The following is a 194,829-nucleotide window of genomic DNA, read 5'->3' on the forward strand; positions in this document are numbered from 1 at the left end:
CCCACCGGCTGAACACCCGCCCACGACAGACCCTGGGATGGAAGACTCCAGCCCAAGCCCTCGACGAGGCGCTGCGTGCAACAACTGGTTGAAACCGCCGCCGCGACGTGGCTTGGTGGGTGCACAAAGTCGGATCGGGGGCGTGGCATGCTCGGGTCAGTACTGCGCCCGCACCGCGCGAAGAGGTGAGACGTGGATCCACGGTTCGACCTGCCGCTGTACACACGTGCCGAGGTGGCGCTCCAACTGGGATTGCCCGCGACGACGCTCGGGGACTGGTTGCGGTCGGGTGCGCTGGAGGCGGGCAGCGGTGGACGCGGGGAGCCGACGATCACTTTCGCTGGGCTGGTCGAGACACACATGCTGCGACAACTCAGGTACGCCGGGTTGTCGCTCCAGGCGATCGGTGAAGCGGCAGTCGCGCTGCGCTCCCGCGCCGGGCGGCACTATCCGTTGGCGTGGTCCGGGCTGGCGCACGACGGCCGGGATCTGCTGATCGAGATCGCCGCCGAAGGCCGCGAACAAGGCTGGGAACGCATCCGCGATAGTCAAGGCGGCCTGCCCGGCGTACTGTGCCGTGGGTCGGCCGCGATCGGCTGGTCCGAGGACGGGTACGCCGGAACGCTGCGGCTGGTCATCTACCACGACGTGGATGTCGTCGTGGATCCGGAACGAGCCGGCGGACAGCCCCTCGTCGAGGGCTCCGAGGTCCGCGTCGAGGACGTCATCGATCGGGTCCGCACCGGGGCGACGTACCGCGAGATCGCCGCCAAGTTCAGCCTCGAGGACTTCGAGGTGGAGGCCTTGGTCCGCCCGCACATCCGGCCACCGGCCTTCCGCAAGGCCAGCCACACCCGGCCCCAGGCCGACTCCTTGCTGTGAGGGGACATCTCGACAGGACGTATGGGGCTCCACGTGCTGCCACTGCCGCGAGGACACGCCCGCCGGGCGGCCGATGCGGGCGACACCTCCTGTCGAGCGGTACGCCTACCGCTCGTCCTTGATCCGCTTGGCCTTGCCGAGGGAGCGTTCGAGGGCGTGGGGAGGGAGGACCTCGACGGTGGCGGTAACGCCTACTCGCTCTTTGATGCGGCGGGCGAGGTGAGCGCCGGCGGTCGTGGTGTCGGTGAGGCCGGGTGCTGCTTCGACCTGGACGGTGAGTTCGTCGAGGCGGCCCGGGCGGGTGAGGACGCAGAGGTAGTGCGGGGTCAGGCCTTCGACCAGGAGGATCTGTTCCTCGATCTGCGTGGGGAACACGTTGACGCCGCGGACGATCATCATGTCGTCGGTGCGGCCGGTGATCTTCTCCATCCGCCGCATCCCGGGCCGCGCCGTGCCTGGGAGCAGCCGAGTCAGGTCCCGGGTGCGATAGCGCAGTACCGGAAAGGCTTCCTTGGTCAGCGTGGTGAAGACGAGTTCGCCGATCTCGCCGTCCGGCAGTACCTCGCCGGTGACCGGGTCGATGATCTCCGGGTAGAAGTGGTCCTCCCAGATGTGCAGGCCGTCCTTGGTCTCCACACATTCCTGCGCGACACCCGGCCCCATCACCTCGGACAGGCCGTAGATGTCGACGGCGTGCATCCCGGTCCGCTGCTCGACCTCGGTGCGCATCTGCTCGGTCCACGGTTCGGCGCCGAAGATGCCGATCCGCAGCGAGGTGTCCCGCGGATCCATCCCGCGCGCTTCCATCTCGTCCACGATGGCGAGGAAGTACGACGGCGTGACCATGATGATCTGGGCGCCGAAGTCGCGGATCAGGTCGACCTGCCGCTCGGTCATCCCGCCGGACACCGGTACGACGGTGCACCCCAACCGCTCGGCACCGTAGTGCGCCCCGAGGCCACCGGTGAACAGACCGTAGCCGTAGGCAACATGGCACACATCGCCCGCACGCCCACCGGCCGCGCGGATCGACCGCGCCATCAGGTCGGCCCACGTATCCACATCGCGTTGGGTGTACCCGACCACCGTCGGCCGTCCCGTCGTACCCGAGGAGGCATGCACCCGCACCACTTCGGACCGCGGTACGGCGAACATCCCGAACGGATAGTTGTCGCGCAGGTCCGCCTTGGCCGTGAACGGCAACCGGCTCAGATCCTCCAGCGACTTCAGATCGCCCGGCGCGAAACCGACCGCATCCAAGGCCGCGCGATAGTGCGGGACCTGCGAGTACGTCGTCCTGACGGTTGCCTGCAGCAACGACAGCTGACGGGACCTGAGTTCGTCGACGGACAGCCGTTCACCGTCGTCACGCAGGTTCTCGGGACAGGGATCGCCGAGCATCACACCACCTACCGATCAGGGACGGGCGAGCAGGGTCGCGATGCCCTGACCGACTCCGATGCACATGGTTGCCAGCGCGTACCCGGCGTCGCGGTGGCGAAGCTCCAGGGCGGCGGTCAGAGCGAGGCGGGCACCGGACATCCCCAGCGGGTGGCCGAGGGCGATGGCGCCGCCGTTCGGATTGACGTGCTCGGCGTCGTCGGGGAGGCCGAGCTCGCGCAGTACTGCCAACGACTGGGACGCGAACGCCTCGTTCAGTTCGATCGCGCCGATGTCGGACAGCGCGACGCCGGTGCGGGCGAGCAGTTTGCGGGTGGCGGGCGCCGGACCGATGCCCATGATCCGCGGCGGCACCCCGGCGGCCGCCGTACCGACGATCCTGGCGAGAGGAGTGACACCGAGCCGCGACACCGCCTCGCCGCTCATCACCAGTAGCGCGGCCGCGCCGTCGTTCACGCCCGACGCGTTGCCGGCGGTAACCGTTCCGGGGCTGCGGAACGGCGTCTTCAGCCCGGCCAGGGCTTCCAGTGAGGTCTCCCGCGGGTGCTCGTCGGCGTCGACGACAGTCACCGCACCGCGCTTGCCGGGGACGGAGACCGCGACGATCTCCTCGGCCAGCCGCCCGTTCGCCTGGGCCTTCGCGGCCCGCTGCTGGCTGCGCAGCGCGAACAGATCCTGGTCCTCGCGCGACACGTTGAACTCCGCGGCCACGTTCTCCGCGGTCTCCGGCATCGAGTCGATCCCGTACTGCGACTGCAGCACCGGGTTCACCAACCGCCAGCCGATCGTGGTGTCGAAGATCTCCGCCTGCCGGGAGAACGCGGTCGTCGCTTTCGGCATCACGAACGGCGCCCGCGACATCGACTCGACCCCACCGGCGATCACGATCTCGTTGTCACCGGCAACGATCGAGCGGGCCGCCGAGGCGACCGCGTCCAGACCGGAGCCGCAGAGCCGGTTGATCGTCGTCCCCGGAACCTCGACCGGGAGTCCGGACAGCAGCACCGCCATCCGCGCCACATTGCGGTTGTCCTCGCCGGCCTGGTTCGCGCAGCCGAGGATCACGTCGTCGACCAGCGAAGGATCGAGCGCGCTGTGCCGGGCCAGCAACGCGGACACCGCATGCGCGGCCAGATCGTCCGGCCGGACAGTCGCGAGCGCACCGCCGTACCGTCCGATTGGCGTGCGCACGCCGTCGACCAGGAACGCCTCACGGGTCATGACTCCTCCTCCGAGGCCAGGATGGTGCCGGACAACTGACGGCTGCGGCCGCGGAACTCGGCGATCACGTCGTCGCCGCGCCGAACCGTCACGTCGTAGATCGCGTTCCGGCCGAACGCCGTCCGCTCGTGTGCCTCGGCGACGAGCAGGTCCCCGCGCCGGGCCGGGGCGACGAAGACGATGTCGCAGGCCTGCGCGACGGTCACCTGGTTGCGCGAGTTGCAGGCGAACGCGAACGCGGAGTCGGCCAGGCTGAACACGAATCCACCATGCGCGATCCCGTGCCCGTTGACCATGTCCTCGCGCACCGGCATCTCGAGCCGGGCCGTGCCCTCGCCGACGTCGACCAGCCGCATGCCGAGGCCGGCGCTGGCGGTGTCCTCCGCCCACATCGCCGCGGCCACGCGGGCCGCCAGCTCGTCACCCATGGATTCGCCCCATCGAGAACTAAGGTTGTGACAACCTATCTCTGATTGTGCCGTTGACTGTAACATCGCAGTCATGACCACCACCGGTACCGATCGGCTCGCCACCCACCGCGAACGCTTGGACGCCGCCATCGCGGCCATCCGCGGCCGCGGCTACCACTCCGCCTTCCCGGAGTCTCCCAGTCCCCGCGTGTACGGCGAGACGGCGGCCGCCGACGGCAAGGCAGCCTTCGAGGCCCATCTGAGTACGACGTACGCCCTGGAAACCCCGGGGTCGCGCGGCACGGTCATCACAGAGCAGTCGCCGTTCGGCATCACGATGGACGTCGCCTACCCGCGGACGGTCGAGGACGGGCTGGACGAGCTGGTGGCAGCGGCTCAACAGGGCATCTCCGACTGGCGCAAGGCCGGGATCGACGCCCGGACCGGGGTCACGCTGGAGATCCTCGCCCGGCTGCACCAGCGGGTGTTCGAGCTGGCCAACGCGGTCCAGCACACCAGCGGGCAGGCATTCGTGATGGCGTTCCAGGCCGGCGGCGCGCACGCGCTGGACCGGGCGCTGGAGGCGGTCGCGTACGCCTACGAGGAGATGCACCGGTATCCGGCCGAGGCCACCTGGGAGAAGCCGGCCAAGGGCGACCCGATCCGGATGGAGAAGACGTTCACCGTCACCGGCCGTGGGGTCGCGCTGGTGATCGGCTGCAACACGTTCCCGACCTGGAACTCGTGGCCCGGCCTGTTCGCGTCGCTGGTCACCGGCAACGCCGTCGTGGTCAAGCCGCACCCGCTCGCGGTCCTGCCGCTGGCGATCACCGTCGAGGTCTGCCGCGAGGTGCTCGCCGAGGCCGGCTTCGACCCGAACCTGGTCACCCTGGCCGTGGAGCACGCCGGTGACGGCCTGGCCAAGCCACTGGCCCAGCGTCCCGAGGTCAAGCTGATCGACTTCACCGGCAGCACCGAGTTCGGTGAGTGGCTGGAGCAGAACGCGACCCAGGCGACCGTCTTCACCGAGAAGGCCGGCGTCAACGCGGTCATCATCGACTCGACCGACGCTTTCAAGGCGCTCTGCGGGAACCTCGCCTTCACCCTGTCGCTGTACTCGGGCCAGATGTGCACCACGACCCAGAACATCTTCGTCCCGGCCGGCGGGATCGAGACCGACGAGGGGCACAAGTCCTTCGACGAGGTCGGCGCGGGCATCGCCGGCGCGATGGGCAAGCTGCTCGGCGACGACGCCCGGGCGGTCGAGATCCTCGGCGGCATCGTGAACCAGGCCGTGCTCAGCCGGCTCGAGCTGGCCCCGGAGTACGGCGAGGTCGTGCTGGAGTCCCGTGCGATCCAGCACCCGTCCTTCCCGGACGCAGTCGTGCGTACGCCGCTGCTGGTCGCGATCGACGCCAAGGACGACGAGGTGTACGGCCGCGAGTGCTTCGGGCCGGTGTCGTTCCTGGTCCGGACTGCGGACACCGCGGAGTCCATCGACCTGTTCCGCTCGACCGTCACCGAAGGCGGCGCGATGACGGCCGGGATCTACTCGACCGACCCGAAGGTGCTCGACCAGGCCCGCGACGCCGCGCTCGACGCCGGGGTCGCCCTGTCGGAGAACCTGACCGGCCCGGTGTTCGTCAATCAATCGGCTGCTTTCAGCGATTTCCACGGCACCGGCGCGAATCCAGCCGCCAATGCGACATACACCGACGGCGCTTACGTTGCGAGTCGCTTCCGCGTCATTCAATCTAGGCGTCATGTCTGACGCTTCGGATTCCGAGAACCTGCGCGAAGTACTCGCCTACTACGACACCTGGCTGGCGTTCAACCAACGCTTCCAGCGGGTGCCCGGGGTCCAGGCCGCGGTGTACGCCGGGAACGGCGTCGCCTTCTCGGTGGCGTACGGGATGGCGGACGTCGAGGACGACGTACCGCTGACCGAACAGCACCTGTTCCGGATCGCGTCGCATTCGAAGACGTTCACCGCGACGGCCGTTTTCCAACTGGTCGAGCAGGGGCGGTTGCGGCTGGACGACAAGGCGTCTCAGCACGTCACCGAGATTCTCGGTACGCCGCTCGGTGAGCGGACCGTCCGTGAACTGCTGGCGCACGCCGGTGGGATCACCCGGGACAGCGACGCCGCCGACTGGTGGCAGCTCCAGACCAAGTTCCCGGACCGGGACGAGCTGCTGGAGGTACTGCGGCAGGAGTCGTCGGCCGTGATGCCGGAGAACGAGCGCTTCAAGTACACGAACATCGGCTACGGACTGCTCGGTCTGGTGGTGGAGGCCGCGTCCGGGACGTCGTACAACTCCTATGTCCAGACTGCGATCGTGGACAAGCTCGGCCTGTCCGGACTCGGACCGGAGCTGGATCCGGCCCGCCTCACGGAGTACGCCGCCGGCTACAGCGCACTGTCATACGCACCGGACCGGGTCCCGATCGAGCACGTCGACACGCGCGCGCTGGCCCCGGCGACCGGCTTCTTCGGCAACGCCCGGGATCTGGTCACCTACTTCTCCGCGCACCTGCCGGGCGACGACCGGCTGCTGACGGACAAGTCGAAGCGCGAGATGCAGCACCCGCTGTGGCAGACGTCGGAGGACGACTGGCCGAGGTACGGGCTGGGCATGCATCTTGCGAAGACCGGCAACCGGCAGCTGATCGGGCACGGTGGTGGCTACCCGGGGCACATCACCAGGTCCATGTTCGACAAGTCGGCCGGGATCGCGGTCTCCGTCCTGACGAACTCGATCGACGGTCCCGCAGGGCAGTTGGCCGAAGGATTCTTCCGGCTGCTCGATCTGGCCGAGTCGAAGGACCGTCCGGGTGACACGGCCGATCTGGCCCGCTTCACCGGTCGCTACGCCAACCTGTGGGGTGTCAGCGACATCGTCCAGCTCGGCGGTCGCCTCTACGCTCTCGACCCGGCTCAAGGCAATCCCGCCGACAAGCCGACTGTGCTCGAAGCCGACGGTGACACGCTGCTGGTGACCGAGGACGGCGGCTCCGGCGCCTACGGTCAGCGGTACCGGTTCACCTTCGACGCGGATGGCCGGCCGGAGACGGTTCGTCACGCCATGGGTCTGCTGAGCCACCCGATCGACCGTTTCACCCTGCCGCCCCGCGTGACCGCGCGGTAAGTACCGTGCGGGTATGACGATCCACGGCGATCACCCGTTCTTGCCGCCCGAGTCCGAGCGCAGTCCGGTCCGCAGGCTGCGCGGGCGGCTGCCGTCGCCGGTCAGCCTGTGGACCAGCTCGTACGACGGGAAGCGCGCGGGGCTCACGGTGTCGTCCATGCTGGTGGCCGATGGCGAGCCCGGCTACGTGATCGGGTTGATCGACCCTGACTCGGACCTGTGGGAAATGTTGCGTCAGGCAAGGACCGCGGTCGTCGCCCTGCTCGGCGCCTCGCATCAGCAACTGGCCGATGCATTCGGCTATGTCGCGCCGGCTCCGGGCGGCCCGTTCCGGCTGATCGACTGGACGGACACCGAGTGGGGCCCGGCTCCGGCCGGTGTCACCACCTGGGCCGGCTGCACCCTGACCACGCCCGACCCGCCCGAGGTCGGCTGGGCCCTCCAAGTCCAGCTGGAGATCGCCCACGTCGAGCTTGCCCCCGACGAGGTCCCACCCCTGGTCCATCGCAGGGGCCGCTACAGCACGGCTTAAGCTGGCGGCATGCGTGCCACGATGATTCATGCCCCGTTCGACATCCGGCTGAGCGACGTACCGGATCCGAAGATCGACGGGCCGACGGATGCGCTGGTGAAGATCGTTGCCTCATGCATCTGTGGCTCGGACCTGTGGCCGTACCGGGGCGAGAACCCGGTGGCGGAGCCGCGGCGGATCGGGCACGAGTTCGTCGGGATCGTCGAGGAGGTCGGCGCCGAGGTGCGCACGGTCAAGCCCGGCGACTTCGTGATCACGCCGTTCGTGGTGAGCGACGGCACCTGCCCGAACTGCCAGGCCGGGTACCAGACGGCCTGCCAGAACCGGGTCGGCTACGGCACCGACCTGGCCGACGGCGGCCAGGGCGAGTACGTCAAGCTCCCGTTCGCCGACGGCACGCTGGTGGCAACACCCGAGGTGCCGGACGACGCACAGATCCCGTCGCTGCTCGCGCTGTCCGACGTGATGGGCACCGGCTGGCATGCCGCCCGGGCCGCGCGGGTGAAGGCCGGCGACACCGTGGTGGTCGTCGGTGACGGTGCGGTCGGTCTGTGCGGCGTACTTGCGGCCTCGCGGATGGGGGCCGAGCGAGTCGTCGCGTTGTCACGGCACGAACCACGTCAAAAGCTTGCCGTCGAATTCGGTGCCACGGACATCATTTCCGAACGCGATGACGCGGCGCGGGACGCCGTACTCGAACTGACCGGTGGAGTCGGCGCGGACGCGGTGCTCGAGTGTGTCGGGACCGGGCAGTCGATGACGACGGCGTTCGATGTCGCCAGGGCCGGGGCCATGGTCGGGTTCGTCGGGGTGCCGCACGGGGTGGAGCCGCCGATCGGCGTGATGTTCCGGCGGAACGTCGGTCTGGCCGGTGGGGCCGCTCCGGTTCGCGCGTACCTGCCGCGGTTGATGGCCGACGTACTTGCGGGCGAGATCGACCCGGGCAAGGTCTTCGACCTCGAGTTGCCGCTGGCGGAAGTGGCCGAGGGCTACAAAGCCATGCACGAGCGGCGGGCGATCAAGGTTCTGCTGCGTCCGTAGGAAAGTTTCGCGCAACGCGACTGATCAAGGTGCCGATCGGGCACCCGATGTGCGCGCTCTCACACTCGTGCGGCGCGCGGGGTCACGGCTGCGCAACGCGCCTGCGCGGAGCGTTGACACTCGGCGGGCCGCGTGCCCAGAGTTGGGCCGTCAAGGGGGCATCGTTGTCACAGGCGGCTCCACCCAAGTGATCGGAGAGTGAACATGCGTGGTCTGAGTAAGACCCTCGCGGTGCTGAGTGCGGCGGGTCTTCTCGCGGTCAGCGCCTGCGGGAACAGCGATGACGGCGGCGGCGGCGGGGATTCGGCGGCGAGCAAGGACGTCACCGTCTTCACCTGGTGGGCCGATGGCGGCGAGAAGGCCGGTCTGGACGGCATGGTCTCGGTGTTCAACACCGACTGCAAGGACTTCAAGTTCGTCAACTCCGCGGTCGCGGGTGGCGCCGGGTCGAACGCCAAGCAGGTGCTGGCCAACGACCTGCAGGCGGGTAAGCCGCCGTCGACGTTCCAGGCGCACGCCGGCGCGGAGCTGAAGGACTACATCAACGCCGGCCAGGTCGACGACGTCAGCCAGTTGTACAAGGACTACGGGCTGGACAAGGCCTTCCCGCAGAACCTGATCGACAACCTGACCGTCGACGGCAAGATCTACTCGATCCCGGCCAACATCCACCGCGCCAATGTGGTCTGGGCCAACCCGACGGTGCTGAAGAAGGCCAGCATCGACGGCACCAAGGCTCCGGACAGCGTGGACGCCTGGATCGCGGACATGGACAAGCTGAAGGCGGCCGGTGTGAAGGCGCCGCTGGCGATCTCCAAGGGCTTCGCGCAGGAGATGCTGGTCGAGGCCGTGCTGCTGGCCGACCTCGGGGCCGACAAGTTCAGCGGCCTGTGGGACGGCAAGACCGACTGGGCCGGTGCGGACGTGACCGCGGCACTGGAGAAGTACAAGAAGCTGCTGACCTACACGAACGCCGACCGTGAGGCGATCGACTGGCCGGACGCGCTGCAGTACGTGAACAAGGGCCAGGCCGGCTACACGCTGATGGGTGACTGGGTCGCCGCGCAGCAGCTGGCCGACAAGGTTCCGGACTCGGCGTACACCTACTGGCCGGCTCCGGGGACCGCGGGAAACTTCCAGTTCCTGGCGGACTCGTTCACGCTGCCGACCAACGGGGCTGACCCCGACGGTGCGAAGTGCTGGCTGAAGACCGTCGGCTCGGCCGAGGGCCAGAAGGCGTTCAACACCAAGAAGGGCTCGATCCCGGCCCGTTCGGACGCGCAGCCGGCCGACTACCCGAAGTACCAGCAGACCGCGATGGCCGACTGGAAGAGCAACAAGATCGTGCCGTCCTGCGCCCACGGTGCCGCCTGCACACTGGGTCAGAACAACGACATCCTCTCCGCGCTCAGCCAGTTCAGTGGCAGCCCCGACGTCGCCAAGTTGCAGACGGCGCTCGCCAATGCGATGAAGACGAGCTGATGCGCGACGAGTTGCGGATCCGGCCTGGCTGGGAGGACTGAGCATGCACGGAAGAATCCGCACCTGGGGACCTGGTGCCCTGGTGCTGCTGCCGACCGTGCTGTTGCTCGGGTACTTCGTCTACGGGCTGATCGCGTGGTCCTTCAACACCTCGCTCACCGACCGGCACACGGCCCGCAAGGGCCCGGCCAACTACGTCGGCTTCGAGAACTACGTGAATCTGTTCCACGAGGACCGGTTCCTCAACTCGCTGAAGAACCTCGGCGTGCTCACGGTGGCGTTCATCGTGGGCACGCTGATCTTCGGCCTGCTCTGGGCCCTGCTGCTGGAGAAGGGGGTCACCGGCGAGGGTGTGTTCCGGTCGATCTTCCTGTTCCCGATGGCGATCTCGATGATCGCCTCGGGCGTGGTCTGGGGCTGGTTGCTGAATCCGTCCCAGGGTGACGACGCCCGCGGCCTGAACCGGCTCTTCGCGATTCTCCATCTGAACTTCCTGGAGAATCCGTGGTGGACCGCGGGGAGCAGATGGACGACGATGGCGGCCATCGCCCTGCCCGCGGTCTGGCAGATGTCCGGCTACATCATGGCGCTGTTCCTGGCCGGCTTCCGGGGCATTCCCCCGGAGCTGCGCGAGGCCGCCCGGGTCGACGGTGCGAGCGAGTTCAAGCTGTATCGGTACGTGCTGTTCCCGCAGCTGTCGCCGATCGCGCTGTCGGCGCTGATCATCCTCGGCCACATCTCGCTGAAGCTGTTCGACCTGATCTACGCGATCACCGGGCCGAACCAGTTCCGCACCGAGGTGCCGTCGATCTACATGTGGAACACCTTGTTGCGCAGTGATCAGGCCAAGGCGGCCGCGATCGCGATCGTCCTGCTCGCGTGCGTCGCCGTACTCGTCATCCCGTACCTCTCATGGACCGCCCGGCAGGAGGCCAAACAATGAGCGCCGCAGAAGCCGCCACCGGCCAGGCCGCCGCGGCGCTCACCCGCAAGCCGCGGCGCGGTGCGATCGCCGACGGTTCGACGCGACGCAGCCGGACCTTCCGGTACCTGTTCCTGCTGCTCTTCCTGTTGTTCGTGCTGACCCCGGTGTACGTCGTCGTGGTCACCAGCTTCAAGACCGCCAGCGACACCACGGCCGCCGCGCAGTGGTCGTTGCCGGAGACCTGGACGCTGGAGCCGTGGAGCAAGGCGTGGGACGTACTACGGCCGTACATGATCCGCTCGCTGTCGCTGGCGATCCCGGCCGCGATCATCTCCTCGATGATCGGTTCCGCGAACGGGTTCGTGCTGGCCCGCTGGCGGTTCCCCGGCGCGAACATCGTGTTCGCGTTCATCCTGTTCGGGATGTTCATCCCGTACCAGGCGGTGATGCTGCCGCTGCGGACGACGTTCACCGAACTGGACGTGACCCGGGGTGTGCCGACGCTGATCATCGCGCACTGCATCTACGGCATCCCGATCTGCACGCTGATCTTCCGGAACTACTACGCCACGATCGTGCCGACCGAGATCATCGAGTCGGCCCGGGTGGACGGCGCCGGACTGGTCCAGACGTACGCGCGGATCATCCTGCCGATCTCGATCTCCGGGTTCGTGGTGACGCTGATCTGGCAGTTCACCTCGGTCTGGAACGACTTCCTGTTCGCCCTGTTCCTGACCCAGCAGAACAACGGCCCGGTGACGCTGGGCCTGGCGGCGCTGTCAGGCGGCCAGAAGGTCGACTACGCGGCCAGCATGGCCGGTGCGCTGATCACCTCGTTCCCGACCCTGCTGGTGTACATCCTGCTGGGCCGCTGGTTCATCGGCGGCCTGATGGCGGGTGCCCTGAAGGGCTGACCGGCAGTACGACGTACGACGCGGCCCGTGCTACTCCAAGCACGGGCCGCAGTCGTCCGGTGACGGCGTGTCGAGCTCGTTGTCCACAGGACGCGCGCAGGGGCCTGCGGCGGACTGGGACTGGACGGTAATGTCGCGGACGTGACCAAGTCACCGCGAGGCCGGGACGGACGGCGCAGCCACCTGCGGCTGGTCGATTCGGCGCCGGGCCCGACCCACGGACCCACGGCTGGTGTCGACGTCGACACCACGCCGAGCGTCGCCGTGCTGGAAACCCTGCTGGAAACGCTCTCCCTGGACCTCGCCGCCGCACCGCCGGCGCTGCACCCGGTGATCGCCGAGGCCTCCGTCGCGCGGTCCGCGGCGATGCTCGCCGATCAGCTCTGGCCGGCCGGGAGGCCGGACGAGATCGGCGAGGTCGAGCGGTTCTTCTGGGCCGATGCCGCGCGGGTGCTCGGTGAGCGCCGCGACCTCGAATCCTTTGTCCTGCTGACGAGTCTGGCTCGCACGGTCGGTCCGGCCGGCCGGTTGCCGCTGCAACGGGCACACCTGTCCCGGCTCCGCACCGAGGCCGAGGTTCCGGACTGGGTGACCCGGATCGCCGGATTCCGGCTGACCAGCGCGATCGTGTCCGAGGACATCAGCGGTGACGGACTGAGCGTCGTACTGGACTACGACGACGACCACCATCCGCACACCGTGGTGGTGTTCATCGACAACAACCTCGGCGCGATCGTGAAGGACGTGTTCGTCGGACCGCCGGTGGACCGGGTGCTGGAGGCGTACCAGCGCGGTGGCCGGGTGACGATCCGGTCGGTCCGCCCGCCGACCGCGGCCGGGATCATCCTGCAGGCGCTGGGCGAGACCAACGACTACGACGATCCGCCGGTCAGCGAGGACTTCGAGTTCTTCTCGGCCCTGCTGGTGAACCGGCTGACCCAGTTGCCGGAGCGCCCGATCCGGCCGCCGGTTCGCCCTCTGCTCTCGCCGAGGCAGCGGGATCAGTTGGTCGACGATTTCCTTGCGTCGCCGTACGGCGCGGGCCTGTCTGGCGACGCGGGCGACATCGTGCGGCTGTGGATCGACCACGCGGTGGACCACACCGTCGGCGGTCCACTGCGGGTGAGCGCCGTACTGGTCGAGTTGTTCCTGGCGCACTGGCTGCCCCGCAAGGTGCTTGCCGACAGCACCTACTTCGAGGCGGTGCCGGTGGTGGTCAAGGCCTGGCTGGGGTTCGCGGGGGACCGGACCCAGTTGGCGCTGGACGCCATCGACGAGGCGGTTGACGCGGTGGATGTGTGGACGCCTGCGCTGGAGGCCGCGGCGATGGTCGACCCGGTCGGCTCGAAACCGGGCGAGCGGGTCTTCCTCGACGACACCACCAACGACCTGGAGGACGCGTACCGCGCCCTGTCCGGTCTCGGCTCACCGCCACAGCCGGATCTGCATGGCCTGGACAAGTCCCAGGCCGCAACCCTGTCCGTTCTCGCCCCGCACGCCTGGCTGATGGCCGGCGAAACCCTGGGCAACGCCTACGCTCCCGACGCCTTCGACATTGCCGAACGCCTCGTCCGCGAGGCCCCCGACCTGCTCGCCAAGGCCCGCCTCTCCACCTGGCCACGCGCCATCGTCTGGCTCCTGGCCCACCGCCACCGCCTCGTCGGCCCTGGCGAACCCCTCACCCCCTACGCCCTCGCCGCCGACCTCTCCTCGTCCCCCGCCACCCTCCGCAAGACCGCCAAACTCCTCACCGACACCCTGGTCCTGCCCCGCTGATCCGGATGGTGGGCCGCCCGCGGGCGTTCTTGGGTCGCGGCGGACAATGGCGGCATGCATGTGCGTGCGCCGGAGCTCAAGGGTCGTGGATGGTTGAACACCGGAGGGCGGGAGCTGTCGCTCGCGGACTTCCGGGGGCGGTTCCTGCTGCTGGACTTCTGGACGTTCTGCTGCATCAACTGCCTGCATGTGCTGGACGAGTTGCGGCCGCTGGAGGAGAAGTACGGCGACGCGCTGGTGATCGTGGGGGTGCATTCGCCGAAGTTCGCGCACGAGGGCGAGGAAGCGGCCGTCCGGTCCGCGGTCGAGCGGTACGAGGTCGGCCACCCGGTGCTCGACGACCCGCAGCTGGTGACCTGGCAGAACTACACCGCCCGCGCCTGGCCGACGCTGGTCCTGGTCGACCCGAACGGGTACATCGTCGCGCAGTACTCCGGTGAAGGACACGAGCATGCCCTCGACGCCCAGCTGGCCGAGCTGATCGAGGAGCACGAGCGCGCCGGCACACTGACCCGGGGCAAGTCGCCGTACGTCGCTCCGGCGCCGGAGCCCACCGACCTCCGCTTCCCGGCCAAGGTCGTTGCCTTGGACAATGGTTTCCTGGTGGCGGACGCCGGAAACCACAGCATCGTCGAGCTCGCCGAGGACGCGACCACCGTCGTACGCCGGATCGGCACCGGCGAGCGTGGGTTCGTGGACGGCGGCGACTCGCAGGCGCGCTTCTCCGAGCCGAACGGGCTGACCCTGCTGCCCGACGACGTGGCCGCGCGACTCGGGTACGACGTGGTTGTCGCGGACACCGTCAACCACGCACTCCGTGGGATCGCGTTGCAGTCCGGCGAGGTGACCACACTCGTCGGCACCGGCAAGCAATGGATGGACGGTGACGGGACCGACGTACTGAGCTCGCCCTGGGACGTCGCCTGGTGGCAGGACAAGGTGTGGATCGCGATGGCCGGAGTCCACCAGTTGTGGACGTACGACCCGTTCACCAAGGTCGCAGAGGTTGCCGCCGGCACCACCAACGAAGGTCTGAAGGACGGCGCCCCGGCCGAGGCATGGTTCGCGCAGACGAGCGGCCTCGCAGCGGACGGGGACCGGCTCTGGCTGGCCGACTCCGAGATCTCGGCGCTGCGCTGGATCGACACCGAGGTCCACACAGCTGTCGGCACCGGCCTGTTCGACTTCGGCCTGCGCGACGGCAAGGCGAGCGAGGCCCTGCTCCAGCACCCGCTCGGCGTGACCGTCGTCCCGGACGGCTCGATCGCGATCGCCGACACCTACAACGGCGCCGTACGACGCTATGACCCGCGCGCCGACGTGGTCGACACGATGGCCACCGGACTGGCCGAGCCCAGTGATGCTGTTGTCGTGGGCAACGAACTGCTGGTGGTCGAGTCGGCGGCGCATCGGCTGACCCGGATCCCGCTGGGTGCGTCGGCGAAGGCGGACGAGTTCAGCACCAGGACCCAGCGGCCGCCGATGGATGTGATGGGTGGGGACGTGACGCTGGAGGTCGTCTTCACACCACCGCCGGGGCAGAAGCTGGACGATCGATACGGACCGTCGACCCGGCTGCTGGTGTCCTCGACGCCGGAGAACCTGCTGCGCGAAGGCGCCGGCGACTCCACCGATTTGAGTCGCCGGCTCGTCATCGACGAGCGGGTCGGGGACGGCGTACTGCACGTGGCCGTCCAGGCGGCTTCGTGTGACGACTCGGCCGAGGTCGAGTTCCCGGCCTGCCACATGCATCGCCAGGACTGGGGTGTCCCGATCCGCGTCACGCCGGACGGCGCGGTCCGGCTCGAACTGGTGCTCTCAGGCGCTACCGCCTGAGAACTACTCCTGGATGTCGCGGTGGTGTTCCTCGACGACGCGGTACTCCTCCTCGACCGCGGGGTCGATCGCGTCGGTCTCGACGCGACGGCGCCGGTTCGTGATGTAGAAGGAGAGCATGATTCCGGCCAGGCCGGCGAGCATCAGGATGTAGCCGACAACAGTCAGGTCGACAGCGTCCCACGAGTCCCGGACCGCGAACGCCAGGATGGCGCCGACCACCATCAAAAAGATCCCCACACCGATGCTCATGCGCGTCCTCGCTTCGCTCCGGGCGCCCATGAGACACGAGGTGCGCAGTCCCGAATGATGTGCTCGCTTCGCTCGCCCATGTCGAGCCTCCTAGTGAAGTCGCTCTACACCCACGACGCTACTCCGCGTTGGCGGCGTTATCCATCAACACCCGATGTCGCTTGCGCCACCCCATCTGTACCCGGAGGGTAAACACGGACCGTCAGCGCGCGTGGAGCTCGATGTCGCCGGAGGTGGTGGTCGCCTCGAGAGTGTGGGACCCGCCGGTGTCGTTGCCGAGCTCGTTGCCGACCTCGCCGCTGCGGGTCTCGGTGCTGACCTTGTAGCCACCGGACGGCGCGGAGATCTCGATGTCGCTGCTGGTGCCCTTGGCCCGTACGTCGTTCGCCTCGGCCAGGTCGAGCTCGATGTCGCCGGAGGTGGTCTCGACGTTCACCGGGCCGCCCTTCAGGCCGCGCGCCTCGATGTCACCGGAGTTCGCCGTCACGTCCAGCTTGCCGGTCAGGTCCGACACCTCGACATCGCCGGAGGTCAGGTCGAGCCTCACGTCACCGCTGATGTCGCTGAGTTCGACCTTGCCGGACGTGGACTTCGTGTCGACGCCGCTCACTCCGGCGATGGACACGTCGCCGCTGCCGTTGTGGCCGATCACCTTGGTACCGCGCGGGACGGTCACCTCGAAGTCGGCGCTGCACTGCCAGCCGCAGTCGCCGTCGAGCTTCAGGGTGCCGTTGTCGACGGAGTACGCGTCGCCGTGCTTCCACAGCCAGTACTTGCGCTTCTCCTGCACCGTGGTCTTGTCGTCGCCGGACACCCTGATCGTGACGTCGGCGTTCTTGGCGGCCAGCTCGACCGTGGTGATCCGATCGTCGATCGTGTGGGTGTCGTCGGAGTCCCGGTCGCCGAAGGTCCAGAACGCCAGTCCCGCCGCGACCACCAGAAGCACAGCCCCCAGTTGCTTGCTCTCCGCCATCGTCCGCCTCTTCTTCTGCTGCCCCGCCACCTTGTCGGCTCGACAGTAGGCCGACCGGCGGTGCCGCAGGATCCGGCAGATCCCCCGGCGCGTCCCTGAGGGCTTCCTGAGGTCACCCCCGGCGTACGGCGGGGGACAGGGGACGGCCCTGGCTCGGACAGGGGAAGCCAAGCCAGGGCCGCTGTGTTGCCACGGGCAGCAACGCTCCTACAAACAGCCGTTCCTCACCAGGGCAGATCGTGGGGCAACCCGGGGCAGATCATCTGCCCGGGCCTCCGGCTCGACCCGCGCAAGTGGTCGAGCCGGAGGGGTTCGGGTCAGAAGGCGGATTCGGGCAGGTCCATGATGTCGAGGTCGGTGAGCTCGGCCTTGATCCGCTCGGCCCGGACCGTCGGCATGGTGGAGCGGACGAACCACTGGGCCGCGGCCACCTTGCCGGTGTAGAAGTCGAGGTCGGCGGCGGAGAGCTCGCCACCCAGCTTGTCCAGCGCGACCTCGGCCTGCCGCAGCATGAGCCAGGAGCAGACCACGTCGCCGAGCACGTACAGGAGTCGTGAGGTGTTCAGGCCGACCTTGTAGATGTTGCGCGGGTCGCCGTTCTCCGCCTGCGGGTTGCTGGCCATCAGCGCCTGGCCCATCACACCCAGGATCTTCTGGGCGTCCTCCAGGCCCTTCGCCAGCAGGCCGCGCTCCTCCTTCAGCCGGCCGTTGCCGGCCTCGGAGGCGACGAAGCCCTGGATCTGCTCGGCCAGGTGGCCGAGCGCCTTGCCCTGGTCCTTGATGATCTTGCGGAAGAACAGGTCCTGGCCCTGGATCGCCGTGGTGCCCTCGTACAGGGTGTCGATCTTGGCGTCCCGGACGTACTGCTCGATCGGGTAGTCCTGCAGGAAGCCCGAGCCGCCGAACGTCTGCAGCGACTCGGTGCCCAGCAGGGTCCACGACTTCTCCGAGCCATAGCCCTTCACCAGCGGCAGCAGCAGGTCGTTCACGCCCTCGGCGACCACGTCGTGCTCACCGGCGTACCGGGCCTGCTCCGCGCGGTCCTGGTACGTCGCCGTGAACAACACGAGCGCGCGCAGCGCCTCGGCGTACGCCTTCTGCGTCATCAGAGACCGGCGAACGTCGGGGTGGTGGGTGATCGTGACCCGCGGCGCGTCCTTGGCCGGCTGGGTCAGGTCGGCGCCCTGCACGCGCTCCTTGGCATACTCCAGCGCGTTCAGGTAGCCGGTGGACAGGGTGGCGATCGCCTTGGTGCCGACCATCATCCGCGCGTACTCGATCACCTGGAACATCTGCGCGATGCCGTCGTGCACCTCGCCGAGCAGCCAGCCCTTGGCCGGTACGCCGTCGCCGAAGGTGATCTCGCAGGTGGTGGACACCTTGATGCCCATCTTCTTCTCGACGTTCGTGACGAAGGCGCCGTTGCGCTCTCCGGTCAGCTCGCCGGTCTCCAGGTCGAAGTCGTACTTCGGGACCACGAACAGGCTCAGGCCCTTCGTGCCCGGACCGCCGACGCCGTCGATGCCCTGCGGCCGCGCGAGCACCAGGTGGATGATGTTCTCGGTCAGGTCGTGCTCGCCCGAGGTGATGAACCGCTTGACGCCCTCGATCTGCCAGCTGCCGTCGTCCTGCAGCGTGGCCTTGGTGCGCCCGGCACCCACGTCGGAACCGGCGTCCGGCTCGGTCAGCACCATGGTGGCGCCCCAGCCGCGCTCGATGATGTGGTGCGCGATCTTCTGGTCGCGCTCGGTGCCGTTGCGCCAGAGCACGTGCGCGAAGTTCGGGCCGGCGGCGTACATGTGCACCGGCGGGTTGGCGCCGAGCACCAGCTCGGCGGCGGCCCAGCGCAGCGACGGTGGGGTCGGCTGTCCGCCCAGCTCGGCCGGCAACTCGAGCTTGAACCACTCGGCGTCCATGTAGGCGTGGTAGCTCTTCTTGAACGCCTCGGGCATCCGGACCTCGTGGGCCTCGGGGTCGAACACCGGCGGGTTGCGGTCGGCCTCGGTGAAGGACTCGGCGAGCTCGTGCTTGGCCAGCCGGTCGATCTCCGCCAGCACCTCACGCGCGGTGTCGACGTCCATGTCGGCGTACGGGCCCTGCCCGAGCACCGCGTCACGGCCCAGGACCTCGAGCAGGTTGAACTCGATGTCCCGCAGATTCGACTTGTAGTGGTTCACAGGGTTCCCCTACCTCTTCGCAGCGCCATACTCACGAGTAACTTAAGTATATACCGGCCGGTAATGAAGGCAAAGTGAGATTAGGTGTGAGGTGTGACCACGACACTGATCTACGAGACCCACTCGACCACCCTGGACAACGAGCGCGGCATCTCGACCGGATGGCTGCCGGGGCAGCTGTCGCAGGCCGGGATCCGGGAGGCGATCGCGATCGGCCCGCGCCGGCGCGACGTCGATGTCGTCTTCAGCTCCGACCTGCGGCGGGCCGTCCACACGGTCGAGCTGGCCGGCCTGAGTGTGCCGCACTTCCAGGACTGGCGGCTCCGCGAGTGCAACTACGGCGAGCTGAACGGAGCGCGGTCGGGGGCACTCGAGCCGCGGGTCGGGCGCGTCGACACGCCGTTCCCCGGCGGGCAGAGCTATGCCGACGTCCTCGAGCTGACCCGCTCGTTCCTGGCCGACATCAAGCGCTGGTACGACGGCCAGAAGGTGCTCGTGGTCGCCCACTCGGCGAACCGGTGGTCCTTCGAGCACCTTCTGGGTAGTCGTGCGCCGCTCGAGGAGCTGATCGCCGCCCCGTTCGACTGGAAGCCGGGCTGGGAGTACGAGTTCTAACTCATGGGGTGTACACCGCTGCGCTGCCGTAGAGCTTCTGGGTGAACGCCGAGATGTAGGTGTGGGTGTCCGCCGACGTCAGGTTGTAGGTGAGGAAGACGCCGTACCCCTCGTCGACCGTGCGCTGGGCGAGGCCGGCGGCGGTCGACGAGCTTGTCGCGGTGTACGAGACGGCGGCCGGAGAGAGGCGGGCCTTCGACGTCGGGCCGCTCGGGACGCCCCAGGTGCCGTAGTACGGGTTCCAGGCGTAGTTGAAGGTGTTGGCGATGCTCTGGCCGTTGTACGTCAGCCGGTCCGCGGCCGGGCCGATGTCGTAGAGCGTGATCAGCTTGTTCGGCAGCTTCTGGCGGAGGGCCTGGACCAGGTAGACGAAGGAGAAGTCGTTCGGCTGGCCGGTGCCGTTGTTGCCGTACTCGGCGTACTCGTCGTCGAAGTCGATACCGTCCAGGCCGTACTGGTTGACCGCGTCGGCGAGTTCCTGGGCGAACGCGTCGGCGGCCTGCTGGGACGGGAAGTTCGCGAAGCCGGCGCCCTGGTGGTTGCCGAGGATCGACAGCAGGACCTTGATGCCCTTCTGCTGCAGCGGCCGGACCTGAGTGGCCACGTTGTCGAGCACGTTCTGCACGTTCTCGTTGAAGGACAGATAGGCCTTCGTGCCGTCGTAGTTGATGTTGGCCGCGAAGATCACCGCGACGTCGAACACCTGTGCGCCACCGCTGGCCAGCGTGTACTTCGCGACGTTCGTCATGGGTTCGTTGTTGACCTCGACGTACACCACCGAGATCGGGCCGGGCTTCCGGGCGCGGCACTTCTTCGGCTGCGCCTGGGCCGGCAGTGCGACCCCGGTGGTCGCCGCCGCGGTGCCCGCGGCCAGGGCTGACAACAGGGTCCTTCTCCGCATGAGCTGTGGACTCATCGATCGACTCCTCGTCAAAGGTGGGCGGTGCGCTATATCGGTTAAGTTCAATTCGCCGCCTGGCGGAAGGCGCAGGCGGCGAGTGGAGATAAACCGGTATAGCGTCACCGATCATCGATCGGCGCTCACCCGGTGTCAAGGCCTCCGGGACGGCCGCGGTACGTCGATGGTGACACCAGCGGCGCGGGGAAGGTTGCATCCGGGTCGCGGTGCTGGTGACTGATAGACCAAGATGGATCCAGGGGGCGGGAGAAACCTACGGGGGTCAGGCAGGAGAGGACCCGAGGTGAGCACTCCAGCAGCAACCGGCCAGGTCGGTACGGCGCGGACGCGGCGATCACTGGTCGCCGGGACGGTCGGGAACTTCGTCGAGTGGTACGAGTTCGGCGCCTACGGGTTCTTCGCCACCGTGATCGCGGCGAACTTCTTCAGCAGTACGTCGACCAGCGACGCGGAGAGCCTGATCAAGACGTACGCGTCGTTCGCGCTGGCGTTCTTCTTCCGGCCGATCGGGGCCGCTGTCTTCGGCCGGGTCGGCGACCGGATCGGCCGGCGGCCGACGCTGATCCTGGTGCTGCTGCTGATGGCCGGGTCGACCACGCTGATCGGCGTACTGCCGACGTACGAGACTGTTGGGGCGGCTGCGCCGTGGCTGCTGACGCTGGTGCGGGCGCTGCAGGGGTTGTCGGCCGGTGGCGAGTTCGGTGGCGCGGTGTCGATCATGACGGAGTTCGCGCCGAAGACGAAGCGTGGACTGTACGGCAGTTGGCAGTCGTTCACGGTCGCGCTCGGACTGCTCGCGGGGGCGGGGCTCGCGGCGATCCTGGCGACGACGTTGAGCGAGGAGGCGCTGAACGACTGGGGTTGGCGGGTGCCCTTCCTGGTCGCGCTGCCGCTCGGTCTGGTCGCGCTGTGGCTGCGGCTCAAGTTGGAGGAGACGCCGAACTTCGCGCGGGTCCAGGAGCGCGACCCCGAGCCGGCCGCGCCGGGCGAGGTGGCGAAGGCGATCGCCCTGGGCATCGGCCGGCTGATGGGCTGGTCGGCGGCCGGCTACACGTTCCTCGTCGTGATGCCGTCGTACTTGCAGGCCACCCTGAACGCGACGTTCCAGCAGGCGCTCGTCGCGACGGTGCTGGCGAACCTCGGATTCGCGGTGTCGATCCTTCCGGCCGGGTGGTTGAGCGACCGGATCGGGCGGCGGCCAGTGATGGCGACCGGTGCGGCGCTGGTCGTCGTGCTCGCGTTGCCGTTGATGAATCTCTTGCAGGACAAGGATTCCGGGAACGCGGCCAAGGGGATCGCGGTGTTCGTGGCCGGGCTGGTTGTCGGGCTGATGGCCGGGCCGGGGCCGGCGATGCTCGCGGAGATGTTCCCGACCCGGGCTCGGTACACCGGCCTCGGGCTGGCGTACTCGCTGTCGAATGCGGTGTTCTCCGGGTCGGCCGGACTCATCATCACCGAGTTGATCAAGCGGACCGACAACATCGACATTCCGGCCTGGTATGTGATGGTGACGTGTGCGGTGAGCGTTGGCGCGCTGCTCACCTTGCGAGGAGACGACCACCGACGGGAGTTGCGGGACTGACATGCGAGTCATCGGCCTGATGTCCGGGACGTCGTACGACGCCATCGACGCTGCTGCGGCGGACCTGCGGCTGGACGGGGACGAGTTGGTGCTGACCCCGCTCGGGATGCTCAGCCAGCCGTACTCCGACGACCTGCGCGCCGCCGTGGCCGGGTCGTTGCCACCGGCAAGTACGTCGATGGAGCAGGTGTGCCGGCTGGACACGCGGATCGGGCAGGCGTTCGAGGATGTCGCTCGGCAGGCGGTTGAGCAGCTGTGTGGTGGGTACGCCGATCTGATCGTTTCGCATGGGCAGACGGTGTTCCACTGGGTCGACGGCGGCACGGTGCGCGGGACGTTGCAGTTGGGGCAGCCCGCCTGGATCGCTGAGGCGACCGGCATTCCGGTTGTGTCGGATCTGCGAGCCCGTGACGTTGCGGCTGGCGGGCAGGGTGCGCCGCTGGTCAGCATCATCGACGTGCTGTGGTTGCGCGGGCGGTCCGGCGTACCGATTGCTCTGAATCTTGGCGGGATCGCGAACATCACCGTCGTACATGGTGAACCTGTTGCCTTTGACACCGGCCCGGCGAACGCGTTGATCGACGCGGTGGTGGCCGAGCTGACCGGTGGGCGGCTCGGGTTCGATGCGGATGGGGCGATGGCTGGGCGTGGGCAGGTGCATCCGGAGCTGTTCGGGCGGTTGATGGCCGAGCCGTACTACGAGCGGGCGGCGCCGAAGAGCACCGGGAAGGAGTTGTTCAATCTTTCCTATCTCGCTCGGGCATTGGACGGACTGCCGGATGTGCCGGCGGACGACCTGGTCGCGACGGTGACCGCGTTGACGGCCCGGACCGTGGCGGACGCCGTACGACGGTATGGCGGGACCGAGGTGATCGCGTCCGGGGGTGGGATCCGCAACCCGGTGCTGATGCATCTGCTGGCCGGGGAGCTGGGGGCGGTGCCGTTGCGCAGTACGGACGAGCTGGGATTGCCGTCGGCGGCGAAGGAGGCGTACGCGTTCGCCGTACTCGGGTTCCTGACGGCTCACGGGCTGGGTGGGACGGTGCCTAGCTGCACGGGGGCGCGGCACTCGAGTGTGCTCGGGTCGATCACCCCCGGACTGCGGGGACTGCCTGGGGCTGAGCCCGACGTGCGGCCTCCCGTGCGCCTCTTGATCCAGTGACCCCACACTAGGACTGTGACGAGGTTGTTCGTGGTGACAGGTGCACCCGGGGCCGGGAAGACCACGGTCGTGCCGGAGCTGGTCCGGCTGAGCCCGGGAAACATGGTCGTGATGGACATGGACGAGTTACTGGACGATCACGGCCGGTTGCTCGGGATCAACATCGCCAGCCCGACCGCGGCGCCGATCTGGCCGGCGTACAACGCCCTGTGGCTGCGCATCACCGAGCTGATCCGGCGGTCCGGGATCCCGGTCCTGCTGCTGTCGCCGCTGTTGCCGGCGGAGCTGCCGGAGGGCCGATGGCTGCATCTGGACTGCTCGGATGCGGTACGCCGGAAGCGGCTGGCCGGGCGCGGTTGGCCCGAGGCGCAGATCGAGGAGGCGCTCGCGGACGCGGCCGAGATCCGCAAGCACGTACCGCGCTCGGTGCGCGGCGACGTGTCGCCGGAGCGGTCCGCGAGAAGCATCCTCGACTGGATCCGCGGCGAGCGCTTCGGCAAAACCCTGAGCCTCTGGGGCCGGCTCCGCAGTTGACGCCCATCGACGGTGGTCGCGGAGTGGGGTGCCGGGCTGGGGGTCGCGGAGTTGACCCTTCGGGTTGGGTGCCGGGCTGGGGGTCGCGGAGTTGACCTTCGAGTTGGTTCAGGGGTGAGGGTCGCGGCATGACTTCGAGGTTGACGATCAGTGAGTTCGCCCGGCTGGTGGGACTGGCGCCGAGCGCCCTGCGGTTCTACGACGACTGCGGCCTGCTCCCGCCCGCGTCCGTGGACGGCTCCAACGGCTACCGCTACTACGCCCCGTCCCAGCAACCCCGCGCCCGCCTCCTGCGCGATCTCCGCGAGATCGACCTCCCGTTGGCCGAGGTCCGCCTGGCCCTGGACGCCGACCCCGCGGAGTTGGCGAGCCTCGTCCGCGCACACCTACGCACCGTCGAGGCCAAAACAGCCGCCGCCCGAGCCGCCGCCGAGCACCTCCTCACCCACCTGACAGCCGACCACACCCGGGTAGTCCTAGGCGGCCCTGAATTCGCCAGCGCCATCCGCCAAGTCGCGCCAGCCGCGGCAAACCCCACGAGCACGTGGGCCGCGTCACCCGCGCCCGGCCCGGCGTCGACCGCCTCAGCCGAGACGGCATCACCCGCGCCCGGCTCGGCGCCGTCCGCCCAGCCTCCGCGCTCGAGCGCCGCCTCGGCTACCACGACGTCCGCCACCTCGGGCATCGCGAGCTCAGATGCCGGCTCCTCTGGTGCAGCCTCCCGGGTTGCCTCCTCCAGTGGTGCCTCGACCTCCACTTCCTCTGACGCGGCCTCGGCCTCCACCGCCGCTGATCCCGCGATGTTGGCTGCGCTTGATTGTGTGTTGGTTGAGGTGGGGGCGGATGAAGTGGTGTTTGTGGCGACGGATCGGTATCGGTTGGCGGTTCGGACTGTGCGGCCGGTGGAGTTTGGTGGGGCGGCGGGGCGGGTGCTGGTTCGGGCGGATGAGCTGGCCGGGCTGAGCCGGTGGGCGGCTGCGGGTGAGGTGGTCGAGCTCGAGATCCGCGGCGAGGGTGCGGTGATCGTGCGCGACGGGGAATCGCGCGAGATCGCGTTGGTGGACGCGGAGTACCCGGCGTACCAAGGGATCCTCGACGGCCTGGCTCCACCGGTGTGCCGGGTGGTCGTGGATCGGGCCGCGCTGCGGGCGGCCCTGGAGGGACGCGAGGTTGTTGCCTTTGACATCGGCTCGGGGGAGTTGCGGATCGATGGTGGCGAGCCGCTCGAGGTGATCGGATCCGGCGCGGCGCGGCTCGGGTTCACCGCGTCGTTGCTGGCGGCGGCGCTCGACGTGAGTGTCGGTCCCGACGTATTGCTCGAGATCTGCTCCCAGGACCGGCCGGTCGTCGTACGTTCGGCCGACCAGGGCACGTTCACCACGCTCGTCATGCCCGTCCGGCTGGACGGGTGAACCGGAGCTACTACGGCTGGCTGGCAGGCTCCACACTCTCGGCGTTCGGCGACAGCGCGCTCTTCTTCGCCCTCGGCTGGGCGGCGACCGGGATCGCGCCGCACGTCGCCGGCCTCGTACTGACCGCCTTCTCCCTGCCGCGCGCCGTACTCCTCCTGCTTGGCGGGGTCCTCGGCGACCGCTGGGGCCCACGCCGCATGCTGCTCGTCTGCTCAGCCGTCGTCGGCACCTGCTGCTTCGTCCTGGCCGCCGTCGCATCAAACGTCACCGCTGCGCTGTTGCTGGTGACCGCAGCGGTGGTCGGAACGGTCGACGCGTTCGCACTACCCGCGGCGGGCGCTCTGCCTCGGCTGTTCGTCACAGAGGAGGAGCTGCCGAGGGCGATGGCTTTGCGTACGTCGGTCACGCAGATCGTCACGCTCGGGGCCGGACCGATCAGCGGGGTGATCGTTGCCGTTGTCGGTCTGGTGGGTGCGTTGGTGGTGGATGGGGTGACGTTCGCCGTCCAGTTCCTGGTGCTGCTCGCGATCAGACCGCCGTACGACGTGAGTCCTCAGAGCGCACCGCGGTCGGTACTGCGGGAAGCGGGGGACGGGATCCGGGTGGCTTGGCGGGATCCGGTGCTGCGGAGCGTGCTGCTGGTGGTCGCGCTGGTCGCGGCGTTCGTGCTGCCGGTGCGGTCGTTGTGCGTGCCGTTGCTGGCCCGCGCAAATGGTTGGTCCGCGTCGGAGACCGGTGTGGTCGTCGGTGTGGGCGTGGCCGGCGGGTTGATCGTGACCCTGCTCGTTGCGCGGTTCGGAACCTTCTCGCGCCCAGGACTGGTCGGCGGACTGGGGTGCTTGCTCGCGGCGGCCGGGATCGCGGGTCTGGGCGCGGCGGCGTCCGTTCCGGTCGCGGTCGGTGTCACGTTGGTCCAAGGTGTTGGCATCGGGATCTTCACGTCGCACATCGCGCCGGTGTTCGTCCGCAGTACGCCGCGTTCGCACCTCACGCGACTGCAATCGCTGCTGTCGTTGGCGCAAACGATCCCGCTGCTCGGCTCCACCAATCTGCTGGCTGCACTCGACATCCAGGGCGCGCTGGTCCTGTCCGCGGTCGCGACCGCGGTCGCCGGGGGCGCACTCCTCCGTCTCGAACCGATCGCCGCGGCAGAGCGTCGTACCGCAACATGACGATCATCTGGGTGAACGGGACGTTCGGCGCGGGGAAGACGACGACGGCCGGGAAGCTGGTCGAGCTCACCGAGGGAACCCGGCTGTTCGACCCCGAGTACGTCGGCTACATGTTGTCGGCGAACCTGAAGGACCAGCAGTTCACCGACTTCCAGCAACTGCCGCCGTGGCGCACCCTCGTCCCCGTCGTCATGGACGAGGTCGCCCGCTTCACCGGTCAGCACCTGGTCGCCGTACAGACAGTCCTGGTCGAGGACTACTGGCGCGAGATCTCCACCGCCCTCCACGCCCTCGGCCATCCCGTCATCCACGTCCTCCTCGACGCCGACGCCGAAACCCTCCACACCCGCATCGACGCCGACCCCGAAGGCCAAGACATCCGCCCCTGGCGCCACGACCACGTCGACGAATACCAGTCCGCCCGCACCTGGCTCCTCCCCACCGCCGACCTGGTCATCGACACCACCAAACACCCAGCCAACTCCGCAGCCACCCAAATCAAGGAGGCCGTAGCCTTGTAAGACACTATGTCTTACATTGGATGCATGGCAGACACCATCACGATTCGTACGGATGCAGAGACCGAGCATGCGCTGGACGTGCTGACGCACGACGGCAGTTCGCGATCGGCGGCGATCAGGCTGGCTCTGCTCGAGGCCGCCCAGCGCAGAGAGCGTGCCGCTGCGATGCGTCGCGCCGTACTGCGGATGCCCCTCGGCGAGCCCGACGGTGTGGATGTCGCGGCCGAGATCTCGCGTGACCGGGAGGGCGAGCGGTGATGATCTACCTCGACTCGGCCGCCATCGTGAAGCTCGTGCACGCCGAGTCCGAGTCACAGGCCTTGCGCGACTGGCTCGACGAACGAGCCGATGTCGCGTGGGTGAGTTCGGTGCTGGCCGAGATCGAGTCGGCCCGCGCGCTGGCCCGGCACGCGCCGGAAGCCGTGACCCGGCTCCAGTTGGTACTCGACCTGATGGACCTGGTGGAGCTGGATGCCGGTACGCGCATCCTCGCGCAGACCGTGAAGCCGGCAACCGTCCGCAGCCTGGACGCGATCCACCTGGCCACCGCCCTCCGCATCGACCCACAGATCACCTCGTTCGTCACCTACGACAAACGCCTGGCCGACGCCGCCCGCTCCGCGGGCCTGACGGTCGACCTACCGGCCTGAGCTCAGTTCCTGGGTTCCAGTGGGTACGGCGATCGGCCGGTGAAATGGCGCGGGTTCCCGTACTCGAGGTTGTCCTGGCCGCCGAAGTTCGTGTGCACGAACTGCTGAGATGACGCGGCGCGGCTGAAGTAGCCGGCTCCGTACGGCGCGAAGCCCGGTCCGGCGTCCCAGTACGGGACTCGATGGCCGCCCTGTTCGGCGTAGCGGATCGACGGCTCCGTGCCCGCAGTGATGCGAGCGGCATCGTCTGCACACGCGGGGAGCTTCCGGGTTCCGCGTCCTGGCTCGGTCCACAGCACGTCGGCAACCGACGGACCGTGTTGTGGGTCGAAGAAGCACGGCACTCGGCGCTCAGGCACCGGCTGCCCGGCGATTGTCGCCGTGTAGCGCAGTACGGCGTACTGCGCGTCGGCCAGCGTCTGCGTGATCGCGCCGGCCGCGGCTGGGTTGCGGAGATCCCGACTCGCCTCGAGTGCGGACGAGTATGCAACCCCTGCCTCTGCGTAGTCCGCCGAGTCACCCGCCGGCAACTGCCGATACTGCTCTCCGAATCGGGCAACATCGTCCGTCACCATCGCGCGCAACGACTCCAGCAGTTCGGCCGACTGCTGCAGTCGCAGGTGCTGACGCCACGCGATCCACCCTGCGATCCCGATCCCCACTACCCCCAGGCTGATGTACAGCCACAACATCCTCCAACGGTACGCGCTTCTGCGGTTGGTATCAGGCCATTGACAGCATGTTGTCGACATGACAGCATGTTGTCTATGAAGACAGCTTATGTGGGCGTGTATGAGACGTGGGCGGACTGGGAGATCGGGTATCTGCTGGTTGAGTTGCGGACCGGGCGGTTCACGGGGGTGCCGTGGACGGTGGTGACTGTGGGGGAGACGGTCGAGCCGGTGGTGACGATGGGTGGGATGCGGATCGTGCCGGACGTGGCGTTGGCTGACGTTGAGCCTGATGAAGGCGATCTGCTGGTGCTGGCGGGGTCGGGGCAGTGGGATGACGGGCGCGGGGACGAGTTCGCGAAGTTGGCGCAGCGGTTCCTCGACGCGGGCATTCCGGTGGCGGCGATCTGTGGCGCGACGGCTGGGCTGGCTCGGGCGGGGTTGCTGGACGAACGCAAGCACACCAGTGCGGTGAAGGAGTACCTGCAGGCCACCGGCTACCAGGGCAGCGACAACTACGTCGACGAGCGAGCGGTCATCGGTGGGGATCTGATCACGGCGGGACCGGACTCGCCGGTGCAGTTCGCGCGGGCGACGCTGCAGCGGCTCGGCCTCGCGGACGATCGCAAGCTGGATGCGTACGAAGGCGTGTTCCACCGCGCCGACCCATCGGCGTACCCGATCCTGGTGGGATGACGGTTCCACCTCGCAAGGATTGGCCGCAGCCTGGGCCTGCGACGGAAGGTGGTGTGCTGTTGACCGACGTCATCCTCGCCACCTTCCGGCTGAACGCCCGGCTGATGGAGGCCGCCCAGGACCTGGCTGCGCACGGCGGGCTGACCGCCGCGTGGTGGCAGGTCCTCGGCGGCGTCCTGGACGAGCCGCGGTCGGTCGCCGAGGTCGGCCGCATCATGGGCGTGAGCCGGCAGGGCGTCCAGCGCATCGCCGACCTGCTGGTCGAACGCGGCCTGGCCGAGTACCAGCCGAATCCGGCGCATCGTCGCGCGAAACTGCTCGCCTGTACCGAGGCCGGCTACTGGGCGATCCGGCAGATCGCCGTCGCCCAGCACCCGTTCGCCGCCAAGCTCAGCAAGGACGTTGCCCTCGACGATCTGCGTACGACGCTCGACACCATGCGGACCCTGATCACCAGGCTGGAAGAAGCCTGACCGTCAGACTGCGCCCGTAGGTGTGCCGCGTCGTGAACGTCAGCCGCGTCCCTGTCACCGTTCGCGTGACCTCTACGCCGGGGTCCGCTGACTCGGGCCGGAGGTACTGCGCCCACAGGTTCACCGTGATCGTGTCGCGCTGCGTGGTCGGGTCGGACACGGCGACCGTGCTCGACCGATCGGCACGCCGTTGCAGCAACACGGACGCAGGCCCGTCGATCGTCAGCCCTGGCAGGTTGTGGTGACCGGAGGTGAACGTGTTCACGCCGGTCAGCCGCAGCCCGAGATGCTGGATCGCCTGCAGCCGTGAGGTGTTCACCAGTACGGCGATCCGCCCGTGCTGGTAGCCGCGCAACGCGGATTCCGTTGCGTTAGGCACCAATGCGTACGCGAGCGATCGCGTCGTGTGCGCCGGCTGCGAGACGGTCAGGCCGAAGACCTGCTTGGTCACGGCCGTGTCCGGATTCGACGTCCGTACCACCCGCCGGCTCCGCGTGACCGCCTCGAGCCCGACCGACACCTGGCTCGGCTGCAGGAAGTAGTACCCGAGCGCCACCCCACCATCCGTGTACCGCAACCACCGCGGATCCGTCGTACCCGTCCCAGTCCAGTCCCGCCCGTCCCGACGTACGCCGGTGATCGCAACCGGCGCGCCCGGCGCCGCGATGCGAGTGTCGAGAGTCGTCGTCACGGCCCGGGACTTGTCGCCCACCCCGGCTGCCAGAACGACGATCTCGTCGTCGAGCATGAACCACGACTTGGTCGCCGACGCGTTCTGATAGACCACGAAGTCGTCCGGCAGGATGTCGCGCGACGCGTACGCGAAGTCGTCCGACTGCACCCACCCAGTCGCGCCGTACGCACCGAGCGTCGCCCCACCGGAGTACACATTGGTCCCGACCGGGAAGTACACATACGTGTTCTGCGACTCCGACGACGAGGTGAAGTTCAGTGGGTGCGACGGGTTGTCGTAGTACGGCGTCCCGTACAGCTCCGGGATCGTCTTGCGGGTCTCGACCGGCGCGGTCACACCGCCGAGCGCGTACGGCGAGACGGTGGTGTAGTAGTCGATCCCGAACGCCTGCGTCTGGTCCTGACCGGCCAGGTAGAGGTAGTGCGCGCCGTCGCCCTGGAACCACGGCATCAGGTTCTCGCCGCTCATGTACTCGTACTTGCTGACCCGCTCCGAGTTCCGCGCCAGCGCGAACGCGAAGCCGGGCCGGCGGTGCACGGTCCGGTCCATCGCGTTGAACGCCGTACTGCTCGCGGCCGGGTTGAGATCGGCCGGCACGATCGCCGGGTCGGCCTGGATGTCGGCGTACCGGGCGACGCTGACCGGCGAGACGAAGCTGGTCGGGTTGATCGTCGGCCGCGACGTGAACTTCGCGAACGACTTCAGCCGACCGGCGTCGTCACCCGTGGCGTAGTCGGCGAGGTCGACGATCGCCTCCACCACGACGGCCACGTCGGCGTACCCGGTGGTGGTCCGCGAGACCGCGCGGCCCTTGACGATCTCCATCATCCAGCCCTCGAAGATCAGCGGCGCGAACCCGTCCTCGACCCAGCCCTGCACCACGCCGACCAGATCGTCGCCCTGCGCGTACTCCGTCCCGTCGAGCACCTTGATCGTCTGCACGACCCGGCTGAGCAAGCCCTTCCCGTAGGAGCCGGTGTAGGCGACGGACGCGTGCTGGATGAACGAGCCGTCGGCGTAGTACCCGTCGGTGACGCCGTGCTGGAGGTTGTACGGATCGACAGTGGCGAACACGGTGAACTGGTCCTGCAGCGCCTTCCGGATCCGCGCGTCGTCGCCGGTGAGCGCGCCCTGCAGCACCCGGTTCGCGGTGATGTCGACGAGGTTGGCGCCGGTGTGGAAGCGTGAGTCGAGGTCGACGTCGCCGTCCTTGCCGTTGCGCAGGTACGCGTCCATCGAGGCGACGTACGTCGAGACGAGCCCGGCCGGAGCGTCGATCAGGGCCAGCGTCTTCGACACGAACGTCGAGATGCCGATCTCCCAGGTGAACCAGTTGCCGTAGTACCCCTTCGACTGGTCGCCGTAGTAGTTGTCATGCAGCCAGCCGAGCTTCTCGGCGACCCTGGCGCGGACCTGCTCGTTGCCCTGCAGGTCCGACGCCGGGCCGGGACGCCGGAAGGCGAGCGCGATCTCGTAGAGATGCTGGTACGACGCGCTGAGATTCGGGTCGCTCGTGCCGAGAGAGAGACCGGCGAACAGTTCGCCCGCGCCGGCGGTGTCCAGCGCGGCCAGCCAGGTCCGGGCGGTGTTGTCGAGGCTGGTGAGCTTGGCTGCGACCTCGGTGCGCGCGTTGGACTCCGGCGTACCGGCGTAGATGCCGATCGCGTTGGTGAGCAACTGGCCGGGGTCGGCATCCATTGCAGTCATGGTCTCGGCCGCGCGCGCGGCAGGTGCGGGGTTGACCGCGGTCAGCAGCGCGGTGGCGGGTACTAACGACAGCAGGCGGCGACGGGTGATGTCCACTGGTACTCCCGGGCGGATGGGAAAAACCTCACGCCCGGAGTCAACCAGCCGGAACTATCCTTCAGCAACCGTTTGCCGCTGACTAATCAGGAACGCGGCTCAGGACCCTCCGGCGCCGACCAGCTGGCCGTCCATCGAGATGATGCGGATGGTGCCGCCGCTCGCCTTGGTCGGGATGACCAGCGCGACCTGGTGCAGGTAGTCCTGGTGCAGGGTCTGCGTGTACTTGACCATGCTGCTGAACGCGGTCGCCTCACCGCTGGTCCAGTACGCGTTCGACCCCGGCTCGACGCGCTGCAGGTACTGCTCGGTCAGTGCCAGGAAGACGAGCGCCTCGCCGGACGACGTGATGAAGGTCAACGGCTCGCCGGACGGGGTGAAGGTGTCCGAGACGCTCGCGATGTACGACTCCTTGGTGTCCGCGATCTTGGCCTTCGCCCGCTGCTCGAGGAGCTTCGCCGACCCCGGTGAGGGGACGAAGTACTTCGCCTGCGCGGACTTCGCGCCGCCGGACAGGTACGCCGCGAGGTTGGTGGCAGCAGAGGTCGGCAGGCTGTACAGCTTGTCGAGGTCGGCCTTCTGCGGCGTCCGCAGTCCCTCCATCGGCGGCAGCTTCATCGCGGCCGACGGGTAGACCGAGTTGGTCAGCAGCCACGGCGTACCCGCGCTCTGCCGCTGCCAGACGCCGAGCTGGCGGCTGTCCGGCGCACCGGAAACGCCGGAGCTGACCACGAACCGCATCGGGTACGACCCGAACTCCGGAGCGCCGATCTGCGGATCGGTGTAGGTGAACGGCTTGGTCGAGTCCTTGCCGGCCGCGTCGAGTTTGCGGCTGATGACGAACCCGGCCCGGGTCTGCGCCAGCGTCGGATCCGCCTCGATCGTCTCGGACAGCTTCGCGTCGCGGTTCGCGTTGGCGCGGTTGTTGAGCTGGTTGTACTTCGCGACGACGGCCTGCGCGTCGGCGAGGGTGACGGCGGGGCGGATGTCGGAGGCGACGATGCTGTTCTTGGCCGGGAGCAGACCGCAACTCGTTGTCGTGAGCAACAAAGCGCCGCTGGCGAGGAGTGCGGCCGTCTTCCGGACCGCTTCGTCGCTCTTCTCGAATTCCGGCGACTCCACCAGAGACACGGTCTCCGGCTCGACGACCGGGTCGTCGTACGTCTGGACGTGGTCGTCGTACGCCGGGGCGCCTGCGCCGACCGGAGTGAGGAGGGCGGGGGACTTGGCGCGGGCGACGGCGGCGGGGGACATCAGCATCGGGGCGGCCGGGATGGGTTGCTTGGCCGGCTTCGGCTGGGGTGTCGGGTAGGTGACCGCCGGGAGGCAGACGGGGATCTCCTCGGTGATCGGCTCGTCGGCGGGCGCACGGTACGCCCGGGGATCGGTCGGGACGGGCGCGAACGGGCTGACCCGCTCCGGCGCGAAAGGCGAGACCGGCTCGGCGACGGCCGGAGCCGAGGCGGCCGGAGTTGCGGCGGCCGGCGCAGAGGAGACCGGCACGGACCGAGCTGGAGCTGGGACGGAGGCGATCCGCGCGGGTGTGAACGCTGGGACCACAGTGGCCGGGCGGCGGCGGAAGGCGAGGGTCAGGCCGAGGGCGAAGAGGACGATGCCGGTGCCGAGGACCAGTAGGCAGATGCCGAAGCCACGGTGCACCTCGACGCCGAAGCGAACGTCGGTGTCGACCGCCGGGCTGCCGTCCGCGTTCATCACCACAACGTCGAACTTGCCGTCCTCGATCGGCCACGCGATCGACCGCGGGCCGTTGCCACCCGACTTCGCGACCCACCAGTCGAGCTCACCGGGCGGTGTCAGCCGCGGGATGCCGCCGCGCATCTGCTGGGTGCTGAACGTCGACGGAACGTCGTACCGGATCACGCGGGTGTGTGCCGCGCCGGCCAGGTAGTTGGAGACGTCCAGGTCCTGCCCGACGCCGACGAACACCGGCTTGTCGCCGGTCGCGGTCACGTGCAGGGTCGGGCCGTGCCGGTCCAGCAGATCGGGCGCGGTGATGACGGCCAGGCCCTTGCTGGTCAACGGCTGACTGCCGGTGGAGATCGTGTTGTCCGGGCCGACCAGCCAGAAGGCGGCCGCGGCTCCGGCGAGGGTGACGACCAGGCCTATCAGGGTCAGCAACAGGCCCAAGGCGGTGCGGGCGAAACGCATGAAGAGGCTCCCGTTGGTACGACGAACCCAGCCCGCGGCGGGGGGACCGGGCAACGAGCACCCACGCGGGCCCTCTCCGGGTCCCGCTGTTCACCCGTTGCCATTGACTAACTGATCCAACAAGGATCTGTTACTGTTTCGTCATTAACGAATGACGGTTCACAAACTCGGAATGGTGGGGGATGGCTCGGCCGCGGCTGGTCAGCGACGACGTGATCCTGGACGCCACTCGCCAGGTCCTGGCCGAGCTGGGACCGGTGAAATTGACGCTCGCAGCGGTTGGTTCCCGCGTTGGTCTGGCGGCTCCGACTCTGGTGCAGAGATTCGGCTCCAAGCGCGGTCTCCTGCTCGCCTCGGCCGCCCGATCGCCGGTGATGGTGCTCCGTGCGGTGGAGGAATCCCAGGCGCGCAACACCTCCCCGCTGGCGACCCTGCGGGACTTCGCGCTGACGGCCGTTGCCCACATCAAGCACCGCGAGGAGCTCGGCAACGGGCTCGGGTTCGTCCAGCTCGACGTCGCCGATCCGGAGTTCCGGGAGCACGCGCTGGCGCACTCCGCCGCGATCGTCGACAGCTGCGCCCGGTTGTACCGCGCGGCCCAGGAGGCCGGCGAGCTGCGCCCGGATGCCGACGTACTGGCTCTTGCTCGCCACACCCTTGTCTGTTTCAACGGCGCGCTGCAGGTCTGGGCAGTGACCGGCTGGGGCTCGCTGACCGAGTTCCTCTCCGAGCAACTGGACCTGATGCTCGCGCCCTACCTCACCGAGCCCGTTGGCTGTGCCTGACTAGGGCTCGGCGTCTTCGCTACTCACCGGCAGTCTCAGACGCAACAAGGCGCCGCTTTGGCACGGCAGGGCTTCGGCCGTCCCGCCATGAGCCTCGGCGACCTGTCGGACGATGGCCAGGCCTAGTCCGGATCCGGGGTGCGCGCGGGCAGCGGGTGAGCGGTAGAAGCGGTCGAAGACGAATTCGAGCTCGCTGTCGGGGATCCCGGGGCCGGCGTCTGCGACGTCGAGGGCGCCCGCCTTGACGCTGATCAGGATCCGGCCGCCGGACGGGCTCCATTTCACGGCGTTGTCGACGAGGTTCGCAACGGCGCGTTCAAGGGCGTCGGGATCTCCGTGGACGAGGGTGGGCGCGCAGGTCAGGTCGAATTCGATCTCTGCTGCCCGACGTGTCGCGCGGGCCGCGACGCGCTCTGCGACGAGGTCGAGGCGGACGTCTTCGGTGTGGAAGGCGGGTTGGCCGTAGCGGGCCAGGTCGATCAGGTCATTGATCAGGGTTCTGAGTTCGCCGGCCTGGCCGAGCGCTTCGGCGGCGAGGTGTGGGGCCTGTGCGTCGGCCAGGTTTTCTGCCAGCAGTTCGAGGTTCACGGTCAGGCTTGTGAGTGGCGTGCGCAGTTCGTGCGAGGCGTCGGCCACCAGACGGCGCTGAGCGCCGACGGACTCGTCCAAGGCGGCGGTCATCCCGGCGAACGCGGAGCCGAGCCGGCCGATCTCATCCTGGCTGTCGGCGGGGATCGGGATGGCAAGGTCGCCGGTCCTGCGGATCAGTTCGACGGTCTCGGTGAGTTGGCGTACCGGGCGTAGGACCCGGCGTGCGGCCAGGCGTGAGGCAAGAGCCGCCAGGAGTCCGGCGGCCACCGTCGATCCGGCGAGCAGCCAGGCGAGTTGGCGCAGGGTGGGTGCTGGATCGGATTGCGGGATCGCTGTGCGCACGAGCGCGCCGGGTGTTCCTGGGAATCCGGCGGTGTAGACGCGGTACTCGATGCCGTTGTAGACCGCGTTACGGAAGTAGGCAGCGGCAGTTCCGTTCGCGACGGCGACGTCGCGGCCGGTGATATCGACGAACTGCGTCGACGGCCCGACCTGGACCGGGTTCGGCACGATCTGCAACTGGGTGCTCCCTATCCCCAGCGGAGCGGTTGGGAAGGCCGACTCGTTGGACGTCCCCTTGAACTTCTCCTTGATGGCTTTCGCCACGTCCGGTGCCTGGCCGGCCGCCTCCACCAGGGAGCTGTCGATCCGGCCGCGGAGGCTGGCTTCCACCGCCGGATACAGGACCACCGACACGAGTACGAGGGCGCCCGCGACGATGGCCCCGCCGGCGATGGCCAGTCGGGTGCGCAGGTTCATGGCTCCTCGCGCAGGACATATCCCAGGCCACGTACCGTCTGGATCAGTCTGCTGCCGCCGTCCGCCTCGAGCTTTCTTCGCAGGTAGCTGATGTAGACCCACAGCGCGTTCGACTCCGGGCCGAAGTCGTAGCCCCAGACGGACTCGAAGATCTGGGTACGGCTCAGCACCCGCCGGGGATTGCGCAGGAACAGCTCCAGCAGGGACAGCTCCGTCTTGGTCAGCTCCAGGCGTCGGCCGGCGCGTTCGGCCCGGCGGCCGCTCAGGTCAAGGACGACGTCGGCGAACTGCAGCACTTCGGCCCTTGCACCGCTGCGTCGCAGCAGAGCTCGAAGTCTGGCCCGCAGTTCCTCCAGAGCGAAGGGTTTGGCCAGGTAGTCGTCGGCCCCCGCGTCGAGCCCGGCGACCCGGTCGGTGACCAGGTCCCGGGCCGTGAGCATCAGGATCGGTGTGTCATGCCCGCCCGAACGCAGCGTCCGGCATACCTCAAGCCCGTTCGGTTCGGGCATGAGTACGTCGAGCACCACCGCGTCCGGGCGGAACACGCCATGCTCGGAGAGGGCGGACGCCCCGTCAGTGGCGGATGCCACGTCGTAGCCGTCCCGCCGTAACGCATGCTCCAACGACCGTCGCACAGCCGGGTCGTCGTCCACGACAAGTATCCGCATGGTCGTCCATCCTCGCCGTCGATCATGAAGTTGTGATGATGTGAGGATGCGGCGGCGGTCAGCCGTTGGCCAGTGACTGCTTCAGATCCCCCAACGCGGTCGTGAGCCGGGCGGCGCTGACCCCGAGTGAGCCCGCGATCTGACGGAAGGCCTTGGACGTCGGATCGATTCCACCGGGAGCCGACACCAGAGCGACCAGGGCGGCTTTGGCCTTGGCTCGATCGACGCCGAGCGCCCCCGCCAGACGTGCCGCCGCGGCGTTGGACGCGAACGGCGAGTTCCGCGGGTTCTCGACCTTGTCGCCCTTCTTTTCGTCGCCGGGACGGGGGCGCCCGGGCTTGAGAAGCAGCGGTTCAACGGCGGCCTTGACCCGCGAGACCGGCAGTCCCAGGTTGGCCGCGACCGCCGCGACGAATGCCTGCGGCGTCACTTTGCTCGTGCCGGCCAGTGACCTCTTGGCCGCGGTCAGCGCGGCGGTGAGCCGATCGGTCGTCACCCCGAGCTTGGCCGCGATCGCGGCGAAGTCGGCATCCGCGGCCGCCTTGGACTTGTCCTCCACCTTTGCCGCGGCACCGGATGTCGCGGCGCCGGGCTTGGGATCCGGACCGGACGTCGCCGCCGACGCCGTACCGGTCGTGGCCAGCGCGGCGAGCGTTACCGTGGCCACGACCAGCCGTGGGCGTTTCATCATCGTGAGTCCTTTCGTCCAGTGATCGCGCCGGACGAGAACCGGCGCCCTGGCAAGAACTCAAACAGCACGGCCTCAGCTGTGGTTTCAGCGAGCTTTAGAGCTTCCTTAGAAGGGCCACGTACCGACGCTGCACGGCGGCTGGCAACAGTTGCCGAGGTCTACAGACTGGCCGGTGAGATTCCGGCGAAACTGGAGGAAGGGGTTCAGGTCGGCCTGAGAGCGGGTGACGGGAATCGAACCCGCGCTGTCAGCTAGGAACCTCGGCTGCCCAACGTTTCGCCGACTCGAGTTCAGAGAGTGGAAACGCTCGTGCCTGTCCGGGCCACAAGACACTCAAGAGCTTGATCGCCGGGCCGGCCCAGCGCGCATTGGTCACAACTGCCATTCGCTCGAAAGCGGCGGGGTGCCGCAAGCCGAGTTTCAGGTCCTCCCAGACGGCCCCGCCCTCGTAGTCATCGAACTCTGGACCCAGGACGTAGACGACACGGACCTTTCCGTGCTCGGCGATGGCCTTGTTGATGACCGGCACGAGGACGTTCTCGTAGTCCTCCTTCTCCACATCGTCGACGGCCTCGAACCCGAGGACGCCAACCGGCATGTCATCCAGAACACGGATCATGTCCATCACTTTCTGAGGCTCCACCGGCCTTGTCAACGCGGCCGCACGTCGACGTCTACGTCAAACGCACGCCTGAAGCGTTCGTTTCACCGGCGTCAGGGCGCATAGTTGCGCAGGTCAACATTCCGGAGCGTCGCTCGGGCAATGTCAGAACTTGTTGCGGACGGTTGCGGGAGGGTCCTGGCGACGGACTCGTGGCGGCATCGGGCACGTAACGGGCACGGCGGCCGAGTCAGCCCGCAGAAATGATGAGACCCCGGGTCAGAATCCTGCCGCTGGCCTGGGGTCTTGTGGTGGAGCGGGTGACGGGAATCGAACCCGCACTGTCAGCTTGGGAAGCTGATGTTCTGCCATTGAACTACACCCGCGCTGCCTGGCGGTGGGACCAGCAGGCGGTGAAGAGCATAGCCGATCGGGCGGGCCGCGGGCACGCCGGGTCCGGCGCGGCGGACCGGTTGGTCGCTGCCGGATCAGCCGAACGGGACGAAGACGATGCCCGGTGCATCGAAAAGACGTGTGCGGGCGGTTTGCGCGAGGGGTTCTTGGGGAGTTTTCCACAAAGGGCACGCTCAGGACTGGGCAGGTTGGTCATCTTCTGGCAGATTAGAACGTGTTGCCGGGGGCAACATTTGACGCAACGTGAGGACACGGTCCTCGGGACCGGACAAGATGGTTGCGGGGCAACTGGATGAAGGGGTGAATGGTGGCAACAGACACGAGTGACGCGCTGGAGAACCTGGAGAAGGAGCTCGTCACATTGGCGCGGCGGCTGCGCAGCCTGCAGCGGACGCTGTCCGACGAGGCGCACCCGGACCTGGAGCCGGCGCAGTACGCGTTGCTGAACCACGTCGAGGAGTTGGCGCCGGTGCGGATGGCCGACCTGGTAGCGGCGCTCGAGGTGGACAAGGGCCCGGTCAGCCGGGCCTGCGCACGACTGGAGGAGGAGGGTCTGCTGAAGCGGGCCGCCGACAAGTCGGACGCGCGGGCGACCCTGCTGACCCTGACCGCGGCCGGTAAGCGCAAGCTGACGGCGGCCCGGAAGAAGCGGCACAAGGTGATCGAGGATCTGCTGAAGGACTGGTCGCCGGCGCAGGTGAAGACCTTCGCCACCCAGGTGTCGAAGTTCAACAAGCTGGCCGACTGATCGTTGCCTGAGGCCCGGGTTTCGGTGCGCCGCAACGGTGCCGGAACCATCGCCGGGACGGTCTGGTGGTGAGGTCACGCCGGGGAGCTGAGGGCTCCGGACGATCCGCCACCAGCCACCCGAACAGGCCGGCCCCGGCATTCCCGGGGATATCCGTGCGACGTGCGCCTTCTCCCCTCGTGTACCAGGGGAGAAGGCACCATTCGAGGGGTTATCCCCTCGAATGGTGCGCGGTCGAAGGCCGGCGTCGGCTGGGCGGATCAGTGGGGCGCTGCTAACGTGCGACCGTGCTGCTCTCCGACCGTGACATATTGGCCGAGCTCGACGCGAAACGGGTCCAGCTGGATCCGTTCGATGCTGCGATGGTGCAGCCGTCGAGTGTCGACGTGCGGCTGGACCGGTTCTTCCGGGTGTTCGAGAACCACAAGTACCCGCACATCGACCCCGCCGAGGAACAGCCCGACCTGACCCGGCTGGTCGAACCCGACGGTGAGGAGCCGTTCATTCTGCATCCCGGTGAGTTCGTGCTGGGATCGACGTACGAGCAGGTGACGCTGCCCGACGACGTGGCGGCGCGGCTGGAGGGCAAGTCCTCGCTGGGCCGGCTCGGGCTGCTCACCCACTCCACCGCCGGCTTCATCGACCCGGGCTTCTCCGGGCACGTGACGCTGGAGCTGTCGAACGTGGCGACGTTGCCGATCAAGCTCTGGCCCGGGATGAAGATCGGCCAGCTGTGCTTCTTCCGGCTGTCGTCCCCGGCCGAGCACCCGTACGGCTCGGCGAAGTACGGCTCTCGCTACCAGGGCCAGCGCGGCCCGACACCGTCGCGGTCGTACCAGAACTTCCACCGCACGGACGTCTAGCAAAGGAATAGCCCCGGGGTTTCCGGGGCTATTCGTTCCAGCTATGTCAGGCCGTCGGCTTCAGGTAGACGAGGACCGACTGGAGGTCGCCGGAGCCGTAACCACCGCCGGTCGGCAGCTGTCCGTAGACGCCACCGTACGGCGACACCGCGACCGGCGACGCCGGCTTGCCGTCGTAGAGGCTCATGTCACTCCCGCCGGCGGACCTACTGTCCGACGGAGTGGCGCCGGACGACGGAGAGTCATTGCCCGACGGAGAGTCATTGCCCGAGGGAGTGTCGCCGGCCGACGGGCTGTCGTTCGAACTCGCGCTCGGGCTGCCCGACGTCGACGCGCTCGGCAGGTCCTGACCCGTCTTCGCGTCCAGCAGTACCGGCTGCTTCTCGGTCTGCACGTACACGACGCCGTGGAACGCCGCGGTCACGCGAGGCACGACGCGCCCTGCGGACTCGCTGGTGAAGCCCCACTCCTTCTTGCCGGTGTTGTCGTCGAAACCTAGGATCTCCTGCGGACCGGTCGCCGCGGCCTCTGTGCAGACGATCGAGCTCACCTGGTCCCAGGTGCACGCGTAGCCACCAGAGTCCCGAGCGGACAACCCGGGCGCCGACTTCACCACGGTGCCGGTCGACAGATCGACCGAGAACAGTGCGGCGGTCTCGCTGATGGTGGCCCCGGCGTACACCGTGCCGTAGAAGAACGCGTGCTTGGCGCCGCCGGTGAGCGGCGTCAGGAAGCCCTGCTTCAGCGGGATCTGCTTCGTGACCTTGCCGGTCGCACCGTCGATGAGCAGGACCCCGGCATCGCCGGCGTCCGTCTTGCTCTCGGGATTCGCGCCCGCGACCACACCGTTGTGTACGGCGCCCGGGAGGACCGCCGGCACGACGGTGGACTTCTTCGTCTGGGGGTCCGCGTACACCGTCGCGTTCTGCGTCTTCACGATCAGATTGCCCCGGGCGGTGACACCAATGGCGACCTGGCCGGTCTGCGGATCGTACTGCAGGTTTGTCAGACTCGGCATGCCGGCCGCGGCGACGCCGGTCCCGTTCACCGTGCTCACCGGCGTGGACACCTCGGCGAGCTTCTGCCCGGACGCCACGTCGATCCACTGGACCAGCACCAGACCCTGCGGTTTCTGCGTGCCGTTGCCCTTGTCGGCCTCCGCGTAGGCGATCACCGCGGCGTCCTTGCCGTTGACCTTGACCGCGATCGGGTCGGTCGCGTCGCTGACCACGGTGGTGTCCGCCGCGGTCGACTCGATCTCCCAGATCTTGCTCGGGTCGACAACGTCGTGGCCGGTGAGACCCCGGTAGTTGGCGACCAGGGCCACCTGGCCGACCATGCCGAGCTTGGGATCGTCGTACAGCTCCCGCCCCTTGAAATCGGGCACCGGGTAGGCCGCGGCGGTGGTGAAGGCCTTGGGAGGATCGAACGACGGGACCGCCGGTGTGGCCGGAGTCGAGGCCTGTTGGCCGTTGTTGTCGCTGCCGGAGCTTGATTCAGAAGCTTTGTCGTCACCGCCGCTGCAGCCTGCCAGCAGCACGACCGCAGCGGTTGCGGTGATCAACGGACGCAACATCGTTGTTTCTCTCCCCAGTTGTGAACCAAGAGTGACGGCGTGAACGCTAGCAGCGTCCGCGGGTCCGAACCGTCACCAAACCCAGACGTTGCAGCAAGTTGCAAAGGGCGGCCGCCGGGCCGTTGATCGGCGCGCCGGTCATCGGACGACCGACAGGCCGGTACCGCGGTGGCCGGACTGCGGCTCGGCCAGGCGGCGCTGCGAGTCGAGGCGGCGCTGCGGGTCCAGGCGGTCGGCGATCCGGCGCAGGACGCCGGCCAGTTCGTAGCGGGGTCCGCTGGTGCGGGGCCGGGCGGCCTTGCGTCCGTGCCGCTCGGCGCGGATCTCGGCGGCGCGCAACTGCTCGTTGACGCGGTGGCGGGCTACCTCTTGGTGTTCGGTGATCATCGTCCTGCTCCCCTCTGGATGGTTTTCGGCAATGCTTCGCCCAGGTCCCGCCGGGCCGTTGCCGGCGGGACCTCCTGGGTGATGGGTGTGTCAGACCTTGGTGACGGTGATGTCGCCGGAGACGGTGCGGGCCCGCAGCATCAGCGCGCGGTCGCCCTCGGCCGGCTTGTCGCTCGGCTCCAGATCACACCGGATCCGTCCGGTGACCGTCTTCAGGTCCAGGTACGTCGGGACGCCGTCGGGTACTCCGATCTGGACGTCACCGCGGGCCGTCTCGGCCTGGATGCTCGGCGCGTCGGCGATCTCGACCGTGACGTCGCCGGAGCCGGAGGTGGCGACCGAGTGGTCGCGGATCCGCTCGATGGTGATGTCACCCGAGCCGACCTTGACGCTGGCGGGTCCGGCCACGTCGCCGACCCGGACGTCGCCGGAGCCGGTGCTCAGCCCGACCGCGTCGCCGGCCTCGGCGATGTTGATCGACCCCGAGCCGGTGCTCCCCCGGACCGCGCCCGCGACGTACTCGGCCCGGACGTCACCGCTGCCGGTGGTGACGCCGAGGTCACCCTCGACCCGGTCGAGCCGGACGTCGCCGGAACCGGTCGACAGTCGCGCGGTGGCCAGCGGCGCCCGCGCGCTGATGTCACCGGAGCCGGTCTTGATCCGGGCTTCCATGGTCGCCGGGGTGGCGATCCGGACCTGGATCTCCGGTCCGCGGCGGACATTGCGCGGGCCCTCGACGATCAGTTCGCCGTCGCGGATCGCGACGAGGACGTCGTCCTCGGTGCCACTGTCGACCTCGAGCGAGACCATCGTCTCGGTGCCGTCGGCCGGCACGATCTCGACCAGGCCGGAGCCGATCTCGATCCGGAGCTTCTCGATCTTGGTCGCGTCCTCGACGATCTGCTGGCTGAAGCCGCTCACTGGGCCCACCCCGTCATCCGCTGGCCCGGGCCGTGGCCGCCACGGCGACGGCGATCCTTGTCCCGGTCACGGTCGTCGCGGTCCCGGTTGCGGCCGCGCCGGCCGCGCTCGGGTCCGAAGACGCCCTCCTCGCCGAAGGGGCCACCGGGGCCGAACACGCCGTCCGGTCCGAAGACTCCGTCGGGTCCGAGCGGCCCGTTCGGGCCGAGCGGTCCATCCGGACCGAACACGCCACGCGGCGGGCGCGGGGGCCGGGGCGGGCGGTTGCCGCGGCGGTTCCGGTCGCCCAGCTCGGTCATCACGGTGCGCATCAGCCACGCGTTCGAGGAGATGCCCTCGGCCGCGGCGGCCTCGTCCACCTTGTTCTTCACCGACATCGGCAGCCGCAGCGTGATCCGTGCGGTCGGCTCGTCGGCGTCCAGGGTCACCTGGTCGGTGTCCTCGGTCTCGGTGTCGTCGTCGGTCTCGTCGTCCGTCTCGTCGGGGCCGGTCAGCTGGCTCGGGGCCGGCGTGACCACGAACTCGGGACGGCCACCGGCCATCCGGAGCTCGACCGAACCGGGGGACAGCTCGCGGCTGATCTCCCCGGCGGCGTCGGACAGGGCTGAGATGAGGGCCAGGCGGCCCGCGTCATCCAGCGTGGCCCCGAGGCGCTGCGCCACGGAGCGAGTTTGATCGTCGGCCAGGGCGGTGGCGTTCTCCACGCTTCGCCGGACCGATTCGAGATAGTGGTCAAGTTCCATGGCTAGAACTATGACGTCATCGTGACGTCACTGTCAACCCCTTCTGATGTCATGACGTCGTCATCGTGGCGCCAGGGCAGAATGTGGGCCAGTCGAAGACCGGGAGGAACAGTGTCCAGAGGAGTACTCGTCACAGGCGCGTCCAGGGGCGTCGGCGCCGCGGCTGCGCGGGCGTTCGCGCGGGCCGGCGACCGGGTCGTGCTGCACTGCCGAGGTGCGGTCGACCGGGCCGAGGAGGTGCGTGCGAGTCTGCCTGGCAATGGTCATGCGGTGGTCACCGCGGATCTCGGTGACTCGGCCGCAATCCCTTCCCTGGTTGACGAATCGGCCGCTGTGCTCGGCCGGATCGACGTGCTGGTGAACAACGCGGCGCTGTTCGTCGACGAGCCGGTCGCGGGGTCGCGCCGGATCGGGCATCCGCTCGCGGAGACGCCGTACGACGAGTGGGTCGCGGCCTGGCGTCGTACTCTCGCGGTGAATCTGGAAGGGGCGGCGCATGTGACCTGGTGCGTAGCTCGGCAGATGCTGGACAAGGAGCCTGCGGAGGGCGGCCGGCGGGGTGCGATCGTCAACGTTGGGTCACGCGGCGCTTACCGAGGAGAGCCTGACGTGCCTGCGTACGGCGCTGCAAAGGCGGGATTGCACGCCCTCGGGCAGTCACTGGCGGTATCGCTGGCGCCACATGACATCACCGTGACGTCAATTGCGCCCGGATTCATCGCCACGGACATGACCGAGTCGTTCCTGGCCGGTCCCGGCGGCGACGCGATCCGGGCGCAGAGCCCGTTCGACCGCGTCGCCACCGCCGAGGAGGTGGCAGACGCGATCTACTGGCTCGCATCTCCGCAGGCGACCTGGTCCAGCGGCTCCGTCATGGATTTCAACGGTGCCTCATACCTTCGTTGACAGCTGTCTCGCAGTGCCCCGACAGGATTGAAAGATGAAGAAGTGATGGGAGGGCACTAGCTCCCGTAGACCTCGAGTTCGACGATGCGGGAGTAGGCGTGGTCGTTGCTGTCCAGGCAGAGGATGCGTACGGCGTCCGCCTGGACCGGATCGAACGTCGACGTCACGTGCCCGAGGGTGTTGCCCCGGACCTGGGTGACGGTCTGCCAGTCGCCGCTGCCGCTGCGGACCTGGACGTCCCAGTCCCGCAGTCCGTTGGTCAAGGCCGGGTACTTGTTCGAGTCGAGCGTGTAGAGCTCGACCCGGTTGATCGTGGTCGGCGCGGCCAGCGCGACGTCGTAGTTGTCGGGGAACACCGCACGCGTGCCGTCGTTCCAGCCGGTCAGGGTGTCCCAGTGCTCGGAGTCCTTGTCGCCGTCGAGCGCGCCGCAGAGCGTGAAGTTGCCGTGCGTCGACGATGCGGCGGCCTGCTCGCCCAGTGCGACGTTGCTGCCGGGGTCCTTCGAGGGCAGCGGATTCACTGTCACCGGGACCGTCAGTCGCGTCTTGTCGACCTGGAGATCGATCGTGTAGCTGCCGGGCTTGGTGTCCCGCGGGACGCGGACCTCCACCGGCGCGGACACCGGTTGGTCGGGGTCGACGGCCGGGAGCCAGGAGGAGAACAGTTCCCGGGACAGTTGCAGCGGACCACTCGGGTCCAGCGTCAGGTCGGCGTACCGGTCCTCGCGGCCGGTGTTGGTCATGGTCAGCGTCAGGTTGCCCGGGAAGCAGGGCAGGCCGACCACGTTCAACTGCTGCGGATCGGTGCTGACCTGTACGTCGGTTGTTGCCTGAGGCATCGAGCCGGACGTGATCAGGGTTGTCGCGGCCACAGCTCCGAAGGCGATGGCCGTCTGCCAGCGAATGCTCATGCCTGCACCTCCGAGATGCCTGAGCGGCCGTCCTCGACGAAGAGTTTCGCGCGGGTGGTGACGGCGCCGTTCTGGACGCTGACCTTGTCGACGACGCGGTAGTCGGAGATCCACCGCTGTGGGGTGATGGTGCAGCTCACGTACCCGCGCTGGAAGTTCCCGAACTTCAGGTGCGGGTTCTCCTTGAGCAAGGTCGCGCCACCCGGGTCGAGGTCCATGCCGTCGATCCCGGACGTGATCGACGTACCGACGAACTCGGCGCCGACGGTTGCGGAGGCCGGATCGGTGAAGTCGAGCTTGAGGTCCGAGGCGACGCTGCGGTGCAGGTCGCCGGCGATCGAGACCAGGTTGCGCACCTTGCGTTGCGCGGCGCCACCGAGGACCCGGTCGCGGGAGGCTTCGTACCCGTCCCAGGTGTCCATCGGGACCAGGACCTCCGGGCCGTCCTTGGTGTCGAGCCGGGCGATCGCGGTCTGGTGCGCCATCACGTTCCAGCGCGAACGCGACGCGGTCCAGCCGTCGAGCAGCCACTTCTCCTGCGCGGCACCGGTGATCGTACGGGCCGGGTCCTTCGACTCCGGACCGGGCGCCTTGGTGCCGTCGCCGTTTGCCTGGTCCGAGCGGTACTGCCGGGTGTCGAGCACGCTGAACTCCGCCAGCCGGCCGAACTGGAATCGCCGGTAAAGCTGCATGTCCGGGCCCTTCGGCAACTGCGCGAGCCGCAGCGGCATGTGTTCCCAGTACGCGCGGAATGCGTTGGCACGCCGTACCAGGAACTGCGCGGGCGGTGCGCTCGGGTGCGCCTCGTCGGCCCAGTTGTCGACCACCTCGTGGTCGTCCAGCGTGACGATCCACGGCGCGACAGCGTGCGCCTGCTGCAGGTCCGGATCGAGCTTGTACGCCGCATACCGCTGGCGGTATTCGTCCAGCGTCACGCACTGCTGCGTGATGTAGGGCTCGTTCGAGTCCGGGCGGATGCCCCGGTCGATGCCGAACTCGTAGATGTAGTCGCCGAGGAAGAACACGACGTCGTGGTCGCGCTTGGCCATGTCGGCGTACGCCGTGTACCAGCCCTCCCAGTTGGCCTGGCAGGAGGCAAAGGCCAGGGACAGGCTGGAGAGGTTGGCGTCCGCCGGCGGTGCGGTCTTGGTCCGGCCGACCGGGCTGAACCGTCCGTTCACGCGGAAGCGGTACCAGTAGTGCCGCCAGGGACGCAGCCCTCGTACGTCGACGTGCACCGAGTGACTCGACTCGGCCCGAGCCTGCGTCGTGCCGTGGCGGACGATCCGGCGGAACTGCTCGTCCTCCGCAACCTGCCATTGGACTTCGACCGGGCGGCGATCCATCCCGCCGAACGGCGCGAGCGGCTCCGGCGCGAGCCGGGTCCAGATCACCACCCCGTCCGGCAGTGGATCACCCGAGGCGATCCCGAGAGTGAACGGATCTCGCCGGTCGGTGCGGCCGGTGGCGCCGGCCATGGCGCTCCCGATCTCGGGAAGACTGCCGGTCAGCGCCAGTCCGGCCGCCGCTCCGGTCACGGTCAGAAAGGTTCGTCGAGTACTACCCACGCGCAAGCTCATCGGCACCAGCCCACCCGATCATCCGTCGGTGATCACTTCTGGAACAGGTAAGTTTCTACCTGCGCAACATGAGGTTACGAGAAGTTCTCACCGACGAATGTGATCTGACCGGATCCGGCCTCAGCGCACGATCTTGCTCGCCGGCGGCGCGGTGATGCTGACCGGCTTGTTGTACTCCGACATCGTCATCACCATCGACACGCCCATCAGCGCGAACGACATCCGGCGGACCAGGTGGGCCTTGTCCATCCCGAGCGTGTAGGTGAGCGTCTTCGGGACACCGGCCGGGACCTTCTTGCCCTGGGCCGCCAGCGCCTTCGCCGTGTTCACGGTGACGTCGTACCGGTCGAGCTTCTGGCCGCCGATCGTCTCGGTGCGGACGAACTTCAGGCTCGCCATGCTCGAGTCGAACGACTTGTAGATCTTGGTCGGGTCGCCGCCGTCGAGCAGTTGGCTGAGCTGCCCGGTCTGCTTGCCGGCGATCTTCACGAACTTGCCGGCCGGCGTGGTGCCGGGGATCGACACGTACAGGATGCCCTTGACCAGCAGGACCTTCGCGGTGCCCGTGCCGAATGCGGCGCCGGTCATCTCCATCGACATGCCGGCCGGCTTCGTGGTCTGGACGCCCTTCATGCTCATCAGGGTCGTGCCGTTGCCGGTCATCGTGCCGACGATCTTCCACGACTTCTGCTTGGACAGCGCGGTGGTCATCGCCGGGACGAAGGTCGTCCGGTTCAGGTGCACCACCGGTGCCTGCTTGAGCGGCTCGGCGGTGGTGTTCGCCGTCGGCGTCGCGGCAGGCATCTTGCCCCAGTCGCGGCCGGCTTCGGGCTTGTCGTTGTTGCCGCAGGCGGCCAGGCCGAGGGCCAGTGGCAGCGTGGCGACGGTGGCCACAGCGGCACGGAACTTCATGAGTCTGCTTCCTCCCCAGGTGATGCGAGCATCGGATCTTAAGGCCCGCATCACCTGCGAGGGAAGTTATTTGCAGCTTCCTGCACTCAGCCGCGCTTGACCGAGGCAAGGAGCAGCTGGGCGACGTCCTGGACCTCGACGGACTCGCGGGCGGTGCCGTCGGCCTGCTGGGCGGTGAGGCCGTCGGACAGCATCACCCGGCAGAAGGGGCAGCCGGTGGCGATCCTGTCGGCGCCGGTGGCGACCGCCTCGGTGGTCCGGTTCAGGTTGATCCGGCTGCCGATCTTCTCCTCCATCCACATCCGGGCACCGCCGGCACCGCAGCAGAACGACTTGGTCTTGTTCCGCGGCATCTCGGCGTACTCCGCGCCCGGAATGATGTCGAGCAGTTCGCGCGGGGCGTCGTACACCTGGTTGTGGCGGCCGAGGTAGCACGGGTCGTGGTAGGTGATCTTCTGGCCGTTGAGGGTGCTGTCGGCGGGCGCGACCGGAGTCAGTTTGCCCTCGCGGACCAGACGGTTCAGCAGCTGGGTGTGGTGGATGACGTCGAGCTCGACACCCAGCTGGGAGTACTCGTTCTTCAGCGTGTTGAAGCAGTGCGCACAGGTCGAGACGACCTTCTTCGCGCCGGTCTCCTTGAAGACCTCCGCGTTCTGCATCGCCAGCTGCTGGAAGACGAACTCGTTGCCGGACCGCCGGGCCGGATCACCCGTGCAGGTCTCGCCGTCGCCCAGTACGGCGAAGCTGACGCCGGCGATGTTCAGCAACTCGGCGACCGCCTGCGTGGTCTTCTTCGCCCGGTCCTCGAAGGCGCCCGCGCAGCCGACCCAGAACAGGTACTCGACCTCGTCCAGCGTCTCGACGTCGGCGCCCACCTGCTTGACCTCGAACGGCAGGTCCTTGGCCCAGTCCATCCGGCCGGACGGGTTCATGTTCCACGGGTTGCCCTTGTTCTCCAGACCCTTGAACAGGCCGTTGAGCTCGGACGGGAACGACGACTCGATCAGCACCTGGTAGCGGCGCATGTCCATGATCGCGTCCACGTGCTCGATGTCGACCGGGCACTGCTGCACGCACGCACCGCACGACGTACACGCCCACAACGCGTCCTCGTCGATGACCGCGACGTCCGCGGGACCGACCAACGGCTTGTCCTGCTCGGCCAGCACCAGCTCGGGCAGCGACTTGCGCTCGTCGTCGGACGACGCCAGCAGGTACGGCGCTTTGGCGTACGCGTGCTCGCGCAGGCCCATCATGATCAGCTTCGGCGACAGCGGCTTCTCGGTGTTCCAGGCCGGGCACTGCGACTGGCATCGACCGCATTCGGTGCAGGTGGTGAAGTCGAGCAGACCCTTCCAGGTGAAGTCCTCGACCTTGCCGACCCCGAGCGCCGCGTCCTCGTCGAGCTCCTCGATGTTCTCGAAGTCGATCGGCGCGCCGTTGACCATGATCGGCTGCAGAGCGCCCAATGCCAGACCGCCGCCATCACTAGTAGCAGGCTTGCGCTTGAACCAGATGTTCGGCCAGGCCGTGAACCGGTGCCAGGCGACACCCATGGTGGCGTTCAGCGAGATCGTGATCATCCAGGCGAACGAGATCAGGATCTTGATCATCGCGACCAGGTAGACCGTGTTCTCCAACGCGGACACGCTGAGCCCGCCGAAGAGCGCCTCGCCGACGAAGAACGTGCTCGGGAAGTGGAACTTGCTGCCCGCGCCCAGCTCGTACTCCAGACCGCGCAGCAACAGGATGCAGATCAGTACGCCGAGGATCGTGTACTCGACGTAGTACGCCTGCCAGGCGGTGGATCCGAAGAACCGGCTGTAGCGGCCCTTCTCGCCCTTCGGCAGGTTGCGCAGCCGGATCGCCATCAGCCCGATGATCGAGACCAGACCGGTCCAGGTGAGGAACTCGCTGACCCACTCGAAGACGAACCAGTGGCCGATCACCGGCAGCGCGTAGTGCGCGTCGAACAACTGGCCGAACGCCGTCACCAGGCTGAGGAACAGTCCGATGAAGCCGAACGCGACGAACCAGTGCAGTACGCCGATGTGGCTCCACTGCAGCATCCGGGTATGACCGAGCGACTCCTTGACCAGCGTGGTGGTGCGCTGCCCCGGACTGTCGGTCCGCCCGGCCGGCTGGCCGAGCTTGATGACGGACACCATGTGCCCGATCGTCTTGCCGAACAACGCGACCCCGACCGCGGCGACCGCGAGCGAGACGACGATGGCGAGGATCTGCATACCAGCGATGTTATTGGTTGGTTACCCGCGAGTCATGTCGGTGTCGGGCTCGTCACGCCAGAGATGTGATTGTGCCCTCACCGATACAGAGGTTCCGCGGACTCTAATCGACCAACCGCTCCAGCCGGGCGGCGACGGCGGCGCGTCGCGGATCGTCCGGCGGCAGTCCGGCGTTGAGGGACTCGAAGATCTCCTGGTCCTCGGCGCCGGTCGGTGTCTGTGCGAAGCGCCACAGCAGCTCGGAGTCTTCGGCGTCGAGGACTGCGCGGCGGAAGGTAGCGTCGAGTTCGTCGCGCTCGGCGCGCAGGGCCGGGGCGTCGGAGCGAGCCAGCAGGGGACCGGCGTACAGCTCCAGCGCCGCGTGCAGATCGCCGTCCCGGAGAGCCGTCTGTACGTCGGTCACGTCGCCGGTGACATCGGCAACGATCCGGTACGGCTTGGTGTCGAGGACACCGCCACCGAGCAGGTTGCGCAGTCGGTGCATCTCGGCGCGCACAGTTGTCGGATTGCCTTCGTCGCCGTACAACTGCAGCATCAGCTGCTCCGCGGTCAGCCCGGACGGATGCAGAAGAAGGAGTGCGAGTACTTCGGCCCGCCGCAGCGTCAGCGCGATCTCGCGGCCGCCGACGACCGCGATCGGCTGACCGGCGCCGAGCACCTTCAGCCGGAGTGACGGTCGGCCGCGGCGGACCGGCGTACCGGGAATGCGGAGCAGGAAGCCCTCGTCGAGTGGTTCGATCACTCCCTCGCGTCCGTCGCCGAGGTCGATCCGGTCGGCGCCGTCCGGCACGACCAGCCGGTCGGGCAGCCATTCGAGGGGCTGCACCGCGAGCACTCTCCCGGTCGGAGTGAGCAAGGCACCGGGCGCGTCGCCGAGCGCCATCAGGTGGCGCATGTTGCGGGCGCGCAGCATCTCGTCAGCCGCGGCCATCCGGACCCGCAGCTGTCCCTCCGCGAGCTGAGCGGCGGCAGTCACGAGCGCGACCATCGCGGGATGGACTGTGCGCAGCGGCCCGGAGACGTCCACCGCGCCGAGCAGCTTGCCGGTGTCGGGGTCGTGGACGGGCGCGGCGGCGCATGTCCACTCGTGGATCCGACGGACCAAGTGTTCGGCCGAGTGGATCTGGACCGGCTCTCCGACGGCGAGCGCCGTACCCATGCCGTTGGTGCCGATCTGCTCCTCCGACCACACCGCTCCCTCCGACAGCGCGATCCGGTCGGCCTGACGCCGTACGTCGGCCGCACCCTCGCGCCACAGGATCGTGCCCTGCGCGTCGGTGATGATCATGATGTGCGACGCCTCGTCGGCGATCGTGGTCAGCGTCTGCCGCAACACCGGCAGCACGGCGCGGAGCGGATGGTTCTCCCGGATCGACTCGACGATGTCGTGGTCGACGATCACCGGCGGCGCGTCCAGCTCGGGATCGACCGCGGCCGCGAGCGACCGTTCCCAGGACGCGGCGACGAGTGGGCGCGGCGCGTCCGGTGCACGGTTCCCGCCGAGCACGTCGTCGTACAGCTGGCTCAATCGGCGGGCCTGCTCCGGTGCATCCATGCCGCCTCACTTCACGCTGCAACGTCCGTGCAACGTCGGTCGACCTAGGTTCGGTCCACCGTCGGGTTTCCAAGGAGGACCTATGACGATCTTCGCAGCTCCCGGGCAGGATGGCAGCCCGGTCACCTTCAAGTCCCGCTACGAGCACTTCATCGGTGGCGAATGGGTGCCGCCGGCCAAGGGCCAGTACTTCGAGAATCCCACGCCGGTCACCGGCGAGAACTTCACCGAGATCGCGCGCGGTACGGCGGATGACGTCGAGCGAGCCCTCGACGCCGCCCACGGTGCCGCGCCGGGCTGGGGACGGACGTCGCCGGCCGACCGCGCGAACATCCTGAACAAGATCGCCGACCGGATCGAGGCCAACCTCGAACTGCTCGCGGTCGCGGAGACGTGGGACAACGGCAAGGCCGTGCGGGAGACGCTGGCCGCCGACATGCCGCTGGCGATCGACCACTTCCGGTACTTCGCCGGCGCGCTGCGGGCCCAGGAGGGGTCGGTCTCTGTGGTCGACGACGACACCATCGCGTACCACTTCCACGAGCCGCTCGGTGTGGTCGGGCAGATCATCCCGTGGAACTTCCCGATCCTGATGGCGACCTGGAAGCTCGCGCCCGCGCTGGCGGCCGGCAACGCCGTCGTACTGAAGCCGGCCGAGCAGACGCCGGCCTCCATCCACGTGCTGCTCGAGCTGATCGCCGACCTGCTGCCACCCGGCGTACTGAACGTGGTCAACGGGTTCGGTGTCGAGGCCGGCAAACCGCTTGCCTCGAGCAACAGAGTCGCCAAGATCGCGTTCACCGGGGAGACCACGACCGGCCGCCTCATCATGCAGTACGCCTCGGAGAACATCATCCCGGTCACGCTGGAGCTCGGCGGCAAGAGCCCGAACGTGTTCTTCGACGACGTCGCCGCGGCCAAGGACGAGTTCTACGACAAGGCGCTGGAGGGCTTCACGCTGTTCGCGCTGAACCAGGGCGAGGTCTGCACCTGCCCGTCCCGGGCGCTGATCCAGTCGTCGATCTACGACGAGTTCCTCGGCGACGCGACCGCGCGGACCCAGGCGATCAAGCAGGGCAACCCGCTCGACACCGACACGATGATGGGCGCGCAGGCCAGCAACGACCAGTACGAGAAGATCCTCGCCTACCTGGACATCGGTAGGGCGGAAGGCGCGAAGGTCGTCACCGGTGGCGCTCGCGCGGAGCTGGATGGTGACCTGGCCGGCGGGTACTACATCCAGCCGACCATCTTCGAGGGCGACAACAAGATGCGGATCTTCCAGGAGGAGATCTTCGGGCCGGTCGTCTCGGTGACCCGGTTCGACGACTACGCCGACGCGATGAAGATCGCGAACGACACTCTGTACGGCCTCGGCGCCGGGGTCTGGTCGCGCGACATCAACACGGCGTACCGGGCCGGGCGGGAGATCCAGGCCGGCCGGGTCTGGACGAACTGCTACCACGCCTACCCGGCGCATGCGGCGTTCGGCGGCTACAAGAACTCCGGCATCGGCCGGGAGAACCACAAGATGATGCTCGACCACTACCAGCAGACCAAGAACCTGCTGGTCAGCTACAGCCCGTCGAAGCTCGGCTTCTTCTGATGGTTGTTGAGAAGGTGCTGCTCACGGACGAGGCGGTGGACCTGCTTCGCCGTCTCACCGCGATGCACGGTCCGCTGATGTTCCACCAGTCCGGTGGCTGCTGCGACGGCAGTTCGCCGATGTGTTACCCGGACGGGGAATTTCGAACGGGGTCGGCGGACGTGCATCTCGGCGATCTGGTCGTCGACGGCGTGGACCGGCCGATCGCGTTCTGGATGTCCGCGAACCAGTACGAGTACTGGAAGCACACCCAGCTCACTGTGGACGTGGTGAAGGGCCGCGGCAGCGGATTCTCGGTGGAGGCCCCGGAGGGCGTCCGCTTCCTGATCCGCTCCCGCCTCTTCACCGACCAGGAGTACGCCTCCCTCGGCTTCCTCTGACCGAGCCCCGGCCGTCCGGTGGCGTTGCCGGACGGCCGGCGCTCTTACTCGCCGAGTACGGCGCGGTAGATGGCGGAGCTGTCTGCGTCCGGACACTCCTGCTTCAACCGGAGGATGGTGAGGCGCTGCTCGGGTGTGCAGTCGCGGAGCCGGAGGGCGTCGGCGACGTGGGGACGGTCGACGACATGTAGCCAGAAGGTCAGGTCGATCTTCCAGGTTTGCGTGTGGAGGACGGCGTAGAAGCGTTCGTCGGTGATCGCGGGGGTCGGGCGGCGGTCGCCGCGCTCGTCGCGGAAGTCGACGGTCTGGAGGTCTACTCGCTGGGCGAGGGTGGTGAGGCCGGTGAGGATGGTCGCAGTGGTGGCGTTCGGGGCGTCGAACATGACGTCGAGGTCTCGGACGACCATGAGTCCGGAGAGCGCGCTGCCGATGAGCACCGGCTGCCAGGGGAAGGCGGTCTGCAGGTCGAGGCGGGTGAACAGTTGCTGAGCCTCGGCCTGGAGAGCCTGTGCGCGTTCGACGAGCGACATGGCTCGACGGTAGGGGTCAGGGCGTTGTGACCACCAAGGGTTTTCCGAGTACGGCGGTGCCGTCGACGGAGAGGGCGGTGCCGTCGACGTGGAGGGTTTGGACGTTGATGGTGCCGGTGTGGCAGGTGAGGGTGAGGGTGGTGGCGGACTTGGTGGCTACGCCCCAACCGGTGGGGGTGACGAAGGGGACGGTCCAGTCGCCGTTGCTGCGGGTGATGTCGAGTGGGGCGAAGGTGAGGGTGGCGGTCAGGGCGTTGTAGCGGTAGCCGGTGAGGGCTTCCAGGACGGACCAGCCGGCGGCGTTGCGGATGTAGTGGTCGCCGCATTCGATCGGGTTGAACGGGTTGCGGCGCGTGCCGTCGTACCGGTTCCACAGGCCCTGCAGGATGCTGAGGCCTTCGTCGATGAGGCCTTCGTAGAGGCAGTGGGCGGCGACCTGGTACTCCGAGCCGGTCCACACCTCGTCGCAGTACCGAGTGGGCACGTCGGGCCTTCCGCCGTGCGGCCACGTGCACATCAGGAGTCCGGTGTCGTCGCCGTCGGCGAACACGCGGTACGGGTGCTCGAAGTCCGCGAAGCCGGTGCGCAGGTTGTGCCGCAGTACGTTGCGCAGCGCGGTCTTCACGTGGTCCTGCGGCAGCAGGTAGCCCAGGTCGAGCTGGTGCGCCCACCACTGCCCGATCAGTTGGTCCGCGAGGCATCCGTCGCCCCACTGGAAGTCCGGCTTCTCCTCCGGCGACAGGATCTGCCGGTAGTACTCGCCCGTGTAGAGGAGTTCGTCGTACGCCTTGCTGCCGGCCTCGAAGAGCGTGCGGTACTCCTTCGCGTCCTCACCCAGCAGCAGTGCCATCTCCTCGGCCGCGCGCAGTGCGGCCAGCCACAGCGTGCCCATGAACGAGTTGACGCCACACAGGTCGATGTCGTGCGTACTGGGCTGGATGCCACGCAGTACGCCGGTGCCGTCGGCATCCCACTTCGTACGGATGTGGGTGAGCAGTCGCTGGACGTTGGGCCAACGACTCCGCAGCCAGTCCAGACCGGCACCGTGTCGCACCTCGCGGTACGTCTTCAGCACGTTGCCGAGCATGCCGTCGAGGGCCGGCTCCTCCGGACCGCCGATCACCACGTCCCACAGTTGCCGGTGGTACGTCGGTGCGATCACCCGGTGCGGGATGTACCCCTCCGGTCCCTGCATCACGTCGTACTCCGTGTCTCGCATGTTCCGCTCCAGCGCGGGGAACAGCCGGGACAGCGTCTGCTCGTAGTTCCACACGTGGGTGCAGTTGAGCGGGCAGGACCCGCCGTACCGGCCGCCCCACATCACTGTGGACGCGCCGAGCACGCCCTCGAAGCCGAGCACGGTTCCCTCGGCAGTCTGGAAGACAGTGGGGCTGCGTACGTCGGCCACCAGCGCAGCGAGCCGTGAGCCCGCCTCACCAGGCAGAGTGCTGGACTCGAAGGCGTCGGCCCAGGCAGTACTGAGTGCCTGCAGCGAAGGCCAGCTTGCGATGAACGACTCGGCCACAGCGACGGCGTCCGGCGTACGACGGGTGTACGCGTTGCCGAGCCAGAAGCGGCTGTGGCCGTAGTCGTGCCGCGGCCCGAACTGGTTGAAGTCGACATATCGGTTCGGGAAGTGCCACGCGATCAGGAACCGCACCTGCGTCGTCTCACCCGGGTCGAGGTGGAACGGCACGGCCAGTCCGCCGTTCCACGTCGTCCCGGGTGAGCTGGCCCCGCTGACCGGCGTCGTCGGACCGTTGAGGAAGGCAACGAATTCCTCAGGCCGGGACCACTGTGCGCAGGTCAGCGCGCCGGCGCCGTCGGTGGTGAGCACCAGTTGTCCCGCGCCGGAGTGGTCCGCGGGAAGTGTGGTGTTCTCCAGGACCAGCGAGGTCCAGTTGTCGTGGCGCCGGATCCGGTTGGTGTTGCCGCCGTACAGGCTGTTGGCGACACCGTCGATCGCCGTGACGCCGTCCCAGCCGACCGAGTTCTGCAAGGCGCCGGCGAGTTTGCCGTGCACTGCGATGTCTCCGGGGTTGTGCAGCGTGAACGTGAACGCGGCCACGGGCTGGGAGCTCGCCTCGGCGTCCGACGGCACCAGCGGGTTGAACACGTCCATGCTGACGTCGATCGGAAGGTCGGTGTCGAAGTCGACGCGTGCGCCGGGGTACGTCGCGGTCACAGTAGGCTCGCCGACCGGCCGGAGCAGCTCCTGCAGTCGTGCCTCGCCGGATGGTACGACGTCGTCGGTGACCAGCGGGGTGCCGGAGGGAGTCAACGAAGGCCCTTGCAGCACACGGATCTCGTCCACCGGCGGCTCGACCCGCGACAGCCGCAGCGCGAAGAAGCTGTCCGGCACATGACCCTCGTGGTTGCCGATGTTGTGCAGCTGCCACTGCCGCAGCGCACCGTTGCCGGCCAACGCGAGCGTGCCAGTGCCCAGACCGCCCAAGGGCAGGGCGAAGTGCCGAAGGTTGTCACCGGTGTAGCGCATGATTCTCCGTCCATGTACCTGCGGAGGCGAACAACGCCACCGGGCCGGGGGCAAGCAGAAGCAGTGAGGCTGTCACCGACGTACCGAGCAGCAGCGCGACGAACGCCAGTGCGAGTACGCCGAGTGGGACCAGTGGTGCACGTGCGACCAGGCTCAAGGCGGTGAACCACAACGCCTTCCCTCGCAGCTGACCGGTGACGCGGAGGCTGAACGCGTAGCACGAGGCGAGCAAGGCCAGAACGGTCGCACAACCGCTGACGGCCAAGGGGATGGCGAAGACCGGACCGTTGTAGATGGCCTGGTTCAGCACGGCCAGCGCGGCGATGACACCTGGGACCAGAGCCACCTCGAGCCCGGCAAGCCAGTGTCGGCGCAGGTTACGCAGCACGAGCAGGACGCCGCCCCGATCGTCACGCACCACCGAGTCGGCGGTGGCGACCACGGCCGCCCACACCGGACCGATCAGCAGTGCGCCGAGCAACACGCTGACCGGGGACAGTCCTGGACTGAGCAGGACTACGAGGCCGGACGCCGTACAGACGAGGACTCCGGCCGCGGCGAGCAACGGGAGCTCGTGCCACAGTGCGCGAAAGGCGGCAGGCAGGTGGTCGGTCATGCGCGCAGGCCGGTGGTCGCGATGGAGGCGATGAACGAGCGCTGGAAGATCAGGAACAGCACGAGGATCGGCAGCACCACCAGAGTGATGGCCGCGAACAGGACCACGGCGGGGCCGCCGCCCATCGCGCCCTGCAGCGAGACGAGGCCGACCGGCAGCGTCATCTTCTCCGGTGACGACAGGAAGATGTACGGCCAGAAGAAGTTGTTCCAGGACGCCTCGAAGACGAAGATGCCGAGGGCTGTCAGGCCCGGCCGGGCCAGCGGCAGGATCACCCGGAACAGGATCCAGAAGTGGCTCGCGCCGTCCATGATCGCGGCCTCGTCCAACTCGCGGGGGATCGAGGCGATGTACTGCCGCAGGAAGAAGATCCCGAACACGTTCACCAACGCCGGCAACCAGATCGCCACGGTCGTGTCGACCAGGTGCAACCAGCGCATCATGATGAAGATCGGTACGACGGTCAGTTGCACCGGTACGACGAGCGCCGCCAGCAGCACCGAGAAGATCTGGTCCCGGCCCGGGAACCGCAGCCGCGAGAACGCGTACGCGGCCAGCGCGCTGGTCAGTAGCGCACCGGCGGTCGTAAGCACCGCGATCTGCAGACTGTTCCACGCCATCTGTGCGAACGGGATCAGCTCCGGCACCTGCTGGAAGTTCTGCAGCGTCGGCGGTCGCGGGATCCACTGCGGCGGCAACTGGAACGCGTTGATCGGTTCGGCCAGCGCGGTGGTGATCAGCCAGACCAGCGGCGCGATCATCAGCAGCCCGCCGAGCACCAGGACGAGGTCGAGCAGCCGGCCCTTCACAGGTGCACCCACCGGCGGCTGAGCCGGAACTGGAGCCCGGTCACGATCATGATCACGACGAACAGCACCAGCGAGAGGGCGGCGGCGTACCCGATCTCGAAGGACTGGAAGCCCTTCTCGTAGGTGTACTGCACGATGCTGCGGGTCGCGCCGTCCGGGCCGCCCTGCGTCATGATCACCATCGGATCGAAGATCTGGAACGCGCCGATGAACGTGATCACGGTGGCGAAGAAGATGGTCGGCGACATCACCGGCAGCGTGACGCTCCAGAACCGCCACCACGCGTTCGCGCCGTCCACCCGGGCGGCCTCGTGCAGCTGGGCCGGGACCGTCTGCAGGCCGGCCAGCAGGATGATGAACGTGTAGCCGATGGTGTGCCACCAGTCGACCACGATCAGCGTCGGCAACGCCCAGGTCGGCGACGCCAGCCAGTTGGTCGTCGCCGAGAGGTAGTGGTTCGCGATACCGAAGGTCGGATCCAGCACGTATTTCCAGATCAGCGCGACCGCGGCCCACGAGACCAGGAACGGGAAGAAGAACGCCGTCCGGACGAAGTACTTCGTTCCGCGGGTCATGGTCCGGTGGACGCCGAGCGCGAGCAGCATGCCGATGCCGATATGCGTGATCACCGAGGAGATCGCGAAGACGAAGGTGTTGATCACCGCGCGGATCGTCGCGCCGTCGGTGACGAGCTGGCGGAAGTTGTCCAGCCCGGCGAATTCCGGCGTACTCAGCAGATCCCAATGGAACAAGCTCAGACCGAACGCGGCGACCAGGGGCGCGGCGACGAAGACGAGAAAGAGCAGTACGGCGGGACTGATGAACAGATAGCCCGGCAACCAGTCTCGCCGCTGAGGTTTCAAACGAGTCCCTCGAGCGCGGTCTGCGCCTTGCCGAGTGCGTCGGCCGGCGACGCGTTGCCGGTCAGCACCTGCTTCCAGCCGTCCTCGACCGCCTTCTGTACGGCGGCGCCCTTGTCCGGTGACGGGATCGGGGTCGCGTAGCTGAGCGCCTGGTAGAGGTACTCCGTCCCCTTCGGTGCGTCAGTGAGGAACGACTCGCTGTTCGCGATCGACTTGCGGGCCGGGACGATGGTGCCGCCGAGTTGCGCGAAGAACGACGATCCCTCGGTCGAGATGAGGAACTTGATGAAGGTCCAGGCGTCGTCCTTCTTCTTCGACGCCTTCATGATCGGGTAGCCGTTCCAGCCCACCGGTGAGCCCTGCTCGACCCTGGTCGGCCAGGGCACGATGCCCATCTTCGCGGTCGCCTTCAGGTTGCGGATGCTGATGATCGGCCAGCGCCCGCCGCCGAACATCGCCAGCTTGCCCTGCGCCGCCGCGGTCGTCGCGTCGAACGTCCCACCGGGCGGCGGCGACAGCTTGTCGGCGACCAGGGCCCGGTTGAACTCGGCCGCTTCGATCGCTTTCGCCTCGTTGTACGTCGGCTTGGACCAGTCGTCACTGAAGCTGCTCGTCCCGTTGGTGAGCAGCCACGGCATGATCGCGGCGAAGTACTCCGGGCCCGCGGCGTACCCGAAGGCCCCGGTCTTCGCCTTGATCTGCTCACACGCGTGCCGGAAGTCGTCCCAGGTCCACTTCGCCGTCGGCTCCGGTACGCCGGCCTTCGCGAACAGGTCCTTGGAGTACCACATGCACATGGTGTTGAACTCGCCCGGCAGGTAGTAGGTCTTGCCGTCGGTGGAGCTGTACTTCTTGTTCCACTCGATCAGGTTCGGGTCCATGTCCGCGTAGTACTCGTCGATCGTCGACTTGTCCTTGGCGATGTAGTCGTCGAGCGGAGCGAGCAGGCCCTTGGACGCGAAGAGCCGCTGGCCCTCGGTCGCCACCTGGATCACGTCCGGCACCTGGCCGCCGGCCAGCCGGGTGGAGAGCTTGTTGAAGAAGTCGCCCCAGTTCGACAGCGGGATGCCCTCGGCCTTGAGCTTGATCTCGGGGTGCTTCTCGCTGAACTTCGCGAACAGCTTGTTCCAGGTGGCCTGCTGTTCGGCCGTTCCCATGTAGACGAACGACAGCTCCTTGGTGCTCGATCCACCGCCGCCGTCACTTCCTCCGCAGCCGGCCAGTGCGGCGGCGAGCGCCGTACCACCGGTCGTCTGGAGGAAACGTCGCCGGCTGAGCAGGGACTGGTCCATCGGAACGCCTCCTGGGGCGGGAAATCGATTTCTCGACAGCATAGGCCCGACGGCCGAAACCGTGTCAAGGGCAGGCCCTGGAAAAGTCAGGGGGAATCCTTCACCGCTGCCGGGTCGCGGAACTTCCCGCCAGGACAGGGAAAATCAGGCCGTCCGGCGGTCAAACCCATGACATTTGTCCTGGGTCCGATCGCTGGCCTGCGATGCCTGCCGCGGCAGACGATTCCTGACACCCACCCACGCCGGTCTCCGCCCTCCGCCGAAGGGTCCGGGGCGGAGGCCTGCCTTGCTCGAGGAGTTCTGTTGAGGCAACGGATTCTCGTGTCCGCCCTGGGTGCCGGCGCATTGGCCGTCGCAGGGCTGACAGCACAAGGGGCCGTCGCGGCCCCCACGTCGTACACGGCCGGCAAGCACGCCGCCAAGGTCTGTTCGGCGACCACGGCCAGGCACACTGCGAGCTGCAACGCGATCAAACTGGTCGATGCGAACGGCGTCGCGCCGGCCGCGACCGCACCCCCGGCCACCGGACTCACGCCGACCGGACTGCGGGACGCGTACAAGCTCAACGGGCTGAGTGCCGGCGGCCGCACGGTCGCGATCGTCGACGCCTACGGCTACCCGAACCTGGAGCGCGACCTCGGCGTCTACCGATCCCAGTTCGGCCTGTCCGCCTGTACGACGGCCAACGGCTGCCTGCGGATCATCGACCAGAACGGCGGTACGGCGCTGCCCCGGTTCAACGCGGGCTGGGCCGGTGAGCAGGCGCTCGACGTCGACGCCGTCTCCGCCGCGGCACCGGATGCGAAGATCGTGGTCGTCCAGGCCAAGTCCGCCAGCTTCGCCGACCTGGGGACCGCCGTCGTGACGGCATCCCAGCAGCCCGGGGTCGTTGCCATCTCCAACAGTTACGGCGGCGGCGACGCGTCCGACGCCACCTACGGCCACTACTACAACCACCCGGGCATCGCGGTCACCGCGTCGACCGGTGACGACGGCTACCAGGGCGGCAGCTACCCGGCGTCGTCGTCGTACACGACGGCCGTCGGCGGTACGTCCCTTGTTGCCTCAAGCAACTCGCGGGGCTGGAGCGAGACGGTGTGGGCCGGCGCGGGTTCGGGCTGCTCGACGTACAACACGGCGCTGAGTGGCGCAGCGTCGTTCGGTACCGGGTGCGCGAAGCGGGCGATGGCCGACGTGTCCGCGGCCGCCGACCCGGCCAAGGGCGGGATGGCGATCTACTACCCGACCAGCAAGACGGCATCGACCTGGGCGCAGTTCGGCGGCACCAGTGAGGCGGCGCCGATCATCGCGGCGGTCTACGCGTTGTCCGGCAACACGAGCGGCTACGCGAACGCGGTGCCGTACGCCCACCCGGGCTCGCTGTTCGACGTGACCAGCGGCAGCAACGGCAGTTGCCCGACGACCCAGTGGAGCAACGCCCGCGCCGGATGGGACGGCCCGACCGGTCTCGGTACGCCGAACGGCGCCGGGGCCTTCTGATCGAACGGGCGGACCCCACCGTGATCGGGGTCCGCCCTCCCGGCTGGGCGACACTCACCGCAGCCGGTGGCTGGCTGGGTGCGACGATTTTCCTGTCGCTCCTAGTACTGTTCCGTGCACGAAGGACAACCCTCGTCTCCACGCGAATCCGGTGAAATCTCTTCCCCGGACTGTCGGCCCGGCTTAAGGTCAGGCGCGGACGGATCGTGGAGGGCGACCCGCGCAGACACTTTCGATGGAGCGTTTCTGTGACCACATCACGCAGACGGCGGGGGCTCTTGGCAGCAACCGCGGTCTCCGCCGCCACCGTGCTGGCCGTGACCGCCGCCGGCGGCGCCACGGCCGCGCAGACGGCCGGCCCCAATGAGGGCAAGGGCAAGGCTGCCCAGTCCGAGAACACCAAGGGCAAGGAGCGCAAGGGCAACTACGACGCCCGGACGCCGAACGCCAAGACCACCACGACCCGCTCCGCCAAGGTCGCGGGCCAGGAGTCGGCGGCGTCGGAGAAGTTCCGCGAGTCGCTCGGCACCCAGGGTGTCGTCGAGTTCGACCCGAACACCGGGACCCCGGCCCAGGTCTCCAAGCTGAACGGCTTCCTGACCGGCAAGAGCGCGAAGAAGGCGACCGACGTCGCGCTGGGCTACGTGAAGGCGCACCCCGAGGTCTTCAAGCTCTCCGCCGCGGACCTCGGCACGCTGAAGCTCCGCAAGGAATACGTCGACGACCTCGGTACCCACCACATCTCGTGGATCCAGACGGTCGACGGCGTCGAGGTGTTCGGCAACGGTCTGAAGGCCAACGTCACCAAGCACGGCGAGCTGATCTCGCTGATGGGTTCGCCCATCGCCGGGCTGGCGTCCCAGGCTCAGGCCCGGTCCGCAGCGGCCGCGCCGAAGGTGTCCGCCGCAGCGGCCCGCACCGCCGCCGCCGAGGACATGGGCGCCACTGCGAAGTCCGCGACCGCGAAGACGACCGGCGCCGACGTCAAGTGGAGCAACGGCGACTCCGCCCAGCAGGTCTGGTTCCACACCGCCGACGGGCTGCGCAAGGGCTGGCTGACCTACGTCAACGCCGGCGGCATGAACGTCTACAGCCACGTCATCGACGCCCAGACCGGCTCCCTGCTCTACCGCAAGGACCTGGTCAACGAGGGCAACGGCGACGCGCTGGTGCAGGACAACTACCCGGGCGCCGCGAAGGGCGGCACGCAGCGGGTCGAGAACCTGATCTTCAACAAGTGGCTGCCGAAGAACGCCAAGACCCTGCTCGAGGGTACGTCGGTGGCCGCCTGGGCCGACGTGAACGACGACAACCAGCCGAACAACGGCGAGACGGTCAAGGTGCCCGGCACCAAGACCGGCGCCGAGTACAAACTGGTGCCGTTCACGACCACCGCCTCCTCGTTCTGCTCGACGTCGTTCGTCTGCACCTGGGACCCGGCCAAGCCGGACTCCTGGAAGACGAACATGAACCAGGACGTCACCAACGCGTTCTACCTGGCCAGCAACTTCCACGACTGGCTGGCGAAGCCGCCGATCAGCTTCACCCCGGCGGCCGGTTCGTTCGACGCAGCGGGCGGCGACCCGGTGCACCTGAACGCGCTGGACGGTGCGGCGACGGCTGCCAACGGCGGCCCCGACGCGAACCACATCGACAACGCGAACATGTCGACCCCGCCGGACGGCATCTCGCCGACCATGCAGATGTACCTGTGGCACTTCCCCGGGACGACGGACGCGCAGGACCCGTTCGTGCCGGCCAGCGGCGCGAACGACGCGAGCGTGCTGTACCACGAGTACACCCACGGTCTGTCCAACCGCCTGGTCGTCGACGCCACCGGCAACTCGACGCTGAACAGCATCCAGGCCGGTTCGATGGGTGAGGCGTGGAGCGACTTCTACGCGATGGACTACCTGGTCTCGCACGGACTGGAGAAGGACACCACCGCTCCCGGTGAGGTCCTCGAGGGCAAGTACGTCGCGGCCGGTCAACTGTTCCGCACCCAGGCGATCGACTGCCGCGTGAAGGCCGTCAGCCCGAACTGCATCCAGCCGGACGGCTCGAAGGGTGGCTACACCTACGGCGACTTCCCGACCATCGGCGGGACGCCAGAGGTGCACGCCTCCGGCGAGGTCTGGGCGCAGACCCTGTGGGACCTGCGTGAGCGCTTCGGCCGTAGCTACGCGGTCAGCCTGATCACCCGCGCGATGGAGCTGTCGCCGGCCGACCCGACCATGCTCGACATGCGCAACGCGATCGTGCAGGCCGACCTGGTCGCCAGCGGCGGCAAGAACGCCGACACGATCTGGACCGTCTTCGCCAACCGTGGCATGGGCTGGTACGCCGGTGTCATCGACGGCGGCGACTCGTTCCCGGCGGAGGACTTCCACAAGCCGCCGACGGGTGCGACCACGACGCTCAGCGGCACGGTTCTGGACAAGGACACCGGTGCTCCGGTGGCCGGCGCGCTGGTCTACATCGGCGGTCACTCCTCCGGCTACGCCGGCGACTACGCCGCCTCGACCAACTCGAAGGGCGAGTACAAGATCATCGGGGTCGCGCCGGGGACCTATCCGAAGGTCGTCATGTCCGCTCCGGGCTACGAGTTGCTGGTGCAACCGGCAACGGTCTCCAAGAGCGGCTCGAAGTCGAACTTCGCTCCGCGCCGCAACTGGGCCGCGAGCTCCGGCGGCGGCTCGGCGGTCGGCTTCAACGGTCCGGACTTCAGCCCGCAGTGTGGTCCGGGGATGGCGATCGACAACGCGCAGGGCACTGGCTGGGGCAGCACCACCGGTGACGACGCCGGTACGCCGACCAACCAGATGATCGAGAAGCACGTCGACATCAAGCTGTCCGGCAAGGTCAACGTGACGGCGTTCAACGTCGACCCGTCGAACACCTGTGGTGACGCGGGCAGCGCCTCGACCGGCGGCTACCGGATCGAGACCTCGGTCGACGGCACCACCTGGGCGGTCGCCCAGCAGGGCACCTTCACCGCGGCCAACCGGGGCAAGTACAACCTGGTCACTCCGACGGGCAACGCGACCGGCATCCAGTACGTCCGGTTCGTGATGACCAGCCCGCAGGTGCCGGACTTCGCGACGAACTGTCCGGACGGTGCCTTCAGCGGTTGCCAGTTCACCGACATGACCGAGATCCAGGTCTTCGGTACGAAGTAACCCGCACCACCCGCGAAGGCCGGTCGAGCACCCCGCTCGGCCGGCCTTCCGGCGTTCTCACATCGTGGACGATGAACAGTAAGTGTAGTGAGTTAGTCTAGTTTCGAGCGCGTGGAGATCGCAGCCGGGAGATCGTCGCGTCGCTCAGGTGGGCGGCGCGGCGACCGAGCCGCGCTCGATCAGGGTCGGAGCCACCGTCGTCCGGCGGACGCGGCGGTTGGTGTCGACGGCGGAAGTGACGCGCGCGACGACGTCCGCGACCAGCTCGGCGAGCGGCCAGTGGAACGTGGAGAGCGGCGGCGTGAGCAGTTGCGACATCGGTTGGTCGTCGTACCCGAGCAGGGACAGGTCCTCCGGGACGCGGAGTCCGAGCTCGCGGCTGGCGGCGTACACACCGAAGGCCATCGAGTCCGCCAGCGCGAGGATGCCGGTCGGCCGGTTGCTGCCGGAGAGCAGCTCGCGGGCGACCTCGGTCGCGCCGGCCAGGTCGTGTGGGCACTGCAGGATACGGACCTTGAGCTTCAGGCTCACGCCGACGCGTTGAGCGATCTCCTCGGCCGGGCGCTCGACCTCGAACCGGCGGGTCGGACTGAGGACCGCGACGCGTCGGTGGCCGGCCTCCGCGAGCCGGCCGAGCGCGGTGCTGACGCCGGTCTCGTTGTCGAACACCACCTCGGATTTCGCCTTCGCGCCGGGCAGTGCGTCGCCGATCGCGATCACCGGCGCATGCTGCGCGATCGCGGCCCAGCCCTTGTCGGCCGGGTTGATCGGGATCACCACGATCGCGTCCGCGCGGTGGTCGACCAGGTGCTGGGCGAGCTCGAGTTGGCGGTCCGCATCGCCGGCCGAGTCGATGATCCAGGCGTTCCGGTCCGGGGCGAGCAGCTCCCGGCCGAGTGCGGCGGCCAGCCGCTGCTGCCACAGGTCCTCGAGCGAGGCGCACAGTACGCCGATCGAACCGCTCCGGCCGGACGCGAGCGCACGCGCCACCGGGTCGGCCTGGTAGCCGAGTCGGTCGGCGGCGTCCTGGACTCGCTGTCTGGTCTCGGGAGTGCCATGCAGGCCGCGCAGCGCGTAGGACACGGCCGCCATCGACAGTCCGGTCTCCGCGGCGATGTCCTTGAGGGTTGGCCTGCGGCCGGTTCCGGACATGCCCTGCAGCCTAGACCGCGCAGCGGACAGAAACTTGACAAGCGGCTCTTTGAAGCGCTTCACTCTAAGAGTCCTGAAGCGCTTCAATCTGATCAAACCGCCGAGAGGAGGAGCCGATGATCGACGTCCACCAGCACCTCTGGCCGGCCGAGTTCGTCGACCGGCTCCGAGCCCGCTCCGAGCCGCCGTACCTCGACGGCTGGACGCTGCACACCGCGACCGAAGCGCCGTACGAGGTTGATCCGGCCGCGCACGCGGTGGACAAGCGCGTCGCGCTCGAGCAGGACACGGGTACGACGCTTGCGGCGGTGTCGCTGTCGAGCCCGCTCGGCATCGAGCAGCTCCGCGACAACGCACTACTCGATGCGTGGCACGCAGGTGCGGCCGTGCTCCCAGAGCCCTTCAAGGCTTGGGCTTCGGTGAATCTGATCAAACCTGACGTCGACGGTCTCGGCGTACTGCTGGCTGACGGTTTCCTCGGACTCCAGCTGCCGGCGCATGTGCTCACAACCCCGGCCGGGTGGGCCGAGGTCGGCGAGTTGCTCGCTGTCGCCGAGGGGTCGAACAAGCCGATCCTCGTCCACCCGGGCACGGCCCGGACCGACTGCGAGGTGCCCGGGTGGTGGGCGCCCGTCGTCGACTACGCGGGCCAACTGCAGGCCGCATGGTGGGCCTGGCACGCGTACGGCGGCCGCCACCAGCATCCGCGGTTGCGGCTGTGCTTCGTGGCCGCGGCCGGACTCGCCCCCGTCCACCACGAACGCCTGGCCGCCCGCGGCGGCCGGCTCGGCACGATCGACCCCAACCTGTACGTCGACACCTCGAGCTACGGCCCGCAGGGGATCGACGCGGTCGCGCGGGTCCTCGGCATCGACCAGGTCGTGCACGGCACCGACCGGCCGTACGCCGGGATCACCGACCTCCGCCAAGGCGGCGCCGCGACCGCGGTGATCCGCCACGCCAACCCACACCGGCTCCTGTACGGCGTCAATCCCGGGGCCGGGAAACCATCTCCTGAGAGGGGAGTGCAGTGACTGCCCAGCCGATCACCGACGTTCCGAACGTCCCGGCGCGCCAGCCCAGCCGGCTTGTGGATCTCAACAACTGTCTGTCGCTGGACAACCTTCCGGGCCGCGACCTGGATGCCGCCGAGTTGTCCGAGCTGGCCGCGTCGGTTGCCGCGCAGCCGCACCTGTGGGAGGACAAGGTCGGCTACAGCGACGAGGAGCGGGTGTTCGCCTCCCTGCACCGGGACGCGAACGTCGACGTCTGGCTGATCTGCTGGACGCCGGTCAACGACACCGGCTGGCACGACCACGACGTCTCGTCCGGCGCGGTTGCGGTGGCGAAGGGCAAGCTGGTCGAGCACAACCTCGCGATCGGCACCGACTCGGTCGAGACCGAGGTGACGGCCGGCGATGTGTACGGCTTCGGCCCCGACCACATCCACCGCCTGACCGGTCTGGACAAGGGCAGCGTCACCGTCCATGCCTACAGCCCGCCGCTGTGGCGGATGGGTCAGTACTCGGTCAAGGACGGCGTACTCCGTCGCGTCTCCGTCTCCTACGCCGACGAACTCCGGCCGCTCGACTGAGGCCATATTCTCTGACTAAAGTCAGAGAATGGAGATCGCCCCGGTCAGAAGATTCAACCGGATCGTCACCGAGCGGGTCGGCGCGCTCAACGACGCCTACCTGTCCCGGGACCGTCCGCTCGGGCAGGCCCGGGTGTTGTGGGAGATCGGCTCTGACGGTTGCGACGTACGGGCGCTGCGGACCCGGCTCGGCCTCGACTCCGGGTACCTCAGCCGGTTGCTGCGGTCACTCGAGGAGGACGGACTGGTCCGGGTCGAGCAGAGTGGTGCGGACGCGCGGCTGCGCATCGCACGGCTGACCAGGACGGGGTTGAAGGAGCGACGGCTGCTGGACAGGCGGTCCGACGAGTTGGCCGGGTCGATCCTGGCGCCGTTGAGCGAACGCCAGCGGGATCGGCTCGTCGCCGCGATGGACGATGTGTCACGGCTGCTGACCGCGTCGATGGTCGACGTCGGCATCGTCGATCCGCGGCGGCCGGAGGCGCAGCTGTGCCTGCGCTCGTACTTCGACGAGTTGGGCGAGCGGTTCGACAACGGGTTCGATCACGCGCGCAGCATTTCGGCGGAGGACGCCGAGCTGACGTTGCCGGCCGGCCTGCTGCTGGTAGCGACGCTGCATGCCGAGCCGATCGGCTGCGGTGCGTTGAAGCTGCATGGTGAGGAGCCCGCGGAGATCAAGCGGATGTGGGTGTCCCGCGATGCCCGCGGTCTGGGACTGGGACGGCGGTTGCTCGCCGAGCTCGAACGCGAGGCAGTCGCCCGCGGTGCGAGCGTCGTACGGCTGGAGACGAATCGGTCCCTGACCGAGGCGATCGGTCTGTACCGCGCGTCGGGCTATCAGGAGGTTCCCGCGTTCAACGCAGAGCCGTACGCCCATCACTGGTTCGAGAAGTCGCTCAAGGCCTAAGAGGGCGGCAGAGTTCTCAGACGCCCTCTGGTGTCCGGGGAGGCCCCGATCTCCCCGGACACCAGGTGGACTACGGCTTGCGGAGTACGCCGATCAGGCCGTGGGTCTCCTGGTCGAGACCCGCGGAGAACAAGAGGGCGTCGGTGCCGCCGGTGGTCGCGGTGCCCTGGAGCAGAGCCCAGAGACCGTCGATCGCGAGTGTCTTGCCGGCCGGTGTGCGGACCTGGCCGTTGGACTTGTAGCGGCCGTGCGACTTCGGCTGCAGGATGTTGATCCGGCCGTCGCCGAAGTTGCCGACCAGGAGCGTGCCGGCCGGCTCACCCCACGCGGCCGGAGCCATCGCGAGGCCCCACGGCGCGTTCAGCGAGTCGCGGGATGCGACGCGGCTGACGAACTTGCCGTCGACCGTGTACTGGTCGACGAAGCCGAGCCCGCGGCCGGCGACGCTGCGGCCGGTCTTCGGGTCGGGCTTGGCGTAGGCGACGAAGATCTTCCCGTCCAGCATCTGCACGTTGAAGGGGGCGTAACCCTTCGGCAGCGAGCGGTCACGGAACGCCCACCACGGCAGCTTGACCGGGTTGAACGCGTTGTCGAACACGTCGATCCGGCCCTGCGCGAAGTTGGCGGCGTACAGCTGGGTTCCGGCGGTCGCCGTCGCGACGGCCAGTCCGGTGTAGGCGGCGCCCGGAGTGGTGGCGACGATCTGCGCCGCACCGATCGTCGGGCTGACAGGCGGGCCCCAGGCGGCGATCTGGCCGGTCAGGGTCGCGAAGATGAACCGGGCCGGAGCGCTGACGGTCCCATTGGTGAGGACGAAGCCGGTGCCTGGGTTCGAGACCTGGCCGGTCGGCAGAGGCATCGTCACGCGGACGGTGGGCACCTTGGTGGCCGTGGTCGAGCCCGGCGCGGACGAGTAGAGCGTGGAGCTCGAGGTCCCCTGGTTGGACACCCACAGCGGCGTCGTCGCGCCGAGTGAGAGGCCCCACGGGTTGACCAGGTCTGGGTCGAGCAGCGGAGCCTTTCCGGGGAGGTCGGACGCGAGGTTCACCTGCTGGACGGCGAGGTGGCTCGATCCGTGATGGTCCTGATGCGCACTGGCGGTCGCTGGGGCGACCAGCGCGAGACCACCGATGAACGCGGTCGCAACAGCGAGTGGACGGCCCTTCGAGCGAAGCGACATGTCACTTTCCTGTCGGTTGAGGTGCGGAACACCATCGATACGGCCCGATGGGCTAGGCGGTTCAATCCGGCGCAGGGTAGACATGGGCAAGCAGCAACGTGGGAGGGGGAAGGAAACTGTGGCGGAGCTTGCGATCCAGCAGCTGAACCCGGCGATCCTGCCGCCGGCGACCGGGAACTACACACACGGCGTGGTCGTCGGTGGGGCCGAGCGGACGGTGTTCGTCAGCGGTCAGGTGCCGTGGGGCAACGAGCACGGCCGAGTGCCGGAGAGTTTCGAGGCGCAGTGCCGGATGGTCTGGCGCAACGTGCTCTCGGTCCTCGCCGAGGCGGGTATGGGAGTGCTGAACCTGGTGAAGGTGACGACCTACCTGTCCGACCGGCAGTTCCGGGCACTCAACTCGAAGATCCGTGAAGAGGTCCTCGGTCAGCACGCACCTGCGCTGACCGTGATCATCTGCGACATCTACTCCGAGAACTGGCTCCTCGAGATCGACGCGATCGCGATGGCCTAGTCCAGGTCTGATGATCCCGCCGGATCATCAGACCTGGACTGCTCGGTCAGGCCCAGGTTTCGGCGTGGGTGGCGACGCCGTTCGGGGCGATGAGTTCGGTGACGACGTCCTCGGCGTCCGCGTCGAGGGGCTCGAACGGGAGCTCCGGTACGACGTACGCGCGGGCACCGGCGACCATCTCGATGCCGGGCAGCTCGAACCAGGCCTCACCGACCTCGCGGCTGATCTCGTAGATCGCCTGCTCGGCCGAGTCCACCGGCTCGTCCTCGCCGCCGTCGTCCACCTCGGCCGGGTGCCGTTCCTGCGCCGCGCGGCCGGCGTCGAGCAGTGCGTCCAGGTCGACCACGCGCAGGTCGAACCGCGACACCACGCTGATCACCTGGTCCTGCTCGGCCTCCTCGTCGTCCTCGTCGTCGACCGAGTCCTCCAGCAGCAGCGGCGCCGTACCGGTGTGCTCGAAGACCGCGTCGTTCCAGCCCTCGACGAGTTCCTCGAGGGCGGCGTTCTGTTCGTAGAGCGCGGACTGCTCCTCGGTGCCGGTCATCGCGAGCAGTGCGTCCGTGTGGGCCTGGAGACGCTCGGCCAGCCGGCGGCTCGCCTCGGCCAGCGCCTCCCGGGTCTGGGTGGAGAAGAACTGCTCTGCGGGGGCGGTGATATCGACTTCAGTCACGTGCTGTTCTTCCCTTGTCTGTGCGTGGGGCTGTGCCTGGATCTGGGATTGCCAGGCGTAAGTATGCGGACAGAACCGCCACGGGCGAAGTCGGGTCCGCAATGAGGACCTGCGAGTACCTGTGAGAACCCTGTGAGAGCTGTCAGAGCGGGTGTGAGAGGCCTGCGAGAACACTCCTGAGCGGGCAGCTAGCGGTGTGCAGTGGCTTCATGAGCACTTTAGCTGTGAGGCGGTGCCGTCATGTCTGACGTCATCTATCTCGCCGTCACCGTTGTCGTCTTCGCGGCCGTCTGGCTCGCGCTGCGTGGAGTGGAGAAGCTGTGAGCGCCGAGAACATCGCCGGCCTGGTGGTGGCCGTGGCTCTGGTCCTCTACCTGGTCGCCGCCCTGATCTTCCCCGAGAGGTTCTGATGTCCGACACCGCAGCCGGCCTGTTGCAGGCCGGCTTCCTCATCCTGTGCCTGGCGGCCGTCTACCGCCCGCTGGGTGGCTACATGGCGCGGATCTACACGTCCGACAAGGACCTGCGGATCGAGCGCGGTACGTACAAGATCTTCGGCGTCGACCCGAAGGCCGACCAGACCTGGGGCGTCTACGCCCGCTCGCTGATCGCCTTCTCCGCGCTCAGCCTGATCCTCCTCTATCTCCTGCAGCGGCTGCAGAGTCACCTGCCGCTGTCGCTCGGCCTGCCGAACGTCGAGTCCGGACTGGCGTTCAACACCGCGGCGTCGTTCGTCGCGAACACGAACTGGCAGTCGTACTCGCCCGAGGTGACGATGGGCCACCTGGTCCAGTTCGCCGGCCTCGCGGTGCAGAACTTCGTCTCCGCGGCCGTCGGCATCACCGTCGCGATCGCGCTGATCCGCGGCTTCACCCGGTCGAAGACCGACCGGGTCGGGAACTTCTGGGTCGACCTGACCCGGACGGTACTGCGGGTCCTGCTGCCGATCGCGATTCTGGGCACTCTGGTCCTGGTCGCGATGGGCGTCGTGCAGAGCTTCTCCGGCGGCCACGAGGTCACCTCGGTGGTCGGTCAGACCCAGACCATCCCCGGCGGCCCGGTGGCCAGCCAGGAGGTCATCAAGGAACTGGGCACCAACGGCGGTGGCTTCTACAACGCCAACTCCGCGCACCCGTTCGAGAACCCGAACGGCCTGTCGAACCTGTTCGAGATCTTCCTCGAACTCGTCATCCCGGTCGCCCTGACCCGGACCTTCGGCCTGATGGTCAAGGACAAGCGGCAGGGCTACGCGATCCTCGGCGTGATGGGCACGCTGTGGGCGGCCTTCACCTTCGCGGCCACCTTCTTCGAGAACCAGGGCGCCGGTACCGCGACCCAGGCCGCGGGCGCCGCGATGGAGGGCAAGGAGACCCGCTTCGGCGAATGGGCCTCCGCACTCTTCGCCACGAGCACCACGGGTACGTCGACCGGTGCGGTCAACTCCGCGCACGACTCGTTCACGCCCTTGGGCGGAGGTACGGCGTTGTTCCACATGATGCTCGGTGAGGTGACACCCGGTGGGACCGGATCCGGCCTCTACGGCATGCTCATCCTCGCGGTGCTGGCCGTGTTCGTCGCCGGACTGATGGTCGGCCGGACACCGGAGTACCTGAAGAAGAAGATCACCGCACGCGAGATGAAGCTGGTCTCGCTGTACATCCTGACGACACCGACCGTCGTGCTGGTCGGCGCCTCGCTCGCGATGGGGCTGGCGGCGGCGCGCGCCTCGATCTTCAACACCGACGGTCCGCACGGGTTCTCCGAGGTGCTGTACGCGTTCACCTCGGCCGGCAACAACAACGGCAGCGCCTTCGGCGGTCTGAGCGCGAACATCCCGTTCTACAACACGGCTCTCGGCCTGGCGATGCTGCTCGGCCGGTTCGTCCCGATCGTGTTGGTGCTGGCGCTCGCCGGCTCGCTGGCCCGGCAGCAGCCGGTGCCGGTGACCCAGGGCACCCTGCCCACCCACAAGGCCCTGTTCGTGACGCTGCTGGTCGGCACCGTCCTGATCGTGACCGGCCTGACGTATTTCCCTGCTCTGACTCTAGGACCCCTCGCGGAGGGACTGTGACCACGCTGGTGAGGACCCCTTCCCCGGGTGCCAAGAACGACACCGGGAAGGTGGAGAAGAAGGCGCCGTCGGGTCTGTTCGACCCGAAGATGCTCTGGACATCCCTGCCGGACGCGATGCGCAAGCTCGATCCGCGGGTGATGGTGAAGAACCCGGTGATGTTCGTGGTCGAGGTGGGTGCGGTCGCGTCGACGATCTTCGCCTTCACCGACTCGAGTGTGTTCGTCTGGTGGATCGTGGTCTGGCTCTGGCTGACCGTGGTCTTCGCGAACCTGGCGGAGGCCGTCGCGGAGGGCCGGGGCAAGGCCCAGGCCGAGACGCTGCGCCGGGCCAAAACCGAGACGACCGCACGCCGGCTGCTCGGCGACCGCGAGGAGCAGGTCCCCGCGACCCAGCTCCAGCTCGGCGACCTGGTCGTCGTCGAGGCCGGCCAGATCATCCCCGGCGACGGCGACGTCGTCGAGGGTGTGGCCAGCGTCGACGAGTCGGCCATCACCGGTGAGTCGGCGCCTGTCATCCGCGAGTCCGGCGGCGACCGGAGCGCGGTCACCGGCGGCACCAAGGTGCTGTCGGACCGGATCGTCGTGAAGATCACCACCAAGCCTGGTGAGAGCTTCATCGACCGGATGATCGCGCTGGTCGAGGGCGCGTCGCGGCAGAAGACGCCGAACGAGATCGCCCTGAACATTCTCCTGGCGAGCCTGACGATCGTGTTCCTGGTCGCCACGGTCACGCTACCGACGTTCGCGGCGTACGCGAAGACGGATCTGAGCATCGTCATTCTGGTGGCGCTGCTGGTCTGTCTGATCCCGACCACGATCGGCGCGCTGCTGTCGGCGATCGGTATCGCCGGCATGGACCGGCTGGTGCGGCGCAACGTGCTGGCGATGTCGGGCCGCGCGGTCGAGGCCGCGGGTGACGTGAACACGCTGCTGCTGGACAAGACCGGCACCATCACACTGGGAAACCGGCAGGCGTCGGAGTTCATCCCGGTCCAGGGCGTGACCGACACCGAGCTGGCCGACGCGGCGCAGCTGTCCAGCCTGGCCGACGAGACGCCGGAAGGACGGTCGATCGTCGTACTGGCGAAGACCGGGTACGGGCTGCGCGAGCGGCACACCGGAGAGTTGCCGCACGCAACCTTCGTCGAGTTCACCGCGCAGACGCGGATGAGCGGCGTGGACGTTGACGGCCGGCAGGTCCGCAAGGGTGCGGCCGGTGCGGTGAACGCCTGGATCCACAGCCACGGCGGCAGCGCCGACCCGAAGCTGGGCGACATCGTCGACGGCATCTCCGCGTCCGGCGGTACGCCGCTGGTCGTCGCCGAGAGTGTGAACGGGACAGCCCGGGCGCTCGGGGTCATCCACCTCAAGGACGTGGTCAAGGAAGGCATGCGGGAGCGGTTCGACCAGATGCGCGCGATGGGCATCCGGACCGTGATGATCACCGGTGACAACCAGTTGACTGCGAAGGCGATCGCCGAGGAGGCCGGGGTCGACGACTTCCTGGCCGAGGCGACGCCCGAGGACAAGATGGCGCTGATCAAGAAGGAGCAGGAGGGCGGGCGGCTCGTCGCGATGACGGGTGACGGTACGAACGACGCTCCGGCGCTGGCCCAGGCCGATGTCGGCGTGGCGATGAACAGCGGTACGTCGGCGGCCAAGGAAGCCGGCAACATGGTCGACCTCGACTCCAACCCGACCAAGCTGATCGAGATCGTCGAGATCGGCAAGCAGTTGCTGATCACCCGCGGTTCGCTGACCACGTTCTCGATCGCGAACGACGTGGCGAAGTACTTCGCCATCCTGCCCGCGCTGTTCGCGGCGGCGTACCCGGGCCTGGACAAGCTGAACATCATGGGGCTGCACTCGCCGGAGTCGGCGATCGTGTCCGCCATCGTGTTCAACGCGCTCGTCATCGTGGCCCTGGTCCCGCTGGCCCTGCGCGGCGTCCGCTACAAGCCGTCGTCCGCGTCGGCGATGTTGCGCCGCAACCTGCTGGTGTACGGCATCGGCGGGCTGATCAGCCCGTTCATCGGTATCAAATTACTGGACCTGGTGATCTCCCTGATCCCCGGTCTACGGTGAGAGGTAGTTGTTCATGGCAAGCAATCTGCCCGGCTCGGTCCGGCAGTTCGGGGTCGCACTGAGGGCGGTGCTGTTCTTCACCGTGCTCCTCGGTCTCGCGTACCCCTTGGTGATGACCGGTGTGTCCCAGGTGGTGTTCCACGGCAACGCGAACGGCTCGATCGTCCAGGTCGCCGGCAAGGACACCGGCTCGGACCTGATCGGCCAGGCGTACACCCAGGACAGTGGGAAGAAGGACGCCGACGGCAACGCGATCATGGTCGCGGACCCGAAGTGGTTCCAGACCCGGCCGTCCGCGGTCGACTACGACGGGAAGGGGAGTTCGGCTTCGCAGCTCGGCCCGAACAACTCCGACCTGCTCGCAATGGTCGAGGAGCGGCGGAAGACGGTCGCGGCGCTGGAGGGTGTCCAGGAGGCCCAGGTCCCGCCGGACGCGGTGACAGCCAGTGGCAGCGGTCTCGACCCGGCGATCAGCCCGGCGTACGCCGCTCTGCAGGTCAACCGGGTCGCACGGGAGCGTGGCCTGGACGTCGCCAAAGTCCAGCAACTGGTCAAGGAGAACACCAAGGGCCGCACCCTGGGCTTCCTGGGTGAGCCGTACGTCAATGTCGTCACGCTGAACAACGCGCTGGCGTCGAACTGAGATAGTCGAAGCATGAGCAAGAGCGGCCGTGGGCATCTGCGGATCTACCTGGGTGCCGCGCCCGGCGTCGGGAAGTCCTACAAGATGCTGGGCGAGGGTCAGCGCCGGCTGGCCCGGGGCACGGATGTCGTGGTCGGATTCGTCGAGACCCACGGCCGCGAGCACACCGCGGAGATGCTCGAAGGACTGGAGATCGTGCCGCGGCGGATCATCGACTACCGCGGCGCCAGTTTCACCGAGATGGACCTCGACGCGGTGCTGGCCCGGCGGCCGGAGGTGGCGCTGGTCGACGAACTGGCGCACACCAACGTTCCGGGCAGCCGCAACGAGAAGCGCTGGCAGGACATCGACGAGTTGCTCGCCGCCGGGATCGACGTGATCTCGGCGGTCAACATCCAGCACCTCGAGTCGATCAACGACGTGGTCGAGAAGATCACCGGCGTACCGCAGCAGGAGACGGTCCCGGACCGGGTGGTCCGGGCCGCCGACCAGATCGAGCTCGTCGACATGACCCCGGAGGCGCTGCGCCGCCGGATGGCCCATGGCAACGTCTATTCGGCGGACAAGATTGATGCTGCCCTGGGCAACTACTTCCGGGTCGGCAACCTGTCCGCTCTGCGCGAACTGGCGCTGTTGTGGCTCGCCGACCGGGTGGACGTGGGCCTGCAGCAGTACCGTGCCCAGCATGACATCGACTCGACCTGGGAAGCCCGGGAACGTGTCGTGGTCGCACTTACCGGCGGCCCCGAGGGTGGGACCCTGATCCGGCGTGCCGCCCGCATCGCCGCCCGGTCCTCCGGTGGAGACCTGCTCGCCGTTCACGTCGCCCGCTCCGACGGGCTGACCGGCGCCGACCCGAAACGCCTCGCCGAGCAACGCATCCTGGTCGAGAGCCTCGGTGGTACGTACCACCAGGTCGTCGGCGACGACGTACCCGCCGCTCTGCTGACCTTCGCGCGGGCCGAGAACGCGACCCAGTTGGTGCTCGGCGGCAGCCGCCGGTCCCGGTTCGGTGCGCTGACCGGTCCGGGGATCGGTACGTCGACGATCCGGGACTCCGGCGACATCGACGTACACATCGTCACGCACTCGCAGATGGGCCGCGGCCGGCTGCCTCGGTTGCGCGGGAGCCTGTCCACTCGGCGCAAGGTCGAGGGTTTCGTGCTGGCCGTCGTACTGCCGCCGCTGCTGGCGCTGCTGCTCGGGTTCGGCGGTGACAGCCTCAATCTGACCAGCAACGTGCTCGCGTTCCTGCTGGCCGTGGTCGTGGTCGCGCTGGTCGGCGGGTTGTGGCCGGCCATGGTGACCGCTATCGGTGGGACCGTCGTACTGAACTACTTCTTCACGCCGCCGACGCGCACGTTCACCATCGCCGAGCTGAACAACGTGCTCGCGCTGGCGATCTTCGTGCTGGTCGCGGCGATGGTGAGCTCGGTCGTCGACCGGGCCGCCCGCCGGACCAGACAGGCAGCCCGGGCGGCGGCCGAGTCGGAGACCCTTGCGACTCTGGCCGGATCCGTGCTGCGAGGGGAGACCGCGCTGCCGGCACTGCTTGAGCGGGTTCGGGAGGCATTCGGGATGACGAGCGCCTGTCTGATGGAGCGGATCGACGACGACGAGCTGACCGAGGTCTGGCGGCCGATCGCCTCGGCCGGTACGCCGACCTGCCGCCGGCCCGAGGACGGTGACGCCGAGATCCCGGGGCGGGAGGACCTTGTCCTGGTGCTGCAGGGCCGGCAGCTCGCCGCGGACGAACGCCGGCTGGTTGGTGCGTTCGCCGCCCACGCGGCCGCCCTGGTCGACCGCGCCCGGCTGAGCGCTGCGGCCGCGGAGGCCAAGCCGCTGGCCGAGGCGGACAAGCTCCGTACGGCGCTGCTGCGCGCGGTCGGCCATGACCTCCGGTCCCCGCTGGCTTCGGCGAAGGCGTCGGTGACGAGCCTGCGCAGTGACGATGTCGACTGGAGCGAGTCGGAGCGGGCTGAACTGCTGGAGACGGCCGACGAGTCGCTGGACCGCCTGTCACGGCTGGTGGACAACCTGCTCGACCTCAGTCGCCTGCAGGCCGGCGTACTGCCTGTCTTCCCCCGGCCGATGGCGCTGGACGAGATCCTGCCCGGCGTACTGGCGGAGCTCGGTGACGACAGCGAGAAGGTCACCGTCGATGTCCCGCACACCTTGCCCCTGGTCGAGGCCGACCCGGCTCTGCTGGAGCGGGTCGTCGCGAACCTGCTGGCCAACGCGGTCCGCTACTCGCCGCCCGGCCGGGCTCCGTTGATCACCGGAAGTGCCCTGGGGGACACCGTCGAGATCCGGGTGATCGACCGTGGACCGGGCATCCCGCGCGAGGACCGGGACCGAGTGTTCGCGCCGTTCCAGCGGCTGGGCGACACTGACAACACGGTCGGCGTCGGTCTCGGGCTGGCGCTGGCGCGTGGCCTCGCCGAGGCGATGCACGGCACCCTGCAGCCCGAGGACACTCCGGGTGGTGGGCTGACGATGGTGGTCTCGATCCCGACCGCGAACCTGCGGCCGGCCGACGCCCCGATCCCCGGATCGCGCGAACGCTCCGAGCCGGAGGTGTCATGACCAGAGTGCTGGTGGTTGACGACGAGCCGCAGATCGTGCGGGCGTTGCAGATCAACCTGAAGGCCCGCGGCTACGAGGTACATCTGGCCGGCAGCGGTACGGCGGCTTTGAAGGTGGCGGCGCAGCACCCACCCGAACTGGTCATCCTCGACCTGGGGTTGCCGGACTTCGACGGCGTCGACGTGATCCGCGGGCTGCGTGGCTGGACCGAGGCACCGATCCTGGTGTTGTCCGGCCGGACCGACAGCACGGACAAGGTCGAGGCGCTGGACGCCGGCGCGGACGACTACCTGACCAAGCCGTTCGGGATCGACGAGTTGCTCGCGCGGATGCGCGCCGTACTGCGGCGCAGCAACATCGCCCAGGACCAGCCGGTGGTGACCGTCGGCGGGATCCGGGTCGACCTGTCCGCGAAGCGCGTCACCCTCGAGACCGGCGAGGACATCCGGCTCACCCCGACCGAGTGGCACCTGCTCGAGGTCCTGGTCCGGCACCCCGGCAAGCTGATGTCGCAACGCCAGCTCCTGACCGAGGTCTGGGGTCCCGGGTACGAGAACGCGAGCGGCAACCTGCGCTTCTACATGGGCCAGCTCCGCCGCAAACTCGAGCCCGACCCGGCGCGCCCCAAACACCTCCTCACCGAACCAGGAATGGGCTACCGCTTCGAGCCGTGAGAACCCTGGCCGCCCGCGCGCCGGCCGAGGTACCTCTTCGCCACGCCCTACGAATGCGGCGATCGCCAGCGTCACCGGCAGGGTCAGCCCGATCGCGGACGCGCCGCCGAGGGCGAGCACGAGCACGATCGCCTCCGGCCCGTAGGCCACCGGGGCCATCGCGTCCAGCGACAGCTCACAGGCTCGGCGCGAACTCCAACAGCCGCCTCACGCGGTCAGTAGGCGCGGATCCCTTCGACCTCGAGGGAGACGATGTTCGGGTTGTTGCCCGCGTGGCCCCGGCCGCCGCTGCCCGGCAGGATCGCCAGGTGTACGCCGGCCAGGTCGGTGTGATGTGCCTTGCCGTCCAGGTGGTCCCCGATCCACTGGCGGACCTCCGCCGAGGACTCGCCGAGGGCGAGGTCGGCGGTCAGTTGGAGGTGCGCGAGGATCCGCGCGACCATCGCCTCGTTCACGGTCTTGCCGAATCCGACGTACGCGTTGACCCAGGAGGCGTTGCCGCCGACGGTGTCGCAGTACCCCTTCTGCTCCTGGGCCGTCCCGCAGATGCTGTACGAGTCGATCGAGTAGACCTCGGTGCCCCTGGTCTGGGAGCAGGCGGTGACGTGGATGTCCGGTTTGACCTTGCAGGTGAAGCCCTTGCTGCGCGCGGCCTGGGTCACCTTCGCCACGGTGGCCTTGGTCTGGCCGTCCAGCAGGATCTTCGGGCTCGTGCCCTTCGCCGTCAGCGTCAGGTCGTGCCGCGTGTTCCCGTCGCCATGGCTCTGCCTGGCCTTACCCCAGCCGATGCGTGGTTCCCGCTCCTTGGAGGTGCGCAGGATGGCGGCGTCGGCGGGCGGGAGCAGCGTCGAGGTGACCGCGGTCATCGCCGCTTGGTAGAGCTTCGTCGTCTCATCGGCCTGATCGAAGGTGTCCACCTTGAGGTGCGCGTAGGTGACCGCGTCGTCCTGCGCCTGCAGGGTGACGACCTGATCGCCGTCGGACAGCGCCGGCTCGGCGAAGCATCGGACCACCAGTACCGGCTCGGTGAGGCTGTCCGAGCAGGCGAACCCGGCCGAGGTCAGCGCGGAGACGACCGCGTCCAGCTTCTCCGGACGACCGGCAGTGGGCGAGGGACTGGAGGACGGCTCGACCGACGATTTGGTGCTGGACGTCGGTGTGGGGGCGGCCGCGGTGTCGTCGCGTGATTGGACGAAGAGATACGTCCCCACTGTCGCGAGGATCGCGAAGATGAGGCCGCCGACCAGGATGCCGATCAGCAACCCTCGCCGCGGTCCGGGCCCGGGCGGCGGTGGTGGTAGTTGCTGCCACTGCTGTTGGTACGGCGGCTGCTGCGGTGACCACTGCTGTTGATAGGGAGGCTGCTGAGGCGGGCGGGGAGGACCCCAGTTCGGCTGGTCCGGGCTCATCGTCGGTCTCCCTCCCGTGGATTCGGCCACAGAATGGCACGGTGGTGGGGGCAGCGGATGTCCGTTTCGTTCAAGACCGAAGCGTCGTACTACGGGAAGGTAGAGCCATGGACACCTTCACCGCTGGTCGTGATTTCGTACGCCGGGAGGCCCGGCTGGTCGAGAATCGGCTCTTCGCCACCGTCTTCGAGGACGCCGATCCGCAAGGGGTGGTCGAGGCGCTGCGCGGCTATCAGAACGCCGACGGCGGCTTCGGCCATGGACTGGAGCCGGACAAGTTGGTCCCGGACAGCCTGTCGCTGGACGTCGAGGTCGCATTCAGCACCCTGCTCGCCTCCGGCGCCCGAGACGACGAGATGGTTCGCCGGGCGGTCGACTGGCTGGCCGCGACAGCGACCGCTGACGGTGCGGTCTCGCTCTGCTCGCCGGCCATCGAGGGATACCCGCGTGCTGAGCACGTGTCCGAGTGGACCTACCAGCCCAGCGTCAACCCCACTGCGGGCCTGGTCGGACGGCTGTACAAGCTCGGCTTCGAGCACCCGTGGCGCGAGCACGCAGGCGCCTGGTGCGCGGCCCAGTTGGCCGAGGCTCTCCCCGAGGACGCCCACGGGCTGCACGAGTCGCTGGAGTTCCTGGAACACACCGACGATGTCGACCTCGACCGCATCCGCGAGTGGCTGCCGAAGCTCCAGCATTTCCGGGCCGACGCCGCGGACCCGGCGTACGGCGTGACTCCGCTGCACCTGGCGCCGACGCCGGACAGCGTCTGGCGGCCGCTCTTCGACGACGCGCAGATCGAGGCCCACCTCGACCGCCTGATCGCCGATCAGCAGCCGGACGGCGGCTGGGCGATCACCTGGGAACCGCCGAGCCAGGCCGCAACCCTCGCGTACCGCGGCATCCTCACCGTCGGCGCGCTCAGCACGCTGAAGGCCTACGGCCGGCTCTGACCGGCCCTTGAAGGCACGACGGCCCTCCACGAAATTCGTGGAGGGCCGTTGACGTTTGTGCCGTTACCGCTCTTCGCGGAAGTCGACGTGCAGGCGGACCGCCGGGTCGTACTTGCGCATCACCAGGCGGTCGGGGTTGTTCCGCCGGTTCTTCCGGGTGACATAGGTGAACCCGGTCCCCGCCGTACTGCGGAGCTTGACGATCGGGCGGAGGTCATTGCGCTTGGCCATGCTGGTTCCTTTCGTACCGGGCGCAGCTCAGAAGCTTTGGGCTGGTTATCGTTTTCAACAAGACGGGACACTGAATGATTCCGGTGACGCTGCTGACAGGCATCAACGAGCCGTTCCGGGCGGCCGTGGCGGGCAATCTGCTGGCTGCCTCGGGCCTGGCGGGCGTGCTGGTCGAGTACGACGTCAGCGGTCTGGCCGGTGGATCGGTGGTCCGGATCGCGCGGACCGCGGCCGGGGTGATCGACCGCGAGGTGATCCGGATGGAGCACCCGTGCGTCTCCTGCGCGATGCGTGACTCGCTGGTCCCGCTGCTGGTCAGCATCGCGGCGGTCGACCGGTACGACGTCGCGATCGTGTCCGTCCCGGGTGCCGGGGACACCGAGGCGCTGGCCGCTGAGATCGCGCGGGACGCCGCCGGGGAACTGGAGATCGACGCGATCATCACGACGATCGACACGGTCAGTGTGGTCGGCGATCTGACCGGGGAGCGGTTGATCCAGGAGCGCGGCATCCCGACCGCCGCCGAGGACGGCCGGGCCATCGCCGAGGTGATCGTGCGTCAGTTGGAGTCCGCGGACGCCGCCGTACTGAGTGGCGACGGCGACACGGCTCGAGCGCTGGTACAGGCTGTCAACCCTCGGCTACTCATCCGGACCACGCCGGCTGGGCTGCTCGGCGTATGTCTGCATGATCCGGATCCGACGGAGCCTGGGTCGATCAGCGCGCCGTTGGAGGGCGGTCCGGTGCAGACCGTCGTCTGGCAGTCGGACCGGCCGTTCCACCCCGAGCGGCTGTACGACGCGTTGGAGGATCTGGTCGCCGGTACGGCGCGGGGCCGGGGGACCGTCTGGATCGCGACGCAGCACCGCCACCGGCTCAGCTGGGACAGCTTCGGGACGAACATCGCGATCGGCGTGCTGGGTCCGTGGCTGGCTGATCTGCCGGCCGACCGGTGGTCCGCGGTCGGGCAGCAGCACCAGGCCCGCTCGGCGCTCGAGTGGAACGCCGAGCATGGCGACCGGGCGTCGTACTTGTCCTTCACCGGGATCGGTCTGGACGTGCGGGAATTACGGGAGCGCCTGGATGGTTGTGTCCTTCGTGCGGATGAACCGGTCCACCCCTTGACCGATCCGTTCGCCCCTTATCTGGAAGGAAGTGCGGCTGCATGAAGAAGGACATCCACCCCGACTACCGCCGGGTCGTCTTCCGGGACAAGTCCGGCAACTTCAGCTTCCTCACCGGTTCGACGCGCGAGAGCAACGAGACGGTCGAGTGGCACGACGGCAACACCTACCCGGTGGTCGACGTCGAGATCTCGTCCGCGACGCACCCGTTCTACACGGGCCAGCAGCGCGTGATGGACACCCAGGGCCGGGTGGAGAAGTTCAGGAAGCGCTACGGCCAGAAGTAACGCCGGCCTTCCCAGCCCGTCGCCTCACCGAGGCGGCGGGCTTTTGCTTGCCGCTGGTGTGCACAAGGACAGGAGGTAGTCCCCCGGAAGCCCGCTCCGCCGAGCGGCGTGAGCGTGGTCGCGTTCTCCCGGGCGAGACACCTCCTGTCGTCGTGCACGCACGTCTGCTGTCTCGGATCTCAGACGCTGACCTGCGCGCGGCGGCTGTCCCGAGAGCCGTGGGCGGTCTCACACTGGGCCCATGGAACCGGTGGAGGTGTCGGGTGCCGGGCTGACGCCGCTGGAGGCCGTCGCGCTCGCGCAGCGGCGGACGGTCGTGCGGTTGAGCGACGACGCCCGGAAGCGGATGAGTGAGTCCGCGGCGGCGGTGATCGAGGTGGCCCGGCGGCGGCCGGTGTACGGGCGGACCACCGGGGTCGGCGCCAACCGGGACGTGCTGACCACGGACCCCGAGCACGGCGCCCGGTTGCTCGGATCGCATTCCACCACCGGTACGACGTCGTACCCGAAGGACGTGGTCCGGCTCGGGCTGCTGATCCGGGTCAACCAGCTGGCGTCCGGTGGGTCCGGGCTCGATCCGGACGTCGCCGACGCGATCGTTGCCCTGCTCAACGATGGCGAACTGCCGGACCTGCATCGCGGCGGTGCGATCGGCACCGGGGATCTCGGCCCGCTGGCCGAACTCGGGCTTGCACTCGGCGAGGTCATCGACGGCACCAGCGCGCTGCCCCTCCTGTCCAGCAACGCGATCACGCTGGCCGAGTGCTGTCTTGCGTACGTCGAGGCCTCCACGCTGATCAACGTCGTACCCCTCGTGGGGGCGTTGTCGCATGTCGCGCTCCGGGGCAACGCCGAGGTGTACGACGTCCGCGTGCACGAGGCCCGCCCGCAACCTGGCCAGGTGCGCGTGGCCCGGCGGATGCGCGGACTGCTGGACGGCCTGCCGATCCCGCCGGCCCGGATCCAGGACCCCTTCGGTTTGCGGGCCTTCGCTCAGGTGCTCGGCCCGGCCGTCGACCACGTCGATGCGCTAGGCAACAGCTTGCGGATCGACATCAACGCGTCCGCGGAGAACCCGCTGGTGGCCGAGGACACCGTGCTGCACAACGGCAACTGGCACGCGATGCCGATCGCCCTCGCTCTCGACTCGCTCCGGCTCAGCCTGCACAGCGTCGCCACCCTGTCCACGTCGCGCGTCGCGAACCTGGTCGACCCGGAGTACACCGGGCTGAGCCGCTTCCTCGCCAGCGGTGCGGAGGCGAGCTCAGGCGTGATGATGATCGAGTACGTCGCCCACGACGCGTTGGCCGCGGTCCGGTCCGCAGCCCAGCCGGCGACCCTCGGTACGGCGACCTTGTCACGTGGAGCCGAACACCACGCCAGCTTCGCACCACAGGCCGCCGTACTCAGCGCTCAACTTCTCGACGCACTCCGGGAGGTGCTCGCCAGCGAACTCGTCACCGCCGTCCGCGCGATCCGCCTGGCCGGGCTGACACCCGAGGACCTCGCACCGGCGGCCGTCGGCCCGTGGCTGGCCGACGCGTTCACCGCGCTCCCACCCGACCTCACCGACCGCTCTCTACGGGAGGACCTGGAGATCGCCCGCGGCCTGATGACCCAATGGGGCGACCGCCAGGTCGAACACCCCGCCGAATCAGGCTAGAGCTGCCCGAGATCGAACGCCGCAGCCATCGCCTTGAACCCGTCGGCGTTCGGGTGCAGGTGATCGCCGACGTCGTACGCGGGCAGCATCTTCGTCGGCGCCGCTGGGTCCCGTACCGCCTTGTCGAAGTCGACGACGCCGTCGTACTCACCGGACGTGCGGATCCAGGTGTTCAGCGCCTGGCGGTCCGCCTCACCCGCGGGCGAGTAGTAGCCGGCACCTTCGTACGGCGTGAGCGTCGCACCGATCGCCTTCAGTCCGGCCTGGTGCGCCCGCTGGATGAACTGCCGGTGCACCGCGATCAGGTCGGCCGGGTCGGTCGCCCCGAGGCTGCCGCCGATGTCGTTGATACCTTCCAGCAGGACCACGGTCCGTACGCCGGCCTGCGCGATCACGTCCCGGTCGAACCGCGCCAGCGTCGAGTCACCCGCCGTACCCGCGTTGCTGAGCAGACGGTTGCCGCTGATGCCGGCGTTCAGAACGCCGAGCTCGCGGGACGCCGGCTGGGCCAGCAGCCGGTCGGCCAGCTGGTCCGGGTACCGCAGATTCTGGTCGACCGGCGACACCACGCCGTCGGTGATCGAGTCGCCGAACAGCACCACCGAGCCGCGCACCCGGCTCTTCACGTCGACGCCCTCGATGATGTAGCGCGCGGCGCCCGGAATCGCCTGGTACTGCGAACCATCGCCGGAGGTCTGGTCACCGGTGGCGGAGAACCCGGTCGCGAACCCGGCCGGATGCTGCGTGAGCGGACCGGTCGGGCCTGGGCAGTACGTGCTGATCACCAGGTCGGTGTCCTCCGGTACGACGACGCGCACCGGATCGGACACCCACTCGGCGCCGACCGGGATCGTGACGGACGCGCGGCCGCCGAACAACACCGGGACCAGCTTGCTCGGCTCGACTGTCGGCGTACCGGCAAGCTCGTCGGCCCGCGGAGTGACGGACGCCTTGCCGACGACGAGTGGAGACGTCCCGTAGACGTTCGACAACCGCAGCCGCAGCTCCGAACCCCCGACCGATACATGCGCCACCTGCCGCAACGTCGTATCCGTGACCCCGGTCGCCGACATCCCCGACGTACCCGGCGGAGTCACAGCGACCGACCAACTCCCAACCCAGTCCGCAGGAGCCCCGGCCGAAGCCGTAGGACCAACCGCAACAACAAGCAAAGCCACCGCAACCACAAGCTGCTTGACGCGACGCATGAGACCACCTTCGTTTGGGCGGATACGTGAGGTGTTCCCCTCGATCTCACCCGCAGTCGCCAATCCCTCGCAACCGGTCATCGACGAACGGTCGAACCGCTGCGCTGGACGGAGAGGTCAGCCGTGGAGGCGGCGGGTTAGGGCTGTGGCGGCTTGGCGGATTCGGTGGGCCAGGAGGTGGCGTTCGGAGGGGGGTACGGCGTCTGTGCGGAAGGTGACGCTGATGGCGGCGGCTGGGTGGCCGGAGTGGTCGAGGGCGGCGCTGGCGACGGAGGCCAGACCAGGGGTGATGAAGGAGTCCTCGACCGCGTAGCCCTGGCGTTTCTCGTCGGCGAGGAGCCGGCGCAGTTGGGTGAGAGTCTGCGGCCCGTGGTCGGTTCGGCGTACGAAGCTCTCCGGGTTGGGGAAGAGCGCGCGGACCTGGGCCGGTGGGAGCTCGGCGAGCAGAGCGCGGCCGGAGGCGGTGAGAGTGGCTGGGAGACGTACGCCGACGTCCGTGACGAGGGTGACCGGACGGGGAGGCTGTTCCTTCAGCAGGTAGACGAGCTCCCGCCCGTGCAACACCCCGAGGTGCGCGGTCTGGCCGACCTCAGCCACGAGCTGGGCCAGCAGCGGACGCGCCAGCCGCTCAAGCGGATCGTGCCGCAGGTACGCCGACCCGATCTCGAACGCCGCCACACCGAGCCCGTACCGCTTCTCCTCCGGCAGGTGCACGACGAAGCCCTCGTCGATCATTGCCCGCAGCAAGTGGTACGTCGACGAGCGCGGCAGGCCGACCGCGGAGGCGATGCGCTCCATCGGCACCGGACCGGGCTGGGTGGCCAGGAACGTCAGCACCCGCAGAGTGCGGGTCGAGGCGGGAACGTTGCCGCTCACAACGGCAGGGTAACCGCCCAGGTCTCAGATTCCGGACGATTGGTGCTTCTTGGCGCGGCTCCGCCTCAGCCAGAACCGCACTCCCTCGCCCCCGACCGCGAGCGCGAACAGTCCGCCGGCGATCGCCCAGTCGATGTCCTCGTCGGCCCCGGACAGCATGATCCCGACGCCGACCGACAGTACGGCGAAGAACAGCAGCGAGATCATCAGCCGGTTCACAGCGTCTTCTCCGCGGTCCACGAGGCGCCCGTCACCCGGTAGCCGAGCCACTCGTTCACCGCGAGCATCGGCGCGTTGCCCGCGTCGTTCCCGGTGTGCGCGGTGACGAACCCCGCGTCCCGGGCGCGCGCCAGCGCGGTCGACTTCACCACCTTGGCCAGCCCACGTCCTCGCGCGGCCGGGATCGTGCCGGTCAGGTTCGACCAGAGCACCCGCCGGTCCGGATCCGCCGTCGTCGTCACGAACGACAACACGGTCTCGCCGTCGACCACCGCCACACTCAGATCGCGGCGCAGATCCGGGTGATCCCAGGCCGTCGCAAGCCATTCGTCGTACGGCGGTGAATCCGACAGGCCACTCGGATCGCCATCGGCGACGGCCATCGAGGCGAGCCAGATCTGCCGCGGCTCCACCTGGTCGTAGTCGACAACCCGCAGGCCGTCGGGTGCGGGCAACGGCGCGGGTACGGCGCTCAGGTCGGCGCTGGAACGGCTCATCCGGCGACCGATGACGAAGCCGCGCTTGGTCGCGAACTCCTTCGACGCGTCGTCGTCGCTGACCACGATCAACAGAGATCCGGCACCGGCGCGCACCGCCTCGGCGCCGATCGCGTCGGCCATCGCACTCCCGATGCCCTGCCGGCGCAGCTCCGGCGGCACGTGCACCGTGATCCGGACCCGCGGCTTCTCCTGCTCAGGATCGGGGAGGTACACGTTCCCGTAGCCGACCACGTCCGGTCCGTCGACGGCGATCAGCACGACCCTCGTCGAGCTGTTCCGTAGCCCGGTCTCGACCCCGCGGGCCGTCATCACCAATTGCGGCATCACAGCGGCCCAGACCCGGGCGATTCCTACCGCATCCCCCGGCCTCGCCGTCCGGATCTCGAACACCATCCCTTGACTCTAGTGGGACGCGGGGTCCATGGATGTCTCAGATTCGAGACAGAAAGTGCACGGCGCTGCTGTCGGTTCGGAGTGCCGCGCGGTGCAATGAGCAGGTGAACGACGTGAAGAACACAGCCGAGGTGATCGTCGGCACCGGACCGCTGGCACCCGCCGACGTCGTCGCGGTGGCGCGGTACGGCGCACGGGTACGGATCGACGACCAGGCGCTGGAAGAGATCGCGAAGTCGCGCGCGGCGATCGAGGCCCTGGCCCACGCGGACACTCCGCACTACGGCGTCTCGACCGGCTTCGGCGCGCTCGCGACCCGGCACATCGCGCCCGAGTTGCGAGCCCAGTTGCAGCGCAGCCTGATCCGGTCGCACGCGGCCGGCTCCGGACCCGAGGTCGAGACCGAGGTCGTCCGGGCGCTCGCTCTGCTGCGCCTGTCCACCCTCGCCACCGGACGCACCGGCGTGAAGGTCGAGACAGCCCAGGCGTACGCCGGTCTCCTCAACGCCCACCTGACTCCGGTGGTCCACGAGTACGGCAGCCTCGGCTGCTCCGGTGATCTCGCGCCGCTGTCCCACGTCGCGCTCGCGGTGATGGGTGAAGGCCCGGTGCGTGATGCCGAGGGCAACCTTCTCCCAGCAGGCGAGGCGCTGGCGGCGCACGGTCTGACACCGGTCGTGCTGGCGGAGAAGGAAGGCCTCGCGCTGATCAACGGCACGGACGGCATGCTCGGCATGCTGGTGCTTGCGCTGGCCGATCTCGACCGCCTGTTCAAGACCGCCGACATCGCCGCCGCGATGAGCGTCGAGGGACAGCTCGGCACCGACCGGGTGTTCGCCGAGGACCTGCAGGCGCTGCGACCGCACCCCGGCCAGGCCTTCGCCGCGGCCAACCTGCGCGCGATCCTCGCCGACAGTGCCATCGTCGCGAGCCATCGCGGCCCGGACTGCAACCGGGTCCAGGACGCCTACTCGCTGCGGTGCTCGCCGCAGGTGCACGGTGCGGCCCGGGACACCGCCGACCACGCCGCCACGGTCGCCGGCCGCGAACTCGCCGCCGCGATCGACAACCCGGTCGTCCTGCCCGACGGCCGGGTCGAGTCCAACGGCAACTTCCACGGCGCCCCGGTGGGCTACGTGCTCGACTTCCTCGCGATCGCCGTGGCGGACGTGGCCGGCATCAGCGAACGTCGTACCGATCGCTTCCTCGATGTCGCGCGCAACCACGGGCTGAACGCGTTCCTGGCCGACGATCCCGGTGTCGACAGCGGCCACATGATCGCGCAGTACACGCAGGCCGCGATCGTCTCCGAGCTGAAGCGGCTCGCCGTGCCGGCCAGTGTGGACTCGATCCCGAGCAGTGCGATGCAGGAGGACCACGTCTCGATGGGCTGGTCAGCCGCACGCAAGCTGCGCAAGGCGATCGACGGGCTCCAGCGGGTGCTCGCGATCGAGATCCTGACCGGCGCGCGGGCACTCGACCTGCGCGCGCCACTGACTCCGGCCCCGGCCACCGCCGCCGTCCGGTCCGCCCTGCGCGAGTACGTCGAAGGGCCGGGCACCGATCGCCATCTGGCCCCAGAACTCGAGCACTCCGTCCGCCTTGTTGCCGACGGCACCTACTTGTCCGTAGTCGAGGCCGTCACCGGCCCACTGAACTAGAAAGGCTGGATCACCCATGTCCGGACCCCGTCCCGTGCGCGCACCCCGCGGCACCACCCTCACCGCCCGCGGCTGGCAGCAGGAGGCCGCACTGCGGATGCTGCAGAACAACCTCGACCCCGAGGTCGCCGAGCACCCCGACGAGCTGGTCGTGTACGGCGGTTCCGGTAAGGCGGCCCGGGACTGGAACTCGTTCGACGCGATGGTCCGGACGCTGACCACGCTGAAGGACGACGAGACGATGCTGGTGCAGTCCGGCCGTCCGGTCGGCGTACTGCAGACGCACGAGTGGGCGCCGCGGGTGCTGATCGCGAACTCGAACCTGGTCGGCGACTGGGCCACCTGGGAGGAGTTCCGCAAGCTGGAGGCGCTGGGACTGACCATGTACGGCCAGATGACGGCCGGGTCGTGGATCTACATCGGCACCCAGGGGATCCTGCAGGGCACGTACGAGACGTTCGCCGCGGTCGCGGCGAAGAAGTTCGGCGGCACGCTGGCCGGCACCATCACGCTGACCGCCGGCCTCGGCGGCATGGGCGGCGCGCAGCCGCTGGCTGTCACCATGAACGACGGTGTGGCGATCTGCATCGACGTCGACTCCTCCCGGATCGACCGGCGGATCGAGCACCGGTACCTCGACGTCCGCGCCGACTCGCTCGAGGACGCGCTACGGCTCGCCGAGGAGGCCAAGAAGGCTCGCCGGCCGCTGTCGATCGGTGTCCTGGGCAACGCCGCGGTGATCGTGCCGGAGCTGCTCGAGTTGGGCGCGCCGATCGACATCGTCACCGACCAGACCTCGGCGCACGACCCGCTGATGTACCTGCCGGTGGGGATCGACTTCGACGACTGGTCCGCCGCCCGCGAGAAGGATCCGGCCGGTTTCACCGAGCGCGCGCAGGCCTCGATGGCCCGGCACGTCGCCGCGATGGTCGGCTTCCAGGACGCGGGCGCCGAGGTGTTCGACTACGGCAACTCGATCCGCGACGAGGCGCGCAAGGCCGGGTTCTCGCGCGCGTTCGAGTTCCCGGGCTTCGTGCCGGCGTACATCCGGCCGTTGTTCTGCGAAGGGAAGGGCCCGTTCCGGTGGGCGGCGCTGTCGGGCAACCCGGCCGACATCGCGAAGACCGACGCAGCGATCCTGGATCTGTTCGGAGACAACGAGCATCTGACCCGCTGGATCAAGATGGCCGGCGAGCGGGTCGCGTTCCAGGGTCTGCCGGCCCGGATCTGCTGGCTCGGCCAGGGCGAGCGAGACAAGGCCGGCGTCCGGTTCAACGACATGGTCGCCTCGGGTGAGCTCGAGGCCCCGATCGTGATCGGCCGGGACCACCTGGACACCGGCAGCGTGGCCTCGCCGTACCGCGAGACCGAAGGAATGCTGGACGGCTCGGACGCGATCGCAGACTGGCCGTTGCTGAACGCAATGGTGAACGTCGCCAGCGGCGCGTCCTGGGTGTCGATCCACCACGGCGGCGGCGTCGGCATCGGCCGGTCCATCCACGCCGGCCAGGTATCGGTTGCCGACGGCACCGACCTGGCCCGGCAGAAGCTGGAACGGGTCCTGTCCAACGATCCCGCGATGGGTGTCATCCGGCACGTGGACGCGGGCTACGACAAGGCCGCGGAGGTCGCGGCCGAGCAAGGCGTCAGGATTCCGATGCAGGAGTCCTGAGCCGGGATCATGTGACAGCGTGCGACCATGGCATTCTCCACCGTTATGGTGCACTTTCCCGGGGAACCGGATACCGGCCGACCGCGTGGTTTCGGTCTCCGGTTCCGCTAGGGTCTTTCGGGCGACCGACGACGAGCGCGAAGGGGCGCCATGATCGAGTTCGAGGACGTCACCAAGCGGTATCCGGACGGCACCGTGGCCGTCGACAACCTGTCCCTGCGGATCCCGAGCGGTCAGATCACCGTGTTCGTCGGGCCTTCGGGCTGCGGCAAGACCACGTCGTTGCGGATGATCAACCGCACGATCGAGCGCACCGGTGGGCGCATCTCGATCGACGGTGAGGACATCAACACCAAGGACGCCGTGACCCTGCGGCGCGGCATCGGCTACGTGATCCAGCACGCCGGCCTGTTCCCGCACAAGACGGTGGTGGACAATGTCGCGACCGTGCCGAAGCTGCTCGGCTGGGACAAGCGCAAGACCCGCGCCACCGCGATGGAGTTGCTCGAGCGCGTCGGTCTCGACCTCAAGCTGGCCGAGCGGTATCCGGCCCAGCTGTCCGGTGGCCAGCAGCAACGAGTCGGCGTTGCCCGCGCGCTCGCGGCCGACCCGGCGGTCATGCTGATGGACGAGCCGTTCAGCGCCGTCGACCCGATCGTGCGCAACCAGTTGCAGGAAGAGCTGCTCCGGCTGCAACGCGACATCGGCAAGACCATCGTGTTCGTCACCCACGACATCGACGAGGCGATCAAGCTCGGCGACAACGTCGCAGTACTGCGCACCGGCGGCAAGCTGGCCCAGTTCGCGCCGCCGGCCGAGTTGCTGGCCAACCCGGTCGACGACTTCGTCGAGAGCTTCATCGGCAAGGATCGTGGTTACCGAGCCCTGACGTTCGTCACCGCGGACGACCTGCGGCTGTCCGACGTACCAGCGGAGCTGACGGTGGCCGAGGACGGTACGCCGGTCGGCTGGCTGAACGGATCGGACCAGCTCGAGCCGGTCGGTGCGACCTTCCATCGCGGCGACTCGTTGCGGGCCGCGATGGACGCCGTACTGACGTCTCCGGTCGGGAAGGGCGTGTGCGTCGACGACTCCGGCAAGGCCGTCGGCGTGGTCGGGTACGAGACGCTGGCCGAAAGGCTGCGGTCGTGACGTGGATCGCTGACAACTGGTCGCTGATCTGGGAACAGTTGCGCGAGCACCTCTATCTGGCGCTGGTGCCGATGGTGCTCGGGCTGATCATCTCGATCCCGATCGGGTACATCGCCACCCGGTACAGCTGGCTGGCGAATCCGCTGGTCGCGCTCGGCGGTGTGCTCTACTCGCTGCCGTCGATCGCGCTGTTCATCGTGCTGCCGGCGCTGATCGGGACCAAGGTGCTGTCGGCGGCGAACATCATCATCGCGCTGACGATCTACGCGGTCTCGCTGCTGATCCGGAACGTGATCGACGGACTCCGTTCGGTGCCGGAAGACGTTCTCCAGGCCGCAGTGTCGGTGGGCTATGGGACCCTGCGAAGAGTGCTGACAATCGACCTGCCCATCGCTGTCCCGGTGATCATCACCGGGGTGCGCGTCGTCACGGTCGCGAACATCTCGATGGTGAGCGTCGGCGCGATCATCGGCATCGGCGGGCTCGGTGAGTTGTTCACGCTCGGCTTCCAGCAGGACTTCCTCACCCCGATCATCGTCGGCGTGGTGCTCTCGCTGCTGCTGGCCCTGCTGTGTGACGTGCTGCTGGTCGGGCTGCAGCGGGTGCTGACGCCGTGGGCGCGGGCGACCGCACCGATCAAGGAGGTGACCGTATGATCCAGGGCCTCCTCGACTTCCTCACCGATCCGGCCAACTGGTCCGGCCCTGAGGGCATCATCCATCGGCTGCTGCAGCACCTGGCTTACACGGGCCTGTCACTGCTCATCGCGGCGGTGATCGCGTTCCCGATCGGCCTGCTGATCGGGCACACCCGCCGCGGCGCGTTCGTCGCGATCAACACCGTGAACGCCTGGCGCGCGCTGCCGACGCTCGGCCTGCTGACGCTGATCGTGCTGCTGATCGGCATCGGCGTGGTGCCGGTCATCATCGCGCTGGTCGTCCTCGGCGTACCGCCGATCATGGCCTCGACGTACGCCGGAATCGCGGCCGTGGACCGAAGTACCATCGACGCCGCGCGGGGGATGGGCATGACCGGACGGGAGATCCTCACCAAGGTGGAGATCCCGATCGCGCTGCCGCTGATCATCTCCGGCGTGCGCAGCGCCACCCTGCAGATCGTGTCCACCGCGACCGTCGCGGCGTACGTCGCACTCGGCGGCCTGGGGCGGTATGTGATCGACGGGCTCGGCGTCCGCGACTTCCCGCAGATGCTGGCCGGCGCCTTCCTGGTCGCCGTCCTGGCCATCGTGCTCGACCTGCTGTTCGCCCTGGTCGCCCGCTACGCGGTGTCGCCCGGTCTCACCGGCCGGCTGCGCAGAAGCAGCACCACGACCACGACCTCGACCGCTCCGGCACCGGCCGGCGCGAACTGAGAACGGACCCTGGAGGACCCCGTGTTCAGAAGAACCTTCATCCGCAGTGCCATTGCCGCGTCGGCGGTCTTCGCCCTCGCGGCCTGCGGAGGTGGTGAGGACCCGCTGTCGAGCGGCAACGACGCCGGCGGCGGATCGGCCCCCGACAAGGTCGACTCGATCACGGTCGGGTCCGCCAACTTCGCCGAGAGCCAGTTGCTCGCCGAGATCTACGCCCAGGCGCTGGAGGCCAAGGGCGTCAAGGTGACCAAGAAGCTCAACATCGGTGCCCGTGAGGTCTACATGGCCGCGATCCAGGACAAGTCGATCGACCTGCTCCCGGAGTACACCGGTGCCACCTTGGTCTACTTCAAGAAGGACGCCACCGAGAACGAGGCCGAGGCCGTCTACAAGGCGCTGCCCGGCGTACTGCCGAGCGGCCTGGAGGTGCTGGACAAGTCGCCGGCCGCCGACGAGGACGCGATCGTGGTGACGAAGGCCACCGCGGACAAGTACTCGCTGAAGTCGATCGGCGACCTGAAGCCGGTGAGCAACACGATGCTCGCGGGTGGTGGGCCCGAGTTCAAGACGCGCGAGGCCGGCCTGGCCGGCATGAAGGACAAGTACGGCGTCGAGTTCAAGGAGTTCAAGCCGCTCGACCCGGGTGGTCCGCTGAGCCTCAAGGCGCTGCTGGACAACACCATCCAGGTGACCCAGTTCTTCACCACGCAGTCGTACATCAAGGACAACAACCTGGTCATCCTCGAGGACCCGGAGCACATCCACCTGCCGAACAACGTGGTCCCGCTGATCCGCACCGACCACAAGAGCCCGGACGTCGCGTCCACGCTGAACGCGGTGCAGGCCAAGCTCACCACCGAGGGCCTGACCGACATGGTGAAGCGGATCGACGTCGGCAAGGAGAGCGCTGACGCGGTGGCCAAGGACTGGCTGTCGAAGAACCCGCTGTCCTGACCTTGAGCTTCGAACAGATGTGGGCGGCGCTGGCCGCCATCGGCAAGGACCCGTCCACGGGCGGGTACCACCGAGGCGGCTGGACCCCCACCGAACGCACGGCGACGCACTGGTTCCAAGACCAGTGCGCCGCCCGAAACCTGACCCTCGAATCCGACGGCCTGGGCAACCTCATCGCCTGGTGGGGGCCTTCCGGCCAGCCAGGTGTAGTCACCGGGAGTCATTTGGATTCGGTGATTGAGGGTGGGGCTTTTGATGGGCCTTTGGGGGTGGTTTCGGCGCTGGCGGCTGTGGATCTGTTGCGGCGCGAGGGGTTCACGCCGAGTGTGCCTATCGGGGTGGGGGCGTTTGTCGAGGAGGAGGGGTCGCGGTTCGGGATGCCTTGTTTGGGGTCCCGGGTGGCGGCCGGCGTGTTGCCTGCCGAGAAGGCGTTGGGGTTGAAGGACCGCAGCGGCGTGACTCTCGCGCAGGCGTTGGAAGCGGCAGGGACGGATCCGGCCGGCGTAGGACCATCGGCGTTCCTCGACCGGATGGGCACGTTCATCGAGCTGCACGTCGAGCAGGGCCGCGGACTCACGGCACCGGTCGGTGTGGCCAGCTCGATCTGGCCGCACGGCCGCTACCGGTTCACGTTCAGCGGCGAGGCCAACCACGCAGGTACGACGCTGATGGAAGACCGCCACGACCCGATGCTCACCTACGCCATGACCGCCCTCGCCGCGAACAAGCAGGCCCGCCTCGCCGGCGCCCGCGCGACCTTCGGCCGGCTCTCCGTCGAGCCCAACGGCACGAACGCCGTACCGTCCCGGGTCACCGCCTGGCTCGACGCCCGAGCAGCCGACGACGCAACCCTGAACTCGTTGCTCGCAGCAATCACCAAGCAAGCCACCGAACGCGCCGAGCGGGACGGTACGACGCTCACCGTCACACCCGAGTCCGTCTCACCCATCGTGGACTTCCCGGCCGACCTCCGCGACCGCCTGGTCGGCGTACTGAATGGCGCACCAGTGCTCCCAACAGGCGCCGGTCACGACGCCGGCGTGTTCTCGGCCGCCGGGATCCCCACCGCGATGCTGTTCGTGCGGAACCCGACCGGCATCTCGCACTCCCCGGCCGAGTACGCCGAGGAGGACGACTGCCTGGCCGGCGTCGAGGCCCTGGCCGCCGTACTGCGGGATCTCGCGAAGTGACGTCGTACTGGTGCGCGCGGGCGCTGCTCCCGGGCGGCATCGCCGACAACGTGCTCGTCACCATCGTGGACGGCCGCTTCACCGCGGTCGAGACCGGCGCGGACCCCGGCGACGCGACCCGCCTCGACGGCCTCGTCCTACCGGGCCTCGCGAACTGCCACAGCCATGCCTTCCACCGTGCGCTGCGCGGCCGCACGCAGACCGAGCGCGGGACGTTCTGGACCTGGCGCGAGCAGATGTACGCCGTCGCCTCGATGCTCACCCCGGAGTCGTACTACGCCCTCGCGCGAGCCGTGTACGGCGAGATGCTGCTCGCCGGCATCACCGCCGTCGGCGAGTTCCACTACCTGCACCACGCCCCCGGCGGGCGCCGGTACGACGATCACAACGCGATGGGTACGGCGCTGATCGCGGCGGCCCGCGACGTCGGCATGCGCATCACCCTGCTCGACACCTGCTACATCGCCGGCGGCATCGACCAACCGCTGAACTCGGTCCAGGAACGCTTCAGCGACGGCGACGCCGCGAGCTGGGCCGCCCGTGTCTCACTGCTCACCGGCTCCGACGACGTCGTGATCGGCGCGGCCGCCCACTCCGTCCGTGGCGTGCCGCAGGAGCAGCTCGGCGCAGTCGCCTCGGCGTTCCCCGACGTACCACTCCATATCCATCTGTCCGAGCAGGTCGGGGAGAACGCCGCCTGCCTGGACGCGTACGGCCGGACCCCGGCGCAGGTGCTCGATGAGGCCGGGTTCCTCAGCGGCCGGACGAGTGCCGTCCACGCGACCCACCTCACCGATGTCGACGTCGGGTTGCTCGGCAGTTCGGCGACGTACTCGTGCTTCTGCCCGACCACCGAGCGGGACCTGGCCGACGGCATCGGCCCGTCAGTGGCGCTGCGCGACGCCGGGTCGCCATTGACGCTCGGGTCGGACAGCCACGCGGTGATCGATCTGTTCGAGGAGATGCGCGCGGTGGAGCTTGACGAACGGCTCGCCTCGCGGGAGCGCGGCCATTGGTCCGCGTCGGAGCTGCTGAAGGCCGCGACGACCGATGGTCACCGGTCACTCGGGTTCGCCGACGCCGGGATGATCGAGGTGGGTGCGCGCGCCGACCTGGTCGCCGTGCGCCTCGACAGCGCCCGTACGGCAGGCACCGGCGGGACCGTGGAGACGGCGGTCTTCGCGGCCTCGGCCGCGGACGTGACCGACGTGATCACCGGCGGCCGGCATGTAGTTGCTGGAGGCAAACACATGACGATGGACGTTACCGCCGAGCTCGAGGCGTCGATCGCGGCGGTGACGGAGTGACGTCGCTGCTGCTGACCGGCATCGGTTCGCTGGTGACCAACGATCCCGCTCGCGGTGGATTGCTCGGCGAGGTGCGCGATGCCGCGCTGGTGATCGAGGGCAGCACGGTCGCGTGGGTCGGATCGCGGCGGGAGGCGCCGGCCGCGGACGGTGCGATCGACGTCGGCGGACGCGCGGTGATCCCGGGCTTCGTCGACTCGCACTCGCATCTGGTGTTCGCCGGTGACCGGGCCGAGGAGTTCGCCGCCCGCATGACAGGTACGCCGTACTCCGCCGGCGGGATCCGGACCACGGTCGCGGCGACCCGGCAGGCGACCGATGAACAGTTGACCGCGAACGTCGCCCGGCTCGTCACCGAGATGCGGCGGCAGGGGACCACGACGGTCGAGATCAAGTCCGGGTACGGCCTGACGGTCGCGGACGAGGCGCGGGCGCTGGAGATCGCGGGACAGTTCACCGACGAGACGACGTACTTGGGTGCGCACGTCGTAGCGGCGGAGTACGCCGACGATCCGGCGGGCTATGTGTCGCTGGTGACCGGGCCGATGCTCGAGGCGGTCGCCGGGCATGCCAAGTGGGTCGATGTGTTCGTGGAACGCGGCGCATTCGACGAGGACCAGGGCCGCGCGATCCTCGAGGCCGGCCTCGCTCGTGGTCTGGGCGCCCGAGTGCATGCGAATCAGCTCGGCGAGGGGCCGGGTGTCCAGCTGGCCTGCTCGGTCGGCGCTGCCGCGGCTGACCACTGCACCTACCTCACCGACGCGGACGTCGACGCCCTCGAATCCAGCGGAGTCGTCGCCGGGCTGCTCCCCGCGATCGAGTTCTCCACGCGATCGCCGTACCCGAATGCTCGCCGCCTCATCGACGCCGGCGTCACCGTAGCCCTCGCAACCGACTGCAACCCAGGCTCGGGCTACTCCTCGTCCATGCCCTTCTGCATCGCCCTGGCAGTCCGCGAGATGCACATGACGCCCGACGAGGCCCTCTGGTCCGCCACCGCCGGCGGCGCCGCCTCCCTCCGCCGCACCGACGTCGGCCATCTGACCCCCGGCGCTCAAGCCAACCTCACAGTGCTCGACGCCCCCACCCACCTACACCTCTCCTACCGCCCCGCCGTACCCCTCATCTCCCAAACCTTCGTAGCCGGCCGCCCGGGGTGAGTCGGACCGCCGCCACTCACCAAGTCCACCCGCGGTTGAGGCATCACGCTCGGAACCGCGTCTAAGCTGCGTGGAGTTTGAGCTTGGTGAGTGGCTGGTGTCCGCGCGTCCGCTCGACGGCCGCCACCACCCACTCACCGTCGTACATCACGTCCTCCCAGCTGAAGCGAAGGATCCGCCAACCTCGGACGGCCAGGTTCACGTGCCTGCGGCAGTCCCTAACCAGCGCCCGGCGGGTGCCGTGATGTTCGAACCCGTCGGCCTCCAGGCCGATCCGCTGGCCGGGATGCGCGAGGTCGAGCCGCGCCGAGAACTCATCGTCCTGAACCACCAGTTGGGGCACGAATCCGTCAATCCCCGCGTCGATCAGCAAGGCGCGCAGCGCTGACTCCAGCACCGATTCCGCCCGTCCGTCAGCAAGCGCGACGATCTGCTGGATGCGGCGCCGATGTGGTCCGCGGAGCTTCGCCGCCCCATCCAGGATCTCGTCGTGGTCGACGCCTGCACGCAGGGCAGAGTCGGCAACCGCGAGTGCCTCGGCCAGCGGCAGGATCCGGATGCAGTCGAGGACGGTCCGGACGGGCGTCGTCGCGTCATCCAAGGAAGCCACATCTGCCCAATGCAAGACGCACGGGAGTCCGGTCCGACGTCGAACTCGGCCTGGAGGCAGGGTGACATGCGGCAACGGTGGCAGGTTGATCACCCCGAAGCCCCAGTGGTCTGCCGCGCTCAAGTGAGACACGACGCCTCCGTGGCTGCGTGCGGCCGTCAAGGCGGGTGGCGCCTCCGGCAGAGCGTAGACACCTTTCGCGACGCGGCGAATCTGTCCCGCCGCCAACGCATCCCGGATCGCCCGTGCGGACACCAGGGCGCGTAGATCGGCGAAGGTCGAACTCCCGCTGCGTCTGCCGAGTACCTCGGCCACGTCTGCCACGACCCCATGATGGTGGGCTGCGGCGGACCGGCGACGTGGGTTGTCCACAGGCGGACCGCCCGCACTCACCAAGGGCTCCCGAGGCGCCCGACACCGCCTGCTCCGAGCGCGCGGCTGCACGCGGCGGCCGACTTACTGAGTGGTGGCGGTCCGCAAATCAGATGCGGTCGTCCCCCGGCGCCGTCATCCTGGGGGTATGGACAGGGAGTTGAGGGTTCGGTTGCGGGACGCTTTCACGTGGCGTACGGATCGGGGCGTGTGAAGTAGTTACGCCGACATCACCGGGTGGTGGCGGGACGCCGGGTTGTTGCGGGAACTGGGGCCGGCGTTGGGGAGTTTGTACGACGTGACGCCTACGGTCGTGGTCGGGCCGGTTTCGCGGGGTGCGTTGGTTGGCGCGTTGACGGCGGCGGCTCTTGGGGTCGGGTTCGTGGAGATGCGGAAGAACCAGGCGCCGGCGACCGACAGCGATCGGTGGGTGCAGCGGACGACGGCACCGGACTACCGCGACCGCCACGTCGTGTTCGGCTTCCGCCGGGACCTCGTCCGGGCTGGTGACCGAGTGCTTCTGGTCGACGACTGGGCGGATACGGGCGCAACCGCGGTCACTGCCCGCCAGTTGGTGGAGGACAGCGGCGCGCAGTGGATCGGTGCGGCCTGCATCGTCGATGCCCTCACCGACGCCAGATTGCGCCACGACCTCCCACTGCGGGCGCTGCTCAACATCCGAACGCTGTGATCAGAGATCCTTCGCCATGAGCGCCATGGTGGCGCCGGTGGGCAGGCGTTGCTTGCCCACCTCGGTGTACCCACGGGACGCATGGAAGCCCAGACCGGCCGGGTCGGGCGGGTCGGAGCGGACCCGGGCGACAACCCGGTCGAACGGCTTCGCAGCTCGCTCGATCGCGCGGTAGACCGCCGTGCCGATGCCACGGCGGCGGCGCTCCTCGGCGACCACTATCCGCTCCACCAGCAGGAACCGGTCGGCGTACGTCGCGGCGAACCACTCGAACTCGAGCCCGTCGTACGCCGACCCCGGCGTGAAGGTGAGGACGAAGCCGACCGGACGGCTGTCCTCCTCGACCACGACAGCATGAGCTGCGATCAGGCGGAGCCAGTCCAGCCGGGCAGGTCCGAGCGGCTCGACCAACCCTTCCGCGGTGGCATTCAAAGCAAGCACCGCGGCGTCGTCAGCGGTTGTCATCGGGCGGAGCTTCACGGTGAACACCCTCCCACGGAAAGCCTTGTCCAGGGCAGGGGTCAGTTCGGGTCCACCCTGGCCTCTCCCTGGCCGTGACCCGGAAAATCGGGGGTCGCCTTGGGAATGACCCACGGGGTGTGCAATGTTGAGCCAGGTGTACTCAAGTTTGTTCGGTCACGGATTTGAATCCGAGGCGGTCGAACGGCAACATTGAGTCTGCATCACTCAAGTTTCCGGGGGTGCGGGGGTCGTCCCCCGGACTCACTCAGTGTGGAGGTAAGCACATGGCCCGCGCGGTCGGTATCGATCTCGGTACGACGAACTCCGTCATCGCCGTACTGGAAGGTGGCGAGCCCACCGTCATCCCCAACGCCGAGGGAGCGCGCACGACGCCCTCGGTGGTGGCTTTCGCCAAGAACGGCGAGGTCCTGGTCGGCGAGGTGGCGAAGCGCCAGGCCACCACGAACGTCGACCGCACCATCCGCTCCGTCAAGCGTCACATGGGCGAGAGCTGGAACGTCAGCATCGACGGCAAGAAGTTCACCCCGCAGCAGATCAGCGCGTTCGTGCTGCAGAAGCTGAAGCGGGACGCCGAGGCGTACCTCGGGGAGCAGGTCACCGACGCGGTCATCACCGTGCCGGCGTACTTCTCCGACGCGCAGCGCCAGGCGACCAAGGAGGCCGGCGAGATCGCCGGTCTGAAGGTGCACCGGATCGTCAACGAGCCGACCGCGGCCGCGCTGGCCTACGGCCTGGACAAGGGCACCGAGCAGACCATCCTGGTCTTCGACCTCGGTGGTGGCACGTTCGACGTGTCGCTGCTGGAGATCGGCGACGGCGTCTTCGAGGTGAAGGCGACCAGCGGTGACAACCACCTCGGTGGTGACGACTGGGACGCCCGCATCGTGCAGTGGCTGGTGACGCAGTTCAAGAACAAGAACGGCACCGACCTGTCCGGCGACAAGATGGCCATGCAGCGCCTCACCGAGGCCGCCGAGAAGGCCAAGATCGAGCTGTCCGCCGCGGCCGAGACCACCATCCACCTGCCGTACCTGAGCCTGACCGAGTCGGGCCCGCTGCACCTGGAGGAGAAGCTCTCCCGGGCCGAGTTCCAGAAGATGAGCAACGACCTGCTGGAGCGCGCCCGCGCCCCGTTCAAGGCCGTCATCAAGGACGCCGGCATCGACGTGTCGAAGATCGACCACGTCATCCTGGTCGGCGGTTCGACCCGGATGCCCGCGGTGGCCGACCTGGTCAAGGAGCTGACCGGTGGCAAGGACCCGAACAAGGGTGTGAACCCGGACGAGGTCGTGGCCGTCGGCGCCTCCCTGCAGGCCGGTGTGCTGAAGGGTGAGGTCAAGGACGTCCTGCTGCTCGACGTGACCCCGCTGAGCCTGGGCATCGAGACCAAGGGCGGCGTGTTCACCAAGATCATCGAGCGCAACACCACGATCCCGACCAAGGGCTCGGAGATCTTCACCACCGCCGAGGACAACCAGCCGTCGGTGATGATTCAGGTCTACCAGGGCGAGCGGGAGATGGCGCGCGACAACAAGTCGCTCGGCAACTTCGAGCTGACCGGCCTGCCGCCGGCGCCGCGCAACGTGCCGCAGATCGAGGTCACCTTCGACATCGACGCGAACGGCATCGTGCACGTCAACGCCAAGGACCTGGCCACCGGCAAGGAGCAGCGGATGACCGTCACCGGCGGTTCGGCGCTGCCCAAGGACGACATCGACAAGATGGTCCGCGACGCCGAGCAGTACGCCGAGGAGGACCGGCTGCGCCGCGAGGCCGTCGAGTCCCGCAACCAGGCCGAGGGGCTGGTCTACCAGACCGAGAAGTTCCTGTCCGAGAACGAGGACAAGGTCCCCGACGACGTCAAGACCGAGGTCAAGGACGGCGTCGCCGAGCTGAAGAAGGCCCTCGAGGGTGAGGACGCCGACGCGATCAAGGCCGCGTCGGAGAAGCTCGCCCAGTCCAGCCAGAAGATGGGTGCCGCGATGTACGCGAACGCCCAGGCAGCCGGCGGCGGCTCCGAGGAGAGCGCGACGGCGGACGACTCGGCGAACAGCAGCAGCAACGACGACGACGTCGTCGACGCCGAGATCGTGGACGAGGACCGGCCGCAGGACAAGACGGAGGACAAGTGACGGATCGACCCACTGGCAGCGAGTTCGGCGACGGCGAGCCCGTCGTCCGGGACAAGCGCCGGATCGACCCGGACACCGGCGCGCTGCGGGAGCCTTCCGAGGCTCCCGCACCGGGCCCCCAGCCGGGCATGCCGGGCACCCCGGGCGCACAGCCGCCGCGGGATCCCTCGGACTTGATCGGCCCGTCTGCCCAGGAGGCACTGTTGACCGAGGCGTTGGCCGAACGTACGGCGGACCTGCAGCGACTGCAGGCCGAGTACGTCAACTACAAGCGCAGGGTGGACCGGGACCGGGAGGCGAGCCGCGAGCTCGTCATCGGCACGGTGCTTACCGAGTTGCTCGGGATCCTGGACGACATCGGCCGGGCCCGCGAGGCCGGCGAGCTCGAGGGCGCCTTCAAGGCGGTCTCGGAGTCGCTGGAGCGGGTCACCGAGAAGCTCGGCCTGGTGCGGTTCGGCGAGAAGGGTGACACCTTCGACCCGCGCATCCACGAGGCCCTGCTGCACAACTACTCCGACGAGGTGGACGGCCCGACCGCGACGATGGTCATGCAGCCCGGCTACCGCCTCGGGGAGCGGGTCCTGCGGGCGGCCCGGGTGGCCGTCTCGGAACCGACCGAGCAACTACCTGGTGACGCCACGCAGGACGGCGTACCGGCGGAGAGTGCAGATGACGACCAGGCCGCGGACAAGTCCGCGGAGTAGGCGACACGACGGGAGGGGAGGCGTCGGATGAGCACGAAGGACTGGCTCGAGAAGGACTTCTACAAGGTTCTCGGCGTCTCCAAGACCGCCGAGGCCGATGAGATCAAGAAGGCCTATCGCAAGCTGGCGCGCAAGTACCACCCCGACTCCAACGCCGGGGACGCCAGCGCCGAGGCCAAGTTCAAGGAGGTCTCCGAGGCGTACGACGTCGTCGGCGACCCGAAGAAGCGCAAGGAGTACGACGAGGCGCGCCGGCTGTTCGGCAGCGGCGGCTTCCGGATGCCGGGCGGCAGCGGACAGGGCGGCGGCGGGTTCAACTTCGACGTCGGCGACCTGTTCAACCGCGGTGGCAGCGGAGGCAGCGGCGGTGGCCTCGGCGACATCCTGGGCGGCATGTTCGGCGGTGGCGGCCGGACCACGACCACCTCGTCGACGGCCCGGCCGCGGCGTGGTGCCGACATCGAGACCGAGGCGTCGATCGAGTTCGCCGAGGCCGTGAACGGTGTCACCGTGGCGTTGCGGATGACCAGCGACGAGCCGTGCAAGACCTGTCGCGGTACCGGCGCGAAGTACGGCACGGTGCCGAAGGTCTGCCTGAAGTGCGAGGGCACGGGCATGCAGACCTCGGTCCAGGGCGGCGTGTTCGCCATGACCGAGCCGTGCACCGAGTGCAAGGGCCGCGGCCTGGTCGTCGACCAGCCGTGCGAGACCTGCCACGGCTCCGGCCGCGGCCAGTCGAGCAAGACCATGCAGGTCCGCATCCCGGCGGGCGTGCAGGACGGTCAGCGGATCCGGCTGAAGGGCAAGGGTGCGGCCGGCGAGCGAGGTGGCCCCGCGGGCGACCTCTACGTCACCGTGCACGTGCACACCCACCGGATCTTCGGCCGCCAGGGCGAGCACCTGACGCTGAACGTCCCGGTGAGCTTCACCGAGGCGGCACTGGGTGCCGAGATCAAGGTGCCGACCCTGGACGGTATGCCCGTCACGGTCCGGATCCCTGCTGGTACGGCGAACGGCAGCAAGCTGCGCGTCCGTGGCAAGGGCTCGGTCCGGCGGGACGGCACGAAGGGCGACCTGCTGCTCACCATCGAGGTGCAGGTGCCGCACGAACTGACCGAGGAGCAGCGCGCCAAGCTGCAGGAGTTCAACTCGGCCTCGGAACACCCTGACCTGCGGGCCGGGCTGTTCGGGAGTTCCTGATGGGCCTCCCGTTCAGCCAGGTGCCGACCTGGGACGACCGCACCCCGATCTACGTGATCTCGGTGGCGGCCCAGCTGGCCGGCATGCACCCGCAGACTCTGCGCCAGTACGACCGGCTCGGCTTGGTCACGCCGAGCCGGGCGTCCGGCCGCGGCCGGCGGTATTCGGCGTACGACGTGGCGAAGCTGCGCTACGTGCAGCACCTGTCCCAGGAAGAGGGCGTCAACCTGGCGGGAATCCGGCACATTCTCGCGCTACAGTCCGAAGTGGAGGACCTGCGCAAGCGGGTCAACCAGCTCCTGGCAGAAGTCCAGCGGGGTGTGGGTGTGTCCCGGCAGAGCAGTAGCAGCCGGGTCTTCTCGGCCGGTCCGGCCGGCGACGTGATCGCCATGGGCCGGCAGCAGACCACGACCCGGTGGATCCGGACCCAGCCGCTCGAGCTGGGACCGCGCTGACCGGCGCCGCCACACCGGCCACGGGTCAGCCGCTGACCCCCTCCGACCACCGGAGGTGTTCCGATTCCCCCCTCGGAGCCTCCGGTCCGTGGAGGCCGTCGTCCCCCCGACGCCTCCACCGCCGAAGGTGTGCTCTCCCCCCAGCACCCTTCGGCCCCCGCAGGGTGGTCCGTTCCAGGACCGCCCTGCGGTTCGATCACAGCAGCAGCCCCCGGCCGGACCGGGGGCTTCTCGCGTTCATCTGCCGGTCACTCGCGGCCCTCGTCCGGCTTGGCCCGGCGGCATACCCTGGCGGGGTGACGCTGAGCCTGCAGACGGACCGGCTGCTGATCCGGGACTGGGAAGAAGACGACGCCGACGCCGCGCTCGAGATCTACGGCTCGCCCGACGTGGCGCCCTGGCTGTCTCCGGCCATCGACAAGGTGACCGACGTGGCCACCATGCGCCTGATCCTGCAGGCCTGGATCGAGGCCCAGCCGAACTTCGTCCCGCCGGCCGGCCGGTGGGCGATCACCCGCCGCGACGACGGCGAGGTCGTCGGTGGCCTGCTGATCCGGCTGCTGCCGCCGTACGAGGAGGATCTCGAGATCGGCTGGCAGTTGCGGCCGAGTGCCTGGGGCAACGGGTACGCGACCGAGGCCAGCCGCGCGCTGATGCGGTGGGCGTTCAAGGACGGCTCGACCGACGAGCTCTTCGCCGTCGCCCGCCCGAACAACAAGCGCGCCATCGCGACCGCCGCCCGGCTCGGGATGGTCTGGGTCGGCGAGACCGACAAGTACTACGACCTGACCCTCCAGGTGTACCGCATCCGCGCAGCCGAGTTCACCAGCTGAATGGGGGTGGCCGCAGCCACCCCCATTCGCGCTACTTCAGGCCGTAGGCCTTGGTGATCTCCTGGAACAGTTTGTTGCCCTTGGCATCAACGGCGGTGATGCGGAACGACGGTGACTGCTTGGCCGTGACAGTCGTCGTGTATTGCGCTGAACCGGTCTGCCGCAATGGCAGGCGGGTCCACTGCTGGCCGTCGTACGACAGCTCCAGCTGGACGGTCTTGAACTTCGCCGACTGGGAACCGGCCTGGTGCCTCAGACCGAGTCGGACCTCGGTCGGCTTGCCGGACTGCACTCTGCTGAGCGGATCCGCGGCCGGTACGTCGAGATCGGCCAGCACGAGCGGCATGACCTCGTCCTCACTGCCCTGCGTCCGGAACGTCCACTCCGACTGCACCCGGGTCGAATACTGCCAGAACTCGTGCTCCCGCGCGGTGTCCATCGTGATCTTGTAGTCGGCGCTGTCGGCCGGCACATCGGCCCACAGTGCGGAGGCCGGCTCCGACGCGACCACGAGACCGTTGCGCTCCACCGTCAGCACAGTGCCCCCGACGTCGATGTCACCCATCTCGTCCGGTCCGTGCCGGTACGGGTTGATCACGACGGACAGTCCACCGTCGAAACGTTGTACTCCGGCCAGTGGCGTCGCGGCCACCGGGAGACCGGAGTTCTGCACCGGCGCTACCCAGCGGGCCGAGGTGTGCTGACCGGCGCGGTAGACGCGCTCGGTGCTCGACACACCCATCAGCTGGTCTCCGCCGTTGTTGAGCGCCAGTGTGCTCGACCAGCGGATCTGGTCGTTCCCGAGGATGTACGACGTACGCCGGGCCGGAGTACTGAACGCCGGTGCGAGCCACCCACCGAAGATGAAGCCCGCAGGCGTGGTGGCGTACCGCGTCTCCGAGGTGGGCATGCTCTCGGCGTGCGACCCGAACACCTCGTCGACCCTGGCGAACTGGTTGGGCTGGGCCGTCACCGTCGGGTTGGCAGGCACCTGGTTCCGCCAGGGGATCGCCAAGTCATAGACGTACGGCGTCGCCGCCTGGCCGATGATCCGGACCGTGCCCTGGTGCTCGAGCAGGCGACGGACAGTCTCCCGGGAGGTGCGCATCGCCGGGATGGTGGCTGCCTCGCCCTCACCGGTCGCCCAGTAGGCGTTGACTCCGTTGTCGCCTGCCACATCGGGGTTGTAGAGCAGCGCGGCCGCCGCGCCCGCGTCCTGGGCGGCCTTGACCAGCTTGCCGTTCCAGTCCTCGTCCTTGAACTTGATCACCGCAAGCTTCCCGCGCACGTCCTGCAGGTCCTCGCTGACCTGGAGGTCCTTCTCTCCGGTGAACCGCGGACCGAAGTAGTAGTCGAGCACGGCGTACTGGTCCTTGCCGGCAGTGATCCGGTACGGCGGAACCTCCAGCCGCGACGCGGTGGCGAACTCACTGGTCCCCGTGGCCGGCTTGCCGACCGGTGTGGCCGTGAAGACCCGCGGTGCGCCGGTGGTGCTGATGGAGTTGCCTCCGGTGGGAATCCCAGCGGTGTTGAACCGGGTGTAGACCGCACCGCGCTCGCGAGCCGTCAGACCGGACTGGCCCTTGACCTTCAGATCGACCGGCTTGCCGCGCCGCGCATCGAGGGTGACCGTGGCGTCCTTGGTGAGGTTCGCCTCTGGGCCGACAGCCAGGTCGAAGTGCTCCAGTTCGCTGTCGGTCGCTTCGCTGAAGAACACCACACTGGCCTCGTACTTGCCCGGTGCGAGGCGGGCGGTGGCAGTGCCGTTCTGCATGATCACGCCGCCGGGGATGCTGACCGGATCGCCGTCGAGTCTGCTGATGGCGACCTGACCGGCGCCGGGCGCGCCGGTGCGAGTGATGCCCTTGATGGTCAGGTTGTAGAGCTCGGGCTCCGCATACCAGCCGTACGTCGTGACGATCGGGTCCGCACCTTCGGCAGAGGCGCTGATCCGGCCGGAGAACGTGCCTGCTCCGGCGGCAGCGCGGTTGGCGGTGACCGTCACTGTGGCCTCGCCGTTGGCCGGGATAGTGAGGTGGTCGGTGCTGAGCTCGACGGCGGCCGGACCGGCGGTCAGTTGCAGGGAGACCGCCGTACTCGTGGGGTTGCGGTAGGTCAGGACGCGGCTGACTTCGTCATCGGCCGGGTAGGGCCAGCTGAGGCGGCCGAGCTCCAGCTCACCGGAGTCCACTGTCACGCCGGCGTCGGTGGCCTGGTCCGCGTCTACTCGACCGGCGCCTTGCTCGTCGACGGTGTTGTTGGGCTGTGGGTCGGCAGTGGAGATCAGACGTTCGCGGAGCTGGCTGAACGACCAGTCCGGGTGTGCCTGCGCGAGCAGGGCCGCCGTACCGGCCACATGTGGCGTGGCCATCGACGTACCACTCAGCTTGGTGTAGTTGTCGTCGACCGGCTCGCCGAGGCTGGTGCCTGCGGCGCGGGCCGCGACGATGTCGGTGCCTGGTGCCGAGATCTCCGGCTTCAGCGCGCCGTCGCCGTACCTCGGGCCGCGGCAGGACCTGTCGCTGACCGAGCCGTCGCGCAGCAGGTTGCCGACGGCCAGCGCGTCGTCGGCCGCCGCGGGGGAGGTGACGGTGGCAGGCTCGGGTGCGAAGCAGTTGCCTGCAGCAACGACGAAGAGGGTGCCGGTGTCGCGGCTGAGCCGGTTGACCGCCTGGGACAGGTCGTCCGTGCCATCACTCGGTTCCCCGCCGCCCAGGCTCAGGTTGACCACATCCGCGCCTTGCGCGGTGGCCCACTCCATCCCGGCGATGATCCCGGAGAACTCACCGCTGCCGTAGTCGTCGAGGACCTTGCCGTTCAGCAAGGTGGCGTCGGGGGCGACGCCCTTGTACTTGCCACCCGACGCCGCGCCGTTGCCGGCCGCGATGCTCGCGACGTGCGTGCCGTGGCCGTAGTGGTCGCCGGCGTCCTCGGTAGGGGTGAAGTTCTGCGAGGCCGCGATGCGGCCGGCGACATCCGGGTGCGTGGCGTCGATGCCGGTGTCCAGGATGGCGATCTTCGAGCCCTTGCCGGTCAGGCCGCGCTGCCAGGCCGCAGGTGCGCCGATCTGCGGAACGCTCTGGTCCAGGCTGACCTTGACCTTGCGGTCCAGCGTCACGCGCTCGACCTGCGGGTTCTTCCAGAAGGCGGTGGCCTCGGTCTTGGTGATCGCCGCGGCCCGTGCGCCGATGCTGTCGAGAGTCCGGCTGCTCGCCGCGCCCGGGATCGTTGCCTGCTTGGCGCGTGCGGTCGCGGTGGCCTCGGAGCCGGCGTAGTGGACGATCACTGGCATCGTGGCCGAGTGCGCATCGTCACGCTGCTCCGCGATCAAGGTGGTGACGTCGAACAGGGACCGGTCGAGCTTGCCGCTGGTGACATCAGCAGCGGCTGCCGTCGGTACGACGTACGTGTGGCCGCCGGACAGTGTGGTGATCGCGGAGTCGGAGCTGCTGTGGCGGTCCGGCTCGAACACGATCGCCGGCGGGCGTCCGGCGTACTGAGTGACCTGGATGCGGTCGCCCGTGATCAGAGTGATGCGCGTGGTGGTCGCCGCGGACCCGGGGACCGGTTTGGCGCTCGCGGGCAGGGCGACGGTGCCGCTGAGGGCGACAGCTACGCAAAGGAGTGGAATGGTCCAGCGATGTCTTCGCAAGGAGAGCCTCCGGGGCGGAACGGGCACAGGGTTTCCACGACGGAGGACGCCGTACCGAGGCCGAAGGTTCTGTCCCGACCCTGAGATTTCCCCGGGATTTCCCAGAGTTGAGTGGAATGGACTCAAGTTTGGATAGGTTGTACCCAGTGTTTGCTGTTGCTTGAGCTGAAAGGCTGGAACCCCTATGGACGTTCAGCGGTTGACGACGCTGGCCCGGGAAACCCTGTCGGTCGCGATCCGCCAGACCTCCTCGGCGGGCAATCCGACCGTCGAACCCATTCATTTGCTCTCCGCGCTGCTCGCGCAGCCCGAGGGGACGACCGTCGGCCTGCTCGAGGCCGCCGGCGGTGACCTCGACGCGGTACGCCGCCGGACCGCCGAGCAGTTGAGCCGCCTGCCGAAGGCGAGCGGCGGCAGCGTGCAGGCGCCGAGCCTGTCGCCGAAGACCGGCGACGTCCTGAGCCAGGCGGAGCAGCGGGCCCTCGGGCTCGGGGACGAGTACGTCTCCACCGAGCACCTGCTGATCGCGCTGGCCAGCGTCGAGGGCAACGCCAAGACCGCGCTCGGGGTCACTCCGGACGCGCTGCTGCAGGCGTTCGACCAGATGCGTGGCAACCGCCGGATCACCTCCCCGGAGGCCGAAGGCACCACCAAGACGCTGGAGAAGTACGGCGTCGACCTGACCGAGCGGGCCAAGGACGGCAAGCTCGACCCGGTGATCGGACGTGACTCCGAGATCCGCCGGGTCGTCCAGGTGCTGTCCCGGCGTACCAAGAACAACCCGGTGCTGATCGGTGAGCCCGGCGTCGGCAAGACCGCCGTCGTCGAGGGCCTGGCCCAGCGGATCGTGGCCGGTGACGTGCCCGAGTCGCTGCGCGGCCGTCGGCTGATCAGCCTCGACCTGGGCGCGATGGTCGCGGGTGCGAAGTACCGCGGTGAGTTCGAGGAGCGGCTCAAGGCCGTACTGACCGAGATCAAGGACTCCGACGGCCAGATCATCACGTTCATCGACGAGTTGCACACCGTCGTCGGCGCCGGTGCGACCGGCGACAGCTCCATGGACGCCGGCAACATGCTGAAGCCGATGCTGGCCCGTGGTGAGCTCCGGATGATTGGTGCCACCACCCTGGACGAGTACCGGACCCGGATCGAGAAGGACCCGGCGCTGGAGCGACGCTTCCAGCAGGTGTTCGTCGGTGAGCCGTCGGTCGAGGACTCGATCGCGATTCTGCGCGGACTGAAGGAGCGCTACGAGGCGCACCACAAGGTCGCCATCTCCGACTCCGCGCTGGTCGCCGCGGCCACGCTGTCGCACCGCTACATCACCGGCCGCCAGCTGCCGGACAAGGCGATCGACCTGGTCGACGAGTCCGCGTCCCGGCTGCGGATGGAGATCGACTCGTCCCCGGTCGAGATCGACTCGCTCCGGCGTACTGTCGACCGGCTGAAGATGGAGGAGCTCGCGCTGTCCCGCGAGGAGGACCCGTCCAGCCAGGAGCGACTCGGGCGGCTGCGCGCCGACCTCGCCGACCGTGAGGAGGAACTGCGTGCGCTCGAGGCCCGCTGGGAGAAGGAGAAGTCCGGCCTGAACCGCATCGGTGAGGTCAAGGAGCGCATTGACGAGCTCCGCGGCCAGGCCGAGCGGGCGCAGCGCGACGGCGACTTCGAGACCGCCTCCCGGATCCTGTACGGGGAGATCCCCGAGCTGACCAAGGAGCTGGAGAGCGCGTCGGAGGAGCCCGAGGTCGCCGAGGGACCGGACGCGATGGTCAACGAGGAGGTCGGCCCGACCGAGATCGCCGAGGTGATCGCGATGTGGACCGGCATCCCGACCGGCCGGCTGCTCGAGGGCGAGACCGGCAAGCTGCTCCGGATGGAGGACGAGCTGGGCCGCCGGCTGATCGGCCAGCGCGAGGCGGTCAAGGCCGTGAGTGACGCCGTACGACGGGCTCGCGCCGGCATCTCCGACCCGGACCGGCCGACGGGTTCGTTCCTGTTCCTGGGCCCGACCGGTGTGGGTAAGACCGAGCTGGCCAAGGCGCTCGCGGACTTCCTGTTCGACGACGAGCGCGCGATGGTCCGGATCGACATGTCGGAGTACGGCGAGAAGCACAGCGTCGCGCGGCTGGTCGGTGCCCCGCCCGGTTACGTCGGGTACGAGGAGGGTGGCCAGCTCACCGAGGCTGTCCGCCGCCGTCCGTACTCGGTGATCCTGCTCGACGAGGTGGAGAAGGCGCACCCCGAGGTCTTCGACATCCTGTTGCAGGTGCTGGACGACGGTCGGCTGACCGACGGCCAGGGTCGTACGGTCGACTTCCGCAACGTGATCCTGATCCTGACCAGCAACCTGGGGTCGGCGTACCTGGCGGACCTGGGGCTGGACGACAAGGCCAAGCGCGACCAGGTGATGGCGGTCGTGCGGCAGTCGTTCAAGCCGGAGTTCATCAACCGGCTGGACGAGATCGTGCTGTTCGACGCACTCGGCAGCGAGGAGCTGACGCAGATCGTCGCTCTGCAGATCAAGGCGTTGCAGCGCCGTCTGGCCGATCGCCGGATCACCCTGGATGTCGACGAGGGCGCGATGGAGTGGCTGGCGATGACCGGATACGACCCGGTGTACGGCGCTCGTCCGCTCCGCCGGCTGGTGCAATCTGCCATCGGTGACGAGTTGGCCCGGAGCCTGCTCAACGGCAGTGTCCGGGACGGCGACACCGTCAACGTCACGCTGAACGAGGCAAAGGACGCGCTCGACGTCAGTCCTGCCTGAGTCGTTTGAATGCTGGGCCGGCCGTGTGCCGGCCCAGCTTCATGTTGTCAGGCCGGTCTGTAAGTCAGAGCGATGACGCCGGTTGGCAGCGTGGTCTGACTCACGAGCTCGAGCTCGGTGCGCGGCGCGCCGTCCGGGAACAGGCGGGCGCCGGTGCCGAGGACCAGCGGATGCACCATGACGTCCAGTTCGTCGACCAACCCGTTCCGCAGCAGGCTGTCGAGGAGCGTCGGGTTGCCGTACATGATGATGTCCCCGCCGGGCTCGGCCTTGATCCGCTTCAGCGCGTCGATCGCGTCGCCCTCCAGCAACGTTGCGTTCCAGGTGAGGTCCCCGGTGAGCGTCGTGGAGGCCACCAGTTTCGGCATGCTGTTCAGTCGTTCGGCGTACGGCCCTGACGCGTTCCCCCAAGCCGCGGAGAACATCTGATAGGTCCGCCGGCCGCAGAGAAAGTAGTCACACGCCGACAGTTTGTCCGTCGACCGCCGGACGGCTTCGTCGTCGAAGTAAGGCATGGCCCACCCGCCGTGCGGTGTCCCGCCGAATCCGCCGGGGTCCTCGGCCACACCGTCGAACGTCATCAGGGCCGACGCGATGATCCTGCGCATGGTTCTCCTTCCAGGAGGTTCGTCTCATCCGTGTAGACCCTCGAAGCGGCACAAAGGAATCGGAGAGAATGGTCCGGTGACACGGGCTGACTGGGTGAACACCACGCACGACTGGGCTGGATCGGTGGATCGGGAGCACCTGGCTCAGATCCGGGATGACGTCGAGCGGTACGCGCCTGGCGGTCTGCTTCACCTCGTGCTGGAGGTCGTTGCCTACCCCGACGACGAGGCCGAATCCTCGGGGCGACGTGGTGTCTGCACGATCACGCTGCATGCCGATGGGTCGATCACGGTCGCGGATGATGGGCGCGGGACGGACACCCGGGTCGACGAACACGGGCAACCGATCAAGAAACCGGTCATGGCCACGCAAGACCTGCGCTTCTTCGAGGATCCGGACGCGCCGCTCCTCCCCGACGGGCACCCACGCTGCGGCATGTCAGTGGTCGCCGCCCTGAGCGATCGCCTCACCCACACCAACCGCCGGCTCAACGGCTCCTGGACCCAGCGCTACGAGTACGGCGTACCGGTGACCGACCTCGACCCCATCGACTCCGACGGCACCACCGGCACGTCGGTCCACTTCCATGTGCCGGCCTTCGCCCCACTCACCCCAGCCGGTCTACGTCCCCACCTGACGTTCTCCCACCTGGACATCACCATCAGCGAGTCCTAGTGCGTTGCGCGGAAACTTTTCGCCGCCTGACGGCATTTTGTTTCCGCGACCTAGAGGTTCTTGCGGAAGAAGTAGTTCGTGTGACCCGGCGGGTAGTCGTGTTTGACGCCGTACTGCTCGTACCCGGCCCGCCGGTAGAACTCCGAGGCCAGAGCGAACACGTGCACCGGCTCCGACTTCAGGTTCGCCGGCTCGAACCGCTCCCGCACGACCCCCGAGCGTTTCTTGTTGTACTCGACCAGTCGATCGACCAGCGCCTCCTCGAGCCGCGGGTCGGCACCGATCCGCAGGTCGAACCTCGCAGCAGCGTCCACACCGCCACCATCACCGTCGCGTCCGCCAGTGGGCAAGACATTTCTGCGGCCGAGCGGTACGGCTTGGGCGGATCTGCGAGGATCAAGGGTGGGGGCTGGTGGAAGGAACTCTTCAAGGCATGACCGAGCAGGGCAACAACTCCGGCGAGGAGCCGGGCCGGGCTGGGCGCGTGGACGGTCCTGGTCCGTACCAGGGTGTCTTCGGTTCAGCCGACGGCCTCCCCGGTCCGCCGCCCGGCTCGACGCCGTACGGTGATCGTCCTGGTTCGTACGGCGATCGTCCGGGAGCGTACGGCGGTGTGTTCGGCGCCGGCCCAGCGGCGTACGCGCCAGTGGCCCCGCCCAAGCAGGTGACGATCGCCGCGGTCATCTCGCTTGGCCTGGGCGTGATGAGCATCCTGCTGGCCGGTCTCGCGCTGACGTCCGCGGGTGAGCAGATCTCCGAGGTCCTCACCGGCACGAAGGACGCGCAGGGCGTCGCCGTTGCGGCGGCTGTGATCTGCGCCTTCATCTACATCTTGCCGGCGATCTTCGTCCGCAAGCGTCGCGCGTGGGCGCGAATCATGCTGATCGTGGTCGCTGCGATCGGCATCGTGGGTGGACTGGTTGCGCTGCCCAGCGGCATCCTCGGGCTGGCGATTCATGGCACCTTGCTGTTCCTGATGCTCCAGCAGCCGACCAAGCTCTGGTTCCACCACCGCTGACCTTTCAGCACCGCACCCGAAGGACTTCATCCGTGGAGATCTGGATCAACCCGGCCTGTTCCAAGTGCCGCACCGCCACCAAGGCCCTCGACGGGGCCGGCGTCACGTACACGGTCCGCCGCTACCTGGACGACCCGCCCACCGCGGAGGAACTGACCGAGGTCCTGGCCCGCCTCAACCTCGAACCCTGGGACCTCGTCCGCCACAACGAACCCGACGCCAAACCCCTCCGCGACCTCCGCCGAGACCCCGCCAACCGCGCCACCTGGATCGAAGCGATGGTCACCCACCCCATCCTCATCCAACGCCCCATCCTCACCGCCGACGACGCCACCACAGCCATAGCCCGAGACCCCGAAACGCTGTCCCGCTTCCTCCCCTGACAATCTGCCCCACCCTGCCCCCACCTGCCCCAAAACACCTGTGGACAAAGCCCGCGCGGCGCCGCCGGTTTCATGAACAATCCGATGAATGCCGAGCACGCCCCCGCCCGAGTTCAGTCTGTCCGCCTGGGTCGACGAGTCCGCTGTCATCGGACCGGCCGGGGGCTTCGGCACCTACACGATGGCGGCGGTCGTCGCTGATCCCGGACAGTGCGATGATCTGCGCCGCGAGGTGTCGGCTCTGACGATCAAACCCGGCGTTAGGCTGCATTGGGTCGCTGAGTCGGTGAAGCGGCGGGACCTGATCGCGGAGGCCGTCGCACACCTGGACATCGCCGCGATCCTGACGGTGGGTACGCCGATGGATCGGTCGCGGCAGGAGCGTGCTCGCAGGTGTTGTCTCGAGCGGCTGCTGTACGAGCTGGATCAGTTCGGTGTGTCCGAGGTCTGGCTGGAGTCCCGCGCGGTGCCGCAGGACAAGCGCGACCTGCGGCTGGTCGACAGTGCGCGCCGCAAGAGGCTGATCACACCCGACTTGCAGGTCGGGTTCGCCAAGCCGTCCGCTGAGCCGATGCTCTGGCTGCCCGACGCCGTCGCGGGTGCGATGTCGGCGCTCGTACTCGGTGAGGATCGCTGGCTGACGGCGATGACCGACGTGGTCACGGTCCACCAGGTCGTCGTCCGTTGAGACTGGCCCGGAAAACGCGAAAGCTGGGGCCCGTCATTCCGGCGGGAATCCCAGCTTCACTTCTCACCCGGCAGCGCGGGGCGAGCTGATGACAGTCTGTCACACCATCGCACCGGATGTCATGCGGGATCCGGGTCAGAGGTTTTGGAGGCGGGTTAGGGCTTCTTGGAGGATTTGGGGTTGCTTGCAGAAGGCCCAGCGGACCAGGGGGCGGCCGGGGTCGGGGTTGTCGTAGAAGACTTGGTGGGGGATGGCTACTACGCCGGCACGTTCGGGGAGCATGCGGCAGAAGGCGATGCCGTCGGTGTGGCCCAGGGGGCGGATGTCGGTGGTGACGAAGTAGGTGCCGGCCGGGCGGTGGACCTCGAAGCCCAGGGCGGCGAGGCCGTCGCAGAGGAGATCGCGGCGGGACTGCAGGTCGGCGCGCAGGGCGTCGAAGTACTCGTTGCCCAGGGCAAGCGCATTGGCGACGGCCGGCTGGAACGGCGCACCGGACGTGAAGGTGAGGAACTGCTTCGCGGTCGTCACCGCGGTCACCACCTCAGGCGCACCGGTGACCCAGCCGATCTTCCACCCGGTCACCGAGAACGTCTTGCCCGCGCTGCTGATCGACACGGTCCGCTCGGCCATTCCGTCGTACGACGCCAGTGGTGTGTGCCGGAGTCCGTCGTACACGAGGTGTTCGTAGACCTCGTCGGTGATGACGACCAGGTCGTGCTCGATCGCGACCGCGCAGATGCCGCGCAGTTCGTCGTCGGTGAGGACGGTGCCGGTCGGGTTGTGCGGTGAGTTGATCAGCAGCACCTTCGTGCGTGGCGTGACGGCGGCGCGGAGTTCGTCCAGGTCGAGACGGTAGTCGGGGGCGCGCAGCGTGACCGGCACCCGGCGACCGCCGGCGAACGCGATCCCGGCGGCGTACGAGTCGTAGTACGGCTCGAGCGCGATCACCTCGTCGCCCGGCTCGACGAACGCGAGCAGCGCGGCGGCGACCGCCTCGGTCGCGCCGGTGGTGACCAGGACCTGGGTGTCAGGGTCGTACGACAGGTCGTAGAACCGCTTCTGGTGGTCCACGATCGCCTGCCGCAACGCGGGGATTCCGCGCGCCGGCGGGTACTGGTTCGCGCCCGCACGGATCGCCGCGATCGCGTCCTCCAGCAGCGAGTCGGGCCCGTCGGTGTCAGGGAATCCCTGCCCGAGGTTCACCGACCCGGTCGCCACCGCGAGCGCCGACATCTCGGCGAAGATCGTCGTCCCGAGCCCGTCCAACCGCACAGCGTGTTCGCGCATGCCCCCGACCCTAACCCTGTCACCCGGCAAGATCGTGGTGTGCGCAACGACGAACGGCTCACCCTCCTGGCGAACGCCGTACACATCACGCAGGCGATTGTCGACCACATCACCCCCGCCGACCTGACCCGGCCGACGCCGTGCGGCGAGTACGACGTACGCCGCCTGCTGGAACATCTCATCGGCTGGCACCAGGTCTTCGCCGCCTGCGCCGTCGGTCATGAGCCGCCGTTCGCCGACGGCTCACCCACTTACACGCTCACCGACGACCCGGCCCGCGACCTGCGCGAAGCCGAGCTGGTCGCGAACCTCGGCCAGGCCCCGGCGACGATCGACATGCCGTACCGCGGCGAAACCCCGGTCGAGCACCTCATCGAGGAACTCGTCGCCGAGACCGTCATCCACACCTGGGACCTCGCCACCGGACTCGGCCATTCGATCCGGTACGACGACGCGACCGTCGCGCTCGCGCATGCCGGCCTGACCCGGATGCTCGCCGAGTCTTTCGCCGAAGAGGGCTTCCGGCCGCCGACCGATCTGACGGCGTCAACGGAGTTCGAACGGCTGCTGGTCCGCAGCGGCCGCTAGCGATCTCCGACGCAGGACACTAGCCGGCGTTCTCGACCATGTGGTGCAGCCAGGCGCGGGCGGCCGCGCGGTCGGCGTCGCTGAACGAGGCCTCCAGGTCCTCCTCGACCTTGCGGACGGCCGGACCCACGTCGATCAGGCGCTGCTCGCCGCCCTCGGTGAGATGGACCTGCTGCGTACGCCGGTCCTTCGGGTTCGGCCGCCGTTCGAGCAGCCCCGCGCGCTCCATCCCGGTGATCAGTTCGTTCGCGGACTGACGCGCCGTACCCACCTCGCGGCCGACCTCGGCGACGGTCCGCCCCGGCACCTTCGAGACCAGTACGAGTACGCCGTACTGCTGCACGGACAGCCCGTGCTCGTCGAGGGCGTCGGCCAGCGCGGAGCGCATGCTCAGCCAGGCGTGCCGGACGAGGAAGGTCACGCAGCCGGTCGGGTCGTCGAGGTCCATACACCCAATTCTGCCGACAAATATGATTGACAGGTTCCTGACAAACGAGGCAAACTCGAAGCCTCGTCAGGGTCCTGTCAATCATAGGAGACTTCGTGTCCTCGATCGAGCCCGCGCGGCAACGCCGCATCCTCACGATCCTCGTCGTCTCGTCCCTTCTCATCTGGATCGACTCCACCGTTCTGGGTATCGCCCTCGAACGGCTCGCCGACCCCGTCGAAGGTCTGGGCGCGACGCCGGGCCAACTGCAATGGGCGATCGGCATCTACTCACTGCTCTTCGCCACCGCTCTCTTCGCGGCCGGCGCACTCGGAGACCGCTACGGCCACCGGACTGTCCTGATGCTCGGTCTGGTCGTGTTCGGCGCCTCCTCAGCGTGGGCGGCCTGGGCGGACGGTCCAACCTCGCTGATCATCGCCCGCGCCACCATGGGCCTCGGCGGCGCGCTCCTCGGCCCTACGTCGATGGCCATCATCGGTTGGACCTTCCCGCCCGAGCGCCGCGCCGGTGCGATCGCGGTCTGGTCGTCGGCGGCCGGTCTGGGTGTGGCCGTCGGTCCTGTGCTCGGCGGCCTGCTGATCGACCACTTCTGGTGGGGATCGGTGTTCCTGATCAACCTGCCGATCGTCGCGGCCGGCCTGCTCGGCGCCCGCCTCGTCCTCCCGAACCCCAGAAGCCCGCAGCGACGCCGGCTCGACCCACTCGGCCTTGGCCTGTCGACTCTCGGCCTGCTCGGCTTGTCCTACGGTCTGATCGAGGGTGGCCACCAAGGCGGCTGGAGTCGCTGGCAGGTGTGGGCAAGCATCGCCGCCGGTCTGGTCCTGCTGGCGGGGTTCCTCTACTCGGAGTGGCGTGAGCACGAGCCGAGCTTCGACCCGCGGCTGTTCCGCAACCGTCGCTTCGCCGCCGGCAACCTCGTGCTCGCCGGAGTGTTCCTGACACTGACCGGTCAGAGCTTCTATCTGGCCTTCTACTTGCAGGGTGCGCGTGGCATGAGCGCTCTGTCGGCCGGTCTGATGTCGTTGCCCAGCGCGGCAGGCGTCGTACTGGGCTCACCGCTCGGTGCGCGGCTGGCCGGTCGCTTCGGTGTCGCGAAGGTGTGCGGTACGGCGTTGGCGGCGTTCGCACTGTGCCACGCGCTCAACCTCACCTACCTGGTCGACACCTCGCTGGTGTGGGTCGGTCTGGTCGGCGCTCTGGCCGGGCTGGCGATCGGTGCGACTGTGGCGCCCACGACGGCGGCCGTGATCGCGACGCTGCCGATGGATCGCATCGGTGCGGGGTCGGCGGTCAACAATGCGATCCGCCAGGTTGGCAGCGTCCTCGGTGTTGCCGTACTCGGCACGATCGTGTCGTCGACGTACCAGCACGCGATCGCCCCGTCGCTGACCGGTCTGCCGGCCGACGCGCGTGACGGGGCCTCGGTTTCCGCCGAGGCCACGCGTCACACGGCCGGAGCCATCCACCGCCCGGACCTGGTCGGCGCCGCGAACGACGCGTTCCTGCACGCGATGCACACCGCCGCCGTGGTGGCGGCCTGCTTCACTCTCGCCGGGGCGATCGTGCTGACACTGGCCTTCCGCCAGCGGGTCAGTTCCACGCCGAAGGCGGTGGAGGCGGTACGACGGTAGGCCGGTCCTCGCACCAGGTCGCGCCGGACCAGCCGCCGTCGTTCCCGGCGAGCAGCCGTACGTCGAACTCCGGCGGACCGTCGAAGTGGAAAGTCCCGCAATTGTTGACAAACGGAGCGCCGACATTCCGCGCGTCGACATTCTCGAACGTCGCCCAGCCGCCGACCCGGGCGTTCACCACGTTCGTCCCGGTGCCGTCGACCTTGATGTTGCGCACGGCAACGTTTGTGATCGCGTAGTCGTCCTTGACCGGCCAGTCGACGACGAACATCATCGCGTTGTACGTCGAGTCGAGGAACGAACTGTCGGTGATCTCGATCGTGCCGGACATCGTCGACTGCAAGGCGTACAACCAGATCGCGCCGAGGCCGAGATCCCAGTTGAGGTCGCGCGGACCACCCCGGACCGTGGTGTTCCGTGCGAATCTCAGCGTCCCCTCGAAGGGGGTCGCGTTGAACCGCGAGCCGGCGTGCAAGGTGCTGCCCTCGCGGATCGGGTCGGCGACCAGGTTGTCGGTGACGGCGTTGTCGCGCCCGCCGTAGATGGCGATGTTGTTGGCGAGTACCGGTGTCTGGACCGTGTTGTGGTCGTAGATGTTGTCGTGGTTGACCAGGCCGTCGGGGTTCGACTCGGACCACATCGCGAGGCCGTCGTCGCCGCTGTTGCGGACGAAGTTGTTGGTCGCCCGGACGTTCGAGACGCCGAGGTGCAGGTTCATCCCGTCGGCGATGGCGTCGGTGATGACGTTGTTGCGGATCAGCAGGCCGTCCATCGGACCGTCGAGCCAGATGCCGACCTTGGTGTGGTGCAGGTACAGGTTCTCGATGGTCGAACCGCCGCCGATCGCGCCGCCGATCCCGTTGACCTGATCGGTGTCGATGCGTTCCCGCACGTCACTCTCGATCGCGAAGTCGGACAGGTGTACGCCGGTGCTGCCGCCATCGTCGGCGTACTTCCCGTAGAAGCCGGGGGCGCTGTGAGTGGACTTGTCCGGCGCGGGTTCGTCGAGTGGCAGGACCTTGCCCTTGATGATCGTCCACCAGTTGCCGGCGCCGCGGACGGTGACCTCGTCGACGACGATGTGCCGGTTGACCTGGTACGTGCCGGGCGGGATGAACACCGATAGGCCGAGGCGCTTGGCCAGTGCAATGGTGCGTTCGATCGCGGGCGCCGCGTCGTACCGGCCGGTGGGGTCGGCGTCGAACAGCCGCACCGACAGGGACCGGGGTGGTTGCTTGAGCGATGCTTTGACGAGTTCGAAGTCGGCGAGGTCGACGACGTACCAGGCGGCTGGGGTGTTTCGCGGTACGGCGAATCGGACGCGGTCGCCGGCCTGGTAGGTGCGGTCGAGCAGGAGTCGTTGTTCGTCGTAGAAGTGGTTCGGGCGGAACGGTTTGGCGACCGGGTCCGGTTCGGGCTTCCACCAGCCGGGGATCGGGTCGACGTTCGGGTCGTTGGAGAACGGATACATCCCGTAGAGCCAGGCGTACTCCGACGTGAGAGTCATCGTGCGCTTGTGCTTGCCGTTGACGGTGACGTCCAGTGGGGCACGGAGGCCGCCGCCGGTTGGCGTGTCCGGGATGCTGTAGCGCAGGGTCAGCGCGTTCGCGGGGTGGGTCAGGGTGAATTCGACGTACTGCTGGGGTTGCAGTCGTACGGCGGTCCGTCCGGAAGCTTCGGCCGGCAGGGTGTAGGCCTCACGGCTCGGGCCGATCTTCTCGCCGGTGAAGTAGGCGTTCTCAGCTTCCTGCTCGAGGAACGGGACCTGCGCGCCGCGTCTCGCGACGAGGGTCGGGTCGAGGCCGGCTCGGGTGATCCGGGGAGCTGAGGGAGCGGCGATCGCTGGGGTGGTGAGGGCGGCGGCGAGAAGGGTGGTCGTCAGTACGACGGCCAGGGTGCGCAGGTGTGATCGGGACATTGGCGGATCCCCTCCGGACGAATTGTCTGGAGGGTATGTAGATCTGTGCAAAATGTCGACAGGCGGGAGAAAATTTCTGTCAGTCGGCGGGGAGTTCGGGTTGGGGGGCGGGGCGGAGGGCTCGGAGCCAGAGTTCGGTTTGGGCTATGTGGGCCGAGGCGGCGGTGGCGGCGGCCGAGGGGTCGCGGCGGGCGATGGCGGCGAGGATGGCGCGGTGGCCGCGGTCGCTGGTCTGCTTGATCGCGGCGAAGTCCTCGCCCGGCTCGAAGATGCGGTAGTGACCGCCGCGCCCGCGGATCACGCCGGTCAGCGCGGTGACGGTCGGATTGCCTCCCGCCGTACAGATCGCGCCGTGGAACTCGGCATCGAGATGCTGGATCTCGATCGATTCGGTGGTCGACTCGAGCCGATCGAGGATGTCGCTCAACTGCGCGGCCAGCTCGGGATCCTGCCGCGCGGCCGCGGCGGCGGTGGCATGCGCCTCGAGCACCCGCCGTACCTCCAACAACTCGAGCACTCCCTCGAGCGGGATCAGCTCGACCGACAACGAGAACCGGCTGATGATCTCCGCCGGATCCAGCGCCGACACATACGTGCCCGACCCATGCCGCGACTCGATCACCCCAAGAGCAGCCAGCGAACGAGCCGCCTCACGCAACGAGCTGCGGGACACCCCGAGGTGGTCGCACAACTCCGGCTCCGGCGGGAACTTCGCCCCCGGCCCGAGCTGACCGGATGCGATCATCTGACGCAGGCCGGCCAGCGCCTTGTCGGTGGCTGCCATTCGCTACCTCCCTGTCCCCGCAACTCAGGTGTGCAGCGTAAGTCCTCAGACCACTCGCGGTCACATCGTGCGGTGAACGGGGGTTGTACGGCGGCGCAACGACCAACTCCTCAGATGTCAGCGGGCGCGACCATGGACCGGAGAAGAGCCGGCAGATCCCACGCATGCCACTGCCGCGGAGCGATCCGCCGGTACGGCGTCCCGTCCGCGAACGGCTCTCCCGACATCCACACGGTCGTCATCCCGCGCTCGTGCGGCAGCGTGAGGTTGACCTCGAGATCGTCGACCATGGCCGCCCGGGTCGGGTCGATCGCGAAGCGGCTCAGGAACGCGTCGAGGCTCTCCGGATACGGCTTCGGGATCAGGTCTCCGGCGAGGATGTCGAAGACGCCGTCGAAGTGGGTCGTCAGCCCAAGGCGTTCGAGCGCCTGCTCGGCGTGGTAGACCGAACCGTTCGTGTAGACGAAGCGACGCCCGGGCAGCGCTTCCAATGCGGTGGCAAGAGTCGCGTCCGGGGTGAGTACCGAGTAGTCGATCCGGCGCTCGAAGCCGAGGAACTCGTGCGGGTCGATGGCGCGGGTGATCATCGCGCCGCGCAGCGAGGTGCCGTACTCCGCGACCAGTTCGGCCTGGATCCGCCGGGCGCCGACGAGGTCGGTGTCGTAGAAGCCTGCGACCGTCGACAGGATGCCGTGCGTGAGTTGCTCGGCGAGTGCGGAGCCCGCTGGGTACAAGGTGTTGTCGAGGTCGAGGATCCAGGTGTCGAGGTCCGGCGGCATCTGGCCAGGGTAATGACAGACTGGGTGCGTCACCCGACGGGAGGATCGAACGTGCCGACTGCGCTCATCACCGGACCTGCGACCGGGATCGGCCGGGCCTTCGCCGACAAACTCGCGGTCGAGGGGTACGACCTGGTGCTGGTGTCGCGGGACGAGGCGCGGCTGAAGGAGGTCGCGGCCGACCTCACCCGCCTGCACGGTGTGGCCTGTGAGGTGATCGCCGCCGACCTGACCGATCGGGATGACCTGGCCAGGGTCGAGGAGCGATTCCGGACCGGGCCGATCGAGGTGCTGGTCAACAATGCCGGCTTCGGGCAGAAGAAGCCGTTCTGGGCGAACTCGGTCGAGACCGAGGAGAAGCAGCTCGACCTGCTGGTGCGTGTGGTCCTGCGGCTGACGCACGCCGCCGTACTGCCGATGATCGAGCGGGGTTCGGGTGCGGTGATCAACGTGTCGTCGGTGGCCGGGTTCCTGCAGCGTGGTCCCTACAGTGCGCACAAGTCGTGGGTGACGACGTTCTCGGCCGGGCTCGCGATCCAGCTGCACGCCAAGGGTGTCGCCGTGATGGCGTTGTGCCCGGGCCTGGTGCACACCGAGTTCCACGACCGGATGGGGATGGACAAGTCGGTCATCCCGTCGTTCATGTGGCTGAACGCGACCGACATGGTCGACGCCGCCTGGAAGGATCTCATGCGCGGAAAGGCGATCTCGATCCCGAGCCTCCGCTACAAACTCCTCATGGCCGCCGCCCGCTACACCCCCCGCACCCTCATCGCCCGCCTCTCCACAGTAGGCCTGGACGGTCGGCGCCGCTGATTTTTGGTGGCCTCTGGCAACGACTCAGAGCTTTTCGGCTACCTCGGTGAGTACGGCGAGGGTTGCGGTGACGAGAGGGTGGTCAGCGCGGCCTGGGCGGACGGCGGCGTACACGCGCCTGGTGGGGACGGGGTCGGGGAGTGGGCGGATGAGCGCGAGGGTGGGGGCGGGTACGGCGAGGCGGGGGACCAGGGACACACCGCCGCCGGCGGCGACCAGGGCGGCGACGGCTCGGAAGTCGTCGGATTGATGGACGATGCGGGGCTGGAAGCCGGCTTGTTCGCAGGCGAGGACGACCACATCGCGGATTGGATTGCCGGGTGCGGTCATGACCCAGTCGTCGCCTGCGAGCATCGCCAGCTCGATCGTCTCGTGGTTTGCGGCCGGATGTGATGGCGGCAGCACTGCGACGAAAGGCTCGGCGTACAAGGGGATCCGGACCAGGCGCTGGTCGTCGGGCCGCGGCGAACCGCGGTGTTCGACGGCGATCGCGATGTCGACGTCGCCGTCCAGCAGCTGGGTGATGCCTTGATGGCCTTCGGCGTCACGGATGACGAGGTCGAGGCCGGGGTTCGTCTCGCGGAGTCGGGCGAGGGCGGGTGCGACCAGCAGAGTGATCGCGGTGGCGAACGCGGTGATGCGGACCTCGCCGGTGCTGCCGTTCGCGTGCAGCCGCATCGCCTCTTCGGCGCGCTCGACCTCGGTGAGGATCGTGTCGGTGTGGGCCAGCAGCAGGCGGCCGGCCGAGGTGATCGCGACCCGGCGGCCACGCCGTTCGAGCAGTTCCTGGCCGACCTCGGATTCCAGTGCGGCCAACTGCTGCGAGACCGCCGAGGGCGTCAGGTGAAGCACCTCGGCGGCCGCAGTCACGGTGCCGTGATCAGCAAGCGCGCGCAGCACTCGCAGTCGTCGTACCTCGATCACGAACCTCAGCTTCGCACAGCTCCATGGCAGATCCGTTCGGGCCGGCCGTGGATGAGACCAGCGTCAGCGCCGCCACCTTGGCGACAGGAGCCTCCTCGGCAACGGGCGCTGCCTCGGCGACGGGCGCCGCCTTGGTCACGGTGGTCGGTCGCTGCATCAGCCGGCGTAAGGCACGCAGCGGGCGCAGGCGTGGACCGCGCGGTATGTGCGGGACGACCGGTGCGTTCGGCATTGCTGAGTGGGTCTGCTCGTGAATCGACTTGACCACGGAGAAGGGGATGTAGTGCATGGTGATTTCCTTTCGACCCTTCAACGGTAGGAACCACACCCTCTATACGTCCAATGGATTCTTTTCGCAGAGTTGATGTGTTTGGTGCATGATCTCCTGTATGGAACTCCGTCAGCTCAGGTCGTTCGTGGTCGTCGCCGAGGAGATGAACGTGGGCCGCGCGGCGACCCGGCTTCACCTCACCCAGCCGTCGCTCAGCCGCCAGATCGCCGCACTCGAGCACGACCTGGGCGTCGAGTTGTTCGCCCGGGTTCGGCGGCGTTTCGTGATGACGGCGGCGGGGGAGACGTTCCTGGCCGAGGCGAAGGATCTGCTGCGGCGTGCCGATGAGGCGGTGCGGGCGGCGCAGCGTACACAGCGCGGGGAGCTCGGGACGTTGCGATTCCGCTTCGTGCAGTCGGCGACGTTCGAAGTACTGCCGCGGATTCTGGGCGGATTCCGTGCGGCGTACCCCGAAGTCGTGCTCGACCTGGAGTCGCTGACGACCTTGCGCCAGACCGAGGCGCTGCGTGACGGCCGCATCGACGTCGGCCTGCTGCGTCCGAACACACCGGCGGCCGGGGTTGGTACGTCGCACCGATCGTCAGGTGAGCGAAGCGGCGGGACCGCCGTCGTACAGCTTGCGCCCGGGCTGGCGTCGCGAGTGGTGTCGTCGGATCCGCTGGTCGCGGTACTGCCCGCGCGGCACCGGTTGGCCAAGCGCAAGCGTTTGCGACTGGAGGAGCTCGCCGAGGATCCGTTCGTGTTCTACTCGCGAGCCAGCGGACCCGCAGTACACGACACGATCGTCAGCTTCTGCCGGGTGGCCGGGTTCACGCCGCGGGTCGAGCAGGAGGCGACCGATGTCCAGACGATCGTCTCGCTCGTCGCCGCCGGGCTCGGGGTCTCGTTGCTGATCAGCCCGACGCCGCCCTCGAACCCGGACGCGGTCGTGTATCGCGAGTTGTCCGACGACCTACCACCCTGGCAACTCTCCGTAGTCTGGTCGCCGGACAACCGATCACCGGTGCTGGCCCGGTTCCTCGAGGTGCTCTAAGGGCTCAGCCGAAGACGTCCGGGTCGCCGCCGGTGCGTACGCCGGTCTCGAGGTCGGCGATCGCGGCCATGTCGTCGTTGTCCAGCTGGAAGTCGAACACCTGGAAGTTCTCCTGGATCCGGCTCGGGGTCTTCGACTTCGGGATGACCACGTTGCCGAGCTGCAGGTGCCAGCGGATGACCACCTGCGCCGGCGTCCTGCCGTGCTTGTCGGCCAGCGTCTGCAGGGCCGGCTGAGTCAGCAGTTCGCCTTGCGCCAGCGGACTCCACGCCTGGGTGACGATGTCGTTCTCCGCGTTGAACGCGCGCAGTTCGTCCTGCGGCAGCGCCGGGTGCAGCTCGATCTGGTTCACCGCGGGACGGATCCTGGTCTCGTCGAACAGCCGCCGCAGCGCCGGTTCGTGGAAGTTCGAGACGCCGATCGCGCGCACCCGCTTGTCGGCGTACAGCTGCTCGAACGCCTTCCAGGTGTCGACGTACTTGTCCCGCTTCAGCGACTGCCAGTGGATCAGGTACAGGTCGACGTACTCCAGGCCGAGCAGGTCGATGCCCTTGTCGAACGCCTTCAGCGTCGAGTCGTAGCCCTGGTCGTTGTTCCACAGCTTGGTGGTGATGAACAGTTCGTCGCGCGGCAGGTCCGACGCGGCGATGGCTCGCCCGACGCCGGCCTCGTTGCCGTAGGCGGCCGCGGTGTCGATGTGCCGGTAGCCGGCTTCGAACGCGGTCGTGACGACGTCGGTGACGATCTCGTCCTCGACCTGCCAGACCCCCAGGCCCAGCTGCGGGATCTCGACGCCGTTGTCCAGAGTGATGGTGGGGACTGTGTTCATTTGCCTATTCCACCGGGTCCATTGGTTCTGGCCCAGTCATCCGACGTGTGACAACAACCTCATTCACCCGCCGTAACCACCTCGTACGTCTTCGCCTCCGGCTCCAGGAACCGCAGCAGCGCGGTCCCTTCCCGCTCCAGCTCGGTCAGCGTCTTCTTCAGCGTCCGGCCGAACGGCGTCAGCGTGAGAGTCGCCACACCGCGCTTCTTCTCGGCGTTCCACAGCCCCGCGACCAGGCCGTCGACGGTGTACGTCGATTTGACCCGCAGGTTCTTGGTGAACACGGCCGGCCGGTGCTCGTCGGCGATGATCCGCTCGCGTTTCGCGTGTGCCAGCAGCAGATTGTCGAACTCCGGCAGGAACCGCACGGGGACCGCGGTGTCCGGATCTGGTCGCGGCGCATCCGGTACGTCGTACAGCGTCTTGCCGGCCTCGTCGGTGAACGTCTCCAGCTCGAGTGCGTCGAGGAGTGGCTTCGCCTTCTGCAGTCCGGACCAGGTCTGGAAGTCGGCGGGCGTGGCGGGTCCGAACGCCTGCAGGTATCTGGTGACGAGTTCCTGGGCCTCGGCCTTCGCGTGGAGCTTCCCGCCGATCCAGTCCTCGGCTGGGGTGAAGCGCGCGTTGGCCGGCCAGCTCCAGCGGGCGTCGGTCGGCCACATCACCAGCGGGACGAGCATCCGGGTGCAGAACCCGAGCGCCCGTTCGTTCACCGCCGGGAACTTCTGCTGCAGCGCGTCTCGCACCTCGGTGAACGTCAGCGGCTCCTTCGCGAGCAGCTTCCGCGCCGTCGCGACCACCTTGTCCGGCTCGAGCCCTTCGCCCCGATCGCCGAGCACCCGCAGCCCCGCCTCGAGCACCGGCGCGACCGTGGTCCGGAACCGCAGGTAGTCCGCCGCAGTCACCAGATGCAAGGTCCCGCGGAACATGGTCGCCCGCACCACCTCACGCCCCTGCACCGCCGCGTCGAGCTGCCCTTCCTCGAACCCCTCGACCCGCGACCACAACCCGACGTACGGATGCTTCGGCTCCTGCCCCTGCATCCCCACCAACCGCCCGACCGCGTCCACCACCGACACGTCCGCCCGCTCAACCAACATCTGCCGAGCCAACGTCGCCCGATTGACCGCCCGCCCACCCATAACCACCATGCCCGCATCCTGCCGGACCCCGTCGACAAAAGTCAGGCGACCACCGCGTCCGTCAGCCGCGGCCGGGCGACTCGACCGCGAGCGAGTTGCGCCGGCAAGCATCCGCCAGCCGATCGTCGTACGTGACAACGAGATCGACGTCGATCAGCACAGCCGTCGCCAGGTGGAGAGCATCCAGGCTGCGCAAGACCAGCGGCTCGATCCGCCGGGCAACGCTGATGACGTCTGAAGTGAGTGCGCGTTCGTCGACACCGCACGGGAGACATCGACCCAGACGAGCAACGACGAAGTCAGCAGATCGCCCTCCGCGCACCGGCTGTCGAGGAGTCCACCAGATCGTCGGACTCCTCCTCAGCGATCACTCGCTTGATCAAGGGCTGCTGTCGAAGCAGAACCGCATCAGAAACGATCGTCCCGGTCGAGCAGATAGAGGCTGGTGGTGCCCTTCGGGAGTCCAAGCCGCGGCATCACCTTGCGATAGGCGACGCGGGCCGGGCGCACCGCCTGCGAAGCCTTCGCCTGCTCTCGATCGCTCGTTGGGGTCTCGTCTCCGATCAAGTGCAGATACCGGCCTCCCGGACGATGGCCTGTTGGGATCGGCCGGTGCGCTCAGCCTCTGCCCGGAGCGCTGACGCTACTTCGGGCGTGAGCCTCAGCTTCATCGCCATGTGAAAGGTGACGTGGCGCGGGTCAGGGTTTGCGGGCTACGCCTACCCAGAGGCTGCAGCTGATGTCGGTGAAGGTGCGCTTGGCTACCAGGGCTTCGGTTTCGTCGTCGGGGTGCCAGCGGAAGGGGGCGGAGACGCCGGGGGCGACCAGTTCGAGCCCGTCGAAGAAGCGGGTGACCTCTTCCTTGCTGCGGACCTGGGCGTCGCCACCGTCGGCCTTGTAGACCTGGATCGCCTGCTCCCACAGATCCGGCGCGAAGTCCGGCGTGCAGTGCGAGAAGATCAGGTACGACCCTGACGCGAGCGGCTCGACCAGTTGCTTGACCAGGTCGTACGGCTTGAGCGCGTCGGGCAGGTAGTGGAAGACGCCGACCAGGCTCAGCGCGACCGGCTTGCTCAGGTCGAGCAGGTCCTTCACCTCGTCCGACTCCATGATCGACTGCGGGTGGATCACGTCGGCGTCGAGGTACGCCGTCCGGCCCTCGGGCCGGCTCGTCATCAGGGCGCGGGAGTGGGACAGCACGATCGGGTCGTTGTCCGCGTAGACGACGTGCGCCGCGGGCACGGTCTCCTGTACGACCTCGTGCAGGTTGGGGCTGGTCGGGATGCCGGTGCCGATGTCGAGGAACTGTGTGACGCCCTGCTCGGCCACGTAGCGGGCCGCGCGGTGCATCCACATCCGGTTCGACATCGCCGCCGTACGGAACCCGGGGAACGCCTCCAGCAGATGCTCAGCGGCCTGCCGGTCGACCGCGAAGTTGTCCTTGCCGCCCAGGAAGTAGTCGTAGACGCGGGCCGGGTGCGGCCGGTCCATCCCGAGTCGTGTCAGGGTGGATTCGTCGCTCTCGCCCATCGAGGAACTCCCTACTCCGGTGCTGTTCGGTACGGTGCGATCGTAGCTGATCTGCGACAGTACGTGACCGGCAGCGTGTCAACCTTTGCCGGAATCGAAGGTAGTCCTCAGGCCAGCGCGGCGCGGGCCTCGATGAAGGCGGCGATGGCGCGTTCGACGTCCTCGGTGGAGTGCGCGGCGGACAGCTGGACGCGGATGCGGGCCTTGCCGTGCGGTACGACGGGGTAGGAGAAACCGATCACGTAGATGCCGAGATCGAGCAGCTTGTCGGCGAGGCGGCCGGCCTGCGCGGCGTCGCCGATCATCACCGGCGAGATCGGGTGCTCACCGGGCAGTACGTCGAAGCCGGCCTCGGTCATCTTGGTGCGGAACAACTTGGTGTTGGCGGCCAGCTTGTCGCGCAGAGTGCTCGAGCCACCGATGAGTTCGAGGGCCTTCAGCGAGGCCGCCGTGACCGACGGCGCGAGGGAGTTCGAGAACAGGTACGGCCGGGACCGCTGGCGAAGCAACTCGACGATCTCGCGCCGGCCGGAGACGTAACCACCGGACGCGCCGCCGAGCGCCTTGCCCAGCGTGCCGGTGACGACGTCGACCCGGTCCTTCACTCCGAACAGGGACGGCGTACCTGCGCCGTCCGATCCGACGAAGCCGACCGCGTGCGAGTCGTCGACCATCACGAGGGCGTCGTACCGCTCCGCCAGGTCGCAGATCTCGTCGAGGGGAGCGACGTACCCGTCCATGGAGAACACGCCATCGGTGGCGATCAGCCGGTAGCGCGCGTCGGCGGCGTCCTTGAGCTGAGCCTCCAGGTCGGACATGTCGCGGTTCTTGTACCGGTAGCGCTTGGCCTTGGACAGCCGGATGCCGTCGATGATGCTGGCGTGGTTGAGCTCGTCGGAGATGACCGCGTCCTCGGCGCCGAGCAGGGTCTCGAACAGACCGCCGTTCGCGTCGAAGCAGGAGCTGTACAGGATCGTGTCCTCGGTGCCGAGGAAGGTGCTCAGGGCACCTTCCAGGTCCTTGTGGATCTGCTGCGTCCCGCAGATGAACCGTACCGACGCCATCCCGAAGCCCCACTGGTCGAGCGCCGCGCGGGCCGCCGCGATCACCTCGGGGTGGTCGGCCAGGCCGAGGTAGTTGTTCGCGCAGAAGTTCAGTACCTCGTTGCCCGAAGCAACCGAGATCAGGGACTGCTGGGGCGAGGTGATCACCCGCTCGGACTTGTACAGCCCGGCATCCCGGATCTCGCCGATGGCCGCCGTCAGGTCGTCCCGCATCCGCCCGAACATCAGTGCTTCTCCTCCAGAGACTCGCTTGTCCAGTCCATGATCACCTTGCCGCAGTGCCCTTGCCGGGCCACGTCGAAGGCCTGCTCGAAGTCGGCGTACCCGAACCGGTGGGTGATCACCGGCGTCAGGTCCAGGCCGCGCTCCAGCATCACCGACATCGAGTACCAGGTTTCGAACATCTCCCGGCCGTAGATGCCCTTGATCGTCAGCATGTTGAGCACCACCGTGCTCCAGTCGATCGCGATCTCGTCCGCCGGCAGCCCGAGCATCGCGATCCGGCCTCCGTGCGTCATGTTCGCCAGCATGTCCCGCAGCGCGGCCGGCCTCCCGGACATCTCCATGCCGACGTCGAAACCCTCGCGCATGCCCAGGCTGCGCTGCGCGTCGGCGATGGTCTCCGAGCCGACGTTCACCGCCCGGGTGACGCCGATCTTGCGGGCCAGATCCAGCCGGTACTCCGACAGGTCGGTGATCACCACGTTGCGCGCACCGGCGTGCAGCGCAACCGCCGCAGCCATCACCCCGATCGGCCCGGCTCCGGTGATCAGCACGTCCTCGCCGACCAGCGGGAAGGACAGAGCAGTGTGTACGGCGTTCCCGAACGGGTCGAAGATCGCCGCGACGTCCAGGTCGACGGGGTCCTTGTGGACCCACGCGTTGCTCGCGGGCAGGGCGACGTACTCCGCGAACGCGCCAGGCACGTGGACGCCGAGGCCGCGAGTCTTGATGCAGAGGTGCCGGCGGCCGGCGCGGCAGTTGCGGCAACGGCCGCAGACCAGATGGCCCTCACCGCTGACCAGATCACCGACCGCGACGTCGCGGACACCGACGCCGATCTCGACCACTTCGCCGCAGAACTCGTGCCCGGTCACCATCGGCACCGGAACGTTCTTCTGCGCCCACGGATCCCAGCTCTGGATGTGCAGGTCGGTGCCGCACAGACCGGTGCGGAGCACCTTGATCAGTACCTCGTCGGCCTCGATCTTCGGCTCCGGGACGTCCTGCAACCACAGACCGGGCCGGGCCTCAGCCTTCACCAGCGCCTTCACGCGCACCTCCACTGACGACGATCGTCCACATCGTCGTCCCGGGCAACCACCGGCGTCCATCGACACGTCGTACACAGCCTGTGCAGTTGATCTGAACATCCGCCTGGACTCCCGGGTCATCTAAGCTCGACGCCTATGAGCTACGACCGGGACGGACTGCTGGAGCAGGTGAAGTCGAAGGCCATCGTGCACGGCCGGGTGACGCTGGCGTCGGGGAAGGAAGCCGACTACTACGTCGACCTGCGCCGGATCACGCTGGACGCGGCCGCCGCGCCGCTGATCGGCCCGGCGATGCTCGAACTGACCAAGGACCTGGAGTACGACGCTGTCGGCGGACTGACCCTCGGCGCCGATCCGGTCGCGATGTCGATGCTGCACGCGGCCGCGCAGCAGGGCCGGACGCTGGACGCGTTCGTCGTACGGAAGGCCGAGAAGACGCACGGCCTGCAGCGCCGGATCGAGGGGCCGGAGGTGAAGGGCCGCCGGGTGCTCGCGGTCGAGGACACGTCCACCACCGGCGGTTCGGTGCTCACAGCGGTCGAGGCGTTGCGCGAGGCCGGGGCCGAGGTGGTCGCGGTCGCGGTGATCGTGGACCGCTCGACCGGCGCCAAGGAGAAGGTCGAATCGGAAGGCCTGCCGTATCGGGCCGTGTTCGGTCTCGAGGACCTGGGTCTCAGCTGATGAGCGGCGTCAGCCCGGTTCTGCTGATCCTGGTCGCGCTCGTCGTCGCCGGCGGCATCTTCTACTTCAACTACCTGGCGGCGAAGAAGCGGCGCGAGCTGTTCGCCGGGTTCGCCTCGCAGCAGGGCTGGTCCTACCTGCCCGACAACAACGCGCTGGCCGGGCAGTGGTCGGGTACGCCGTTCCAGACCGGTGACAACTGGCGGGTCAAGAACGTGCTGTCCGGTGCGTACAACGGCCATCAGATGGTTGCCTTCGACTACAGCTACCAGACGCATTCCACCGACTCGAAGGGCCGTCGTACGACGACCACCCACAAGTACGGCGTGGTCGTGGTGCAGTTGCCGGGCGCACTGCCGCACCTGGAGGTCACCCACGAGGGGATCTTCGGCGGCGTGGTGGCGAACGCGCTCGGGTTCCGCGACATCCAGTTCGAGAGCGAGCAGTTCAACCGCGCGTTCCGGGTGAAGGCGGACGACGAGCGGTACGGGCACGCGGTGGTGACGCCGCGGATGATGGAACTGCTGCTGGCCCGCGGCGAGATCGGCTGGCGGATCGAGGGCAACTCGCTGCTCGGCTGGGACAAGGGCGACCACAACCCGACCGAGGTGATGAACCGCCTCACCCTGCTCCAGCAGGTGCTCGAGCAGGTCCCGCCGTACGTCTGGCGCGACTATGCCGGCGTCGACCCTCGCGTACAGCCACCGCAGAGCTACTGACAGTACGGCGGACCCGAGGACCCGTAGAGTCGCACGCAGCATCACCGACACTCGGGAGCAGGGCATGACCTTCGTCATCATCGCGGTCGTCGCGATCATCGTGATTCTGGGAATCGCGCTGATCGTCTCGTACAACCGCTTCGTCAAGCAGCGGAACCTGATCCAGGAGTCCTGGCGCCAGATCGACGTCGAACTGCACCGCCGGTACGACCTGATCCCGAACCTCGTCGAGACCGTCCGGGCGTATGCCGCGCACGAGCGGCACGTGTTCGAGGAGGTCGCCCGGCTGCGGACCCAGGCGGTGAACGTGCAGGGCGCCCCGCCGGAGCAGCGGGCCGCCGCCGAGGGCGAGCTGTCCGGTGCGCTGCGTCAGATGATGATTTCGGTCGAGGCGTACCCGCAGTTGCAGTCGAACCAGAACTTCCTGAACCTGCAGCGCGAGCTGACCGACACCGAGGACCGGATCGCGGCCGGCCGGCGGTTCTTCAACGCGAACGTCGGCGACTACAACACCCGGGTCGAGGCGTTCCCGTCGAACCTGATCGCGAACGGCTTCAAGTTCGAGAAGGCCGGGTACTTCGAGGTCCGCGACGAGCAGGTGCGCTCGGTTGCGCAGGTGTCGTTCGGCACGATCGGCTCGGTCGCCGGTGAGCAGGCTCCGCCGCAGATGCAGGCCGGGCCGCAGTCGTCGGGCCAGATCCAGCCGGAGATTCCGGGTGAACAGGGCAACTACCCGCCTCAGGCGCAGCCACCGGTGGGCGGCCCGCCTGCGGGTTCCCCCAGCCCGCAGGACGGACAGCCGCCGTTCACCGGTGGCCACTAGGCACCGGTTCCCCGTAGTCCAGGACCCCCGAACCAGGACTCCCTACCAGTGCCAGACCCGGGTGCGACGGCGGTCAAGTCGCCACTCCCGGGTCCTGCCTCCCCCCGGTACCTGAGTCAACTGTGACCGACTGAGATACATCCGGCGTACATCGGCCTTCACGCCGGGCACAGGGGATGACACCATAGGTCGGTTCATCACGGAGAGGGCACAGCAGTGGACAGTCTGAGGTACGCAATCCTCGGACCGCTGCGCCTTGTTCACGTCCAGGGCCAGCCGCTGCGCGCAGCCAAGCCGCGGCAGTTGCTGGCAACGTTGCTTCTGCACCCCAATCGGTTCGTCTCGACCGATCTGATCGCCGACGCGCTCTGGGAGAACAGCCCGCCGCGGTCGGCCGTCGCGAACATCCGGACGTACGTCCGGGCGCTCCGCGGCGTCCTGCAGGAGGCCGGGCTGCCGGCGCCGATCGACACCTCGGCCGCCGGGTACAGCATCGAGGTCGGTGTCGACGAGCTCGATGCCAGCCTGTTCGAGACGCTGCTGGCGGAGGGTGGCCACCTCCGAGATGCCGGCGACAGCCGCCATGCCATGCAGGTGCTGTCCCGGGCGTACTCGCTCTGGCGCGGACGCCCACTCGAGGGCCTGCCGATTCCGGCGGCCTGGGAGGGCTCGATCGCCCGCCTGGAAGCACAGCATCGCGGGCTGGTGGACACCCTGCTCGACCTACGGCTGGAGCACGGCGACGCGAGTGGCGCGGCCGTCCTGCTCAGCGCGCGTCTCACCGAGGACCCGTACGACGAGCAGCTGTGGCGGCGGCTCGTCGACGCGCTCCTGGCCGCCGGTCGTGTCGGTGAAGCGCGGGCGGCGTACAACAAGGCGGTCCAGACTCTCGCCGACGAGCTCGACATCAAGCCCGGCCCTGAGCTCGAAGCCGCCGGCGCCCGTGCCGAGAACGGCCGCTCCGCCAACTGGCCGAACCCGGGCATCCCCTCGGTCCGAACGGCGGAACCCGAGGTCGTACAACCGGGTCCGATGGCGGCGCCTGAGCTGACCGATCCGCAGCGACCGCCGAGTCAGCTGCCCCTCGACCTGGCCGACTTCAGCGGCCGGGAGGAGCAGTTGGAGCAGCTGCGTGATCTGGTCTGCGGCCGCGACCCGGTCCGTCCGCCGATCGCCGTCATCTCCGGCGCGCCCGGGACCGGCAAGACCTCTCTGGCCGTCCGGCTGGGTCATCTGGTCCGGGATTCGTTCCCGGACGGGCAGATCTATCTGGACATGCATGGCGCGACGCAGCCGCGTGATCCGGCCGGAGCCCTCACCGACGTACTGCTCAGCCTCAACCTGCCCGACTTCGCGATCCCGGCCGATCCGGAGCGCCGGTCGGCGATGCTGCGGTCCGAGCTGGCCAGCCGCCGGGTGCTGATCATCCTCGATGACGTCGCGACGGCCGGCCAGGTGACTCCGCTGATGCCAGGCACCGGTGCGTCCGCGGTGGTCGTCACCAGCCGGAACCGGCTGATGGATCTGGCCGGCGCGGACAACCTGCCGCTGGGCACGTTCGACGACGGCGAGGCGGCCGAGCTGCTCGAGTTGGTTGCCGGTGCAGGCCGGGTCGACCGTACGTCGACTGCCGCCGAGGAGATTCTGACCGCGTGCGGGAACCTGCCGCTGGCGATCCGGATCGTCGGCAGCCGGTTGGCGCAGCGGCCGGACCTGAGTCTGCGTGAGCTCGCCCGGCGGCTCGGTGACGAGACCTCGCGACTGGACGAGCTGAGCATCGGCGAGCTCGCCGTCCGCACCAGCGCCGACCTCAGCTACGACGCCCTCAGCGCGGAAGAGGCCCGGCTGTACCGGCTGATCGGTCACTTCGCCGTCGGCGTCTTCTCTGCACGCGCGTTGGAGGCGGTGGCCTCGCCGGCCTCGGTCCGCCGCAGCCTGGACCGCCTGATCGAGGTCAACCTGGTCCGGATCAGCTCGGTCGACCACCGCGGTACGGCGCGCTACCGGGTCCACGACCTGCTCCGGCTGCATGCGATCGGTGTCGGCGACGACGAGCAGAAGGCACAGGCGGTCCGGGATGTCGAGACTGTGCTCGACGCGATCCTGAACAAGATCCGCCGGGCCAACGCTGCTTTGAACTTCGAGTACTTCGGTGTCCTCGAGCACTACGGACCGCTGGATGCGCCCGATCCCGCGCCGTTCACCGAGACCGACGCGATCGCGTGGTTCGACAGTGAGCGCAGTACGTTCGTGCCGTCGATCCGTGCGGCCGCGCAGAACGGTCTGCACGACTACGCGTGGCGGATCGCTTGCGCGTGGGCGCCGTACCTGGACATGCGGGCTGGGTTCGACGACTGGCACGGGTCGCACCATCAGGGCCTGATGAGTGCCATCTCCTGTGGGGATCGCCGCGGTGAGGCGATCATGCACCGCAACCTCGGCCAGCTCGCGCTGTACCAGGACGACTGGGACACCGCCTGGCACCATCTCGACGAGGCCGCGCGTGTGTTCTGCGAGATCGGGGACCGGCTCGGGACCGGCGTCACCGCCGTCGGGATGGGCACCTGGCTGCGTGAACGCGGCCGGCGCGACGAGGCTCTGGTGCAGTACGAGGCCGCGATCGAGGCGTTCCTCGAGGCCGGCAACGCGAACGGCGAGGCACTGGCGCGGACCGCGGCCGCCAACATGTGGCTGCATCGCGACGACACCGACACCGCCGGCCGCTATCTCGCCCAGGCGTTCCTGCTCGCAGTACGGCGGGTCGACAGCCACCGCGAGGCCAAGGTACGGCGGCGGATCGCTGCGCTCCGCGTGCAACAGGGGCGGTCCGAGCAGGCGGTGCGCCAGTTGCGGCGTGCGCTGGAGATCTTCAACGGCATGGGTGACGACCACTGTGCGGCGTACACGCGGTCCGAGCTCGGTAGGGCGTTGGTGGCGCGCGGCGAGGTGGCGGCGGCGCGGAAGATGCTGCTGGATGCGATGGATATCGGTCACCGGCTGGGCGATCGCAGCGTCGAGGGTCAGGCCGCGCAGCAACTCGGGCAGCTGTACGTGTCCACGGGCAATCTCGACTCGGCCCGCCGTACGCTCGACCGCGCCGCGCGGGTGTGGCAGCAGGCCGGAAACGACGAGCAGGCAGCCGAATGCCGCCGTGAACTGGCTGCCTTCGACACCGGAGTAGCCGCCGGCTGAATGTACGGCGGCTGTATCCGGCTTCGGCAAACTCACTGGCACACGACGGCACAGGCCGGCGGGTTCGGGGGAATCGGGGGATGGAACCTATGGCCTGGGGGGAGGCAGCTGTGGAGCGCCGGATCGTCCCGCGGGTGGCGAACCCGCGGGACACCGAGGCGGCGCTGAACTGGCAGCTGGAACGGGTGGGATCGACGGCGTGGCAGGACTGGACGCTGAAGTTCCAGCGGATGGCCTTCGGTTACGCGCACGACAGCGGTTGGCAGGATTCGGCCGACGCGGTGCGGTGGCTCGACCACCATGCCCTTCTGCACGAAGGGACGGCGCCACGGGGGGCGCTGGTCTGGTACCAGGCGGTTGACCGGATCCGTGTCGCCTGCGCGGTCGGCTCGGGTCAGGTGGTCGGTCCGCTGCCCGCCGGGTCGGTGGAGGTCGCTACGCTCAGCGATCTGAGCTCCGACTGGGTATGGTCGGACCCGCACTTCCCGTTCGCCCACTGAGGCCGTGTCCGAGGAGGTCTCCTGTTCGACCAGCCAGTCACCGTCGATGGTGACTGGCGCGTGGCGCGGTGTGCCCAGGGGGCTGTTGTCACCAGCCCGTCGATCGATCGGACTCTCGACCGTCCGGTCGTTCTGCACCAGCAGCCGTACGTCCTACCGCCAGATCTCGCCGCCATCAAGCCGACCGTGCTCGCACTGGACCGGTCAGGCCCTCTAGCGCCGTCGTTCGACGGTCTGAACGCCGGACTGTGCGACGACCTCGATCCAGCCGGCGGTGTGGCCCAGCTGAGGCCGGTCCGGTACTTCGACACCATGGCCTCCACCTACCTGGCCGGTGAGCAGTGGCGGAGTGGGACGTTGGCCGGGGTGGACACTGACATCACTGCACACCTCTTCAACAGCGACGGTCGACTGATCCCGTTGCGGGACAACCAGCTGAGCAACCAGATCGGGGTCTCGACCGTCGCTCTGACCTCGGACGGCTGGATGGTGCTGCACCACCAGGGCCTTGGAGCACGGTCGTCCCCCGGACTGGTCGCGCCGAGCGGCTCCGGAAGCCTCGAGCCCAAGGACATCGTGGGCCGGACGCGCCTGCCCGACGCGGTCGGAGCCGGCATGGAGCGGGAGCTGCGCGAGGAGCTCGGCCTCCTCAGCGCGCCCATGAGCGAGGTGCGCATGGAGACGAGCGTGCTCGGCTTCGGCCGCTGGCTGGAGAAGGGCGGCAAACCCGAGTTCTACGGCATCACCCGAATCCACGCCGAGATGGCAGACCTCGACGTACAAATCGACGAATCCGAACGCGAGTACGTCGGCAAACACGAACCGATCCCGCCCGCCGACGTTGCGCGCCTACTCGCAGGGGAGCCCTTCAGCGCACTCAGCCTCGGAACCCCGTCCGTCCCGCTCGAAATGTGCCTCGGCCTGATCGTCAGTCGTTGAGGTGGTTCGTGGCGGCGTGCTTCGGGGCTGCCGGGGTGTCGGAGGGTGGGGTGTTGCGGGCGCGGCGCTTGGCGAGGAGGTATTCGACGAGCATTGGGATCAGTGAGATCAGGACCAGCAGGATCAGGGCCGACTCGAGGTGGTCGTGGATGAACTTGACCCGGCCGAGGGCGTGGCCGAGAAGCGTGATGCCGGTCGCCCAGAGGACCGCGCCGATGCCGGTCCAGAGGAAGAACTTGCGCGGGTCCATCTGGCCGGCGCCAGCCACGATCGTGATGAAGGTCCGCACGATCGGCACGAACCGGGCCAGCACCAGCGCGCGCGGCCCGTACCGTTCGAAGAACTCGTGCGTCTGCTCGATGTACTTCGGTTTCAGGAACCGCGCGTTCGGGTTCTTGAACAGCGTCGTCCCGAGCGCGCGGCCGATGTAGTAACCGGACACGTTGCCGAGGAAAGCAGAGACGGTCAGGATCACGCAGGCCAGCCACAGCGGTACGTCGATCGTGCCGTGCGCGATGAACAGGCCGACGGCGAACAGCAGTGAGTCACCGGGCAGGATCGGGAACAGCAATCCGCACTCGATGAACACGACCGCGGCCGTGCCCCAGAGGGCCCAGTCACCCAGCCAGTTCAGCAGGTACTCCGGGTCCATCCAGTTCGGCATCAGCATCGCGACGAGAGAAAGCACGCGGACAGGGTAGCGTCCCCAGCTGTGCAGGAGCTGACTGGAGAACTTCGCGGAGCGGACATGGTCGGGCCGAACGAGGTCGGCGTCGGCCCGTGGCAGGGCGATTGGCCCGACGATCCGCGGCTGGATCCTGAGCTGCTCACCAACGGTGACCGGCGCAATGTGGTCGACAAGTACCGCTATTGGACCCTCGACGCGATCGTCGAAGACCTGGACCAGCAGCGGCACCCGTTCCACGTCGCGATCGAGAACTGGCAGCACGACCTGAACATCGGCTCGGTGGTCCGGACGGCGAACGCTTTCCTGGCGACCGAGGTGCACATCGTCGGCAACCGGAAGTGGAACCGCCGTGGCGCGATGGTCACCGACCGCTACCAGCACGTCCGCCACCACCCGCGCCTCGAGGACCTGGCGTCGTACGCCGCCGAGCGGGATCTCCCGGTGATCGGGATCGACAACCTGCCCGGCTCGGTCGCGCTGGAGACGTACGACCTGCCGGCCGGGTGCGTGCTGCTGTTCGGTCAGGAAGGTCCGGGGCTGACCGCCGAGGCGCATGCGATCTGCGCCGACGTCCTCTCGATCGCGCAGTTCGGATCCACCCGTTCGATCAACGCGAGCGCGGCCGCGGCGATCGCCATGCACGCCTGGGTCCGCCGCCACACCTTCGGTCAGGAGACCTGATATGTGGGCTGACCACGCGATCTGGTGGCAGGTCTATCCGCTCGGCTTCACCGGTGCCGAGAAGACCGCGGGGACGACGGTCGTGCATCGCCTGCCCCAGTTGGAGAACTGGCTCGACTACGCGGTCGAGCTTGGTTGCTCAGGGCTACTACTCGGCCCGGTGTTCGCTGCGGAGACGCATGGCTACGACACCATCGACCACTTCCGGATCGATCCTCGGCTCGGTGACGACGCGGACTTCGACCGCTTGGTCGCGGCCGCCCACGACCGGGGCCTGAGGATCGCGCTGGACGGTGTGTTCAACCACGTCGCACGGTCTTTCAATGGGCCGGACGAGTGGTTCCGGCATCGCCCGGACGGCTCGCTCGACAATTTCGAGGGCCACGACCACCTTGTCGCGCTGGATCACAGCCGCCCCGAGGTGGCGCAGTACGTCTCCGAGGTGCTCAGTCACTGGCTCGAGCGAGGTGTCGACGGTTGGCGGCTGGATGCGGCGTACGCCGTACCGCCGGAGTTCTGGCAGGCGGTGCTGCCGCGGGAGCGATTCCCGGAGGCGTGGTTCTTCGGTGAGGTGATCCACGGCGACTACGCCGACTACGTCACGAGGAGCGGGCTCGACTCGGTGACGCAGTACGAACTGTGGAAGGCGATCTGGAGTTCGCTGAACGACGGCAACTTCTTCGAGCTCGCCTACGCCCTGGAACGGCATGACGCGCTGCTGGACACGTTCGTGCCGCAGACCTTCGTCGGCAATCACGACGTCACCCGGATCGCGACCAAGCTGGACGACGAGCGGCACCTCGGTCACGCGCTCGCGATCCTGTTCACCGTGGCTGGTGTGCCGAGCGTGTACTACGGCGACGAGCAGGCCTTCCGCGGGCTGAAGGAGGACCGCCTCGGAGGCGACGACGCGATCCGGCCGGAGTTCCCGGCGACGCCCGCGGAGTTGGCTCCGCACGGCCGGGCGACGTACGAGCTGCATCAAGAGCTGATCGGCGTACGGCGGCAGCACGCGTGGCTGACCCGGAGCCGGACGAAGGTCGAGCATCTGACCAACCGGGCGATCGCTCTGCGGTCTGCCAGTGGCGACGAGTCGGTGCTGCTTCTGCTGAGCGTCTCGGACGAGGCCTACGACTTTCCTGTCGAGGTAGGCGACCAGCTGACCGTGCCGGCGCACAGCTGGAGATTGTTGACGGAACGCGTAACCCCCGGCGAGGGTGCCGCGTTGTCCCAGTGACAGAAGTGAGGCTTCTCGACCAAAGTCAGCCCCAACTCGGGCGGGGCGGCATGCATCGTCGGTGTCGTACTGGGTTTGTGACGGGAACAGGGGGTAGTTGATGAGTTCTCTGTGGGACGAACTGATTCATGAGCTCGGGACCGTGCGTGCCCTGAGCGCTGCTGCACTCGAGGCGCGCACGGAAACGTCGCGGGTGGCGCTGATCACCCTCCTCGACGCCGAGACCGCCGAGATCTCGGCGATCCTCGATCAGATCCTGCGGGAGGCCCAGCAGACCTCAGCGGCCTAGCAACTGCGTGAAGGCCTGCTGCAGGGTCTCGGTGGCGTCGTCGGGGAGCTCGGACGCGCGGAAGGCGATGTGCGCGTCCGGGCGGACCAGGAGACAGCCGTGGTCCGGGATCTCCCGCGCCCGCGACCAGTCGCCGTACAGGTCCTCCAGTTCGCGGCCCGGCCCGATCACGTACGGCTCGATCGGTACGCCGAGATGCTCGGACACCGACTGTGCGGCCTTCACCCACGCCTCGCCACCGATCCCGGTGAGCAACGTGAACCGGCCCTTGCCGGCCACGTCGAGGGTGCTGACGGTCTCCGAGCCGCGGGTCAGCCAGCAGTGCGGGATCCGGGCACCCGGCCAGGTCGTCGGGTGGTAGTACAGCTCCGCGTCCCGCTCGTACGCCGGTTCCGGCGTACCGTCCGGAATCACGGCAGTCGAGTGGTACCGCTGGCCGAGCTCGACACCGTGCGCGTTGAACTCGTAGTCCTTGAGCTCGATCGCCGTCCGCAGTTCGTCGCGCTGGGCGGCGCCCTCCGGGGTGTCGTCCTTCAGTGATTCGATCGTCCGACCGGCCGGTGCGTCCGGCGTCATCCCGAGCGCGCGGAAGATCTGGCCGAACTGGGTCCGGCTCTTGTTGGCCCGCTCGACGATCTGCTGCGCGATCGGCGTCCGCTCTGCGTCGTACGTCTCCAGCAGGCTCGGATCCGCCTGGCCGCGGAGGACCAGCGCGAGCTTCCAGGCCAGGTTGTACGCGTCCTGAATGGATGTGTTCGAGCCGAGGCCGTTGCTCGGCGGGTGCCGGTGGATCGCGTCACCCATGCAGAACACCCGGCCCTTCGAGGCCTTCTCGGCGTACATGTGGTTGACACTCCAGACCGACGTACTCTTCAGCTTCACGTCGATCGTGTCGTCACCGACCAGGTTGTGCACGATCTCGGTCGCCATCGCCTCGTCGACCACCGGCGCGGGCTGGGAGATGTCGTAGCCCCAGACGATCAGCCACTCGTTCCAGGGCCGGACCATCCGGACCAGGCCGGCCCCGATCCCGCCGATCTGCGCGCCCGGCTGGAGCACCCAGTACAGGACGCTCGGGCGATGGGCGACGTACTTGGACAGGTCGGCCTCGAAGACGATGTTCATCGAGCCCTCGATGTCCATCGCGCCCGCCATCGGCAGCCCGATGTCCTGGGCGACCTTGCTGCGCCCGCCGTCCGCGCCGATCAGGTACTTGGCACGGATCTGGTACGTCTCCCCGCTCAGCCGGTCGCGGACCGTCGCCGTGACCCCGTCATCGTCCTGCTCGAGCGACACGTACTCCGTGTCGAACCGGACTCGCGCACCACGGCCGGCCGCCGTACTCACGAGGATCGGCTCGAAGAGCGTCTGCGGCAGGTCGCAGGGGAGGGTCGGGCTCGCCTCGGTGTAGTCGGCCAGCCGGCGCGGGTGGGTGCCCCAGGTGCGGATCCGGCCGATCTCTTCACCGGCCAGGCTGGTGCAGAACGCGGTCTGGCCCATCAGGTGATGCGCAGTGCCCTTGTCGATGATCTGGTCCTCGATGCCCATGTCGCGCATCAACTCGACCGTGCGCTGGTTGGTGATGTGGGCCCGCGGAGTGTTGGCGGTCCAGCCGTAGCGGGTCAGGACGATGTTGTCGATGCCGTACGTGGACAGGAACAGCGAGGCGGCTCCACCGGCTGGGCCGGTGCCCACGATGAGAACATCCGTCGTGATCACTGCTGCGCCTCCTCGGTGGTCGCGAGAATCAGGTCGTAGTTGACCGTGTAGAAGGGTTCGTCGAAGGTCTTGCCGTCCGGCGCCGTCCCGGCCGGGTGCTCGACGAAGTCGGCGATCAGGGAGTCCTTGACGCCGAAGACCGCGTCGCTCGCGAGGTACTCGTCACCTCTGGCGAACACGTGGGTGATCAGCCGGGCGTAGCCGGGCGCGGTCACCATGAAGTGGACGTGGGCCGGCCGCATCGCGCCGCGGCCGCCTGCCCTCAGCAGCTGGCCGACCGGTCCGTCGTCCGGGATCGGATAGGCAACGGGTCGCACTGCCCAGAACGAGTAGTTGCCCCCAGCATCGGTTGTCAGGTGGCCGCGGTTCTGTGGACCGCTGGTCTCCTTCTGAACGTCGTAGAAGCCGTCCTCATCGGCCTGCCAGGTCTCCACGAGAGCCCCGGCGATCGGCTCGCCCTTGGTGGTCAGGACCCGGCCGCTCACCAGGCACGGATGTCCGGGAGCGCCGTTCGAGATGTCCCCGCCGAGCTCGACCTCGGGCGAACCGTCGACGAAGAACGGCCCGAAGACGGTCGACTCGGTGGCGCCGGTCGACTTCGGGTTGCCGAGGCCGACCGTGAGCATCGACAGTCCGAGTACGTCGGCCAGCAGGACGAACTCCTGTCTGGTGTCGGTCGAGATCTGACCGGTCCGGGTCAGGAAGTCGATCGCGGTGAAGTACTCCGCCTCGGTCAGCTTCACCTCCCGCGCGAACTCGTGCAGGTGGCGCACCAGCGCGCTCATCACCTCCCGCGTTCGCGGGTCCTGGCTGCCGTCGAAGCTGGCCACCACCGCATCGGTCAGGTCGTCGCCTTGCAGATCCATCCGGTTGCTCCTCATGCCTCGATCACCATCGCCAGGCCTTGGCCGACGCCGATGCACAGCGTCGCCAGGCCGAAGCCACCGCCGCGCCGCTTCAGTTCGTGCGCGAGCGTGGTCAGAATGCGGGTTCCCGAACTGCCCAGGGGATGCCCGAGCGCGATCGCCCCGCCGTTCACATTCACCTTGTCCCGGTCCAGCTCGGGCCATTGCTGCAGGCAAGCAAGGCTCTGGGCCGCGTACGCCTCGTTGAGCTCGACCAGGGTGAGATCGCCCCAGCCGATGCCGGCCTTCTTGAGCGCCTTGTTCGACGCCTCGACCGGCCCGATCCCGAAGTACTGCGGATCCACCGCGTGCACTGCCCGGCTGACAATCCGCGCCATCGGAGTCCTGCCCAGACGGCCGGCGGTCTCCTCATCGGCGATCAGTACGGCGGACGCGCCGTCGTTCAACGTGGATGCGTTGCCGGCGGTCACCGTGCCGTTTTCGCGGAAAGCCGGCTTGAGCCTGGCCATCACCTCGGGGGTGCCGCCGTCGCGGATCGACTCGTCCCGGGTGAGCGGCTGGCCCTTGATGGCGAGGCGCTCCCACGGCACGATCTCCGCGTCGAAGGTGCCGGCCGCCCACGCCTTGGCGGCCTTCTCGTGGCTCGCCAGTGCGAACAGGTCCTGTGCTTCGCGGGTGACGCCGTACTTCTCAGCCAGTCGCTCGGTCGCTTCACCGAGCGAGATCGTCCAGTCCTTCGGCATCTTCGGGTTGACCAGCCGCCAGCCGAGGGAGGTCGACTCGGCGGTCATGCTGCCGTGCGGGTAGGCGCGTTCGGGCTTCGGGAGTACCCAGGGTGCGCGGCTCATCGACTCCACGCCACCGGCGATGACCAGGCTGGCGTCGTTCGTCTCGATCGCTCGGGCGGCCTGGATCGCGGCTTCGAGGCCGGATCCGCAGAGGCGGTTGACGGTCGTACCGGGGACGCTGGTTGGGAAGCCGGCCAGCAGTGCGGCCATCCGGGCGACATCGCGGTTCTCCTCGCCGGCGCCGTTCGCGTTGCCGAGGAAGACGTCGTCCAGTTCGGCTGGGTCGATGCCTGTCCGGCTCGCGAGCTCTTGGAGGGTTGCGGCGGCGAGGTCGTCGGGTCGTGCGGCCGCGAGTGCGCCGCCGAGCTTGCCGACGGGTGTGCGAACCGCGTCCAGCAGGAAGGCGGATCTCATCGGGTCGCTCCTTCGGGCCGGGTTCCGGCCCATGCGCGGGTGAGGATGTCGGTTACGAGCTCGGGCGGGGCTCCCTGGAACGTGCGTGCGGCTTCCTCCGCCTGGTCCTCGGTCAGGCCGAGGTCCTTCAGGTTGGTGGGGATGCCGGCGTCGGTGAACAGGTCGTACAGACCGGTCGCCAGGTCGTCGGTCCCGAGTGCCGCCTCGAGCCGTGCCTTGGCCTGCGGTACTTCTGGTGCCTTGACGCGGGTCACTTGGGGGAGGACCGCGGCGTGGGTCTCGGCGTGCGGGAGGTTGTAGGTGCCGCCGAGGAGATGGCACAGCTTGTGGTGCAGGCCGGTGCCGGCTGTCGCGAGTGCGGAGCCACCGAGGCAGGCGCCGTACAGAAGGTTGCTCCGGGCCTCGATGTCGGCGGGGTCTTGGAGGACTGCTCTGAGTCCTGCTGCGAGGGCACGGGCGCCTTCGACGGCTGTTGTCTCGGTGATCGGGTCGGCCTTGGGTGTCCACACCGCCTCGACACAATGCGCGATCGCGTTGGCAACACTCGCCGCTGTGACCTTCAACGGCAGATGTTGACTGAGCACCGCGTCGTACACCACGACCTTCGGCAGCACCTTCAGGTCGGTGCCGGTGGTCTTGCTGCCGGCGGACGTCTCGCCCCACACGGGCGTCATTTCCGACCCGGCATACGTGGTCGGGACCGCCACGATGGGGAGCTCTCTCGTCAGTGCTACTGCCTTCGCGAGACCGATCGCTGAGCCACCGCCGATCGCGATGAGTCCGTCGGCGTCGATCTCTCGCGCCTTCGCTCGGGCGTTCGCCGCGACCTCGGTCGGCACGTGCTGGGTCACGCCGTCGATCCGGCCCGCGAACCGATCCTTCAGCTCGACCTCGACCACATCTGCCGCGTCTCGCGCCGAGTTGGTCGCGACCACCAGAACCCGCCGTACTCCGAGCAACTCAACCTCGGCGGCCACCTGATCGAGAGACCCGGGCCCGAACACCACTCGCCCGGGGAAGAACGTGTGCACGAAGTTGCTCGTCATCCACGATCACCCCTGGGCCTTGCGACGTACCGCACTCGGACCGCCTCACGCATCGACGGCCTCCCGGTCGCGGAGACGACGCAGTGCTGTCAGCTCCACCTCGGACGGTGGCTCGACTTTTTGGATGCTGTCGGCAACCTTTAGCGGCCAGCCGGTTGCTTCACGCGCCTGCTCGACGGTCACGCCCGGGTGCAGGCGGGTCAGCGCCAGCTCGTTGGTGTCCGGGTCGGGCTCGAGCACGCCGTGGTCGGTGATGACGAGGGTCGGACCGGCGCCGGGAGCTTGGCGTTCGCGGCCGGTTGGGCCGTACCCGACCGAGGTCACGAAGTCGACCTGCTCGACGAACGTCCGCGGCGACTGCTTGACGATCACGATCACCCGCCCGGCTGCCGCCGCGATCTCCGGCGCTCCACCCGCGCCCGGCAGCCGGGTCTTGGGGTCGCTGTGCTCGCCGATGACGGTCGTGTTGATGTTCCCGAACCGGTCGATCTGCGCCGCGCCGAGGAACCCGACGTCGATCCGTCCCGCCCCGACCCAGTAGTTGAACATCTCCGGAACGGACACCACCGCGGTCGCGGTCGCGGCCAGATCGTCGTCTCCGATCGACAACGGCAGCCGGCGCGGCTTCGCGTCGATCGCCCCGGATTCGTAGACCAGCCGGCAGTTCGGCGCATGCGTCCGCCGCGCCAGGTTCGCGGCCAGATTCGGCGGCCCGACCCCGACCAGACACACATCCCCGTCCCGCAGTTCCCGCGCCGCCGCCACATTCATCATGTCCGCGCTACTCCACTCAGACATGCGCCTCCACCCCCTCGACGCGGGCTGCGGGCAGCCCGTTCTCCTGCGCCCACCGTAGGAACGCTGCACGATCGCGCGACACCGCATCCCATTGCTGGTAGAAGTCGTTGTCGCGCACGGAGTACCCAGCGGCGTACGACGGCCACGCCCCACCCGGCACGACGCTCACCGCGGACAGCACCCAGTTCGGCAGGATCACCGCGCCGGTGTGCTCGGGGAACTCGTCGACCACCTCTTCGACCGTCACGATCGCCCGCTCCGCCGCGAGCACCGCCTCGCGCTGCACCCCGGTGATGCCCCACAGCATGACGTTCCCGTCCCGGTCCGCCAGTTGCGCGTGGATCACCGCGACATCGGGATTGACCGCCTTCACCGCGGCCAGTTCCTCGCCGGTGAACGGGCAGGTGACCCGGCTGATGATGTCCCGCTGCTCCTCGAGATCCGTGCCGCGGTACCCCCGCAGTACGGCGAACGGCAGTCGCGCGGCACCGGCGACGTACGCATTGGCGAGGCCGGCGTGGCTGTGTTCGTGCACCTTGAGCCGGTGCGGCCAGTGCTTCTCGACCGCGTCGCGGAGCCGGTGCAGTGAACCGACACCTGGGTTACCGCCGTACGAGAAGACGAGCTCGTCCGCGACGCCCAGCCCGATCAGCTGGTCGTACACGAGGTCGGGCGTCATCCGGACCAGGGTCAGGTGGCGCCGGCCCTGCCGGGCGATCTCGTGCGCGGCGGCGAACGGGATGAGGTGGGTGAAGCCTTCGAGCGCCACGGTGTCGCCGTCGTGGACGTGCGCCGCGATCGCTTCGCTGAGAGGAACTGGACGTGGCATGCGGGCTCCGCTAGGATTTCGCTGAGCGAAAAGTTCTTCTTTCAACGAAAAGTAGGCTAGCCGATGGCTGGTGAGACGTCTACCGGGACCTTCCTGCAGGGGCTCGAGCGTGGGCTTGCGGTGATCCGTGCGTTCTCGGCGGATGCGCCGTCACTGACGCTGAGCGAGGTGGCGCGCGATGTCGGCATCACGCCGGCGACGGCGCGGCGGATCCTGCTCACGCTCGGCGAACTCGGGTACGTCCGCAGTGACGGCCGGCGCTTCTCACTCACCCCGCGGGTGCTCGCACTTGGTTGGGCGTATCTGTCTTCGCTCGATCTCGGCGAGTTGGCCGGGCCGTTCATGGAGGAGCTCAGCGCGAAGACCCGCGAGTCCTGCTCGATCGCGACGCTCGACCTCCCGGACATCGTGTACGTCGCCCGTGTCCCGACCAGCCGGATCATGACCGTCGCGCTCGGGGTTGGCGCGCGGCTACCGGCGTACCCGACCTCGATGGGCCGCGTCCTGATGGCCGGTCTGCCGGAGGAGGAGCTGACCACTTACCTGTCGATGCTGGACGCTGAGTCGCTCACACCGCGGACGGTGACGTCGCCGGACAAGCTCCGCGACACGATCAACCGTGCGCGAGTCGACGGGTACGCGTTGGTCGACCAGGAGCTCGAGCTCGGCCTGCGCTCGATCGCCGCCCCCATCCGCAACGCCCGCGGCCGAACCATCGCCGCCCTCAACGTCTCCGCCCACGCCTCCCGCTCCACCCCCGCCACCCTCCGCACCGACGTCCTCCCCCACCTCCAAGCCGCCGCCGCCCAAATAACCACAGCCCTAACCCACCGCGGCCACCTCTAACCCACCTCTAACCCACCTCTAACCACCGCGGGCGCCCACCTCCAACCCACCGTGCCCACCTCCGACCCGCTGCTGCCACCTCTCGCCGGCCGCGGCCACCTCCGACGCGCCGCGGCCACCTCTCGCCGACTGCGGCCACCCCCGGAGTGCGATCCCGCGTCCCGGCGTCCGCTCAACCCTTAAGGTCGGCGAGGATCTCGAGGTAGTGGGGGTTGTTCATGATGCCGATGATGTTGCCGAAAGGGTCGACCACGAATGCCGTGCGGAAGCCGCTGTTGTTGCCTCGCTCAACGATTCCTTCGAGCAGGGTTGCCCCGTGCGCCAGTAGATGGTCAAGCTCGCCCTCGAGGTCGTCGACGTGCCAGTGGACGATCGCGCCGGCCGGGCCGTGGCTGACGTCATGCCGCGCGTATTTCGCATCGATGATCCCCAGCTCGCACTGGAAGTCCCCGAACCGGAACTCGACGTACGCCGGCTCCTCCACGGACGGCACCGCGTAGTACGCCTCGATCCCGAGCAGCTTCGAGTACCACTCCCGCGCCGCCTTCACGTCGTCGGCGAAGAAACTCACGGTCGCAAACCCTCGCATCATCGTCCTGCCCCTTCCTCGGTTGCTCTTGACCACAACCCTCCCAGCCAAACTGCTCACCAAATGAGCACTTTCCTGAGAGATCTTCGAAGGAGTTGCTGACGAACTGCGCGAGCGACCTGGGGTCAGTCGGTCTGCGTTACCTTGCGGAGGCCTCGCGGGGCGTCGGGGTTCAGGCCGAGCTTGCGAGCCAGGGACTCGATGGCTCGTTGGGCTGGGATGACCAGAGCCAGGGGAGCCAGGGTCTCGGGAAGGTCAGGCCCCGGCAGGTTGACGTCGCAGCGGGCGGCGAAGGTCGGGTCGCCACCGATGCCGAGGATCTTGCTGCCCTTCTCGCGGACGATGCCGGCCAGTTCGATCATGCCCGGGAGCGCCGGGCCTTCGCCGGCCGCGACCAGGATGGTGACCAGGTCGGCGTCGACGACCGCGATCGGCCCGTGCTTCAGATCGGCGTACGAGAGGCCGCGGACCGGCTGCAGGCAGGTCTCCTCCAGCTTGAGTGCGACCTCGAGCGTCGTACCGAACGTCAGTCCACGCCCGCTGGCGAGTACGTCGTGCGCGCCGGCGAGCAGGTCCGCGGCGGCCTCGACGGAGTTCTCCAGCATCTTCGTCGCGGCGTCCGGGACCCGGGCGATGTCCGCGTCCAGCGTCCCCGGCCTCTGCGCCAGCGCGTCGACGGCGACTGTGATCGCCGCGAGCTGCGTGGTGTAGGTCTTCGTGGCCGGGACCGCGAGCTCCTTGCCGGCCTGGGTGATCAGGGCGACGTCGGCGGTCGAGGCCAACGGGCTGTCGCCGTCGTTCGTGATACCGACGATCGCGGCGCCGTTGCGCTTGGCCCACTCGGCCGTGTCGACAATCTCCTGGGTCGCACCGGACTGGCTGACCGCGACCACCAGCGAGTTCGAGAGGTCGAGGTTGGCGCCGTACAGCGTCGCCACGGACGGAGCGGCGAGTGACGCCTGGCGGCCGGCGTGGATCTCGGTCAGATAGCGGCCGTACACGCCCGCGTTGTCCGACGATCCACGGGCCACGAAGATCACGTGCCGGCGCCCCGCGGCCAGCCGGGTGATGTCGTGCCGCAGCGGCAGCACATGCTCGAACGTCGCGGCCAGGGCGGCCGGCTGCTCGGCGATCTCGCGCGCCATCTGGGTTTCTGGAGCGGGGACAGACACCACTGCGATCACTGGTCCTATCTGGTCTTAACAGGTATGCTGCGCACGATAGCAGTGAGCGGCGCTCCGGGGCACCCCCGAGGCCCGCCCAGGTCTGGAGGATCGAGAAGCGATGGTGGCGACCAAGCGGGCCCAGGTCCGATCGGTACTGGAACGGCTGATCGATGTCGAGCTGCATCCAGGGGATCCGATCCCCTCCGAACGCGCCCTGGTGGACAAACTGAACGTCTCCCGGGTGACCGTCCGGCAGGCGATCAGCGACCTGGTCGAGTCCGGCGCGCTGGAACGCGTGCACGGCAAGGGCACCTTCGTCACCGGCCCACAGGTCGACTCCCAGTTGCACCTCACCTCGTTCTCCCGGGAGATGCGGGCCCGTGGCCTCGAGCCCGGGACGGTGGTGCTGTCGGCCACCGAGATCGAGGCGTCCGACGAGACCGCGAAGGGCCTGCGGGTCGCCAAGGGCACCAAGGTGATCCGGGTCGAACGGCTGCGCACCGCCGACGCCTCGCCGATGGCCTACGAGGTCGGCTACTACCCGTCCGCGCTCTTCCCCGGCCTGCTCGGCCGTGAGCTCGGCACCCTGTACGACGTCTTCGCCAGCGAGTACGACGTCGTCGTCACCTCCGGTGAGCAGACCGTCCGGGCGGACAACGCCGACGGTCATGTCGCCCGGGTCCTCGGGGTGGCCAGGCGGGCACCCCTGCTGGTCCTCGAGCGAACCACCTTCGCCGGCCGCAAGGTCGTCGAGCTGTCCTGGTCGGCCTACCGGGCCGATCGCTACCGGCTGCACATGGCCCTGACCCCGCGCGGCCCGAGAACCGGGTCCGCCTGAATGGCCGCGGCCGGACCCCGGACGGACGTCCGGCCGCAACGAACTGGATCCGTCCTGTTCATCAACTGGTCTACATCTCTGCCGATCGCTCCCCGGCCGCCTGGCCGGTCCGGCAGGCGGGCCGCCGGATACGACGAGGTACCGGGCGGCAATACTGGAGCTCGACCCACAAGAACTGTGTTGTGAGGAGTACCGCGAGACATGCCTATTGCCACCCCTGAGGTCTACGCCGAGATGCTGGACAAGGCCAAGCAGAACCGCTTCGCCTACCCGGCCATCAACGTCAGCTCCTCGCAGACGCTGATCGCCGCGATCCGCGGTTTCGCCGAGGCGGGCTCGGACGGCATCGTCCAGGTCTCCACCGGCGGCGCGGAGTACCTGTCCGGCTCGACCGTGAAGAACATGGTGACCGGCTCGGTCGCCCTGGCGGCGTACGCGCACGAGGTCGCCAAGAACTTCGGTGTGAACATCGCGCTGCACACCGACCACTGCCCGAAGGACAAGCTGGACGGCTTCGTCCGGCCGCTGCTGGAGATCTCGGCCGAGCGCGTCGCCCGGGGCGAGAACCCGCTGTTCCAGTCGCACATGTGGGACGGCTCGGCCGTGCCGCTGACGGAGAACCTCGAGATCGCCAAGGACCTGCTGGCCAAGACGGCCGCGGCGAAGATCGTGCTGGAGATCGAGGTCGGTGTCGTCGGCGGTGAGGAGGACGGTGTCGCCAACGAGATCAACGAGAAGCTCTACACCACGGTCGAGGACGGACTGGCCACGGTCGAGGCGCTGGGCACCGGCGAGAACGGCCGCTACATCACCGCGCTGACCTTCGGCAACGTGCACGGCGTCTACAAGCCGGGTGCGGTCAAGCTGCGTCCGGAGATCTTGAAGGAGATCCAGGACCAGGTCGGCGCGAAGGTCGGCAAGGAGCGCCCGTTCGACCTGGTCTTCCACGGCGGCTCCGGCTCGACCCTGGAGGAGATCCGGGCCGCGGTCGACCACGGTGTGGTCAAGATGAACGTCGACACCGACACGCAGTACGCGTTCACCCGGCCGGCCGCGGCGCACATGTTCACGAACTACGACGGTGTGCTGAAGGTCGACGGGAACGTCGGCAACAAGAAGGCCTACGACCCGCGCGCGTGGGGCAAGGCCGCCGAAGAGGGCATGGCCAAGCGCGTCGTCGAGGCCTGCGAGAGCCTCCGCTCGGCGGGTACGGCGATCAACGCCTGACATCAGATCCTCCTGAAGGGTCGTCGTCGAGGGGCTCACCGCTGCGTGCGGTGGGCCCCTTGTCACATGCGGGCACGGGCGAGGTCGAAGTGGCGGACGCCGGTACGGCGGGATGCTCGGGCGAAGGTGGACCGGACGCGGTCGATGACGGCTGGTGGATCGTTGAGATCGGCCCAGGGGATCCAGCAGTGCTCGATCGGAAGTGGGGCGGACGGGTCGGGGATTGGGGTTGGCGCGGCTGACTCGTCCTCGTCCGGCTCGAAATCGTCGTACCAGAAGGGGAAGCGCGGCTCGAACTCGAGCACTGTGCGTTCTTCCGGGAACCAGAGGGACGTGGTCTCGGGCTGACCTGGATCGGGTGTGTCCGCGTCCGGGGCCGGGAGCGCTGATGGGGTGGGGAAGCCGGCTCCGGCGAGGATGAAGCGCAGCCGTGATTCAGCCACCGACGCCGAGTTCGTGCAGGCGAGGGACGTGATCTCGACCGAGCGTTCGTTGCCGTGGTCGTGGGCCGCGCGCTTCAGCGAGCGTCTGGTGACGAGACCGGCGTACAGCGCGGCGTCGGCCAGGACCACGGCCTGCGTCTTGGGGGCGGTCGCCGCCACCTCGGCAACTGCGCGGGCCGGGGAGACCATCCGGAGCTTGTTCCACAGCTGGATGCCTGGGCCGACTGGATCGCGAATGTGACGGTGCACGCCACCGACGCAGCCCGGGCGCCCGGCCGGCGCGGTCACGTGCACGCGGGACAGGTCGAGCCCCCAGACCGGTAAGGCATGCAGGGCCGCGGCCGATTGATGGCTGGCATAGACGTTGGGTCCGCCGGAGCGGAGGACGCGCGACACCTTCCGCAGATGCAGGACTTCCTGAGTGATCAGGATGAGCGACCGGCGCTCGGCATACGTGCCCGGCCGGATCCGGCGCCAGCCGCCGGTGTCCAGCAAGGAGTCGATATCCGGATCGGGGTAACCACACGCCCGAGCATCAGCCCGAGTGAACACTCCACCCCGAATCGAGGCCATCACAGCAAGTTGAGGATTCATGCCCTAGAACCTGCCGCGATCAGCCCCCTCCACGAACCACGACTTCGAACCTGTGGAGAACCTGGGGATCACAGCCGATGCCGAACCCACACGTTCGGCTCCACATACCGCACAACCAGCCTCGACGTCGCACTGCACGGAGACGAGAGCACCAGGAACCTCGACCGAGCCGTCCTGGTCGAACGGCAGGCCAGTCCACCGACGCCATTCCTCCAGCGACCCGGCGACTACCCAGGACGTCGGAGCCAGGCCGACGATCTCCCCACCGGCCCGGACATGTGTCCGGAGCCACGGATCGAACGGCAGACCGTCCGCGCGAGTCCGGGCGGCGTACTCCTGCATCGGCGTACGGGCTCGAGCTGTTTGCGGCTCGGTCGGACCGGCGCATGGAGCTGCCCAAGTCCAAGGTCGGCGGCAGCGTCCCGGAGAGCGGCCAGGAGGTGGCCGGCTACTCCCTGACCTTGGAGGTCTTGGGCGACGCTGATGTTGAGCGCGCAGGCGACGTCCGGTTCGAGTCCACGCCGGGCGTCCGCGAACGCCCAGACAACAACCTGTTCCCACCCTCCGGCCGGAAGCTCTCCGCGACTCCTCAGCTGTACGGCGTGGGCGTCGCCGACGACCACACCGTCACTCGTTGTCGCCACCAAGCAGGTCGTCGGGAACGTCTCGAGCGTCTGCCAGAAGTACGCCTCGGACACCCGGTTGTGGCGCATGAATTCCGGCCAACCCGCGACGTCGACCTCCGCGCCGGCAAGCTCCGGCCGCTCAGCGACCGTGGAGATCTCCAGGAGCTGTCCGGACGGTAGTTCAATGCGCCTGGCAGCAGGCATGAAAAAAGCCCGTCATGTTTGTATGACGAGCTCGGCGCGGGTTGGTACCCAGGGTTGCCAGAGGAGCGGCATGCCGGCCTCGGCGGGTGTGCGGTTGCCCTTCCGCTCGTTGCAGGTGGCATGGGCGGCCACGGCATTCAGCCACTCGGTGCGACCGCCCCTGGATCTGGGTTGAACATGATCCATGGTGTCGGCGTTCTCCAGGCCGCAGTACGCACACCGGAACTTGTCACGCCGGAGCACACCGTGCTTGCTGTACTTCATCCGGCCGGCCGCGTAGCGCCAATGGGTGACGACGTACCGGACCAGGCGCAGAACGCGCGGAACCGGAAAAGGGCCGATGGTCCGCTCTCCGTGCGCCTCTTCCACCACTGCGACCTCTCGGACCAGCATCCGGATGGCGTGCTGGATCGAGACGGTGTGCAGCGGCTCGTATGACGCGTTCAGGACTATGACGCTCATCCGGTGCCTCCTTCCGGCCGTAGCTGGGAACCACGGCGGCATTGACGCAGGGTCTCAAGCATCCGTGGCCGGTCGGTGAACGGTCAACGGATTTCGTCAGACGGTCACGTGCCGGTTCGGCTGCGTGATCGGCGAAGATGTGCTTATGGAATTGAACAATCTGCTCTCAGGTCCACCCGAGACACTACTCCCAGTCGACCCGGCCGCGGCGGAACTCGCCGCCGGGGCAGCTGCGGCGGACGTCGCGGCCAAGTTCCCCACGTCCTCGCTGGCCTGGGCTGTGCTGGCCGAGGCGGCCCTGGCGGACGGCCGCACGATCGAGGCCTACGCGTACGCCCGGACCGGCTACCACCGCGGCCTGGACCTGCTCCGGCGCAACGGCTGGAAGGGCCACGGACCGGTTCCGTGGGAGCACGAGCCGAACCGCGGCTTCCTGCGCTGCCTCGCCGCGCTGGGCAAGGCGGCCGCGCTGATCGACGAGAAGGACGAGGCCGAGCGCTGCGCCACGTTCCTGCGTGACTCGTCGCCCACCGCGGCCGATGCGCTGAGCTGAAACCTGGTTGTCGGGCTGGTGACTCGGCGGCATGATCCGTCGGGTGACCAGCCCGTATGCGCAGGACGGATACAGAGTCGGCTTCGACTGGGGACCGGTCGGTGCGAAGGTGGTCGCCGGCAACCTGGTGGCTGTCGTGGACGTGCTGTCGTTCACGACCGCAGTGACAGTCGCCGTCGATCAAGGCATCGACGTGTACCCGTACCGCTGGCGCGACGAGACGGCCGTTGCCTATGCCAAGCAGTACGACGCGCAGCTCGCGGTCGGCAGGTCCGATGCGGGTCCGGGCGACATCAGCCTGTCGCCGGTCACCATCCGTCAAGCGCACGGAGTCGAGCGGCTGGTCCTCCCGTCGCCCAACGGTTCGACCATCTCGCAACAGCTCAGTGACAGCGGCGCCACAGTGATCGCAGTGTCACTCCGCAACCGGACCGCGGCGGCCACCTGGGTGAACGAGCGATGCGCCGAGGAGCCAGACCTCAAGGTGGTCGCGATCGCGGCAGGGGAGCGGTGGACGGACGGATCGCTTCGGCCGGCTGTGGAGGACCTCTGGGGTGCCGGTGGGTTCCTGAGCGCTCTGCAGGTAGGTGGGTTGTCACCGGAAGCCCGAGCGGCGGTGGCGGCGTACGACGCTGTCGCCGACGAGCTGTCCGCGCTGCTGTACGACTGCGCCGGCGGTCGCGAACTCACGCAGTACGGCTACCCGGACGACGTGGCGATCGCGGCGGAGGTCGACACGAGCCAATCCGTCCCCGTTCTGAGGGACGGTAAGATGAGCGCGTCAACCTGAGCTACGACTTACTGCCCGTTGATAGAGCCGGTAGGCGGCGCGCGTCCCCGCTTCCTGCCCGAGATATGGACGGTTGTAGGCGGACTCGGACGGACCGGTGCAGCAGGACGCCCACGGTCGGTCCCCGCCCCTCCGGGCAGCGGAAGGTACTACCGTGCCGGCACTCACCGGGCGGATCCGCACGCCCGCAGCGACCTACGCAGAGGTACTGCGTACTCCCGGGGCGTGGAAGTTCTACCTAGCAGCGGCACCGGCTCGCATCGGTATCGCCATGACCAGCCTGGGCATCGTCTGGCTGGTCCACAGTTCCACCGGCTCGTACGCCGCGGCCGGCAGCGTGACTGGTGGATTCGCCGTCGCTGAGGCACTGGCAGGCCCCCAGGTCGCACGCCTGATCGACAAGTACGGCCAGACTCGCATGCTGCCGATCACCCTGCTCGCCCACGGCTTGGCGGTGGCTCTACTGATCGGCCTCACACTGCAGTCAGCGCCGCTGCCGGTGCTGGTCGCTGCTGGCGTCCTCGCCGGCGGATCGCTGCCGCAAGTAGGCGCGCAGACCTCGGCCAGGTGGTCGCATGCTCTCCGTGGTCGGCCTGGGCTGTCCTCGGCGTACGCGCTGGAGTCCCTCGGGACAGGCGTCGCCTTCATGGTCGGCCCGGCCCTGGTCGGTACGGTCAGTAGCCTCGCCAGTCCGGTCGCAGGATCGATCCTCGCGACGACTCTGCTGTTGGCCGGCGGGCTGTCGCTGTCTGTGCAACGCAGTACGGCGCCGCCACCGGCAGCGCACGAGCGTGGGACCGGCAAGGCGCGGCTGATGCGTCCGACCTTCCTCGGATTGATCGGGACCAACATCGGCATCGGTCTGTTCTTCGGCAGCATGCAGGTCTCGGTGACGGCGTACGCGCTGAGCACAGGCAGCCCGGGACTCGCCGGACCGCTGTACAGCGTGACCAGTCTGGTCAGTCTGTTCGCCGGATTGGCTTACGGCGCACGGCGTTGGCGGACTCCACCGCTCACCCAGCTGGCGATCACTCTGGCCGGTCTGGCGTTGACCTGTGTGCCGTTGCTGATGGTCGAAACGCCGCTTCAGGCAGGTCTCGCGTTGGCCCTTCCGGGCTTGGCGATCGCGCCGTTCCAGATCCTGTCCGCAGTACTGACACAGGCAGAGGTGCACCCCGCCGTACTCACGCAGGCCTTCACGTGGCTGAACTCCGGCTGCGCCGCGGGAATTGCACTCGGCGCAGCGTTCGCCGGCCACATCGTCGACGCCCACGACCCGCACTACGGCTTCCTCCTGGCGTTGCTCTCAGCAACAGCCGCTGCAGTGGTCGCCGTCGTGATCAGGGTTGGTAGGTGATTTGGCGTTCGGCTGCGGCTCGGGCGGCGTATTCGGCTGGGGTCAGGCCGATTTGTTGCTTGAACTCCTTGGAGAAGTGGGCCTGGTCGAAGTAGCCGAGGGAGGCGGACAGTTCCGCGAGCTCGGCTACTTCGCCCTGTGCCAGGAGCTCGGCTCCGTCGTGCAGGCGGTAGCGGCGGAGCACCCACTTCGGGCCGACGCCGACGTAGCGGCGGAAGAGTCGCTGCAGGGTGCGGATCGGGATGTCGAACTGCTCGGTGATCTGGTCCACCCGGGCCACCGAGCGGTCCGCCGACATCGCGGTCACGATCTCGCGGACCAGCTCGTACGACGCGTCCGGGGAAGCGAGGTGATCACGCAGGAACGCCTCGAACACCGCACGCCGTCGTACGTCGGACTCCTCCGCGAACATCAGGTCCGCGAGCCGGTCGCCGTCGGGGAACACCGCGGTCAGCGGCAGCACCTGGTCGCGGAACGACGCCACGTCCAGCCCGGTCACCGCACCGAACCCACCGGCCCAGAACTTCACCCCGAACGCTCGCCCGCGGCCGACCAGCTCACGCTCGAACTTGCGGGTGCAGATGCCGTTGACGAACGCGCCGCCGGGCTGCTCGAAGGTGACGTTGACACTCGGGAACGGCAACACCTCGGCCGTGTACGGCTCGTCCAGGTCCCACTCGACGATCCAGTACCACTCCACGAAGCGCCCGACCTCAGGCCCTGCGGCGAGGCGGTGGAGCGAGCGGTGCCGGGCCTGCTCGCGCGGATGCAGGATGCCCTTCTCGCTCTCCGGCGGAGTCGTCACCAGTGGCTGTCGCTTTCTTACAAGACCGGTACGGCGGCCAACGGATTGACTACCGACATGACGGAGAACACGGTAAACCCCATCCCCGACGGTTATCACTCGCTGACGCCGTACCTGGCCGTGCCGGACGGCCCGAAGGCGATCGAGTTCTACGTCGAGGTGTTCGGGGCCGAGGTGATCAGCCGGCAGGACATGCCGGACGGGCGGGTCGGTCAGGCGGAGCTGAAGTTCGGGAACTCGATGCTGCAGTTGAGCGACCAAATGCCGCAGATCGGGCTGCAGGCACCGAACGGCGAGTGGGTGCACTCCTCGCTGGTCCACTACGTGCCCGACGTGGACGCGACGTACGCGAAGGCGGTCGCGGCCGGGGCGAAGCCGGTGGAGGAGGTCCAGACCTTCATGACCGGCGACCGCTTCGGCACCGTGATCGACCCGTTCGGCCACCGCTGGGCCATCCTGACAAAGGTCGAGGACGTGTCGCGGGAGGAAGCGGATCGGCGGGTGAAGGAATGGCTGGACTCCAACCCGGGGGAGCTGCAGTAGGCGGTCGGGATTAAGGCGCGCTGACCGGCGAGCTCAAGCCGCCGGCAGTGCAAAGATGCCGTTATGGACCCGGCCGCCGTCTCCCCCTGGCGCCGACTGACGCGGGCGGCCGTCTACGCGGTCGTCGTCGCCATCCCGCTGGCGATGCTGGCGTTCCTCGTCCGCACCAAGTACGACCCGCTGGTGACCTTCGACCAGAACCTCATCGTCGCCGCGACCGACTACACCCGCGGCCACCCACGGTTCCGGACGTTCGTCGACACGTGGGAGCTGATCAGCCAGCCCTGGGTGATGTTCCTGTTCCTGGGCCTGCCGGTGAGCCTGTACGTCTGGTTCGGCAAGCACCTGCGGACGCGGGCCTGGTGGGCGCTGGCGACGATGGCCGCCGGCTGGGCCATCGCGGGCGTGCTCAAGTTTCTCGTTCGCCGTACCCGCCCGCAGATCGACGACGCGTTCGCCCAGCACGCCGGATTCTCCTTCCCCTCCGGTCACGCCACCAACAACGCGATCGTCGTCACGGTGGTCGTCCTGTTGATCTGGCCCCTCGTGGGTACCGGTCTGCGGAGGCTGCTGGTCGGCCTCGGTGCGGTTTGGGTGATCGTGACGTGTGCCGACAGGCTCTATGCGGGCGCCCACTTCCTGTCCGACGTCACGGCCGGTGTGCTGCTCGGGTGCGGGCTGACGGTCGCGTCGTACGCGGGCTATCTGGGCTGGAGGCCGCCAACCCCCACCGACGGCACGACGGAAGGTTCAGACTGATGGCGTTCCTCAGCGGCTGGCAGGAAGACACCTCCCGACCCACCGCCAAGGAGGCGGGCCGTGACCTGGCGGTCCGCGCGCTGGCGCCTCTCGTGGTGTGGTGGCTGGTCGTGGTCGGGATGGGCTGGCTCCTCACCGACGGCCCGCTGAAGGACCTGGGCGTCTCCGAGAACAGCGTCAGCAAGAGCTTGGAGTCGTCACGCACGGCGTTCGGTGACGCGGTCACCCTCTTCTTCTCGTGGACGGGCGCGACGGTCAGCATCCTCGGCGTGTGCCTGGTCGTGGTCGTGCTGGTCTGGCGGCGGACCAAACAGTGGTGGTTTGCGGTCGTGCCGCTCATCGCGATCAGCCTGCAGGGGATGGTCTTCTTCTTCACCCAGCTCCTCATCGTCCGCGAGCGCCCCGACGTCGAGAAGCTGGACAACTCGGCGCCGACCTCCAGCTTCCCGAGCGGGCACACCGGTGCCGCGACCGCGCTGTACTTCACGCTGGGGCTGATGGCCCTGCGGATCACGAACCGGGTGCTCCGCACCGTGGTGGTCAGCGTGTGCGTGGCGGTCCCGTTCCTCGTCGCGACGGCACGGCTCTACCGGGGCATGCACTTCCTCAGCGACGTGGTGGTGGCCATCCTCAACGGCTCGGTTGCGGCCCTGCTCGCCTGGTGCTGGCTGCGTCGCAGCGATGGGGAGGATCAGACCCGCGCGTAGCGGGCACGCGCGAAGGAGTACACGCCGTACGCCGCCAGGCCGAGCGCGATACCGAGCAGAACGACCGTGCCGGCGGGCAGGTCCCGCATCGATCGAAGGCCTCCGTCCAGTCCGGTCGCCTTGCCCGCCCGCTGCTGGATGGCGGCCGTGATGAAGAGGATGCCCACGGCCGCCAGTGCGATGCCCTTGCCGATGTAGCCGACCCTGGCGGCGAGGACCACCCCCCGGCCCGGGTGCTCCTGCAGGTCCTGGAGGAACCGTTCCCGCCAGCCCTTGTCCACGTGGTAGGCGGCGATGCCGATGATGGCGACGCCGACCAGACCGACGACAACCCGGCCACCCGGTGCCTCCATCAGGGTTGCGGTGAATTCCTCGGTCTGTTGGCTGGTCGACGTACGACCGCCCGAGGCGAGCGTGAAGGACGTCCATGCGAGCGCGCTGTACAGCACGAGCTTGCCTCCGGCCTTCGCCTTGTCGGACGCCTCGTACCGGGTGACGAGCTCAGTGAGCTGCCAGAGGGCGAGCAGGGCGAACCCAGCCGCGATCACCCAGAGCAGGACCTGGCCCACCGGCTTCTCGGCGAGTGTCGCCAGCGCCCCCGACTGGCTCGCCTCCTGGCTGCCGCCGCCGAGAGCGATCTGCGCGGTCAGGTAGGCGAGCAGCAGGTGCAGGACGCCGCTGGCGGCGTAGCCGAGGCGAGCCCCCCACTCGACCACGGGGTGGTCACCGGCCCTGGCTGCGGCCCTCTTCGCCGAGGCGCTCCCCCCGCCGGGCCGATCGCCACTGCTGTTCATGATGTTCTCCCTCGCCTACGTGTACCGGCCACCGCCGCTGGTAAGCCTCGCAGGCGTCGTGCAACAGTACGCGGGTGAAGGCTAAGGGTCCTGAGATCGTCGTTGTCGTCAACCCGACGAAGGTCGAACTCGCCGACGTGCGCGAGGTTCTCCAGGACGCGGCCGCCGTGGCAGGCGTCGAGGCGCCGACGGTGGTCGAGACGACCGAGGACGATCCCGGCTTCGGCCAGACGCGCGCGGCCGTTCGCGACGGCGCCGGTCTGGTGTGTGCCCTCGGGGGCGACGGGACCGTGCGGGCGGTGGCGCAGGAGCTCGTCGGCACCGGCGTCGCGATGGGTCTCCTTCCAGGCGGTACCGGGAACCTGCTGGCCCGCAACCTCGGCCTCCCGATCGACTCCCTGGCCGAGGCGGCCGCCGCGGCCTTCTCCGGCCGGGACCGCACGATCGATGTCGGATGGTTGGTCGTCGACCCCGTCGAGAGCCAGCGCGCTGGTGACCTGCGCACCGGCGCGGACAACGTCCACTGCTTCACCGTCATGGCCGGGGTCGGTTTCGACGCCGAGATCATGAATGACGCGCCCGAGGGCGTGAAGGACAAGGCCGGCTGGGCGGCGTACGTCGCCAGCGGCGGCACGCACCTGAAGGACGACCCGTTCGCGCTCGACCTGGTGGTGGATGGGCGCATCCCGGTCACCGGCCAGGCCCGCGCGGTCGTGGTCGGCAACTGCGGCGAGCTCACCGGCGGCATGGTGCTGCTGCCCGATGCCGAGGTCGATGACGGCCGGCTGGACGTGGCGACGGTCAGCCCCGAGAGCCTGACCGAGTGGATCGGGGTGGCCTCGCGGGTGCTGGCCGACCGGGGCGACGGACCGTCGCTCCAGCGTGATCGGGGTCGTGACCTCATGGTGCGAGTCGACCCGCCACAGCTGTGCGAGGTCGATGGTGACGTGCTGACCGAGGCGAGCCGGCTGCGCTTCGCGGTGCAGCCCGCCTGCCTCGTGGTACGCGTCGGTCGAGACAGCGCCTGACGGCACGTCAGGGAACGAGACAGCGGCCCGCCGGAACCGTCCCCTGCGGCAGTTTCGGCGGACCGCTGACTAAGAGTGTGCACGTGATCACGCTCAATGGCAAGCCGTCGATTGATGAAACAACTACTTGAAGTGAGCGTTTCAAGGCGGTGAACGGTGGGCCGGCCGGTGGACCGGGGTCCGGTAAGCTTTGGTCGCAAGAGCCTGGATGCGTTGCCGGATGAATGTCCGGTGAACGTCTCCGGGCTTCACCGTTTCCAGCGTCCGGCAGTCGCGGAGTCGTGAGGCCGTCAGCCGGCGCGTGAAGAGGAGGGCTGAGATGCCCGCAATCGTGCTCGTCGGCGCCCAGTGGGGCGATGAGGGCAAAGGCAAGGCGACCGATCTGCTCGGCAACACCGGCGCCGTGATCGACTACGTGGTCAAGTTCAACGGCGGCAACAACGCCGGCCACACGGTCGTGATCGGCTCCGAGAAGTACGCGCTGCACCTGCTGCCGAGCGGGATCCTGACTCCCGGCGTCACCCCGGTGATCGGCAACGGGGTGGTGATCGACCTCAACGTGCTGTTCGAGGAGCTCGACGCGCTGCAGGCCCGCGGCCTGGACACCTCGCGGCTCGTTGTCAGCGCCGGTGCGCACCTGATCTCGCCGTACAACCGGACTCTGGACAAGGTGACGGAGCGTTTCCTCGGCAGCCGCCGGATCGGCACCACCGGCCGCGGCATCGGACCGACGTACGCGGACAAGATGAACCGGATCGGTATCCGGGTCCAGGACCTGTACGACGAGAAGATCCTCGAGCAGAAGGTCACCGGCGCGCTGGAGCAGAAGAACCAGCTGCTGGTGAAGGTCTACAACCGGCGTGCGGTCGAGATCTCCGAGGTGCTGGACGAACTGCTGGGGTACGCCGAACGCCTCCGGCCGATGGTGGCCGACACCAGCCTGCTGCTGAACAAGGCGCTGGACGACGGCAAGACGGTGCTGATGGAGGCCGGTCAGGCGACGCTGCTGGACGTCGACCACGGGACGTACCCGTTCGTCACGTCGTCCAACGCGATCTCCGCCGGTGCGTGCACGGGTGCCGGCATACCGCCGACCCGGATCGATCGCGTGATGGCGGTCGTGAAGGCCTACACGACGCGCGTCGGCGAGGGTCCGTTCCCGACGGAGCTGCTGGACGCGGACGGCGAGTGGCTGCGGCAGCAGGGCGCGGAGTTCGGTACGACGACCGGCCGGCCGCGCCGCTGTGGCTGGTACGACGCGGTCATCGCCCGGTACGCCGCCCGCGTGAACGGCGTCTCCGACTTCGTCCTCACCAAGCTGGACACCCTGACCGGCCGCGAGAAGATCCCGGTCTGCGTCGCGTACGACGTGAACGGCGTACGGCACGAGGAGATGCCGATGACGCAGACCGACTTCCACCACGCGGTCCCGGTCTATGAGGAGTTCGACGGCTGGTCCGAGGACATCACCGGCTGCCGCACCTTCGAAGACCTCCCGAAGCAGGCCCAGACCTACGTCCGCGCCGTCGAGACCCTCAGCGGCGCCCGCATCTCCGCCATCGGCGTAGGCCCCGAACGATCCCAGATCATCCAGCCCTGACCTCAGTCTGCGGCCACCTCGCACGCCGGGGTGGCCGGCAGTCATACCGTGGTCATACTATGGCCGGGTGACGGTGAAGAAGAAGACTCTGTCGTTCGACGAAGAGCTGTGGTCGGCGGTCGAGCGGCGGGCTCGGGAGGCGAACACGACGCCGTCGGCGTACGTGAACGAGTTGGTCGCCAAGAGCGAGCGGCTGTACCGCGGCCTGGAGGCGATCTCGGACTGGGAGTCTGAGCACGGCGCTCTGACTGCGGATCAGCTCGACTGGGCCGACCGAGCGCTGGCGGACGCTCAGCGCGAGGCGGCCGACGGCGGCGAGTCGGACGACGGTAAGGGCACGAAGGCGTGACGCAGCTGGTCTACGACGCCGGTGCCCTCATCGCCGCGGAGCGGAACGACCCGCGGCTATGGGCGATTCATCTGCGCGCTTTGATGCGTGGTGTCGAGCCGAGCGTGCCCGCCGCAGTGCTGGCCCAGGTCTGGCGCGGACACAAGCAGCGTGGTCTGCGTCGGCTGATCGACGGGTGTGACGTCGTACCGCTGACACAGGAACTCGCGACCCGGGTGGGCGAGCTGCTGGCCGTCGCGGATCGGGCCGACGTGGTTGATGCTCAGGTGGTGGCGTGCTGCTTCGAGTCGGCGGCGATCTGTGTGACCTCGGATCGGGGCGACATCGCACACCTGGCGGAGGCGGCGCGTACCGGAGCCTGGCGTGGCAACACCCGATGGAAGGTGCCGATCATCTCCCTCTGACCTTCGACCTCAGCGGCCGATGAAGGGGAGGTCTCGGATGAAGGGGGCATCTCGGAGGTCGTTGAGGGTGGGGCGGTCGATGGTGGGGGTTTCGATGGGGGTGCGAGCCCAGGTGGAGCCTTCGCCTTGGGTGGCTTGGTAGAAGGTGAGGGCGCCGATCGCCAGGAGTACGGCGGCGATGGTGGCGGAGAGCCAGTGCCGGCGGAAGGTGTTGCGGGCGGCGATGTGGGCTCCGCGGCGAAGTGAGGTGCCGCCGGGGCCCCACCAGGCGGTGACGAGTGCGGTGAGTGCCGCGGAACCGAAGCCGAAGGCTGACAGCGGCTGCCAATCCAGACTGTTGGCGGTAGCGAGCACTCCGGTCACGACGACGCCGACAATCCCGCCCATGACGACGGGCAGGATCAGGCAGGGCAGAGTGACGAGACCTGCCATGACCAGCTGCAGCGGTGTGGATGCTGCCGCGACTACGCTGTCCGAGCGGCCGGACCGACCGCGCATCTGGCGGCGTCGCATGAGCGCAGTACTCGAGCGGTCGACGGTCCGTGCGATCACGAACAGCACGATGGTGAGCAGCGAACCCAAGCCCGGGTAGAGCGCAATCAGCCCGGTCAGCGCCACCATCAACCCGACGATGACCGCAGTACGCTTCCCGGTCGGCGGAGTCTTCTCCGGCCGGGGTGCCTGTGGCTGTGGCGAGCGCTCCTGCTGTGGAGCAGGTTGCTGGTACGGCGGACCGCCCTGCTGGTACGGCGCCGGCACCGGACTCTGCTGCTGGTACGGCGAGGGAGCCCCGTAGTACGGCGCGACGCCCTGCGGACCGCTCTGATACGGCAACGGCATCGCCGCAGGCGGCGCCGCGGTAGGCGTCGGGCTGTAGTTCACCGGATGAACCGGCGGAGAAGCCTCCGGCAACGGCTGAGCCGCCTTCTTGGCCGCAGCAGCCTCACGCAGCTTGTCGCGGATCGGAGCGAACGCCGACAGCGGCGGAATCACCGACGGAACGAGCTCCGCCACGTCAGTGGGTGAGTGCTCGTCCGACGGCATCTCACGAGTCATCAGCGCGGTCGGCGGGTTCAGGTGCACAGTCTCGGGCGCCGGCGTCTCCTTCGCCGGCAGTGCGTCGCGGCCCTCGGCGTACCGGTTGAGCCCCTCCATGATCTCGACCTGCGTGGGGCGGTCGTTCTTGTCGGGTGCGAGCGCCGCGGCGAGCAGTGGCTTCAGCCGCGGGTCGAGTCCGTCCAAGTCGGCTTGTCCGGTGTGCACGCGATGCAGCACAGCCTCGAACGGTCCCTTGCCGAACGGCCGCCGTCCGGTGGCCGCGAACGCCACAGTGGCCGCCCAGCCCCACCAGTCCGCCGACTCCGACACCATCTCGCCCTCGATGAGCTCCGGTGCGAGGTAGCCCGGCGTACCGATCACCAGACCGGTCTGGGTCAGCCGCAGGTCGTCGGCGGCCTGCGCGATGCCGAAGTCGATCATCACCGGCTTGCCGTTGAACATCATCACGTTGCCGGGCTTGAGGTCGCGGTGGATCACACCGACCTGGTGGATCGCCTGCAGCGACTCCGCCAGGCATCCGGCCAGCGGCAGCCACTTGCGCGGAGTCAACGGCCCGCGTTCGTCGACCTGCTCGTCCAGCGGCCGTCCCGGCACGAACCGGGTCACCAGGTAGGGCTGGTCGCCCTCCAGGTCGTGGTCGAGGATGCCTGCCACGCCGGGGTGGCTCACCTTCTGCAGTGTGGTCGCTTCACGCTGCAACCGGGCCCGTGCGATCGGGTCGTGCGCGACGTGCGGGCGCAGTACCTTGAGCGCGACCTCCTGGCGCTCGGGTCCTTCGGCCAGGTAGACGACACCCATGCCGCCCTGTCCGAGCCGCCGGATCAACCGGTACGGCCCGACCAGTTCCTCCCCCACCTCCTCGACAGGCGCGGAAGGCGGTCCCCCTGTGGCTGACATGCCATCTACGGTACGTCGGCAGCAGACCAAGCCGGCCGGATGACCTCTGAGGTAATCGTCTCGATTCGGCTTCTGCCGGAGGCTTGTCGCAGCGAAACCATCCGAAAGAATGAGGAGCCAGTCACCATGACCGCGTACGCGATCGCCTACCTGCGGAACATCAAGTTCGGCGACGACATCATCGAGTACCTGCAGCGCGTCGACGCGACCCTGGCGCCGTACGACGGGCACTTCATCGTGCACGGCGATGACGCGGAGCCGATCGAGGGCGAGTGGAGCGGTGCTCCGATCGTGATCGAGTTCCCCGACTACGACCACCTTCGCGGCTGGTACGACTCGCCGGCGTACCGGGAGATCCTGCACCTGCGCACCGACAACGCCGACAGCACCGTCGTCTTCGTCAACGGCTGCGGTCGCGACCACAAGGCCACCGACGTGCTGGTCTGACCTTCGTGGCCAGATCCTTGCGAACACCGTCGTCTCGGCCACTGGCTGGCGTCGCTGCCGGACGGTTGGGTAGAGCCATGCGAATCGAGATGCTGGTGTTCGACGGTGTGGACGAGATGGACGTGATGGGCCCGTTCGAGGTCTGGAGTCATGCCCGGCGGCAGCCGGAGTTCGACATGGCGCTGGTCGGTCTGGACGGTCCGGTCGAGGTGACCGGGCTGCACGGCCTGCAGTTCAAGGCGCCTGAGGGTCTCGGTACGCCGGACGCACTCTTCGTCCCGGGCGGCGGATGGATGAACCGGGCCGAGACGGGCTCGTGGGCCGAGGCGCGGCGTGGAGTCATGACGGCGAGGATCGCCGAACTCGCGCCCTCGCTCAGCCTGATCGCCTCGGTCTGCACCGGCGCGATGCTGCTCGCGGAGGCCGGGCTGCTGAAGGGCCGCCCGGCCACCACGAACCGCGGCGCCTGGGCCGAGCTGGAGGAGTTCGGCGCGGACCTCAAGACGAACCGCGTCGTCGACGACGGCGACCTGATCACCGCCGGCGGCGTGACCTCCGGCATCGACCTCGCCCTGTACATCGTCGAGCGGGTCTGCGGTGCCGACGCAGCCGACGGGATCGCGGGTGCACTGGAGTACACCCGCGACCGCGACGTCTACGTTGCTTCAGGCAACTAAGCCTGCACGAGCTCCGGGTAGAGAGCCGTCAGATCGCCGGAGATCGCGGCCTTCGCGCCCCGGGCGGTGTCGTCCGCGAGGACCTCGTGAGCGCCGGCCTCGATCCCGTCGAGGGCCTGCTTCGCGATGTCCTCGGGGCGGGACTTCGGTGCCGTGACAGCAGCGGCCATGTCGGTGTCGACGTACCCCATGTGCAGGCCGGTGACGCCGATGCCGCGGCCGAGCAGTTCGAGCCGAATCGCGTTGGTCTGCGACCAGAACGCGGCCTTGGTGGCGGAGTACGCGCCGTGTCGCGCCACCCAGGACAGTGCCGAGTGGGCGTTCAGGATGTGGCCGCCGCCGTTGCGCTCGATGATCGGGACGAACGCCTTGGTCAGCTCGAGCGGGCCGAAGAAGTTCGCCTCGAAGACCGCGCGGATGTCGTCGATCGGCGCATCGAGGTAAGTGTCCGGCGAGCTCGCGCCGGCGTTGTTGATCAGCACGGTCACGTCGGGGGCCACGGCAGCGAGGGTGTCGATCGATGCCCGGTCGGTGATCTCCAGCGGCAGCGGCACCACGCGCGGGTCGGCGCTCGGCTTGGGGGTGCGCGCGGTCGCGTAGACCTTCGCCACGCCGCGGTCGAGCAGGTCGTCGACGATCGCCTTGCCGATGCCGCGCTGGCCGCCGGTGACCAGGACGACGGCGCCTTCGAGTGTGGTCATGTCGCTGCTCCTGAGAGTGGGAAACCGATCTGTTTCCATGACTGTAAACCGATCGGTTTCTGAAATCAAATCCAGCCGGTACCCTCGTTCCATGACCACCTCGACACCCCGCGAACGCCTACTCGAGGCCGCGGGCGAACTCTTCCACCGCGACGGCGTCAACATCGGAGTGGACGCGCTGTGCAAGGCGGCCGGGGTGTCGAAGAAGTCGATGTATCAGCTGTTCCGGTCCAAGGACGAACTGATCGCGGAGAGCCTGGCCAGCCGCGGCCCGTCGTACCAGGCGTTGCTGCATCCGGGGCCGGAGGACGAGCGCCCGGCCCGGGACCGGATCCTGACGGTGTTCGAGCGGCAGGACGAATTGGTTGCCCAGGGCGACTTCCTGGGCTGTCCCTACGTCAGTACGGCGGTCGAGCTGAAGAACCCGGAGCACCCGGGCTCGGTGGTCGCCCGGCACTTCAAGCAGCACCTGACCGACTTCTTCCACCGTGAACTCGTGAAGGCCGGCGCCGAGGATCCGGGCACGCTGGCGATCCAGCTGACGATGATCTTCGACGGCGCGAGCGCCAGGGCGGTCGTCCGCGCCCAGAATCTGGGCGGCATCGGCGTACTCACCGCCGCCGCGCTGCTGGACGCTGCCGGGGTGCGTTCGAGCGAGCTGGCCACCCGGGTGGGCTGAATCGCCGATCGCCGAGGGTAGTGGCCGCCGGTTCTGAGGCGTGCGCGGAGGTGGGACAGATTCTCACTTTGTTCCACTGAGCTGGGAAAAGATCCCGGTGCGTTCCGTCGCCGACGGGGTATTGACGTGCTCACCGTCCGTCGTCAAACTTTCGAAAAGACCCTGCGCTAGTGGGGGAAGCGCAGGTGTCTACCGCCCCGAAGAACAGGACATCCGCCCATGCGAAAGAAACCCCTGGTCCTGGCCGCTGCCTGCGCAGCGCTGGTCGCCGGGACACTCAGCAGCCCAGCAGTAGCCGCTTCGAAAGCCGAGCCCAGTGCCGTGCAGGCGCCCGCGACGTTCACCCACCCAGGTGCCGGATCGAGCCGGGCCCAGCTGGACTTCGTCCGGGCCAAGGTTCAGGCCGGCGCGCAGCCGTGGACGAACGCGTTCAACCAGGCGAAGAACAGTTCCTACGCGTCGTTGTCCCGTACGCCGAAGCCGCGCGCGGTGGTCGAGTGTGGGTCGTACTCGAACCCGAACTACGGGTGCACCGACGAGCGTGAGGATGCGATCGCGGCGTACACGGATGCGCTGCTGTGGTACCTCACCGGCGACGATCGCTATGCACAGAAGGCGATCCAGCTGATGGACGCGTGGTCGGCGACGATCCGCGATCACACCAACAGCAACGCGCCGCTGCAGACCGCGTGGTCGGCGTCGTCGTGGCCGAAGGCCGCGGAGATCATCAAGCACGTGTACGGCAACTGGCCGAACGCCGGCCGCTTCGCCACCATGCTGCGCAACATCTACCTGCCCGAGATCATCAACGGCTCGAACTCCAACGGGAACTGGGAGTTGAGCATGACCGAGGCGATCCAGGGCATCGGAGTGTTCCTCGACGACAAGGCCGTGTACGACAAGGGGATCGCGCTGTTCCGGCTCCGCGTCCCGGCGTACGTGTACCTGGAGTCCGACGGTGCGCTGCCGAAGACGGTGCCGAGCCAGCACCTCGACACCCGCGACAAGATCGTCAACTACTGGCAGAAGCAGGGCACGTTCGTGACCGGTCTGACTCAGGAGACCTGTCGCGACTTCGTCCACACCGGCTACGGCATCTCGTCGATCTCGCACGTGCTGGAGACGGCGCGGATCCAGGGCATCGACATGTACCCGGAGTTCGGCGAGCGGCTGCGGCAGGCGCTCGGCTTCCAGTCCAAGTGGGAGCGCAATCTCGAACCGGTTCCGTCCTGGCTGTGCCAGGGAACGCTGAAGCGTGGTCTCGGCCCGATCACCGAGGTCGGGTTCAACGCGCTGCACACCCGGCTCGGGATCGCGATGACCAACACCCAGGTCATCACCGAGTCCCGCCGTCCGGCCGGGTCGAACAACCTCTTCGTCGCGTGGGAGACCCTCACGCACGCGGAGAACCCCGCCTGACAAGCTTCGGGAGGGCTGAACCCATCTGCCCTTCAGCTCTCCCGGATCACCACCGGCCGGCCACGTATGACGTGGTCGGCCGTTGTGGTCAGACCTGGGCCTCGCCGCGCTTCCAGTAGCCCTGGAACGAGATCGAGGGCTTCGCCATCCCGGCAGCGTTGACCAGGTGGCGGCGTACCGACTTGATCATCGACGACTCCCCGGCGACCCAGGCGTAGTCGGTGTCGTACGGCAGTTCGGCGCCCTTCAGGGCCTCGAGCAACGAGTTCGGCGGCGTGATCCAGGTGACGTCGGCGGTGCCGGGGGTCGGCAGCGGGCGGATGTCGCCGGCGTCCGGCACCTCGACGAAGACGGTCGCGTGGGCGGTGGCAGGCAGTTGCTCGAGGACGCCGGCCAGTGCGGGCAGGGCGGTCTCGTCGGCAACCAGGATCCGGCGGACGCTGGTGGCCGGCGGGACGTAGTCGACGCCGGAGTGCAGCAGCCCCCTGATGCTGGTGGTGTCGACCGCGAACGGGAGGATCAGGCCGATCTGGTCACCCGGCTGCGCCTGGCTGACCCACGCCGAGGCGGGTCCGTTGACGCCGTGCAGGACGAACTCGATGTCGAGCTCGGCGACCTCGGGCCGGAGCGCCCGGATCGTGTACGTCCGCATGATGAAACGCTCGTCGACCGGTTGGGCGCACCACTCCGGATACCACTCGGGACCCGACGGCAGCTTGATCTCGCTACCGTTGGGCGGTGTCAGCAGCACCTTGATCCGCTGGTCCGGACCGGCGGTCACCACGTCGGCGATCCGCGGTGCGACGAAGGTCACGCGGCGCAGGTGCGGGCTCAGGTCGTCGACCGCCGCGACGGTCGCCAGCAGCGAGTCGAACTCGATCGGCCGCTCGAGCACTGTGGTCATGTCCGGTTTCTCCAAGGGGAGCGCAGGGGAGGCTCAGATGCGGACCCGTGGACGACCGGGTTATTCTGAGGCGTCTAGAGGTTAGCCTTACCTAAGAGGGTCTCAAAGTCCAATGCCTCCGCCCAGTGCTGTCGCCCGATCCGCCGGCCGTGACACCTCTGCTGATGCTCCGTCACGCCCGCGGCGGACCCGGCGGACCACGCTGGTCGCCGGGCTGATCCTGTGTGTCGCCCTGCTGATCGTGGTGTCGTTGCTCAGCATCGCGGTGGGTTCGAAGCAGATCCCGTTCTCCACGGTGATCGATGCCCTGCGCCACTACAACGAGGCGAACACCGACCACGTGATCGTGCACTCACTGCGCGTTCCCCGGACCGTGATCGGACTGCTGGTCGGGGCGGCGCTCGGGTTGTCGGGGGCCCTGATGCAGGGAGTCACCCGGAACCCGCTGGCCGATCCCGGCATCCTGGGCGTCAACGGTGGTGCCGCACTGTTCGTTGTCGGTGGCATCTATTGGTTCGGGCTGACGAGCCTGACGTCGTACGTCTGGCTCGCGTTCGTCGGGGCGGCAGCGGCGTCGGTAGTGGTGTATCTGCTCGGGTCGCTCGGTCGTGAGGGTGTGACGCCGGTCAAGCTGGCGCTGGCCGGTGCTGCGATGACGGCGATGCTCGGGTCGCTGACGACCGCGTTGCTGATCGGTGATGTCGACACCTTCGACCAGTTCAGGTTCTGGTCGGTCGGGTCGCTGGCCGGCCGCAGTTCGGATATCGCCGGGCAGGTCGCGCCGTTCATCCTGATCGGTATCGTGCTGGCGCTGGTGTCGGGGCGCGTGCTGAACGCGTTGTCTCTGGGCGACGACGTCGCGAAGTCGCTCGGCCAGCGGGTCGGGCTCGCGCGGTTGTTCGTCGCGGTGATCGTCGTACTGCTCTGTGGCGCTGCGACCGCGGCCGCGGGACCGATCGGTTTCATCGGGCTGACCATCCCGCACGTGGCGCGGTTGGTGACCGGACCGGACTACCGGTGGATCCTGCCGTACTCGATGCTGCTGGCGCCGATCCTGCTGCTCGCATCCGACATCGTCGGCCGGATCGTCGCGCGGCCCGGTGAGCTGCAGGTCGGCATCGTGACCGCAGTCATCGGCGCGCCGTTCTTCATCATCCTGGTCCGTCGACGGAAGTTGGCGGATCTGTGATGACCACAGCCGAAGCGGTTCAGATCATCAGCCGGGCGCGGGCGGCCCGGCAGGCACGGTCGCTGCTGGTGATCGTGGTTCTCGCGGCCATCGTGTTCGTGACCTTCTGCGTCTCGCTGTCTCTGGGTGACTTCAAGATCCCGGTCGTCGACGTGGTGAAGACGCTGTTCGGTGGCGGCGACAAGGCGACCGATTTCATCGTCAACACACTGCGGTTGCCCAGGGCACTCACCGGCCTGATGGTCGGCGCCGCCCTCGGCATGTCCGGCGCGATCTTCCAGAACATCGCCCGCAACCCGCTCGCCAGTCCCGACATCATCGGCGTCACCTACGGCGCCAGCGCCTTCGCCGTCTTCGCGATCGTCACGTTGGGACTGACCGGCGTTGCGGTGTCGGCCTTCGCGATCGTCGGCGCCGTAGTGACCGCGTTCCTCATGTACGTACTCGCCTGGCGCCACGGGGTGTCGAGCTACCGGCTGATCCTGATCGGCATCGGGATCGGTGCGATCGCCACGAGTCTCACGTCGTACTTGTTGACCAAGGCAAGGGTCGAGATCGCCCAGCAGGCGTTGATCTGGCTGACCGGCAGCCTGAACGGCCGGGACTGGTCGAACGTCCGGTCGATGGGGATCACCCTCGCGGTGCTGGCTCCGTTGACGGTGTTCATGGTCCAGCGGCTGCGGATCCTGCAGCTCGGCGACGAGACGGCGTACGGGCTGGGCCTGCGGGTGGAGAGTTCGCGGCTCGGGCTGATCGTGATCGGGGTGCTGCTCGCGGCGGTGGCGACCGCTGCGGCCGGTCCGATCGGGTTCGTTGCGTTCGTCGCGCCGCCGATCGCGCGGCGGCTGACCCGGTCGCCGGGGCCGGCGATGATCGCCTCCGCGTTGCTCGGCGCGCTGGTGGTGGCCTTGTCCGATCTGATCGCGCAGCACGCCTTCGGGGACACCCAGTTGCCGGTCGGCGTGGTGACCGGTGTGGTGGGCGCGCCGTACCTGATGTTCCTGCTGGCCCGGTCCAACCGGGTGGGGAGTGGTGGCTGAGAGATGGAGAACCTTGTGGAACACAGCCTCGCCGCCGACGGTCTGGCGGTCGGATACGACCAGCGGGAGATCATCCACGACCTGACGGTGCGGATCCCGACCGGGAAGATCACCGTCATCGTCGGCGCCAACGCGTGCGGCAAGTCGACGCTGCTGAAGGCCCTGGCGCGGTTGCTGAAGCCGTCACGCGGGAGCGTCCTGCTGGACGGCAAGAGCATCCAGTCGATCCCGACCCGTGAGGTCGCGACCAAGCTGGGACTGTTGCCGCAGTCACCGACCGCACCGGAGGGGATCACGGTCGCCGACCTGGTCGGGCGCGGGCGATATCCGCGGACCCGGTGGATCCGGCAGTGGAGCAAGACCGACGACGAGGCGGTCGCGGCCGCGATGACGTCGACCGACGTACTCGAGATCGCCGACCGGCCGATCGACGAACTGTCCGGTGGTCAGCGGCAGCGGGTCTGGATCGCGATGGCGCTCGCGCAGGAGACCAACATCCTGCTGCTGGACGAGCCGACGACGTTCCTCGATCTGACGCACCAGTTCGAGGTGCTTGATCTGCTGGTCGATCTGAACAAGGAGGACCGGACCATCGTGCTGGTGCTGCACGATCTCAACCAGGCTTGCCGGTTCGGGGATCATCTGATCGCGATGAAGGATGGTGCGATTGTGGCCGAGGGCAACCCTGGGGAGGTGATCACCGAGGAGGTCGTGCAGGACGTGTTCGGGCTCGGGGTGAAGATCGTTCCCGATCCGGTGGCGGGGACTCCGATGGTTGTCCCGATCGGCCGTCATACGACTCGCGCCGACGCTCATCCCGCCGCGGTCTCATCAGATGCCGGTGTCGTCTCAGGTGCGGGTGCCGCCGGGGTTGCGGGTGCTTCCGCGGCCGGGCCCGCTTCCGGGGCTGCGGACGCTTCCGGGGTCGCTGGTGTTTCCGCGGCTGCCGGGGTGTCGCCGGCTGCTGCTGCGCTGGCGGCGTCTGCTGCTGCCGACGGGGTCTGCCGGCCGACGGACCGCTGACTCGCCTCGGCGTTCAGAGCAAGACGCGGAGGCCGTCGTACGCGACCTGCCAGGCGGAGAGGTCCGCGGTGAGTGCAGACTGCGACAGGTGGGTGAGGACGAGCTTGCGGCAGGTGAAGCTGTCGCGGTGCCGGGTCAGCGCCTCGAGGTCGAGGTGCCAGCGGATCGGCGCCGGGCTGTAGCCCTCGCAGAGAAAGAGATCGACACCATCGGCCGCATCGAACAGCGCATCGGTCCATTCGGTGTCGCCTGAGTACGCCAGCGATCCACCGGACGTTTGCAGTTGTACGGCGTACGCCGGGGCGCCGGATGCGTGACGTACTTCGAACGGGGTGATCCGGACGTCGTCGACTTCCTGTGGATGGCGGTCGACGTGGTCGACGACGTGGACCTGGAAGCGGCGCTGCACCTGGGACGAGCCGGGGTAGAGGGTCTCCATCGCGGTGGCGAGCCGCTCGCTGGTCCCGGGTGGTCCGAAGACGGTGAGATCCTCCGTCCGCCGACGGAACTGTCCGTCGAGGATCAGGAACGGCAGCCCGCCGAAATGATCGCCGTGCAGGTGCGTGACGACGACGGTCCGGATCTCGTTCGGATCGAAGTCCTGTTGGCGAAGTGCGGTCAGGCTGGTCGCTCCGCAGTCCACCAGGATCCGCGTGCCCACCGCGATGCACGTCTGGAAGCGCCCGCCTGCTCCGAACGCATCACCACTTCCGACCACCGTCACGTCCATGGCCTCACCCTGCCATGGCTCGTGATCCGTCAGTGGCGCGGCGTCACGCGTACCTGGTAGAGGATCAGCCCGGCCAGCAGCGCACCGAGAGTGCCCAGGGCGAGATCGCCGAGGGTGTCGGTGTACGCGGACTGGAGTTCGGGGGAGCTGTGGATGAAGGCGAAGTACTCGCCGACCTCCCAGACGACCGCCGCGGTCGCGCCGAAGCCCAGGGCCACGAAGGCTGTCAGGCCGCGGGAGAGATTGCGCGGCGCGAAGGCGAGCAGGACGCCGGCGGTGAGGAAGCCCCAGAGGATGAAGTGCATGGCGTCGTCCCACCAGTCGACCGTGTCGAACAGGTTGAACCGGTTGCCGATCAGGTCGATCAGCCACGGCAACGTCATCAACAGGTCGGCGGTCCAGGGGAAACTCTGGTGCAGCTTGCTCTTCGTCCGCCCGTACGCCAACCACCACAGCGGCAGGATCATCGCGCCGATCGGGTACACGACCAGCCGTGCGGTCGATGCCTTTCCCTTGATCCCGCTGAGATCCGGCCAGATCAGTGCCGACAGCAACAAACCGAACAGCAGCACCTTCGCGGCCAGGGCGGCGTATCGCACCCAGCTCACTCGCGTCGCGGCAACTGTCGTCGCAGTCATCGTCGTCATGCCTCTCAGTCAAACCGACCGCTGGGCGAGGCGGATGAGTACAACTACGCGAAGGACCCCCGCGATGTCCGCCATTGTGGCGGATCGCGGGGGTCCCGAACAGCGGTCGGCATCGCCGGCCGGACCTGCGGTCCCAGCCGGCTGATGCTGAGGGGACGGGCCTGGCTCAGCTGACGCTGATGAGGTCCACGACGAAGATCAGGGTCTCGCCGGGCTTGATCGAGGCGCCCGCGCCACGGTCGCCGTACCCGAGGTGCGGCGGGATGACCAGCTTGCGCCGGCCGCCGACCTTCATGCCCTGGACGCCGTTGTCCCAGCCCTGGATGACCTGGCCGACGCCGAGCTGGAAGGCCAGCGGCGCGCCCCGGTTGTACGACGCGTCGAACTCTTCGCCGGTCGAGTGGGCCACGCCCACGTAGTGCACGTTCACCCGCGACCCGGCCTTGGCCTCGTCGCCGTCGCCCACGGTGATGTCGGTGATCTCGAGATCCGCCGGCGGCGGACCGTCCGGAAAGTCGATCTCTGGCTTCTCAGTCATAGCCACCAGCTAACCAGACCTCCGCTCGGATCCGCGCGCCCAGGGTCCCTTGCGGCAGGAACTTTCATCGCTTGGCAAACGTGGATGGCGCCCAGACTGGGGCGTCGTACCTGGTGGAGGAGGTACGACGCGCCCATCTGCTAGCGAGCGAGCACCTCGCGGAGTTTGGTCGCGAACTCCTCGGGTTTGCCCGGTTGGCCGTACTCGTCTCCGAGGAATCCGGCGTGGTTGCCGGGGAAGACGACTGGCTCGAGGTTTAGGCGCGCCGCCGCTGCCAGGCCGCCACGACCGGCCAACTGGTTGCCGGATTCCTCGCCGACGCCGATGACGATGCGGTCCTTGGCCTTGTCCAGGGCGTCGAAGTCGGGCTGGTACGACGTACAGCCGCGGATGTTCTGACCGAGGAGGGCGTCATCGCGGGTGCCGTCGTCCTCGGTGGGGAGGCCGAACATGGCGGGATCGGGGGCCGGCTGCTGGGTGTAGTCGGCCGGGATCTCGCCGTCGTAGCTCACGATCGCGATGAACTTCGCCATCCCGGCGCCCATGCCGTCGCGCTGATACGTCTGATAGATGTCTTCGCAGGCTGCCAGCGCTGCCTCGCTGTCCGGCACGACGCCGGCCAGCGGCGGCTCGTGCGCGACGAGGGTGTGGAGCAAGTCGGGTCGCTTGGCGGCCAGGGCCAGCGAGTTCACCGCGCCGCCGCTGCTGGCGAACATGTCGACCGGGCCGACGTCGAGCGACTCGATCAGCGCGATGAGGTCGGCGGCGTGGTCGTCCGGTGTCAGCTCGCCGGCACCGTCGCTGCGGACGCTCCGCTCCACCCCGCGCGGGTCGTAGGTGACGACTGTCCGATCGGCGAAGTGTGACGCCAGGGTCGGGAATCCACTCGCACCCATCGGTGAACCGATCACCAGCAGCACCGGCTGGTCGCGATCGGCGAGATCACCACGGACGTCGTACGTCAGGGTGGCTCCGGGGACGTCGAGCGTGCGGGTGACAGGGTCCGGCATGACAGCTCCTCTGGTCCGGCCCATCCCCACCGGTTGGGCTCGTGAGGTGAGCCTAGACCGGGTTCAGGTGACCGGAACAGGTACGCAGAGTGCACCCATCCGGCACTAATCTCGCACTCTGTGCTGAAGAAACTCGCTGTCGTGACCGCCGCTGTCCTCGTGGCCGCCGTCGTACACCCGGGGAGTTCCGACGCGAGCACGACGGCTGAGAACTATGGGCAGTACTCGCTGATGTTCGAGAAGTCGGCCGGGCAGTACTGGGCCGGTCAGGCCGCGGCGGGCCAGTGGGCGTGGACGCCGCTGAGCGCCACCGAGTCGGACATCTCCTGGGGCGACCCGAAGGCCTGGCCGCCGAAGTCCGCCGAGCACTTCATCCACGACGGCGAGTGGGTCCTCCTCGACGGCTACAACGACGGCGCCGGCCGCCCGCTCACCCAGATCCAGCGCGTCACCTCCGAGGAGATCGGCGACGCCGCCTGCAACAACCTGCAGCCGATCCCGTCAGCTGGAGGCCGCCAGCACTACGTGAAGTGGACCATCCCCGCCGCGGGCTACTGCCTGGACGCGTCGGGCACGATCAAGCCGCCGAACGGCTCCACAACAGTCAACTTCCGCCACCTCCAGAAGTGGCTCCCGCCGCACCCCTGCTCCAACCCGTACTTCACCGGCCAGACCTGCATCACCCAGTTCGAGCAGTGGTGGGACGACAACAACCACGACTACTCCCTCCAGCTCTCCCGCACCCTGGAGATCGCCCGCGGCAAAGGCATGGCCTTCACCAACCGCACCACAGTCCCCGTCCCCTGGAACGCCGACGCCCGCTACTACTGGCACTACTAGGTCCGCCCTTGGCGCAACCGAACGAACCGCTCGCGCAGGCAGAAGACCGGCTCTCTCCCTCCACAGAGCCGGTCTTCTTGTCTGCGGTCAGCTCGACAACTTGCCTTCGAAGTGACTGCCCTCGTAGTCCCAGCCAGGAGCCACCTCGAGCTGCAGCGTCGAGGACACGTTCGCCTTTGGGATCGCGAATCCGTATCGGGCTGTCTTCTTCTTGCCGGGCAGGATCGATCCCTCGAACCCACCGCCCAGGTTCTGGTCCGTGTCGAAGACCGATTCGGCTTGATCCCCGTTCGGTCCGCTCGCGAGCTTCACGTCGACGAGGCCCGTGTCGAAGGTGTTCGTGGAGCCGTTCTGAAGCGTGACCGTGGCGATGACTCCGACGTCACCGGGCTTGCCGCCGGCGGCGTACTGACTGATCCGGAACCGCTTCAGGCTGGTGACCTGCACCTTCATCCCGTCGCTGTATTCGAACCACTGCGTCGCCCCGACCTTCGCGACGCGATCCTCGTCCGTCGGGGTAGCCGTCGGCTCCTCGCTCGCCGGAGGATCGGCCGGCGACGCGGACGTCTGGGACTCCGACGGTAGCGAAGCTGTGGTGGACGCCTCGGCCTTGGTCGCCGTGCTCTCCTTCGTCGCTTCGTCGAGCCCGTTCGCCAGTACGGCGGCACAACCGCCCGCCAACACGACAAAGGTCATCGTCACCACGATCACGGTGTTGCGCAGTGTGTGCCGCTTCTTGACCGGCTGTTGCGGCGGACCGGGCTGGTACTGCGAGCCTTGCTGGTACTGAGACATTCTTGTCCCCCCAATTTGTTGGATTGTTGAGTGCCGAAAGCGGAGTAGCTGATGAGCGGACTCCAGGTGAGCCTCCGCACGCTCAGGCGGCGCCTGCTCGCTGTTCCGGGATCATCTGGGCGCGGCGGCGAGGTCTGCTCGTATGGCTGCGAGGTCCGCAACCTTCGAGTACAGGTGTCGCAGTTCAGAGATCGTCGGAGAGAGCTCATACGCGTGCTGGTGACAGGCCCGGCTCAGGGCGTTCCACGCATACTCCGCCGTCCGGTTGAACCCCGTCTGGTCAAGCGCATGCAGGACCGCGAGCCTCGATCGCATCCGGACCGGGAACGGCATCGGTGCGATGAGCTGTTCGCAATAGGCCTCGATCTCGGCCTCTAGCGCCTGCCTGATGAGGAAGGCGGCGATCCTGATCCACCCAGGTACCACCGCCTGCTCGCCGTCCAAGATCGCTTGGGCGTACTCGAGTTCGCCGGTCACTTCCGCTGCCTCAGGATGTCGTCGACCGTCTGGCGAAGGTCATCGACTGCACCGTCGGCAGAACCAGTCAGCCCTTCGTGCACACCCTTGCGGCAGATCCCCAGGGTCCGGCTGCGGTGAGCGGCTCTCTGCCAATTGGTCAGGCTGAAGGACTTCGCGCCGAACATGGCGAGCGCGACTTTGCCGCTCGTCGTCGACGCCGACTCCCACGCGGCCTCGACCTTGTCTCTAGGCGTGCCCTTGCTGAGCTGTTTGGCGAAGTGCACCTCGTGGGCGGCAGCCTCGACGGCCAGCCGTACGTACCCCGGGACTGCCTTGCTGATCACCGCGGACGGAACATTCTCGTCGGCCAGCAGTTCGGCCACGTCCTTGATGTAACGCTGAGCCGGCGACTGGCAAGGCACAACCTGGACCTTGGAATCGACGCCTCGCTCGACCTGGACGATCCTGGCCTTCGGCGCTGTACGGCGTACCGACTCGGTCAGTCGATCATCGTGCGAGAACACGATCACCTGGCGATCCTTCGCGTACTCGACCAGAACCTCGGTCAGACCGTCGACCTTCTCCGGATCCATCGCCTGAACCGGGTCGTCCAGCACGACGAACCGCAGGGGACTCGCCGACATGGTTGCCCGCGGCAAGAACAATGCCATCGCGATGGCATTGAGTTCTCCCTGGCTCATCACCGGCAATCCCTCGGCCGGCTCGCCGTCGACACGGGCCGCAAGGTTCACCGTGCCGCGGCTTCGTTGTCCCGACAGGGTGATCGCGTCGAGATCGATGTTGCTCTCCCTGCGGAGATGACTCCAGATCCACTTGGCCTTCTCGGCCAGTGGTTCGAGCCGCTGGTTCCGCAGCTTCTCGGCGTTGACCTTGAGCCAGGTCTGCGACGCCCTGGCGTCCCGCAGGTCCTGGTCGCTCGCCTCGGCGGCGCGCCGAAGCTTGACCCACTCCGACACGTCCACGGCAACTTCGCGCCAGCTGTCGTCCCTCTGGCTTAGCTTCGCTGCGGCTTCATCCCGGAGGCGGGTCAGGACGTCTACGACCGGCCCGATGTTGGTCGCGAGGTGTCGAGACAGTTCCGCGCCCGACGCGGGCGCATCCCGCCAGGCTTTCAGCGCAGCGTTCGCCTCGCCGAGCGTTGCCAGCTTCAGTTCGTCGTCAGCCGCAGGTAGCGCAGGTACGTCGATCAGCCCGCGAGCCGCTGTTCGCCGTGCAGCGAGGTCATCGCGAGCGGAACGAAGAACGGCGACAGACGCGCGGTCCGCGGCCAGATCGGCCTGCGCACGCCGGTGCCACTCGTCGTCCAGCACGTTGCCGCTGCAGACCGGGCAGGTCTGATCTCCGTGCTGGCTGTGAAACTGCAAGGCCATTTCGATCAGCCGGCTGCGGGTGTCCGCGCGAGTAGAGGCGTCGCTTGCGAGCTCCGCCAACTGCTGCACGGCCTTCAGCAGTTCGTCGGCCGCGGACTCGACCGCCTGCCGATCGGGCACTGTCATCTCGCTGAGCGCACGAAGGTGCTCGCCGACCCCATCAGCCGTCACGGAGCTGAGCGCCGTGCTCATCACCAGAGTCAGATCGGGCTTCTGCTTGCCAAGCTGGATGGTGACCGTCCGCGCCCGGACGTCGTCGACGTTCTCCAGCCTGCCCTTGAGCGCGCTCTTGGCTGCGCTTGCGTCGTCCGAGGCGGCCTTCAAGTGCTTGACCTGGTTGGTGAGCCGATTGATACCGTCGGCGATCTGGTCGAGACCGAGAATGCTCTCCAGCGACCGGTACAAGTCGGTCTGTGTTCCCTCGAGGCGCTGACTGAGTTCGTCGTAGGAGAGGATCGGACGGTACAGCTCGAGGGCCTCTCCCCAGCCGAGTGCACCAACGCCGGTCGTCCGGGGCTTGCCGTGCCGCTGAGTCCAGACGCAGCCGTCGTTGAGACCACCGTCCGCGGCCCAGTCGACTCCGATCTCAGTGGGGCCGTGCCCTTCCTCGGCAAGTGCGATCCGGATGCGTGTGCTCTGCACCTGGTGCAAGTTGCGCCACGCGTTCGTCCAGAACGGCTTCTTGCCCTTCCAGCGGTAGCTTTCGCCTGTCAGCGCGAACTCCAGAGCTTCGGAGAAGCTCGACTTCCCGGAACCGTTCCGTCCGGCCACGACAGTCAGGCCTGGGCCGGGGTGCAGGTCGAGGCAGGCCTCCGCGCCGATCCCGCGAAAGCCTGACACGGTGATTGATGTCAGGAACGCCCCGACCGGCTCTACCTCCGTACTGGCCGCGTTTGCCGACTTGTCCGTGGTGCTCGACTCGCCGGCAGCGCCGAGCTCATCCGCGAGAGCCTCGTCGCTCTCCATCGCGGCGAGAACCAGCATCTTCTGACGCTCGGTCAGCGTCAGGTCCTGATCGGCCAGGACCACGACGGTGTCGACGACCGACTCGTCTCCCGGCCCAGGCTGCTGATCGTCGGCCTTGTCGTCTGTCATTGCACAACCCCCTGGTCTTCGTGAACGACATCATCACAACATTGTCTGTGAACCATGTCAACATACAATCAGATTTGGCATGTGTACACGGAGCTCGTTCTCGGTTAGTGTCGGTACACGGAAACGGGACCAGGAGGTGACGATGGATCGACCGGACGCCGAGAGTGCTGAGGGCGCCACAGGCACTGTGTCTTCGGTTGGCATTGCGCGTCTCGCCGGCGTTGGCCGGGCCGCAGTGAGCAACTGGCGTCGGCGATACGCCGACTTCCCTGAGCCCGTCGGGGGAACGCCGACGAGCCCGTCGTTCGATCTCGCCGCGGTTGAGCAGTGGCTGACGGCGCAGGGAAAGCTGCCGGAGGTGAGCGGTCCCGACCGCGCATGGCGGGAGATCGCGGCCGCGTCCGATGGGCCCGACCTTGGTGGAGCTCTCTGGCTCGCGGGCTTGATGCTGTTCCATCGATCGGTTGGGAGTGATGCAACGAGTTCTGTCCCGGCACCGAGTTCGCTCGCTGCATCGGTCGGCAGGGTCAACCGGGCTGCCGAAGAACTGTTCCGTTCGGAGTTGCCCGATAGCTGGCTGCCTCGGCACTTGACCGTGCTTTCTGCCGCTGCGGGAGTGGCCGGCGACCCAGTTGAGACCTTCGAGCGCTTCTACGCCCTGTATCTCAGAGCGAGGGGCGCGGCCTCTGACTATGTAACGCCGGTACGCGTTGCGCGGCTGATACTGTCCTTGACCGACATCGCCACTGGCGCCTCGAGCCCGTGCCGTTCAGTCGCAGACGTCATGGACCTCGCCTGTGGGACGGGATCGCTGCTGGTGGAGGCAGTTCGTGGCGGTGGCGGCGTACGAGTCTTCGGCCAGGATCTCGATCCAACGGCAGCATGCATCGCACAAGTCCGCCTCATGCTCACATCGAAGGAGCAGTCCGCGGTCATTCGGGTCGGGGATTCGCTGCGGGCGGACGCGTTCCCGGGGGAGCGTGTCGACCTCGTCGTCTCGAATCCACCATTCGGCCTGCACGACTGGGCCGACGATCAGCTGGCCTTCGATCCGCGCTGGGAGTACGGCGGTCTTCCGCCGCGGACTGAACCCGAATTGGCGTGGGTGCAGGATGCGCTGGCTCATCTGCGCCCTGGCGGTCAGGCCGTTCTGCTGATGCCGCCAGTGGCCGCGTGGCGGTCCGCCGGCCGAAGGATTCGCGGGGAGTTGCTGCGCCGCGGCGTTGTGCGGGCGGTTGTCGCCCTGCCGTCAGGCCTTCTTCCCGCGACCTCGGTTGGGTTGCACCTCTGGGTGCTGCGGCGACCGGCGGATGGTCAGGTTGCCGATCGTGTCCTGATGGTCGATGCCTCCCGCATCGAGCAGGCGACAGCGGAGGCTGTGATCGAGCTTGCTGTGCCGGCCTGGCGATCGTACGAGCGTGAACCCGCGTCGGTCGACGAGCAGGCCGGACTCGTGAAGCTTGTCCCGGTGATCGACATGCTGGACGAGGAGGTCGACCTCACGCCTGCTCGACACCTAGCAGTTTCCGATGACGAACGGCGTGATCCGACCGAGTTGTTGGCCTCGGGCGAACAGGTGCTTAAGCAGCTGCGCGAAGTCGCGGCGAGCCTGCCGACACTCTTGCCTGTGGAACAGCCTGCAATGTCGGAGGTCCGTGCTCTCTCACTGGATGAGCTCGTGCGCATCAGCGCCGTTGGAATCTTCCGTGGGCATTCCCGCCTCAGCGTTGATGCCGAAGATGTATCTGAGCCTGGCGTCACGGGTGGAGATGTTGTTCGGGGCGGCGGGCCAAGCGGTCGGGCACCGGGGACCGCCGTACGGATCGAGGCCGGCGACGTTCTCGTGCCGGCGGTTGGGTCGTCCGTCGTCGCGCGGGTGGCGACCGCGGAGCAGATCGGCGTACGGCTTGGTCAGAATGTCAGCCTCATCCGAGCCGATCCGGCGAGGGTCGACCCGTGGTTCCTCGCGGGGATGGTGACCGCGCCGACCAATCGCCGGGAGGCGACGCGCCAGGCTTCCGGCACCCGCGACATCGTGCGGGTGAACCTCAAGCGGCTCCAGGTGCCGTTGTTGCCGATGGACGAGCAACGACGGTACGGCGAAGCCTTCAGACGACTAGTGGAGTTCGACGCGATGCTGGACAAGGCGGCTGACGAGACTCACCGACTGGTGAAGGAGCTTTCGGCGGCGCTCACCCGCGGGAGCCTTGTGCCGGAGAGCAGTGCATGAGATGACAATGTGTAGTCGCCGGAGGTTCCGCTGTAACGGTGCGGAGCGTGCGAGCGATCGAGCTGATGAGACGAAAGACCGGGGAGAGGGAATCTGTTGAGCGACACTACGCCGAAGAATCTGGCGAATTTCATCTGGCAGGTCGCAGACCTGCTGCGGGGGGACTACAAACGTTCGGACTACGGCAAGGTCATCCTTCCGTTCACCGTCCTCCGCCGACTCGAATGCGTCCTGGAACCGACGCGTGATGCAGTACTGAAGGAGGCCGAGAAGTGGGCCGATCGCAATGTTGACCTTGCTCGGTTCCTGACCAGGCAGTCAGGTCAGAGTTTCTACAACCTCACAAAGCTGACGCTGACCTCAGTCGCGAACGCGCCCGACGACTCGGTCGCCAACCTGAATGCTTACGTCAACGGGTTCTCGCCGAACGCACAGGCAGTCTTCGAGAAGTTCCGATTCGCCGAGCAAGTCGCCTACCTTGCCGAGGCCGGTCTTCTTCATCTCGTCGTTGCTCGCTTCGCGGACGTCGATCTCCATCCGAACCGCGTGTCGAACCACGAGATGGGTTATGCGTTCGAGGAACTGATCCGGAAGTTCGCGGAGGCATCGAACGAGACCGCCGGTGAGCACTTCACGCCCCGCGAGGTCATCAAGCTGATGGCCGGCCTCCTCATCGCTCCCGACCTCGCTGACCTGCAGGTTCCGGGCATGAGTCGCAAGGTGTACGACCCGGCGTGCGGGACCGGCGGCATGCTGACCGCGGCGGAGGAGTTCATCCTCTCGCACAACACGCAGGGACAGGTCTTCTCGTTCGGCCAGGAGCTCAACCCGGAGTCCTGGGCGATCTGCCGTTCCGACCTGATGATCAAGAACCAGGACCCGGACAACGTCAAGCTCGGCAACTCGTTCACGAACGACTTGTTGCCGCACGAGAAGTTCGACTACATGCTGTCCAACCCGCCCTTCGGTGTGGAGTGGAAGAAGGCCCAGGCCGAAATCGTTGACGAGGCCAACGACCGCGGCATGCTAGGTCGCTTCGGTGCCGGTCTCCCGCGCATCAACGACGGCTCCCTGCTGTTCCTCCAGCACATGATCTCGAAGATGCGCCCGGTCGGCGAAGGTGGCAGTCGGCTCGCGATCGTCTTCAACGGATCACCGCTCTTCACCGGCGCGGCAGAGTCCGGCGAGTCAAAGATCCGCCAATGGATCCTCGAGAACGATTGGCTTGAGGCGATCGTCGCACTGCCGGACCAGCTCTTCTACAACACGGGCATCTCGACCTACTTCTGGATCCTCACGAACCGCAAAGCACCCGCCCACCGCGGCAAGGTCGTGCTGCTCGACGCCCGCGAGTACTGGGCCAAGATGAGGAAGTCGCTCGGCGACAAGCGCAAGTACATCACCGACCAGCAGATCGAGGAGATCCACCGCCTGTATGCCGACGCGCTCTCGGTAGCCGACAACCCGGACCACGAACTGCACGGGAAAGTGAAGGTCTTCCGCAACGAAGACTTCGGCTACCACCGCATTACCGTCGAGCGCCCACTCAAGCTCCGCTTCGAGGTCACCGACGAGGCACTCACCGATCTTGAGCTCAACCTCAAGTCGGGCAAGACAACCGCGAAATACGAGGACCGCGACGCACTGCTCGCGGCGCTGAAGAGCATGGTAGGCAAGGAACCGTCGTTCAATAGGACCGAGTTCGCCGCCTCGCTCCGATCCGCCCTGTCCGACCTGAACAAACTGCCGGCGCCTGTCGACAAGGCGGTATGGAACGCAGTGTCGGTCCGTGACTCAGAAGGCCAGGTCCAACTCAAGAAGGGCCAGCCCGAACCAGATCCAGAATTTCGCGACTTCGAGAACATACCGCTTGAAGAGGACATCGACGCCTACCTTGAACGCGAAGTCCTCCCACACGTCCCCGACGCCTGGATCGATCACACCAAGACCAAGATCGGCTACGAAATCCCGTTCACCCGCCATTTCTACGTCTACACCCCACCTCGCCCCCTCGCCGAAATCGACGCCGAACTCCGCGAACTCGAATTCGAGATCCAAAAGCTCCTCAGCGAGTCCATCTCATGACGTGGTCTACAGTTCCGCTTCGGAGAGTGGTCGACTGTCTAGACGGACGCCGAATCCCACTAAATGCCGAGCAAAGAGCAAGCCTTCACGGCGAGGTGCCGTATTGGGGCGCAAACGGCGTCTTGGATCGAGTTTATGGCAGTCTGTTCAACGAACCGCTCGTTTTGTTAGGTGAAGATGGGGCGCCTTTCTTTGAGGTGGGAAAATCCGTGGCGTTCTACGTCGAGGGTCCCATATGGCCAAACAACCATATTCACGTGCTTCGTCCACGAGCAATCGAGCCCAGGTTTCTAGCGTACTGTCTGAACTCGGTCGATTATGGTTCCTACATTACCGGATCGACTCGGGACAAGCTCACTCAAGAAGATCTCCTCCGTATCGTGATCCCATATCCAACATGGCCGGAGCAGCGGCGCATCGCAGACTTCCTTGATGCCGAGATTCGTCGGATCTGTCGGATCGTTGAGCTACGTCAAACGCAGGATGCCCTGACGCAGGATCGACTCCAAGCGATTCGGGATGGCCGGGTAGCGGCACTGTACGAGAAGTACGGATCGGTTCCGCTCAGACGGTTGATGCGGTCGATCGAACAGGGCTCCAGTCCGCAATGCGACGCGGTTCCTGCGGCAGACGAGGAGTGGGGAGTTCTCAAGTTGAGTTCAGTCAAGAGCGGGAGATTCATCCCCGGTGAGAACAAGCGACTGCCAGAGGGCGAGTTGGGGCAGACGGCATCGTCAAATGTCGTCCATGTCGGTGACGTCCTTGTCACGCGCGCAAATACGCCAGCGCTCGTTGGGGATGTTGCGGTCGTCGACGTCGGCGGCCGATTCCTGCTGCCTGATCTAATTTATCGCGTCAACCTCGGTGCTGACGCGGATGCGCGATACATTGCTCAAGTCGCACTTTGTACGCGAGTTCGAAGCTTGGTCTCGGCGCAGGCGCGGGGATCATCGCAGTCGATGGTCAAGCTCCGCGGGGAGGACATCCGAGAGTGGCCGATCCCGCCGGCCCCGATCGCTGAGCAATTGTCATTCATGGATCAAATCGAGCAGGCGGGCTCGCGCGTTGCAGCCCTGCGGAGCGCCCTTGCACGCCAGATTTCAGTTCTTACTGAACGGCGGCAGGCGCTGATCACGGCGGCGGTTACCGGGCAGATGGACGTGACGACGGCTAGGGGAGTTGGGGTGTCGTGAGTCGGGGGCATTCGGAGCTGGCGTTTGAGGAGGCTGTGGAGGGGGCGCTCCTTGCGGCAGGCTGGGTGAAGGGACGTGGTGACACGTATGACCCGGAGTTGGGGTTGGATCCTGGGCAGTTGATGCCGTTTGTGCAGGCGGTGCAGCCGGAGGCCTGGGAGAAGCTCGTTCAGTTTGCAGGCGGGAAGCTTGATGTTGCTGAGCGCGACTTCGCCAAGGTTGTTGCGAAGGAGGTCGATCAGCGCGGTGTGCTTGATGTTCTGCGGAACGGGATCAAGGATCGTGGCGTTCGCGTCCGGCTTGCATACTTTCGGCCGGCGCACACCGTTGCTGACGATGCGCTTGCGGAGTACCAGCAGAACCGGCTGTCGGTTACTCGCCAGCTGCAGTACAGCGCTGACTCGACCAAGGCGCTCGACCTCGCGCTGTTCGTGAATGGCATTCCGGTGGCTACGGCGGAGCTCAAGAACCCGCTGACTGGCCAGACTGTCGAGGATGCGAAGGAGCAGTACCGGGGCGACCGTGACCCCAAGGAGTTGCTGTTCGGGCGGCGTGCGCTGGTGCACTTTGCGGTCGATCCGGAGTTGGTGTTCGTCACGACTCGGCTGCGGGGCAAGGACACTGTCTTCCTGCCGTTCAATCAGGGGACAGGCGGTCCTGGGAACGTCGGCGGCGCGGGGAACCCGGTCGTTGCTGACGACGGCTCCGGCTACAGGACCGCTTACCTCTGGGAAGAGACGTGGCAGTTCGACAACTGGCTCGACCTGCTGAAGCGGTTTCTTCACGTGGAAGACCCGAAGACCTCCATTGCACGCGGTCGAGCGATTGGTCGGAGTAGCGTCCACGGCCGGTCGCTGATCTTCCCGCGCTACCACCAATGGCATGCCGTGCGTCGACTCACCGAGCACGCCTCTCGCCACGGCTCCGGCAACAACTACCTCGTCATGCACTCAGCCGGCTCCGGCAAGTCGAACACGATCGGCTGGCTGGCGCATCGGCTGTCGACGCTGCATGGGTCCGCCGAGGTGGGTGCTCTGGATGATGACGCCGTACGCGGTAGACGCATCGCGGCGAACGAGCCAGTGTTTCACAAAGTTGTCGTGATTACCGACCGCTCGGTGCTGGACAAGCAGTTGCAGGACACCATCTACCAGTTCGACCACACGCCGGGTGTTGTGGAGCGCATCACCGGCATCGGTGGATCGAAGTCGCGCGAGGTCGCCGACGCTCTGGCCAACACGGCTACGAAGATCATTATCGTCACCGTGCAGACCTTCCCTTATGTCCTCGAGGGCGTCTCCAGCCTGGCCGATAAGCGCATCGCGGTGATTGTCGACGAGGCTCACTCGGGTCAGTCCGGTGACTCGGTGACTAAGCTGAAGAAGGTGCTGCGGGGTCTCGGCGCTGAGGAGTCTGGCGATGATGAGGACCCGCTGACCTCGTCGGCGATGGCTCGCGGTCGTCATCCGAACTTGTCGTACTTCGCGTTCACCGCGACGCCGAAGAGCAAGACACTGCAGCTGTTCGGGATCGATGATGCCGTCGGCAACAAACGCGCCTTTCACATCTACTCGATGCGGCAGGCGATCGAGGAAGGCTTCATCCTCGACGTGCTCCGGAACTACACGACGTACCAGACCTACTGGAAGATCGCGAAGGATGGCGCCGAGGACATCGAGGTGAACCCGGAAAAGGCCGGCAGCGAGTTGGCCCGTCTTGTGTACCTCGATCCCGCCACGATGCTGGCACATGCCGAGGTGATCCTGCGGCATTTCCAGGCGAACGCTCGTCGCCAGATGGGTAGTCGGGCCAAGGCGATGGTCGTGACGCGCTCGCGGGAAAGCGCGGTGCGGATGTACCAGGCGCTGCGCCAGAAGATCGACGACCTCAGCACTTCTGACCCCGGTGTACTCGTTGCGTTCTCCGGGAACCTGACTGTTGACGGCGTCGAGTACACCGAGCCCGGGATCAACGGCTTGTCCGAAAGCGAGTTGCCAGACGCATTCGCCTATACCCGTGCGGACGATCCGAACGCCAGAGCGCGGACTGGTGACAAGGGCGGTGCCCCGGCACGCACCGAGTACCGGATCCTTGTTGTCGCCGACAAGTATCAGACCGGGTTCGATCAGCCGCTCCTGACAACGATGTACGTCGAGAAGCCGCTGGCCGGAGTTGCCGCCGTACAGACGTTGTCGCGACTGAACCGCACCCATCTGCTCAAGAGCCAAGAGGATCTGTTCGTCCTGGACTTCGCCAACGAGGCTGACGACATCCAGAAGGCGTTCAAGCCGTACTACGAGGAGGCCGTCACCACGCCGGTCGATCCGAACCTGCTGTACCAGAAGCAGCGGGCCGTCATGGATCACCAACTTATCCTCGAGTCGGAGTTGGAGTCCTTCGCTGAGGCATACCTCGAGTCCCAGCCCGGCTCGGTGGTCGAGGACGGGGGCCGCAACTGGGAACGTAAACATGCCGGCTTGTATCGACACATCGATCCGGCAGCCGAGCGTTTCGAACGGCTGACCTCGGACGATCGCGAAGCGGCGGAGCTCTTCCGGAGCGATTTGTCCGACTACGTTCGCAAGTACGGGTTCTTGGCTCAGGTCATGCAGTTCACCGACGCCGATCTCGAACGGCTGTACTTGTACGGCAAGCACTTGCTCAATCGCCTGCCCTCACGCCGTAGCCCGGGCCTCGACATCGGCGACATCGATCTCACGCACCTGCGTGTGAGCAAGACAGGGCAGCACGACGTCGGTCTCGAACCCGAGGGTGAGCAATTGTTGCCGGGGTTCGACGAAGGTGGCGCCGGCATCATGCGAGACCCCAAGACGGCGCTGTTGTCCGAGCTCATCGAAGACTTCAACAACCGTTACGGCCTTGGTTTGAGCGACGCCGACAAACTCATGTATGAGGAGCGCGTCACCGCGGCGATCGAGGATCCCGACCTTCAGCAGGCTGCGCTTGCGAGCCGCAACGAGGGCGACTTCGAGATGCCATTCAACAAACGCTTCCAGGACATCATGGTCGAGCGCGCCGAGGCGGATACCAAGTTCACAGAGAAGTACTTCTCCGACAGCGAGTTCCAGAGCCGTCTCACCCGGGAGGCCCGCAAGGCGGCGTACCGGATGATCCGTCGGCGGCACAATCTGCCGGAAAGCAGCTGAATTGCCGCGCGTGGACGCGCAGCGTAGTCGGCGTCAGACTGTTCAGTGATACCTGGGGAGGAGATGGCGTGCCTGAGCAGTCGAGGGTCATCGCCGGTCGTTATGAGCTAACAGCGCCGATCAAGCGCGGGGGGATGGGGGAGGTCTGGCGGGGGTACGACACGGTGCTTGATCGCGATATCGCGGTCAAGCTGATCCGGCCTCAGATCGTCGCGTCCGATGAGGACCGCGAGGAGCTGGTGGGGCGGTTCCGGCGCGAGGCTCGCGTTACGGCCAAGGTCGAGCATCCTGGCGTGCCTGCTGTGTACGACGCAGCGTTTGACGGCACCACCGATCAGCTGTTCATCGTCATGCAGTTGGTGCATGGTGTGTCCGTCTCCGACGTGCTCGCGGAACAAGGAGCGGTTTCCGCGGCCTGGGCTGCCTCGATCGGCGCCCAGATCTGCTCGGTCCTGAGCTATGCCCACGCGGTGCCGATCGTGCATCGGGACCTGAAGCCTGGCAACGTCATGATCGCGCGCGGTGGAGTCGTGAAGGTGCTGGATTTCGGCATCGCCGCACTGCTGCGCAATGACGTCACCAAACTCACCTCGACCGGGCGCGTGGTAGGTACGAAGCCGTACATGTCTCCAGAGCAGATCCGGAACTTGCCGGTCACGCCGCAGACCGACCTGTACGCGCTCGGTTGCCTCCTCCACGAGATGCTGAGTGGACAGCGGGCTTTCGACGCCGAGGACGAGATCGCCTTGATGTACCAACATCTCGAAGAGCAACCGAGGCCGCTGCGTGAGCTGGACCCCAGGATCCCCGGCGAGCTTGAGCAACTGGTATTCGATCTCCTTGCCAAGCATCCTGCCGATCGGCCGGAGAACGCGTGGGTCGTGTATGACAGGCTTTCTCCGCTGCTACCTGCGATCGACAGGACATCGCCGGACGGCGAGCAACCCGACGGCGTCATCCCGGACCCGACGCGACCCTACCGACGCCCGGCGGCACCACGACCGCGACCCGCCGACCGGCCGGAAGCGCCGGTGCCGGCGTCGTCAGTTCACAGGGTTGACAATGCCCAGATCGAAGAGGCATTGGCCGCGGCGGAGTCACTGATCGACGAGGAGCGCTTCACGCAGGCGTCCGACCTGCTGAGCGAGCTACTGCCGGGCGCATCGTCGACGTTCGGGGCCGAGAGCGCGGCCGTTGTGGACCTCAGAGTCAGAGTAGCCGCGGCGTTGTTCCTGGGTGGCGACTACCGCAGGGCTGCACCAGAGTTCGACGCACTGGCCGTCAGCGTAGCTAAGCTCGACGGCCCTGACAGCGAGGAAGTGTTGGACTATCGCCGACAAGCGGTGGTGTGTCGCATCGCGCTTGGCGAATCAGCTCGCGCATTGGCTGAGCTCGAATCGATCTTGAGCGCCTACGAGCGTGTTCGTTCGGACGGGCGTGAGTATCTCGAACTGAGGCTGAGCCTCGCTCGCCTTCGGCTGGGGGTCGGGCAGGATCAGCTCGCGCATCAGGAATTGCGCGAACTGTCCCGGGACGCCCGCGATCGGCTGGGGGGCACCGACGAGCTGACGCTCGAGATCGCGGCCTTGCTGGCACGCTTGCAGAACGAGTCCGATGACTGAGCCCGAAGCAGCCACGGAGCTCGAATCCACCACCCTCGACTGCGACGAGCACGTTCCCTGTCCAACATTCAGGAGCCGACGATGGATAGCGAAATTCAGCTGATCAGTGACGACGAGGGATTGGCGGTCATCGGAGATCCGACCGCTGTCGAACGCTTCCTCGTCTCCGAGGGACTGCCATCGACGGATCTCGGACTGCAACGGCTCGGATCTGTGCTCAGTGCAGGCGCTGCAACCGCACAGGCAGGTTCCGAGATCGCGGCCAACTCTGGTCGCTGGGTGAAGCTGACCAAGGAGTCCGCGCAGCTTGTCCAGAAGCACGGGCTGAGAAAGAACCCGAAATCGGGGCTCAGTACCGGCGCACTGAAGGGGAGCCACGGCCAGATCAAAGGATTCGCCGAATTCGCGAAGGGCCCCGGAGCACTTCTGACCAACCCAGCGGTTCTGGCTGGTGCCGCTGGGATCATGGCGCAGCTTGCAATGCAGCAGGCCATGAACGAGATCACCGACTATCTGGCCACGATCGACGAGAAGGTCGACGACGTGCTGCGCGCGCACAAGGACGCTGTACTGGCGGACATGATCGGCGTGGACTTCGTGATCGAGGAGGCCATGACGATCCGAGAGCAGGTGGGACGCGTCTCCGAGGTCACGTGGTCGAAGGTGCAGGCAACCACGATGACGATCGCACGGACACAGGCCTACACGTTGCGTCAGCTCGACGCACTCGCGGAGAAGACTGAGCGCGCCGCCAAGATCGGTGATCTCGCCAAGACGGTCAAGGAAGCCGAGTCCAAAGTTGAGGAATGGCTCGCCATGCTGGCCCGCTGCTTCCAACTGCAGGACGCGATCGCCGTGCTCGAACTCGACCGAATCCTGGATGCGTCCCCGGACGAACTGGATCGGCATCGCCTCGCCCTCCGCGCTGCCCGCAATAATCGGTTGGAACTCATCTCACGAAGCACCGAGCGCCTCATGGCCCGCATGGATGTGGCCGCTGGCACGGCCAACACCAAGGTGCTGTTGCACCCGACCACCGCCCGGGAGGTGGTCGATTCGAGCAACCAGGTCGCGAACACAGTCGTGGTCTTTCACGGGCGGCTTGGGATCGAGCGCGGTCGACAGTCGTTGGACGCGAGACGATGGGTGGACGCGGCCACAGAGGTGAGAGACAAGGCGCTCGATGCGGGCGCGGACGGCGTCGATGCCGCCAGGCGCCTCGGTGGCGATACCTTCGACCGGGCCAAGTCGGCGACGGGCGGACTGTCCAGCCGGATCGCCGAGCGGGCACGTCGTATCCGCAGGGACGCGGATGGCGACGAGGAAGACTGAGTGAACCATCGCCAGGTGGGCTCTTCGTTGGGCGGTTACGGGCCAGACCTGCATCATCCAGTTCGAGCAGTGGTGGGACGACAACAACCACGCCTACTCCCTCCAGTTCTCCCGCACCCCTGGATTCACCAACCGCACCACAGACCCGTCTCCTGGAACGCCGACGGTCGCAACTACTGGCACTACTAGGCGTAGTCGGACATGAGGTTGGTTGCGGTGAGATCACTGGGTCGGCTCGGTGATCCTTGGCCAGGGAGGCGCACGGATTCCTTGGTGGTGCCGGGGTGCGGACATGCCGCACTCACCAACCTGCCCGCTGGCCGGCCTCCACGCTCGAGGTGGGCGTGGCGACCTCAGCCTGTGGGTGGTTGGTGAGTGGGGCGGGTCCGCCCGGGACGCGACGATTCGGTGTGTTGCGGTCCGGCTGGTCTCGGTGTGGGTGCCTGACGCGACATTGTGCACGGAGTGGCCACGCGGGACGGCTTGGCCTCAACCGGTTGTTGCACATGATCTTTGTGTGGTGACTGGAGGTAGTGATGCCGGGTAGGCGGTTGGACGTGCGGGAGCGTCAGGTGATTGA

Annotated in this window: 184 protein-coding genes and 1 tRNA gene; 103 read left to right on the forward strand and 82 right to left on the reverse strand. The window is 68.0% G+C overall.

Going from position 1 to position 194,829, the window contains the following annotated elements:
* Positions 1-192 precede the first annotated feature (192 nt).
* On the forward strand, positions 193-882 hold the full coding sequence (locus tag E0H73_RS34435) for a DUF433 domain-containing protein (RefSeq protein ID WP_131363547.1): 690 nt from the start codon (positions 193-195) through the stop codon (positions 880-882).
* A gap of 105 nt (positions 883-987) precedes the next feature.
* Here the strand turns inward: E0H73_RS34435 and paaK are convergent, their stop codons facing one another.
* From paaK to paaI, 3 genes are read right to left on the reverse strand one after another with little or no spacing between them, the layout of a single operon-like run.
* Positions 988-2,283, reverse strand: a complete 1,296-nt coding sequence (gene paaK / locus E0H73_RS34440; RefSeq protein ID WP_131363549.1) for a phenylacetate--CoA ligase PaaK — start codon at positions 2,281-2,283, stop codon at positions 988-990.
* Positions 2,284-2,298: 15 nt separating this feature from the next.
* Positions 2,299-3,504, reverse strand: coding sequence for a 3-oxoadipyl-CoA thiolase (pcaF, locus tag E0H73_RS34445; protein ID WP_131363551.1), 1,206 nt, complete (start codon positions 3,502-3,504; stop codon positions 2,299-2,301).
* A complete protein-coding gene (gene paaI / locus E0H73_RS34450) occupies positions 3,501-3,932 on the reverse strand; it encodes a hydroxyphenylacetyl-CoA thioesterase PaaI (RefSeq protein ID WP_131363553.1) in 432 nt (143 codons plus the stop codon). The genes pcaF and paaI overlap by 4 nt, the downstream gene beginning before the upstream one ends.
* A 73-nt stretch (positions 3,933-4,005) precedes the next feature.
* Here paaI and paaN point away from each other — a divergent pair, with 73 nt between their 5' ends.
* The 9 genes from paaN (at position 4,006) to E0H73_RS34495 (ending at position 15,569) form a co-directional block, all read left to right on the forward strand.
* Positions 4,006-5,685 (forward strand): phenylacetic acid degradation protein PaaN, encoded by a 1,680-nt coding sequence (gene paaN / locus E0H73_RS34455; protein WP_131363555.1) that lies wholly within the window; start codon positions 4,006-4,008, stop codon positions 5,683-5,685.
* The gene (locus tag E0H73_RS34460) at positions 5,678-7,063 is read left to right on the forward strand and encodes a serine hydrolase (RefSeq protein ID WP_131363557.1); all 1,386 of its coding nucleotides are present in this window, start codon (positions 5,678-5,680) and stop codon (positions 7,061-7,063) included. The genes paaN and E0H73_RS34460 overlap by 8 nt, the downstream gene beginning before the upstream one ends.
* Positions 7,064-7,076: 13 nt before the next feature.
* Positions 7,077-7,595 (forward strand): flavin reductase family protein, encoded by a 519-nt coding sequence (locus E0H73_RS34465; RefSeq protein WP_131363559.1) that lies wholly within the window; start codon positions 7,077-7,079, stop codon positions 7,593-7,595.
* 9 nt (positions 7,596-7,604) lie between these two features.
* Positions 7,605-8,636 (forward strand): zinc-dependent alcohol dehydrogenase family protein, encoded by a 1,032-nt coding sequence (locus E0H73_RS34470; protein ID WP_131363561.1) that lies wholly within the window; start codon positions 7,605-7,607, stop codon positions 8,634-8,636.
* 204 nt (positions 8,637-8,840) lie between these two features.
* Positions 8,841-10,118 carry an ABC transporter substrate-binding protein gene (locus E0H73_RS34475; protein WP_131363563.1) on the forward strand — a complete coding sequence of 426 codons (1,278 nt, stop codon included), beginning with the start codon at positions 8,841-8,843 and terminating at the stop codon, positions 10,116-10,118.
* Positions 10,119-10,161: 43 nt separating this feature from the next.
* On the forward strand, positions 10,162-11,061 hold the full coding sequence (locus E0H73_RS34480; protein ID WP_131363565.1) for a carbohydrate ABC transporter permease: 900 nt from the start codon (positions 10,162-10,164) through the stop codon (positions 11,059-11,061).
* Positions 11,058-11,957 carry a carbohydrate ABC transporter permease gene (locus E0H73_RS34485; RefSeq protein WP_131363567.1) on the forward strand — a complete coding sequence of 300 codons (900 nt, stop codon included), beginning with the start codon at positions 11,058-11,060 and terminating at the stop codon, positions 11,955-11,957. The genes E0H73_RS34480 and E0H73_RS34485 overlap by 4 nt, the downstream gene beginning before the upstream one ends.
* A gap of 141 nt (positions 11,958-12,098) precedes the next feature.
* Entirely contained in the window at positions 12,099-13,733 is a 1,635-nt protein-coding gene (locus E0H73_RS34490; RefSeq protein WP_238164459.1) for a hypothetical protein, read from the forward strand.
* A gap of 54 nt (positions 13,734-13,787) precedes the next feature.
* Positions 13,788-15,569 carry an NHL domain-containing thioredoxin family protein gene (locus tag E0H73_RS34495; RefSeq protein WP_131363569.1) on the forward strand — a complete coding sequence of 594 codons (1,782 nt, stop codon included), beginning with the start codon at positions 13,788-13,790 and terminating at the stop codon, positions 15,567-15,569.
* Positions 15,570-15,572: 3 nt separating this feature from the next.
* Here E0H73_RS34495 and E0H73_RS34500 read toward each other — a convergent pair whose 3' ends face one another.
* From E0H73_RS34500 to E0H73_RS34510, 3 genes are all read right to left on the reverse strand, one after another.
* Positions 15,573-15,821: a DUF6458 family protein gene (locus E0H73_RS34500; protein ID WP_131363571.1), complete on the reverse strand. Its 249-nt coding sequence runs from the start codon at positions 15,819-15,821 to the stop codon at positions 15,573-15,575.
* Between the two features lie 202 nt (positions 15,822-16,023).
* Positions 16,024-16,794, reverse strand: a complete 771-nt coding sequence (locus E0H73_RS34505) for a DUF4097 family beta strand repeat-containing protein (protein ID WP_131363573.1) — start codon at positions 16,792-16,794, stop codon at positions 16,024-16,026.
* 317 nt (positions 16,795-17,111) lie between these two features.
* Entirely contained in the window at positions 17,112-18,971 is a 1,860-nt protein-coding gene (locus E0H73_RS34510) for an acyl-CoA dehydrogenase (RefSeq protein WP_131363574.1), read from the reverse strand.
* 93 nt (positions 18,972-19,064) lie between these two features.
* On the opposite strand from E0H73_RS34510, the gene E0H73_RS34515 reads away from it, so the two are divergent.
* Complete coding sequence (locus E0H73_RS34515) at positions 19,065-19,586, forward strand: histidine phosphatase family protein (RefSeq protein WP_131363576.1); 522 nt, start codon at positions 19,065-19,067, stop codon at positions 19,584-19,586.
* A gap of 1 nt (position 19,587) precedes the next feature.
* Here the strand turns inward: E0H73_RS34515 and E0H73_RS34520 are convergent, their stop codons facing one another.
* The gene (locus E0H73_RS34520; RefSeq protein ID WP_131363578.1) at positions 19,588-20,502 is read right to left on the reverse strand and encodes an endo-beta-N-acetylglucosaminidase H; all 915 of its coding nucleotides are present in this window, start codon (positions 20,500-20,502) and stop codon (positions 19,588-19,590) included.
* A gap of 286 nt (positions 20,503-20,788) precedes the next feature.
* Here E0H73_RS34520 and E0H73_RS34525 point away from each other — a divergent pair, with 286 nt between their 5' ends.
* The 8 genes from E0H73_RS34525 to E0H73_RS34565 all read left to right on the forward strand — a co-directional run bounded on the left by E0H73_RS34525 (position 20,789) and on the right by E0H73_RS34565 (position 27,538).
* Positions 20,789-22,087, forward strand: a complete 1,299-nt coding sequence (locus tag E0H73_RS34525) for an MFS transporter (protein WP_131363580.1) — start codon at positions 20,789-20,791, stop codon at positions 22,085-22,087.
* Between the two features lies 1 nt (position 22,088).
* On the forward strand, positions 22,089-23,249 hold the full coding sequence (locus E0H73_RS34530) for an anhydro-N-acetylmuramic acid kinase (protein WP_131363582.1): 1,161 nt from the start codon (positions 22,089-22,091) through the stop codon (positions 23,247-23,249).
* Between the two features lie 15 nt (positions 23,250-23,264).
* Complete coding sequence (locus tag E0H73_RS34535; protein ID WP_238164460.1) at positions 23,265-23,783, forward strand: AAA family ATPase; 519 nt, start codon at positions 23,265-23,267, stop codon at positions 23,781-23,783.
* 128 nt (positions 23,784-23,911) lie between these two features.
* Complete coding sequence (locus E0H73_RS47535; protein WP_238164461.1) at positions 23,912-25,195, forward strand: DNA polymerase III subunit beta family protein; 1,284 nt, start codon at positions 23,912-23,914, stop codon at positions 25,193-25,195.
* Positions 25,192-26,367 (forward strand): MFS transporter, encoded by a 1,176-nt coding sequence (locus tag E0H73_RS34550; RefSeq protein WP_165555933.1) that lies wholly within the window; start codon positions 25,192-25,194, stop codon positions 26,365-26,367. Before E0H73_RS47535 ends, E0H73_RS34550 begins: the two co-directional genes overlap by 4 nt.
* The gene (locus E0H73_RS34555) at positions 26,364-26,888 is read left to right on the forward strand and encodes an AAA family ATPase (RefSeq protein WP_131363586.1); all 525 of its coding nucleotides are present in this window, start codon (positions 26,364-26,366) and stop codon (positions 26,886-26,888) included. Before E0H73_RS34550 ends, E0H73_RS34555 begins: the two co-directional genes overlap by 4 nt.
* A gap of 24 nt (positions 26,889-26,912) precedes the next feature.
* Complete coding sequence (locus E0H73_RS34560) at positions 26,913-27,146, forward strand: hypothetical protein (RefSeq protein WP_131363588.1); 234 nt, start codon at positions 26,913-26,915, stop codon at positions 27,144-27,146.
* Positions 27,146-27,538 (forward strand): type II toxin-antitoxin system VapC family toxin, encoded by a 393-nt coding sequence (locus E0H73_RS34565; protein ID WP_131363590.1) that lies wholly within the window; start codon positions 27,146-27,148, stop codon positions 27,536-27,538. The genes E0H73_RS34560 and E0H73_RS34565 overlap by 1 nt, the downstream gene beginning before the upstream one ends.
* A 2-nt stretch (positions 27,539-27,540) precedes the next feature.
* On the opposite strand, the gene E0H73_RS34570 is transcribed toward E0H73_RS34565, so the two are convergent.
* Entirely contained in the window at positions 27,541-28,230 is a 690-nt protein-coding gene (locus E0H73_RS34570; RefSeq protein WP_131363592.1) for a hypothetical protein, read from the reverse strand.
* A gap of 75 nt (positions 28,231-28,305) precedes the next feature.
* Here E0H73_RS34570 and E0H73_RS34575 point away from each other — a divergent pair, with 75 nt between their 5' ends.
* Positions 28,306-28,905 (forward strand): DJ-1/PfpI family protein, encoded by a 600-nt coding sequence (locus E0H73_RS34575; RefSeq protein ID WP_202867701.1) that lies wholly within the window; start codon positions 28,306-28,308, stop codon positions 28,903-28,905.
* Positions 28,902-29,378, forward strand: coding sequence for a MarR family winged helix-turn-helix transcriptional regulator (locus E0H73_RS34580; protein ID WP_131363596.1), 477 nt, complete (start codon positions 28,902-28,904; stop codon positions 29,376-29,378). Before E0H73_RS34575 ends, E0H73_RS34580 begins: the two co-directional genes overlap by 4 nt.
* On the opposite strand, the gene E0H73_RS34585 is transcribed toward E0H73_RS34580, so the two are convergent.
* The gene (locus E0H73_RS34585; protein ID WP_131363598.1) at positions 29,356-31,875 is read right to left on the reverse strand and encodes a polysaccharide lyase family 8 super-sandwich domain-containing protein; all 2,520 of its coding nucleotides are present in this window, start codon (positions 31,873-31,875) and stop codon (positions 29,356-29,358) included. The genes E0H73_RS34580 and E0H73_RS34585 overlap by 23 nt on opposite strands.
* Positions 31,876-31,974: 99 nt before the next feature.
* Positions 31,975-34,044 (reverse strand): DUF8094 domain-containing protein, encoded by a 2,070-nt coding sequence (locus E0H73_RS34590; RefSeq protein ID WP_131363600.1) that lies wholly within the window; start codon positions 34,042-34,044, stop codon positions 31,975-31,977.
* A gap of 182 nt (positions 34,045-34,226) precedes the next feature.
* On the opposite strand from E0H73_RS34590, the gene E0H73_RS34595 reads away from it, so the two are divergent.
* A complete protein-coding gene (locus E0H73_RS34595) occupies positions 34,227-34,829 on the forward strand; it encodes a TetR/AcrR family transcriptional regulator (RefSeq protein ID WP_131363602.1) in 603 nt (200 codons plus the stop codon).
* Here E0H73_RS34595 and E0H73_RS34600 read toward each other — a convergent pair whose 3' ends face one another.
* The 5 genes from E0H73_RS34600 to E0H73_RS34620 form a co-directional block, all read right to left on the reverse strand.
* Positions 34,830-36,179 carry a sensor histidine kinase gene (locus E0H73_RS34600; protein WP_131363604.1) on the reverse strand — a complete coding sequence of 450 codons (1,350 nt, stop codon included), beginning with the start codon at positions 36,177-36,179 and terminating at the stop codon, positions 34,830-34,832.
* Positions 36,176-36,847, reverse strand: a complete 672-nt coding sequence (locus tag E0H73_RS34605) for a response regulator transcription factor (protein ID WP_131363606.1) — start codon at positions 36,845-36,847, stop codon at positions 36,176-36,178. Before E0H73_RS34605 ends, E0H73_RS34600 begins: the two co-directional genes overlap by 4 nt.
* Before the next feature lie 58 nt (positions 36,848-36,905).
* Entirely contained in the window at positions 36,906-37,538 is a 633-nt protein-coding gene (locus E0H73_RS34610; RefSeq protein ID WP_131363608.1) for a hypothetical protein, read from the reverse strand.
* 247 nt (positions 37,539-37,785) lie between these two features.
* Entirely contained in the window at positions 37,786-38,157 is a 372-nt protein-coding gene (locus tag E0H73_RS34615) for a SpoIIAA family protein (RefSeq protein WP_131363609.1), read from the reverse strand.
* A gap of 294 nt (positions 38,158-38,451) precedes the next feature.
* Positions 38,452-38,525, reverse strand: a tRNA-Gly gene (locus E0H73_RS34620).
* Positions 38,526-38,857: 332 nt separating this feature from the next.
* Here E0H73_RS34620 and E0H73_RS34625 point away from each other — a divergent pair.
* Positions 38,858-39,301, forward strand: coding sequence for a MarR family winged helix-turn-helix transcriptional regulator (locus E0H73_RS34625; protein WP_238164462.1), 444 nt, complete (start codon positions 38,858-38,860; stop codon positions 39,299-39,301).
* 287 nt (positions 39,302-39,588) lie between these two features.
* Positions 39,589-40,164, forward strand: a complete 576-nt coding sequence (gene dcd / locus E0H73_RS34630) for a dCTP deaminase (protein WP_131363610.1) — start codon at positions 39,589-39,591, stop codon at positions 40,162-40,164.
* 46 nt (positions 40,165-40,210) lie between these two features.
* On the opposite strand, the gene E0H73_RS34635 is transcribed toward dcd, so the two are convergent.
* The 4 genes from E0H73_RS34635 to E0H73_RS34650 form a co-directional block, all read right to left on the reverse strand.
* Positions 40,211-41,740, reverse strand: a complete 1,530-nt coding sequence (locus E0H73_RS34635) for a PQQ-binding-like beta-propeller repeat protein (protein WP_131363611.1) — start codon at positions 41,738-41,740, stop codon at positions 40,211-40,213.
* Between the two features lie 138 nt (positions 41,741-41,878).
* On the reverse strand, positions 41,879-42,127 hold the full coding sequence (locus tag E0H73_RS34640) for a hypothetical protein (protein WP_131363612.1): 249 nt from the start codon (positions 42,125-42,127) through the stop codon (positions 41,879-41,881).
* Between the two features lie 90 nt (positions 42,128-42,217).
* Positions 42,218-43,048, reverse strand: coding sequence for a DUF4097 family beta strand repeat-containing protein (locus tag E0H73_RS34645; protein ID WP_238164463.1), 831 nt, complete (start codon positions 43,046-43,048; stop codon positions 42,218-42,220).
* Entirely contained in the window at positions 43,045-43,791 is a 747-nt protein-coding gene (locus E0H73_RS34650) for a hypothetical protein (protein WP_131363614.1), read from the reverse strand. The genes E0H73_RS34645 and E0H73_RS34650 overlap by 4 nt, the downstream gene beginning before the upstream one ends.
* 111 nt (positions 43,792-43,902) lie before the next feature.
* On the opposite strand from E0H73_RS34650, the gene E0H73_RS34655 reads away from it, so the two are divergent.
* Entirely contained in the window at positions 43,903-44,697 is a 795-nt protein-coding gene (locus E0H73_RS34655) for an SDR family NAD(P)-dependent oxidoreductase (protein WP_238164464.1), read from the forward strand.
* Positions 44,698-44,753: 56 nt separating this feature from the next.
* Here the strand turns inward: E0H73_RS34655 and E0H73_RS34660 are convergent, their stop codons facing one another.
* The 5 genes from E0H73_RS34660 to E0H73_RS34680 all read right to left on the reverse strand — a co-directional run bounded on the left by E0H73_RS34660 (position 44,754) and on the right by E0H73_RS34680 (position 51,901).
* Positions 44,754-45,608, reverse strand: a complete 855-nt coding sequence (locus E0H73_RS34660) for a discoidin domain-containing protein (protein WP_202867702.1) — start codon at positions 45,606-45,608, stop codon at positions 44,754-44,756.
* Complete coding sequence (locus E0H73_RS34665; protein ID WP_238164465.1) at positions 45,605-47,146, reverse strand: alkaline phosphatase D family protein; 1,542 nt, start codon at positions 47,144-47,146, stop codon at positions 45,605-45,607. The genes E0H73_RS34660 and E0H73_RS34665 overlap by 4 nt, the downstream gene beginning before the upstream one ends.
* 162 nt (positions 47,147-47,308) lie before the next feature.
* Positions 47,309-48,100, reverse strand: coding sequence for a LolA-like protein (locus E0H73_RS34670; protein WP_131363615.1), 792 nt, complete (start codon positions 48,098-48,100; stop codon positions 47,309-47,311).
* An 86-nt stretch (positions 48,101-48,186) separates the two neighbouring features.
* On the reverse strand, positions 48,187-50,346 hold the full coding sequence (locus E0H73_RS34675) for a (Fe-S)-binding protein (RefSeq protein ID WP_131363616.1): 2,160 nt from the start codon (positions 50,344-50,346) through the stop codon (positions 48,187-48,189).
* A gap of 103 nt (positions 50,347-50,449) precedes the next feature.
* Positions 50,450-51,901 (reverse strand): GAF domain-containing protein, encoded by a 1,452-nt coding sequence (locus E0H73_RS34680; protein WP_131363617.1) that lies wholly within the window; start codon positions 51,899-51,901, stop codon positions 50,450-50,452.
* A gap of 82 nt (positions 51,902-51,983) precedes the next feature.
* Here E0H73_RS34680 and adh point away from each other — a divergent pair, with 82 nt between their 5' ends.
* Both adh and E0H73_RS34690 read left to right on the forward strand, forming a co-directional pair.
* Positions 51,984-53,507: an aldehyde dehydrogenase gene (gene adh, locus E0H73_RS34685; protein WP_131363618.1), complete on the forward strand. Its 1,524-nt coding sequence runs from the start codon at positions 51,984-51,986 to the stop codon at positions 53,505-53,507.
* Positions 53,507-53,887 (forward strand): DUF779 domain-containing protein, encoded by a 381-nt coding sequence (locus E0H73_RS34690; RefSeq protein ID WP_131363620.1) that lies wholly within the window; start codon positions 53,507-53,509, stop codon positions 53,885-53,887. The genes adh and E0H73_RS34690 overlap by 1 nt, the downstream gene beginning before the upstream one ends.
* A 44-nt stretch (positions 53,888-53,931) precedes the next feature.
* Here the strand turns inward: E0H73_RS34690 and E0H73_RS34695 are convergent, their stop codons facing one another.
* Genes E0H73_RS34695 through E0H73_RS34725 form a run of 6 tightly spaced genes read right to left on the reverse strand, consistent with a single transcriptional unit; the run spans position 53,932 to position 60,494 of the window.
* Positions 53,932-54,417: a hypothetical protein gene (locus E0H73_RS34695; protein ID WP_131363622.1), complete on the reverse strand. Its 486-nt coding sequence runs from the start codon at positions 54,415-54,417 to the stop codon at positions 53,932-53,934.
* A 16-nt stretch (positions 54,418-54,433) separates the two neighbouring features.
* Positions 54,434-56,914 carry a GH116 family glycosyl-hydrolase gene (locus E0H73_RS34705; RefSeq protein ID WP_202867703.1) on the reverse strand — a complete coding sequence of 827 codons (2,481 nt, stop codon included), beginning with the start codon at positions 56,912-56,914 and terminating at the stop codon, positions 54,434-54,436.
* Complete coding sequence (locus E0H73_RS34710) at positions 56,898-57,530, reverse strand: hypothetical protein (RefSeq protein ID WP_131363624.1); 633 nt, start codon at positions 57,528-57,530, stop codon at positions 56,898-56,900. Before E0H73_RS34710 ends, E0H73_RS34705 begins: the two co-directional genes overlap by 17 nt.
* Positions 57,527-58,339 (reverse strand): carbohydrate ABC transporter permease, encoded by an 813-nt coding sequence (locus E0H73_RS34715; RefSeq protein WP_238164466.1) that lies wholly within the window; start codon positions 58,337-58,339, stop codon positions 57,527-57,529. The genes E0H73_RS34710 and E0H73_RS34715 overlap by 4 nt, the downstream gene beginning before the upstream one ends.
* Positions 58,336-59,178 carry a carbohydrate ABC transporter permease gene (locus E0H73_RS34720; protein WP_238164467.1) on the reverse strand — a complete coding sequence of 281 codons (843 nt, stop codon included), beginning with the start codon at positions 59,176-59,178 and terminating at the stop codon, positions 58,336-58,338. The genes E0H73_RS34715 and E0H73_RS34720 overlap by 4 nt, the downstream gene beginning before the upstream one ends.
* A 20-nt stretch (positions 59,179-59,198) precedes the next feature.
* Positions 59,199-60,494 carry an ABC transporter substrate-binding protein gene (locus E0H73_RS34725; protein WP_131363628.1) on the reverse strand — a complete coding sequence of 432 codons (1,296 nt, stop codon included), beginning with the start codon at positions 60,492-60,494 and terminating at the stop codon, positions 59,199-59,201.
* Positions 60,495-60,797: 303 nt separating this feature from the next.
* Between E0H73_RS34725 and E0H73_RS34730 the strand changes: the two genes are divergently transcribed.
* A complete protein-coding gene (locus tag E0H73_RS34730) occupies positions 60,798-61,994 on the forward strand; it encodes a S53 family peptidase (protein WP_202867704.1) in 1,197 nt (398 codons plus the stop codon).
* Between the two features lie 248 nt (positions 61,995-62,242).
* Positions 62,243-65,173: a M36 family metallopeptidase gene (locus tag E0H73_RS34735; protein WP_131363630.1), complete on the forward strand. Its 2,931-nt coding sequence runs from the start codon at positions 62,243-62,245 to the stop codon at positions 65,171-65,173.
* Between the two features lie 144 nt (positions 65,174-65,317).
* Here the strand turns inward: E0H73_RS34735 and E0H73_RS34740 are convergent, their stop codons facing one another.
* Positions 65,318-66,325, reverse strand: coding sequence for a LacI family DNA-binding transcriptional regulator (locus E0H73_RS34740; protein WP_131363632.1), 1,008 nt, complete (start codon positions 66,323-66,325; stop codon positions 65,318-65,320).
* A gap of 116 nt (positions 66,326-66,441) precedes the next feature.
* Between E0H73_RS34740 and E0H73_RS34745 the strand changes: the two genes are divergently transcribed.
* From E0H73_RS34745 to E0H73_RS34755, 3 genes are read left to right on the forward strand one after another with little or no spacing between them, the layout of a single operon-like run.
* Complete coding sequence (locus tag E0H73_RS34745; protein ID WP_131363634.1) at positions 66,442-67,359, forward strand: amidohydrolase family protein; 918 nt, start codon at positions 66,442-66,444, stop codon at positions 67,357-67,359.
* Positions 67,356-67,919 (forward strand): cysteine dioxygenase, encoded by a 564-nt coding sequence (locus E0H73_RS34750; protein ID WP_131363636.1) that lies wholly within the window; start codon positions 67,356-67,358, stop codon positions 67,917-67,919. Before E0H73_RS34745 ends, E0H73_RS34750 begins: the two co-directional genes overlap by 4 nt.
* A gap of 28 nt (positions 67,920-67,947) precedes the next feature.
* The gene (locus tag E0H73_RS34755) at positions 67,948-68,826 is read left to right on the forward strand and encodes a bifunctional helix-turn-helix transcriptional regulator/GNAT family N-acetyltransferase (protein WP_131363638.1); all 879 of its coding nucleotides are present in this window, start codon (positions 67,948-67,950) and stop codon (positions 68,824-68,826) included.
* A gap of 70 nt (positions 68,827-68,896) precedes the next feature.
* Here the strand turns inward: E0H73_RS34755 and E0H73_RS34760 are convergent, their stop codons facing one another.
* On the reverse strand, positions 68,897-70,006 hold the full coding sequence (locus E0H73_RS34760; protein WP_131363639.1) for a TIGR03118 family protein: 1,110 nt from the start codon (positions 70,004-70,006) through the stop codon (positions 68,897-68,899).
* 118 nt (positions 70,007-70,124) lie between these two features.
* Between E0H73_RS34760 and E0H73_RS34765 the strand changes: the two genes are divergently transcribed.
* Entirely contained in the window at positions 70,125-70,520 is a 396-nt protein-coding gene (locus E0H73_RS34765; RefSeq protein WP_238164468.1) for a RidA family protein, read from the forward strand.
* A gap of 46 nt (positions 70,521-70,566) precedes the next feature.
* Here E0H73_RS34765 and E0H73_RS34770 read toward each other — a convergent pair whose 3' ends face one another.
* A complete protein-coding gene (locus E0H73_RS34770) occupies positions 70,567-71,190 on the reverse strand; it encodes a hypothetical protein (protein ID WP_131363643.1) in 624 nt (207 codons plus the stop codon).
* A gap of 320 nt (positions 71,191-71,510) precedes the next feature.
* Here E0H73_RS34770 and kdpF point away from each other — a divergent pair, with 320 nt between their 5' ends.
* Genes kdpF through E0H73_RS34800 form a run of 6 tightly spaced genes read left to right on the forward strand, consistent with a single transcriptional unit; the run spans position 71,511 to position 79,251 of the window.
* The gene (gene kdpF / locus E0H73_RS34775; protein WP_131363646.1) at positions 71,511-71,600 is read left to right on the forward strand and encodes a K(+)-transporting ATPase subunit F; all 90 of its coding nucleotides are present in this window, start codon (positions 71,511-71,513) and stop codon (positions 71,598-71,600) included.
* On the forward strand, positions 71,600-73,261 hold the full coding sequence (gene kdpA / locus E0H73_RS34780) for a potassium-transporting ATPase subunit KdpA (RefSeq protein ID WP_131363648.1): 1,662 nt from the start codon (positions 71,600-71,602) through the stop codon (positions 73,259-73,261). The genes kdpF and kdpA overlap by 1 nt, the downstream gene beginning before the upstream one ends.
* A 50-nt stretch (positions 73,262-73,311) precedes the next feature.
* The gene (gene kdpB / locus E0H73_RS34785; protein ID WP_272949175.1) at positions 73,312-75,348 is read left to right on the forward strand and encodes a potassium-transporting ATPase subunit KdpB; all 2,037 of its coding nucleotides are present in this window, start codon (positions 73,312-73,314) and stop codon (positions 75,346-75,348) included.
* 13 nt (positions 75,349-75,361) lie between these two features.
* Positions 75,362-75,991, forward strand: coding sequence for a K(+)-transporting ATPase subunit C (kdpC, locus tag E0H73_RS34790; protein ID WP_131363650.1), 630 nt, complete (start codon positions 75,362-75,364; stop codon positions 75,989-75,991).
* Between the two features lie 12 nt (positions 75,992-76,003).
* Positions 76,004-78,577 (forward strand): sensor histidine kinase, encoded by a 2,574-nt coding sequence (locus E0H73_RS34795; RefSeq protein ID WP_131363652.1) that lies wholly within the window; start codon positions 76,004-76,006, stop codon positions 78,575-78,577.
* Positions 78,574-79,251, forward strand: coding sequence for a response regulator (locus E0H73_RS34800; RefSeq protein WP_131363654.1), 678 nt, complete (start codon positions 78,574-78,576; stop codon positions 79,249-79,251). Before E0H73_RS34795 ends, E0H73_RS34800 begins: the two co-directional genes overlap by 4 nt.
* Before the next feature lie 215 nt (positions 79,252-79,466).
* Here the strand turns inward: E0H73_RS34800 and E0H73_RS34805 are convergent, their stop codons facing one another.
* Positions 79,467-80,660 (reverse strand): hypothetical protein, encoded by a 1,194-nt coding sequence (locus E0H73_RS34805; protein WP_131363657.1) that lies wholly within the window; start codon positions 80,658-80,660, stop codon positions 79,467-79,469.
* Positions 80,661-80,767: 107 nt separating this feature from the next.
* Between E0H73_RS34805 and E0H73_RS34810 the strand changes: the two genes are divergently transcribed.
* Positions 80,768-81,610: a prenyltransferase/squalene oxidase repeat-containing protein gene (locus tag E0H73_RS34810; RefSeq protein ID WP_131363659.1), complete on the forward strand. Its 843-nt coding sequence runs from the start codon at positions 80,768-80,770 to the stop codon at positions 81,608-81,610.
* A 63-nt stretch (positions 81,611-81,673) separates the two neighbouring features.
* Here E0H73_RS34810 and rpmG read toward each other — a convergent pair whose 3' ends face one another.
* Entirely contained in the window at positions 81,674-81,841 is a 168-nt protein-coding gene (gene rpmG / locus E0H73_RS34815) for a 50S ribosomal protein L33 (protein WP_131363661.1), read from the reverse strand.
* 74 nt (positions 81,842-81,915) lie between these two features.
* Here rpmG and E0H73_RS34820 point away from each other — a divergent pair, with 74 nt between their 5' ends.
* From E0H73_RS34820 to E0H73_RS34830, 3 genes are all read left to right on the forward strand, one after another.
* Positions 81,916-83,010 (forward strand): CobW family GTP-binding protein, encoded by a 1,095-nt coding sequence (locus tag E0H73_RS34820; protein ID WP_131363662.1) that lies wholly within the window; start codon positions 81,916-81,918, stop codon positions 83,008-83,010.
* Entirely contained in the window at positions 83,007-83,252 is a 246-nt protein-coding gene (locus tag E0H73_RS34825; protein ID WP_131363663.1) for a type B 50S ribosomal protein L31, read from the forward strand. The genes E0H73_RS34820 and E0H73_RS34825 overlap by 4 nt, the downstream gene beginning before the upstream one ends.
* Positions 83,253-83,493: 241 nt before the next feature.
* The gene (locus E0H73_RS34830; protein WP_131363664.1) at positions 83,494-84,915 is read left to right on the forward strand and encodes an aromatic amino acid lyase; all 1,422 of its coding nucleotides are present in this window, start codon (positions 83,494-83,496) and stop codon (positions 84,913-84,915) included.
* On the opposite strand, the gene E0H73_RS34835 is transcribed toward E0H73_RS34830, so the two are convergent.
* The 4 genes from E0H73_RS34835 to E0H73_RS34850 form a co-directional block, all read right to left on the reverse strand.
* On the reverse strand, positions 84,912-86,123 hold the full coding sequence (locus E0H73_RS34835; protein ID WP_131363666.1) for an SGNH/GDSL hydrolase family protein: 1,212 nt from the start codon (positions 86,121-86,123) through the stop codon (positions 84,912-84,914). The two genes, E0H73_RS34830 and E0H73_RS34835, sit on opposite strands and share 4 nt — an antisense overlap.
* 117 nt (positions 86,124-86,240) lie before the next feature.
* Entirely contained in the window at positions 86,241-86,999 is a 759-nt protein-coding gene (locus E0H73_RS34840) for an IclR family transcriptional regulator (RefSeq protein WP_131363667.1), read from the reverse strand.
* Between the two features lie 24 nt (positions 87,000-87,023).
* Entirely contained in the window at positions 87,024-87,218 is a 195-nt protein-coding gene (locus E0H73_RS34845) for a hypothetical protein (protein ID WP_131363668.1), read from the reverse strand.
* Positions 87,215-88,111 (reverse strand): GNAT family N-acetyltransferase, encoded by an 897-nt coding sequence (locus tag E0H73_RS34850; RefSeq protein WP_238164469.1) that lies wholly within the window; start codon positions 88,109-88,111, stop codon positions 87,215-87,217. The genes E0H73_RS34845 and E0H73_RS34850 overlap by 4 nt, the downstream gene beginning before the upstream one ends.
* 113 nt (positions 88,112-88,224) lie before the next feature.
* Here E0H73_RS34850 and hutH point away from each other — a divergent pair, with 113 nt between their 5' ends.
* The 9 genes from hutH (at position 88,225) to hutI (ending at position 98,579) form a co-directional block, all read left to right on the forward strand.
* Entirely contained in the window at positions 88,225-89,772 is a 1,548-nt protein-coding gene (gene hutH, locus E0H73_RS34855; protein ID WP_131363669.1) for a histidine ammonia-lyase, read from the forward strand.
* A 16-nt stretch (positions 89,773-89,788) separates the two neighbouring features.
* A complete protein-coding gene (hutU, locus tag E0H73_RS34860) occupies positions 89,789-91,444 on the forward strand; it encodes a urocanate hydratase (protein WP_131363671.1) in 1,656 nt (551 codons plus the stop codon).
* A gap of 150 nt (positions 91,445-91,594) precedes the next feature.
* A complete protein-coding gene (locus tag E0H73_RS34865) occupies positions 91,595-92,596 on the forward strand; it encodes an ABC transporter ATP-binding protein (protein WP_131363672.1) in 1,002 nt (333 codons plus the stop codon).
* Entirely contained in the window at positions 92,593-93,252 is a 660-nt protein-coding gene (locus E0H73_RS34870) for an ABC transporter permease (RefSeq protein WP_131363674.1), read from the forward strand. Before E0H73_RS34865 ends, E0H73_RS34870 begins: the two co-directional genes overlap by 4 nt.
* Positions 93,249-93,968, forward strand: a complete 720-nt coding sequence (locus E0H73_RS34875) for an ABC transporter permease (protein WP_131363675.1) — start codon at positions 93,249-93,251, stop codon at positions 93,966-93,968. Before E0H73_RS34870 ends, E0H73_RS34875 begins: the two co-directional genes overlap by 4 nt.
* 21 nt (positions 93,969-93,989) lie before the next feature.
* The gene (locus E0H73_RS34880; RefSeq protein ID WP_131363676.1) at positions 93,990-94,922 is read left to right on the forward strand and encodes an ABC transporter substrate-binding protein; all 933 of its coding nucleotides are present in this window, start codon (positions 93,990-93,992) and stop codon (positions 94,920-94,922) included.
* A 17-nt stretch (positions 94,923-94,939) separates the two neighbouring features.
* Positions 94,940-96,112: an allantoate amidohydrolase gene (locus E0H73_RS34885; RefSeq protein WP_131363859.1), complete on the forward strand. Its 1,173-nt coding sequence runs from the start codon at positions 94,940-94,942 to the stop codon at positions 96,110-96,112.
* Positions 96,109-97,419, forward strand: coding sequence for a formimidoylglutamate deiminase (locus E0H73_RS34890; protein ID WP_131363678.1), 1,311 nt, complete (start codon positions 96,109-96,111; stop codon positions 97,417-97,419). The genes E0H73_RS34885 and E0H73_RS34890 overlap by 4 nt, the downstream gene beginning before the upstream one ends.
* The gene (hutI, locus tag E0H73_RS34895) at positions 97,416-98,579 is read left to right on the forward strand and encodes an imidazolonepropionase (protein WP_131363679.1); all 1,164 of its coding nucleotides are present in this window, start codon (positions 97,416-97,418) and stop codon (positions 98,577-98,579) included. The genes E0H73_RS34890 and hutI overlap by 4 nt, the downstream gene beginning before the upstream one ends.
* Before the next feature lie 61 nt (positions 98,580-98,640).
* Here the strand turns inward: hutI and E0H73_RS47540 are convergent, their stop codons facing one another.
* Positions 98,641-99,180 (reverse strand): endonuclease domain-containing protein, encoded by a 540-nt coding sequence (locus E0H73_RS47540; RefSeq protein WP_238164470.1) that lies wholly within the window; start codon positions 99,178-99,180, stop codon positions 98,641-98,643.
* 679 nt (positions 99,181-99,859) lie between these two features.
* Here E0H73_RS47540 and E0H73_RS34905 point away from each other — a divergent pair.
* A complete protein-coding gene (locus E0H73_RS34905; protein WP_238164471.1) occupies positions 99,860-100,252 on the forward strand; it encodes a phosphoribosyltransferase family protein in 393 nt (130 codons plus the stop codon).
* Here E0H73_RS34905 and E0H73_RS34910 read toward each other — a convergent pair whose 3' ends face one another.
* Positions 100,253-100,717, reverse strand: a complete 465-nt coding sequence (locus E0H73_RS34910) for a GNAT family N-acetyltransferase (RefSeq protein ID WP_131363682.1) — start codon at positions 100,715-100,717, stop codon at positions 100,253-100,255. It abuts the gene before it with no gap.
* Between the two features lie 281 nt (positions 100,718-100,998).
* On the opposite strand from E0H73_RS34910, the gene dnaK reads away from it, so the two are divergent.
* The 5 genes from dnaK to E0H73_RS34935 all read left to right on the forward strand — a co-directional run bounded on the left by dnaK (position 100,999) and on the right by E0H73_RS34935 (position 106,059).
* Entirely contained in the window at positions 100,999-102,867 is a 1,869-nt protein-coding gene (gene dnaK, locus E0H73_RS34915) for a molecular chaperone DnaK (protein WP_131363684.1), read from the forward strand.
* On the forward strand, positions 102,864-103,571 hold the full coding sequence (gene grpE, locus E0H73_RS34920; RefSeq protein WP_131363685.1) for a nucleotide exchange factor GrpE: 708 nt from the start codon (positions 102,864-102,866) through the stop codon (positions 103,569-103,571). The genes dnaK and grpE overlap by 4 nt, the downstream gene beginning before the upstream one ends.
* A 27-nt stretch (positions 103,572-103,598) precedes the next feature.
* Positions 103,599-104,771, forward strand: a complete 1,173-nt coding sequence (gene dnaJ, locus E0H73_RS34925; protein ID WP_131363687.1) for a molecular chaperone DnaJ — start codon at positions 103,599-103,601, stop codon at positions 104,769-104,771.
* Positions 104,771-105,226 carry a heat shock protein transcriptional repressor HspR gene (locus E0H73_RS34930; RefSeq protein ID WP_131363688.1) on the forward strand — a complete coding sequence of 152 codons (456 nt, stop codon included), beginning with the start codon at positions 104,771-104,773 and terminating at the stop codon, positions 105,224-105,226. Before dnaJ ends, E0H73_RS34930 begins: the two co-directional genes overlap by 1 nt.
* 296 nt (positions 105,227-105,522) lie before the next feature.
* A complete protein-coding gene (locus E0H73_RS34935; RefSeq protein WP_131363690.1) occupies positions 105,523-106,059 on the forward strand; it encodes a GNAT family N-acetyltransferase in 537 nt (178 codons plus the stop codon).
* A gap of 31 nt (positions 106,060-106,090) precedes the next feature.
* Here E0H73_RS34935 and E0H73_RS34940 read toward each other — a convergent pair whose 3' ends face one another.
* A complete protein-coding gene (locus E0H73_RS34940) occupies positions 106,091-109,711 on the reverse strand; it encodes a S8 family peptidase (RefSeq protein ID WP_238164472.1) in 3,621 nt (1,206 codons plus the stop codon).
* 184 nt (positions 109,712-109,895) lie between these two features.
* Between E0H73_RS34940 and clpB the strand changes: the two genes are divergently transcribed.
* Positions 109,896-112,478 carry an ATP-dependent chaperone ClpB gene (clpB, locus tag E0H73_RS34945; RefSeq protein ID WP_131363692.1) on the forward strand — a complete coding sequence of 861 codons (2,583 nt, stop codon included), beginning with the start codon at positions 109,896-109,898 and terminating at the stop codon, positions 112,476-112,478.
* A gap of 47 nt (positions 112,479-112,525) precedes the next feature.
* Here the strand turns inward: clpB and E0H73_RS34950 are convergent, their stop codons facing one another.
* Positions 112,526-113,086: a dihydrofolate reductase family protein gene (locus tag E0H73_RS34950; RefSeq protein WP_131363694.1), complete on the reverse strand. Its 561-nt coding sequence runs from the start codon at positions 113,084-113,086 to the stop codon at positions 112,526-112,528.
* 76 nt (positions 113,087-113,162) lie between these two features.
* Here E0H73_RS34950 and E0H73_RS34955 point away from each other — a divergent pair, with 76 nt between their 5' ends.
* Positions 113,163-113,762: a hypothetical protein gene (locus E0H73_RS34955; protein ID WP_202867705.1), complete on the forward strand. Its 600-nt coding sequence runs from the start codon at positions 113,163-113,165 to the stop codon at positions 113,760-113,762.
* A 50-nt stretch (positions 113,763-113,812) separates the two neighbouring features.
* Here E0H73_RS34955 and E0H73_RS34960 read toward each other — a convergent pair whose 3' ends face one another.
* Entirely contained in the window at positions 113,813-114,076 is a 264-nt protein-coding gene (locus E0H73_RS34960) for a hypothetical protein (RefSeq protein ID WP_131363696.1), read from the reverse strand.
* Positions 114,077-114,195: 119 nt separating this feature from the next.
* Here E0H73_RS34960 and E0H73_RS34965 point away from each other — a divergent pair, with 119 nt between their 5' ends.
* The 3 genes from E0H73_RS34965 (at position 114,196) to E0H73_RS34975 (ending at position 115,851) form a co-directional block, all read left to right on the forward strand.
* Positions 114,196-114,780 (forward strand): hypothetical protein, encoded by a 585-nt coding sequence (locus E0H73_RS34965; protein WP_131363698.1) that lies wholly within the window; start codon positions 114,196-114,198, stop codon positions 114,778-114,780.
* A 32-nt stretch (positions 114,781-114,812) separates the two neighbouring features.
* Positions 114,813-115,163: an ArsC/Spx/MgsR family protein gene (locus tag E0H73_RS34970; RefSeq protein ID WP_131363700.1), complete on the forward strand. Its 351-nt coding sequence runs from the start codon at positions 114,813-114,815 to the stop codon at positions 115,161-115,163.
* Between the two features lie 88 nt (positions 115,164-115,251).
* Entirely contained in the window at positions 115,252-115,851 is a 600-nt protein-coding gene (locus E0H73_RS34975) for a hypothetical protein (protein ID WP_131363702.1), read from the forward strand.
* Between the two features lie 135 nt (positions 115,852-115,986).
* On the opposite strand, the gene E0H73_RS34980 is transcribed toward E0H73_RS34975, so the two are convergent.
* Entirely contained in the window at positions 115,987-117,138 is a 1,152-nt protein-coding gene (locus E0H73_RS34980) for a pyridoxal phosphate-dependent aminotransferase (RefSeq protein WP_131363704.1), read from the reverse strand.
* Between the two features lie 39 nt (positions 117,139-117,177).
* On the opposite strand from E0H73_RS34980, the gene E0H73_RS34985 reads away from it, so the two are divergent.
* Entirely contained in the window at positions 117,178-117,726 is a 549-nt protein-coding gene (locus E0H73_RS34985; protein WP_165555935.1) for a TIGR03086 family metal-binding protein, read from the forward strand.
* Positions 117,727-117,745: 19 nt separating this feature from the next.
* Here the strand turns inward: E0H73_RS34985 and E0H73_RS34990 are convergent, their stop codons facing one another.
* On the reverse strand, positions 117,746-118,174 hold the full coding sequence (locus E0H73_RS34990; protein ID WP_131363708.1) for a MarR family winged helix-turn-helix transcriptional regulator: 429 nt from the start codon (positions 118,172-118,174) through the stop codon (positions 117,746-117,748).
* Positions 118,175-118,269: 95 nt separating this feature from the next.
* Between E0H73_RS34990 and E0H73_RS34995 the strand changes: the two genes are divergently transcribed.
* Entirely contained in the window at positions 118,270-119,805 is a 1,536-nt protein-coding gene (locus E0H73_RS34995) for an MFS transporter (protein WP_202867706.1), read from the forward strand.
* On the opposite strand, the gene E0H73_RS35000 is transcribed toward E0H73_RS34995, so the two are convergent.
* The 3 genes from E0H73_RS35000 to E0H73_RS35010 form a co-directional block, all read right to left on the reverse strand.
* The gene (locus E0H73_RS35000; protein ID WP_131363710.1) at positions 119,765-121,723 is read right to left on the reverse strand and encodes a glycosyl hydrolase family 28-related protein; all 1,959 of its coding nucleotides are present in this window, start codon (positions 121,721-121,723) and stop codon (positions 119,765-119,767) included. The two genes, E0H73_RS34995 and E0H73_RS35000, sit on opposite strands and share 41 nt — an antisense overlap.
* A gap of 79 nt (positions 121,724-121,802) precedes the next feature.
* The gene (locus E0H73_RS35005; protein WP_131363712.1) at positions 121,803-122,507 is read right to left on the reverse strand and encodes a FadR/GntR family transcriptional regulator; all 705 of its coding nucleotides are present in this window, start codon (positions 122,505-122,507) and stop codon (positions 121,803-121,805) included.
* Positions 122,508-122,617: 110 nt separating this feature from the next.
* A complete protein-coding gene (locus E0H73_RS35010) occupies positions 122,618-123,286 on the reverse strand; it encodes a pyrimidine 5'-nucleotidase (RefSeq protein ID WP_131363714.1) in 669 nt (222 codons plus the stop codon).
* A 51-nt stretch (positions 123,287-123,337) separates the two neighbouring features.
* Between E0H73_RS35010 and E0H73_RS35015 the strand changes: the two genes are divergently transcribed.
* Positions 123,338-124,102, forward strand: coding sequence for an SDR family NAD(P)-dependent oxidoreductase (locus E0H73_RS35015; RefSeq protein WP_131363716.1), 765 nt, complete (start codon positions 123,338-123,340; stop codon positions 124,100-124,102).
* Between the two features lie 24 nt (positions 124,103-124,126).
* On the opposite strand, the gene E0H73_RS35020 is transcribed toward E0H73_RS35015, so the two are convergent.
* Entirely contained in the window at positions 124,127-125,026 is a 900-nt protein-coding gene (locus E0H73_RS35020) for a LysR family transcriptional regulator (RefSeq protein ID WP_131363718.1), read from the reverse strand.
* Positions 124,983-125,315, reverse strand: a complete 333-nt coding sequence (locus tag E0H73_RS35025; protein ID WP_131363720.1) for a hypothetical protein — start codon at positions 125,313-125,315, stop codon at positions 124,983-124,985. The genes E0H73_RS35020 and E0H73_RS35025 overlap by 44 nt, the downstream gene beginning before the upstream one ends.
* A gap of 100 nt (positions 125,316-125,415) precedes the next feature.
* On the opposite strand from E0H73_RS35025, the gene E0H73_RS35030 reads away from it, so the two are divergent.
* Positions 125,416-126,351: a LysR family transcriptional regulator gene (locus E0H73_RS35030; RefSeq protein ID WP_165555936.1), complete on the forward strand. Its 936-nt coding sequence runs from the start codon at positions 125,416-125,418 to the stop codon at positions 126,349-126,351.
* 4 nt (positions 126,352-126,355) lie between these two features.
* On the opposite strand, the gene E0H73_RS35035 is transcribed toward E0H73_RS35030, so the two are convergent.
* From E0H73_RS35035 to tdh, 7 genes are all read right to left on the reverse strand, one after another.
* Positions 126,356-127,180, reverse strand: coding sequence for an aldo/keto reductase (locus tag E0H73_RS35035; RefSeq protein WP_131363724.1), 825 nt, complete (start codon positions 127,178-127,180; stop codon positions 126,356-126,358).
* Positions 127,181-127,239: 59 nt separating this feature from the next.
* Positions 127,240-128,277 carry a winged helix DNA-binding domain-containing protein gene (locus E0H73_RS35040; RefSeq protein WP_238164473.1) on the reverse strand — a complete coding sequence of 346 codons (1,038 nt, stop codon included), beginning with the start codon at positions 128,275-128,277 and terminating at the stop codon, positions 127,240-127,242.
* A 103-nt stretch (positions 128,278-128,380) separates the two neighbouring features.
* Positions 128,381-128,515: a PIN domain-containing protein gene (locus E0H73_RS46680; RefSeq protein ID WP_202867707.1), complete on the reverse strand. Its 135-nt coding sequence runs from the start codon at positions 128,513-128,515 to the stop codon at positions 128,381-128,383.
* A 212-nt stretch (positions 128,516-128,727) separates the two neighbouring features.
* The gene (locus E0H73_RS46155) at positions 128,728-128,886 is read right to left on the reverse strand and encodes a hypothetical protein (protein WP_165555937.1); all 159 of its coding nucleotides are present in this window, start codon (positions 128,884-128,886) and stop codon (positions 128,728-128,730) included.
* 132 nt (positions 128,887-129,018) lie between these two features.
* Positions 129,019-129,849, reverse strand: a complete 831-nt coding sequence (locus tag E0H73_RS35055; RefSeq protein ID WP_131363730.1) for an SAM-dependent methyltransferase — start codon at positions 129,847-129,849, stop codon at positions 129,019-129,021.
* Between the two features lie 107 nt (positions 129,850-129,956).
* Complete coding sequence (locus E0H73_RS35060) at positions 129,957-131,138, reverse strand: glycine C-acetyltransferase (RefSeq protein ID WP_131363732.1); 1,182 nt, start codon at positions 131,136-131,138, stop codon at positions 129,957-129,959.
* The gene (tdh, locus tag E0H73_RS35065; RefSeq protein WP_131363867.1) at positions 131,138-132,187 is read right to left on the reverse strand and encodes an L-threonine 3-dehydrogenase; all 1,050 of its coding nucleotides are present in this window, start codon (positions 132,185-132,187) and stop codon (positions 131,138-131,140) included. Before tdh ends, E0H73_RS35060 begins: the two co-directional genes overlap by 1 nt.
* 135 nt (positions 132,188-132,322) lie before the next feature.
* Here tdh and pyrE point away from each other — a divergent pair, with 135 nt between their 5' ends.
* The 6 genes from pyrE (at position 132,323) to E0H73_RS35095 (ending at position 139,041) form a co-directional block, all read left to right on the forward strand.
* Positions 132,323-132,868, forward strand: coding sequence for an orotate phosphoribosyltransferase (pyrE, locus tag E0H73_RS35070; protein WP_131363734.1), 546 nt, complete (start codon positions 132,323-132,325; stop codon positions 132,866-132,868).
* Positions 132,868-133,587 (forward strand): DUF3137 domain-containing protein, encoded by a 720-nt coding sequence (locus E0H73_RS35075; protein WP_238164474.1) that lies wholly within the window; start codon positions 132,868-132,870, stop codon positions 133,585-133,587. The genes pyrE and E0H73_RS35075 overlap by 1 nt, the downstream gene beginning before the upstream one ends.
* Positions 133,588-133,651: 64 nt before the next feature.
* Positions 133,652-134,410, forward strand: coding sequence for a LemA family protein (locus tag E0H73_RS35080; protein WP_131363736.1), 759 nt, complete (start codon positions 133,652-133,654; stop codon positions 134,408-134,410).
* Between the two features lie 216 nt (positions 134,411-134,626).
* The gene (locus E0H73_RS35085; protein WP_131363738.1) at positions 134,627-137,602 is read left to right on the forward strand and encodes an AfsR/SARP family transcriptional regulator; all 2,976 of its coding nucleotides are present in this window, start codon (positions 134,627-134,629) and stop codon (positions 137,600-137,602) included.
* A 110-nt stretch (positions 137,603-137,712) separates the two neighbouring features.
* The gene (locus E0H73_RS35090) at positions 137,713-138,102 is read left to right on the forward strand and encodes a hypothetical protein (protein ID WP_238164475.1); all 390 of its coding nucleotides are present in this window, start codon (positions 137,713-137,715) and stop codon (positions 138,100-138,102) included.
* Between the two features lie 60 nt (positions 138,103-138,162).
* Positions 138,163-139,041, forward strand: a complete 879-nt coding sequence (locus tag E0H73_RS35095) for a hypothetical protein (protein WP_131363740.1) — start codon at positions 138,163-138,165, stop codon at positions 139,039-139,041.
* On the opposite strand, the gene E0H73_RS35100 is transcribed toward E0H73_RS35095, so the two are convergent.
* Positions 139,031-139,729: a DedA family protein gene (locus E0H73_RS35100; protein WP_272949174.1), complete on the reverse strand. Its 699-nt coding sequence runs from the start codon at positions 139,727-139,729 to the stop codon at positions 139,031-139,033. The two genes, E0H73_RS35095 and E0H73_RS35100, sit on opposite strands and share 11 nt — an antisense overlap.
* Before the next feature lie 60 nt (positions 139,730-139,789).
* Here E0H73_RS35100 and E0H73_RS35105 point away from each other — a divergent pair, with 60 nt between their 5' ends.
* From E0H73_RS35105 to E0H73_RS35115, 3 genes are all read left to right on the forward strand, one after another.
* Positions 139,790-140,410, forward strand: a complete 621-nt coding sequence (locus E0H73_RS35105) for a TrmH family RNA methyltransferase (protein WP_131363875.1) — start codon at positions 139,790-139,792, stop codon at positions 140,408-140,410.
* A gap of 1 nt (position 140,411) precedes the next feature.
* A complete protein-coding gene (locus E0H73_RS35110) occupies positions 140,412-141,647 on the forward strand; it encodes an alpha-amylase family protein (RefSeq protein ID WP_131363742.1) in 1,236 nt (411 codons plus the stop codon).
* 100 nt (positions 141,648-141,747) lie between these two features.
* Entirely contained in the window at positions 141,748-141,936 is a 189-nt protein-coding gene (locus E0H73_RS35115; protein ID WP_131363744.1) for a hypothetical protein, read from the forward strand.
* Here the strand turns inward: E0H73_RS35115 and E0H73_RS35120 are convergent.
* From E0H73_RS35120 to E0H73_RS35145, 6 genes are read right to left on the reverse strand one after another with little or no spacing between them, the layout of a single operon-like run.
* Complete coding sequence (locus tag E0H73_RS35120) at positions 141,925-143,655, reverse strand: FAD-dependent oxidoreductase (RefSeq protein ID WP_131363746.1); 1,731 nt, start codon at positions 143,653-143,655, stop codon at positions 141,925-141,927. The genes E0H73_RS35115 and E0H73_RS35120 overlap by 12 nt on opposite strands.
* Positions 143,652-144,521 (reverse strand): intradiol ring-cleavage dioxygenase, encoded by an 870-nt coding sequence (locus tag E0H73_RS35125; RefSeq protein ID WP_238164476.1) that lies wholly within the window; start codon positions 144,519-144,521, stop codon positions 143,652-143,654. Before E0H73_RS35125 ends, E0H73_RS35120 begins: the two co-directional genes overlap by 4 nt.
* Positions 144,522-144,532: 11 nt before the next feature.
* On the reverse strand, positions 144,533-145,723 hold the full coding sequence (locus tag E0H73_RS35130) for a thiolase family protein (RefSeq protein ID WP_131363750.1): 1,191 nt from the start codon (positions 145,721-145,723) through the stop codon (positions 144,533-144,535).
* Complete coding sequence (locus E0H73_RS35135; RefSeq protein ID WP_131363752.1) at positions 145,720-146,769, reverse strand: maleylacetate reductase; 1,050 nt, start codon at positions 146,767-146,769, stop codon at positions 145,720-145,722. Before E0H73_RS35135 ends, E0H73_RS35130 begins: the two co-directional genes overlap by 4 nt.
* Positions 146,770-146,814: 45 nt before the next feature.
* A complete protein-coding gene (locus E0H73_RS35140) occupies positions 146,815-147,567 on the reverse strand; it encodes a CoA-transferase subunit beta (RefSeq protein ID WP_131363754.1) in 753 nt (250 codons plus the stop codon).
* The gene (locus tag E0H73_RS35145; protein ID WP_131363756.1) at positions 147,560-148,396 is read right to left on the reverse strand and encodes a CoA transferase subunit A; all 837 of its coding nucleotides are present in this window, start codon (positions 148,394-148,396) and stop codon (positions 147,560-147,562) included. The genes E0H73_RS35140 and E0H73_RS35145 overlap by 8 nt, the downstream gene beginning before the upstream one ends.
* 63 nt (positions 148,397-148,459) lie before the next feature.
* Between E0H73_RS35145 and E0H73_RS35150 the strand changes: the two genes are divergently transcribed.
* On the forward strand, positions 148,460-149,242 hold the full coding sequence (locus E0H73_RS35150; protein WP_131363758.1) for an IclR family transcriptional regulator domain-containing protein: 783 nt from the start codon (positions 148,460-148,462) through the stop codon (positions 149,240-149,242).
* A gap of 172 nt (positions 149,243-149,414) precedes the next feature.
* Here the strand turns inward: E0H73_RS35150 and E0H73_RS35155 are convergent, their stop codons facing one another.
* The gene (locus E0H73_RS35155) at positions 149,415-149,813 is read right to left on the reverse strand and encodes a VOC family protein (protein WP_238164477.1); all 399 of its coding nucleotides are present in this window, start codon (positions 149,811-149,813) and stop codon (positions 149,415-149,417) included.
* Positions 149,814-149,956: 143 nt separating this feature from the next.
* Positions 149,957-150,976 (reverse strand): SIS domain-containing protein, encoded by a 1,020-nt coding sequence (locus E0H73_RS35160; RefSeq protein ID WP_131363762.1) that lies wholly within the window; start codon positions 150,974-150,976, stop codon positions 149,957-149,959.
* Between the two features lie 139 nt (positions 150,977-151,115).
* Between E0H73_RS35160 and E0H73_RS35165 the strand changes: the two genes are divergently transcribed.
* Entirely contained in the window at positions 151,116-151,835 is a 720-nt protein-coding gene (locus tag E0H73_RS35165) for a GntR family transcriptional regulator (RefSeq protein ID WP_131363764.1), read from the forward strand.
* Between the two features lie 201 nt (positions 151,836-152,036).
* Positions 152,037-153,062: a class II fructose-bisphosphate aldolase gene (gene fbaA, locus E0H73_RS35170; protein WP_131363766.1), complete on the forward strand. Its 1,026-nt coding sequence runs from the start codon at positions 152,037-152,039 to the stop codon at positions 153,060-153,062.
* A gap of 62 nt (positions 153,063-153,124) precedes the next feature.
* On the opposite strand, the gene E0H73_RS35175 is transcribed toward fbaA, so the two are convergent.
* From E0H73_RS35175 to E0H73_RS35185, 3 genes are all read right to left on the reverse strand, one after another.
* Entirely contained in the window at positions 153,125-154,078 is a 954-nt protein-coding gene (locus E0H73_RS35175) for a type IV toxin-antitoxin system AbiEi family antitoxin domain-containing protein (protein WP_131363768.1), read from the reverse strand.
* A 248-nt stretch (positions 154,079-154,326) separates the two neighbouring features.
* Positions 154,327-154,929: a GNAT family N-acetyltransferase gene (locus tag E0H73_RS48460; RefSeq protein WP_420323443.1), complete on the reverse strand. Its 603-nt coding sequence runs from the start codon at positions 154,927-154,929 to the stop codon at positions 154,327-154,329.
* A 12-nt stretch (positions 154,930-154,941) separates the two neighbouring features.
* Complete coding sequence (locus tag E0H73_RS35185; protein WP_131363770.1) at positions 154,942-155,391, reverse strand: HNH endonuclease; 450 nt, start codon at positions 155,389-155,391, stop codon at positions 154,942-154,944.
* A gap of 145 nt (positions 155,392-155,536) precedes the next feature.
* Between E0H73_RS35185 and E0H73_RS35190 the strand changes: the two genes are divergently transcribed.
* The 3 genes from E0H73_RS35190 (at position 155,537) to E0H73_RS35200 (ending at position 158,091) form a co-directional block, all read left to right on the forward strand.
* On the forward strand, positions 155,537-155,944 hold the full coding sequence (locus E0H73_RS35190) for a DUF3151 domain-containing protein (protein WP_131363772.1): 408 nt from the start codon (positions 155,537-155,539) through the stop codon (positions 155,942-155,944).
* A gap of 43 nt (positions 155,945-155,987) precedes the next feature.
* The gene (locus E0H73_RS35195) at positions 155,988-156,734 is read left to right on the forward strand and encodes a 2-phosphosulfolactate phosphatase (RefSeq protein WP_131363774.1); all 747 of its coding nucleotides are present in this window, start codon (positions 155,988-155,990) and stop codon (positions 156,732-156,734) included.
* Between the two features lie 154 nt (positions 156,735-156,888).
* Positions 156,889-158,091: an MFS transporter gene (locus E0H73_RS35200; protein WP_131363776.1), complete on the forward strand. Its 1,203-nt coding sequence runs from the start codon at positions 156,889-156,891 to the stop codon at positions 158,089-158,091.
* Here the strand turns inward: E0H73_RS35200 and E0H73_RS35205 are convergent.
* A complete protein-coding gene (locus E0H73_RS35205; protein WP_131363778.1) occupies positions 158,075-158,896 on the reverse strand; it encodes a helix-turn-helix transcriptional regulator in 822 nt (273 codons plus the stop codon). The genes E0H73_RS35200 and E0H73_RS35205 overlap by 17 nt on opposite strands.
* A 57-nt stretch (positions 158,897-158,953) precedes the next feature.
* Between E0H73_RS35205 and E0H73_RS35210 the strand changes: the two genes are divergently transcribed.
* From E0H73_RS35210 to E0H73_RS35220, 3 genes are all read left to right on the forward strand, one after another.
* A complete protein-coding gene (locus tag E0H73_RS35210; RefSeq protein ID WP_131363780.1) occupies positions 158,954-159,439 on the forward strand; it encodes a VOC family protein in 486 nt (161 codons plus the stop codon).
* Positions 159,440-159,502: 63 nt separating this feature from the next.
* Positions 159,503-160,198, forward strand: a complete 696-nt coding sequence (locus E0H73_RS35215; RefSeq protein WP_202867709.1) for a phosphatase PAP2 family protein — start codon at positions 159,503-159,505, stop codon at positions 160,196-160,198.
* Positions 160,198-160,905 carry a phosphatase PAP2 family protein gene (locus tag E0H73_RS35220; protein ID WP_131363782.1) on the forward strand — a complete coding sequence of 236 codons (708 nt, stop codon included), beginning with the start codon at positions 160,198-160,200 and terminating at the stop codon, positions 160,903-160,905. Before E0H73_RS35215 ends, E0H73_RS35220 begins: the two co-directional genes overlap by 1 nt.
* Here the strand turns inward: E0H73_RS35220 and E0H73_RS35225 are convergent.
* Positions 160,890-161,699, reverse strand: coding sequence for a DUF1206 domain-containing protein (locus tag E0H73_RS35225; protein ID WP_131363784.1), 810 nt, complete (start codon positions 161,697-161,699; stop codon positions 160,890-160,892). The genes E0H73_RS35220 and E0H73_RS35225 overlap by 16 nt on opposite strands.
* A 74-nt stretch (positions 161,700-161,773) precedes the next feature.
* On the opposite strand from E0H73_RS35225, the gene E0H73_RS35230 reads away from it, so the two are divergent.
* The 4 genes from E0H73_RS35230 (at position 161,774) to E0H73_RS35245 (ending at position 165,080) form a co-directional block, all read left to right on the forward strand.
* Positions 161,774-162,727, forward strand: coding sequence for a diacylglycerol/lipid kinase family protein (locus E0H73_RS35230; RefSeq protein ID WP_131363786.1), 954 nt, complete (start codon positions 161,774-161,776; stop codon positions 162,725-162,727).
* A gap of 319 nt (positions 162,728-163,046) precedes the next feature.
* Positions 163,047-164,327: an adenylosuccinate synthase gene (locus tag E0H73_RS35235; RefSeq protein WP_131363788.1), complete on the forward strand. Its 1,281-nt coding sequence runs from the start codon at positions 163,047-163,049 to the stop codon at positions 164,325-164,327.
* Positions 164,328-164,394: 67 nt separating this feature from the next.
* Positions 164,395-164,676, forward strand: a complete 282-nt coding sequence (locus E0H73_RS35240; protein ID WP_131363790.1) for a hypothetical protein — start codon at positions 164,395-164,397, stop codon at positions 164,674-164,676.
* Positions 164,673-165,080, forward strand: a complete 408-nt coding sequence (locus E0H73_RS35245; RefSeq protein WP_131363792.1) for a PIN domain-containing protein — start codon at positions 164,673-164,675, stop codon at positions 165,078-165,080. Before E0H73_RS35240 ends, E0H73_RS35245 begins: the two co-directional genes overlap by 4 nt.
* 9 nt (positions 165,081-165,089) lie before the next feature.
* Here E0H73_RS35245 and E0H73_RS35250 read toward each other — a convergent pair whose 3' ends face one another.
* Positions 165,090-167,036 carry a protein kinase domain-containing protein gene (locus E0H73_RS35250; RefSeq protein ID WP_131363794.1) on the reverse strand — a complete coding sequence of 649 codons (1,947 nt, stop codon included), beginning with the start codon at positions 167,034-167,036 and terminating at the stop codon, positions 165,090-165,092.
* Between the two features lie 126 nt (positions 167,037-167,162).
* On the opposite strand from E0H73_RS35250, the gene E0H73_RS35255 reads away from it, so the two are divergent.
* Together E0H73_RS35255 and E0H73_RS35260 are read left to right on the forward strand one after the other, a co-directional pair.
* On the forward strand, positions 167,163-167,483 hold the full coding sequence (locus tag E0H73_RS35255) for a DUF1330 domain-containing protein (protein ID WP_131363796.1): 321 nt from the start codon (positions 167,163-167,165) through the stop codon (positions 167,481-167,483).
* A gap of 77 nt (positions 167,484-167,560) precedes the next feature.
* Positions 167,561-168,160, forward strand: coding sequence for a DJ-1/PfpI family protein (locus E0H73_RS35260; RefSeq protein WP_131363798.1), 600 nt, complete (start codon positions 167,561-167,563; stop codon positions 168,158-168,160).
* Here the strand turns inward: E0H73_RS35260 and E0H73_RS35265 are convergent.
* Entirely contained in the window at positions 168,157-168,861 is a 705-nt protein-coding gene (locus E0H73_RS35265) for an SDR family oxidoreductase (RefSeq protein ID WP_131363800.1), read from the reverse strand. The two genes, E0H73_RS35260 and E0H73_RS35265, sit on opposite strands and share 4 nt — an antisense overlap.
* 91 nt (positions 168,862-168,952) lie before the next feature.
* Between E0H73_RS35265 and E0H73_RS35270 the strand changes: the two genes are divergently transcribed.
* Together E0H73_RS35270 and E0H73_RS35275 are read left to right on the forward strand one after the other, a co-directional pair.
* A complete protein-coding gene (locus E0H73_RS35270; RefSeq protein ID WP_131363802.1) occupies positions 168,953-169,540 on the forward strand; it encodes a TetR/AcrR family transcriptional regulator in 588 nt (195 codons plus the stop codon).
* Positions 169,541-169,759: 219 nt separating this feature from the next.
* Positions 169,760-170,959 carry an alginate lyase family protein gene (locus E0H73_RS35275; protein ID WP_131363804.1) on the forward strand — a complete coding sequence of 400 codons (1,200 nt, stop codon included), beginning with the start codon at positions 169,760-169,762 and terminating at the stop codon, positions 170,957-170,959.
* Positions 170,960-171,047: 88 nt separating this feature from the next.
* Here the strand turns inward: E0H73_RS35275 and E0H73_RS35280 are convergent, their stop codons facing one another.
* Positions 171,048-171,863 (reverse strand): siderophore-interacting protein, encoded by an 816-nt coding sequence (locus E0H73_RS35280; RefSeq protein ID WP_131363806.1) that lies wholly within the window; start codon positions 171,861-171,863, stop codon positions 171,048-171,050.
* Between the two features lie 112 nt (positions 171,864-171,975).
* On the opposite strand from E0H73_RS35280, the gene E0H73_RS35285 reads away from it, so the two are divergent.
* From E0H73_RS35285 to E0H73_RS35295, 3 genes are read left to right on the forward strand one after another with little or no spacing between them, the layout of a single operon-like run.
* Positions 171,976-173,052 carry a FecCD family ABC transporter permease gene (locus E0H73_RS35285; protein ID WP_131363808.1) on the forward strand — a complete coding sequence of 359 codons (1,077 nt, stop codon included), beginning with the start codon at positions 171,976-171,978 and terminating at the stop codon, positions 173,050-173,052.
* On the forward strand, positions 173,052-174,092 hold the full coding sequence (locus tag E0H73_RS35290) for a FecCD family ABC transporter permease (RefSeq protein ID WP_131363810.1): 1,041 nt from the start codon (positions 173,052-173,054) through the stop codon (positions 174,090-174,092). Before E0H73_RS35285 ends, E0H73_RS35290 begins: the two co-directional genes overlap by 1 nt.
* 3 nt (positions 174,093-174,095) lie before the next feature.
* Complete coding sequence (locus E0H73_RS35295; RefSeq protein ID WP_131363812.1) at positions 174,096-175,115, forward strand: ABC transporter ATP-binding protein; 1,020 nt, start codon at positions 174,096-174,098, stop codon at positions 175,113-175,115.
* Between the two features lie 13 nt (positions 175,116-175,128).
* Here the strand turns inward: E0H73_RS35295 and E0H73_RS35300 are convergent, their stop codons facing one another.
* The 4 genes from E0H73_RS35300 to E0H73_RS35315 all read right to left on the reverse strand — a co-directional run bounded on the left by E0H73_RS35300 (position 175,129) and on the right by E0H73_RS35315 (position 178,040).
* Positions 175,129-175,845 (reverse strand): MBL fold metallo-hydrolase, encoded by a 717-nt coding sequence (locus E0H73_RS35300; protein ID WP_131363814.1) that lies wholly within the window; start codon positions 175,843-175,845, stop codon positions 175,129-175,131.
* A 29-nt stretch (positions 175,846-175,874) separates the two neighbouring features.
* Positions 175,875-176,492: a DUF2238 domain-containing protein gene (locus E0H73_RS35305; protein WP_131363816.1), complete on the reverse strand. Its 618-nt coding sequence runs from the start codon at positions 176,490-176,492 to the stop codon at positions 175,875-175,877.
* A gap of 166 nt (positions 176,493-176,658) precedes the next feature.
* Positions 176,659-177,030, reverse strand: a complete 372-nt coding sequence (locus tag E0H73_RS35310; protein ID WP_131363818.1) for an FKBP-type peptidyl-prolyl cis-trans isomerase — start codon at positions 177,028-177,030, stop codon at positions 176,659-176,661.
* Between the two features lie 140 nt (positions 177,031-177,170).
* The gene (locus E0H73_RS35315) at positions 177,171-178,040 is read right to left on the reverse strand and encodes an alpha/beta fold hydrolase (RefSeq protein ID WP_131363820.1); all 870 of its coding nucleotides are present in this window, start codon (positions 178,038-178,040) and stop codon (positions 177,171-177,173) included.
* 120 nt (positions 178,041-178,160) lie between these two features.
* On the opposite strand from E0H73_RS35315, the gene E0H73_RS35320 reads away from it, so the two are divergent.
* Entirely contained in the window at positions 178,161-178,880 is a 720-nt protein-coding gene (locus E0H73_RS35320; RefSeq protein WP_131363822.1) for a hypothetical protein, read from the forward strand.
* An 87-nt stretch (positions 178,881-178,967) separates the two neighbouring features.
* Here E0H73_RS35320 and E0H73_RS35325 read toward each other — a convergent pair whose 3' ends face one another.
* The 3 genes from E0H73_RS35325 to E0H73_RS35335 form a co-directional block, all read right to left on the reverse strand.
* Entirely contained in the window at positions 178,968-179,675 is a 708-nt protein-coding gene (locus E0H73_RS35325) for a DUF4352 domain-containing protein (protein WP_131363824.1), read from the reverse strand.
* Positions 179,676-179,786: 111 nt separating this feature from the next.
* Entirely contained in the window at positions 179,787-180,152 is a 366-nt protein-coding gene (locus tag E0H73_RS35330; protein ID WP_202867710.1) for a hypothetical protein, read from the reverse strand.
* Positions 180,149-182,620 (reverse strand): AAA family ATPase, encoded by a 2,472-nt coding sequence (locus E0H73_RS35335; protein ID WP_131363826.1) that lies wholly within the window; start codon positions 182,618-182,620, stop codon positions 180,149-180,151. Before E0H73_RS35335 ends, E0H73_RS35330 begins: the two co-directional genes overlap by 4 nt.
* On the opposite strand from E0H73_RS35335, the gene E0H73_RS35340 reads away from it, so the two are divergent.
* The 6 genes from E0H73_RS35340 to E0H73_RS35365 all read left to right on the forward strand — a co-directional run bounded on the left by E0H73_RS35340 (position 182,607) and on the right by E0H73_RS35365 (position 194,249).
* Complete coding sequence (locus E0H73_RS35340) at positions 182,607-184,850, forward strand: N-6 DNA methylase (RefSeq protein ID WP_131363828.1); 2,244 nt, start codon at positions 182,607-182,609, stop codon at positions 184,848-184,850. The two genes, E0H73_RS35335 and E0H73_RS35340, sit on opposite strands and share 14 nt — an antisense overlap.
* Before the next feature lie 96 nt (positions 184,851-184,946).
* Complete coding sequence (locus E0H73_RS35345) at positions 184,947-186,935, forward strand: type I restriction-modification system subunit M (RefSeq protein ID WP_131363830.1); 1,989 nt, start codon at positions 184,947-184,949, stop codon at positions 186,933-186,935.
* The gene (locus E0H73_RS35350; RefSeq protein ID WP_131363832.1) at positions 186,932-188,128 is read left to right on the forward strand and encodes a restriction endonuclease subunit S; all 1,197 of its coding nucleotides are present in this window, start codon (positions 186,932-186,934) and stop codon (positions 188,126-188,128) included. The genes E0H73_RS35345 and E0H73_RS35350 overlap by 4 nt, the downstream gene beginning before the upstream one ends.
* 65 nt (positions 188,129-188,193) lie before the next feature.
* Positions 188,194-191,295: a type I restriction endonuclease subunit R gene (locus tag E0H73_RS35355; protein WP_202867711.1), complete on the forward strand. Its 3,102-nt coding sequence runs from the start codon at positions 188,194-188,196 to the stop codon at positions 191,293-191,295.
* 68 nt (positions 191,296-191,363) lie between these two features.
* Positions 191,364-192,917 (forward strand): serine/threonine-protein kinase, encoded by a 1,554-nt coding sequence (locus tag E0H73_RS35360; RefSeq protein WP_131363836.1) that lies wholly within the window; start codon positions 191,364-191,366, stop codon positions 192,915-192,917.
* Positions 192,918-193,037: 120 nt separating this feature from the next.
* On the forward strand, positions 193,038-194,249 hold the full coding sequence (locus E0H73_RS35365; RefSeq protein WP_202867712.1) for a hypothetical protein: 1,212 nt from the start codon (positions 193,038-193,040) through the stop codon (positions 194,247-194,249).
* Positions 194,250-194,829: the final 580 nt, after the last annotated feature.

Source organism: Kribbella pittospori (genome assembly GCF_004331465.1).
Lineage (GTDB): Bacteria > Actinomycetota > Actinomycetes > Propionibacteriales > Kribbellaceae > Kribbella > Kribbella pittospori.

What these genes read in the sequence shown, in the direction of transcription:
- E0H73_RS35145 (WP_131363756.1), bottom strand. Translation starts at nt 148,396, where the DNA reads ATGCCACGTCCAGTTCCTCTCAGCGAAGCGATCGCGGCGCACGTCCAC.
- E0H73_RS34820 (WP_131363662.1), top strand. Translation starts at nt 81,916, where the DNA reads ATGATTCCGGTGACGCTGCTGACAGGCATCAACGAGCCGTTCCGGGCG.
- E0H73_RS35160 (WP_131363762.1), bottom strand. Translation starts at nt 150,976, where the DNA reads ATGGCGCGCGAGATCGCCGAGCAGCCGGCCGCCCTGGCCGCGACGTTC.
- E0H73_RS35225 (WP_131363784.1), bottom strand. Translation starts at nt 161,699, where the DNA reads ATGAACAGCAGTGGCGATCGGCCCGGCGGGGGGAGCGCCTCGGCGAAG.
- E0H73_RS34680 (WP_131363617.1), bottom strand. Translation starts at nt 51,901, where the DNA reads ATGGATGCACCGGAGCAGGCCCGCCGATTGAGCCAGCTGTACGACGAC.
- E0H73_RS35030 (WP_165555936.1), top strand. Translation starts at nt 125,416, where the DNA reads ATGGAACTCCGTCAGCTCAGGTCGTTCGTGGTCGTCGCCGAGGAGATG.
- E0H73_RS35265 (WP_131363800.1), bottom strand. Translation starts at nt 168,861, where the DNA reads ATGACCACACTCGAAGGCGCCGTCGTCCTGGTCACCGGCGGCCAGCGC.
- E0H73_RS35300 (WP_131363814.1), bottom strand. Translation starts at nt 175,845, where the DNA reads ATGGACGTGACGGTGGTCGGAAGTGGTGATGCGTTCGGAGCAGGCGGG.
- E0H73_RS47535 (WP_238164461.1), top strand. Translation starts at nt 23,912, where the DNA reads ATGACTTCGAGGTTGACGATCAGTGAGTTCGCCCGGCTGGTGGGACTG.
- E0H73_RS34610 (WP_131363608.1), bottom strand. Translation starts at nt 37,538, where the DNA reads ATGATGAAACGCCCACGGCTGGTCGTGGCCACGGTAACGCTCGCCGCG.
- E0H73_RS34950 (WP_131363694.1), bottom strand. Translation starts at nt 113,086, where the DNA reads ATGCGCAGGATCATCGCGTCGGCCCTGATGACGTTCGACGGTGTGGCC.
- E0H73_RS34560 (WP_131363588.1), top strand. Translation starts at nt 26,913, where the DNA reads ATGGCAGACACCATCACGATTCGTACGGATGCAGAGACCGAGCATGCG.
- E0H73_RS34505 (WP_131363573.1), bottom strand. Translation starts at nt 16,794, where the DNA reads ATGGCGGAGAGCAAGCAACTGGGGGCTGTGCTTCTGGTGGTCGCGGCG.
- E0H73_RS35080 (WP_131363736.1), top strand. Translation starts at nt 133,652, where the DNA reads ATGACCTTCGTCATCATCGCGGTCGTCGCGATCATCGTGATTCTGGGA.
- E0H73_RS34575 (WP_202867701.1), top strand. Translation starts at nt 28,306, where the DNA reads ATGAAGACAGCTTATGTGGGCGTGTATGAGACGTGGGCGGACTGGGAG.
- fbaA (WP_131363766.1), top strand. Translation starts at nt 152,037, where the DNA reads ATGCCTATTGCCACCCCTGAGGTCTACGCCGAGATGCTGGACAAGGCC.
- E0H73_RS34475 (WP_131363563.1), top strand. Translation starts at nt 8,841, where the DNA reads ATGCGTGGTCTGAGTAAGACCCTCGCGGTGCTGAGTGCGGCGGGTCTT.
- E0H73_RS35260 (WP_131363798.1), top strand. Translation starts at nt 167,561, where the DNA reads ATGCGAATCGAGATGCTGGTGTTCGACGGTGTGGACGAGATGGACGTG.
- E0H73_RS34465 (WP_131363559.1), top strand. Translation starts at nt 7,077, where the DNA reads ATGACGATCCACGGCGATCACCCGTTCTTGCCGCCCGAGTCCGAGCGC.
- E0H73_RS34980 (WP_131363704.1), bottom strand. Translation starts at nt 117,138, where the DNA reads ATGCGCGAACACGCTGTGCGGTTGGACGGGCTCGGGACGACGATCTTC.
- E0H73_RS34825 (WP_131363663.1), top strand. Translation starts at nt 83,007, where the DNA reads ATGAAGAAGGACATCCACCCCGACTACCGCCGGGTCGTCTTCCGGGAC.
- E0H73_RS34500 (WP_131363571.1), bottom strand. Translation starts at nt 15,821, where the DNA reads ATGAGCATCGGTGTGGGGATCTTTTTGATGGTGGTCGGCGCCATCCTG.
- kdpC (WP_131363650.1), top strand. Translation starts at nt 75,362, where the DNA reads ATGGCAAGCAATCTGCCCGGCTCGGTCCGGCAGTTCGGGGTCGCACTG.
- E0H73_RS34695 (WP_131363622.1), bottom strand. Translation starts at nt 54,417, where the DNA reads ATGTCGCTCGTCGAACGCGCACAGGCTCTCCAGGCCGAGGCTCAGCAA.
- E0H73_RS35350 (WP_131363832.1), top strand. Translation starts at nt 186,932, where the DNA reads ATGACGTGGTCTACAGTTCCGCTTCGGAGAGTGGTCGACTGTCTAGAC.
- E0H73_RS34520 (WP_131363578.1), bottom strand. Translation starts at nt 20,502, where the DNA reads ATGAGTCCACAGCTCATGCGGAGAAGGACCCTGTTGTCAGCCCTGGCC.
- E0H73_RS34725 (WP_131363628.1), bottom strand. Translation starts at nt 60,494, where the DNA reads ATGGACCAGTCCCTGCTCAGCCGGCGACGTTTCCTCCAGACGACCGGT.
- E0H73_RS34660 (WP_202867702.1), bottom strand. Translation starts at nt 45,608, where the DNA reads ATGAGCATTCGCTGGCAGACGGCCATCGCCTTCGGAGCTGTGGCCGCG.
- E0H73_RS34875 (WP_131363675.1), top strand. Translation starts at nt 93,249, where the DNA reads ATGATCCAGGGCCTCCTCGACTTCCTCACCGATCCGGCCAACTGGTCC.
- E0H73_RS34990 (WP_131363708.1), bottom strand. Translation starts at nt 118,174, where the DNA reads ATGGACCTCGACGACCCGACCGGCTGCGTGACCTTCCTCGTCCGGCAC.
- E0H73_RS35000 (WP_131363710.1), bottom strand. Translation starts at nt 121,723, where the DNA reads ATGTCCCGATCACACCTGCGCACCCTGGCCGTCGTACTGACGACCACC.
- E0H73_RS34555 (WP_131363586.1), top strand. Translation starts at nt 26,364, where the DNA reads ATGACGATCATCTGGGTGAACGGGACGTTCGGCGCGGGGAAGACGACG.
- kdpA (WP_131363648.1), top strand. Translation starts at nt 71,600, where the DNA reads ATGTCCGACACCGCAGCCGGCCTGTTGCAGGCCGGCTTCCTCATCCTG.
- E0H73_RS35235 (WP_131363788.1), top strand. Translation starts at nt 163,047, where the DNA reads ATGCCCGCAATCGTGCTCGTCGGCGCCCAGTGGGGCGATGAGGGCAAA.
- E0H73_RS35280 (WP_131363806.1), bottom strand. Translation starts at nt 171,863, where the DNA reads ATGACCACAGTGCTCGAGCGGCCGATCGAGTTCGACTCGCTGCTGGCG.
- E0H73_RS35115 (WP_131363744.1), top strand. Translation starts at nt 141,748, where the DNA reads ATGAGTTCTCTGTGGGACGAACTGATTCATGAGCTCGGGACCGTGCGT.
- E0H73_RS34595 (WP_131363602.1), top strand. Translation starts at nt 34,227, where the DNA reads ATGGCTCGGCCGCGGCTGGTCAGCGACGACGTGATCCTGGACGCCACT.
- E0H73_RS35295 (WP_131363812.1), top strand. Translation starts at nt 174,096, where the DNA reads ATGGAGAACCTTGTGGAACACAGCCTCGCCGCCGACGGTCTGGCGGTC.
- E0H73_RS34670 (WP_131363615.1), bottom strand. Translation starts at nt 48,100, where the DNA reads ATGAAGTTCCGTGCCGCTGTGGCCACCGTCGCCACGCTGCCACTGGCC.
- E0H73_RS34480 (WP_131363565.1), top strand. Translation starts at nt 10,162, where the DNA reads ATGCACGGAAGAATCCGCACCTGGGGACCTGGTGCCCTGGTGCTGCTG.
- E0H73_RS35040 (WP_238164473.1), bottom strand. Translation starts at nt 128,277, where the DNA reads ATGTTGGTTGAGCGGGCGGACGTGTCGGTGGTGGACGCGGTCGGGCGG.
- clpB (WP_131363692.1), top strand. Translation starts at nt 109,896, where the DNA reads ATGGACGTTCAGCGGTTGACGACGCTGGCCCGGGAAACCCTGTCGGTC.
- E0H73_RS35250 (WP_131363794.1), bottom strand. Translation starts at nt 167,036, where the DNA reads ATGTCAGCCACAGGGGGACCGCCTTCCGCGCCTGTCGAGGAGGTGGGG.
- E0H73_RS34590 (WP_131363600.1), bottom strand. Translation starts at nt 34,044, where the DNA reads ATGCGTTTCGCCCGCACCGCCTTGGGCCTGTTGCTGACCCTGATAGGC.
- E0H73_RS34615 (WP_131363609.1), bottom strand. Translation starts at nt 38,157, where the DNA reads ATGATCCGTGTTCTGGATGACATGCCGGTTGGCGTCCTCGGGTTCGAG.
- E0H73_RS35175 (WP_131363768.1), bottom strand. Translation starts at nt 154,078, where the DNA reads ATGGCCTCGATTCGGGGTGGAGTGTTCACTCGGGCTGATGCTCGGGCG.
- E0H73_RS35110 (WP_131363742.1), top strand. Translation starts at nt 140,412, where the DNA reads ATGTGGGCTGACCACGCGATCTGGTGGCAGGTCTATCCGCTCGGCTTC.
- E0H73_RS35165 (WP_131363764.1), top strand. Translation starts at nt 151,116, where the DNA reads ATGGTGGCGACCAAGCGGGCCCAGGTCCGATCGGTACTGGAACGGCTG.
- E0H73_RS34675 (WP_131363616.1), bottom strand. Translation starts at nt 50,346, where the DNA reads ATGCAGATCCTCGCCATCGTCGTCTCGCTCGCGGTCGCCGCGGTCGGG.
- E0H73_RS34565 (WP_131363590.1), top strand. Translation starts at nt 27,146, where the DNA reads ATGATCTACCTCGACTCGGCCGCCATCGTGAAGCTCGTGCACGCCGAG.
- E0H73_RS34865 (WP_131363672.1), top strand. Translation starts at nt 91,595, where the DNA reads ATGATCGAGTTCGAGGACGTCACCAAGCGGTATCCGGACGGCACCGTG.
- E0H73_RS34755 (WP_131363638.1), top strand. Translation starts at nt 67,948, where the DNA reads ATGGAGATCGCCCCGGTCAGAAGATTCAACCGGATCGTCACCGAGCGG.
- E0H73_RS35210 (WP_131363780.1), top strand. Translation starts at nt 158,954, where the DNA reads ATGACGGAGAACACGGTAAACCCCATCCCCGACGGTTATCACTCGCTG.
- E0H73_RS35025 (WP_131363720.1), bottom strand. Translation starts at nt 125,315, where the DNA reads ATGCACTACATCCCCTTCTCCGTGGTCAAGTCGATTCACGAGCAGACC.
- pcaF (WP_131363551.1), bottom strand. Translation starts at nt 3,504, where the DNA reads ATGACCCGTGAGGCGTTCCTGGTCGACGGCGTGCGCACGCCAATCGGA.
- E0H73_RS34690 (WP_131363620.1), top strand. Translation starts at nt 53,507, where the DNA reads ATGGTTGTTGAGAAGGTGCTGCTCACGGACGAGGCGGTGGACCTGCTT.
- E0H73_RS34975 (WP_131363702.1), top strand. Translation starts at nt 115,252, where the DNA reads ATGCCGAGCACGCCCCCGCCCGAGTTCAGTCTGTCCGCCTGGGTCGAC.
- E0H73_RS35270 (WP_131363802.1), top strand. Translation starts at nt 168,953, where the DNA reads ATGACCACCTCGACACCCCGCGAACGCCTACTCGAGGCCGCGGGCGAA.
- E0H73_RS34830 (WP_131363664.1), top strand. Translation starts at nt 83,494, where the DNA reads ATGGAACCGGTGGAGGTGTCGGGTGCCGGGCTGACGCCGCTGGAGGCC.
- E0H73_RS34570 (WP_131363592.1), bottom strand. Translation starts at nt 28,230, where the DNA reads ATGTTGTGGCTGTACATCAGCCTGGGGGTAGTGGGGATCGGGATCGCA.
- rpmG (WP_131363661.1), bottom strand. Translation starts at nt 81,841, where the DNA reads ATGGCCAAGCGCAATGACCTCCGCCCGATCGTCAAGCTCCGCAGTACG.
- E0H73_RS34885 (WP_131363859.1), top strand. Translation starts at nt 94,940, where the DNA reads ATGTGGGCGGCGCTGGCCGCCATCGGCAAGGACCCGTCCACGGGCGGG.
- E0H73_RS34740 (WP_131363632.1), bottom strand. Translation starts at nt 66,325, where the DNA reads ATGTCCGGAACCGGCCGCAGGCCAACCCTCAAGGACATCGCCGCGGAG.
- E0H73_RS34600 (WP_131363604.1), bottom strand. Translation starts at nt 36,179, where the DNA reads ATGAACCTGCGCACCCGACTGGCCATCGCCGGCGGGGCCATCGTCGCG.
- paaN (WP_131363555.1), top strand. Translation starts at nt 4,006, where the DNA reads ATGACCACCACCGGTACCGATCGGCTCGCCACCCACCGCGAACGCTTG.
- E0H73_RS35305 (WP_131363816.1), bottom strand. Translation starts at nt 176,492, where the DNA reads ATGACGACGATGACTGCGACGACAGTTGCCGCGACGCGAGTGAGCTGG.
- E0H73_RS34485 (WP_131363567.1), top strand. Translation starts at nt 11,058, where the DNA reads ATGAGCGCCGCAGAAGCCGCCACCGGCCAGGCCGCCGCGGCGCTCACC.
- E0H73_RS34810 (WP_131363659.1), top strand. Translation starts at nt 80,768, where the DNA reads ATGGACACCTTCACCGCTGGTCGTGATTTCGTACGCCGGGAGGCCCGG.
- E0H73_RS35220 (WP_131363782.1), top strand. Translation starts at nt 160,198, where the DNA reads ATGGCGTTCCTCAGCGGCTGGCAGGAAGACACCTCCCGACCCACCGCC.
- E0H73_RS34760 (WP_131363639.1), bottom strand. Translation starts at nt 70,006, where the DNA reads ATGTCGCTTCGCTCGAAGGGCCGTCCACTCGCTGTTGCGACCGCGTTC.
- E0H73_RS34650 (WP_131363614.1), bottom strand. Translation starts at nt 43,791, where the DNA reads ATGGAACTTGACCACTATCTCGAATCGGTCCGGCGAAGCGTGGAGAAC.
- E0H73_RS35105 (WP_131363875.1), top strand. Translation starts at nt 139,790, where the DNA reads ATGGTCGGGCCGAACGAGGTCGGCGTCGGCCCGTGGCAGGGCGATTGG.
- E0H73_RS34580 (WP_131363596.1), top strand. Translation starts at nt 28,902, where the DNA reads ATGACGGTTCCACCTCGCAAGGATTGGCCGCAGCCTGGGCCTGCGACG.
- E0H73_RS35010 (WP_131363714.1), bottom strand. Translation starts at nt 123,286, where the DNA reads ATGCCGCCGGACCTCGACACCTGGATCCTCGACCTCGACAACACCTTG.
- E0H73_RS35285 (WP_131363808.1), top strand. Translation starts at nt 171,976, where the DNA reads ATGCCTCCGCCCAGTGCTGTCGCCCGATCCGCCGGCCGTGACACCTCT.
- adh (WP_131363618.1), top strand. Translation starts at nt 51,984, where the DNA reads ATGACGATCTTCGCAGCTCCCGGGCAGGATGGCAGCCCGGTCACCTTC.
- E0H73_RS35310 (WP_131363818.1), bottom strand. Translation starts at nt 177,030, where the DNA reads ATGACTGAGAAGCCAGAGATCGACTTTCCGGACGGTCCGCCGCCGGCG.
- E0H73_RS35255 (WP_131363796.1), top strand. Translation starts at nt 167,163, where the DNA reads ATGACCGCGTACGCGATCGCCTACCTGCGGAACATCAAGTTCGGCGAC.
- E0H73_RS34495 (WP_131363569.1), top strand. Translation starts at nt 13,788, where the DNA reads ATGCATGTGCGTGCGCCGGAGCTCAAGGGTCGTGGATGGTTGAACACC.
- E0H73_RS35140 (WP_131363754.1), bottom strand. Translation starts at nt 147,567, where the DNA reads ATGTCTGAGTGGAGTAGCGCGGACATGATGAATGTGGCGGCGGCGCGG.
- E0H73_RS34460 (WP_131363557.1), top strand. Translation starts at nt 5,678, where the DNA reads ATGTCTGACGCTTCGGATTCCGAGAACCTGCGCGAAGTACTCGCCTAC.
- paaK (WP_131363549.1), bottom strand. Translation starts at nt 2,283, where the DNA reads ATGCTCGGCGATCCCTGTCCCGAGAACCTGCGTGACGACGGTGAACGG.
- E0H73_RS34605 (WP_131363606.1), bottom strand. Translation starts at nt 36,847, where the DNA reads ATGCGGATACTTGTCGTGGACGACGACCCGGCTGTGCGACGGTCGTTG.
- E0H73_RS35325 (WP_131363824.1), bottom strand. Translation starts at nt 179,675, where the DNA reads ATGTCTCAGTACCAGCAAGGCTCGCAGTACCAGCCCGGTCCGCCGCAA.
- E0H73_RS35185 (WP_131363770.1), bottom strand. Translation starts at nt 155,391, where the DNA reads ATGAGCGTCATAGTCCTGAACGCGTCATACGAGCCGCTGCACACCGTC.
- E0H73_RS35055 (WP_131363730.1), bottom strand. Translation starts at nt 129,849, where the DNA reads ATGGGCGAGAGCGACGAATCCACCCTGACACGACTCGGGATGGACCGG.
- E0H73_RS35125 (WP_238164476.1), bottom strand. Translation starts at nt 144,521, where the DNA reads ATGGATCTGCAAGGCGACGACCTGACCGATGCGGTGGTGGCCAGCTTC.
- pyrE (WP_131363734.1), top strand. Translation starts at nt 132,323, where the DNA reads ATGAGCTACGACCGGGACGGACTGCTGGAGCAGGTGAAGTCGAAGGCC.
- E0H73_RS35130 (WP_131363750.1), bottom strand. Translation starts at nt 145,723, where the DNA reads ATGAGATCCGCCTTCCTGCTGGACGCGGTTCGCACACCCGTCGGCAAG.
- E0H73_RS34710 (WP_131363624.1), bottom strand. Translation starts at nt 57,530, where the DNA reads ATGACCGACCACCTGCCTGCCGCCTTTCGCGCACTGTGGCACGAGCTC.
- E0H73_RS35035 (WP_131363724.1), bottom strand. Translation starts at nt 127,180, where the DNA reads ATGAACACAGTCCCCACCATCACTCTGGACAACGGCGTCGAGATCCCG.
- E0H73_RS34625 (WP_238164462.1), top strand. Translation starts at nt 38,858, where the DNA reads ATGGTGGCAACAGACACGAGTGACGCGCTGGAGAACCTGGAGAAGGAG.
- E0H73_RS34530 (WP_131363582.1), top strand. Translation starts at nt 22,089, where the DNA reads ATGCGAGTCATCGGCCTGATGTCCGGGACGTCGTACGACGCCATCGAC.
- paaI (WP_131363553.1), bottom strand. Translation starts at nt 3,932, where the DNA reads ATGGGTGACGAGCTGGCGGCCCGCGTGGCCGCGGCGATGTGGGCGGAG.
- E0H73_RS35215 (WP_202867709.1), top strand. Translation starts at nt 159,503, where the DNA reads ATGGACCCGGCCGCCGTCTCCCCCTGGCGCCGACTGACGCGGGCGGCC.
- E0H73_RS35005 (WP_131363712.1), bottom strand. Translation starts at nt 122,507, where the DNA reads ATGGCAGCCACCGACAAGGCGCTGGCCGGCCTGCGTCAGATGATCGCA.
- E0H73_RS34470 (WP_131363561.1), top strand. Translation starts at nt 7,605, where the DNA reads ATGCGTGCCACGATGATTCATGCCCCGTTCGACATCCGGCTGAGCGAC.
- E0H73_RS34965 (WP_131363698.1), top strand. Translation starts at nt 114,196, where the DNA reads ATGACCGAGCAGGGCAACAACTCCGGCGAGGAGCCGGGCCGGGCTGGG.
- E0H73_RS34705 (WP_202867703.1), bottom strand. Translation starts at nt 56,914, where the DNA reads ATGCGCTACACCGGTGACAACCTTCGGCACTTCGCCCTGCCCTTGGGC.
- E0H73_RS34795 (WP_131363652.1), top strand. Translation starts at nt 76,004, where the DNA reads ATGAGCAAGAGCGGCCGTGGGCATCTGCGGATCTACCTGGGTGCCGCG.
- dnaK (WP_131363684.1), top strand. Translation starts at nt 100,999, where the DNA reads ATGGCCCGCGCGGTCGGTATCGATCTCGGTACGACGAACTCCGTCATC.
- E0H73_RS34835 (WP_131363666.1), bottom strand. Translation starts at nt 86,123, where the DNA reads ATGCGTCGCGTCAAGCAGCTTGTGGTTGCGGTGGCTTTGCTTGTTGTT.
- E0H73_RS34745 (WP_131363634.1), top strand. Translation starts at nt 66,442, where the DNA reads ATGATCGACGTCCACCAGCACCTCTGGCCGGCCGAGTTCGTCGACCGG.
- E0H73_RS35075 (WP_238164474.1), top strand. Translation starts at nt 132,868, where the DNA reads ATGAGCGGCGTCAGCCCGGTTCTGCTGATCCTGGTCGCGCTCGTCGTC.
- E0H73_RS34930 (WP_131363688.1), top strand. Translation starts at nt 104,771, where the DNA reads ATGGGCCTCCCGTTCAGCCAGGTGCCGACCTGGGACGACCGCACCCCG.
- E0H73_RS34800 (WP_131363654.1), top strand. Translation starts at nt 78,574, where the DNA reads ATGACCAGAGTGCTGGTGGTTGACGACGAGCCGCAGATCGTGCGGGCG.
- E0H73_RS35060 (WP_131363732.1), bottom strand. Translation starts at nt 131,138, where the DNA reads ATGTTCGGGCGGATGCGGGACGACCTGACGGCGGCCATCGGCGAGATC.
- E0H73_RS35135 (WP_131363752.1), bottom strand. Translation starts at nt 146,769, where the DNA reads ATGACGAGCAACTTCGTGCACACGTTCTTCCCCGGGCGAGTGGTGTTC.
- E0H73_RS34850 (WP_238164469.1), bottom strand. Translation starts at nt 88,111, where the DNA reads ATGGTGTTCGAGATCCGGACGGCGAGGCCGGGGGATGCGGTAGGAATC.
- dnaJ (WP_131363687.1), top strand. Translation starts at nt 103,599, where the DNA reads ATGAGCACGAAGGACTGGCTCGAGAAGGACTTCTACAAGGTTCTCGGC.
- E0H73_RS35275 (WP_131363804.1), top strand. Translation starts at nt 169,760, where the DNA reads ATGCGAAAGAAACCCCTGGTCCTGGCCGCTGCCTGCGCAGCGCTGGTC.
- E0H73_RS35150 (WP_131363758.1), top strand. Translation starts at nt 148,460, where the DNA reads ATGGCTGGTGAGACGTCTACCGGGACCTTCCTGCAGGGGCTCGAGCGT.
- E0H73_RS34910 (WP_131363682.1), bottom strand. Translation starts at nt 100,717, where the DNA reads ATGACAACCGCTGACGACGCCGCGGTGCTTGCTTTGAATGCCACCGCG.
- E0H73_RS34635 (WP_131363611.1), bottom strand. Translation starts at nt 41,740, where the DNA reads ATGTTGCGTCCGTTGATCACCGCAACCGCTGCGGTCGTGCTGCTGGCA.
- E0H73_RS35190 (WP_131363772.1), top strand. Translation starts at nt 155,537, where the DNA reads ATGGAATTGAACAATCTGCTCTCAGGTCCACCCGAGACACTACTCCCA.
- hutU (WP_131363671.1), top strand. Translation starts at nt 89,789, where the DNA reads ATGTCCGGACCCCGTCCCGTGCGCGCACCCCGCGGCACCACCCTCACC.
- E0H73_RS34640 (WP_131363612.1), bottom strand. Translation starts at nt 42,127, where the DNA reads ATGATCACCGAACACCAAGAGGTAGCCCGCCACCGCGTCAACGAGCAG.
- E0H73_RS48460 (WP_420323443.1), bottom strand. Translation starts at nt 154,929, where the DNA reads ATGCCTGCTGCCAGGCGCATTGAACTACCGTCCGGACAGCTCCTGGAG.
- E0H73_RS35315 (WP_131363820.1), bottom strand. Translation starts at nt 178,040, where the DNA reads ATGCCGGACCCTGTCACCCGCACGCTCGACGTCCCCGGAGCCACCCTG.
- E0H73_RS35290 (WP_131363810.1), top strand. Translation starts at nt 173,052, where the DNA reads ATGACCACAGCCGAAGCGGTTCAGATCATCAGCCGGGCGCGGGCGGCC.
- E0H73_RS35335 (WP_131363826.1), bottom strand. Translation starts at nt 182,620, where the DNA reads ATGACAGACGACAAGGCCGACGATCAGCAGCCTGGGCCGGGAGACGAG.
- E0H73_RS34805 (WP_131363657.1), bottom strand. Translation starts at nt 80,660, where the DNA reads ATGAGCCCGGACCAGCCGAACTGGGGTCCTCCCCGCCCGCCTCAGCAG.